The following is a 225,629-nucleotide window of genomic DNA, read 5'->3' as shown; positions in this document are numbered from 1 at the left end:
TGCCAACGCTTTACCGCGTTCATGCCAATCGGCGCGCGTTCCCCTCTCCCCCACGAGGAGACACCCGATGCACGTCCCGCACCTCCCCCGCGCCTCCTTCCGGGCGCTCGTCTCGGCCGCGTGTTGTGCGGTCCTCGGCGCCGGGCTGCTGGCCGGCGCCACGAATGCCACCGCGAAACCGGCCGCGCCCGCGACGCAGGCGGCCGCCGGGTCCAAGGTCGTCGGCTACTTCACGGAATGGGGTACCTACGACCGCAAGTACCTCGCCAAGAACGTCGAGACCTCCGGCTCGGCGGCCAAGCTCACCCACATCAACTACGCCTTCGGCAACGTCACCGGCGGCAAGTGCGCCATGGGCGACTCCTACGCGGCGACCGACCGGACCTACACCGCCGCCGAGTCGGTGGACGGCGTCGCCGACACCTGGGACCAGCCGCTGCGCGGCAACTTCAACCAGCTGCTGAAGCTGAAGAAGAAGCACCCGAACCTCAAGATCCTCTGGTCCTTCGGCGGTTGGACCTGGTCCGGCGGCTTCGGCGAGGCGGCGAAGAACCCGGCCGCGTTCGCGCAGTCCTGCTACGACCTGGTGAAGAACTCCAAGTGGGCCGGCGTCTTCGACGGCATCGACATCGACTGGGAGTACCCCAACTCCTGCGGGCTGTCCTGCGACACCAGTGGCCGGGACGCCTTCAAGAACCTGATGTCCGCGCTGCGTTCGAAGTTCGGCAGCTCCAGCCTGGTCACCGCTGCCATCACCGCCGACGCCACGGCCGACGGCAAGATCGACGCGGCCGACTACGCGGGCGCGGCGCAGTACGTCGACTGGTACAACCCGATGACGTACGACTTCTTCGGCGCCTGGGACGCGGCGGGACCGACCGCCCCGCACTCCCCGCTGAACTCCTACACGGGCATACCGAAGGCGAACTTCTACACCTCGGCGACCATCGCCAAGCTCAGGGGCCTCGGCATCCCCGCCTCGAAGCTGCTGCTCGGCATCGGCTTCTACGGCCGCGGCTGGACCGGGGTCACGCAGGCGGCGCCCGGCGGCACGGCGACCGGCCCGGCGACGGGCACCTACGAGCAGGGCATCGACGACTACAAGGTGCTCAAGACCAAGTGCCCGGCGACCGGCACGGTGGGCGGCACGGCGTACGCCAAGTGCGGGAGCGACTGGTGGAGTTACGACACCCCGGCGACCATCGGCACGAAGATGACGTACAAGAACCAGCAGGGCCTGGGCGGCACCTTCTTCTGGGAGCTGAGCGGGGACACCTCGAACGGTGAGCTGATCAAGGCCATCAACTGACCTTCATCAGAGGGTGACTTGGGGCGGTGGTCCGGCCACGGGCCGCCGCCCCTATGTCAGTTGTCGCGCCGCGCGGGTGCCGGGGCCGGGTAGGAGGGGTCCAGTTCCTCGATGGCGCGCATGGCGCCGCCGAGCGTCTTGACCAGGATCTCGCGCATGGTCTCGCGGGACAGCGAGGGGCGGTCGATCCAGTCCAGGGCGGCCCCCTCGACACCGCACACCCAGGCGAACAGGCTCATGCGGGCCAGCGGAGCGATGTCGGTGCGGCCGTACGCCCCGTCGGCGATGGTCGCGACGATCGCCTCGCGCACGCCGTCCCGGATGGCGTGCACCTCGGCGTCGAAGCCGACGCCGCCGCTGACGATGGTGCGGTAGGCGGCCTGGTTGTTCTCGGCCCAGCGCAGATAGCTGTCCATCGTGCGCTGGACCCGGTCCACCTGCGGCAGTTCGAGTCCGCTCGCGGCGAAGGTGATCAGGTCGGCGACGGAGTCGTGGATGATCGCCAGGTAGTAGCCGCGCTTGGACTGGAAGTAGTAGTAGATCAGCCCCTTGGCGACATGCGCCTGCCGGGCGATGTCGTCCATCGAGAGCGCGTCGTACGACGTGTCGGCGAACAACTTCCGCCCGATGGCGATGAGTTCGGCGCGGCGCGCCAGCGAGCGCTCCGTGCCGCGCGCCCGCGGCCGGACGGCGTCGCTCTGGTGGCTGATGTTCAAATTCGACCCTGTTTCCAAAGGGCGGCGGGACCTCCGCAGTATGGCAGGTCGTATCTGTCAGGTCACAGCAGACCGAGCTGGGCCACGAGCATCGCGACGACCACGACGAGGGTCCAGCCCATGACGTGCTCAAGGACCTTCGGGCCGTCGTCCTTGGGGCCGCCGGTACGGGCACGGGCAGCGGTGGCTGAGTGTGTCGTCATGGCTTCTCGCTGAGGTCGGATGCATCGGGTGGATTCCCCCCACCGATCCGTCCACCTTGCCACTGATCAGCCCTTTTGCGGCCGAGAGCTTGGTCACACGGGCCTTGGACACACGCCGACGGAAAGGGCCCCGGTCTCCCGGGGCCCTTGTGCCGTGCCGGTCCGGTCAGCGCACGCCGACCGCCGCGAGCGCCTTGCGCTGGCGGTGGGTGGGCGCCGTAGGGAAGTAGAGGTAACAGACCCCGCCGGTGCCGGAGGTGACCTTGCCGGAGGCGTTGTACCGCTTGGTACGCAACCAGATGTTCTCCCACTCGCGCCGCTTGTAGACGCGCCGCACCGCCGCGTCGCTGGGCGAGGCGGGGTCGTTGGCGATCACGTCGCCGTCGGCGGTGAAGCCGATCACGGTCATCAGGTGCCCGGAGGTCCCGTAACCCGCCCCCGTCAGCTCCTCCTTGAGGAAGGACTGGGACGTTATGGCCGGGATGCCGGCCGCGATCAGCGTCTCCAGGTCGGTGAGCGAACCGAGCCGGGTGACCACGCCCTGCAGATCCTTGAACGTGGCCGCGTAGGCCGCGTTGAACGGCCAGTTGCCGCAGCCCGCGTACTGGTAGTCGTACGTGTAGCGGGCCGCGTGGCACACCTGCGGGTCGGCGAACGCCGGGTCCACCCAGGCCAGTTGCTCGGGGGTGAGCCGGCCGCCCCAGTACTCGATGATCATCTGCGAGGAGGTGGGGCTGCACCAGGCCTCGCCGCCGTTGTCGTACTCGGGGTACTGGCCCGCGTGGATCTCCTGCGAGTAGCGCGGGACGATCAACTCCTGGGCGAGACCCGCGGTTGAGGCCGGGACGGTGAAGCGGTCCGGGATGTCGGAGCCCATCGCGCCGAGCCGCCACACCGTGGGCGTGAGCCGGGTGCCGGGCTTGCGGTAGAGGGTCAGGCGCAGCCGGTACGACACCAGGCGCAGGCCGGTGGTGGCGTCGTCGATCGCGAAGGTGTCGGTCCAGATGGTGCTCTTGCCGTCGGTCTGGTCGTCGACCGAGGTCCGCTTGATGTCCCCGTCACCGGCGGCCCAGCGGCCCATGACGTACCAGGGCGTGGCCGTGCCGTCGGAGTACTTCCCCGTCAGCTCGACCTGGAGCCAGGTGCCGGCCGGGGTGCGCGCGTTCCAGGAGGAGATCACCTCGGTGGCCGGGACGGCGAGCTTGTGGACGGGGGACGTCCAGGTCGCGTACTCCCAGGCGGCGGTCGTGCCGGTGTGCGGGTCGGTGTAGTCGGTGGTTCCGGCCGGGGCCGCGATCACCACGCCGGGACGGGCACCCGCGACGGCGCGGGCGCCCTTGGCGGCACCGCCGCGCCAGTCGGTGTACGTGGTCCAGGCCCGGTAGTCGACCTGGCGGCCCTGCCGGGCCGGGATGTCGGCGGCGTCCGCGGAGTCGGTCGCGTCGGCGGCCACGGCGGGTCCTGCGCTGCCCACCACGGCCGCGGCGACCGCGGCGGCCAGGACGGTTCTGCGGGACGGCTGTTCGGCTCTGCTCATGGGTGGAGAGACCCCCAGGTGTCCGAGTCGGTGCTGGTCCCATGCACGTTGCGCTGCACGGTTGTGCGCCAACTATGACCGCAGGAGGCGCCTCCTGCCAGCAATTTCGTCCATGGCACGCCCATGAATATTGGTCTCGACCACTGACGTGACCGGCTCAGGAACGCGGCAGGGAGCACCTCCAGGGTCCCGCCCCCGAGCACCCCCGTGAGACACTGCTCGCCGGTCAGCCCATATCGGCCCATTTCGCCACCGCACAGCCAAGGAACAGCCATTCACGACCTCGCCTCCCGGCTCCGCCGTCTCCCCGCCTCCTGCGGCCCGGTCCGTCTGGTCGGCGTCGACGGGCACGCCGGCTCCGGAAAGACCACGTTCGCCGGGGAGTTGGCCCGCGCCCTGGACGACGCCCCGGTGCTGCACCTCGACGACATCGCCAGCCACGACGAGCTGTTCGCGTGGACCGGGCGGCTGCTGACGCGGGTGATCGAGCCGTTCCATCGCGGCGAGAGCGCCGAGTACGCCCCCTACGACTGGCAAGCCCGCCACTTCGGACCGCCCCGCACGCTCCCGCCCGCCCCCGTCGTACTGATCGAGGGCGTCGGCGCGGGCCGCCGCGCACTGCGCCCGCATCTGGCGTGTCTGCTGTGGATGGAGTTGCCCTCCGAGGAGTCGTGGACGCGGGGACGCCAGAGGGACGGGGAGGAACAGCGGGAGTTCTGGGGCGAGTGGGTCTCGGCGGAGCGTCGGCATTTCGCCGAGGATCCTTCACGACCCTTCGCCGACGCCCTGGTACGGCAGTGCGTGAAGGGGTACGAGGTACTCCCGGGGCCCGTGAACACCGCTGGACTGGACCACGCACTCACGCTGGGTGACGGACCATCCGCAATGTGCTGAACCTGTGAAGACGCCCGTTCGGCAACTTCCCGGAGTGCCTCAACTCGGCTTGACCGCATAGCCGTACAGGACTTACGTTCTGAATGTGCGGCCATGCGAAGCCGCCCAGAAACGCGAAGCCCCCGGTTGTTCCCCCGTGATCGGGGGCTTCGTTCTGCCCTCGTCCCGCTATTCGGACGCTCTACGGCGCAATTCGCTCACGCACGGTGACCGTTCCCGATGCGCCCCATCTGCTCCCACCTCGCCAAACGGCCTGTGCGGCACCCTACGGCGGGCGACACCGGCGCAGGTACGATGCCCTCGGTGCGACCTTCGGACGGCTGCGCGCACCGCAACTCCGGTCCGCGGCACGGCGGTTCGATCAAGGAGGCCGACGGGCAACGGCCCGCCGGCCAACCGACGGGGGCACGGTTTGTGGGGGACGTGATGGACTTCGGCACGCGGGGCCCCGAGGCCCCGGCCGACCTCGCCTGGCTGCGAGGTGTGGATGCCTACACGATGGGCGCCTATCCGCAGGCGGAGGAGGAGTTCCGGGCCGCGGTGCGGATGGATCCCGGGATGGCCGACGGATGGCTCGGCCTGCACGCGCTGCGCGTCGACACGACGACCGCGCTGCTGCGGATGTTCCGGCACCGCGACCGCTTCGGCGAACAGCGCGCCCGGCACCGGCGCTCCCTCAACTCCTGGTACTGGCTGGGCTGGTGGGTGCAGCCGGTGCTGGAGAGCCCGCGCGATCTGCTGCTCGCGCACGCCTCCCACTGGCTGGACGGACGGCATGTCCCCGAGCTGGACCGGGCCCTGGCGGGTCTGCCGCCGGTGGACGCCGACCACCAGGTCCGCTTCCTGCACGCCTGCCGGGCCTACCTGGTCAAGGACTGGGAGCAACTCGTCCGGCACACCGACCCGTTGATCGACGACGCCCTGCTCGGCATCGAGGCGGGCCTGTTCGGCGGCATGGCCCGGGTCCGGCTGGAGATGTACGGACAGGCCGAGCCCCTGCTCGCGTCGGCCCTGATGCGCTGTCGCAGCGAGCAGCCGCAGCGCAAGGAGCTGCGCTACTGGCTGGCGCGGGCCCACGAGGGCACCGGCCGCTCGGCCGCCGCACTCCCCCTCTACCGGGCCGTGCACCGCGTCGACCCCGCCTTCATGGACACCTCGGCCCGGCTCGCGGCGATCTCCGAGGGCGACGGGTACGACGAGGCCACCGACCTCGCGGCGATCACCCTCTCCGGCGGCGCGGACGCGCTGGAGGGACCGGACAGCCTGGACCCGCTGTTCGGCTCCGAGGGCCGCGATCTGCGGCTGTCCGAGCCGGAGTTGCCGCCGACCGGTCCGCTGCCGTCGGTGATCGATCCGACGGTGCGGGAGAAGAACGCCACGTCGTCGGCGCTGCCCACCGGTCCGACCGACCCCGCCTTACTTGAGGAGGCGCTCGCCGAACTGGAGCGCATGGTGGGCCTGGAGCCGGTGAAGCGCCAGGTCAAGGCGTTGTCGGCACAGTTGAACATGGCCCGGCTGCGCGCCGGGCAGGGCCTGCCGGTCCAGCCGCCCAAGCGGCACTTCGTCTTCTCCGGGCCCTCCGGCACCGGCAAGACCACGGTCGCCCGCATCCTCGGTCGCGTCTTCTACGCGCTCGGGCTGCTCGGCGGCGACCATCTCGTGGAGGCCCAGCGCGCCGATCTGGTCGGCGAGTATCTCGGGCAGACCGCCGTGAAGGCCAACGAGCTGATCGACTCCGCGATCGGTGGGGTCCTCTTCGTCGACGAGGCGTATTCGCTCTCCAACTCCGGTTATGGCAAAGGGGATGCGTACGGCGACGAGGCCTTGCAGGTGCTGTTGAAGCGGGCGGAGGACAACCGGGACCACCTGGTGGTGATACTGGCCGGCTATCCCGAGGGCATGGATCGGCTGCTCGCCGCGAACCCCGGTCTGTCGTCGCGCTTCACCACCCGGGTCGACTTCCCGTCGTACCGTCCCCTCGAACTCACCTCCATCGGCGAGGTGTTGGCCGCGGAGAACGGTGACGTGTGGGACGAGGAGGCTCTTGACGAGCTGCGGTCCATCGCGGGGCATGTGGTGGATCAGGGGTGGATCGACGAGTTGGGGAACGGGCGGTTCCTGCGCACGCTTTACGAGAAGAGTTGCGCGTATCGGGATCTTCGGCTGTCCACGTATCCGGGTGTGCTGACGCGCGACGATCTGTCGACCTTGCGGCTGCCGGATCTTATGCAGGCGTACGGAGAGGTGTTGTCGGGGCGGGGGCCCCAGGATCCTGCCGGGATGTAGGCGGGTCGCGAGAGCTCGGTCGGGTTCTGTGTGATTCGCGGCTGCGGGTGCGTTGTGGCTTGTCGCGCAGTTCCCCGCGCCCCTGGGTGGGGCGGGGGGCCTGCGTCGGTAAGCACCGCTTGCTTCAGCGTGCCAGGGCCTGCTCCGGGTCGGCGGTGGTCGAAGCCTGCTCCGTGTTGTCGCTCGCTCGCGGCTCCGTCACCTTTACCTCCGGAGTCTCCCGGTGGGCCGGGTCCGTGACCTCGCCCACCAGGAGTTCCAGTACGTCCTCCAAGGCGACCAAGCCCAGTACCTTGCCGGAGGTGTCGGCGATCTGGGCCAGGTGGGTCGCCGCTCGGCGCATCACGGTCAGGGCGTCGTCCAGGGGGAGTTCGGCCTGTAGCGTCGTCATGGGCCGCCACAACTGTTGCGGCACCGCGCGGTCGGAGTCCTCCAGGTCCAGGACGTCCTTCACGTGCAGGTAGCCCATGAAGGCGCCGTTGTCGGCGGCCACCGGGAAGCGGGAGTAGCCGGTGCGGGCGGTGAGTTCGACGATCTTGCCCGGGGTGACCGACGGGCTGACCGTGATCAGTGACTCGCGCTTGAGGAGTACGTCCGTCACCGGGCGGGAGCCCAGTTCCAGCGCGTCCTCCAGGCGTTCCTGCTCCTCGGGGTCGAGGAAGCCGGCCTGACCGGAGTCCTCCACCAGGCGGTTGAGCTGCTCGCTGGTGAAGACCGCCTCGACCTCGTCCCTGGGCTCGACGTTGAAGAGCCGCAGGATGGCCCGGGCGCAGGCGCCGAGGGCGACGGTGATGGGCCGGCAGACGCGGGCGAAGGCGACCAGGCCGGGGCTGAGCCACAGCGCGACCTTCTCGGGGGCCGCCATCGCGAGGTTCTTCGGGACCATCTCGCCGATCACGAGGTGGAAGAAGACGACGGCGGCGAGCGCGATGATGTAGCCGAGCGGGTGGATCATCCCGTCGGGCAGGTGGACCCACTCGAAGACCGGCTCCAGCAGATGGGCGACCGTCGGTTCGGCGACCGCGCCCAGGGTCAACGAGCAGACGGTGATGCCGAACTGGGCCGCGGCCATCATCTGCGGCAGCCGCTCCAGGCCGTACAGCACCTGGCGGGACCGGGCCGTGCCGAGCGGTTCGATCTGGCTGCGGCGCACGGAGACGAGGGCGAACTCGGCGCCGACGAAGAAGCCGTTGGTGAGCACGAGCATTCCGGCGAACAGGAGTTGGAGCACGCTCATCGGGTGACCTCCACGACCGACCCGGTCCGCACCAGGCGGACCCGCTCGGCGCGGTAGTGGCCGACCCGGCGCACGGTGAGCCGCCAGCCCGGCAGTTCGGCCCGGTCGCCGGCGGCCGGGATCCGGCCGAGCAGGTCGGCGACCAGCCCGGCGACGGTCTCGTAGGGCCCCTCGGGTACGTCGAGGCCTATGCGTTGCAGGATGTCGACCCGGCAGCTGCCGTCGGCGTCCCACGCGAGCCTGCCGTCCTCCGGCGGGGCGGCGGCGAGTTCGGGCACGTCCTGCCCGTCGTGCTCGTCGCGGACCTCGCCGACGATCTCCTCGACGATGTCCTCCAGCGTGACCACGCCGGCCGTGCCGCCGTACTCGTCGACGACGACCGCGATGGGCTGTTCGCTGCGCAGCTGACCGAGCAGCGGCTGCACCGGCAGCGTCTCGGGGACGAGCAGCGCCGGGCGGGCGATGCGGCCCACGGGGGTGCGCAGTCGGTCGTGCGCGGGGACCGCGAGGGCGTCCTTGAGGTGGACCATGCCGACGACCTCGTCGATCTTCTCCCGGTAGACGGGGAAGCGGGACAGGCCGGTGGCGCGGGTCAGGTTGACCACGTCCTCGGCGGTCGCCGAGGACTGCAGCGCGCTCACCTTCACGCGCGGCGTCATGACGTGCTGCGCGGTCAGTTCGGCGAGCGACAGGGTCCGTACGAAGAGGTCGGCCGTGTCCTGTTCCAGGGTGCCGGCCTGGGCCGAGTGCCGGGCGAGGGAGACGAGCTCGCCCGGGGTGCGGGCGGAGGCCAGCTCCTCGGCGGGCTCGACACCCAGGGCACGCACCAGGCGGTTGGCCACGGTGTTCAGCGCGGCGATGACCGGGCGGAACAGCCGCGCGAAGGCGTGTTGCGGGCCCGCGACGAAGCGCGCGACCTGCATGGGCTTGGACACCGCCCAGTTCTTGGGCACGAGTTCGCCGATCACCATCTGCACGGCCGAGGCCAGCAGCATGCCGACGATCACCGAGACGCTCGGGACGGCCCCTTCGGGCAGGCCGATCGCGGTGAACGGGCCGTGCAGCAGCTCCGCGAGCGCCGGTTCGGCCAGCATGCCGACGACGAGGGAGGTGATGGTGATGCCGAGCTGGGTGCCGGACAGCTGGAAGGAGAGTTCCTTGAGGGACTCCGCGACTCTGCGGGCCCGGCGGTCGCCCTCGGCCGCGGCCTTCTCGGCGTCCGTCGACTCGACCGTGACGAGGCCGAACTCGGCCGCCACGAAGAAGCCGTTGGCGAGGATCAACAGGAATGCCGCTCCGAGAAGCAGCAAGGGGATGGTCATGATGCCGCCGCCTCGATATGTCGTGAGGGGGCGGCGCAGGTACTACAGGACGATCCGTCCATCGCTGGAGGGAGTCACTCCTCGGGTAGCAGGGGGCCTCTGAGGACCGGTGGGAACATCAGTGGCGGAGGCGCAACGAAAACGCCTCCGCCAACAGATTAATCAAGACATGGGTCTCTAGGGCAGATCCCTTGTCGAGCGGGCTTCGGCGAGCGCCCGCAGGGCGCGCGCGTCGGCGATGGCGTGCTGCTTGGCGATGCCCGGCTGGATGCCGAGCGCGGGCAGGCTGGTGCCGTCGCTGAGGTTGAGGAACACCCACGGGTCGCCTGGGCGCAGGTTGACCTGCAGGATCTCCGCCCAGGCCAGTCGGCGCCGGCTGGCGATGTTGACCACGGTCACACCGGACTCGTCGGCGACGACCTTCACCCGGGCGAGCAGCGCGAGCACACCGAAGAGCAGCGCCGCCGTGAAGATGAAACTCAGCCGCTCACCGGGGCCGAGCTGCTCCAGGAGCATCGCGACCGTCGTGATGACCACGAAGATCACGGCACCGGCGACGAGCAGGACGGCCCGGGTACGGCCCGGCCGGAAGGTGACGGGGAGAACAGGCAGATCAGACATGGCTCGTACGTCCCTCAGAGCCGGCAGGCGTGGATCGCCGTGGTCAGGATGGCCCGCGCGCCGATGTCGTACAGGTCGTCCATGATCCGCTGGGCCTCCTTGGCGGGGACCATGGCACGGACGGCGACCCAGCCCTCGTTGTGCAGCGGGGAGACGGTCGGCGACTCAAGACCCGGGGTCAGCGCGACGGCCTTCTCCAGCTGCTCGACGCGGCAGTCGTAGTCCATCATCACGTACGTCCGCGCCACCAGGACGCCCTGGAGGCGGCGCAGGAACTGCTGCACCTTCGGCTCGGCGGCCTCGTCGACGTCCGCGCCGGTGCGCCGGATCACGATCGCCTCGGACTTCATGATCGGTTCGCCGAAGACCTCCAGGCCCGCGTTGCGCAGGCTGGTGCCGGTCTCGACGACGTCCGCGATGACCTCGGCGACACCCAGCTCGATGGCGGTCTCGACGGCGCCGTCGAGGTGCACGACGGAGGCGTCGATGCCCTTGTCGGCGAGGTGCTTGGCGACGATGCCCTCGTAGGAGGTGGCGACCGTCTTGCCCTTGAGGTCCGCGATGGTGTTCGCGGCGCCCGGCTTGGAGGCGAAGCGGAAGGTGGAGCGGGCGAAGCCGAGCGGCAGGATCGGCTCGGCGCTCGCTCCGGAGTCGATCAGCAGGTCGCGGCCGGTGATGCCGATGTCGAGGCGGCCGGAGGAGACGTAGATCGCGATGTCACGGGGGCGGAGGTAGAAGAACTCCACCTCGTTGACCGGGTCGACGATGCGCAGTTCCTTGGACTCGCGGCGCTGCTGGTAGCCGGCCTCATGCAGCATGTCCGCCGCAGGTCCTGACAGGGAACCCTTGTTGGGGACGGCGATGCGCAGCATGAGGTCGGCTTCCTTCGCGTGATGGGTTTGTGCGGGTCTACGTGGAACCAGGGGACTTACAGGCCTGGAGACTTACAGGTGGGCGTAGACGTCGTCCAGCGAGATTCCGCGGGCGACCATCATCACCTGGACGTGGTAGAGCAGCTGCGAGATCTCCTCGGCGGCCGCTTCCTTGCCCTCGTACTCGGCGGCCATCCAGACCTCGGCGGCCTCTTCGACGACCTTCTTGCCGATGGCATGAACGCCCTTGCCGACCAGCTCTGCGGTGCGGGAAGTGGCGGGGTCGCCGGTGGCGGCCTTGTGCTGGAGCTCGGTGAAGAGCTCCTCGAACGTCTTATTGGACATGATGGTGCTAACCCTATGCGCAAGTGCGCGGCGCTCACCTCCAGGGTTCAGATACTGAGCGGAGCGTGGCCGCCGTCGCCACCGCGGCCGTCACCGCCTCGTGCCCCTTGTCCTCGTTCGAGCCCTCCAGGCCGGCCCGGTCCAGGGCCTGCTCCTCGGTGTCGCAGGTCAGCACGCCCATGCCGACGGGGACGCCGGTCTCGACGGAGACCTGGGTGAGGCCCTGGGTGACGCCCTGGCACACGTACTCGAAGTGGGGGGTGCCGCCGCGGATGACGACGCCGAGGGCGACGATCGCGTCGTAGCCCCGGCCCGCCAACACCTTTGCCACGACCGGGAGTTCCCAGCTGCCGGGGACCCTGAGCAGGGTCGGCTCGTCGATCCCCAGGTCGTGCAGGGCGCGCAGGGCGCCGTCCACCAGTCCGTCCATCACCTTCTCGTGCCACTGCGCCGCGATGACGGCGACCCGCAGGTCTCCGACGTTGCGTACGGACAGTTCCGGTGCGCCCTTGCCGCTCACGTTCGTTGTCTCCTCGGTGTGCTTACTGGTTGTTGCAGGTGGACAGGGGTGCCGCGGGGGCCGCGTCCAGCCAGGGCAGGTCGTGGCCCATCCGGTCCCGCTTGGTGCGCAGGTAGCGGAGGTTGTGCTCGCCCGCCTGTACGGGCATCGGCTCACGACCGCTGATCTTGAGGCCGTGCCGCAGCAGGGCGTCGCTCTTGTCGGGGTTGTTGGTCATCAGGCGCACGCTGCGCACCCCGAGGTCCTCCAGGATCTGCGCGCCGGCGCCGTAGTCCCGGGCGTCGGCGGGCAGGCCGAGTTCGAGGTTGGCGTCGAGGGTGTCGCGGCCGCGCTCCTGGAGTTCGTACGCCCGGAGCTTGGACAGCAGGCCGATGCCTCGGCCCTCGTGGCCGCGCAGGTAGACGACCACGCCCCGGCCCTCCTCCTGGATGCGCTGCAGTGAGGCCTCCAGCTGGGGGCCGCAGTCGCAGCGCAGGGAGTGGAAGACGTCGCCGGTCAGGCACTCGGAGTGGACGCGGACCAGGACGTCCTCGCCCTCGCCGATCTCGCCGTGGACGAGGGCGACGTGCTCGACACCGTCGACGGTGGAGCGGTAGCCGTACGCGGTGAACTCGCCGTGCTTGGTGGGCAGTCGGACCTCGGCCTCGCGGCGGACGGTGGGCTCGGCGGCCTGGCGGTAGGCGATCAGGTCCTCGATGGAGATGATCGTCAGGCCGTGCTTGCGGGCGAACGGGATCAGCTCGGGCAGCCGCAGCATGCGGCCGTCCTCGCCGGCGATCTCGACGATGGCGCCGGCCGGGCGCAGGCCCGCCAGGCGGGCGAGGTCGACGGCGGCCTCCGTGTGGCCGTTGCGGACCAGTACGCCGCCGTCCCTCGCGCGCAGCGGGAAGATGTGGCCGGGGCGGACGAGTTCGTCGGCCTGGGCCTTGCCGCTCGCGAGCAGCTGAAGCGTGGTCGCCCGGTCGGCGGCCGAGATACCGGTGGTCACACCGTGAACGGCCGAGGCGTCGACCGACACTGTGAACGCGGTTTTCATCGACTCGGTGTTGTCCTCGACCATCTGCGGCAGCTTGAGCCGGTCCAGCTCGTCGCCCTCCATGGGGGCGCAGATCAGGCCGCGGCACTCGCTCATCATGAAGGCGACGATCTCGGGCGTGACCTTCTCGGCGGCGACGACGAGGTCGCCCTCGTTCTCGCGGTCCTCGTCGTCGACGACCACGATCGGGCGGCCGGCCGCGATGTCGGCGATGGCCTGCTCGATCGGGTCGAGGGACCAGTCCTCGATGCCGTCTGTGCTGTAGAGAATCGGTGCCGCTGTCATGCCGGCGCTCCTTCCAGGACGGGCCGCGCGCCGTCGCGGGAGCGCAGCCACCAGTCGCGCATGCCCCACAGGACGAGTGCGCCGTAGATGACGTAGACGAAGCCGGAGAAGGCGTAGCCGTTGGCGAAGTTGAGGGGGACGCCGACGAGGTCGACGAGGAGCCAGGCGAACCAGAACTCGACCATGCCGCGCGCCTGGGCGTACATGGCGACGACCGTGCCGACGAAGATGTAGGCGTCCGGCCAGGGGTCCCAGGACAGGGACGGGTAGGCCTTGAAGAGCAGGGCCACCGCGACCGTGCCGACGGCCGCGGCGCCGATCATCGCGCCGCGCTCGCGCCAGGTGGCGAACCGCGGGGCGATGTGACCGTCGCCGGCCGCGCCCTTGTTGCGGTTCCACTGCCACCAGCCGTACAGCGCGACGACCATGACGACGGCCTGCTTGCCGGCGCTGCCGGTCAGATGCCCGTAGAAGGCGCCGAAGAGGATGAGGCCGGAGGCGAACTGCACCGGCCAGCTCCACAGGTTGCGCCGCCAGCCGAGGGCCAGTCCGATCAGGCCGAGGATGTTGCCGATCATGTCCGACCAGAGGATGTGCTGGCCGAACAGGACGAAGGCCTCGGAGTTGAGGGAGTTCACTTGCCCGCCCCCTGGCCGGACGCGAGCAGCCGCTCGACGTACTTGGCGACGATGTCCACCTCGAGGTTGACCGGGTCGCCGGGCTGCTTGAGGCCGAGCGTGGTCAGGGCGAGGGTGGTGGGGATCAGGCTGACGGTGAAGTAGTCGGGGCCCGCGTCGACGACGGTGAGGCTGATGCCGTCGACGGTGATGGAACCCTTCTCCACGACGTACCGGGCCAGGTCCGCGGGGAGGGAGATCTTGATGATCTCCCAGTTCTCGGACGGCCTGCGCTCCAGCACCGCGCCGGTGCCGTCCACGTGCCCCTGCACGATGTGGCCGCCCAGGCGGGCGCCCACGGCGGTGGGGCGTTCGAGGTTGACGCGGGAGCCGGCGGTGAGGGCTCCGAGGCTGGAACGGTCGAGGGTCTCCGCCATGACGTCGGCGGTGAACTCGTCGCCCTCGTGCTCGACGACGGTGAGACAGACCCCGTTCACGGCGATGGAGTCGCCGTGCTTCGCTCCGTCGGTGACGACGGGGCCGCGCAGCCTGAAGCGGGAGGCGTCGCCGAGGTTCTCGACGGCGGTGACCTCACCCAGCTCTTCGACGATTCCGGTGAACACTTCCCGGGTCCTCCTGCCACATCGGGCACGGACTCCGGGGCTGTCGATGACGACAGAATGTACGAGCGAGAACACCGGGGGCGACGCCGAAGGGACCCGCCCGGCAGGGCGAGCCCAGATACGGCGACGCGCACACGAATGATGCTCGCCCGCCGCGCACTGCCTCCCATCCGGACTTTAACCGTCGGTCCAGGAATTTCACCTGGTCAACCGGTCACTGGAAGTGACCGGGTCGCGGACTGTAACCGCCGGTTCGGACTTTCACCGACCCCGGAGTGCGCTGCTTCTGGTACACGGCCAGTGTGCCACGCCTGATCCACGTCCATACGGGCGAACGATGTGGGGTGGCTCACAGGCGACGTCGCTGGACTTCTCAACTGGGGATTCCTTGAGGAACCCTTTGGTCTAGTCCTTTACGCGGTACCCTGAACCGGTCCGGCGACGGTGACGACGGCCCTTGCCCGTCGCCGGGCCTCCCAACGCGTGCCGTTCACCGCCCCGGCGCGAACAGCTCCTCCTGCGCCCGGTCCCGCGCCGTCAGCAGCGCCCCGCGCAGCACCGCGCCGCCGCCCAGCGCACCGGCCCGCACCTCCGTCGGCAGCGGTGACATCCGGCGCAGCCGCGCCTCCACCCGACCCGCCAGCTCCGCTCCGCCGGCCTGCCCGACCTCGCCGCCGAGCACCACGCAGCCGGGGTCGAGGATCGCGACGACGGAGGCGGCGCCGACGGCGACGCGGTCCGCGAGGGCATCGAGGAAGCGGTCGGCCTCGGCGGCACCACTGGCCACGGCGGCTCGTACGAGGCCCGCGGCGACCGGCTCGTACGGGCCTGCCTCCGCCGACACGCCGTACCGCTTCGCCAGTTCGGCGATCGCCGACGAGCCCGCCAGCGTGTGGAAGCCGCCCTCGCAGTCCGTGGCCGACGGCAGTCCCGTCGTCCCCGGCACCGGCAGGAAGCCGATCTCGCCGGTGCCGCCGGAGGCGCCGCGGCGCAGGGCGCCGTCCAGGACGACCGCCGCTCCCGTCCCGTGGCCGAGCCAGAGCAGGACGAACGTGTCGCGATCCTGGGCCGCTCCGTCGCGCTGCTCGGCGAGGGCCGCGAGGTTGGTCTCGTTCTCGACGCTGACGCGGGCCTCGGGGAGCCGTTCCTGGAGGGCGGTGGCCAGGCGGCGGTGCCAGGCGGGCAGTCCCGAGGAGTCGCGGAGTTCGCCGGTGACCGGGTCGATCAGGCCGGGGGCGCCGATGCCGACGGTGTGCAGGCGGTCGGCGCCGGCCTCCTTGACCACCCGCTCAACCAGGGCGACCGCCTGCTCCACCGCGGGGCCGGTCCCGGTGTCGTCGCCGATCGGCACGGACGCCTCGGCGAGGACCTGCCCGACCAGATCGGACACGACGACCCAGACGCCCTCGGTACGGACGTCCAGGGCGGCCAGCTGGGCCCGGTCGGTCACGATCCCGTACAGCTTCGCGTTCGGTCCGCGCCGCTGCTCCCCCGCCTCGCCGACCACGGTGATCAGTCCGGACGCGGCGAGCCGCTCGACGAGGTCGGCGACCGTCGGGCGGGACAGCCCGGTCAGCTGCTTCAACTGCCCTGCCGTCAACGGGCCCTCCCGCTGGAGCAGTTGCAGGGCGACCCGGTCGTTGATGGCCCGGGCGGTGCTCGGTGATGCGGGCATGCCGAGATCCTTCCAGATCGGCGGTGCCGTACGGCAGTTGGGACGGGTTACTCGGCCCCGTGCCCGTGCGGCCATTATTCACCTATCTATCAGGCAGGGTTCCTGATAGTTTACGCGGCGCAGGTGGGGAACCGAAGAGATTCGAAGAGATCCTGGGAGGGGCCGGAGAATGAGCGACGTGGCATACGACTCGCGCGAGGTGCGGCGGGCCCGGTACGCGGTGGCCGCCGTGTTCGCCGTGCACGGCGCCGTGACCGGCTCGTTCGCGACCCGCGTGCCGTGGATCCAGGAGCACGCGCACCTCAGCGCGGGCCAGCTGGGATTCGCGCTCGCCTTCACGGCGTTCGGCGCCTCCTGCTCGATGCCGCTGGCGGGCCGCATCAGCCACCGCTTCGGCAGCCGGACGGCGCTGCGCGGCCTGCTCGCCCTGTGGACCCTGTCGCTGATCCTGCCGTCGCTCGCGCCGAACCTGTACACGCTGTGCCTGGCGATGTTCGTGTACGGCGCGAGCGCGGGCATGGCCGATGTCGCCATGAACGCGCTCGGCGTCGAGATAGAGGCGCTGCTCGGCAAGTCGATCATGTCCGGCCTGCACGGCATGTGGAGCGCCGGCGCCCTGATCGGCTCGGCGGGCGGCACCCTCGCCGCGCATCTCGGTGCGGACGCGCGCGTGCACTTCGCGCTCGCGGCGGCCACGCTCACCGCGCTCGGCGCGCTGTTCTGCCGCTGGGTGCTGGACCTGCAGCCGGACGAGGACGAGGAGCCGCCGCCGAGGTTCGCGCTGCCGCCGAAGTCGGCGCTGCTGATCGGGGCCGTCGGTTTCTGCGCGGTGTTCGCGGAGGGCGCGAGCCTGGACTGGTCGGCGGTCTATCTGCGCGACCAGCTGGACTCCTCGGCGGGCCTGGCGGCGGCGTGCACGACCGGCTTCATGCTCACCATGGCCGTGGCCCGACTGGTGGGCGACGCGGTGGTCAACCGCTTCGGCTCGGTCCGCACGGTCCGCACCGGCGGCTTCCTCGCGGCGGCCGGCGGCCTGCTCGTGGTGGTCGCGGGGCATCCGGCGGTGGCGATGGCCGGGTTCGCGCTGATGGGCCTCGGCATCGCGGTGGTCGTGCCGCTGTGCTTCGCTGCGGCCGGGCGCAGCGGCCCGAACCCGAGTCAGGCGATCGCGGGCGTCGCGACCATCACGTACACCTCGGGTCTGATCGCGCCCAGTCTGATCGGCGGGGTGGCGCAGGCGTCGAGCCTGGTGGTGTCGTTCGTGCTGGTGTCGGTGCTGGCGAGCGGGCTCGTCGTGTTCGCGGGGGTGCTGCGGGCCGGCGACCGGGACCGGCCGAAGGTCAGTCGGCCGAGCGCAGCAGTGCCCGACCCGCGGCCCTGAAGCCCTCGCTCCACGGCGCCGGACGCATGGTGGCCGGGTCCAGCCGGACCAGGACCCGGGTGCCGTGGGCGTAGGTCAGCGCGCCGTCGGCCGAGCAGAGGCGGAAGCCGTAGGTCAGGCCGGTGGTGCCGAGGCGTTCCAGCCACAGGTGGACGGCGTAGGTGCCCGGCCTGGTGACCGGTGCCTCGTAGCTGATCCGGAATTCCTTCACCGCGTTGCAGGCGTCGCCGGCCGCCACCCAGTCGCCCGCGTAGTGGAAGCCCTGCTCCTGGAGGAACTCGGACCAGGCCCGCTCGACCAGCAGCGGGTAGCGGGCGTTGTGGAGCAGGCCGAGGGCGTCCAGGTCGTCGAAGTGGACGGTGACGGGGGTGAGCCGGCCGTGCGACAGGGCGGGGGCGGTCGGGGCTTCGGCGGTCACGGCGGGGCTCCTGGGCGTCACGGATGAAGCGGTGGGGACACTCCATCCTAAGCGGACGCTCAGGAGCCCCTGTCGGGAAGGGCCAGGTCAGCCCGCGCCGGTCAGCCGGCTCCAGTCATCAGCCGGCTATCGAGTCCAGCTGCTCGGCGGCCGGACGCAACGCCCAGAGGTCGCCGCCGGGCGGTGCCTCCAGCTTCGCCACGGCCTTCTGCGCGGCCCTGTCCCCCGCGTCCGCCGCCGCGTGCACGACGTCGCTGGCCGCGTAGCGGTAGAACTCCAGCTCAGGGTGCGTCCACGGCGCGGCCCCGGTCGCGGCCGGCAGCAGATAGTCGACCGCCTTGAACAGCCTCTGCCCGTCCGGCCCTTGATGCGCCCACAGGTTCACGCCGACATGTCGGCCGATGGCGGCGAGCCGGGTGTACGCGACCAGGTCGAAGGTCGAGTAGTGCCAGCTCCGCGTCCGCGCCAGCTCCTGCGGCTGGCTGCCGTCGCCCGCGATCTGCGGGTCAAGGCGCTTGGCGGCTGCGTCGCGCACGGTCCGCCGGGCCAGGCCCGTGTCGCCGGTCGCGTAGGCGAGGGCGGCGACCTGCATGTCGTAGAAGGTGCCGTGGTTGTTGGCCGCGGCCCCCTCCTCCTTGCCGAAGCCGCTGTCGACCAGCCAGTCGAGGAAGTCCGAGTTCCAGCGGGTCATACCGGTCCGGTCGGCCTTCGTCCAGCCGGGGGCGCCGGTGGCGAGGAGCGCGAGCGCGTCGACGACGCTGGTGTACGACTGCGAGAAGTCGATGATCCCGATCGCCCGGCCGTCGTACTTGCAGGGGATGAACTGCGCGTGGTCCAGGTTGGGGTTCATCTTCGTGGCGGAGTTCAGGAACCAGGTGCGCAGGACCTGCCCGGCCTTCTCGGCGTACTTCTTCTGGCCCGTGTAGTACCAGGCGAGCGAGAGGTCGTACGTCGAGTCGAAGACCTTCTCGACGTCCTGGCGGTCGGTGCCGGTGTCGACCTCGGGGTTGCGCTGTCCGTCACGCTGGACGTACGGGCAGCCCCAGGGGTTGTCGGCGGTGGGGGTCGTCGAGGGCCACCAGTACGGGGCCTGGCTCAGATAGTCGTGAACGTCCCCGCCGGGGGCCGGCTTCGGCTTGTCCACGACCGTCCAGGGGCCCTGGTTCAGCCAGTTGTCGGCGCGGGCCGTCAAGTTCCGCACGGAGCGGCGGAGTTGGGAGTCGCCGTGGTCGATGCGGAGCTTCGTCTGCTTGAGCCGGGCGCCGTCGAGGACGGCGGTGTCCGGGGTCTTGGGGGCGGCTCGCGTGCCATGGCTGTCGTGGGTGGCTTGTGCGGAGGGGACGAGCACGGCTGCGAGAGTCACCACGGCGGCGAACACGACGGCCGCACGGGATCTTCCACTCATCTAACACTCCGATCCGGAGAGCGGTGGGCCAGAAAGGCGATCGGATCATGAACGGTCATGAATGTGAACAGAGTTCATGAGTAGGACCGTGCGAGCGTAGGACCAGCCCATACCTGTGGCAATGGTCCGGACAGCATTCATGTACGGAGATGGCGAATCCCCAGCTGAAACTCACCCGTCGAGGAGAACTCCCCTACGAAGACGCCAAGTCGTAGGCGTACGACGGGCTGAACGTCCCGGGGCTCCCCTTGCAGCCGTCCGACTCCCCCGGGAGCTTCACCCACAGGTAGCCGTCGATGCGGGCCTCGCCGGTGCCGAGCGTCGGGGTGCGGCCGATCTTGCGGCCCGCCGGGTCACACCACTCGCCGTCGTTCGGGGCGCCGTTGCCGTTGCGGCTGGTGTCGATGACGGCACCCAGGCTCGCGGGGCCGCCCAGGGCGGCGAGGACCTGTCGGTCGTAGGCGACCTCGGCCGACGTGGTGTGGAAGTTGGAGACGTTGCTGAAGACACCGTCGGAGGAGGCCGCCGAGGCGGCGCCCGCCTGGCGGAGCAGGTCGGCCTGTTTGCCGGCGGGGTTCCAGCCGGAGTGGCCGGCGTCGAAGTAGACCCGCGCCTTCGGGTCCGCCGCCTTCAGGACGCGGCCGGCGCGGGCCAACGAGGCGAAACGGTCGGCCCGTTGGCCGACGCCGAGGCAGTCGGCCTGGGCTATGGAGTCCGGCTCCAGGACGACGATGACCTCGTCGGAGCCGAGCCCCCGTGCGAAGGCGTCGATCCACGCGTCGTACGCGGCGAGGTCGGGAGCCCCGCCCTCCGAGGCGCCGCCGCAGTCGCGGTCCGGAATCGCGTACGCCACGAGGACCGGCACCCGGTCCTGCCCCGCGGCGCCCGAGGTGACCGCGCGGACCCGGGCGGCGATGGTGTCCGGCGCGTAGTCGGCGAACCACACCGCCGCCGGCCGGTCGGCGATGCGCGACTCGATGACCGACGCGCGCGGGTCCGACGGATTGGCGCGCACCCAGTCCAGGACCTGGGAGTCGGGATGACGGTAGAGGCCTTCAGCCACGGGGGTGATCGGCTGCTTCTTCGCCTTCTTCGGGGAGGGACTTGCCGACGGGCTCGCCTTCCTGGGCGAGGGGGAGGCCGAGGTGCCGGACGTCGAAGGGGACGGCACCACCGGCAGGCGCTCCAGCCTCGGCGAGCTGGTCACCCCGGGTCCGGCCTCGTTCGCGCCGCGTCCGTTGCCGAAGGCGGTCAGCATGCCGGTCGCGGTGCCGACGGCGACCACGACGGAGGCCGCCGCGACCATCGCGGAACGCCGGGTCGCGCGGCGGCGCTCAGCCCTGCGCGCGGGCAGCCGCTGGGCACGCAAGCCAGACACGGTGGTGTGCCCCCTCCCCCACAGCAGGTGCGTTCCCCCGTTCTGGGGAAGCGTCGGGCCCGCCGGCACTTCGGTCAGCGTATGACTGGGACCCTTCCCCCATGGCGCAATTGGAACAGATCACCACACCTGTGGACGCCGTCGTCTCCCGTATGCGCGCCCTGGACTCGGCTCTCCCTGACCGGGACGGGATCGCGGTCTTCAACCGCGTCTACCTCGCCGTCACGGAGGCGGTCGACCGGCGGATCGACGCCGGGGCGTTCACCGACGCGCGGGCCGCGATCACGCTGGACGTGCGGTTCGCGGAGCGGTACTTGGCGGCCGTGGAGGCGACGACGGACGAGCGGCGCCCGCCTGCCTGTTGGCGGCCGCTGTTCCAGCTCCGCCGTCATCCCGGCGTACGACCACTCCAGTTCGCCCTCGCGGGCATCAATGCGCACATCGGCCACGATCTGGCGCTCGCCGTGGTGGACACGTGTCGTAGGCTCGACTGCGAACCCGCCGAGGTGGAGGACGAGTTCGACCGCGTGGGTGATCTCCTCGTCTCGCTGGAGGAGCGCATCCGCGAAGATCTGATGCCGGGCCCCGACCTCTTCCAGATCGCCGACCCGCTCACCCATCTCCTCGGTTCGTGGAGTCTGGACCGCGCCCGGGACGCCACCTGGACGGCGGCGCGGGCCCTGTGGGCGCTGCGTGGACTGCCCGATGTGGCCGAGGAGTTCACCGAGCGGCTGGACGCGGCGGTGGGCTTCGCGGGACGCATGATGCTCACGCCGCTGCCGGACTGATCGAGTCAACTCGCGCGAGGACGTTGTACGTTCGGCGGCAGCGCCCCTCCGGCGAAGGCGAACGCGAAGGAGCACAGGGCATGGCGACCGCTCTCGGACTCGGCCTCCCGCAGATGCGCTGGTACGACATCGGAAGGGACGTACCCGACGTGGCGCGGGCCGCCGAGCGGATCGGCTTCGAGAGCCTGTGGGTGTACGAGCGCGCCCTGTTCCCCGAGCCCGCCACCCAGGGTCTGTACGGCATGGAGGGCGTGCCCTGGCCCGACAACTACCGCGGCGTGGCCGAGCCGCTGGTCACCCTCACGCTCGCCGCCGCTGCCACCGAGCGGGCCCGCCTGGGCACCAGCGTGCTGGTCGCACCCCTGCACGTGCCCTTCCAACTGGCCAAGGCGCTCGCCTCGTTGGACGCGGCGAGCGGCGGCCGGGTGGTCGCGGGCCTCGGCACGGGCTGGTCCCACGACGAGTACGCGGCCGCGTCGGTACGGCCGTTCGCGGAGCGCGGCCAGGTCCTGGACGAGCTGATCGAGGTGTGCCGGGCCGTGTGGGGCCCCGACCCGGTGTCGTACGAGGGCCGGTTGACGAAGATCGCGTCGGCGGTGGTCGGCCCCAAGCCCGCCCGGCCCATCCCGATCCTCCTGGCGGCCGGCAACGAGAAGGCCCGGCGCCGGCTGGTCGACCACGCGGACGGCTGGATGCCGGTGGGCATCGGCGCCGAGGCGGTCGCCGCGCAGTGGCGCGCGCTGCGGGAACTGGCCGCCGAGCGCGGACGCACCGAGCCGATCCGGACCGTGCTGCGCACCAACCCGCGCTACACCGCCGAGGCCCACGCCGGCGCCGACCGCCGCCCCTTCCACGGCAGCGTCGACCAGATCGTCGAGGACCTCGCCGCGCACGCCGAGATCGGCCTCGACGAGATCCTCGTGGACCTGCAGAGCGGCACCCGGGACGCCCAGGAACTCAAGGACGTCGCCTCGGAGGTGTACGAGAAGGCGCGGGCGGCCGGGGTCTGAACTCCCGTCGGCGCTACAGACGTTCGGCTCAGTCCTCCGGCAGCTCGACCGGCGCGATCTCGTCGTACACGTCGCCGGGTCCCGGGTTGGTCCCGTCGGTCTCGCCGCCGAAGTGGTGCATGACGCCCCACACCGCGTTCAGTGCGGTCTGGATCGCGCCCTCGGCCCAGCCGGCCGTCCAGGAGATGTCGTCACCTGCGAGGAAGATGCCCCGCTTGTCCTCGGGCAGCCGGTCCTGCATGAAGTGCGTGAACAGGCGCCGCTGGTAGCGGTAGTGGCCGGGCAGGTTGGCCTTGAAGGCGCCCATGAAATAGGGCTCGTTCTCCCAGGACACGGTCACCGGGTTGCCGATGACGTGCTTCCTGATGTCGACCTTCGGATAGATCTCGCCGAGCGACTTCAGCATGACCTCCATCCGCTCGTTCGCGGACAGCGGCAGCCACTTGAGGCTGTCGTCGCACCAGGTGTACGAGAGGCAGATGACGGCGGGCCTGTCCGGACCGTCGTCCAGGAGGTAAGTCCCGCGCGTCATACGGTCGGTGAGGGTCATCGACATGACGTCCCGGCCGGTCTCCTCGTCCTTGTCGAGCCAGAAGGGCCGGTCGACGGGCACGAAGAGCTTGCTCGATTCCATGTAGTGGGTGCGCTCGATCGCCGTCCAGTGGTCGATCGGGAAGAGCGAGTCGTCGCAGGCGATCTTGGAGAGCAGCATCCAGGACTGGGCGGTGAAGATCGCCGTCCGGTAGGTGCGGATGTCGCCGTTCGCGTCCGTCACCGTGATCCGGTTGCCGGCGGTGCGGTGCAGCCGGGTCACGGCGGGGCGGGGCTCGCCGCCCACGTGCAGGGACGCCAGCGAGGTGCCGTAGGGCCAGTGCACGATCTTCTGCGGCTCGCGTTCCCAGAGCCTGACCGGCAGTTGCTGGGAACCGCCCACGATGCCGCGATGGTGGTCGTCGGCCTCGGTGTAGACGACGCGCAGGATCTCCAGGATGGAGTTGGGGAAGTCGGTGTCCCAGCCGCCCGTACCGAAGCCGACCTGGCCGAAGATCTCGCGGTGCCGGAAGGACTTGAAGGCCTCGGAGTCGCAGAGGAAGCCGTAGAAGGTCTGGTTGTCGAGCCGTTCGACCAGCTTCGCCCAGATCTCGCGGATGCGCGGCACGTCCCGCTCGCGCAGGGCGCGGTTCATGTCGGAGAAGTCGGCGCCCTCTTCGAGGCACTTGTTCCAGGCCTCGGCGACATCGCGGTAGACCTGCGGCAGGTCGGCGACCGTCTCGGCGTAGTGCGACTCGCCCTTGAGATCGACGACGGTCGAAGGGGTCGCCTCCGCAAGGGGGTTGGGGAACGGCCGGGTCTCCAGTCCCACCAGGTCGATGTAGTGCTGGAGTGCGGTGGAGGAGGGCGGGAAGCGCATCGCCCCCATCTCGGCGGTCAGTTCCTCGGTGCCGGGGCCGTCGAAGCCGACGGTGCGCAGCCGGCCGCCGATCCGGTCGGCCTCGTAGACGACCGGCTTCAGGCCCATCTTCATCAGCTCGTACGCGGCCACGATGCCGGAAAGGCCGCCGCCGATGACCGCGACCTCGGTGCCGTGCTCGGTCGCCGGTATCTGGCCGAGGCCGGCCGGGTGGGCGAGGAAGTCGTCGTACGCGTAGGGGAAGTCCGGGCCGAACATGGTGATCGGCGGCTGCTGCTCGTCGGCGTGCTCGACGGCGTTGGGCACCGTGGACGTCATGGGGTAGGGACTCCTTGCGCGAAAAAACTGAAGGTGAGGAAAGGACGGGAGAGGGAGAGGGAGAGGGCCTGCGTGTCAGGCGAGGGACCCGTAGAGGCCGGGGCGGCGGTCCTTCAGATACGGGTTCGCCTCACGGTAGGCCGCGAGGAGGGCCGGGTCGACGTCGCCGAACAGGAGTTCCTCGCCGCGGCCGGCCCGCGTGCGGGCGACCCCGTCGGGCCCGGCCAGCGCGGAGAGGCCGAAGAAGTCGAACTCCCCTTCCCGGCCGATCCGGTTGATGTACGCCACGTACATCTGGTTCTCCCAGGCCCGCACCGGGACCAGGGACTCGGCGACGAACTGGAACGGGTGCATGTTCGCCGTCGGGACGAGCAGCAGGTCGGTGCCGGCGAGGGCGTGGGCGCGGACGGGCTCCGGGAACTCGACGTCGTAGCAGATCATCAGCCCGACGCTCAGACCGTCCAACTCGGCCTGCACGACCGGCTGTTCGCCAGGTGTGAAGTGGTCGCGCTCGAAGCAGCCGAAGAGGTGGGTCTTGCGGTAGTTGGCGAGACGGTCGCCGGTGGCGGAGATCAGCTGGGCGGAGTTGAAGACGCTCTCGCCGTCCCGCTCGGGGTAGCCGTAGGCGATCGCGAGGCCGTGCCGGGTGGTGATCTCGGCGATCGCGTCGGCCGAGTCCCCGTCGGCGGGCTCGGCGAGGCGGCCGACGTCGTCGCCGATCGCGTACCCGGTGAGGAACATCTCCGGCGCGGTGAGCAGCCCCGCCCCCGCGGCGGCGGCCCGGCCCGCGGCCTCGTCGAGGACCTTGAGGTTCTCGACGATCGAGCCGGGGCGGCCGGAGCTCTGGAGCAGGGCGGTGCGCATGTGGGTTCCTCGCCGGTACGAAAAGGGTGAAGCGCCACCTATGGGGGGCCAGATAGACGGTACGGGCGCGGGCGACGGCCCGACAAGGAGGAGCCGTTGCGCGCCGGTGAGCGGTTCGTTGCGTTGGCCACCCGTCCGGCGGCGATTCGTTGCGCGACCTCGGGCGTACCCCCGGTCCTCCTTGAGGCGCAGGTCACAGACGGTTCCCCGCCGGACGGCGGAGGCGGGGTGCCTCCTCGGGCGCGATGTGGCGGCGGGGCGCCGCCGACAGAGTGGTGACCGTCCGCTTCACCTGCAGAAAGGTCCGTCATGCAGCGTCGTACGAAGGTCGCCGTGCTCGGGGTCGTGCTCCTGCTCACCGTCGGTCTGACGGGTTCCGCCGTGGCGGCGGGATCCGCCGCGGCCTCGGGCGTCGAGGACAGGCCGCAGCGCGAGGCCGCCGCCCTCACCGGCACCGCGAAGCTCTACCGCTCGCTCGGCGACGACATCACCTTCTCCTTCGACGCCCACCTCGCGGCGAAGGACACCGCCGACCCGATGCAGGCCACCGGAACCTTCGAGTGGAGCCACTATCTGAACGGCGACGGCGCCTGGGCGAAGGCCAAGGTCGACTGCCTGGTCACCGGCGGCAAGGTGGCCGTCGTCTCCGGCGTCGTCACCGACACGAACCTCCCCGACGCCAAGGGCACCCGGGTCGGCGTCACGGTCCACGATCTCGGCCACCGCGACCGGCTCGGCTACAGCTGGGCCACGACCGAGGACCTGGGCCCCAAGGACCTGCCCAAGTGCGTGAGTTCGGCGCCCTTCGAGAAGGTGAAGCAGGGCACCGGCGACTTCACGGTCGTGCCCTGGCAGCCGGACTTCTAGACGCGGACCGCCGATTCCGGCCTTCCGGACCCGGCCCGCCCACTTCCTAGATCTCCCGCAACCGCTCGACGATCTCCCGCAGCAACTCGGGGTCCGTGGCCGGTACCACCGTGGACGCGGGCCGAGGAGGATCGATCCGTACGAGACCGGCCTCGGCCAGATCGCCGAGCAGGACGCGTACGACGGTGAGCGGCAGGTCGGCGTCCGCGGCGAGCTCCACGACGGGCCGCGGGCCGCGGTGGAGCAGGACCAGCAGGCACGCGCCCACGTGGTCGAGGCCGGGTGCCGTGCCGACCGGGGGCAGGCCGGTGACCTGCGACATGAGGTCGATGTGATGTCGGTCGGAGGGGCGGGTGCGGCCCCGGGTGACGGTGTAGGGGCGCACCAGCGCCCCGGTCTCGTCCTCGTACCAGTGCTCGTCTCTCACCGTCGGGTCACGGGCCGGCCGGGGCCTCGGCCGACCGTACGGCGGCGGCCAGGTGCCGGCCCACGCGACGGACCAGCAGGCCCATCTCGTGGGCGAGTTGACCGACGTCCGTCTGGGCCTCGCTCAGCACGGCCAGCCGGCTGCCGTCGCCGGCCGGGGTGATGAAGAGGTAGGCGTCGTCGAGCATCACCATGGTCTGCCGGATCTCCCCCGCCCCGAACCGCTCCCCCGCCGAACCGGCCAGTCCGTGGAAGCCGGCGCAGATCGCGGCGAGGTGTTCGATGTCCCGGCCGCGCATGCCGTCCGAGGCGCTGAGGGGCAGGCCGTCGGCGGTGAGCAGCACGGCCTGGCGGACCTGGCCGGTCCGGGCGACGAGGTCGTCGAGCAGCCAGCCGAGGCCGGTGCCCGGGGTGTCGGCGGGGGTGGCGAGGATGGAGGCGGGTTGAGGGCTCCGGTCACGGGGCATCGGCGGGGTCCTTGCCTTTCTCGTTGTCGGTTCGCCACGTGGGGTCGGAGTCCAGGGGCAAGCCTCTGCGGCCTCGGGCGAGACCCCGTTGGAAGGCCCCGAAGACGGCGCGCATCTCCTCGGGGTTCTCCTCGCGCGGGGCCGCGAGGGCCACGCGGGGAGACCGAGTCGTGCCGTCCTCGCCCTCAGCCAACACCCCTTCGGGCAACAGCACCAGCGCCGTCGTCCCGCCGTACGGCGACGGGCCGAGCGTGACGCCGATGCCGTGCCGGGCGGCGAGGCGGCCGACGACGTAGAGCCCGAGGCGGTCGTGGCGGGTGGGGTCGAACCCGTCCGGGTCGGTGAGCGTGCGGTGTGCCGCGGCGAGTTGGCCGGCGTCGAGGCCGGGGCCCCGGTCATCGATCTCCAGGACGAACCCGGCGTCGGCACGCCGGGTGCGCAGGGTGACGCGGCTGCGGGGCGGCGAGAACACGGTGGCGTTCTCGACGAGTTCGGCGAGGAGGTGGACGACATCGGCGACGGCGTCCGCGTCGACGCCGACCCGCGGCAGCGGCGGGAGCTCCACGCGCGCGTACTCCTCGATCTCACCCACCGCGGAGGCGACGACGTCGGCGAGCGGCACCGGGCGCCGCCAACGCCTGCCCGGCGCCGCGCCGGAGAGGATGATCAGACCCTCGGCGTGGCGCCGCATCCGGGTGGTGAGGTGGTCGATGCGGAAGAGCTGGTCGAGGATGGCGGGGTCGTCGGTGCGTCGCTCCAGGGTGTCGACGAGCTTCAACTGCCGGTGCACGAGCGCCTGGTTGCGCCGGGCGATGGTGACCAGCACGGCGGACAGCCCACGACGCAGGGCGGCCTGCCGGACGGCGGCCTCCACGGCCGCGAGGCGGGCCGCGTTGAAGGACCGCCCCACGTCACCGATCTCGTCGGCACCCGCCTCCCCGTCCGCGAGCGGCGGCGCCTCGGCCACCGCGTCCACGTCCTCACCGGCACTCAACCTCGCCATCACGTCCGGCAGTTGACGTGCGGTCAGCAGGTCGGCGGCGTCCCGCAGCGTCTCCAGCCGCCGCGAGATACGCCGTGCACCCCGCACCGCGAACCACAGCGACAGCGCTACGGCGGCCAGCCCCAGCACGCCCACGGCGACGGCCTTGGCCAGCTCCCGGTAGGCGAACTCCCGTGCCCGCCCAGCCGAGTTCTCGGCGGACGTCGTACACAACTGCATGTACCGCTCGACCGCGCTGTCGGTCGTCGTGCGCCAGGAGTCGGCCGCGACGGCCTCACCCGCCCCGTCGGCACCGGCCCGCAGCAGGGCGTCCTCGCTGCGCACCAACTCCCGGTGCAGCTGGCCGCGTTGGAAGCGCGTGAACAGCGCCCGCGAGTCGGCCGGCAGGTCGGGGACATACGTCCGCTCGAAGACGCGCCGGTCCTCGACGGTCGCCGTGAGCGTGTCGTACTGCCGGTCGGTGAGGCTCCCGGCGGCCCGCGCCCCGGCCACCAGCGCGTCCTCCCGCGACACGAACTCCCGTACCCGCACCAGCTCGACGACGACCTGCGCCTCCCGCGCGAGCTGCCCGGCCTGCAGTGCGGTGAGCGTCGACTGGACGTCGAAGCCCGGCTCCACGAGGGCGCTGTACCCGGTCACCGCGCGGTCCCACGAGATGTCCCGGGACAGCACCCGCTCCCGCAGCGGCTCCAGCCCGCCGACCGCCGTGACCATGGCGTCGAGCGCCTGTCGCTGCCGCGCGGAGAGCCGGTCGCGGTCACCGTCCCGTGCCGCGTCGCGCAGGGCGCTCACGGCACGGTCGGTGCGACGCTGCTGCTCCATCAGGTCGACGACAGTCGCCTCACGCCGCCGCGTGCCCAAGTACGCGGCGGCGAGGCGCCGTTCGATCTGGATCTGCCCGATCGCCGTGTCGACGGGGGTGCCGAAATCCTCGTACACCCCCTGGACCCGAACGAGCGCGCGCAGTCCTCCGGTGACCGACACCATCGCGAAGGTCCACAGCACCATCAGGGCGAGCGCGGGGGCGAGCGCGAGCGCCACGATTCGGGCGCGGACCGTCGTGGGACGGCCGGTGGGCCGGCGCATGCTCTCCCCTGGGCAGGTACTCGCTAGTGCTGTCGAGAGAGGTTACCGGCTGGTTCTACTCGCCGGTAGTGAAACGTCTCACAAGCTACGGGACCGTCCGCCGGGACCGCGCCCGTCGACCGACCGCCAGCGCCGACGCCGTCACCAGATACGGCAGCGCGAACAGTGCGAAGGCGGTTCCGTTGGAGGCGCGCGTGGCGATCGTCGCGTATCCGGCGTAGACGCCGACCGTGCCCAGTTCGGTGCCCAGACTCGCGACCGAGGTCAGCGTGGCCCGGCCGGCGTCGTCGTCGATGCGCTGCTGGAGCCGGACGTCGGCCAGCACGGTCGCCAGTTGGAAACCGACGAAGGCCAGTGCCACCAGGCCGAGGCCGACCGTCGTCCGGGTCAACGCCCCCGCGGCCAGTGCGATCCCGGCGCCCGCGAGCACCGCCGCGAAGCCCGCCGTACCCAGGCGCTCAAAGGGACCGGCGAGCAGACTCCCGGCCGTGGCCCCCGTCCAGATCACCAACAACACATATGGCACCGCCGTCTCCGCCACGCCGGTGTCGCGCACCAGCAGGGGGGTGTACTCGTCGAGCGCACCCCAGACGGCACCCACCGCGGGGATCAGCAGCAGCGCCCCGCGCAGTGACCGGTCCTTGCGGACCTCGGCGAGCCCGGAACGCAGGGTCGCTGCCCAACTCCCGCCTCCGGAGCCAGAAATGGCCCGATGCTCGGGGAACCGCGTCGCCGTCGCCGCGGTCGCGACGCAGGCCAGCACGCTCGCCGCGCCGACGGCCGGGTAGCCGCCCCACGCGAACACCGGCCCGGCGAGCCCCATCGACGCCATCACCGCGACCAGGCCCGCCGCCCGGGCCCGGCCCATGATGCGGGCGTACCGGTCGGCCGCGCCGAGCCGCTCCAGTTCCTCGTACACGAGCGCCTCCAGCGCGCCGGAACCCAGCGCTCCGCGCGCGCCCCACAGCACGAAGCCGAGGGCGAAGGCCCAGTACGAGGGGACGAGCACCCACAGCGCGAAGCCGGCCGCGGTGAGCAGCGGACCGAGCCACAGCAGCAGCTTCCGGGAGACGGCGTCGGCCCAGGCGCCCGAGGGCACCTCCAGGAACACGCCGGTGAGCGACCAGAGGGCGAAGAGGGACGAGATCTGCCAGACGGACAGTCCGGTGTCGCTGAACAGCAGCGCGTACACCGGGTAGAGCAGGACGAAGTCGTCCAGGAACGCATAGCCGTACAGCGTGGCCGTGAGCCGGCGGACGCCGCTACCGACGGACACACGCGCAGGTGAGAGTGTCATGAGGCCTTCCCGCAAGGACGGATCGGATGCCGGGGGTACGGCGTCCGAGGCGGTCCTCGGGAGGCACGGCTGGTGGATCAATGTCGCCAGGTCATGTCACCGATGGTAGACACGCCGGGCGGATCCGTCCGGGGATTACGTCGGCGGACAGGTCGGGGACTACGTCAGCAGACAGGCCTGGGACTACGTGGGCGAGCCCGACGAGAAGCGGCGCAGCAGCGGTGACAGCACCAGCACCGACTTGGTGCGCTCGACGAACGGCTCCCCGGCGATCCGTTCCAGGACCCGCTCGAAGTGCCGCATGTCGGAGGCGAAGACCTGCACGACGGCGTCCGCGTCGCCGGTGACGGTCGAGGCGGCCACGACCTCCTGGTAGCGCTCCAGGCCCCGCTGGATGGTCTCCGGCGAGGTGTTGGGCCGACAGTAGATCTCGACGAACCCCTCGGTCTCCCAGCCCAGCGCCGCCGGGTCCACCCGCACGGTGAAACCGGTGATGGCGCCGGTGGCCCGCAGCCGGTCCACGCGCCGCTTCACGGCGGGCGCCGACAGGCCGATCAGCTGCCCGATGTCCGCGTAGGAGCGACGGGCGTCCTCGGCGAGGGCGTGCACGATGCGTTCGTCGAGATCGTTCAGCACAGTGGGTTGGTCACTTCTCGGGTGGCGCGGTTCGGGAGCGGCGATGGCCGTATACGAAGTAGAACACGCCCTCGGCGGCCCTTCGAACTCCGCGGGCCACCCGGCTCAGCGCCCGTCCGGCTCCCCCGCGAGGGCCCGCGCCGCGGCCGCGTCGTCCGCGTCGAACCCCATCTGCCCGGGCCGCCCGTGCGCCGCCTCCTGCACGTCGATCCACCGCGTGTGCGCCTCCCACGCGGCCTGCTTGCTGGTGCCGAGCGCGGCCCCGATCTGCGACCAGGAGGCCCCGGCCTCCCGAGCCGCCCGAACCGTCAACTGCCGCCCGTACGCGGCCTTCTGGGCCACGACCTCGCTCAGTGCGAGCAGTTCGAGCAACTCGGCCCGTTCGAGATCCTCGGGCCCCAGGGACTCGCGGATACGCAGGTCGTCGAGGCGGGCGACGGCGGTGAGGAGCGTGTGTTGCGGCTCGATGCTCTGCGGTGTCGTCATGACCCCACGATTGCGTCAAGCAGACTTGACGTCAAGAGGGCTTGACGCGCCATCTCCGAGTCCGCGCCCCAACCCCGTCCCCGCCGTCCCCGGACACACCGATGGCCCCCGCCATTCAACGGAGGCCATCAGCAAAGGACTTGAGTCACCAGCTGGCGTGCAGCGGCTTGCCCTCCGCGTAGCCGGCCGCGCTCTGGATGCCGACGACCGCCTTCTCGGCGAACTCCTCCAGGGAGCCCGCGCCGGCGTATGTGCAGGAGGAGCGGACGCCCGCGATGATCGAGTCGATCAGGTCCTCGACGCCCGGGCGGGCCGGGTCGAGGAACATGCGGGAGGTGGAGATGCCCTCCTCGAACAGCGCCTTGCGGGCCCGGTCGTACGCCGACTCGTCCGAGGTGCGGTTGCGCACGGCGCGCGCGGACGCCATGCCGAACGACTCCTTGTAGAGCCGCCCGTTGGCGTCCTGCTGGAGATCGCCCGGCGACTCGTAGGTGCCCGCGAACCAGGAGCCGATCATCACGTTCGACGCCCCGGCGGCCAGCGCCATGGCGACGTCACGCGGGTGGCGGACACCGCCGTCGGCCCACACGTGCTTGCCGTACTTCTTCGCCTCGGCCGCGCACTCCAGCACCGCGGAGAACTGCGGCCGGCCGACGCCGGTCATCATCCGGGTGGTGCACATGGCACCCGGGCCGACCCCGACCTTGATGATGTCGGCGCCCGCCTCGATCAGATCCCGGACCCCCTCCGCGGCGACGATGTTGCCGGCCGCGATCGGGACCTGCGGGTCGAGGGCGCGTACCTGCTTGATCGCGCTGATCATCGACTCCTGGTGGCCGTGGGCCGTGTCGATGACGAGCGTGTCGACGCCCGCGTCCAGCAGCTGCTTGGCCTTCTGCACGAAGTCGCCGTTGATGCCGACGGCGGCGGCGATGCGCAGCCTGCCGTTCGCGTCGGTGGCGGGCGTGTAGAGCGTGGCGCGCAGGGCGCCCTTGCGGGTGAGGATGCCGGCGAGCCGGCCGTCCTTGTCGACCGCCGGCGCGTACCGCCTGTTCGCCGCGTCGAGCCGGCTGAAGGCCTCGCCCGGGTCGATGTCCGCGTCGAGCAGCAGCAGGTCGCGGGACATGACCACGCCGAGCTGCGTGAAGCGGTCCACACCGGTCAGGTCGGCGTCGGTCACCACACCGACCGGCCGCTGCTCCTCGTCCACGACGACACCGGCGTTGTGCGCGCGCTTGGGCAGCAGGGCCAGCGCGTCGGCGACGGTCTGGTGCGGGCTGAGGATGATCGGCGTGTCGAGGACGTGGTGCCGGCTCTTCACCCAGGAGACGACGTCGGTGACGACCTCGATCGGGATGTCCTGCGGAATGACCACGAGCCCACCCCGCCGGGCCACGGTCTCGGCCATGCGCCGGCCGGCGATCGCGGTCATGTTCGCGACGACCAGCGGGATCGTGGTGCCCGTGCCGTCCGGGGAGCTGAGGTCCACGCCCTGCCGCGAGCCGACGGCGCTGCGGCTCGGGACCATGAAGACGTCGTCGTACGTCAGGTCGTACGGGGGCTGGATGTCGTTGAGGAAACGCACGTGCTGCACATCCCAGTCGATCAGAGGTGGTCCCCGGACAGGTCAGCCAGGGGGAGGAGCACGTACTTCATTGTCCCACGGCGACCGGAATGCGCTGCCCGGGAGCATCGTCCAGGCAGGTCAGCGCCGCATTCGGAGGAACCTCCAAGCACTTTCCGACGCGCACCGGCTAGGCCCCGCCGAGGGCGAGCACCACAGAAAGCGCCGGCGTCCGGTCCACCGCCTCACCGAAGACGTCGAGCGCGGTCCGCCACTCGCCGGGCCGCGCCTCGGCATACGGTCGCCAGTTCCGTACGACGATCAGGAGCCCCTGCTCGACGGCGTCCGCGGGCCAGACGGTGTGGTCGGAGAGGCTGTCGGCGAGGGCGTCCCAGTTGCGGCCGAACCAGTCGGGCAGCTCCAGGGCGCGGGCGCACCGGTCCATCAGGCCCGCCTTGTCGGTGACCCCTTCGAGGTCGACCGTGACCGTCAGTTCCGTCATCTCAGTACCGCCCTGAACGAGTTGTGGTGATCATCGGAGTAGTTGTATCCCGGCCCGCAGCCCTGTACCCCTGCCCTCAGCTCCCAGCCCTGTATCCCGGTCGGCGAACCTGCCATGATCATCTCAACCTGGTCCATGGTGGGAGGCAAGTGATGGCGATACCGCTGCCGGACGGACTGACCACGCCGGCGCTCGTGGTCGATCCGGATGTCCTGGACAGAAACATCTCACGGATGGCCGAAGCTTCCCGGTCCCAGGGATTCACCCTGCGTCCGCACGCCAAGACCCACAAGTGCGCGCAGATCGCCGACCGCCAACTCCGGGCCGGCGCACGCGGGTTGTCGGTGGCGACGATCAGTGAGGCCGAGGCGTTCGCCCGGGCCGGCGTGGACGACCTGTTCATCGCCTACCCCGTCTGGCTCGACGCGGACAAGGCGCGACGGACCCGCCGGTTGGCGGACGAGGTCGCCTTGCGGGTCGGCGTCGAGTCGGTCGAGGGCGCGCAACGGTTGGGGGACGCCGTACGCGGCAGCGCGCGACCGGTCGAGGCACTCATCGAGGTCGACAGCGGAACCCATCGCACCGGAGTGCCGCCGCACGCCGTCGGCGGAGTGGGCAAGGCGGCAGCCGACGCGGGCCTCGACGTCGTCGGCGTGTTCACGTTCCCCGGCCACGGCTACGGTCACCACCCGCAGGCACGGGAGCGGGCCGCGCGGGACGAGGAGCGCACATTGAGCGAGGCCGCACAGGTCCTGCGGGACCTGGGACTTGATATCCGCGTGATCAGCGGCGGCTCGACCCCGACGGCGGGCCGCTGGCGGCCGGGCACGGTCGACGAACTGCGCCCCGGTGTCTACGTCTTCAACGACGCCGCCCAACTGGCCATCGGCAGCTGCACGTCGGAGGACCTCGCCCTGGTCGCCGCGGCAACGGTGATCAGCACCCCCGCCGCCGACCGCTTCGTCCTGGACGTCGGCACCAAGGTCCTCGGCGCCGACACCTCGCCCTCGGTGACGGGCTACGGCTACCTGCCCGAGTTCCCGCAGGCCACCATCACGGGGATGTGGGAGCACCACGCGGTCGTCCGCCTCCCGGAGGGCGTCCGGGGGCCAAGTCTGGGGATGTTGGTGGCAGTTGTCCCCAACCACGTCTGCACGCCGGTGAATCTCGCCGACGAGCTGCTGGTCGCTCGGAACGGCGAGGTGGTCGACCGCTGGGAGGTGACGGCTCGGGGGGCGAACACCTGAGCGCGGCCTCCGGAGGGAGCGCGGCGGCACCGCACCGGCGCGCCCCTACGCGGTGCGGTCGATGCTGTCGAGCGTCTCCTCCAGGCCGGCCAGGTCGGGATGGGATCGCAGGTCCGCGAGTTCGGACGCCCGTCTCATGTGGAGGAACTCGTGCATCTCGTCGGTGTAGGCGTCGGTCAACTCCTGTGGGGTGACGGCGAGTCCCGCCGCCATGCTCACCGTGATCGCGGCGTCCAGGCCCCCGGACAGAGCCATCGACGTGACGATCAGGAGCGTCGCACGCATGCCGGCGGCCTCGACGTCGTACCCGGCCAACCGGGCGTGGCACAGCAGCCATTGAGCGAAGCGGGTCTTCGCGGCTTCTTCCCCGTACATGGACTCTCCCTGCGTCGAGCCGGGTTGTCGCCCGGCGATTGTTCATACGTACGCGAAGCCCCAGAACGCACCTCCGGCCCCTCAGCCACCGTCACCGGCGACAACTCGAACCCCCGTGCTGGACAGAATTAGTGACCTCAGCGACGCCCCGAACGGGGTCGTGCGCAGCCTGAGTGGGCCCCCGGAAGGACGACGGACCTTGTGCGTGCCGCCTGTTCCGAGCACCCCCTGACGGACCCTCACCCGCCCGCCAACGCCCTCGCGAAAATGGCTCTGACCTGGCGTTTTCCTGGATTTCTCCTAGGGTGGGGACATCTGCCGGACGCCATGGGAGGGGTTTTCGTGAGTGGGGATGGCACGGGGTACGAGGCTGCCCGGATCGAGGTTCTGGAGGGGCTGGAGGCCGTGCGTAAGCGGCCCGGGATGTATATCGGGTCGACCGGCGAACGCGGCCCGCAGCACATGGTGTTCGAGGCCGTCGGTCAAGCGGTGAACACGGTCCTGGCCACAGGTGCCGGCAGCGTAGACGTCACGCTCACGCCCGACGGCGGTGTGCGGGTCGCCGATGACGGGCCGGGAGTTCCCTTCGAGGACGGAATCGCCGGGGACATCGATGGCCAGGGACTGGAAGCCCTGCTGACCGTCCACCCCTTCGGGCCCGAGCCCAGTGGCCGACACATCGTGTCCGTGGCCCCTGTCAGCGTAGGGCTCTTCGTCGTCAACGCCCTGTCGAGCCGGCTGACGGCCGAAGTGCGGCGCGAGGGGACCCAACGGTTCCAGGAGTACGCGCGCGGCGTCGCCCTCGCCCCGCCCACCACCGTGGGCCCGGCGACCGGAAACGGGACGATCATCGCCTTCTGGCCCGACATCGAGATCTTCGAGACGACGCGGATCTCGTTCGCCGTGCTGGCGGAGCGCCTGCGGCAGTTGGCCTTCCTCAACCGGGGCCTGGAGACCTCACTGACCGACGAACGCCCGGCGGGAGGACCACGGTCGGTGCGGTTCCAATTCCCGGAGGGCGTAAGGGACTTCGTGTCCGCTCTCGACGCGGAGACGGGCGTGGGCGTGCTCGCGGACGTCATCGGCTTCGAACGGGAGGACCCGCGGATGGCGGGGACGATGGAGGTCGCCCTCCTGTGGGGTGGCTTCCGGTGGGGCAGCTTGCGCGAGGAACGGGTGCGCGGCTTCGCCAACAGCCGGGCCACGCGCGAGGGCGGCCCGCACGTGGACGGCTTCCGCGACGGAATTGCGGCCGTGGTGACCGCTTACGCGCGGAAGCTGGGGCTGCTGATGGCGACGGACCCCGATCCCAGGGCCGACCAGATCGGCGAGGGCCTCACGGCTGTCGTCTCGGTGAAGCTCGACCAAGTCGAATTCCGCGGCGCCACACGGGAGTTGCTGGCCAACACCGAGGTGCGCGCCTGCGTCGGAGAAGCCGTCCAAGAACATCTCGGCACCTGGTTCGAGGAACACCCGGACCGGGCGGCGAGGATCATCGAAGAGCTGGTCCGGGACCGCAGCCAGGACTACCACCACGACTGCCGCCAGAACTGAACCGCGGCGGACGAGCACGCGCAGCAGCAGACAGGGGACGGGCGGGGCGGCATCTCACCGATGCCGCCCCGCCCGTCCCCGCATGACCTGTCCAGTGACCTGCGTCAGGGCCTGTCAGGGTCCATCCGGGTCCGTCCGGCTCAGCGCCGACTTCGGGGGCGGCCCCGAGGTCATCAGCACGTCCGCGGCCGAGGTGTCCGTCACCAGGCTGGTGACCAGACCGGACCGCAGCACCGCGTCGATCGCGGCCGCCTTCCGCGCCCCGCCCGCGATCGCCACGACCTCGGGGATACGCCGGAGCTGGTCCGCCTTGACCGTGATGCACCGCTCGCCGAGATCCCGTCCGACCCGGCGGCCTTGCGCGTCGAAGAGGTGCGCGGACATCTCGGCGGCGACACCGAGCGAGGCGTAGTGGCTCCGCTCCTCGTCGCTGAGCATGTCGTGCACCGTCGAGATGCCGGCCTCCCAGGAGCCGATGGAGACACAGGCGACCGTGACCTTGTCGAAGTACTCGAAGGCCCGGGCGATCCCGGTCTGGTGACGCAGCGCCTCCGCGGTGGCCGCGTCCGGCAGCAGCATCGGCGCGTAGATGGGATGGGCGTCGCCACCGGCCACCTGCGCCGCGCGACGCACCGCCTCCACCGAACCGCGCTCGGCGGTCCCGGCGTCGTACACACCCGTCAACTGCACCACCGTGCACGGCGGCAGCCGGTCCAGCGCCGCGGCCATGTGGATGGTGGAGCGGCCCCAGGCCAGGCCCAGCACATCGCCCTCGTTCAGCAGCTCGCCGAGCAGTTCGGCGGCCACCTCGCCGAGGTTCTCGGGGTCGGGCGACTCGTCGGGTTCGGCCGGGGACTCGACCACGACGGCGTGCCTGAGACCGTAGCGGGCGCGGAGCGCGTCCGAGCGCTCGGCGTCCAGTTCGGCCGGGACACGGATCTCGATGCGTACGAGATCTCGTTCGAGGGCGGTCTCCAGTACCCGGGCCACCTTGAAGCGGCTGACGCCGAACTCCTCCGCGATCTGGATCTTGGACTTGCCCTCGAGGTAGAAGCGGCGGGCCATGGCCGCCGCCTGCACCAGCTCAGCGGGTCCCATCCGCACGGCTGACCGGCCCGCCGACATACCCGACACGGCGTTCTCCTCACTGCTGTTCACACTCTGGATTCGCCGTTCATCCTTGCAGATCCGGCGCACTTGATCCGCCCTGATGGGCGCCGTTCACGTAGCTGTTCACCGTCCTTTGGCTCAGTGGTCGCATGCCCAGGACGCCTGGGCGATCGCCCCCTCGGCCTGGGTGCGCAGTGCACGTACCGCCGCGGCCGGGTCGGACGCGCCGTACACCGCCGAACCGGCGACGAAGACATCCGCGCCGGCCTCCGCGCAGCGCTCGATGGTCGCCTCGGAGACACCGCCGTCGACCTGCAGCCACAGCTCCAGACCGTGCTTGCTGATCAACTCGCGGGTTCGCCGAATCTTCGGGAGCATGATGTCGAGGAACGCCTGCCCGCCGAAGCCCGGCTCAACGGTCATGATCAGCAGCATGTCGAGCTCGGGGAGCAGGTCCTCGTACGGCTCGATGGGCGTCGCGGGCTTCAGCCCCATGGAGGCTCGGGCGCCCTTGGCCCGGATCTCCCGGGCGAGCCGCACCGGCGCGGCGGCCGCCTCGACATGGAAGGTGACGGAAGAGGCCCCCGCTTCTACGTACTGGGGCGCCCACCGATCGGGGGCCTCGATCATCAGATGGCAGTCCAGCGGAGTGTCCGTCGCACGGGCCAGCGACTCTACGACCGGCACCCCGAGCGTGAGGTTCGGGACGAAATGGTTGTCCATGACGTCGACGTGGAGCCAGTCGGCTCCCTCGACCGCCTGCGCCTCGTCCGCGAGGCGGGCGAAGTCGGCGGACAGGATGCTGGGGTTGATCTGCGCGGCCATGCCCCAAGCCTGCCATGTCCGGGCACGTTTGTTCGCGCCGGTCCAGACCTAAGACGTTCATCGGATGTCGTACCGGGACCCTGCGTGCCATGCTGGGCGGCCGATCGGCACCACGTAGGTCGACGGGGGTCACCATGACGGATGGAAAGACAGACACAGAGACAGACACGAAGACGGACGGCAAGGGCCATGGCCGCCATGTCCGCCAGGGCTTCATCGGCTTTGTGACGGGCCATCGCAGCAAGTGGGTCATCGTGGCCCTGTGGCTGGTGGTGCTGGTGGTCGCGGCGCCGCTCGCCTCGAAACTCACCGACGCCCAGGACAACGACGCGGCCTCCTGGCTGCCGGGCTCGGCGGAGTCCACGAAGGTCCTGAACACCTCGAACGGCTTCCGGCCGGAGCAGATCCCGGCCGTCGTCGTCTACGCGCGCGAGGGCGGGCTCACCGCCCAGGACAAGGACAAGATCGCGCAGGACGCGGACCAGATCAAGAAGCTGACCGCGCACGGCATCCGCGGCTCCGAGGTCCGCGGTCCCGTCTACAACAGCAAGTCGGCGCCCGAGGCCGCCCAGATCTACGTACCGATCACGATGGACGAGAAGGGCTGGGAGGAGATCTCGCCCGCGGTCGACTCCATCCGTGACCGGACGGGCAGGAGCACGGACGAACTCTCCGTCCACGTCTCCGGCCCCGGCGGCGTCTCCGCGGACTTCTCCAAGGCCTTCGAGGGCATCGACTCGACGCTGCTGTTCTCGGCGATGGGCGTCGTGATCGTGATGCTGCTGCTGACCTATCGCAGCCTGACGCTCATCTTCGTGCCGTTGATCGGCGTGGTCGTCTCCCTGTTCACCGCCCAGGCGCTGATCTACCTCCTCGCCGAGCACGCGGGCCTGACGGTCAACGGGCAGAGCGCGGGCATCCTGACGGTCCTCGTCTTCGGCGCGGGGACGGACTACGCCCTGCTCCTGGTCGCCCGCTACCGGGAGGAGCTGCGCCGCCACGAGGACCGCCACGAGGCGATGGCGCTCGCCCTGCACCGCGCGGGCCCGGCCGTCCTCGCCTCCGGGGCCACCGTCGTCGTCAGCATGCTGGTGCTGCTGGCCGCCGAGATGAACTCCACGCGCGGCCTGGGCCCGGTGGCCGCCATCGGCGTGGCCGTCGCCCTCCTCGCGATGATCACCCTGTTCCCGGCGCTCCTGCTCATCTTCGGCCGCTGGGTCTTCTGGCCGGCGATCCCGCACTTCGGCTCGGCCGACCCGACCGAGCGCGGGGTCTGGGCCCGGATGGGCCGCTCCATCGCCCGCCGCCCGCGCGCGGTCTGGGCCGCCACGGCCCTCGTCCTGGCCGCCCTCTCCCTGGGCCTGCTGCAACTGCACGCCGAGGGCATCAGCAACGCTGACGCCTTCACCGGCACCCCCGACTCCATCACCGGCCAGCGGGTCTCGGAGCGCTACTTCCCGGCGGGCAGCGGCGACCCCCTGGTGATCGTGGCCAACGACGCCCAGGCCGACCAGGTCCGCAGCGCCGTCTCCGGCACCAAGGGCGTGGTGCCCGACAGCATCGCCGTACCACCGGGGACGAAACCGTCGTACGAGGGTCAGGTGCTGTTCGAGGCGACGATGTCCGATCCGTCCGACAGCGAGGCCGCGAAACACACCGTCGACCGGGTCCGGGACGCCGTGCACGCCGTGCCGGACGCGGATGCCCGGGTGGGCGGCGGCACCGCGTCCCTGCTCGACATGGAGGCGGCGACGACGCACGACAACCTGGTCATCATCCCGGCGGTCCTGGTGGTCGTCCTGCTGATCCTGGGCCTGCTGCTGCGCGCCCTGGTGGCCCCGCTGCTGCTGATCGGCACGGTGGTGCTGTCCTTCGCGGCGGCCCTCGGCGCCAGCGCCCTGGCCTTCCGCCACATCTTCGACTACGCGGGCGAGCAGACGGACTTCCCACTGTTCGTCTTCGTCTTCCTGGTGGCCCTGGGCATCGACTACAACATCTTCCTGACGACCCGCATCCGCGAGGAGGCCGGCCACCAGGGCACCCGCACGGGCGTGGTGACGGGCCTCGCGGCCACCGGCGCGGTCATCACCTCCGCGGGCCTGGTCCTGGCCGGTACCTTCGCCGCCCTGGGCACGCTCCCGATGGTGGCCTTCGCGGAGATCGGCTTCACGGTCGCCCTCGGCGTCCTCCTGGACACCTTCATCGTCCGCTCCGTCCTGGTCACGTCCCTCTTCCTGGACGTCGGCCCGAAGATCTGGTGGCCCCACCGAATGGCCCACGACGACACCCCGGAGACGACGGAGGCGGAACCGGTCAGCCAGTCCTCCGAATGAGCGCCGGATACCTGGCGGTCAGCCGGTCCGCCGGATGAGCGCCAGGTACATGGCATCGGTCCCGTGCAGATGCGGCCACAGCTGTACGTCGGGACCGTCGCCGAGGTCCGGCACGCCGGGCAGCAGCGGGCGGGCGTCGATCAGCTCGGCGCCCGGCCACTGCTTGAGCAGGTCGTCCACGACGGCCCTGGTCTCGGCGAGGTGGGGCGAACAGGTCGCGTAGCCGACGACGCCGCCGACCCGTACGGACTCCAGGGCAGTGCGCAGCAGGGCGCGCTGGAGCGGCGCGAACCCTTCCAGATCCTCGGGACGACGCCGCCAGCGTGCCTCGGGCCGCCGCCGCAGAGCGCCGAGTCCCGTGCAGGGCACGTCCATCAGCACCCGGTCGAAGGAACCGGGCTGCCACGGCGGCCGGGTCCCGTCGGCGGCGATCACCTGATACGGCCCGGGATTCCCGGCCAGCGCCTTGGCCACAAGCCCGGCCCGGTGCGGCTGCTTCTCGGCGGCGAGCAGCATCGCCCCGCGCTCGGCGGCGAGGGCGGCCAACAAGGCGGCCTTGCCACCGGGCCCGGCACACCCGTCGAGCCACTTCTCGTCCGGCCCGTCCAGCGGAGCGGCGGCGAGCGCAAGGGCGACGAGCTGACTGCCCTCGTCCTGCACACCGGCCCGCCCGTCCCGCACGGCCTCGACGGCCCCGGGCTCACCGCCCTCGGAGAGCCGCACGGCATACGGCGACCAGCGCCCGGCCACAACGGCCTCCTCGCCGAGCAACTCCTCGACGGTGGACCGACCGGGCCGCGCGACCAGGGTCACCTCGGGCCGCTCGTTGTCGGCCGTCAGCAACTCCTCGATCCCGGCCCGCCCACCACCGAGCGAGTCCCACAGCGCGGAGACGACCCAGCGGGGATGCGAGTGCACGACGGAGAGGTGATCCTCCGGATCCTCGTCGTACGGCGGCGCGACCTTCGCGAGCCACCCGTCGAGGTCGTCCTGAGCGACCTTGCGCAGCACGGCGTTCACGAACTTCGCCCGCCCGTCCCCGAGCACGACCCGAGCGAGCTCCACGGAGGCGGACACAGCGGCATGCGTCGGAATCCGCGTCCCCAGCAGCTGATGCGTCCCGAGACTCAGCACGTCCAGCACGGGCGGATCGACCTCGCGCAAGGGCCGGTCGACACAGGCTGCGATCACCGCGTCGTACGTCCCCTGCCGGCGCAGCGTCCCGTACACCAACTCGGTCGCGAGCGCCGCGTCCCGCGCGTCGAAGTCACCCTTCTCGCGCGCCTTCCGCAACAACGGCGGCAGTACGAGATTCGCGTAGGCGTCCCGCTCGTCCACCGCCCTCAACGCCTCGAAGGCGATCATGCGGACGGGGTCCTTCTTGGGCCGCCGGTAGGGCTTGCCGGTGGTACGGGGCCGACGGGAGGTGTCGCTCACGAAAAAGGTGCTCCGGACATCAGGACGAGAGCGCGACGACAGCGCGCGGGATACGCACCAAGGGTACGTCGGCCGGACATTCTTGCCCTCCCGGCCGACGGCAATCACTTGGTGGCCGACCACCGGCCACTGACTACCGGCCGAGCCTCTCCTCATCGGTGATCCGAACGCCACGCGCCCAGTCCGCCGCCCGCATCGGCTTCTTGCCCTGGGCCTGCACCCACAACAATTCGACGGCATACGAGCCGGAACCGACATGGACGCTGTTCTTGCCGACGGCGAGCTGCCCGGGCGCGAGGTCGGTCCGCTCCGGTACGGGGGTGACCTGGATGAGCTTGAGCCGCTCGTCGCGGAAGGTGGTCCAGGCGCCGGGGGCGGGCGTGCACCCGCGCACGACCCGGTCGACCCGGAGCGCCGGCGCGGCCCAGTCGACCTCGGCGTCCTCGACGTTGATCTTCGGCGCGAGGGTGATGCCGTCCGAGGGCTGCGGTACGGCCTTCAGCGTGCCGTCCTCGATGCCGTCCATGGTCGCGGCGAGCAGCCCGGAGCCGGCGAAGGCGAGCCGGGTCAGCAGGTCACCGCTGGTGTCGGTGGGGCGGATCTCCTCGGTGACGGTGCCGTAGACGGGCCCGGAGTCGAGGCCTTCCTCGATCAGGAAGGTGGAGGCTCCGGTGATCTCGTCGCCCGCCATGATCGAGTGCTGCACGGGCGCGGCCCCGCGCCAGGCGGGCAGCAGCGAGAAGTGCAGGTTGACCCAGCCGTGGGCGGGGATGTCGAGGGCGACCCGGGGAAGCAGGGCACCGTAGGCGACGACGGGACAGCAGTCCGGTGCGATCTCCCGCAACCGCTCCAGGAACTCCGGATTCCGAGGCTTCCCCGGCTTCAGCACCTCGATCCCCGCCTCCACGGCCCGCTCCGCCACCGGCGACGCCACCAGCCTGCGCCCCCGCCCGGCCGGCGCATCGGGCCGCGTGACAACAGCGGCCACCTCATGCCGCCCGGAGGCGATGAGAGCGTCCAGAGCGGGAACGGCAACCTCGGGCGTACCGGCGAAGACAAGCTTCATGGGTGGATGGGGGCCTCTCGGACGGGGAGGGACGGGGGCGAGATCGGGAGCGGGAACCGCGGGTCAACACCCGAGTCTATGACGACGGGAACCGGTGTGAGCGGACGGCCGCCAGAGAGGACGGACGGCCGCCAACGGCGCCCCGCCCCCGCAGGCGAGCCCAGCCTCTTGCCCAACTGGAAACGAGTGGTGCGCGGGTGGGCAAAGGATCGCCCGATGGCCGAAGGCCGAGGCGCGCACCCCACCCCAGGGGCGTACGCATATGCCCACACGCCCCCTCTGCGTGACCCGCGGAGCGATCCCGCGTTGGTCAAGAAAGAGTTGACCACAACGGGCCGCATAACACGCGGCCCGATCATTTTCACGCCGGTTCGAGAGGCTTGTTCATGGCCGACCACGCAACCCACGACGCCCAGGCTCGGGCCAGCCTGCACTTGCTGGTGCGGGACATCGAGCGGGTCCGCCGGCAGGTGGACGCGTTGCGCACGCTCACCGCCCAGCTGGGCAACGTCTACCGCCCGCGCCGCTCCGGCCCCTCCACGGGCTTCGTCGTCTACGGCCGCGCCCCCGCCCCCACGGTCCGTCTCGCGCAGGAGCTGCGGGACAGCGTCGAGACCCTGGTCACGGCCGCCGTCGACTTCGACCGCTCCCTCGGCTTCTCGTGGGACGCGGTGGGTTCCGCGCTGGGCGTCACGAAGCAGGCGGTGCACCGCCGTTACGGCGCGCGCCGCGCCGCGACCCAGGCGGCCGCCGAGGCCGAGCGAACCACGGAGTCGTCGGGAACCCGCCCGGTCAGCGTCAACACCGGTCTCCCCACCGTGCCGACGGTCCCCGCGGCCCGCTCGATGCCGACCCAGCCGACGGCGGGCAGCCCGGTCCTCCGCGACCCGGTCCTGCGCGACGAGGCCAGACCCACGGCCTTCCCCGGCCCGCGCAACGGCTGACCCACCTCCATCTCCTGCCCTCCCGGAGTTCCCCGGGAGGGCAGACGCATGAAGAAACCACCCGCTGCCCGGCCACTCCCCCTCCCGGTCACCCAATATCCGGCGGATCAATCCGCACCCGCACCACGGCATCCCCGGCACCGCCCCCACCACTCCCGCTCCCACTCCCCCGAGCCATCCGCGCTGCCTGCGCGGTCTTCAACGCAGCCGCCAAAGCCGCCCCACTCCCCGGCGGCACCCTGACCAACATCCGCTCCCAGTGCTCCCCCGCAGGCGGCGCCCCCACCCGCCGCGGACGCCCGACGGCAGTGTCCGCCACCGGCACGGGCCCCAACAGCTCGGCCTCCCGCGGCAGTTCGGCCGTACGCAGAAACTCCGCGACGGCCTCCGCGCTCCCCGAGACGGCCGCCATCCGTGAAACCGGCGGAAATCCCAGCTCGGCCCGCTCGGCAAGCTCCCGCACCGCATGCCCGACGGGGTCCCACCGGACCAACGCCTGCACAGGCCGCAGGGTCGGCTCGGCGACGACGACCACGGTGCCCCCGGCACCCTTCGCGCCCCCAACCCCCTGCGGCCGTACCAGCGCCGCTGCGGCGATCCACCTCCGCAGCGCGTCCTCGCCGGCGCGCAGGTCCGGCCGCCCGAGCATGGCCCAGCCGTCCAGCAGCAGCGCCGCCGCGTATCCGCCCTCGGCGACGGGCTCGGCCCCCGGGGTGCTCACGACCAGCGCGGGCGTGCCCGGCACGGTGTCCAGCACATGCTCGCGTCCCGAGGTCCGCACCGGCACGGCGGGAAAGGCCCGCCCCAACTCCTCCGCCGTCCGCCGAGCCCCCACGACCTGGGCCCGCAACCGAAATCCACCGCACTCCGGACAGTGCCAGGCGGCCTCGTCCCGACCGCACCACCCGCACCGCAGCGCCGCCCCCGGCTCCTGCCCCTCCAGCGGCCCGGCGCAGTGCCGACAGCGCGCGGGCGCGCGGCAGTTGGCGCAGGCCATCCGGGGCACGTACCCCCGCCGGGGCACCTGGACGAGCACGGGCCCGTGCCGCAGACCCTCCCTGACGGCCTGCCAGGCGAGCGTCGGCAGCCGCGCGGCCCGGGCGGCCTCGTCCCGCGCGAGATCCCCGTCCCCGACGGTCCGCACGAGCGGCGCGGCCGCCCGCACCTGTTCCCGCCCGGCGACCACCGGCCGCGCCCACCCACTCTCGACGAGCTGGGCGGCCTCCACGGTGCAACTCCAACTGCCCAGCAGAAAGGCGCACTTGTCCTGCGCGGCCCGCAGCAACAGCACCTCACGCGCGTGCGGCTGGGGCGCGTGCAGCTCGCTGTGGCTGTCGTCCCCGTCGTCCCAGATCGCAACCAGGCCGAGATCCTGAACCGGCGCGAACATGGCGGCGCGGGTCCCGACCACGGCCCGTACGGCCCCCCGCCGCACCGCGAGCCACTCCCGGTACCGCTTCTCGGGCCCGGCGTCGGCGGTGAGCACCGCGTGCCGCCCCTCGCCCAGCAGCGCGGTCAGCGCGGCGTCGACCCGGGCGACCGCCCGCCCGTCGGGCAGCACGACGAGCGCACCGCGCCCGGACGCGAGGGTCGCCGCCACGGCCCGCGCCAGTTCGTCGCTCCACTCGGGCCCGGGCAACGCGTTCCACACGGCCCGCGGCGCACCCCCCGAGGCCAGCGCCGCCACGAACGCGGCCCCCTGCTCGTACCGCGCCCAACTCCCCGCCTCCGGCGCCGAAGGCGGCGGCAACGGCTCGGGAGACGGCCGCTGCTCGGCCCGCGCACTGCGCGGCGGCACAGCGAGCTGCAACACATCCGCAAGACTCCCCGCATACCGATCGGCAACGGCCCGCGCGAGCCCCAACAACTCCTCGCTCAGCACCCGCTCGGGCGAAACAACCTGCGCCAGCGCGGCCAGGGGCCCGGAGTAGTCGGACTCGGCAAGCCGCTCGACGAGAAACCCGTCGATCAGCCCCCCGCCCTCACGCCGCCCGTCCCGCACCCGATGCCGCCCGGCCCCGAACCGCACCCGCACCCGCACCCCGGGCTGCGCGTCGGCGTCCAGCTCCTCGGGCACCGCATAGTCGAAATACCGATCAAGATGCAGCACCCCCTTGTCGACCAGCACCCGCGCAACGGGCAGCTCCTTGGCCAACGCGGCCCCCCGCCAGGTCCGCGGCTTCGCCCGCGGCACCTCGGCCTTCCGCACACTCTCCCGAATCAACGCAAGCTGCTCAGGCGGCGCCCCCTCGGCCCCGCCGCCCCCCTGCCCGTCTTCGCTGCTCACCCTTGCATTCTTACCAAACCGCACTGACAGCCGCGCCGACCCGAGTTCCGCGCCGACGACTGCTGTGGCCGAAATCGCTTTCTCGACATGGCTCACCGGGTCGGCTTCCCTCCGGATGAGGAAACGGGAAACGCCTGTTTCGCCTTGTTCGGCCCAGCCGCCTGTCGCACGCTGAATCGCGTCACCGACCGGCTGTCGGCCGGGGAGTGACGGAGGTTGAAGTGCTGGAGAAGTCGTACGACTTCGGGTGGGAACTGCGCCGGAGGCGCATGGCCGCGCGGCTGTCCCTGCAGCAATTGGGACAGCGCGTGCACTACAGCAAGAGCCAGCTCAGCAAGGTCGAACGGGGAATCAAGCGGCCGACGCCCGAACTGGCACGTCTGTGTGATGCCGAGCTCGACGCCCGGGGCGATCTGGCCCGGCTCGTTCCCCTCCAACACTCCCAGCCGCCTCTGCCCGCCCCCTCTAGCGACGACGAGGTGTGGTTGATGCAGCTCCGCAAGGACGGTTCGAGTTCCTTCCAGCCAGTGACGCGACGCGATCTGATCGCGGTCGGCGCCGCTTCCGTCTTGACCATGGGTTCGGGGGATCCACGCTCCGTCTCTCTGGCCCCGGAGGGCGCCGAGACGCTCGTCGACGCCTCCCGCCTGCTCTTCGACCAGTTCCGGCGCCTCGGCCAGGCCTCGGGGCCAGCGAACGTGCTGCCTCCACTCATCGCCCAGACCCACAGTCTGGAGCAGCTCGCCCTGCGCAGTGGGCCGCACGCCAGGAGGGAGTTACTGCTCCTCGCCTCCCGCTATGCCGAGTACGCGGGCTGGATGGCCCAGGAGTGCGGGGACGACACGGCCGCGATCTGGTGGACCGAACGCGCGGTGCAACTGGCGGCCGCGGGCGCGGACACCGCACTCGCCGCCTACGCCCAGGTGCGCCGTTCCTTGATCAGCCTGTATCGAGGAGACGTCTCCGATGCCGTCCAACTGGCTTCCCACGCGCTGAGTGGCGACGCACCCTCCCGAATCCGCGGACTGGCCGCCCAGCACCTGGCCCAGGCGAGGGCGATGGAGGGGGACCATGACGCGTGCATGCGGAGCCTCGACCGGGCTCGGGAGCTGCTCGAACAGGACGCGGCGGACCCTGCTCAGCCCGTCCTCGGGGCTTCCCACGTGCCCGATGTGGTCTCGATGTTCACCGGCTGGTGCCTGTACGACCTGGGCCGCCCGCGACAGGCAGCCGTGCTTCTCGACGAGGAGACGGCACGCATCCCGACGCACGCCTTCCGCACCCGGGCCCGGTACGGCGTCCGGCGCGCTCTCGCCCACGCGGCTGCCGGCGACATCGACCATGCCTGCCGGATCGCGACCGAGATCCTGCCGTCCATTGGGCTCATCCACTCGTCGACGGTTCTGGCCGACCTGCGGCGGCTCGCCCACACCCTCGGCAGGCACGCCCGTCACCGCTCGGTGAGGGAGATCGTCCCCGACCTCTCTGACGTACTCGCCCGCTCGGCCACTTCGTAGAAAAGGGGTACGCCCGTGCACGAGATCTTCGTCAACTACCGGACCAAGGGCGGCAAGGAAGTCGCCTACGCCTGCGATCGGGTGCTGTCGGCAAGGTTCGGCCGCGACAGCGTCTTTCTCGCCGGGAATTCGATCGAGCCCGGCGAGACCATGGATGTCCTCCTCCGGACCGCCCGGCGCTGCCATGTTCTGCTGGTTCTCATCGACGAGGAGTGGGTCGACGCGCCCGACCGGAAACAGCCCGAGAGGCGTGCGCTCGACAACCCGAAGGACTGGGTCAGGCGCGAGATCGAGGAGGCCCTGTCCTCCGGAGTGTTGCTAGTGCCGGTCTTCATCGGCCGGCGGGTGGAACAGCTCGACCCGCGACGCCTGCCCCGCTCGATCGCCGAGCTCGCCGAATGCCAGTACACGCGCGTGGAGCTGCGCACTCTCGACGAGGACCTGGGCCACCTCTGTGACCGCCTCGTACGCCGAGTTCCGGCGCTCACCCCACTGGACGGCAGCACGCGTCCTGAGACGGGCGCACCCGCCGAACCGGAAACCACCGTCCGCAACGATCACCAGAGCGGCGGTATCGGTCAGGTCGGAGGTTCCGTGGGGACCTACGTCAACACCGCCCACGGTCCGGTGCACACGGGGGACGGCGACCAGGTCAACGGACCTCAGATCAACGGCGACGGCACGAACTACGTCGCCGGGAACAACGAGGGCGGCATACGTCAGGGATTCGGCACCCGGACACCGCGCGGAGGCAGCGAGCGATGACGGAGACGTTCGGCTCGTACTTCGGTCAGGCTCACGGGTCGGTGCACAGCGGTGACGGGAACCAGTACAACTTCTACTACGTACAGGAGGCCGCGTCCCGCCTGCGTGAACAGGCGAACAGCCGTGCCCGCACCATCGCTCAGGAGGACCGCGAGCACCTCGCGGCATGCTTCGTGCCCCCGCCGGGCATGCAGCGCGCACGCGGCCGCCTGGCCGAGAGTCACACCGTACTGATCGCAGGTCTGCCTGGCAGCGGACGCCGCGCCACGGCACTCATGCTGCTGCACGAGTTGTCCGAGGCCCGCGGCAGCCTGCACGAGCTGCCCGACACCTCCGACGACACGACGTCGAACCCGCTGGACATCCGCGACATCAACGAGGGCGACCGCCTGCTGCTGGATCTTTCGGACGTGGACGAGTCCCGGTACGTCGCCGTCCAGAACGCCCTGTCAGATTTCCACAGCGGCCTCACGGCTCATGGAGCACACCTCGCGGTCGTGCTGCCCCACAGACTCGGCTACCTGCTCAGGGACGAACTCAAGCGGCTGACCGTGGACATCGGCCGCCCTTCCGCCCGTCGGCTGCTGGCCCTTCACCTGCGATACGACGGCATCACGTTCTCGCCGGAGGAGCTCGGCGGGACCGAGCTCGGCGCCTACGTGACCCAGGCGCCCCTGCGCGACGTGGCTGGGCTGGCCGACAGGATCCGACACTGCCGGGACGCCTCGCCGGCCGACCGCGGCTTCTCCGACTGGCTTTCGGAGTCCCTGCTCGACCAGCACGACCAGACCGCCCGAGTCGCGACGGACCTGTCAGGCGAGCAGAACGGGCGGCAGAGAGCACTGCTGCTGTCCGTCGCCATGTTTCACGACACCACACCGGGGACGGTCCTTGATGCGGCGAACTCGCTGCTGGCAGTCCTCAGCCATCCACCCGACCCCACTCCCCGCCTCGACCGGATCGACCTGCGTGCGGAACTCACCGCCGTCAAAGCGGAGACGTGGACGGACGGCCGAGTGCGCTTCCGCGTTCCCGGCTACGACCAGGCAGTACGCAACCATTTCTGGACCTTCCTGCCGGACATCCGTCGTCAATTTCGCGACTGGTTCAAGGGGTGTCTGGCCGATCCCTCTCTGCCGCAGTCCGACAGGACTCGTGCCGTCGAGCGGTTCGCGTTCCAGAGCCTGCGTACCGCACGCCCCCAGGACCTCATCTGGCTGGCGGAGGAATGGACGTCGAGAAAAGCTCCGGCCCATCTCATTCCGGACGCCGCCCAGGCGCTGGCCCTCGGACTGGACGACGACCAGCACGGCCGCTTCTTCCGCCAGCAGATCTACGACTGGTCCACCTCCATGGAGACGGGCGATCGGCTCAGGCAGGTGCTGGTGGTCGTGTGTGCCGAGACCATGGCGCGCACCCACCCGGACCAGGCGCTCGTCCGCCTGCACCACCTTGCACGGCGCTCCGCCGGAGTCGTCGGAGCAGAGGTCCGCGCAGCCCTGCTGAAGCTGCTGGGCTCGGACCGGCGCCTCTATCGCAGGATGCTCGATCGGTTGAGCGCAAGCATCTCGCAAGGCAACTGGGCCAAGGATCTCGATCTCTTCCTGGAACTGGCCGATCCGGTACGGATGGTCGGCTACCGCGCTGTTCGGGAGTCCCTGGTCTCCTGTTGGGCGGGAGTACTGGCGCGGCCCGTCATGTCCTGGGCCGTGTCACTGACCCGTTGGCTCACCGCCGCCGAGGAGATCAGTCATCGCGATCTCGTCCTACGCGTGCTGTCCGAGGCTTGCGCCGCCGACATCGGCCGCTCCGGGCAGGTGTACCGCGTCGCCCTCGGCTGGTCCCGAGCAGGCGGCGGCGTCGAGCGTGCGGACACCGTCGCCCACCTGCTGCGAAGGATCGACACCGCGCAGGGCCTCGAACCCTACGACTACGCCGTCTGACACCAAACAATCATCGGGGGCTTCCATGAGTTCTGGACACCGGACGATGACGCTCTTCGTCACCGTCCTCCTGGGGATGATCCTCGTCGTCCTCGGCCTCGGTTGCGGCTGGCCGACATGGGCATGGCCCGCCATGGCGGTGCTTCTGCTGGTGGTGGGGGTGGTGACACACCGAATCCTCGCTCCCGCGCCGGAGGCGTTTCCCCGCGCGCTGCTGCCGGAACCCGATCTGCCCTTGCCGGAACCTATGCGGCAGGAGCAGCGCGTCGCCCATGTGGCGCTGCCCAGTTCCGTCACGGACTACGACTTCTCCTTCTGCGCCACGGTGCGTTGGCTTGTGCTGGACACGCCTGGGGACGCCCCGTACGTGAACCCCGCCGGCCTCGCCGTCGACGCCGTACTCCAACGGGCGCGCGTGGTGACGGCCCAACAGCCGCCTCACCGGAGCGCGTTCACGCAGCATCAGCTCGACGGCGCCCTGGCAACGATGCGCGCCGACTCCACCGGCCGGGTCATGGCGATGGCGCAGGACGTCTCGCTCAGCCTCCCGGAGCTCGACCGTGAACGGCTCGCCAAACTCTCCAACGTCCGCAAGGACGAGGACGTCTGGGAGCACGAGCGCAACTACGAACGCAGCAAGCGGGCCTACCTCGGTGAGGACGTGCTCAAAGACACCGGAAGCGCCGTCGTGTGGTGGCTGTCCCGGAACGACGAAGAGGTCGAGGGGGCGGTCGACCGGATCGGTCTGCTGGCCCGGTTGTCCGCCGCGGCCAACAACGACGAGGTCGCACCCCCGTTCGAGCACCTGATCCCGGTATCGAGCGCCTCACACCCCGATGGCCGGGCGGAAGGACATGAACGGTACGACTGGGAGCGGCCGTTCGACCCGGGGTACCCCCCGTCGCAGAATGGCACGGAGCCGAACCCGGACGTCGACTCGTTCCTCGTCTGGTTCGGTTTCTCCGCCGACGATCCGGATGTCGAAATGTTCGCGGAACGGCTCATCAACCTCGCCCGGGTGCACGGCAAGACCGCTGCCGCCGACGAGATCAAGCGCCGCTTCGTCAGGGACACCGCGGACGAGGGCGAAGACGGCGAGGGGCCGGGACCGTCCCAGCCGGACGAACCCGACCGGTGAAACGCCGAGGCCCGGCTCCCCAAAGGAAACCGGGCCTCGAAAGGTGTCGCGGGACCTACAGCCCCGCAGCCTTCCGCAGCGCGTCCACGCGGTCCGTCTTCTCCCAGGTGAACTCGGGGAGCTCGCGGCCGAAGTGGCCGTACGCCGCGGTCTGGGCGTAGATCGGGCGGAGCAGGTCGAGGTCGCGGATGATTGCGGCCGGGCGGAGGTCGAAGACCTCGTCGATGGCCTTCTCGATCTTCTCGGTGTCGACCTTGGCGGTGCCGAAGGTCTCGACGAAGAGACCGACCGGCTCGGCCTTGCCGATGGCGTAGGCGACCTGGACCTCGCAGCGGGAGGCGAGGCCCGCGGCGACGACGTTCTTCGCGACCCAGCGCATGGCGTACGCGGCGGAGCGGTCGACCTTGGACGGGTCCTTGCCGGAGAAGGCGCCGCCGCCGTGGCGGGCCATGCCGCCGTAGGTGTCGATGATGATCTTGCGGCCGGTGAGGCCGGCGTCGCCCATCGGGCCGCCGATCTCGAAGCGGCCGGTGGGGTTGACCAGGAGGCGGTAGTTCTCCGTGTCCAGCTTGATGCCCTCGTCCAGGAGCGCCTTCAGCTCCCGCTCCACGACGAACTCGCGGATGTCGGGGGCGAGCAGCGACTCGAGGTCGATGTCGGAGGCGTGCTGCGAGGACACGACCACCGTGTCGAGACGGACGGCCTTGTCGCCGTCGTACTCGATGGTGACCTGCGTCTTGCCGTCGGGGCGCAGGTAGGGGATGGTGCCGTTCTTGCGGACCTCGGAGAGGCGCTTGGCGAGGCGGTGCGCCAGGAAGATCGGGAGCGGCATCAGCGTCGGCGTCTCGTCCGTCGCATAGCCGAACATCAGGCCCTGGTCGCCCGCGCCCTGGCGGTCCAGCTCGTCCTCGTCGCCCTCGACCCGGTTCTCGTACGCCGTGTCCACGCCCTGTGCGATGTCCGGGGACTGCGCGCCGATGGACACCGACACGCCGCAGGAGGCGCCGTCGAAGCCCTTCTTCGACGAGTCGTAGCCGATCTCGAGGATCTTGCCGCGGACGAGGGTCGCGATGTCCGCGTAGGTCTTGGTGGTGACCTCGCCGGCCACGTGCACCAGGCCGGTCGTGATCAGCGTCTCGACGGCGACCCGGGAGGCCGGGTCCTCGCGCAGAAGCGCGTCGAGAATGGTGTCGCTGATCTGGTCAGCGATCTTGTCGGGGTGGCCCTCGGTGACGGACTCCGAGGTGAACAGGCGACGGGACACAACGCTCCCTGGGGTTGCAGCGGCTGCTGGCTGATCATTGGCGGACGGGCACGGAGGCTGCGCCCGGCATCGTCCGAGAACAGTTTATCGGTCGCGCTCGGCCACCGGCCCCCCGTCTCGCGCCTCGGGAGTGCTGTGACCTGCGGCACGCGCATTCTGCCCAATACCGAGCGGCCTTGGCCAGAGTCGCCACACCCCGTGGTTGAGGTTTGAGGTGACTGAGAGACGAATGAAACATTCAGCGCAGGCGCGGTGCCACCAGGTCCCAGACGATTTCGGCCAAGGCCTCCTTGGGGCCGTGCGGTACCGGAGTCTCGGTGCCGTCGGCGCCCAGCACCACGGCCTCGTTCTCCTCGGAGCCGAACGTCTTGCGCTCCCCCACCTCGTTCACCACCAGCAGGTCGCAGCCCTTGCGCGCCAGCTTGGCGCGCCCGTTGGCCAGGACGTCGTCGGTCTCGGCGGCGAAGCCGACGATCACCTGACCGGGGCGGGCGCGGTCGGCGGAGATCTCCGCGAGGATGTCCGGATTCCGCACGAGGACGATCGGCTCGGGGTCGTGATCGTCCTTCTTCTTGATCTTCCCGGTCGCGTACGTCGCCGGGCGGAAGTCGGCGACGGCCGCGGCCATGACGACGGCGTCAGCGCCCGCGGACGCCTTCAGCACCGCCTCCCGCAGCTGCACCGCTGTACCGACCGGGACGACGTCCACGCCCGCGGGGTCCGGCAGTCCGGCGTTCGCGGCCACGAGCGTGACGCGGGCGCCGCGCGCGGCGGCGGTGCGGGCGAGGGCGTAGCCCTGCTTGCCGGAGGAGCGGTTGCCGAGGAAGCGCACCGGGTCGAGGGGCTCGCGGGTGCCGCCTGCGCTGACGACGACGTGCCGGCCCGCGAGGTCCGGCTCCGTGACTCCCCGGGCCAGCACCCGGCGGCAGACCTCGAAGATCTCGGCGGGGTCGGGCAGCCGCCCCTTGCCGGTGTCGACGCCGGTGAGCCTGCCGACGGCGGGCTCGATGACGACGGCGCCGCGGCGGCGCAGCGTCGCCACGTTCTCCTGGGTGGCCGGGTGTTCCCACATCTCCGTGTGCATCGCGGGTGCGAAGACGACGGGACAGCGGGCGGTGAGGAGGGTGTTGGTCAGCAGGTCGTCGGCGAGGCCGTGGGCCGCCTTCGCGAGCATGTCCGCCGTCGCCGGAGCCACCACCACCAGGTCGGCGCTCCGTCCGATGCGCACGTGCGGGACCTCGTGGACGTCGTCCCACACCTCGGTCGAGACGGGGTGCCCGGAGAGCGCGGACCAGGTGGCGGCGCCGACGAAGTGCAGGGCGGAGGCGGTGGGGACGACGCGGACGTCGTGGCCCGACTCCGTCAGTCTGCGCAGCAGCTCACAGGCCTTGTACGCGGCGATGCCACCGCTGACCCCCAGAACGACCTTGGGCTTGTCCACCGTCTCTCCCCGAGTTCGGAAACGTGCGTGCGACTCGTGCGATCCGTACGACCCCATGACACACCACAGGCCCGGCAGTCGCGCTGCCGGGCCTGTGGATAAAGCTGTCGCGGTCTGCAGATATGACTATCCGCACACGCCGCGCATCACGGGATCGTCAGGTCGCGGGGCCCTCGACGGCCTCGGAGGTCAGCAGACCCGCGTTGATCTCGCGCAGGGAGATGGAGAGCGGCTTCTCGTGGACGTGCGTGTCGACGAGCGGACCGACGTACTCGAGGAGGCCCTCGCCGAGCTGCGAGTAGTACGCGTTGATCTGACGGGCCCGCTTGGCGGCGTAGATCACGAGGCTGTACTTCGAGTCGGTGGCCTCGAGGAGCTCGTCGATCGGAGGGTTGATGATGCCCTCGGGAGCGGTGATGGAAGAGGACACGCTCTGCCTTCCGAAAGATGGGATGAGATCGGAAAAACGATCACACAACTTCCATCAAGGCTAGCAGCTCGCGCGCTACGTCCTCGACGGAGGTGTTGACCAGGGTCACATCGAACTCCGGCTCGGCCGCCAGCTCGATCTTCGCCGCTTCGAGGCGGCGCTCGATCACCTCGGGCGGCTCGGTGCCCCGCCCGGTGAGCCTGCGGACCAGTTCCTCCCAGGAGGGCGGAGCCAGGAACACCAGCAGGGCCTCCGGCATGGACTCGCGGACCTGCCGGGCCCCCTGGAGGTCGATCTCCAGCAGGACCGGCGCGCCGGACTCCAGATGCTCCAGCACGGCAGCACGCGGTGTGCCGTAGCGGTTGCCGGCGAACTCGGCCCACTCCAGCAGCTCGCCGTTGGCGATCAGCTTGTCCATCTCCTCGTCGGTGACGAAGAAGTAGTGGACGCCGTGCTTCTCGCCGGGGCGCGGCTTTCGGGTCGTCGCCGACACCGAGAGCCAGGCCTCGTCGTGTTCCTTGCGCATATGGGCGACGACCGTGCTCTTGCCGACCCCAGAAGGGCCGGAGAGCACGGTCAGCCGCGGACGTACGTCCGGGGGCTCGGGGGTCGTCCCCCGGAATGTTGCAGCCATGCAGCGATTATTCCAGCAATCCCGGACTGCCCGGGACTCCCCTGTCCTGGTGAACCGAACTCAGGAGCCGGTGCTGCCGAACTCACGCTCCAGGGAAGCGATCTGATTGGAGCCGAGACCGCGCACTCGGCGGCTCTCGGAGATGCCGAGTCGCTCCATGATCTGCTTGGCGCGGACCTTGCCCACGCCGGGCAGCGACTCGAGCAGCGCGGAGACCTTCATCTTGCCGATGACGTCGTTCTCCTGGCCCTGCTTGATGACCTCATGCAGGGAGGCGCCGGAGTGCTTGAGTCGATTCTTGACCTCGGCCCGCTCCCGGCGAGCCGCGGCGGCCTTTTCGAGCGCGGCTGCGCGCTGTTCAGGGGTAAGGGGCGGAAGAGCCACGCCTACGTCACCTCGGATGTCGAACTGTCGGATACGGACCGGTGAGGAACCTAGTCGCCCCACACCTGGGGAGCTACGAGCAACACGCTTGCCCGTTGACTCTCGTCGGAGACTAGCGGGCAAGTACGCCAGAGTCAGCGAGAACAGCGGAAAAGTCCTGGTCAGCCTCCGCCAGGCCGGACATTTAGGACAAAACGCCCCGGATTTGAGGATGTATTCAGACTCAAGCGGTCCCGGGAGCGCCGCCGAGCCACTCATCGGAGGACTCCGACGACCAGCTCGAACGCCCGCGACGACCGTCGCGAAAGCCTCATACGGTCACGAGCCTCACTTGGTCGCGAGCGCGGCCCTGATCTCCTCGGCGAAACGATCCGCGGACGCCCGAAGCGCGCCGGCGTCGGGTCCGTGCTTCAACACGCCCCGGCTGACGTTCGGGACGACGTTGGGCAGCGCGGCCCCGAACACCTCGGGCAGGTCGGCCGGTGTGGCCCCCTGGGCGCCCACGCCCGGCGCGAGCAGCGGCCCGTTGATCTCCAGGTCGTACGACGACAGGTCGCCCAGCGTGGCGCCGACGACGGCCCCGAAGGAGCCCAGCGGCTCCTCCCCCGCGTTCTCGGCCGCCAGGTGGGCCAGCATCGTCGCTCCGACGTTCCGGCCGTCCGCACGGACCGCGTGCTGCACCTCGCCGCCCTCCGGGTTGGAGGTCAGCGCGAGCACGAACAGGCCCGCGCCGCTCTCGCGCGCCATCTCGATCGCCGGGGAGAGAGACCCGTAGCCGAGATACGGCGACACGGTCAGCGCGTCCGAGAACAGCGGGGAGTCCTTGCGCAGGAAGGCCTCGGCGTACGCGGCCATGGTCGAGCCGATGTCGCCGCGCTTGGCGTCCATGACGACCAGCGCGCCGGCCGCCCGCGCGTCCTCCACCGTCTTCTCCAGGACGGCGACGCCACGCGAGCCGAAGCGCTCGAAGAAGGCGCTCTGCGGCTTGAAGACGGCGACCCGCTCGGACAGCGCCTCGACGACCGTGCGGCTGAACCGCTCCAGGCCGGCCACGTCGTCGTTCAGGCCCCACTCCGTGAGCAGGGACGCGTGCGGATCGATGCCGACACACAGCGGGCCGCGCTCGTCCATGGAGCGGCGCAGTCGCGCGCCGAAGGGTTCGAGAGGACTCATACCGGCTTCCTTACGTCAGCGCCGACCGCGTCGGCGAGGGTGGCGTACGGGCTCGTGCGCAGGCGCGCGGCGAGGCCCTTGTGGATGGCGCGGCCCCAGAAGGGCCCTTCGTAGATGAAGGCGCTGTAGCCCTGTACGAGCGTGGCGCCGGCGAGGATGCGCTGCCAGGCGTCCTCGGCGTTCTCGACGCCGCCGACGCCCACCAGGGTGATGCGGTCGCCCACGTGCGCGTAGAGGCGGCGCAGCACCTCCAGGGAGCGTGCCTTCAAAGGCGCCCCGGACAGTCCGCCGGTCTCCTTGACGAGCGAGGGTTCGGATTTCAAACCGAGTCCCTCGCGCGCGATGGTGGTGTTCGTGGCGATGATGCCGTCCAGGCCGAGTTCGACGGCCAGGTCGGCGACGGCGTCGACGTCCTCGTCGGCGAGGTCGGGCGCGATCTTCACCAGGAGCGGGACGCGGCGAGCGGTGACCGTACGGTCGGCGGCCTCGCGCACGGCGCTCAGCAGCGGGCGCAGCGCCTCGGTGGCCTGGAGGTTGCGCAGTCCGGGCGTGTTGGGCGAGGAGACGTTCACGACCAGGTAGTCGGCGTACGGGGCGAGCCGCTCCGTCGACTTCACGTAGTCGCCGACCGCCTCCGCCTCCGGCACGACCTTCGTCTTGCCGATGTTGACGCCGACGACGGTCCTGAAGACCGGCTCACGGGCCGCCAGACGGGCCGCCACGGCCAGCGAACCCTCGTTGTTGAAGCCCATGCGGTTGATGAGCGCGCGGTCCGGTACGAGGCGGAACAGCCGCTTCTTGGGGTTGCCGGGCTGCGCCTCCCCCGTGACCGTGCCGATCTCGACGTGGTCGAAGCCGAGCATCGTCATGCCGTCGATGGCGACCGCGTTCTTGTCGAAGCCGGCGGCGAGCCCGAAGGGGCCGTGCATCCGCAGCCCGAAGGCCTCGGTGCGCAGCTCCTTGTGGCGGGGCGCGAGGGCTGCCGCGACGAACGTGCGCAGTACGGGGATGCGAACGGCGAGCCTGATCCAGCGGAAGGCGAGGTGGTGGGCCTGCTCCGGGTCCATCCGTTTGAAGACCAGCCGGAAGAAAAGCTTGTACATGTCTCAGGTGTCCTTCGAAACCTCGTGAGCCTCATGAAGAGGGGGACACCGTTTCCGGTGTCCCCCTCGGGGCTGCTAGTCGCGGGCCGCGGTCAGGTGTTCCGCGTGTTCCTGGAGCGAACGGACGCCCACGTCACCGTGGTTGAGGGCGTCGATGCCCTGGACGGCGGCGGCGAGCGCCTGGACCGTCGTCAGGCACGGGACCGACCGCGCCACGGCCGCCGTACGGATCTCGTAGCCGTCGAGGCGGCCGCCGGTGCCGTACGGGGTGTTGACGATGAGGTCGACGTCGCCGTCGTGGATGAGTTGGACGATGGTCTTCTCGCCATTGGGGCCGGTGCCCTCGGACTGCTTGCGCACGATCGTCGCGTTGATGCCGTTGCGCTTGAGGACCTCGGCCGTGCCGGAGGTGGCGAGCAACTCGAAGCCGTGCGCGACCAGTTCACGGGCCGGGAAGATCATCGAGCGCTTGTCGCGGTTGGCGACCGAGATGAAGGCTCGGCCCTTGGTCGGCAGCGGACCGTAGGCGCCCGCCTGCGACTTGGCGTACGCCGTGCCGAAGACGGAGTCGATGCCCATGACCTCACCGGTGGAGCGCATCTCCGGGCCGAGGACCGTGTCGACACCGCGTCCGTGGATGTCGCGGAAGCGCGACCACGGCATGACCGCCTCCTTGACGGAGATCGGCGCGTCGAACGGCAGCTCGCCGCCGTCACCGTGGGCCGGGAGCAGCCCCTCGGCACGCAGTTCGGCGACGGTCGCGCCCAGCGAGATGCGGGCGGCGGCCTTCGCCAGCGGCACCGCGGTCGCCTTGGAGGTGAAGGGGACCGTACGGGACGCGCGCGGGTTGGCCTCCAGGACGTAGAGGATGTCGCCCGCCATCGCGAACTGGATGTTGATCAGTCCGCGCACGCCAACGCCCTTGGCGATGGCCTCCGTCGAGGCCCGCAGGCGCTTGATGTCGAAGCCGCCCAGGGTGATCGGCGGCAGGGCGCACGCCGAGTCGCCGGAGTGGATGCCGGCCTCCTCGATGTGCTCCATGACGCCGCCGAGGTAGAGCTCCTGGCCGTCGTAGAGCGCGTCGACGTCGATCTCGATGGCGTCGTCGAGGAAGCGGTCGACCAGGACCGGCCGGGTGGGGCTGATCTCGGTCGACTCGGCGATGTACGACTCCAGCCGGGTCTCGTCGTAGACGATCTCCATGCCGCGTCCGCCGAGGACGTACGACGGGCGGACGAGGACCGGATAGCCGATCTCGTCGGCGATGGCCTTGGCACCCACGAACGTGGTGGCCGTGCCGTGCTTGGGGGCCGGCAGGCCCGCCTCGGCGAGCACGCGCCCGAAGGCGCCGCGGTCCTCGGCGGCGTGGATGGCCTCCGGCGGGGTGCCCACGATCGGCACGCCGTTGTCCTTCAGTGCCTGCGCCAGACCGAGCGGGGTCTGGCCGCCGAGCTGCACGATGACACCGGCGATCGGCCCGGCCTGCTGCTCCGCGTGGACGATCTCCAGCACGTCCTCGAGCGTCAGCGGCTCGAAGTACAGGCGGTCGGAGGTGTCGTAGTCCGTGGAGACGGTCTCGGGGTTGCAGTTGACCATCACGGTCTCGTAGCCCGCGTCGCTGAGCGCGAAGGAGGCGTGGACGCAGGAGTAGTCGAACTCGATGCCCTGGCCGATGCGGTTGGGACCGGAGCCCAGGATGATGACCGCGGGCTTCTCGCGCGGGGCGACCTCGTTCTCCTCGTCGTAGGACGAGTAGAAGTACGGCGTTTCGGCGGCGAACTCGGCGGCGCAGGTGTCGACCGTCTTGTAGATCGGGCGGATGCCCAGCGCGTGCCGAACCTCGCGTACGACGTCCTCGCGCAGGCCGCGGATCTCGCCGATCTGCTGGTCGGAGAAGCCGTGCCGCTTGGCCTCGGCCAGCAGCTCCGGGTCCAACTTGTCGGCGGCGGCCAGCTCGTCCGCGATCTCCTTGATGAGGAAGAGCTGGTCGACGAACCAGGGGTCGATCTTCGTGTAGTCGAAGATCTCCTCCTGGGTGGCGCCGGCGCGGATGGCCTGCATGACGGTGTTGATCCGGCCGTCGGTGGGCCGTACGGCCTCCTCCAGGAGCTGGACCTTGTCGCCGGGCTCGCCGACGAACGTGAACTGGCTGCCCTTCTTCTCCAGCGAGCGCAGCGCCTTCTGGAAGGCCTCGGTGAAGTTCCGGCCGATGGCCATCGCCTCGCCGACCGACTTCATGGTGGTCGTGAGGGTGGAGTCGGCGGACGGGAACTTCTCGAAGGCGAAACGGGGCGCCTTGACGACCACGTAGTCGAGGGTCGGCTCGAAGGAGGCCGGGGTCTCGCGCGTGATGTCGTTCGGGATCTCGTCGAGCGTGTAGCCGACGGCGAGCTTGGCGGCGATCTTGGCGATCGGGAAGCCGGTCGCCTTGGAGGCGAGGGCCGAGGAGCGCGACACGCGCGGGTTCATCTCGATGACGATCACCCGGCCGTCGACCGGGTCGATCGCGAACTGGATGTTGCAGCCGCCGGTGTCGACGCCGACCTCGCGGATGATCGCGATGCCGATGTCCCGCAGGTTCTGGTATTCGCGGTCGGTCAGCGTCATCGCCGGGGCGACGGTGATCGAGTCGCCGGTGTGCACGCCCATGGGGTCGAAGTTCTCGATGGAGCAGACGACCACGACGTTGTCGTTCTTGTCGCGCATCAGCTCCAGCTCGTACTCCTTCCAGCCGAGGATGGACTCCTCCAGGAGCACCTCGGTGGTCGGCGAGAGCGTGAGGCCCTGGCCGGCGATGCGGCGCAGCTCCTCCTCGTCGTGCGCGAAGCCGGAGCCGGCGCCGCCCATGGTGAAGGACGGGCGGACCACGACCGGGTAGCCGCCGAGGGTGTCGACGCCCTTGATGACGTCGTCCATGGAGTGGCAGATGACCGAGCGGGCGGACTCGCCGTGCCCGATCTTCTGGCGGACGGCCTCAACGACGCCCTTGAAGAGGTCGCGGTCCTCGCCCTTGTTGATGGCCTCGACGTTGGCGCCGATCAGCTCGACGCCGTACTTGTCGAGCGTGCCCGCCTCGTGCAGCGAGATGGCCGTGTTGAGGGCCGTCTGGCCGCCCAGGGTGGGCAGGAGCGCGTCGGGGCGCTCCTTGGCGATGATCTTCTCGACGAACTCCGGGGTGATCGGCTCGACGTAGGTGGCGTCGGCGATCTCGGGGTCGGTCATGATCGTCGCCGGGTTGGAGTTCACCAGGATGACGCGCAGTCCCTCGGCGCGCAGGACGCGGCACGCCTGCGTGCCGGAGTAGTCGAACTCGGCGGCCTGACCGATGACGATCGGGCCGGAGCCGATGACCAGGACGGACTGGATATCGGTGCGCTTAGGCACGCTGGCCCTCCATCAGGACTGTGTCCATCAAAGACGTGAAGCGGTCGAACAGGTAGGCGGCGTCGTGCGGGCCCGCTGCGGCTTCGGGGTGGTACTGGACGGAGAAGGCGGGCTGGTCGAGCAGCTGGAGCCCCTCCACGACGTTGTCGTTCAGGCAGACGTGGGAGACCTCGGCGCGGCCGAACTTCGTCTCGCTGACCTGGTCGAGCGGCGCGTCCACGGCGAACCCGTGGTTGTGCGCGGTGACCTCGACCTTGCCGGTCGTACGGTCCTGGACCGGCTGGTTGATGCCGCGGTGGCCGTACTTGAGCTTGTAGGTGCCGAAGCCGAGGGCGCGGCCGAGGATCTGGTTGCCGAAGCAGATGCCGAACAGGGGCGTCCGGCGCTCCAGGACGGCGGTCATCAGCGCGACCGGGCCGTCGGCCGCGGCCGGGTCGCCCGGGCCGTTGGAGAAGAACACGCCGTCCGGCTCGACGGCGTAGAGGTCCTCAACGCTCGCGGTGGCGGGCAGCACGTGCACCTCGATGCCGCGCTCGGCCATCCGGTGCGGGGTCATGCCCTTGATGCCGAGGTCGACGGCGGCGACGGTGTACTTCTTCTCGCCGATCGCGGGGACGACGTACGCCTCCTTGGTGGCGACCTCCTCGTACAGCGAGGCGCCCTTCATCTGCGGCTGGGCCAGCACGCGCTCGACCAGTTCGGGCTCGGTGGCGATGCCCTCGCCGGAGAAGATGCCGGCGCGCATCGAGCCGCGCTCGCGCAGATGGCGGGTCAACGCGCGCGTGTCGATGCCGGAGATGCCGACCACGCCCTGCGCGACCAGTTCGTCGTCCAGGGAGCGCTTGGCCCGCCAGTTGGACGGCACGCGCGCGGGGTCGCGTACGACGTAGCCGGAGACCCAGATGCGGCCCGACTCGTCGTCCTCGTCGTTCCAGCCGGTGTTGCCGATCTGCGGGGCGGTCGCGACGACGATCTGACGGTCGTACGACGGGTCGGTGAGGGTCTCCTGGTAGCCGGTCATCCCGGTGGAGAACACGGCCTCGCCGAAGGTCACCCCCACGGCCCCGTAGGCACGGCCGCGGAAGATCCGGCCGTCCTCCAGGACGAGTACGGCGGGAGCTGCCTTGTGCCTCTGCGAGGCCGCTCCCTGGATGGAGGTCGTCATCGTGCGCCTTCCGTCTTGTTGATCATGCTGTTCAAGGTCTCGACCCACTCGGCGTGCTCGGCCGCGTGGTCGGAGCGGAACCCGGAGTCGATCAGCCGGTCGCCGTGCGCCCACGTCACGACCAGCAGACCGCCCTCGGCGAGGACCTTCCCGGCGATGCCCTTGCCGAGCAGGGCCTCGCGCAGCGCGTCGGCCGGGATGAAGAAGTCGGTGGCCCCGGGGCGTACGACGTCCAGTCCCGCGTCCGTCAGGGTGAGCTCGACCCGGCTGCGGGTGCCGAGGCCGTGCGCCACGATGCGGTCGAGCCACTGACCGGCGGTGGTGGAGCCGTGGTAGCGGCCGCTCATGGTCAGTTTCGCCGGGCCCGGGTCGTCCGGCGCGGTGGGCAGCTCGGGCACGTCGCCCTGGAGCGTGCCGCGCCACTTCCAGCCCTCGCGCATCAGCCAGTAGACGAGCGCGACGAAGAGGCCGAGTCCGACGAGCCAGCCGATGCGGGCGGCCCAGTCGGTGACGTCGGCCGACTTCTTCTCGGCGGCGAGTGAGGCGGCGGCGAGCAGAGTTGCAGATGTCACGTGAGCTTCCCGTCGACGAGCGTGGCCTTGCCCCGGAGCCACGTGTGCGTCACACGGCCCGGCAGCTCACGCCCCTCGTACGGAGTGTTCCGGCTGCGCGAGGCGAAGCCCGCGGGGTCCACCGACCCACGGTATGCCGTGTCGACGAGCGTGAGGTTGGCGGGCTCACCAGCCGAGACGGGACGGCCGTGGCCCTTGGCCCGCCCGATCTCGGCAGGCTTGACGGACATGCGCTCGGCGACCCCGGCCCAGGTGAGGAGCCCGGTGTCCACCATGGTCTCCTGCACCACTGACAACGCGGTCTCCAGGCCCACCATCCCCATGGCGGCCGCGGCCCACTCGCAGTCCTTGTCCTCGTGCGGGTGGGGGGCGTGGTCGGTGGCGACGATGTCGATCGTGCCGTCGGCCAGCGCCTCGCGCAGGGCCAGCACGTCCCGCTCGGTACGCAGCGGCGGGTTGACCTTGTAGACCGGGTTGTAGGTGCGCACCAGCTCGTCGGTGAGCAGGAGGTGGTGCGGGGTGACCTCGGCGGTGACGTCGATGCCGCGGGACTTGGCCCAGCGGACGATCTCGACGGACCCCGCGGTCGAGAGGTGGCAGATGTGGACGCGGGAGCCGACGTGCTCGGCGAGCAGGACGTCCCGGGCGATGATCGATTCCTCGGCCACCGCCGGCCAGCCGCCCAGGCCCAGCTCGGCGGAGACGACGCCCTCGTTCATCTCGGCGCCCTCGGTCAGCCGCGGCTCCTGCGCGTGCTGGGCGACGACTCCGCCGAAGGCCTTCACGTACTCCAGCGCCCGGCGCATGATCACGGCGTCGTCGACGCACTTGCCGTCGTCGGAGAAGACGGTGACGCCGGCGGCCGACTCGTACATGGCGCCCAGTTCGGCGAGCTTGCGGCCCTCCAGGCCGACCGTGACGGCGCCGATGGGCTGCACGTCGCAGTAGCCGTGCTCCTGGCCGAGCCGGTAGACCTGCTCGACCACGCCGGCGGTGTCGGCGACCGGGAAGGTGTTGGCCATGGCGAACACGGCCGTGTAGCCGCCGGAGGCCGCCGCGCGCGTGCCGGTCAGCACGGTCTCGGAGTCCTCGCGGCCGGGCTCGCGCAGATGGGTGTGCAGGTCGACGAGGCCCGGCAGCAGCACCTTGCCCTCGGCGTCCACGACCTCGGCGCCCTCGTCCGACAGCCCCGGGCCGACGGCCTCGATGACCGAACCGTCGATCAGGACGTCCTGCGCCTCGCCGCCGAGCACCTTCGCACCACGGATCAGGATCTTGCTCATGGGTCTTACTTCTCCTCGTTGGTGCGGGCGTGGGAGACGGCGGGTTCGTTGCCGCCGAGCAGCAGGTACAGAACGGCCATCCGGATGGAGACTCCGTTTGCGACCTGCTCGATCGCGGTGCAGCGCTCGGAGTCGGCGACCTCGGCGGTGATCTCCATGCCGCGGACCATCGGCCCGGGGTGCATCACGATGGCGTGCTCGGGCATCTTGGCCATGCGGTCGCCGTCCAGTCCGTAGCGCCGCGAGTACTCGCGCTCGGTCGGGAAGAAGGCGGCGTTCATCCGCTCGCGCTGGACCCGCAGCAGCATCACCGCGTCGCTCTTGGAGAGCGTGCTGTCGAGGTCGTACGACACCTCGCAGGGCCAGGACTCGACGCCGACCGGAACCAGGGTCGGCGGGGCGACGAGGGTGACCTCGGCGCCGAGTGTGTGCAGCAGGTCGACGTTGGAGCGGGCGACGCGGCTGTGCAGGATGTCGCCGACGAGGGTGATCCGCTTGCCGTCCAGGTCCTGCCCTATCCCGGCGTCCCGGCCGATGAGCCGGCGGCGCATGGTGAAGGCGTCCAGCAGGGCCTGCGTGGGGTGCTGGTGGGTGCCGTCACCGGCGTTGATGACGGCCGCGTCGATCCAGCCGGAGTTGGCGAGACGGTAGGGGGCCCCGGAGGCGCCGTGCCGGATGACGACGGCGTCGACACCCATGGCCTCCAGGGTCTGGGCGGTGTCCTTCAGGGACTCGCCCTTGGAGACGCTCGACCCCTTGGCGGTGAAGTTGATGACGTCCGCGGAGAGGCGCTTCTCGGCGGCTTCGAAGGAGATACGCGTGCGCGTGGAGTCCTCGAAGAAGAGGTTGACGACGGTACGGCCGCGCAGGGTCGGCAGTTTCTTGATCGGCCGGTCGGCGACCCGGGCCATCTCCTCGGCGGTGTCGAGGATCAGGACGGCGTCGTCGCGGGTGAGGTCGGCGGCCGAGATGAGATGACGCTGCATCTGTCAGGCTCCGTAAGGCAATTCAGGAGTTTTCGGGCATACGGGCATGCGTGAGCACGCACTCGGGCGGAAGCCGGAGTGCTACTGCGACGCGCCCGGGGCGGCCGGCTTCGCACCGAGCAGCACGGTGTCGCGACCGTCCTCCTCGGCGAGCAGGACCTTGACCGTCTCCCGCAACGACGTGGGGAGGTTCTTGCCGACGTAGTCGGCGCGGATGGGCAGTTCGCGGTGGCCGCGGTCGACCAGGACCGCGAGCTGCACCGCGCGTGGACGCCCGATGTCGTTCAGGGCGTCGAGGGCGGCGCGGATGGTGCGACCGGAGAAGAGCACGTCGTCGACGAGGACGACCAGGCGGCCGTCGATGCCGTCACCGGGAATCTCGGTACGGGCCAGCGCACGCGGCGGATGCATGCGCAGGTCGTCGCGGTACATGGTGATGTCGAGGGAGCCGACCGGGATCTTGCGGTCGGTGATCTCCTCCAGCTTGACGCCCAGCCGTTGGGCGAGGAAGACGCCTCGGGTCGGGATGCCGAGGAGCACCACGTCGTCGGCGCCCTTGGCGCGTTCGACGATCTCGTGGGCGATGCGGGTCAACACCCGCGCGATGTCGGGCCCTTCGAGCACGGGCCGGGCATCGGAGGTGTGCGTGTCGTGCTTGTCCTGCTTGTCCATATGAAACGGACCTCCTTCTCCGCCTCACGGGACGGATGTTAAAGGACGTCGGATTTGCGCCATCCACGGTAGCAGGCCCGCACGACGTCCCTGATCACCCCCCTGGCGTAACCGGCCACCGGTTCCCCAGAAGACGCGGTGTGGACCATTCGGCTTGACGGGCGAGAGTCACGCTGCGTAACCTCACAGTGAGTTACCAGACGCGCGGCTCGGAAACACCACCGGTCGCGTCGACACAGTGTCCGGGGAGCTATATGTCCAGCGAATACGCCAAACAGCTCGGGGCCAAGCTCCGGGCCATCCGCACCCAGCAGGGCCTTTCCCTCCACGGTGTCGAGGAGAAGTCCCAGGGACGCTGGAAGGCGGTCGTGGTCGGGTCGTACGAGCGCGGTGACCGTGCCGTGACCGTGCAGCGCCTCGCCGAGCTGGCGGACTTCTACGGCGTGCCGGTGCAGGAGCTGCTGCCGGGCACGACCCCGGGCGGCGCCGCCGAGCCGCCGCCGAAGCTGGTCCTCGACCTGGAGCGGCTGGCCACGGTGCCGGCCGAGAAGGCGGGCCCGCTGCAGCGGTACGCGGCCACGATCCAGTCCCAGCGCGGCGACTACAACGGCAAGGTGCTGTCGATCCGCCAGGACGACCTGCGCACACTCGCCGTCATCTATGACCAGTCCCCCTCGGTCCTCACCGAGCAGCTGATCAGCTGGGGCGTCCTGGACGCGGACGCCCGCCGCGCGGTCGCCTCCCACGAGGAGAGCTGAGCCTTACAGCGCAAGAGCAGAAACGTGCCGCCGGGGTGGCTGGAACTTTAGGGTTCCAGGCGCCCCGGTGCTCTGTTCGCCCTTCGTGTCTCGGGATTGCCGTTGGCGTCTCGGGCGACGTGCGGGCGACGCCCAGGGGCGCGGGGAACTGCGTGACAGGCCCCAGACGGCCCGCAGCCGCCCTACGAGGACACCACCCACCCCCTTTAGGTGCACGAACGCCGGGAGCCCGCAGCAGGCACGCTGCGGGCTCCCGGCGTTCGTCGTGGGCGCTCCGCCCACAGGGCCTACGCCTCGTCCCGGCGCAGCGAGGGCTTCAGCTCCTTGAAGCGGCCCAGCAGACCGTTGACGAAGGCGGGCGACTCGTCCGTGGAGAACTCCTTCGCCAGCTGCACCATCTCGTCGAGGACGACGGCGTCCGGGGTCTCGTCGACCCAGATCAGCTCGTAGGCGCCCAGCCGCAGGATGTTGCGGTCCACGACCGGCATCCGGTCGAGCGTCCAGCCGACCGAGTACTGGGCAATGAGATCGTCGATGCGCCGCTCGTGCTCGGCGTAGCCCTCGACGAGCTGCATCGTGTACTCGCTCACCGGCGGCTGCCGGGTGTCGTCCCGGGAGAGTCGGATCCAGTCCGCGAGGACCGTCAGGACGTCGGCGCCGCGCTGGTCGCCCTCGAAGAGGATCTGGAAGGCGCGCTTGCGGGCCGTGTTGCGAGCAGCCACGGTTAGCTGTTCACCCGGCCGAGGTAGTCGCTGGAGCGGGTGTCGACCTTGATCTTCTCACCGGTGGTGATGAAGAGCGGGACCTGGATCTGGTAACCGGTCTCCAGGGTGGCGGGCTTGGTGCCACCGGTGGAACGGTCGCCCTGGACGCCGGGCTCGGTCTCCTGGATGACGAGCTCGACGGCGGCCGGCAGCTCGACGAAGAGCACCTCGCCCTCGTGCTGCGCCACCGTGGCCGTGAAGCCCTCGATCAGGAAGTTGGCGGCGTCGCCGACGGCCTTGCGGTCGACCATGAGCTGGTCGTAGGTCTGCATGTCCATGAAGACGAAGTACTCGCCGTCCATGTACGAGAACTGCATGTCGCGCTTGTCGACAGTGGCCGTCTCGACCTTGACGCCGGCGTTGAACGTCTTGTCGACGACCTTGCCGGAAAGCACGTTCTTCAGCTTGGTGCGCACGAAGGCAGGGCCCTTGCCGGGCTTGACGTGCTGGAACTCGACGACGGACCAGAGCTGGCCTCCGTCGAGCTTGAGCACCAGGCCGTTCTTGAGGTCGTTCGTGGAAGCCACGGTTGCGGAATCTCCTGGACTGACGTGGACGACCACGGGGCACGCGCGTTACAGCGCTAGGAGCTCCTTGGTCGTGATGGTGAGTAGCTCGGGTCCGCCGTCCGCCTCGGGGCGGACGACGAGCGTGTCATCGATCCGGACACCGCCCCGGCCCGGGAGGTGGACCCCCGGTTCGACGGTGACCGGCACGCAAGCGTCCAGTTTACCCATGGCCGCAGGGGCCAACTGCGGGTCCTCGTCGATTTCGAGCCCCACCCCGTGCCCCATCAGCGCCGACAACCCCTCCGCGTACCCCGCTGAGTCCAGTACCTGACGCGCCGCCCGGTCCACATCTCGGTAGGCGGCACCGGGCGCCAGCGCCTCGCGGCCGGCGCGCTGGGCGGCGAAGACGAGGTCGTAGAGCTCGATCTGCCAGTCGGCGGGCGAGGTCCCGATGACGAACGTACGGCCGATCTCGCAGCGGTAGCCGCGGTACCTCGCGCCGAGGCAGACGGAGAGGAAATCGCCCTCCTCGACGCGGCGGTCGGTGGGCAGGTGCGCGCGTCGGCCGGCGTTGGGGCCGGTCGCGACGGAGGTGGCGAAGGCGGGGCCGTCGGCGCCGTGGTCCACCAGGCGGCGCTCCAGTTCCAGGGCGAGGTGGCGTTCGGTGCGGCCTACGAGGATGGACTCCAGGAGTTCGCCCAGGGCCTGGTCGGCGATTTCCGCGCCGATGCGGAGGCAGGAGATCTCTTCCTCGTCCTTGACGACGCGGAGCTGTTCTACGGCACCGCCGAGGTCTGCGACGCGGATGCGGGGTGCGACTGAGCGGATTTCCCGGTGCCGGGCGACTGTGAGGTGGTGTTCCTCCACCGCGAGGGAGTCCGCGCCCTGGGCCATGGCCAGGCCTGCGGCCGCGACGGCCGGGTCGCCTGCGCTGCCCGGGAGGCTCTGTACGCGGATCGTCTCGTCCGGGCGGCCGTCTGAGGGTCTTTCGTCCGGGGGGCCGGTGCAGAGGAGCAGGTCCTCGGTTTTCCCCAGGAGCAGGACGGACCCCTGCGGGGACGCGCCTGCGAGGTAGCGGACGTTGGCCGGGCGGGAGACGAGCGCTGCCGCGTTGCCGGCGGCGTTGCACTGTTCCCTTAGCCGGGTTCGGCGGATTGCGTACATCTCTGACATGAGATGAGCGTAGGAGGGATGCCTGGATTGTGCTGGTTTTGAGGGTTCCGTTCGGGGGACGGGGTGCCACTCGATGTTGTGTGGCGAGTGGCGGTGCGTGGGGGCTTGTCGCGCAGATCCCCGCGCCCCTTAAAGGTGGGCATGCTCCCCGGCGTCTACCAGTTAGGGGGGCTTGCTATTGATCTTGCCAGTACGTCGTTCAGGACTGCTGCCGTTTGGGCCACGTCCATTTGGGAGTTGTCGATGATCGGGAGGCCCGAGCCGTACCAGCCCGCCATGCGGCCGTGGATGCGGGCGACCTCCTCGTCGGTGAGGCGGCGGTTGCCGGCGCGTTCGGCGTTGCGTTCCAGGACGATTTCCAGACCCGGCAGCAGGACCACCGGGAGGAGGCCGGGACCGACGTGGCGCTTCCAGCCGCCGAGGCCGACGACCGGGCGGTCGGGGAAGACGGCGTCGTCGAGGATGCAGGAGATGCCGTTGGCGAGGAAGTTGCGGGCGGCGAAGCCGCAGGTGCGGCGGGCCAGGCGGTACTGGGCCTCGGAGTGGTCGTTCCAGCCGGACTGCGGGTCGGCGAAGCCCGAGCGGACCCATTCGCGTACGTCGTCGAGGCTGATGTGGGCGGTGGGGACTCGGCGGTGGTCCGCCCAGTACTTGGCGACGCTCGTCTTGCCGGCGCCGGCGGGGCCGATCAGCAGGACGGCGAGGGTCGTGGACGCCGGGTCCGCGCCGGCCGTGGCGGTCGGCGGGACGCTGGGCATCGCGACCGGGCCGCCGGGCGGCAGCGGGACGTGGCCGGTGGTGTCCGGGACGGACGGCGGCGGGGTCGGGGCCCGCTGCGGAGTGGGTGGGGCCATGGCCGGGGGTGCTCCGGGGAAGCCCTGGGCCGGAGGCGGCGGAGGCACGGGGGCCGGGCCCTGGTGCGGGCCCGGGTGACCCGGGTGGTGCGCGGCCGGCGACCAGCCGGCGACCGGTCCGTGCCCCGGCTGATGGGGCGGCGGCAGCGGAGAACCCACTGCGTGCTGCATCCGGTGCCACTCCGTCTCGTACAGGCAATTGGCGCTGGCGACGGGGGCTGCCCCCCACTCCCTACCGAACGGTACCTTCCCCGGCCGTCGTTTGGTGAACGGCCGGGGGCGGTCCGAAGTGCCCGTGCCCACAAGGGCAGATCGGCAATTCGGACGGACGGCGCTCCAGTGGACTTACTCGCCCACCTCGCCGTACGCGGCGAGCAGTACGGCCGGGTCGGGGCCCTCCAGGACGGTCGGCTTGGCCAGGCCGTCCAGGACGATGAAGCGGAGCAGGTCGCCGCGGGACTTCTTGTCGACCCGCATGTTCTCCAGGAGCTTGGGCCACTGGTCGTAGCGGTAGTGCAGGGGCAGGCCGACCGATTCGAGGATCGTGCGGTGCCGGTCGGCCGTGGCGTCGTCCAACCGGCCTGCCAGACGGCCGAGTTCGGCGGCGAAGTGCAGACCGACCGAGACGGCCGCGCCGTGCCGCCACTTGTAGCGCTCGTTCTTCTCGATGGCGTGGCCCAGGGTGTGGCCGTAGTTGAGGATCTCGCGCAGGCCGGCTTCCTTGAGGTCCGAGGAGACCACCTCGGCCTTGACGCGGATGGAGCGCTCGATCAGCTCAGCCGTGTGCGGTCCCGCGGGGGTGCGCGCCGCCTGCGGGTCGGACTCGATGAGGTCCAGGATCAGCGGGTCGGCGATGAAGCCCGCCTTGATGATCTCGGCGAGTCCGGAGACGTAGTCGTTGACCGGCAGGGAGTCCAGCGCGGCCAGGTCGCACAGCACGCCGGCCGGCGGGTGGAAGGCGCCGACCAGGTTCTTGCCCTCGGCGGTGTTGATGCCGGTCTTGCCGCCGACGGCCGCGTCCACCATGGCCAGCACGGTGGTCGGTACGGCGATCCAGCGCACCCCGCGCAGCCAGGTCGCGGCGACGAATCCGGCCAGGTCGGTGCTCGCGCCGCCGCCCACGCCGACGATGACGTCGGAGCGGGTGAAGCCGGACTGGCCGAGCGCCTTCCAGCAGTAGGCGGCGACCTCGGCGGTCTTGGCCTCCTCCGCGTTCGGCACCTGGATGGCGACGGCCTCGAAGCCCTGCTCGGCCAGGTCGCCGCGGAGCGCCTCGCCGGTCTCGGCGAGCGCCTCGGGGTGCACGACGGCGACCCGCTTGGCCTTCTCGCCGATCAACCCGGCCAGCTCGCCCAGGAGTTGACGGCCCACCAGGACCTCGTAGGGCTCGTTGCCCGCGGTGCCGCCGACCTGGATCCGGGTCACTGCCTCGCTCATGCTTCCTTCAACTCCAGTGCGTCCAAGGCGACTTGGGTGACCTCTTCGGGTGTACGGCCGTCGGTGGCCACGACCGCGGTGGCGATCTCCTCGTACAAGTGCCGCCTGACCTCCATCAGTTCGCGCCACTGCTTGCGCGGGTTGATCATGAGGAGCGGGCGGGCGGCGTTCAGGCCGGTGCGCTTGACGGCTTCCTCGACGTCCATCGAGAGGTAGACGACCCGCTGCCCGGCCAGCAGCGCGCGGGTCTCCTCGTCGAGGACCGAGCCGCCGCCCAGGGCGAGGACACCTTCGTGCTCGGCGAGTGCCCGGCGCACCGCCTGCTTCTCGATCGCCCGGAAGGCGGGCTCGCCCCCGTCGACGAAGATCTCGGCGATGGTCCGGCCCTGCTCGGCGACGATGTCGTCGTCGGTGTCCCGGTAGCCGACGCCGAGGCGCTCGGCCAGCAGCTGTCCGACGGTCGACTTGCCGACGCCCATCGGGCCCACCAGCACGACCACGGGTGCGGGGCTCACCGGATGGCCAGGTGCTCGAGGTAGGAGCGCACATTGCGGCGAGTCTCGGGGACCGAGTCGCCGCCGAACTTCTCCGCGACCGCGTCGGCGAGGACCAGCGCGACCATCGCCTCGGCGACGATACCGGCGGCCGGCACGGCGGACACGTCGGAACGCTGGTGGTGGGCCTGCGTGGCCTCGCCGGTGGCGACGTCGACGGTCCGCAGGGCGCGCGGAACGGTGGCGATGGGCTTCATCGCGGCGCGTACGCGCAGCAGTTCGCCCGTGCTCAGGCCGCCCTCGGTGCCGCCGGAGCGGCCGGAGACCCGGCGGATGCCCTCGTCGGTCTTCACGATCTCGTCGTGCGCCTGCGAGCCGGGCACCCGCGCCAGCTCGAAGCCGTCGCCGATCTCGACGCCCTTGATGGCCTGGATGCCCATGAGCGCACCGGCCAGCCGGGCGTCCAGCTTGCGGTCCCAGTGCACGTGCGAGCCGAGGCCCACCGGCACGCCGTAGGCCAGGATCTCGACCACACCGCCGAGGGTGTCGCCGTCCTTGTGGGCCTGGTCGATCTCCGCGACCATCGCCTTCGACGCGTCCGCGTCCAGGCAGCGCACCGGGTCGGCGTCCAGCTTCTCGACGTCGGCCGGCGTGGGCAGGACTCCCTGCGGGGCCTTCGCGGCGGCCAGTTCGACCACGTGCGAGACGATCTCGATGCCGGCCGTCTCCTTGAGGTACGACCGGGCCACCGCGCCCAGCGCCACACGGGCCGCGGTCTCCCGGGCCGAAGCGCGTTCCAGGATCGGCCGGGCCTCGTCGAAGCCGTACTTCTGCATGCCCGCGAGGTCGGCGTGGCCGGGGCGCGGGCGGGTCAGCGGGGCGTTGCGGGCGAGCCCGGCGAGGATCTCCGGGTCGACCGGGTCGGCCGCCATGACCTGGTCCCACTTGGGCCACTCGGTGTTGCCCACCATGATCGCGACCGGGGAACCGAGCGTGAGGCCGTGCCGGACGCCACCGAGGAAGGTGACCTCGTCGCGCTCGAACTTCATGCGGGCACCGCGGCCGTAGCCGAGCCGACGCCGGGCCAGGTGGTCGGCGACCATGTCGGTGGTGATCGGCACGCCGGCGGGAAGGCCCTCCAGCGTCGCGACAAGTGCGGGACCGTGGGACTCTCCCGCGGTCAGCCAACGCAGCCTGCTCAACGATGCTCCTCAGTGCTCGCGCCCTGGTACTGCCTGCGTACGCGCGTCCTCGCGTACGGCGACGGCCCGACCAGGTGCGCGGCCCTGGCCCGCCATCCCCCGATCCTCCCACGTCCGGGCCCCGGGCCCGGCCGCCGGTCCAGCAGACGGACGGCGAGTGTGTCAGTTGGAGGCGTCCTGCTGACGCGGCTGCGGGGCGTAGGCGCCCAGGTGGTCGGCGCCGCTGCCCTGGCTCGGCGCCTGCTGCGGCGCGTACGCCCCCAGGTAGTCCGCGCCGCGTCCCTGTCCGTACCGCGCCGCCGCGTGCACCGGCACGCCGTTGCGCACGGCACGTCGGTACTTGATCTTCGCCACCAGCTTCAGCACCCAGGACGCGACCACGGCGAGCACGATCAGGCCGAGGACCGTGATCTGCACCCAGTCGGGCAGGAACTTCAGGACGGCCTCGAAGATCTCGCTCTTGCCGGACGCCAGCGGCACACCTGTGGCCATGACCCACTCCCCCGAATTCCGTTCCGCCCCCTGCGGAACAGGCGAATCCTAGCGGGATTCGAGTGCGTGTTCGCCCGCTTTTCGCATGGCGCCCAGGGGGGCCGGCGCGCGTCCCGTCATCTGCTCGACCTGGAGCACCGCCTGGTGCACCAGCAGGTCGAGCCCGCTGACGACAGCGCCACCGTACGCCGACCAGCGGGCCGCGAGTTCGGTCGGCCACGGGTCGTAGAGCACGTCGAAGAGGGTGGCGGGCCGCTCGGGGACGGCGCCGGAGAGGGCATCGGTGGCGCCCGCCGGGGTGGTGGCGACGACGAGCGGGGCGCGCAGGGCCTCGGCCGCGTCCGCCCAGTCCGCGATACGCACCTCGACGTCGAGCCGCTCGCCCCACTGGCGCATCTCGGCGGCGCGGGCCGCGCTGCGGACGTAGACGACGACATCGCCGGTGCAGACGCGGGCCAGTGCGGCGAGGGCGGAGGAGGCGGTGGCGCCGGCGCCCAGGATCGCCGCCGAGTCGACCTGTTCGATGCCGTGCTCGCGCAGGGCGGCGACCATGCCGGGGATGTCGGTGTTGTCGCCGAGAGCGCGACCGTCCTCGGTGAAGACGACGGTGTTGACCGCGTCGACCGAGGCGGCCGTCTCGCTGATCTCGTCGAGCAGCGGTATCACCGCGCGCTTCAGCGGCATGGTCAGCGACAGCCCGGCCCACTCCGACCCGAGTTGCCCGAAGAAACCGGGCAGTGCGGCCTCGTCGACCTCGAACCGGTCGTAGGACCAGTCCGCGAGCCCCAATTCCTGATAAGCGGCGCGGTGCAGCACCGGCGACAGGGAGTGGGCGATGGGCTTGCCTAGTACTGCCGCCCGGCGGGTGTCAGCTACCCGTGGCCTCATTGAACTTGTCCTTGAGCTTCAGGAAGTCGGCGTGCGTCTTGGCGAATTCGGTCTTTTTCACACCGTCGGTCGCGACGAAGTAGAACCAGCCGTCTTCCGTCGGATTCAGTGCCGCCTTCAGCGCGACGTCGCCCGGGTTGTCGATCGGGCCGGGCGGCAGGCCCTTCTGTGTGTACGTGTTGTACGGGTCCTGGTTCTTGTTGATCTCCGACTCGCTGATGTTGATGTTGCTCTGACCCTTCAGGTAATTGAAGGTCGAGTCGAACTGCAACAGGCCGTACGTCTCGGGGTTCGCGCGATCGAGACGGTTGTAGACCACTTCCGCCATCTTGCGGTAGTCGTCCTCGGTCTTTCCCTCGGCCTGGACGAGGCTCGCGACCGTGATGACCTGCAAGGGGCTGTCCAGCTTCAGTTCCTTGGCCTTCGCCGCGAGATCGTACTTGGCGTAGGCCTCGGCGGCGTCGCTGACCATCGACTTGAGAACCGTCTCGGGCTTCATGCCCTTTGCGGCGGGATAGGTGCCCGGGGAGAGGAAGCCCTCCAGCGGGTCCTTGATCTCCTTGTTGTCGTTCGCCCAGCTCGGCAGGCCAAGGGTCTTGTATTTCTGTTCCGCGATCTTCCTGGTGGCACCGGAGGAGAGGTCGAGTTTCGCGTCGATCGCCTTGTACACACTGACATTGCGCTGGCCCGGAGTGACCATCACGTTGTTCTGGCTCTTGGGGTCGAGCATCATCGCGACGGCGCTCTCGCCGGACATCTCCGTCTTCAGGAGATAGGCGCCCGCCTGAATTGTTTTTCCCTTGGGGTTCTGCGACTGGGCGGCGACGAACGCGTCGACGCTCTTGACGACACCGGACTCCTTCAGCCGCCGGCCGATCTCGTATCCGCCCGCGCCCTTGGGGATCTGGACGCTCACCGTCTTACTGGTGCCGTCACCCGCGTAGTCCGGTGCCGAGCCGAAACGATCTTTGTAGAACTGGTACCCGAAGTACGTGACCCCGCCGAGTCCGCCGCCGAACACCAGCAACACCACCAGGCAGGCGCAGCCGCTACGGCGTTTCTTGCCTTTGCCGTCCTTGCCCTTCCGCTCGCCCCGGCCGCGCCGACCGTTGCCCTCGTCATCGGGCTCCTCGTCGTCATCGTCACCGCCGCCGCCCGCGAAGAAGGCGTGTTCGCCTTGGTCGGGCCCGGGATCCCAGTCGGGTTTCGGCTCCGGCTCGGGCTGTCTGCGGCTGGGCGGCTCGGGCGGCGGATACGCGTCCGGCGTGCCGTAGTAGTCGGGCTGCTCGCCCCCGTATGCGGCGGCCTGTTGGCCGTACGGGTCCGAAGGGTCCGTGTACTGGACATGCGTGTGGGCGCCGGAACCCCAGGCGCCGTTGTCGTAGGGCTGCTGGGTCTGGCCGCTGTTGTCGTACGGCTGCTCGGTCTGGCCGCTGCTGTCGTAGGGCTGCTGGGTGTGACCCGCGTAGTTCTGCTGCTGCCCCTGAGTGCCGTACTGCTGTTCGTACTGCTGCTGTTCGTACTGCTGCTGGGCATACTGCTGTTGGTCGTATTGCTGCTGGTCGTACTGGGGATACTGCTGCGCCTGACCGTAGGCGTTCTGCCCGCCGTCGCTCCAGTCGCCGTACTGGGACTGCTGCGATTGCTGGGGCTGCTCCGAATAATGCTGCGGCTGGCCGCCGTAGGGAGACTGCTGACCCGCCTGGGCCTGCTGTCCCTCCCATTCACCGTCCCTGAACAACGGGTCCTCGGGATGCCACGGTTCGGAGCCATGACCCCGGCCATACTCAGTCATCGATCCCCTAGAGCCGACGGACGGCGCGGCACGCGGCTGGTGGGCCGGATTCCGTTTCGCCTCTTGCTGTGCGGTGGCTGTTCGAAAACCATCGCATCGCGCGGAACGTTACCGTATCGCGATCAGATGACCACTTCGACGCCTTCGCCGGGGGCTTTACCTGACACCCGTTCGGATTCAAGTGCCTGCTGAAGGATGATCACAGCGGCTGCCTGGTCGATGACCGAGCGGCCCTTCTTCGACTTCACCCCCGAGGCGCGCAGCCCCTGACTGGCCGTCACCGTGGTCATCCGCTCGTCGACCAGCCGGACCGGTATCGGCACGATCCCCTTGGCCAGCTCCTGGGTGAAGGCCCGAACCTTGACCGCGGCCGGTCCCTCGCCCCCTTTGAGGGAGCGGGGCAGACCGACGACGACCTCGATCGGCTCGTACTCCTCGACGAGTTCCCGCAGCCGGCCATGGGCTGCCGGGACGTCCCGTCCGGGGACCGTCTCGACCGGAGTGGCGAGGATCCCGTCGGGGTCGCACGAGGCGACCCCGATGCGGGCGTCCCCGACGTCGATCGCGAGGCGACGTCCTCTTCTCATCGTCCGGACCGCTTCTACTTGGCCGTCTCGGCGACGAGTCGCTCGACGGCGTCGACCGCGTCGCCGATCGCGGCCGGGTTCTGGCCGCCGCCCTGGGCGACGTCCGGCTTGCCGCCGCCCCCGCCGCCGAGGGTCTTGGCGGCCGCGCGGACCAGTTCGCCGGCCTTGAGACCGCGGTCACGGGCGCCGTCGTTGGTGGCGATGACCGTGAGCGGCTTGCCGTTGTTGACCGTGAAGAGCGCGACCACGGCGGCCCGGCCGCCCTGGATGCGACCGCGCACGTCGAGGACCAGCCGACGCAGGTCGTCCGGGGTCGTGCCGTCCGGGACCTGACCGGTCACGACCGCGACACCCTGCACGTCCTTGGCCGACTCGACGAGACCGGCGGCGGCCTGCAGCACCTTCTCGGCGCGGAACTTCTCGATCTCCTTCTCGGCGTCCTTCAACTTGCCGAGCATCGCGGAGACCTTCTCGGGCAACTCCTCCGGGCGGCCCTTGATGAGCTCCTGGAGCTGGGCGACGACGGTGTGCTCCCGGGCGAGGAAGTTGTAGGCGTCGACACCGACGAGCGCTTCGATACGTCGGACACCGGAGCCGATCGACGACTCGCCGAGCAGCTTCACCAGGCCCAGCTGGGCGGTGTTGTGCACGTGCGTGCCGCCGCACAGTTCCTTGGAGAAGTCGCCGATGGTCACCACGCGGACCCGCTCGCCGTACTTCTCGCCGAACTCGGCGATGGCGCCTTCCTTCTTGGCCTGGTCGATGCCCATGACCTCGGCGTGCACATCCAGGTCGCGGGCGAGCACCTCGTTGATCTTCTGCTCGACGTCGGTCATCACGGCCGCCGGAACGGCGGACGGCGAACCGAAGTCGAAGCGGAAGCGACCGGGCTGGTTCTCGGAGCCGGCCTGCGCGGCCGTCGGGCCGAGGGCGTCGCGCAGTGCCTGGTGGGTGAGGTGCGTGGCCGAGTGGGCACGGGCGATGGCCGTGCGGCGGCGGCGGTCGATCGAGGCGAGTGCCTTGGCACCGACGGTGACTTCGCCGACCTGGACGACGCCCTTGTGGACGTAGACGCCCGGGACCGGCTTCTGGGTGTCGCGGATCTCGATGACGGCACCGGTGTCGACCTTGATGCGGCCGGTGTCGCCGATCTGGCCGCCGCCCTCGGCGTAGAAGGGGGTGCGGTCGAGGACGATCTCGACCTCGTCGCCCTCGGTGGCGGCCGGCGAGGAGACGCCGTCGACGAGGATGCCGACGACGGTGGTCTCGCCCTCGGTGTCGGAGTAGCCGAAGAAGTCGGTGGCACCGGCGGCGTCCGCGATCGCGCGGTAGGCGCCGACCCCGGCGTGGCCGGTCTTCTTGGCCTGGGCGTCGGCCTTGGCGCGCTCCCGCTGCTCCTTCATCAGGCGGCGGAAGCCGTCCTCGTCCACCGAAAGGCCCTGTTCGGCGGCCATTTCGAGGGTGAGGTCGATCGGGAAGCCCCAGGTGTCGTGGAGCAGGAACGCCTTGTCGCCGGCGAGCACCGTGCCGCCGCCGGCCTTGGTGTCGCCGACGGCGGTGTCGAGAATGTTGGTGCCGGCCTTCAGCGTCTTGAGGAAGGCGTTCTCCTCGGCGACGGCGACCTTCTCGATGCGCTCGCGGTCGGTGACCAGCTCCGGGTACTGCTGGCCCATCATCCGGATCACGGTGTCGATCAGGTCGAGGACGACCGGGCCGGTGGCACCGAGGAGGCGCATGTTGCGGATGGCGCGGCGCATGATGCGGCGCAGCACATAGCCGCGGCCCTCGTTGCCGGGGGTCACGCCGTCGCCGATGAGCATCACGGACGTCCGCATGTGGTCGGTGACCACGCGCAGGGAGACGTCGGAGTCGTGCGCGGCGCCGTACTCGACGCCGGTCAGCTCGGTGGCCTTCTTGATGACCGCCATGGAGGTGTCGATCTCGTACATGTTCTGCACGCCCTGCAGAATCATGGCGAGGCGTTCCAGGCCGAGGCCCGTGTCGATGTTCTTGCTGGGGAGTTCGCCGAGGATCTCGAAGTTGTCCTTGCCGATGCCCTCGCCGCGCTCGTACTGCATGAAGACGAGGTTCCAGATCTCCACGTACCGCTCGTCGTTGACGGCGGGGCCGCCCTCGGCGCCGAACTCGGGGCCGCGGTCGTAGTTGATCTCGGAACACGGGCCGCAGGGTCCGGGGACGCCCATGGACCAGTAGTTGTCCTTCATGCCCAGGCGCTGGATGCGCTCCTTGGGCACGCCGATGACGTCGTGCCAGATGCGCTCGGCCTCGTCGTCGTCCTTGTAGACGGTGATCCAGAGCTTCTCCGGCTCCAGGCCGTAACCACCCTTGTCCTGGGGGCTGGTGAGCAGCTCCCAGGCGTACTTGATGGCGCCTTCCTTGAAGTAGTCGCCGAAGGAGAAGTTGCCGCACATCTGGAAGAAGGTGCCGTGCCGGGTGGTCTTGCCGACCTCTTCGATGTCGGGCGTGCGCACGCACTTCTGCACGCTGGTGGCGCGCGCCCACGGCGGCTTGACCTCACCGAGGAAGTACGGCTTGAAGGGGACCATGCCGGCGGGGACCAGGAGCAGAGTCGGGTCGTCCGCGATGAGCGACGCCGAAGGGACGACGGTGTGACCGCGCTCCTCGTAGAAGCTCAGCCAGCGGCGGCGGATCTCTGCCGACTCCATCAGTGGTCCTCATTCCGGTTGTACGGGTTCTTCGTCGACGGGTTGTTCGTCGGCGAGGACGTCGGGGCTTCGATGTACTTGGTGACGCTGCGGTTCTCGATGGCCGCGTAGCGCCGGGGCGCGGGGAGTTCGGGGGACGCGTTGATGCCCAGCGCCTCGCCCAGCTCTTCCTCCCGCCGGGCCATGTTGTCGCGGACGTCGAGCGCGAAGCCGACCGCCCGGTCCTTGAGCCGGTGACCCGCGTCGAGCGCCTTGTTGGCCGCCGCGGCGGCCAGGTTCTCGGGGGTCAGCTGCTTCAGCTTGCGGTTGACCTTGGTGGTGGCCCAGACACCGGCGGCGACGCCGGTCGAAAACCAGAAGGTACGGCGGAACATCGCTAGGTCTCAGTCCCTCTTTCCGCGGAGGTTTCGCTTGCCCCGCCGCGTGCCCGGGACGGTACGGCCCACGATCACGGTACGCCGGGACTCCTTGGCGGGCGCGGGCACGTCGTCCCGGCGGGCGCCGAGGGCGCGGCGGACGCCGTAGCCGAAGGCCGCGACCTTGACCAGCGGGCCGCCGAAGGTGGAGGCGACGGTGGTCGACAGCGCCGACGCGTTCGACGTGACCTCCTGGACGTCGGTGGCGATCGCGTCGACCCGGTCGATCTGGGTCTGCGCGGAGCGCACCGCCGCGGAGGCGTCGGCCAGCAGCGGGACCGCCTGATCGGTCACGTCCGCGACCAGCTTGGTCGTCGCCCTGAGCGTCTGGGCCAGCCTCACCAGTGCGACGGCGAGGAAGGAGACCAGGATCGCCCAGAAGACGGCCACCAGGATCCCGGCCACCTCTCCACCGGACACCGCGTGCACCCGCTCCCTGAAACGTGCCTGAACATCGAGAAAGTCGTGACCGAGCCTATCGCGCCGGGGATGCCGCTCTGTACCGGATTCCGGGCCGCAAGGGCAAGAGTTGCGGGAAGCGATTGTACGGAGTGAATACGGTTCAGTACGCTCCGTGTCTCATGCGAGGTTCTCCGTCAGGCGGCACCCCTGTGAACGGCAATCTGCCCCTGGAACTCGACGCCTTCGTCGGCCGCACGGCCGAACTGGCCGCACTGGCACGGGCTCTCGACGCCACGCGGCTGGTCACCGTGACCGGAGCCGGCGGGGTCGGCAAGTCGCGGCTCGCGGTGCGGGCGGCCTCGCGCCGCGCGCCACGGGACGGGGTGTGGCGGGTCGATCTGGCGCAGGTGCACGATCCGGAATTCGTCGACTACGCCCTCGTCGACGCCCTCGGTCTCACCGACCACACGACCCGGCCGCCGCGCGAGACGCTGCTCGCGCATCTCGCGGAGCGTCAACTCCTGCTGGTCCTGGACGGGTTCGAGCATCTGGTGGACGTCTGCGCCGGCCTGGTGAGCGAACTGCTGCGCGAGGTGCCCGGTCTCCGGGTGCTCGCCGTGGGACGCAGGCCCCTGGCCGTCACGGGCGAGCGGGTCTTCCCGCTGGCGCCGCTGGAGGAGCGCGAGGCGGTGGAGCTGTTCGTGCGCCGGGCGGCGCAGCAGGGCTTGGAGCAGGCGGACGGACCGGAGGTACGGGAACTGTGCCGGCGCCTGGACGGCATCCCGCTGGCGATCGAGCTGGCCGCCGGGCGACTGCGGGCGCTGCCTCCCGAGGAGTTGCTGGCGCGGCTCGACGACCGGTTCCGGCTGCTGACCGGCGGGGGCCGGGACGCGCTGCCGCGGCACCAGACGCTGCGTACGGCGATCGGCTGGAGCCATGAACTGTGCACGCCCGAGCAGCGGTTGCTGTGGGCGCGGCTCGCGGTGTTCGCGGGGCAGTTCGACCTGGAGGCCGTCGAGTACGTGTGCAGCGGGCACGGCCTGGTCGCCGACGGCGTCCTCGACGTGCTCTCGGAGCTGCTCGCGCAGTCGGTGGTGGTCCGCGAGGAGACGCCCTCGGGTCTGCGCTACCGCATGCTGGACACGGTCCGGGCCTACGGCGCGGACTGGCTGGAGGCGACAGGGGACGCGGCCCGACTGCGGCGCCGGCACCGCGACTGGTACCTGGGCCTGGCCACCTGGTGCGAGCTGGACTGGTTCTCACCGCGCCAGGCGGAGGTGGCCGTGCGCGTGGAGGCGGAGCTGCCGAATCTGCGCAGCGCCCTCGAACACTGCCTGACCGAGCCGGAGGAGGCCCATCTGGGCCAGTACCTCGCGGCCTCGCTCTGGTTCTACTGGGCCGGCTGCGGCCGCCTCTCGGAGGGCCGGCACTGGCTGGACCAGGTCGTGCGACTGGACTCCGGCCACGAGGACTCCCGGCTGAAGGCGCTGTGGGTGCTCGGCTACGTGGCCGTCCTCCAAGGCGACACGGTGCCCGCGCTGGCGGCGCTCCAGGAGTGCCGGGAGGAGGCGGAACTCTCCGCCAGTCCTACGGCGGTGGCGTACGCGGAGCACCGCACGGGCTGTCTGGCCCTGGTCACGGACGACATGCCGCGCGCGGAGACGCTGCTGCGCTCGGCGCTCGACCGCTACCAGGAGATCGGCGAGCTGAACAGCAACGTCCTGATGGGCCAGGTCGAGCTGGCGATGTCCCTGGCGTTCCAGGGCGATCTGGCGGGCGCGGTGGGCATGTGCGAGGACGTGCGCCAGGTCTGCGAGGACCACGGCGAGCGGTGGAGCCGCGCCTACGCGCTGTACGTCCTGGCGTACGCGGCCTGGGCCGACGGCGATCCGGTGCGGGCCCGCGCCCTGCTCACCGACTGCCTGGGCAGTGCCCACGCCTTCCACGATCTGCTCGGCTCGGTGCTCGCCGTGGAGCTGCTGGCCCTGGTCACCGCGGTGGAGGGCGACGCGGCCGAGGCCGCGGTACTGCAAGGAGCGGCGGGGCGGATGTGGCGCTCGGTGGGCCTGCCGCTGTTCGGCTCGGCGTACTACAACGCCCCGCACGAACTGTGCGAGGCGAAGGCCCGGGAGGGACTGGGCGACGCGCGGTACGAGGAGTGCGTACGGGAAGGGGCGCGGCTGGTGCGGGAGGCGGCGGTGTCCCGGGCGCTGGAGCGGCCGCTGGACGGGCTGCCCGCGCCACGGGGGCCGGTGCTGCGGGCCACGGCGGGGGTGCAGACGCACGAACCCGCCGCCTCCCGCGCCCACAAGGGCGGGGAAACGGCGGGCTGAGGTGGTGCTACCGCCTGCCGGTGATCAGCGGGCGTAGTACTCGACGACGAGCTGCTCGTCGCAGATCACCGGGATCTCCTTGCGGTTCGGCTCGCGGTCCAGGCGGAACGCCAGGGCGCCGAGGTTCACCTGGAGGTAGCGCGGGGTCTCGCCGTCGGGGGCGAAGCCACCGGCGCGGGAGACCTCGAACAGGGTCTTGCTGCGGCTGCGCTCGCGGACCATCACGACGTCGTCGGGACGGACACGGAACGACGGCTTGTCGACCTTCTGGCCGTTGACCTCGATGTGGCCGTGCACGACCATCTGACGGGCCTGGTAGATGGTGCGGGCGATGCCCGAACGCAGGACCAGGGCGTCGAGACGGCGCTCGAGCTCGATGATCAGCGCCTCACCGGTCTTGCCCTGCACCTTGGAGGCACGCTCGTAGGCGCGGACCAGCTGGCGCTCGGAGAGGTCGTACTGCGCGCGCAGACGCTGCTTCTCCAGCAGACGGACCTTGTAGTCCGAGTTCTGCTTGCGGCCACGGCCGTGCTCGCCCGGCGGGTAGGGGCGGGCCTCGAAGTACTTGACGGCCTTCGGGGTCAGCGCGATGCCGAGGGCACGCGACTTCTTGACCTTGGGACGGGGCTGATTCGCCACTGTCTGTCTCTTTCCGTTTCTTTCGGCTTGTCAGCGTTGGGGGAGGTCGCATCCGCAGCCGGGGAAACCCGCCTCGTCCTGACGGACTCGGTGGGCAGCCGCTCCCCTGATCTGGGCACTCTGTGCAGCACGCGAGTGGCCCACCGACCGGTCCCGTCGTACGACGAGTGGTGGTGGGCTGCCCGCGACACCGTTCAACGGTGCGCGACGCTCCTGGAGCCGATCCACGAGGGACCGGGTCTCCGGCCGGTTGTCCCGCTCTGACTGCGCGGGACTCGGCACTTCGAGGGATTCTACAGGGTACTCAGGACCGCTTTCGACCGAGGTGCTTGCGGGTCCACTCCACCGCGTCCGCGTACCGCGCCTCCGCGCCGTGCCGGGTCGGGGTGTAGTACTCGCGGTCCTTCAGCTCCTCCGGCGCATACTGCTGCTCGGCGATGCCTTCGGGCAGGTCGTGCGGGTAGACGTACCCCTGCGCGTGCCCCAGCTTGGCCGCGCCCTTGTAGTGCCCGTCCCGCAGATGCATCGGCACCGGTCCCGCATGCCCCTTGCGTACGTCCTCCAGGGCGGCGCCGATCGCCGTGGTCGCCGCGTTGGACTTGGGGGCCAGGGCGAGGGCGATGGTGGCGTGACTGAGGGTCAGCGCGGCCTCCGGGAAGCCGATCATCGCCACGGCCTGGGCGGCGGCCACCGCCGTCGGCAGGGCGTTCGCGTCGGCCAGGCCGATGTCCTCGCTCGCGGAGATCATCAGGCGGCGGGCGATGAAGCGGGGGTCCTCGCCGGCCTCGATCATGCGGGCCAGGTAGTGCAGGGCCGCGTCGACGTCCGAGCCGCGGATGGACTTGATCAGGGCGCTGGCGACGTCGTAGTGCTGGTCGCCGTCGCGGTCGTACTTCACCGCGGCCCGGTCGACGACCTCCTCCAGCGTCTGCAGGGCGACCTCCGCCTCGCCCTTGTCGAGGGCGGCCCCGGCAGCCGCCTCCAGGGCGGTCAGGGCGCGGCGCGCGTCGCCGCCGGCGATGCGCAGGAGGTGTTCCTCGGTGTCCTCGGGGAGGGTGACGGAGCTCTTGAGGCCGCGCTCGTCGGTGAGGGCGCGGCGGAGCAGGGCGCGCAGGTCGTCGTCCGTGAGGGGTTCGAGGGTCAGCAGCAGGGAGCGGGAGAGCAGGGGGGAGATGATCGAGAAGTACGGGTTCTCCGTGGTCGCCGCGATCAGGGTCACCCAGCGGTTCTCGACGGCGGGGAGCAGGGAGTCCTGCTGGGCCTTGCTGAAGCGGTGGATCTCGTCCAGGAAGAGGACGGTCTCCTTGCCGTAGCCGCCGGTGGCGCGGCGGGCGCCCTCGATGACCGCGCGGACCTCCTTGACGCCCGCGGTGATCGCCGACAGCTCGACGAAGCGCTTGTTGGTGGCCTTGGAGACGACGTACGCCAGGGTCGTCTTGCCCGTGCCCGGCGGTCCCCACAGGATCACGGACGACGGTCCGGCCGGGCCACCGGCGCCCTCGCCGACCAGTCGGCGCAGGGGCGAGCCCGGCTTCAGCAGGTGCTGCTGGCCCACCACCTCGTCGAGGGTGCGCGGGCGCATCCGGACCGCCAGGGGGCTGCCGGTCGGGTCCTTCTCCTGGCGATCTTCTGCTGCTGCGGTGAACAGGTCGGGCTCCACGCTGAAACCCTAGTTCACCGCACTGACAGTCGGGTCCCGGCCGTCAGCTGGTCCAGAAGTCCCACCAGCGGGTCAGGATCAGCATGCCGATGATGCCGATGTGCAGGACGGGCATCACCCAGGTGAACTCGCCGAAGAACGCCTTCAGCCAGCGCGGGGCGGGCAGGAAGTCCTTGCGGATGTTGAACGAGGTCACGTACCAGAACATGATGATCGTGGCGACCCAGGCCAGCGAGCACCACAGGCACAGCGCGTTGATCCGGTACAGGGACTGGAACTGCAGCCAGGTGCAGAAGCCCACGCCGAAGAGGGTGCCGAAGTTGAAGGTGAGCCAGTACCAGCGCGGGTAGCGGGCCCGGGCGAGCAGGCTCATGCCGACGCCGATGACGATGCCGTAGCAGACCAGGCCGAGCATCGGGTTCGGGAAGCCGAAGGCCTCCGCCTGCTTGCTCTCCATGACGCTGCCGCAGGAGACGACCGGGTTGAGGCTGCAGCCGGGGGTGAAGGACGTGCCCGCCACCTTGGCTTCGAGCAGCTTGAACTTGTCGATCGTGATGACCCACGCGGCGAGCAGACCGGCCGCGCCGGTGATGATCAGCAGCAGGGCGAGGGCTCGACTGCCGCCCTCCGTGCGCGACCCCGCCGAGACGCTTTCCTCGGAAGGCTCAGGCTCGGTGGAGACGTCTTTGACTGTCGTCTTGCTCATCACGCCGATTCCATCTGCTTGAGAGTTGGACCTTCTTCAGGCAGGTGCCATTGTGCCGTACCGAAGCCTCTGTCCACCGTTCGGTGGACATAAGGAGGTACGCACGGTCGTGCCTGAGCGTTCGATTCCGGACGACGCTGTACGGCATGACAGCACACGCGAACGAACTCGCCGTGGACGTTCGAGGCCTGCGCAAGCGGTACGGGGACGTGACCGCGGTGGACGGCATCGACCTGGGCATCCGGCGCGGCGAGGTGTTCGGCCTGCTGGGACCCAATGGCGCCGGCAAGAGCACCACCGTGGAGATCCTCCAGGGCAACCGCGCGCGGGACGGCGGCGAGGTGTCCGTGCTGGGCTCGGACCCGGCGCGCGGCACACGCGCGTGGCGATCTCGTGTCGGAATCGTCTGGCAGGACGACTCCGCGCCCGCCGAGTTGACGGTCCGCGAGACCGTACGGCACTTCGCCCGCTACTACCCGAGACCGCGCGACCCCGACGAGGTCATCGGACTGGTCGGTCTCGACGCCAAGGCGGACGCCCGGATCAAGGCCCTGTCCGGCGGACAGCGCCGCCGCCTCGACGTGGCCCTGGGGGTGATCGGCGATCCCGAGCTGCTGCTCCTGGACGAGCCGACCACCGGATTCGACCCGGCGGCCCGGCGTCGGTTCTGGGACCTGATCCGCAAGCTGTCCGGCGAGGGCACCACCATCCTGCTGACCACGCACTACCTGGAGGAGGCGGAGGCACTCGCCGACCGGCTCGCGGTGGTCGCCGAGGGCCGGGTCGTCGCCGAGGGCGAGCCGGCCGGCCTGCGGGAGCACTACGGCACCGGCGCCACCGTCGGCTGGACCGAACCGGACGGCACCGCGCGCAGCGAGCGCACGGACACCCCCACCAGGACGGTCGCCGCGCTCATGCACCGCTTCGACGGCGAGATCCCGGGCCTCACGGTGGGCCGCCCCACGCTGGAGGACGTCTACCTCCGGCTGACCGGACAGGAGGACGCGCGATGACGACGACCGCCGTACGGACCAAGGCCGAGGCGCCCGCCGGGCGGCTGCCCGGGACCTGGGGGCTGGGGCTGCGGCGGGGCGGGCTGGAGATCAAGCAGTTCTTCCGGCAGCGCGACCAGGTGGTGTTCACGTTCGCGTTCCCGGTGGTGTTCCTGTTCCTGTTCGCGTCGATCTTCCACGACGACGTGCGCGGATCGGGCGTCACCGCCTCGCAGTTGTACGTCCCCGCGATGATGGCCTCCGGCATCATGTCGACGAGTTTCCAGTCGCTGGGCATCTCGATCGCCGTCGAGCGGGACGAGAAGGTGCTGCGCCGGCTGCGGGGCACGCCGATGCCACCGGCCGCGTACTTCCTGGGCAAGATCTGGCTGGTTCTGTTCACGGGCGTCCTGGAGACGGCCATCCTGCTGCTCGTCGGCACCACCCTGTACGACGTCGACCTGCCGTCGGACGCGACCAGGTGGCTCGACTTCGGCTGGATCTTCGTGCTCGGGCTGACCGGGTGCGCGCTGCTGGGCATCGCGATCAGCTCGGTGCCCAAGTCGGCCAAGAGCGCCAGCTCCGTGGTCGTACTCCCCTTCCTGGTCCTGCAGTTCATCTCCGGGGTGTACATCTCCATCGACACCATCCCGGACTGGATGCTGAACATCGGCGCCCTGTTCCCGCTGAAGTGGCTGTGCCAGGGACTGCGGGGTGTCTTCCTGCCCGATTCGGCGCGGGTCCTGGAACAGGCGGGGAGCTGGGAGTTCGGACGGATCGCGCTGGTGCTTGCGGCGTGGTGCGTCGGAGGATTGGTCCTGTGTCTGCTGACCTTCCGCTGGAAGACCCGGCGCGACGGATGACCGGCCCGGGCGTGGCCCGCGACGAGCACGCCTGGGACCGGACGATCCGGCTCTGGGACGCGTACTTCGCGGTCGCCTGGGCGGCCACCCTCGCCTTCGTGCTCGCCGCGGCGCATCCGGACGTGCCCGTCCGCGCGGTCGCGGCGGCGCTGCTCGTGCCGCTGGTGCCCTGGTACGCCCTGGTGGGGCGCCGGTTGCTCCAGGAGGACCCGCCGGACCAGCGGCAGGCGCTGCGCTATCTCGCCGGGGCGATCGCGCTGTTCCTGCCGTCGGCCGTGCTGGTCGGGGAGACCCGGCTGATGGCGTTCGCGCTCGTCCCGCAGTGCTTCATGACCCTGCGGATGCGCTGGACGCTGGTGGCCGTGACGGTGATCAACCTGGCGCCGGTGGTGGGCTGGGCGCTGCTGTGGCGGCCCAGTGGCGAGGACCTGTTCGCCAACTCCCTGTTCGCCGTGGTCACCTTCGTCTTCTCGGTGGTGGTCGGCAGCTGGATCGTCCGGATCATCGAACAGAGCTGGGAGCGGGCCGAGTTGATAGCCGAGTTGGACGCGAGTCGCCACGAGGTCTCCCGTCTGTCCGCGTCACACGGCGCGCTGGCCGAGCGCGAGCGCATGGCCCGCGAGATCCACGACACGCTCGCGCAGGGCTTCACCAGCCTGCTGATGCTGATCCAGGCCGTGGAGGCGGAACTCGACCACGACCTCCCGCAGGCCCGCCGCCACCTCGCGCTGATGGACGGCACAGCCCGACAGAACCTCGCCGAGGCCCGCGCCCTGGTCACCGGCGGCGCACCGGCCGACCTCGACGGCGCCTCTCTCCCCGACGCACTGCGCCGCCTCGCCGCCCGGCACGAAGCGACCCTGGACGGGACAGGCCCTGTCCGCCCCCTGCCCGCCGCCCCCGAAGTGGTGGCCCTGCGCTCCTGCCAGGAGGCGCTGGCCAACGCCCGTAAGCACGCGGGGAGTTCGGCGGTGGTGGGGGTAGCGCTGACGTACGCCGACGATACGGTCACCGTGTGCGTCCGGGACGACGGCTGCGGCTTCGACCCGGGTATCCCGTGCCCCGGCTACGGCCTCGCCGGGCTGCGCGCCCGGGCGACCGAGGTCGGCGGGACGGCCCGGATCCGCAGTGCCCCGGGCGACGGCACGACGGTGACCGTGGTCCTGCCCGTCATCGCATCGAGGAGCGCTCCGTGATCCGGATCATCCTGGCCGACGACCACCCCGTCGTACGGGAGGGCCTGCGCGCGATGCTCAGCGCCGAGCCGGACCTCGAGGTCGTCGCCGACGCGGCGAGCGGTCTGCAGGCGGAGGCGCTGGCGGCCGAACTCCGGCCCGACATCGTGCTGATGGACCTGCGGATGCCCGGGGGCGGGGGCGTGGACTCGATCGTGCGCATGAGTGAGACGGGGTTGGCGTGCCGGGTGATCGTGCTGACGACGTACGAGACGGACCGCGACATCTTGCGGGCCGTGGAGGCCGGAGCGGCGGGCTATCTACTGAAGGACATGCCGCGGGCTCAACTGGCGGAGGCGGTTCGCGCTGCCGCGCGCGGGGAGACGGTGTTGGCGCCGTCGGTGGCCGCGCGGTTGGTGGACCGGCTGCGGGCGAAGCCGGAGCGGCCGCGGTTGTCCGAGCGGGAGACCGCGGTGCTGCGGTTGGTGGCGGAGGGGTGCACGAACGCGGAGATCGGGCGTCGGCTGTTCATCGGTGAGTCGACGGTGAAGACCCATCTGCTGCGGGTCTTCGGGAAGTTGGGGGTGGATGACCGGACGGCGGCGGTGACTTGTGCGATGCGGCACGGATTGCTGGACTGAGGTTTCTCGCCCCCGCCGCCCCTACCCGTCCCATCCTTCTGGGGCTCCGCCGCAGACCCCGCTCCTCAAACGCCGGAGGGGCTGGGTTTTCGCCGGCCAGCGCTTGATCTTTCAGCCCGTCCGGCGTTTGAGGACGAGGCCGTTCAGGCCGAAAGCGGGGGTCTGGGGGCGGCAGCCCCCAGTGATGGGACGGGTAGGGGCGGCGGGGGCGAAAAACCCGGGCCTCCGCCCCACCGCCTCAGCCCAGCCTCGACTCCAGCTCAGCCACGATCTCGTTCACGCCCACCGCCGTCTGGTCCCCGGACTCCATGTCCTTCAACTGGACCACGCCGTCGGCAAGGTCGCGTTCGCCGGCGACAACCGTGTAGCGCGCGCCACTGCGATTGGCGTTCTTCATCGCGCCCTTGAGCCCCTTGTGCCCGTAGGAGAAGTCGGCCGCGATCCCGACCTTGCGCAACTCCGTGACCTTGGCGAACAACAGCCGACGGGCCTCGTCGCCGAGCGGCACCGCGAACACACTGGTCGTGGAGGGCAGTTCGAGCTCGACACCCTCCGCCTCAAGGGCCAGCACCGTACGGTCGACACCCAACGCCCAGCCCACGGAGGGCAACGCGGGGCCGCCGATCATCTCGGACAGGCCGTCGTACCGACCGCCACCGCCCACCGCGGACTGGGAGCCCAGCCCGTCGTGGACGAACTCGAAGGTCGTACGCGTGTAGTAGTCGAGCCCGCGCACCAGCCGGGGGTCGTCCTCGAAGGCCACGCCCGCCGCAGTGATCAGCTCGCGGACCTCCTCGTGGTACGCCTTGCAGGCATCGCAGAGGTAGTCACGGAGCAGGGGCGCCTCCGTCAACTGCTTCTGGACATCCGGGCGCTTGTCGTCGAGGACCCGGAGCGGGTTGATGTCCGCGCGGCGGAGGGTCTCCTCGTCGAGGTCCAGGCCGTGCAGGAAGTCCTGGAGGGCGGCCCGGTAGACGGGACGGCACTCCTTGTCGCCCAGGCTGTTGAGCAGGATGCGGAACTCACGCAGGCCGAGCGAGCGGTACGCCTGGTCGGCCAGGATGATCAACTCGGCGTCCAGCGCCGGGTCCTCGGCACCGATCGCCTCGGCGCCGACCTGCGAGAAGTGGCGGTAACGGCCCTTCTGCGGGCGCTCGTAGCGGTAGTACGAGCCCGAGTACCAGAGCTTGACGGGGAGGTTGCCCGCCTTGTGGAGGTTGGCCTCAAGTGCCGCGCGCAGTACGGAAGCCGTGCCTTCGGGGCGCAGGGCGAGCTGGTCGCCGCCCTTGGTCTCGAAGGCGTACATCTCCTTGGTCACGATGTCGGTGGACTCGCCGACACCGCGCGCGAAGAGCTCCACGTTCTCGAAGCCGGGGGTCTCGATGTAGCCGTAGCCGGAGTTGCGCAGGGGCGCGGCGATCGCCTCACGGACGGCCAGGAACTTGGCGCTGTCCGGCGGGATCAGGTCGTACGTGCCCTTGGGGGCCTGAAAGGTGCTCACGGGAGGTCTCTCGTCACATTCCTCGTCGGGGAGCGTCCACGCTCCCGAGGCCGGCGGCCACCTGCCGCAGATACGGGTTGGTGGCGCGCTCCTGGCCGATGGTCGTCTGGGGGCCGTGACCGGACAGCACCACGGTCGAGTCCTCGAGCGGCAGGCACACGCGGGCCAGCGATTCGAGCATGTCGGCCATGTCACCGCCGGGCAGGTCGGTGCGTCCGATGGAGCCGGCGAAGAGCAGATCGCCCGAGAAGAAGACCGGCGGGATGTCCGCCGCCTCGGGCAGTCCGAAGGTCACCGACCCCTTGGTATGGCCCGGCGCGTGCGCGACGGACAGCTCCAGCCCGGCCAGCTCCAGTTTCGCGCCGTCGGTCAGCTCCTTGACGTCGTCCGGCTCCCCCACGGTCAGCTCGCCCATGAGCGGCATGCCGATGGCACGGCCGAGCGCCTTCTCGGGGTCGGCCATCATGTAGCGGTCCTCGGGGTGGATCCAGGCGGGTACGCCGTGCGCCCCGCACACCGGGACGACCGAGGCCACGTGGTCGATGTGGCCGTGGGTCAGGACGACGGCGACGGGCTTGAGCCGATGCTTCTTCAGCGCTTCCTCGACTCCGGCGGCGGCCCGGTGGCCCGGGTCGATGATCACGCACTCCTCACCGGCTGCGGGGGCGACGAGATAACAGTTCGTCTCCCAGGCACCGGCGGGGAACCCGGCAATGAGCACGATCGTCCTTCGTTGTGTCGATACGGGTGCGCTGTTGAGCGGTCGCGCCTGCGGTCAGAGCCTACCGGCGCTGCCGAATCCTCAGCGAACCCATATACGGTACGGGACACACGCAGGCGGTCGGCACCCAAGACGCACGCGTCCCAGTAAACGTACGAGACGCATGAGGAGAAAACCCCGTGGTCACCCAGGAACAGCGGAAGCGGCAGCTAGCCCGGGAGAAGTTCTTGCGGCAGCAGCAGCGGCGCACGGCCGCTCGGCGCAAGTCACGCATGCGCAACTCGGTGATCGCGTCGGTGCTCGGCGTGATCCTGATCGGCAGCGTCGCCCTTTACACGACCGGGGTGCTGAAGGACGACGACAAGTCCAACGCGAGTTCGGAGACGACTCCCAGCGCCGCGGCGTCCAGCAAGGCACCGACGGATCCGTGCGACAAGGCGGCCGCCGGCTCGGTGAAGAAGCTGAGCTGGAAGAAGGAGCCGGCGGTCTCCATCGACAAGTCGGCGAAGTACACGATGACGCTCGCGACGACGTGCGGTGACATAGGCATCGCGCTGAAGACGGCGGCGGCCCCGCACACGGTGAATTCCTTCGACTTCCTCGCGGGCAAGGGATTCTTCGACCACACCAAGTGCCACCGGCTCACCACCAACGGCATCTATGTGCTGCAGTGCGGCGACCCGGCGGGCAGCGGTAGCGGCGGTCCCGGATACACCATTCCGGACGAGAACCTGAAGGACACCTCCCTCAAGGGCGGCGTCTATCCCGCGGGCACCGTGGCGATGGCCAACACCGGGCAGAAGCACACCGGCGGCAGCCAGTTCTTCCTGGTCTACCAGGACAGTCAGCTGCCGGCGAGCTACACGCCGTTCGGCACGATTTCCGACTCCGGAATGAAGGTTCTGAAGAAAATCGCCGCCGCCGGAGAGAACACCGGAGCGGGTGACGGAGCGCCGAATGCGACCGTTGTGATCAACAAGGCGACGGTCACGAAATCCTGATCGCATCCTGTCCGCATCCCGCCCCGAGGTGCGAAACTTCGGTCGCGCGGGATGCGGACAGGCAACCCGCCGGTCGCCTATGTTGGCCGTGACGAAACTGTGGACGATGCCCGGGGGCGCTGACGCCCCACGCAGGCATCATGTGGAGGAGGCGCTGTGAGCAGCGACCCGTGGGGCCGCGTCGACGAGACGGGGACCGTGTACGTGCGTACGGCCGACGGCGAGCAGGTCGTCGGTTCCTGGCAGGCGGGCTCCCCTGAGGAGGCGCTGGCCTACTTCGAGCGCAAGTACGAGGGCTTGGTTGTCGAGATCGGCCTCCTCGAGAAGCGAGTGAAGACCACCGACCTGTCCGCCAAGGATGCTCAGGCCGCCATCGACCACATCCGGGAGCAGGTGGACGCCCACCACGCGGTGGGTGACCTGGCGGCGCTGCGGGTGCGGCTCGACAAGCTCGTGGAGACTGTCGAGTCGCGTCGTGAGGAGCGCAAGCAGCAGCGGGCCAAGCAGTCGGACGAGGCGCGCAACTCCAAGGAGGCGCTGGTCGCCGAGGCGGAGCAGCTCGCGCAGTCCGACCAGTGGCGGGCGGCCGGTGAACGGCTGCGCGCGCTGGTGGACACCTGGAAGGGGCTCCCCCGCCTCGACCGCAAGTCGGACGACGAGCTGTGGCACCGCTTCTCGCACGCGCGGTCGGCCTTCTCCAAGCGCCGCAAGGCGCACTTCGCGTCGCTCGACGCGCAGCGCGAGGAGGCCCGCAAGGCCAAGGAGCGGCTGGTCGCCGAGGCCGAGGGGCTGTCCGGTTCGACGGACTGGGGCCCCACGGCCGCGCGCTACCGCGACCTGATGGCCGAGTGGAAGGCCGCGGGCCGCGCCCAGCGCGAGCACGAGGACGACCTGTGGAACCGCTTCCGCGGTGCCCAGGACGTCTTCTTCGCCGCCCGCAGCTCGGTCTTCGCCGAGCGGGACGCCGAGCAGACGGAGAACCTGAAGCTCAAGGAGGAGCTGGCCGAGGAGGCCGAGAAGATCCTCCCGGTCACGGACCTCCGCACGGCGCGCGCCGCCTTCCGCTCGCTCAACGAGCGCTGGGAGGCCATCGGCCATGTGCCGCGCGACGCGCGGCCGAAGGTCGAGGGCCGGATGCACGCCGTCGAGCGGGCGATCCAGGAGTCCGAGGAGGCCGAGTGGCGCCGGACGAACCCGGAGGCACGCGCGCGTGCCGCGGGTCTGACCGGTCAGCTCCAGGCCGCCGTCGACAAGCTGCGCGGCCAGATCGACCAGGCACGCGCCCAGGGCAACGGCTCCAAGGCCGACAAGCTGGAGCGCGAGCTGGAGGGCCGCCAGGCCCTGCTCGACCAGGCACTCAAGGGTCTGCAGGAGTTCGGCGGCTGACGCCCTCCCGCACAACGCCTCACGCACAACGAGAAGGGCTCCCGTACGTGAGTACGGGAGCCCTTCCGCGTATCCGCCAGGACCTGCTGCGCTACGACCTGCTGCGCGCCGACGTCATCCGGTACACGTCGTAGACGCCCTCCACGCCCCGGACCGCCTTCAGGACGTGGCCCAGGTGCTTGGGGTCGCCCATCTCGAAGGTGAAGCGGGAGGTGGCCACGCGGTCGCGGGAGGTCTGGACGGCCGCGGAGAGGATGTTGACGTGCTGGTCGGACAGGACGCGGGTGACGTCCGACAGGAGCCGGGAGCGGTCCAGGGCCTCGACCTGGATGGCGACCAGGAAGACCGAGGACTGGGTGGGCGCCCACTCGACCTCGAGGATGCGCTCGGGCTCGCGGGACAGTGACTCCACGTTCACGCAGTCGCTGCGGTGAACCGATACGCCACTACCCCGGGTGACGAAACCGATGATCGGGTCGCCGGGTACCGGTGTGCAGCAGCGGGCCAGCTTGACCCACACGTCGTCGACGCCCTTGACGACGACGCCCGGGTCGGCGTTGGAGCGGCGTTTGCGGCTGCGGCTCCTGGTCGGCGGGACCGACTCGTCGATCTCCTCGGTCGCGGCCTCCTCGCCGCCGAGGGCGGAGACGAGCTTCTGCACGACGTTCTGCGCCGAGACATGGCCCTCGCCGATCGCCGCGTACAGCGCGGAGATGTCCGGGTAGCGCATCTCGTGCGCCAGCGTGACCAGGGAGTCGCCGGTCAGGATGCGCTGGATCGGCAGGTTCTGCTTGCGCATCGCGCGGACGATGGCGTCCTTGCCCTGCTCGATCGCCTCGTCGCGGCGCTCCTTGGAGAACCAGGCGCGGATCTTGTTGCGGGCCCGCGGCGACTTGACGAATCCGAGCCAGTCGCGGGACGGTCCGGCGCCGGCCGCCTTGGAGGTGAAGACCTCCACCAGGTCGCCGTTGTCCAGGGTGGATTCGAGGGGTACGAGTCTTCCGTTGACCCGTGCTCCTATCGTCCGGTGGCCGACCTCCGTGTGCACCGCGTACGAGAAGTCCACCGGGGTGGAGCCCGCCGGCAGCGCTATCACGTCGCCCTTCGGCGTGAAGACGAAGACCTCGTTGCGGGACAGGTCGAAGCGCAGGGACTCCAGGAACTCCCCGGGGTCCTCGGTCTCCTTCTGCCAGTCGAGCAACTGGCGCAGCCACGCCATGTCGTTGAGGTGGTCGTCCTTGCCGGTGGTCCTCGGCTGGTCCGAGCGCACCTTGGAGGCGCCGGCGACGGCCTCCTGCTTGTACTTCCAGTGGGCGGCGATGCCGTACTCGGCGCGGCGGTGCATGTCGAACGTACGGATCTGGAGTTCGACGGGCTTGCCGTTGGGGCCGATCACCGTCGTGTGCAGCGACTGGTACATGTTGAACTTGGGCATCGCGATGTAGTCCTTGAACCGGCCGGGGACCGGGTTCCATCGCGCGTGCACGGTGCCGAGGGCGGCGTAGCAGTCGCGGACCGTGTCGACAAGTACACGAATACCCACCAGGTCGTAGATCTCCGCGAAGTCGCGACCGCGGACGATCATCTTCTGGTAGACGCTGTAGTAGTGCTTCGGGCGGCCGGTGACGGTCGCCTTGATGCGGGCCGCGCGCAGGTCCTGCTGCACCTCGTCGGTCACTATGGCCAGGTACTCGTCACGCTTCGGCGCCCGCTCGGCCACCAGCCGGACGATCTCGTCGTACATCTTGGGGTAGAGGATCGCGAAGGCGAGGTCCTCCAGCTCCCACTTGATGGTGTTCATGCCCAGGCGATGGGCGAGCGGCGCGTAGATCTCAAGCGTCTCGCGCGCCTTCTTCTCCTGCTTCTCGCGCTTGAGATAGCGCATGGTGCGCATGTTGTGCAGGCGGTCCGCGAGCTTGATGACCAGGACGCGCGGGTCCTTGGCCATGGCCACGACCATCTTGCGTACGGTCTCGGCCTGCGCGGCCTCGCCGAACTTGACCTTGTCCAGCTTCGTGACGCCGTCCACGAGCAGGGCGACGGAGTCGCCGAAGTCGCGGCGGAGCTGATCGAGGCCGTACTCGGTGTCCTCGACGGTGTCGTGCAGCAGCCCGGCCATCAGGGTGGCCGGATCCATGCCCAGCTCGGCGAGGATCGTCGTCACGGCGAGCGGGTGCGTGATGTACGGGTCGCCGCTCTTGCGCTTCTGGCCGCGGTGCCAGCGCTCGGCGACCTGGTAGGCCTTCTCGATCTGGCGGAGCGTGGCCGTCTCGATCTTCGGGTCGTTGCTGCGCACTATCCGCAGCAGGGGTTCCAGGACCGGGTTGTACGGGTTGGAGCGCTGGACGCCGAGACGGGCGAGGCGGGCGCGGACGCGGTTGGAGGAGCCGGAGCGGGGCGGCTGGCCGGTGTTCGGGCGGACCGCGGGGGTGGCCTCGGACGACGGGGCTCCCTCGGCCTGCGCGGGCTCGGGTGCGGGGGGCGGCTTGGGGCGCGACTGCTCGGCCGACTTGTCCACGGGTCCGGACTGGGCGTGCTCGACCGTCCCGCGGGAGTCGTTCTTCGCGTGCGGCTCCGTCGGCGCGGGCTTGGCCGCGGCTGCCGAGACGGACTCGGGCTTGGCGGCGGTCAGGTGCTGGGCCTCGTCTGGCAAGAGGACTCCTCGTGCGCGATCCGGGTCCCCCGGTCAGGCTCCGGAGACCCCATGGTAGCGATCCTGCGCCCCAGGATCGCCTTCAGCCCGATGTGAGGGCCGTCTACCCGTGAAACACGAGGGGCTCCGGCCGGATTCCTGAAGGGCTGCTTCGGGGTGATCCAGCGGTGTCCTGGGGGTGGCTGCGGGTTGACGCGCGGGGCGTGGAAGGGGCGGAAGAGAGGCGGGTTGCGCGGGGCTTATGGGGGCGAGCGACCGGGCGCTTGAGGCGGCGCGCCGTCGTCTGGCGCTCGCGAGATGGGAGTGGCTGGCGTGGAGGCCGCACCTGGTGAGCGTGTGCCGCGCCTGAAGGGGCCACCGCGTCGCCGGACCGTCGGCATGCTTACGGCCGCGCCCACGGGGCGAGCGTGGCCGGGGCGGGCGCGAGTGTGCGGCACCGCCTGGTGCGTGTGGTGGGCCTTGCGCCGTGCGCCAGAGGAGTCATCGCGCCGCAAGTTCGCCGGCACCTGCCAGGTCACGCCTCTCGGCGTCCACGCGCGAACGGCCGTTCCGGAGGACCGGGACGGCCGTTCGTGGCGTTGCTGGTACTGCTTGGTGCTGCTCGGGTCAGACGACGAGGAGCGCGTCCAGTGGGGCGCCCGTGAGGGCCGGTTCCAGGCGGGATCGGCCGTTCAGGAAGCCGAGTTCCATCAGGACGGCGAGGCCCGCGATCTCGGCGCCCGCGCGGCGGATGAGCTGGATCGAGGCCTCGGCGGTGCCGCCGGTGGCGAGGACGTCGTCGACGATCAGGACGCGGTCGTCGCCGCTCAGATCCTCCGCGTGCACCTCGATCTCGGCCGAGCCGTACTCCAGCTCGTACGTCTGCGAGAGGGTCGCTCCGGGGAGCTTGCCCGCCTTGCGTACGGGGATGAAGCCGAGGCCGGCCCGGACGGCGACCGGGGCGCCGAGGATGAAGCCGCGGGCCTCCAGGCCGACGACCTTGGTCGCGCCGACGCGCTCGGCGATCTCTGCCAGCGCGTCGGTGAGCGCCGTGAACGCCGCCGGATCCGCCAGGAGCGGGGTGATGTCCTTGAACATCACGCCCGGCTCCGGGTAGTCGGCCACATCGCGGATGCGGCTGAGCAGCAGCTCCTGAATGTCGGTCATCGGCGCTTCCCGGACGGCCGGCCACGGCCGCGGTTACGGGAGGCGGGCTGGGTGCGCGGCCCGACGACCGCGTGGGCCGCGTCCTCCGGCTCGTCGTCGTACGCCGTGTCCGTGCCGTGGGACTCGGCCGGCTCCCCCTCGGCGGCGGCCTGCGCCCGCTTGGCGAGAACGCGCTTCCTGAGCGCCTTCATCTGCGGCTCGGCCTCCTTGAGGTCGGCGACGAGCGGCGTGGCGATGAAGATCGAGGAGTACGCACCGGCCGCGAGGCCGACGAACAGCGACAGCGAGATGTCGTTGAGCATGCCCGCGCCGAGGAAGCCGCCACCGATGAACAGCAGGGCCCCGACCGGCAGCAGCGCCACCACCGTGGTGTTGATGGACCGCATCAGGGTGCTGTTGATCGAGCGGTTGGCGATGTCGCTGAAGGTCCACCTGGTCTGCTTGGTGATGTCCTTCGTCTGCTCCTTGAGGCTGTCGAAGACGACGACCGTGTCGTAGAGCGAGTAACCGAGGATGGTCAGCAGACCGATCACCGTACCCGGCGTGACCTCGAAGCCGACGAGAGCGTAGATGCCGGTGGTGATGGTGATGTCGTGGATCAGGGCGACCAGCGCGGCCGCGGCCATCCGCCACTCGAAGGCGATCGCCAGATAGATCACCACCAGCACCATGAAGATCGCCAGGCCCTCCCAGGCCTTGTTGGCGACCTGGTCACCCCAGCTGGGGCCGACCAGGTCCGCGGCGATGTTCTCGGAGCTGACGTTGAGGTCCTTGGACAGCTGGCTCTTGATGCCGTCGGACTTGTCGGTGTCGATGCCGGCGATCTGGATGCGCATGCTGCCGTCGCCGAGCTTCTGCACGATCGCGTCGTGACCGGAGGCGTCCTCGGCGAACGTCTCGGCCTGGTTCACCGAGACCGTCATGTGCTTGGGCGTGGTGAAGACCGCGCCGCCCTGGAACTCGATGCCCATGTTCAGGCCGCGCACCGCCAGGCCGAGGATGGCCGTGATGGTGATCAGGATCGAGATGCCGTACCAGATCTTGCGGTTGCCGACGAAGTCGTAACCGACCTCGCCGCGGTGCAGTCGGGCGCCGAGGCTGCCGAGTTTCGACATCTCACGCCTCCTTCGGGTCGACGGGGGCGTGGGGACGGCGGGTGCGGCGCAGCGGCGCCTTGGCGCCCAGGGCCTTCGGGTCGAGACCGGACCACTTGTGACCGTTCGCGAAGAACTTCCGGCGGGCCAGGAGCGTCATGAGCGGCTTGGTGAAGAGGAAGACGACGACCACGTCGAGCACGGTGGTCAGACCGAGCGTGAACGCGAAGCCCTGGACCTTGCCGACGGTGACGATGAACAGCACCGCGGCGGCGAGGAACGACACGAAGTCGGAGACCAGGATGGTGCGCCGGGCACGCGGCCAGGCCCGCTCGACCGCGGGACGCAGCGTGCGGCCCTCGCGGATCTCGTCCCGGATGCGTTCGAAGAACACGATGAACGAGTCCGCCGTGATACCGATCGCGACGATCGCACCGCAGACGGCCGGCAGGTTCAGCGCGAAGCCGATGGCCGGGCCGAGGAGCGCCATGATCACATAGGTGAGCATCGCGGAGACCAGCAGCGACGGGATGGCGATGACCGAGAGGCCGCGGTAGAAGATCAGCAGGTAGATGACGACCAGCGCCAGGCCGATCGCGCCCGCGATCAGACCGGCGTGCAGCTGCTCACCGCCGAGGGCCGCGGTCACCGTGGTGACGCTGTCCTCCTTGAAGGTCAGCGGCAGGGCGCCGTACGACAGCATGTTGGCGAGGCTCTGGGCCTCTTCCTGGGTGAAGCTGCCGGAGATCTCCGCGCTGCCGCCCGCGATGGACGAACTGACACTCGGGGCGGAGACGACCTGGCCGTCGAGGACGATGCCGAACTGGTTCTGCGGCTGCGTGTTCTTAGCGAGCTGGCCGGTGATGTCGGCGAACTTCTTGGAGCCGCTGCCCGTGAAGTCCATCGTGACCTGCCAGCCGGCGGCCGTGGTCGTGTTGTAGATGGCCTGGGCCTTCTTGACCTCGGTGCCGTCCACGGCGGCGGGGCCGAGCAGGTACTTGAACCAGACGCCGTCGTTCTCGCCGCACGCGACGGTCGACTCGGTGGCCTTGGCGCTCTTGCCCACCGTGTTCTGGACCGACTTCTTGGAGCAGTCCAGCGCGGTGTACTGGGCCTCCAGCTTGGCGTTCGCGTCACTGGTGGCGCTGCTGCCGCTCGGCGACGGGGAGGCGCTCGACGAGGCCGAGTCGCTGGCGCTCGCGGACGGGGTGGCGTCGGCCTTCAGGGCGTCGGTGACGGCACGGCCCTGCGAGGTGGCGGTGTCCGAGGGGCTCACGGAGCTCGACGCGGACGAGGAGCCGGTGGCCTTGGGAGTGGTCGAGCTCGACGGGCTGCCGGAGGCGCTGCTGGACGCGCTGGGCGAGGTGCTCGGCGTCGCGCCGGCCGAGGCCTCGGTGGCGATCACCGGGCGGAAGTACAGCTTGGCCGTGGTGCCGACCTGCTGGCGGGCTTCCTCGGAGTTCGTGCCCTTGGGGATGTTGACGATGATGTTGCGGTCGCCCTGGGTCTGAACCTCCGCTTCCGAGACACCGAGACCATTGACACGGCGGTTCATGATGTCGACCGCGGTGTCCATGTTGGTCTTGTTGATCGCGGACTCCTGGCCCTTCTCCGGGACCGCCCGGAGAGTGATGCTCGTGCCCCCGGCCAGATCGATACCGAGGCGCGGAGTGGTGTGCCCGGAGGCGAACATCCCCCCGGTGAGCGCCACGATGGCGATCAGGATGAGGGCCAGCGAACGCCCTGGCTTGCTCTGGGCACTCGCGCTCCGGCCCTTCTTAGGTGCTGCCACCTTCTCGTACTCCCTCTCGGGCCGCCGCGCGCCGGATCTGCGGGCGGGCGGCCATGACATGGTGTCGGGATCCCGTGCGAGCTGCGCGTGCTCCAGGGCGTGCGGGAACGGTCCGCACGCCCCTTGGCGCGGCTACTTCGCCTCGGACTCGCCGTCCTTCTTCTTCGGCTCTTCGTCCGACTTCGCCTCGGCGGTCACGGTCTCGTCGGCCGGTTCCTCGGGCGCGTCCTTCTTGCCGAGGTCGACGGACTTGTCGTCGGAGGCGGCGGCAGCTTCGTCGGCGGAGTCGTCGGTCTCGGTGAGGGAGGAGGCGTCGTCCGGGACGACGTCGGAGTCGGACTTCAGGTCGTGCTCGACGCCGTGGACGATGCGGTTGTACTCGTCGTCCGACAGGACGGCGCCGATGGCGCTCTTCCCGAAGAGGAGATCGACGCCGGGGCCGGCGTCGAGGAGGACCGTCTCTTCGTTGACCTCCTTGACCGTCGCGTACATACCCCCGATCGTGCGGACGCCGGAGCCTGGCTGCATCTCGTTCCGCATGGACGCGGCCGCCTGCTGCTTGCGCTTGGCCGAGCGGGTCATCAGGAACATGGCCCCGATGAGCACGATGAACGGGAGAAGGGTCACGATATTCACGGGACGGAATTTCCTTCGCACGACCGCGACGGAGAGCGGCCTCATGGATGGGGGTATGTATACCGCCGACAAAGGCGGCATCGGCGGAGTCTAAGCGAGTCCGCGCGCATGGAACAACGCTCAGCATGGCACCTGGGTTCCTGACCGGGCCAATGCCGGGTCGTCACGATGCCGTCACGTCCCGAACAGGTCCTGTTGTCCGTTTCCCGTCTGCGCCGCCTGCGGCGGGGTGAGGCCGAGATGTGACCAGGCGGCGGGCGTGGCGACCCGACCGCGCGGCGTCCGGGCCAGAAGACCTTCGCGTACGAGAAAGGGTTCGGCGACCTCTTCCACCGTCTCGCGCTCCTCCCCCACCGCGACGGCGAGGGTGGACAGGCCCACCGGTCCGCCGCCGAACAGCTTGAGCAGGGCTTGCAGGACGGCACGGTCGAGGCGGTCGAGACCGCGTACGTCGACCTCGTACACGGCGAGGGCCGCGGCGGCGATGTCCCGCGTGATCACACCGTCGGCCTTGACCTGGGCGTAGTCGCGGACCCGGCGCAGCAAGCGGTTGGCGATACGGGGCGTGCCGCGGGAGCGGCCAGCGATCTCGGCGGCGCCCTCGGTGTCGATCTCGACGTCGAGCAGGTTGGCCGAGCGGTGGATGACGCGCTCCAGTTCGAGGGGTTCGTAGAACTCCATGTGCCCGGTGAAGCCGAAGCGGTCGCGCAGCGGGGGCGGCAGCAGTCCCGCGCGCGTGGTGGCGCCGACCAGGGTGAACGGGGGCAGCTCCAGGGGGATGGCGGTGGCGCCGGGGCCCTTGCCGACGATGACATCGACGCGGTAGTCCTCCATCGCCATGTAGAGCATCTCCTCGGCGGGCCGGGACATGCGGTGGATCTCGTCGAGGAAGAGGACCTCGCCCTCCTGGAGGGAGGACAGGATCGCCGCGAGGTCGCCGGCGTGCTGGATCGCGGGGCCGCTGGTGATCCGGATCGGGGCGTTCATCTCGGCGGCGATGATCATGGAGAGGGTGGTCTTGCCGAGGCCGGGGGCGCCGGAGAGCAGCACGTGGTCGGCGGTGGCACCCCGCGCGCGTGCGGCGCGCATGACCAGGTCCAACTGCTCGCGGACCTTCTCCTGGCCGATGAACTCGCCCAGGTCCTTGGGGCGCAGGGCTGCCTCGACGGCCTGGTCCTCACCGTCGGCGACCGAGCCCACCAGCCGCTCCGGGGCGGTCTCGTCGGTGGTGTCGTCCCAGTTCACTGACGGTCTCCTAGCGGGCGCGGTTCAGGGTCTGGAGGGCGGCCTTGAGCAACTGGCCCACCTGGGGCGCGCCCTCGGCGGCCTCGGCCTGCGGGGTCACGGCGGCGACCGCCTCGTCGGCCTCGCGCGTGGCGTAGCCGAGGCCGATCAGGGCCGCGTGCAGCTGATCGCGCCAGCCACTGGTGATCGGGGCGCCGACCACCGCGGCTCCGATCGGCTCGCCCAGCCGGTCCTTGAACTCCAGCAGGAGCTTCTGCGCGCCCTTCTTGCCGATGCCCGGGACGGCCATGAGTGCCTTCTCGTCCCCCGTGGCCACCGCCCGGCGCAGGGCGTCCGGCGTGTGCACGGCCAGCATGGCCTGGGCGAGGCGGGGGCCCACGCCGGTCGCGGTCTGCAGCAGTTCGAAGATCTGGCGTTCGTCGTCGTCCACGAAGCCGTACAGGGTCAGCGAGTCCTCGCGTACGACCAGGGAGGTGGCGAGCTTGGCCTGCTTGCCCAGGCGGAGGGTGGACAGCGTGTTCGGCGTGCACTGGACGGCCATGCCGACACCGCCGACCTCCACCACCGCGGCGTCGGGAGCGAGTGCGGCGACCGTGCCGCTGACGAAGGCGATCATGCGAGGCGGCCTTTCGGGGCGTTCGGTGCTGTCGGTGCTGTCGGTGCTTTGGCCGCGTTCGGTGCTTTGGCCGCGTGCAGGGCGACGGCCTGCTGGAGTCGGTTCTGGGCGGGGGCGCGCCAGATGTGGCAGATGGCGAGCGCGAGGGCGTCGGCGGCGTCGGCCGGCTTCGGGGGCGCGTCGAGCCGGAGCAGCCGGGTCACCATGGCGCCGACCTGGGCCTTGTCGGCGCGGCCGCTGCCGGTGACGGCGGCCTTGACCTCGCTCGGGGTGTGCAGGGCGACGGGGATGCCGCGGCGGGCGGCGCAGAGCATGGCGATGGCGCTTGCCTGGGCGGTGCCCATCACCGTGCTCACGTTGTGCTGGCTGAACACCCGCTCCACGGCGACGAATTCGGGCCGGTGTTCGTCCAGCCACGCTTCGATGCCCTGCTCGATGGCGACGAGGCGCAGCCCCAACTCGGCGTCCGAGGGCGTGCGTACGACGCCGACACCGAGCATCGTGAGCTGCCGGCCCGCGACCCCCTCGACGACACCGACACCGCACCGCGTCAGTCCGGGGTCGACCCCAAGTACCCGCACCCCGCCCCCTCTCTTCGATCGCCTGTTTGTGCAGGCTATCGGCTGTCACCGACAACGGCCGACATGGCGACGGGCCGACGGGGCGTGTCCCGTCGGCCCGTTGAGCAGCCTGGTCCGCTTCGGCTCGCGCCAGCGCTACGCGTCGACCTTCTCCATGACCTCGTCGCTGACGTCGAAGTTGGCGAACACGTTCTGCACGTCGTCGCTGTCCTCGAGGGCGTCGATCAGCTTGAAGATCTTCCGGGCGCCGTCCTCGTCGAGCTCGACCTGCATGGTCGGGACGAAGTTGGCGTCGGCGGAGTCGTAGTCGATCCCGGCGTCCTGGAGAGCGGTGCGGACCGCGACCAGGTCGGTGGCCTCGGAGAGGACCTCGAAGGACTCACCGAGGTCGTTGACCTCCTCGGCGCCCGCGTCGAGCACGGCGCCCAGGACGTCGTCCTCGCCCAACTCACCCTTGGGGACGATGACGACGCCCTTGCGGTGGAAGAGGTACGAGACGGAGCCCGGGTCGGCCATGTTGCCGCCGTTGCGGGTCATGGCGACGCGGACGTCCGAGGCGGCGCGGTTGCGGTTGTCGGTGAGGCACTCGATGAGCACCGCGACCCCGTTGGGACCGTAACCCTCGTACATGATCGTCTCGTAGTCGGCGCCACCGGCTTCGAGACCGGCGCCGCGCTTGACCGCGGAGTCGATGTTCTTGTTCGGGACCGAGCTCTTCTTGGCCTTCTGGATGGCGTCGAAGAGCGTCGGGTTACCGGCGGGGTCGGCACCGCCGGTACGGGCCGCGACCTCGATGTTCTTGATCATCTTCGCGAAGAGCTTGCCGCGCTTGGCGTCGATCACGGCCTTCTTGTGCTTCGTCGTAGCCCATTTAGAGTGGCCGGACATCTGCCTGTCTCCTTCGCGTAACCCAACTCTTTACGAACCCCAGGAATCCTACTAGGACCCCGGGGCCCGGTTCGCGCGCACCATGTCGACGAACAGGGAGTGCACGCGGTGGTCGCCGGTCAGTTCCGGATGGAACGACGTGGCGAGCGCGTTGCCCTGGCGGACCGCGACGATGTGGCCTTCGTGCTCGGCGAGCACCTCGGTCTCGGCGCCGACGGACTCGACCCAGGGGGCACGGATGAAGACGCCCTCTACAGGATCGCCCTCGACGCCCTTCACGTCGACCGTCGCTTCGAAGGACTCGTTCTGACGTCCGAAGGCGTTGCGCCGTACGATCATGTCGATGCCGCCGATCGTCTCCTGGCCCGAGCGCGGGTCGAGGATCTTGTCGGCGAGCATGATCATGCCGGCGCAGGTGCCGTAGACGGGCAGACCGGCACGCACGCGTGCGCGCAGGGGCTCCATCACGCCGAAGAGGACGGCCAGTTTGGAGATGGTGGTGGACTCGCCGCCGGGGATGATGAGGCCGTCGACCTCGGCGAGCTCTTCGGGGCGCCGCACCTGCCTGGCCACGGCGTCGGCCGCGGCCAGGGCGATCAGGTGCTCCCGTACGTCGCCCTGCAGGGCCAGGACGCCTATGACAGGGGCTGTGTCGCTCATCTACGTGACTACCAGCCGCGGTTGGCGTAGCGCTCGGCCTCGGGGAGGGTGTCGCAGTTGATGCCGACCATGGCCTCGCCGAGGTTGCGGGACGCTTCGGCGATGATCTTCGGGTCGTCGTAGAAGGTGGTCGCCTTCACGATGGCGGCGGCGCGCTTGGCCGGGTCGCCGGACTTGAAGATGCCGGAGCCGACGAAGACGCCCTCGGCGCCGAGCTGGCGCATGAGCGCGGCGTCGGCGGGGGTGGCGACACCACCGGCGGAGAACAGCACGACCGGGAGCTTGCCGAGTTCGGCGACCTCGCGGACGATCTCGTACGGGGCGCGCAGCTCCTTGGCGGCGGCGTACAGCTCGTTGTTGTCGTAGCCGCGCAGCCTGGCTATCTCGTTCTTGATCTGGCGCAGGTGGCGGACGGCCTCGACGACGTTGCCGGTGCCGGCCTCGCCCTTGGAGCGGATCATCGCGGCGCCCTCGGCGATGCGGCGCAGGGCCTCGCCCAGGTTGGTGGCACCACAGACGAAGGGGGTCGTGAAGGCCCACTTGTCGGAGTGGTTGACCTCGTCGGCCGGGGTGAGGACCTCGGACTCGTCGATGTAGTCGACGCCGAGGGACTGCAACACCTGGGCCTCGACGAAGTGGCCGATGCGGGACTTCGCCATGACCGGGATGGAGACGGCCTCGATGATGCCCTCGATCATGTCCGGGTCGGACATCCGGGCCACGCCGCCGTCCTTGCGGATGTCGGCCGGGACCCGCTCCAGGGCCATGACGGCGACGGCGCCCGCGTCCTCGGCGATCTTCGCCTGCTCCGGCGTGACGACGTCCATGATCACGCCGCCCTTGAGCTGCTCGGCCATTCCGCGCTTCACGCGCGCGGTGCCGGTCTCGGGGGTCTGGTTTTCGGAGAGCGTGCTGGACACGGGTGACCTCACTCGGTGAAAGAGGGTTTCTGCACCACCGAGGAAACGCGAGTGGACCAGTCCACTGCAAGGGCCAATGGGTAGGCGGTGGATCCTTTTCGCGTTCGAGGGAACGCCCGGTCGCCTACGCCGCCCGGTCCACGAGGGCCGCCGGCGGCTCGTCGTCCATCTCGAAGGCCATCGGGAACGGGGCGTGACCGGCCAGCCGGAACCAGCGGACCTTGCGGTGGTCGCGCAGGCGGCGGGCCGCGCCGACCGTGTCGTTGTGGAAGCGCCGGGCCATCGGCACGCGGCGTACGGCCTCGGTGAGCTCGTGGGCCGCCGAGTCTCCGCCGGGCGCCTCGCGCACCACCTCCACCTGCTGGGCCTCCGCGAAGACGGCCCGCAGCGCCTGGCTCAGGTCGCTCTCGGCGACCTCCCGCTGCTCCTCCTCGGCCTGCCGGGCCGCGTGCGCGGCCTCGTACAGGACGATCGAGGCGGCCGGGTCCAGGACGCCGGAGGTCGCCAACTCCTGGGCCACGGAGGCCCTGCGGAGCAGCTGGGCGTCAAGTGCCGCGCGGGCGGCGTCGATCCGGGCGTGCAGCCGGTCCAGGCGGCCGGCCGTCCAGCTCAGGTAGAGGCCGATCGCCACGAGGGCGACGAGGATCCAGATCAAGGTAGCGCTCACGCGCCGCACCCTACGCTCTGCGGGTTCAGCCTTGTGACGTGCGGGGTGTTGGCGTGGCCGTCGTCCTGGGGGCTGCCGCCACCAGAACCCCGCTTCGGCCTGGACGGCCTCGTCCTCAAGCGCCGGACGGGCTGAAAGACGCGGCCCCGCGTCGAGAAGAGCCTCGGCGCCAAGCCGTTGCCCAAGGCGTCAAGCCGTTCGCCTCGGCACAGAGCCGCTACCACGGCGCCGAGCCGTCGGCCTCAGTCCCGCGCCAGCCCGAACCGCGCCCGCAACCCCGGCCCCCGCCCCTCGTCGTCCGCCGCCACCGCCGCCGCGCCCGCGGTCACCGTCTCGTACACCGAGAGGATGTCCGCGCCGACCGTCGACCAGTCGAAGCGGCGTACGTGGGCGCTTCCCCGAGTCCGTAGCTCGGTCAGGCGGGCCGGGTCGCCGAGCAGGCGTACCGCCGTCTCGGCCAGGGAGTCGGGGTTCTCGTTGGTGAAGAGTTCGCCCGCGGCGCCCTGGTCGAGGACCTGGGCGAAGGCGTCCAGGTCGGAGGCTAGGACGGCGGCGCCGGCGGACATGGCCTCGACGAGGATGATGCCGAAGCTCTCGCCGCCGGTGTTGGGGGCGACGTAGAGGTCGACGCTGCGCAGCAGACTGGCCTTGTCCGTGTCGCTGATCATGCCCAGGAACTCGACGCGGGAGCGGAGTTCGGCGGGCAGCGACTCGACCGCCTCCTCCTCGTCGCCTCGGCCGGCCACCAGGAGCCTGGTCTGGGGGCGCTCGGCGAGGATCTTGGGGAGGGCGCGCATCAGGACCGGGAGGCCCTTGCGGGGCTCGTCGATGCGGCCGATGAAGCCGAGGGTGTCACCCTGCCACTCGGGCTTGGGCTCGGCGCGGGCGAAGAAGTCGACGTCGACGCCGTTCGGGATGACGACCGCGTCGCCGCCGAGGTGTTCGACCAGGGTACGGCGGGCGTACTCGCTGACCGCGATGCGCGCGCTGATCTTCTCCAGGGCCGCCTGGAGGATGGCGTACGCGGCGATCATGGCCCGCGAGCGCGGGTTGGAGGTGTGGAAGGTGGCCACGATGGGGCCCGAGGCCGCCCAGCAGGCCAGCAGGCCGAGGGACGGCGAGGTCGGCTCGTGGATGTGGATGACGTCGAACTCGCCGTCGTGCAGCCAGCGGCGCACGCGCGCGGCGCTCAGGAAGCCGAAGTTGAGGCGGGCCACCGAGCCGTTGTACGGCACCGGGACCGCGCGCCCCGCCGAGACGACGTACGGCGGCAGTGGGGTGTCGTCGTCGGCCGGGGCGAGGACGGAGACCTCGTGGCCCAGGCGGATGAAGTACGCGGCGAGGTCGCGGATGTGGAACTGGACGCCGCCGGGCACGTCCCAGGAGTAGGGGCAGACGATGCCGATCCTCACGTGGTCCCCTTCTCGGGGTCGGCGGGATTCTTCGCAGGGTCGAGATCCTTGAGCCACAAGCGCTGCAGCATGTGCCAGTCCTCCGGGTGGTCGGCGATCCCCGTGGCGAAGGCATCCGCCAGCGCCTGTGTCATGACAGACGTCTTTTCGGCCCGGGTACCTGTCTCCGGCACCGCGATCGGTGGATGGACGCGCCCCCGCATGACGGGCGAGTCGTCGTACCAGAGCGTCACCGGGAGCAGCAGCGCGCCGGTCTGCTGGGCCAGCAGGGCCGGGCCCGCGGGCATCCGGGTGGCCTCGCCGAAGAACTGGACCTCGACGCCGGAGGAGGACAGGTCGCGCTCGGCGACCAGGCAGACCAGGCCGCCGTCGCGCAGCCGTCGGGCCAGCATGCCGAAGGCGGTGCCGCCGCTGTGCGGGAGGACCTCCATGCCGAGGCCCTCGCGGTAGGCGACGAAACGGTCGTACAGGGTCTCCGGCTTGAGGCGCTCGGCGACCGTGGTGAAGGGCGTCTGAAGTTTGGTGGTGACCCACGCGCCGGCGAGATCCCAGTTGGCCATGTGCGGCAGCGCGAGGACGACGCCCTGGTCGGAGGCGATCCCGTCGGTCAGGTGGTGCGCGTCCTTGGGGTCGAAGCCGTTCCTGACCCGGTCGGCGCTCCAGGCGGGCAGCCGGAAGGACTCCATCCAGTAGCGCAGGTACGAGCGCATGCCCGCGCGCGAGAGCTCGGCAAGGCGCTCGGGGCTCGCGTCGGGCACCACGCGCGCGTAGTTGCTCTCAAGGCGCTGGACGCCCTTGCCGCGCCGCTTCCAGGCCAGGTCGGCGATGGTGCGGCCGAGCCGGACGGCGACCGGTTCCGGGAGCTTCTTGACCGTGCCCCAGCCCAGGCCGTACAGCGCGTCCGTCAGCCGGTCCCGCGCACTCACGTGGCCGCACCGCTCTCCTGCTCGGCCGCCGCGGCCTGCGCCTCCGCCTCCGCCGACTCCCGGCGGACGGTGACGACGCGCTGGATCAGCGTGACCAGGCTGCCGACGGCGACGATCCACAGGGCGACGGGCAGCAGGTACTGGATGCCCGGGACGCCGAATTTGTGCAGACCGGCGAGACCGCACGCGACCAGCGAGATCACCAGCCGCTCGGCCCGCTCGATCAGCCCGTTGACGGCGACCGGCAGGCCGATCGACTCGCCGCGCGCCTTGGTGTACGACACCACCTGGCCGCTGGCCAGACAGAAGATCGAGACGGCGCACAGGGCGATGTCGTCACCGCCGCCCGCGTACCAGAGTGCCAGGCCGCCGAAGACCGCGCTGTCGGCCACCCGGTCGAGCGTGGAGTCCAGGAAGGCGCCCCAGCGGCTGGAGCGGCCCAGCTGGCGGGCCATGTTGCCGTCGACGAGGTCGGAGAAGACGAAGAGCGTGATCACGACCGTGCCCCAGAAGAACTCGCCCATGGGGTAGAAGACCAGCGCGCCCGCGACCACTCCGGCGGTGCCCAGGAGCGTGACCGTGTCGGGGCTGACGCCCCGCCGGATCAGGAACGAGGCGAACGGCGTGAGAACACGCGTGAAGAATGCACGCGCGTACTTGTTCAGCATGGCCTTCCCGAGGGTCGGTGTGGCCGCGCGGCCCCTGCTGGCCACCGGCTGGCCCATCGTAGCCACGCGTGCGCGTGTACGACGTCCGGGCACCCGGACGCCCGGCCCGTGGATCCGGCGGACGGCCCACGACCGACGGCGTGCGGCGGGATCGCGTCCGCTGTATGGACGCACCGTGACCGGAGTGGAAAGCTCGAAGAACCGCGGGCGTCACCGGAGCCGCCACCGCACGCGGCCCCCGCATGTCCGCGCCCACAGTGACCTCACCGTGCACGGGAGGCAAGGCCATGGGCGACAAGGCGAACGCACACCCCGGAGCCGCCGGCAGGGCAACAGCGGCCGACCACCCCGCGTCCGTACGGAATGTGGTGCTGGTCGGCCACTCCGGATCGGGCAAGACCACTTTGGTGGAAGCTCTCGCGCTCACCGCGGGTGCCGTGAACCGGGCGGGCCGCGTCGAGGACGGCGGCACCGTTTCCGACTACGACGAGATAGAGCACCGACAACAGCGCTCGGTGCAGCTCTCCCTGGTGCCGGTCGAATGGGACGGCATCAAGGTCAATGTTCTCGACACCCCCGGATACGCCGACTTCGTCGGGGAGCTGAGGGCCGGTCTGCGAGCGGCGGACGCGGCCCTTTTCGTCGTCTCGGCCTCCGACGGCGTGGACGGCTCGACGCGCATGGTGTGGGAGGAGTGCGCGGCGGTCGGCATGCCGCGGGCCATCGTGGTCACGCATCTGGAGGCGGCGCGGGCGGACTTCGAGGAGATGACCCGGACCTGCGCGGAGGCCTTCGGCCGGGACGACCCCGACGCCGTGCTTCCGCTGTATCTGCCGCTGCACGGCCCGCAGGGGTCCGACGGGCACGCGCCCGTGACGGGACTGATCGGGCTGCTGTCGCAGAAGCTGTTCGACTACGCATCCGGGGAGCGCAAGGAGTCCGAGCCGGGCCCGGACCAGCTGCCCGAGATCGAGGAGGCCCGCAACCGGCTGATCGAGGGGATCATCGCGGAGAGCGAGGACGAGACCCTCATGGACCGCTATCTCGGCGGCGAGGAGATCGACTTCGGCACGCTCGTCGAGGATCTGGAACGGGCCGTCGCACGCGGCGTGTTCTTCCCGGTCCTGGCCGCCGCCCCCGCGGCCGAGGGCGCCCGCCAGGGCCTGGGCACCGTCGAGCTCCTGGAGCTGATCACCGGCGGCTTCCCGACCCCGCTGGAGCGCGCCGCGCCCGGTGTCACGACGGTCTCCGGCAAGCCGCGCGAGCTGAAACCCTGCGACCCCGACGGGCCGCTGGTCGCGGAGGTCGTGAAGACGGCGTCCGACCCGTACGTCGGCCGGGTCTCACTGGTGCGGGTCTTCTCCGGCACCCTCCGCCCCGACGACACGGTGCACGTCTCCGGGCACGGGCTCGCCGACCGCGGGCACGAGGACCACGACGTCGACGAGCGCGTCGGCGCCCTGTCCGCGCCCTTCGGCAAGCAGCAGCGCACGCTCACCCACTGCATCGCCGGCGACCTCGCGTGCGTGGCGAAGCTGAGCCGCGCGGAGACCGGCGACACCCTCTCCGCCAAGGACGACCCGCTGCTGATGGAGCCGTGGGAGATGCCCGACCCGCTGCTGCCGCTCGCCATCCAGGCGCACAGCAAGGCCGACGAGGACAAGCTCTCGCAGGGCCTGTCCCGGCTGGTCGCCGAGGACCCGACGATGCGGCTCGAACAGAACCCGGACACCCACCAGGTGGTGCTGTGGTGCCTGGGCGAGGCGCACGCGGACGTGGCACTGGAACGGCTGCGCAGCCGCTACGGCGTCCAGGTGGATGTCGTGGCGCACAAGGTCTCTCTTCGGGAGACGTTCGCCAGCCGGTCGGCGGGGCGGGGCCGGCACGTCAAACAGTCCGGTGGGCACGGGCAGTTCGCGATCTGCGAGATCGAGGTGGAGCCGCTGCCGGGCGGTTCGGGCATCGAGTTCGTGGACAAGGTGATCGGCGGGGCGGTACCACGCCAGTTCATCCCCTCGGTGGAGAAGGGGGTACGGACCCAGGCGGCCAAGGGCGTCGCGGCCGGCTATCCGCTCATCGACGTGAGGGTGACGCTGCTCGACGGCAAGGCGCACTCCGTGGACTCCTCGGACGCGGCCTTCCAGACGGCCGGCGCGCTGGCGCTGCGCGAGGCCGCGACCGACGTGGGCATCCATCTGCTGGAGCCGGTGGCCGAGGTGACGATCCTGGTCGGCGACAACTACGTGGGCGCCGTGATGAGCGACCTGTCCGGGCGGCGCGGCCGGGTGCTGGGCACGGAACAGACCAGCGGCGCCCGCACCCTCGTACGGGCCGAGGTGCCGGAGATCGAGATCGGGCGGTACGCCGTCGATCTGCGCTCCCTCTCGCACGGCACCGCGCGCTTCAACCGGGCGTACGCCCGGCACGAGCCGATGCCCCAGCAGATCGCCGAGAGGATCCGTGAACAGACCCACGACGCCTCGTAGTTGACGCCTGACGGGCCCGCTGAGCGGGCACCGGGCGCTGTTCCGGCGGCTGTTGCGGAACGTTTCCTTCCGTGTCGGCGGGCGGCTTCGGCCGTCCGCCGACGAATGTCCGTGCCTGCGGATACGCTGATGACCTGATCAACAGGTGTGCGGAGCACGGAAGTCGGGAAAGCCGCAGGAGCGACACCGCGGCGATCGGGGGCGGTTGGATGACAGTCGGGATGGGTTACGAGGACGCCTTCGGGCCACAGGTGCCCCTGTCGGGCGGCGGCAGCCAGACGGCCACGTTCGCCCTCGCGTCCGCGGCATACCGGGACAACCCGGTCGAGGAGATCAAGAAGGCCGACAACGAGTGGCACCAGACGACCATCAAGGCGGGCCAGAAATGGTCGACCGGGCTGTTCAGGCCCAACCTCGGCGAGGCGTTCTCGCGGGCCGTGATCGACCGCATGATCGGGCCCGGCCGCAAACCGCTCATCCAGTCCTTCGGCATGGAGCCCCAGGTCGTCGTCGAGCACTGTCTGGCCGCGTACCGGCTCCGCCGTGAGCGCGACAAGCGGCTCTCCACGGTCATGGTGCTGTGCGGGCTGCTGTTCCTGCCCGGGCTCCTGGTCTGGCTGCTGGTCTTCCAGATCCGCACGATGATCGACAAGAACACCAACAAGAGGGCCTCGGCCCTCGCCACGACCCTGCTCGTCGGCGTCGGCGCCCTGGCCGTCATCTTCCTGGTCAAAATGCCCTTCACGGGTTTCTGGGCCTGGTACGCGCGTGCGTGCGTGATCGTTCCCGTCCTCGGCTGGTTCTGGGCCAAGCAGATCTGCGAGAGCGCGGCGAAGGACCTGCGGGGCCGCTGGGACAGCCTGCTCGCGGGCAGCAGCATCGGCGCCCAGGTCCCCGAAGCGGTGCCGACCAGCCCCGGCGAGACCCAGGCCGAGGCGCTGCGCCAGTCGCTCGCCAGGCTCAGCGCCGAGCAGCAGTCCAACGCCGTCTTCTACGCCGGCCCCAAGGGCATCCTCGGCATGGGGACGCGCTGGGGCAGCTGGCAGCTCGCCGAGGACCTGACACCGGCCGACCCGACCCGCGAGATCCACCCGTTCCGCAGCTGGGACGTCATACGCTCCATCCACGACCAGCTGCGGATGCTGGAGCGCGGCCCGCTGAACACGGGCGGCTTCCCGCCGCCCTCGATACGGCACTGGATCGTCACGCCGATCGGCGAGGGCGCCAAGGGGGTGTCCCGGACCGAGCAGTCGGCGGACGTGGAGGCCTTCCAGCACCGGACCCACTCGATACAGGACATCTGCAACAAGCAGCAGTTCGGCAGCGGGGAGCGGCACTACCTCGGCGTCCAGTGGACGCTCTGGGACGGCCAGTTGATCATCACGATGATGATCACGGTGACGGTGCTGCACGAGACGCTGCGCATCGAGGTGACCGGGCATGCGCTGGGCCCCGTGAACCCTCTCTTCATGGACAAGCCCTCGGCCCCGACCAGGAGTGTCCAGCGGTCGGTCAGGCGGTGGGAGACCCGGACGGTGAATCTGCCCCTGGTCCCCACGAACGAGGTCGTACGGCTCGCCGTCCGCGCCCCGATCACCTGGTACCCGCCGCTGCTGAACCATCTCGGCGGCACGATGGCCCTGCCCGAGCCGTTCGGCCTGCGGCACGCCTGGGCCGACCAGCCCTGGCGCCACCGCTTCATGGCCGACGACGCGCTGCGCGCGGCCACACCGGTCCTGCGCGTCGTGCACGCGGCGGCGATCAGGGTCCTGGCGGAGAACGGCGTGGACACGGAGAAGTTCGGCGCGAGGTCGGCGTTCCTCAGCGGCGCGGTCCAGGACCCGAGCCCGCGGAAGGCCGACCTGTACGACGCGTAGAGACGATCCTGTGGAGGCCCGCGGGCGGCATCTCAGCCCGTGGGCCAGGCCTCCGCCAGCATCTTCCGCGTATCGGCCAGCAGCTGCGGCAGCACCCGCGTGTGGCCGACCACCGGCATGAAGTTCGTGTCGCCGCCCCAGCGCGGGACGATGTGCTGGTGCAGGTGCGCGGCGATCCCCGCGCCCGCGACGGAGCCCTGGTTCATGCCGATGTTGAAGCCGTGGGCGCCGGAAGCCGTGCGCAGGGCGGTCATCGCCTGCTTGGTGAGGGCGGCCAGTTCGGCCGTCTCCGGGTCGGTGAGGTCCGTGTAGTCGGCGACGTGCCGGTAGGGCACGACCATCAGGTGACCGCCGTTGTACGGGTACAGGTTGAGCACCGCGTAGACGTGCTCACCGCGCCTGACGATCAGACCGTCCTCGTCGGATTTCGCCGGGATCGAGCAGAAGGGACAGCCGTCCTCGGCGCCGGGACCGGTCGGCTTGTTCTCGCCCTGGATGTAGGCCATCCGATGCGGCGTCCACAGGCGCTGGAAGGCGTCCCGCGTCCCCACTCCCAACTGCTGCTCCGGCTCACTCGTCATGCAGTGCAGCATATTGCGTCGCCCGTTCGCGGCGTGTCGCCGGGGTTGCGGGAAAAGCCCACCGGGCCAAGCTGGGCCGATGGACGATGACAGCACCGAGGCCCGCTGGGAGCGGCGCACGGAGATCCCCCTCGCCGTGGCGTCGCTGATCTACCTCGCGTCGTACGCGATCCAGGTCCTCGCCCAGGGTCTGCCGGACGATCTGCGCGACCTCTGCGTGGCCGTACTGCTGATCGCCTGGGCCCTGTTCGCCGTCGACTACGCGGTCCGGTGGCGGCTGAGCGGACAGCGGCTGAGCTTCGTACGGAGGCACTGGCTGGACACCGTGGTGCTGATCCTGCCGTTGCTGCGCCCGCTCCGGGTCGTCAGGGTCTACGAAGCCGTGCAGCGCCGGCACGGCCGGCCCCGACTCGTGCTGCACGCGCGCGTGATCGTCTACGCCGGACTCTCCACGGTGCTGCTCGGCTTCGCCGGCGCGCTCGCCGTCTACCAGCAGGAGCGCGGGGCGCCGGACGCGACGATGCGCACCTTCGGGGACGCCGTCTGGTGGACCTGCTCGACCCTGGCCACCGTCGGCTACGGCGACATCGCCCCGGTGACCCCGCTGGGACGGCTGATCGCGATCGGCCTGATGGCCATCGGCCTGGCCCTGCTCGGCGCGGTGACCGGCACCTTCGCCTCCTGGCTGCTGCAAGTGTTCTCCCGCGAGGACGACGAGAGGCCCCCGGGGAGCTGAACTCCCCGAGGGCCTCGACGTCATGGGTCACACGGGTCTCAGACCTGCCCGCGGTCCTCGACGACCTTCTGGATCTTCGCGATGGCCTCGTCGAACGGGATGCCGTTCTCCTGCGAGCCGTCGCGGTAGCGGAAGGACACCGAGTTGTTCGACATGTCCTCGTCGCCAGCGATGACCATGAAGGGCACCTTCTGCTTCTGGGCGTTGCGGATCTTCTTCTGCATGCGGTCGGACGAGGAGTCGACCTCGACGCGCAGCCCCTTCTTCTTGGCGGCCGCGGCGAACTTCTCCAGGTACTCCACGTGCCCGTCGCCGATCGGGATGCCGACCGCCTGGACGGGGGCGAGCCAGGCCGGGAAGGCGCCCGCGTAGTGCTCCAGGAGCACCGCGAAGAAGCGCTCGATCGAGCCGAAGAGGGCGCGGTGGATCATCACCGGGCGCTGCTTGGCACCGTCGGGGCCGGTGTACTCCAGGTCGAAGCGCTCGGGCAGATTGAAGTCGAGCTGGATCGTCGACATCTGCCAGGTCCGGCCGATCGCGTCCTTGGTCTGGACGGAGATCTTCGGACCGTAGAACGCGGCGCCGCCCGGGTCCGGCACCAGCGGCAGGCCCTGCTTCTCGGCCACCTGACGGAGGGTCTCCGTGGCCTCTTCCCAGGCCTCGTCGGAGCCGACGAACTTCTCCGGGTCCTTGGTGGACAGCTCCAGGTAGAAGTCGGTCAGACCGTAGTCCCGCAGCAGGCCGAGGACGAAGGTGAGCGTCTTGTCGAGCTCCTCCGACATCTGTTCACGCGTGCAGTAGATGTGCGCGTCGTCCTGTGTGAAGCCACGCGCGCGGGTGAGGCCGTGCACGACGCCCGACTTCTCGTACCGGTACACGGTCCCGAACTCGAAGAGGCGCAGCGGCAGTTCACGGTAGGAGCGGCCGCGCGCGTCGAAAATCAGGTTGTGCATCGGGCAGTTCATGGGCTTGAGGTAGTAGTCCACGCCCTCGTCGAGTTGCATGGGCGGGTACATGCCGTCGGCGTACCAGTCCAGGTGCCCGGACGTCTCGAAGAGCTTCCCCTTCGTCGCGTGCGGGGTGTAGACGAACTCGTAGCCCTCCTCCTCGTGCCGGCGGCGCGAGTAGTCCTCCATCACGCGGCGGATGATGCCGCCCTTGGGGTGGAAGACGGCGAGGCCGGAGCCGATCTGCTCGGGGATCGAGAAGAGGTCCAGCTCCGAGCCGAGCTTGCGGTGATCGCGCTTCTCGGCCTCGGCGAGGAAGTCGAGGTGGCCCTTCAGCTCGTCCTTGGTCGGCCAGGCGGTGCCGTAGATGCGCTGGAGCATCGGGTTCTTCTCGCTGCCGCGCCAGTAGGCGGCCGCGTTGCGCATCAGCTTGAACGCCGGGATGTTCCGGGTGGAGGGCAGGTGCGGACCGCGGCAGAGGTCCTTCCAGCACAGCTCGCCGGTCTTGGCGTCCAGGTTGTCGTAGATCGTCAGTTCGCCGGCGCCGACCTCGACGTCCGCGCCGTCGTCCGAGGACGCGGAGCCCTTGAGGCCGATCAGCTCCAACTTGTAGGGCTCGTCGGCGAGTTCCTCGCGCGCGTCCTCGTCAGTGACCACGCGACGCGAGAAGCGCTGGCCGCGCTTCTGGATCTCCTGCATCTTCTTCTCGACGGCCTTGAGATCCTCGGGCGTGAACGGCTTCTCGACGTCGAAGTCGTAGTAGAAGCCGTCCTTGACCGGCGGGCCGATGCCCAGCTTGGCGTCGGGGAAGAGCTCCTGCACGGCCTGCGCCATGACGTGCGCGGTGGAGTGGCGCAGGATGTCGAGGCCGTCCTCGGAGGAGATCTCGACGCCCTCGACCTCGTCGCCGTCGGACAGTTCGTACGCGAGGTCCTTCAGCTCGCCGCCCACGCGCGCGGCGACGATGGAGCGCTCGCCCGCGAAGAGGTCGGCGGCCGTAGTGCCCGTCGTCACCACGCGTTCGTCCCGCTCGGAATCGCGTTGGATGATCACACGGACGTCTGACACCGGTCTCTCCTGACTGAAGGTGGGTGCGGCGCCATACCAGGAGCGCGCGCAATAGGGGATCGTACCGACCCCGACCCGCCCACCGCGAAACGGCCGCCCTCGCCCCGGCCGGCCGCGCTCAGTCGTCCCCGCTGCACGCCTCCTCGAAGAAGGCAGTGCTCTCCCCGTGCCCCTGGATCGACTTCATCAGCCGGTCCCGCTCCGCCTCGTCCACCTGGACCGGTACGACCCCGCCGGCGCCGCTCAGCCGCCGGAAGCCGCCCCGGCTCTCCAGCCGCCCGTGCAGCCGCACGGGCAGTCCTACGAGGTGGGCGTGCCCGGCGATGCGGTAGTCCTCCTCGTCCAGGCTGACGCGGAGGTGCGGGACCTCGGCCCCCGCGATCACGCGCAGCCGTACGTTGCCGTCGCCGCGCGGCCCCGACCTGTGCATCCGGACCACCGTGCCGGTGATGCGGACGGGCACGGACGGCTCGTCGCGCAGGAAGCGGGCGCCGGCCTCGCGCAGCACGGGCAGGTCGCCCGGCGAGAACTCGACGGGCTCGACGCCGGCCGCGCAGTCCGCGGGCACGCCGGCCGCGGGCGCCCACTCGACGGCGATCCGGGCGCCCTCGGTGCCGCGCACGAGGGCCACCAGCGCCTCGGTGAGCTCACGGCTGACGCCCGCCTCGACGGCTCCGTCGAAGGCGTCCATGCCGCCGGTGGCCCGCTGGTAGTCGATGGCCTCGCGGGCGGCGTACAGGGCCTGGTGGAGGCGTACGGCGAGCGGGCGGCCGGTACCGACGGGCACGAAGGCGGTCAGTCGGCCGCCGCCGGCCGCGGAGCCGACCAGGACACTCTCCAGGAGCACGGCGGCGGCGCGGCGATGGCGAGCGCCGTAATAACCGGCACGCGCGCGTGTGGCGAGCGCGCCGGCGAGGAGCATCTGGCGGGCGGCGGCGCGCAGTTGCTCCTCGACCGTCCACGGCGTGGAGTCGGCCGGGCCGGTCGGGACATCGCGCCACCAGCGGATCTCGTCGCTGGGCACGGCGAGTCCGACCAGCACCTCGCGCGCGGAGGGCGTGCCGCTGCGCGTCAGCGCGAGAAGCGCCTCGCCGAGCAGGTCGTCGCTGTCGGGGAAGGCGCGGCTCTCGGGCACCAGCAGGCTCGTGCCGCCGCCGCCCGGTCCTGGCGGGGTCCAGCGGCCGTAGCGTCCGGCGGCTCCGCCGCGGCGCTGCCAGCCGTGCCGGCGCAGCAGGGCGCTGAGCACGGCGGGGTCGACCTGGTCGGGCTCGGGGGGACGGTGCCAGGCCCCATCGACGGGATGCGGCCTCACCGGTCGGAGTGGCTCCTCCAGGGGGCGGTGCGTCATGGTCTGCCTCCCGTCCCGACCCGCGCCATGATCTCGCACAGCGCGCGGTCGTCGAAGATGCGTGAGGTCGGTATGCGCACGGTCGTCCGGGTCCGGCCGGTGATCGCGTGCCCGGCCAGGTTGACCCAGTAGCAGCAGTGCCTGAGGTCGAGCCGGTCGTGGCTGGCGCGCAGCCAGTCGTCCTGGGATCTCGGTACGAGCATCACGACCAGGATCTTGTGCACCGAGACCGGCGTGCGCGCGAGCTTGCGCAGGTGCTCGTTGTCCAGCGTGAAGGAGAAGAAGCGGCCTGGTGGGTTGGGCGCGATCTGGTACGTGCACTTCAGCTGCACCTTGATGGTGACCTCGTCGTCGACCGTGTGTCCGGGCGAGCCGTGACTGACGTGCCAGTCGATGCCGTTGTCCGGAAACGGCTGCGACAGTGAGCAGCCGGCCGCCGCGGCGACGGCGTGCAGATACCCCACCTGCAATGTCTCCATGCAGGCGGTGGTGGCGAGTGTGCCGCGATGGGGGCCCGTGCGCTCGGGCAGCAGCCCGCTCCGCTCGGGCTGCGCTATCGCCATGACCAACAGCCTTCCAAGCCAGGTGAATCCCCGTATTGGCCCGCTGAACAGCAAAGACCCGTACTCCTGTTGTGTCCTTGCGGCGTACCGCGCAAACAGCCCGGGTATCACCAAACTGGCAGAAGACGGGACGTCAGCTGCCGTGGGTGAACGAGGAGTTGTGTAGGCATGACGTGCTGGTACGAGGGGCCACTGGCCGCCTTTGACACGGAGACCACGGGCGTCGACGTCGAGACCGACCGGATCGTGTCGGCCGCCGTGGTCGTCCAGGACGCCCCGGGCACCCGCCCCCGGGTGTCCCGTTGGCTGATCAACCCGGGCATGCCGGTGCCGGAGGCGGCGACGGCGGTGCACGGGCTGACGGACGAGCATCTGGCGCGCAACGGCCGCTGGCCGGCGCCGGTGATGTACGAGATAGCGGAGGTGCTGGCCGAGCAGGCTTCGGCGGGCCGTCCGCTGGTGGTGATGAACGCCCCCTTCGATCTGACCCTGCTGGACCGCGAGTTGCGCCGCCATCGGGCGTCCTCGCTCGACCACTGGTTCGAGGCGACCCCGCTGCGGGTGCTCGATCCACGCGTCCTGGACAAGCATCTCGACCGCTACCGCAAGGGCCGCCGCACGCTGACGGACCTGTGCGCGCACTACGGCGTCACGCTGGAGGGCGCGCACGACGCGGGCGCGGACGCGCTGGCCTCACTGGATCTCGTACGCGCCCTCGGGCGTCGTTTCGCGGCCCGGCTGGAGCGCCTCTCCCCCGCCGAGCTGCACACCCTGCAGATGACGTGGCACGCGGCGCAGGCGCGGGGCCTGCAGGCGTGGTTCGCGCGCAGCGGCACCCCGGAGTTGGTGAACACGTCCTGGCCCCTGCGTCCGGATCTACCGGCCGCGGCCTGAGGGCGACATGAAAAAAGCCGGTCCGCACCATGCGGACCGGCCTCTCCCGGCGGTGGGCGACAAGGGGCCCAACTGGAACACGAAAGCCCGCTTGCGGGTCCTTCGTGACCTCCTTGCCGCACTTCCCGACCCTTCAGCCCCTGCGCCGAAGCGTGAACGACGACCTGCACCCGGCAAAGCCAAGCGCCTCAAGGACGCCCAGGTCAAGGAGCTAGTCGGGGCCTACCGGACGGGAGTTTCGACTTACCAGCTCGCTGAACGCTTCGGCATCAAGCGCCAGACGGTGAGCGCCATCCTCAAGCGCAACGGTGTCACGCCGCGCTGGCGACGGCTCCGCGAAGAAGACGTCGACCAGGCCGAGCGGCTCTACACCCATCAGCGTATGTCGGTAGCTCGTATCGCCGACCGCATGAAGGTCGACCCAGAAACAGTGCGGCTACGTCTTCGGAAACGTGGCGTCAAGATGCGTGACCCTCACGACCGAAGTTAGCAGCTCCGAACCTCCAGATTAGACCCACCTATGCCGCAATGGGTGGGGCTAATTGCGTCGCTTGAACCGAACATTAAGCTTCGCCCGTTATAAATGACACTTGCCAACCAGTAACCGGAAGGAGGTTTAAATGAACGAACAAGCACCAGACATACAAGGACAAGCTCCAGAACCCGAAGAAGAACGCAAGCCGGTCGTGTTCGCCGTACGAATTGACCCAGTTCTGCGCGAACAGATCGAAGGACTGCGCGGCATAACCGAGCAGAGCGTCAACGAAGTGGGCGTAGAGGCACTCGAAGGCTGGGTCGCACAGACGCTCAGCGACGAGACCATCCAGCAAAAAGCCATGTCCGAACTTGACGCTGAAGAACGCAGACTCCAGGAACGCCGCAGCGCCATCGCGGGCATCCTCGGACAGAAAGCAACGGCAGCCGAAGCCTCAAGCGAAGCTACCTCCGGACGAAGTAGCAGCCCGAGTAGCAGACGTGCGAAAGCGCGGCCTGAGTCTTAGCAACGGCTTATAACTACTGCGTCGGAGCCTGATCGTCCTCGTGACGACCAGGCTCCTTCTCTTTTCCAGAAACACCGACCATGCCCGCCAAGTATTCCATCAGGAGGTATGAGCCTGACTTGATGTCATCGTAGTCAACTTCTTGGCCATCGAACTGCGGGTCGGTATCGGCCGTGATCGAGCCCCAGAAAACGCCGAGACATCTGACAATCTCGACAGCAGCAGCGAGTAGATCTGTACGCACTTCGAAGTCAGGGTCTACAAGCAGCTTCGGCAACTCGTGCGCAACCTCATGACGATGTTTCTGAATTTCGCCCAACGTCGCTACCTGCTCGGCGGTTAGCGCTTCCACTTCAACCAACCAATCGCACGAAGCCAGATACCTATTCTTGAGGTTTCGAGTAAGAACGTTCTGGTGATACTCCGACCACACTTCGTCGTATGACTCCTCACCCTCCGCGATTCCGCACAGAAAGAAGTCGCGCACCCCGTCAATGATCTGGGGCTTTATGAGCTCGTAGGCAGACAGGAAGCAGCCAGCGCGCATCAGCGTGGCGGCCACTGACTCAGGGGCCAGCTTGGCGTTCAATCGCTGCTCCATGTCCATAGACGGCACCATGCCAGTGCCCGAGCCAGACTGTCGAGCGGTTTTCCTACCGTCGCTCATACACGGCCATGATCTTTCCGTACGCGTCGGTGAGGTTCTGAGTCGTGTATTCGTCCCACACGTCAATGCGGGCCGGAAGACGCTTCATCGGGCGATGTAGGAATTGGCCATGCCACGTCCCGTCCTGCGTCAGGACTACAGACTCATCGACATCAGGAAACTGATCCGCCGTGATGTCCAGAAGCCAACCGTCCTGCTCCAGCCAAGCGTGCGAGTGGTAGTCACCTTTGCGGCAACCCGATACGTAAACCCACTCGCCGTGTCCTTGCTCCTGGAGGAACTGCCCGAGCAGCGGTGACGCATCCCCACACGAGCCATTGGGAAAATCCCGCAGCGAAATAAGTCCGGCATCTGGACAATCGATAATCGCCTGCCGAAAGGCTGCTGCTGCCGCTCGAACATCGTTCACGGATTCAGCCTACGCTCGATCTTGTCCAGCATCCGCATAAGCAAGCTGGCGGTCATGACCGCCTCGGATGCCTCGGTGACGTCATCGAACGAGACTTCACGATGCCCTGACGGGTTGCGCAGCACAGCGTAAGTCCCTTGGAACAGCATCATGGTTCCAACTACTTCCCCAGCGGGCGCAGCAGGGTCGGCGAGCGGCCCACCCTGCCGGAAGGCCTTGGTCATGAGGTCGGTGCCGAACACGTCGTCGCCGAAACCAGCCAGCTGTCGCACGCGTACCTCGACCGCCTTCATGGAGACGAAGATAGCATTCTCGTACTCGCCGATGAGGAACTGCCGCCGGGCCTTTGCCTCGATCAGGGGGTGCAGGTTGTCTTGCAGGCGGTTAACGCTGCGAACGGTCTCAATGCCTTGTTCAACGGCTTGATGTCCGCGGCGGGTTACGAAAATAGATTGCGGATTACTGTCACCGGGCTTGCTTGCAAGCATCCCATGCGACAGCAGCCACTGCACCGCCTCGGCTACAGCCCGTGCCGGGTGAGTGCCCATCGCCCGATACTTCTCGTCCGTGGTGTAGCTCAGGCAGTAGTTGTACGAGTTCCATGCGTTGGTTCGCGCCATGTCTTCAAGGACGTGCAGAGCCAGCTCATCGACAGGGAGTTCGAGGACATCTTGAGAGCTGAGAGCGATCATGCACATACATATACGCTGCCAGGAGTCGACTGTAAAGCAGTTTTCAATCTATCGACGCTGCTGCCAGCCCATCCAGTTCAGTGATCACGTGAAGATCGGCGACGGGTAGCGTCCGCACCGCGCATTTCCTGCCCCACCGACAGCACGCTCAAGGTGCCCGTAAATATACTGATCAAACGGCACGCGCTCTTTGGGTACGCCGGCGTATCCGCCCCATGCTTGGAGCTCATCATCTGTAGCGTGATGCACGCAGTAGTTGAAGCGATCCCACAATGGCGGGTCGTTGAACAAAAACCAGAAGTACGGAAAATTCTCTGGTACACCTCTCGTTAGCACGCGCAGCTCTTCAGTCCCGGCTTGACTGATGTACTTCGAGGGTGCGCCCTCAATGAGGCCTGAAATTTCATCCAGAAGCCCCGCGACCAGATAGCACACATACAGCGAGGCCAAAAGTACGGACACCTTGGAATAAGGCTGCTCAATCCCGAGGCCGGTCCGATTACGGTGCCAGTTACTCCGATCATGCAGATCACGAGCAGCATCATGCGTCGGGTGTAGGAATTTACCAAGAAACGTGTAATGCGCTTCGATTCGCGCAATCACAGCCTCATCGATAAGTTCGTTCAGCGCAAGACACTCCAATAGTCCGTCATACGACAGATAAAACTTGTAGTTCAGAGCCGCATCATCACGATGCCCCTTGAGGATTTTCTTAGTCTCAGGTTCACGCTCATAGTACTCAAAGTAGTCCTCGTTGTTCAGACGCATCTGCTCGGGCCGGAACTCCCGGAACTGAAAGTAGTGCACAGGAACGATAAACTCGGAATCTTCCTTGCTCCTGAGTCCTTCGTAGACATGCATTAGGCGTCTACTGACACGCGGGGCACGCTTCACCTCAACGCAATGCTGCGCCTTGCCTTCATGATGTAGTTCTTCGAGTTTCTCCCGTTCCTCCTTGAGGCGAGCCTTAAACTGACCCTCAGTTAGTGCCGATAGATCTTGAACCTTGATGAGCTTTCGTCCACGACACATCAGCGTGAGCAACAGATAGTATTCCAGCAGAGAACGGCAGAGGCCAAGAGAATCACTAATCTTGCCATTCTCGATAAGCATCAAACAGCTGTCGGCTGTTTCCATGCGAAAGTTAATGAAGTCGATCATGTCGTCGTAAGAACTGTACTGAATCTCACCAACAGTAATCTTTTGATCCCATGCCACGTACTCATTAAGCATGGCGCGAGTATGCTGGTTTACACGCTCGATCTCACGGTCAAGGTGGTCGCTCATCAAAGTCCCTCCGATTTCATGTCTTACGACGCGGATTATGCACCTTGGTCGCACTTTTCGCAAGAGCCTGGGACGGCGAACAAAAAAGACACCCGCATTTAAGTGGGTGTCTTGTCAATGATCGAGGATACTCTATTGATTGTAGCTCAAAGATTTGAGAATAAGCGAGCTGGTCTTTGTATCACTAGCAGTCAACCAAGCTTGCGCATCAGCAACCGTGTTGATAGTAACCGACGGCTCTACACGAATACTTGTAGTACAGCTCGATGACTTACCGGTAAATGTTGGATTGTTGACAAAGCCAACCTTGTCTCCGACCTTTAAACCCGCAGCCGTAACGTCTGACGTGTTCGCAACTTCGATCATCGGGAGATAATTACCGGCTAAGCCAGAATTGGGCACATATCCACTGACTTCAGTAAGCTCATGTCCAGCCAGTGAGCCTAGACTGGTTAAGCTAGTCGTTGTGAACTCGACAGAGCCTTGGTCGTGTGAGTCATCGGCAATATAACTCACCTGTAAGTTATCTGCGGGATTAGACAACGAGACTTGGCTATCAGTAGTTTCCAAACTCCAGCTCGCAGGATACTTGAAGCTGAATCCGCACTGAGCATCAGCGTAAGTCTTCCACCCCGCATACGGGTCAGTGGTTGCGGCGTTGGTGCCCTTGTCTTTGTTAGATGTGCTGTTGTTTGAGCTTGCAGTCTTTTTGTTGTCATGGTTCTTGTGCCAGACAAACCAGCCGGAGAGGCCAGCGATGGCTACAACAAGAACGACTGTAAGGACGCCGAGGAGGCCAAAGCCTTTGGTGTTGAGGGGTGTTTTTTTCATGTGAGATAGACCTTTGTTTAGAGTTTACTTTAAGAATAAATGGAAATTCCTTGCTTGACAATAAGCAGGCGAGATAATGAGTGGTACATGCGGTAGCGAGTGAGGTTTCGACAGGCTGGATTGCCCGGAAACAAACTCGCTACCGCGGTCAGGAGTGGCAAAACCAAAAAGCAGCTGCCAAACCTTAGTTCTGTACCTACGATTACCGAGGTCATGTCTACTGCGACTGCATCAACCGGAGGTTGCCATACAGAATGTCGTAGTAGAACACGTTCAGGGAGCCCCCGAAGCTCGTCAGAACCGGGAACTGACCCACGTCCCACGGAACACGGCCAGCTGGCCCGCCGCCGAGTCCGTCGAGGTTCTCGAAGTGCCAACCCGAACTGTCCGTCCAGGCGTGCCGCAGGTTCGACCAGCGCTGGTCGTAGTAGACGAGCTGGATGTTGACACCATCGCCTGAGATGGCGGATGAGTAGAGCCCGACCGAGTAGTGGTTAGGGCCAATCGCGGAATCAGCACCGTCCAGAGCTTCGAAGTGCCAACCGTTGGCGTCCGTCCAGGCGTGCCGCAGACTGCCGCCAGTAGCGTCGAAGTAGAAGACCTGGAGCGACCCGTTGTAAGTCACCGAAGGATTCTGTCCGACACTGCTGTCGTAGCCCGAGATCGAACCAGCATCTCCGTCGAGGTTCTCGAAGTGCCAACCCGTCGTGGTGTCGTACCACGCGTGGCGGAGGTTGTCGCCTGCCGATTGGTAGTAGAACAGCTGGATTGTCGTGCCGTTCACTACCGTTGCGGCGAGCGAGCTACCCACAGCCTGGCCGTAGCCACCAACCTGACCAGCGATCGAACCGGAGTCTCCGTCGAGGTTCTCGAAGTGCCACCCGTTGGCGTCAGCCCACGCATGGCGGAGGTCTCCGGTATCGAGGTTCGGATAGAAGATTTGCAGCGTACTGCCGAAGGTCACAACCTTGGAAGAGCTGCCGACGTTGCCGCTGAAATGGGAGATTGCTCCCGAGTCACCGTCCAACGTTTCGAACTGCCAGCCAACGGTGGAGCTTGCCCAGGCATGGCGCAAATTCCCATTACCAGCGTCGTAGTAGTAGACCTGGATGGAGTCGCCGTAGACAGCTACTGAGGGGTTGATGCCCACGTTGCCGTCCATGCGACCGCTACCACCACCAGCCCCGTCGAGGGTCTCCGCATTCCAGCTACCGCCACTTGCTCGCCAGGCGTGCCGGAGGTTGCCACCAGTGGCATCGTAGTAAAACGCCTGTTGCGACCCATTGTAGGTCGTCACCGCAGCGCCCTTGCCGATGTCACCGTCTTGGTGGCTAACCGCACCAGAATCGCCTTCGAGCACCGTGAAGTTCCACGGAATCGTGTTGGAGACGGTCGGGCGAACTTCAGCCGGTGGTGACGACCCAGCCGTGACCCCGAAGTCTACGAACTTCGTGAACCCCAGCGCCGACGGAGTTCCCGTGCGCGTGTCGTAGGTGCCATTCGCATGGTGGTTGTATTCCGACACGGTGATCGTGGCATCTGAGGAGTTAACCGACTCCACATAAGCCACGTGACCGTATGGACTCGCCGTGGTACCCGGCTTAACCGCCGCGTCTCCAGCTTTTGGCGTCAGTGAACGCTTGGAACTGGGGGCGTTATCGTACCACTGGCCTCCATTGCCGAGCCCTCGAACGTCGCTCGCAGCAACATTCTGAGACACGAGCTTCCACGCCACATAGGACGTGCAATTGCGGAGATAATAACCATACGGGTCCGACACCCCGTAGGTCACCCCGTTGAGCCGATACGTCATGCTCTTGCAGCCGGTATCCGACTCAGGGCAGCTACTGTAACCCCAGTCGTAGTCGCTTGCGTTGAGCAATTGCGCGTCTGCCCATGGGTAGCCACCGGTGTCGGCAACGGCAGTTGTCGCCGTTCCGAGTGTTGTCACACTAACCCCGAAGAGCAGCGCGATTACAGCCAGGATTGCGACGAGGCGCGGATGTTTTCTTTGCGTTGTCCTTTTTTTCCTGGACAAGGCGGTCCCCTTTCAGGGTTTCGTAGGTACGAAGGAACTAAGTGCCTGTCCATATATCTGGACGATAGGAATACCACCCACTCTGGTATTTGCACTTCCGTTTAGATAAAAGGAAGTTGATCACAAAGTCAATATTGAAATTAAGGGCCTGCGTCGCATTGACTGCTCGAAATGAGACGCCAAGAATGCGGCAAGTGGAAAACCTTACCCCCCCCCCCCCGCTATTTTTCAGAGGTGGTCAGAAGGGTGTGACGGCCGGACCGGGGCCACGGAAGCACCAACTTTCAATGCAGCCGATGGGCAGCAGCACAGTTGTAAAAATCACAATCATTCCGCTCCGTTAATTGCGGTAAAGTCCAAAGAAATATTCACTCAGTGAAAACAGCAGTGGCCGCCCGTATGTATCTCGGGGCGGCCACTGCTGTCTTGTTGTGCTTGGGCTCTATTCAAGCGCCTCCTCGGGTGTCACCTTGAAGAAGTTGGTCACGGTGCCACGGAACTCAAGGTGATGCGTACGACCAGCGTGCATCAGGCACCACAGCTCCGGGCTCTCGGACTCCTCGTGTGGTTCCGACTTCTCTGGACACTGCGCACACTCGGCTGTATAGAGCGGCACCTTGCCTTCGTCGTCGCCAAGAGACATGTTGACGAAGCGCATACGGCTACGGGTCATGCTGGGTCCATGCTCCTCGATGAGTGTGTGGGCTCGGCGCAAACCAACAGCTCTACGGGCTTTGTGCGCCAGACCAGGAGATAGGTGCCGCTACGGGCAAGACTGTTCACCGCACGGCGTAGCTCCACCTCGTCGACAAGCCACGTGTACAGCGGCCCGTGTGCTGGCTCCTCCAACACACTGGCTACGGCGCGGACATGTCGACGCAACCAGCGCATCGCTTGTCCAGGCGTCTCGAGGTGCTCGTGCTCATCTACCACCGGAAGGCTCAAGCCCTCCGCCGGCGCCTGCTGGAATCGCACGTCAATGCCGCCTGCTGGACCACGCGGGTACAGGCCGCTCATGCTGCGCACGGTCTTAACGAGTGACACGTCCGTCTGTGTTTGGGCATGGCTGCTCACAGGGGAATTTAGGGGGAGAATTGTGCACGACCCTTAGCCCGAATCGGTCGCCATGGGCTTGATACACCGTCGCCGATTACGGCTTACGGGTTGGTGCTGAAAGTGCGAGACCGAGTTCTTTGGCCGCCTCAACGACGAGCGTCATAAGTTGCGCAGTGGTAATGAGCTCGGGGCGTTCGCCGCCAGGGCCGAAGGCCAGACGGTACAAGCCGGAGTCCACGGGGGTAAGCGGAACGCGCAAGCCCGGTGTCGTGCGCCGTGCTTCGCTCATCGGTCTCCCTGGTGGCAGTCTCGCGATTGGCAGATGCCGACTCGGGAATAGCCAGCACGAAAAACGTTGCCTTGCCACGCAGCACCGATCGGATTCCCCAGTCCTGTGCTAAAGCATCAACCAGGAACAAGCCTCGCCCGCCGGTAGCCGTGTCGGAGCTAGCGCGCATTTTCGGAATTCCTCGGCCGTAGTCGATCACGATGACCGTGACCGAATCTGCGGAAAGCTCACAGATCACCCGACATGTCGCGCTATCCTGCGCGTGCAGGATGACGTTGGTGACGAGCTCGCTGGTCAGCAGTTCGGCTGTTTCCGAAAGTTCGTCCGGGAGTCCCCAGCCACTAACGACTTTCCGCACTGCTTTTCGAGCTTCCGAGACCGATGCGTCTTCGGATGGATAACTGAACGTTTGTACGTCGTTCGGCACCACAGATCACCTCTCGGTGCGTGGCGCGGGCAGGCAGAGCTAAGCCCCACGCCACAGGCGTTATTACGCGCCGCCATTTGCCGTAGCGGCCCGTAACCGGCCAGCCTAAAGTAGCGTGCATATAACCGCTATGCAAGTACCCTGTCTGCATACTTGCAGATCGACTTGCTGGCGCTCAAGCACGACCAACGGGCAAACTGGCAGCAACCTGAATCGAGGGGTGTGATGGGGCAGACGATCAGGAGCCGCCGTCTGGGCTCCGACCTGCGGCAACTGCGCAACAAGGCACAGCTGACCGCTCTCCAGGTCGGCAACGAGCTGGGCTTCTCACAGGCCAAGGTCAGCCGCATCGAAAAAGGGGAAGTACGCGTCTCGCGCACTGACCTCAAGGCCATGCTGGCGCTGTACGGCGTCACCGATGAGGACCAGGTGACCGCCTTCATCGAGGCCGCCAAGGACGCCAAGAGCCAGGGGTGGTGGATCGCGTACGAGGATGCCCTACCCCGCGAATACCGCGACTTCATCGCCCTGGAGGGCACGGCGGCAAGCATGCGTACCTTCGAGGGCATGATCGTGCCGGGTCTCATGCAAACCCGGGACTACATGGAGAGCATCATCACCGCGGGGCCGGCCGTGCTCCCGCCCGGGCATGTGGACTCGCTCATCAAGGTGCGCCAGGAGCGCCAGACCATCCTTGAAGATGAGCATCCGCCGAAGGTCTGGGCAATCGTGGCCGAGGGTGCCATCCGGCAAGCGGTCGGCGGGTACGGCGTCATGCTCGACCAGCTGCACCACATGACCAAGCTGACGGAGCGCAGCAATATCACGCTCCAAGTCCTACCGTTCGAGGCAGGCGCGCACGCGGGCGTACAGAGTTCGTTTGTGCTCTTCGACTTCCCGACAGACCCCAGCATCGCGTGCGTTGCCAACCTGACCGGGACGCTGTTCATGGACCAACCTGGACAGCTCGAGGCGTTCTCGGACGCCTTCGACAACCTTCGCGCCAGTGCCTTGAGCCCTGCCGACTCCCTTACGCGCATCCACGAGGTCATTGACGAGATGCGCAGCAGACAAGATCCGAGGAAGCAATCATGACCACCCCCGCCATCGTTGGCCCCTTCGTCAAGTCCTCCGCCAGCGGGCAGCAAGACAACTGCGTCGAGGTTGCTCCGCTATCTGACGGTGGCCGTGCCGTCCGTGACAGCAAGGACAAACCCGGACCCATACTGATGTTCACGACTGCCGAGTGGACTGCGTTTGTGACTGGGGTTAAGGGCTCGGAATTCGACCTTTAATTACGTACGAACGTTGAAGCCCCGCCAAGCGCGGGGCTTCTTTCTTTCTCTAGCCGGCCAACCTCCAGAGGCCCGCTCAAAACCGTGACATTGACTTTTCTGCATGGTCAGTTCATAATATGCGACTGAATTATGACGCAATCGCATGAGGCAATAGAGCCGTTTGAAGCACCCGAAGCACTCCTGATTACCGGAGAAGCTTTGCGTGACATGACGCCGGAGCATCTGGATGCCCTGTCGCACATGCTCGGCGGCCTCGGATTACGCATGACTGCCATTGCCAACCCGGAAGGTCTCAGCACCCCAGAATCAAAGTCCGATCCTGATCCAGTGCTAGCCAGCAAGACCGACTTCTTGCAGTTCGCCGAAGAAACTGGCCGTACATCACGCCTTGCCACGATGGCATGGAATATGGCCGAAGCGACGGAATGGCGTGGTGATCGCTTAAGGAATGCGCACGAACCGGGTAACGAGCATCGAATCACACCCCTTATCTTCTCAAGCGATGAAGACGGTAACCGCTACGTGGACCTACACACAATAGGTCGTCGTCTATTTGACAGCGGGCGAAGTTGGGATGCGTGGTCAATGCCTGCCCAGGCAAAGATCAGCTTCCTCGATGCGATCTGTGAAGCTAAGCTTGTAAGCGACCCAGCCGCAGAAGAAGAGTAAAAGCCCTGTCCACGTGCAGGGCTTTGTCATTTTCCGCTTATGACGCAACTTCGTCATTCAGCTCTGGCAACTGCTGCTCCGGCTCCTTAGCCGCCGCACGCACGGCTTCAGATTGGCGCTTGAGTTCTGCCGCTTCCTTCCGGTCACCTATGACCGACAAGATAACGGCTACATCTTCGGCCGATCGAAACGCAGCAATCGCCGAGATGAGCGTATCCAGTCGCCAGCCTTCTTTGTAGAAGAGCTCGACGAGGTCGATCAGGCCGTATATATCCATGCTGGCAACAGCCTCACGCAGGATTGCGTCCACCTGCTCATGCAGGCTACGTCTCCGCATGATCTCAACAAGCGGTATGAGCTCATGAGACGAGTACAAGCGACCCACGAGTGCGGCAAGTTTAGCTATGTCGCTACGGTTCTCGTCTCGTACCAACGTTTCGAAGAGGCTGGTGAGGTCATTCCTCGAAAACGTCAGAGCCGCCTGACCCAACTCACCCGCTGTGTCAACACCCCGCTGGTCTCGTGCTGCTGCCTTCCGATCGATCCATCCGACCAAAAACCGCGCAAAGCTGAGAAACGCCGGATTCTGGTAGTCAGTTCGGAATTTAGTGCGCTCGACGTTCAGGCGATCACGGGCTTGCCTCAGGAGCTCACCAGGAGCTACGCGGTCACTGTCCTTGTAGAAGAACAAGCTGTATATGAGCCCTGCGTCATCCTCATACTCCGGTTCTGAGCCGAAGGCCGCCAGGACGTCTAGGAGGAGGCGTTTCACGCTACCCCTCTCGTCCCACAGCCTGTCCAACCGCTCGGCGTGCGCTTGAGCGAGCGGTATGAGCTCAGCCAGTTCGGCTGCTGCTTGGTTGTGAGTACTGATGGACAACGCACTCAAGCCCCGCTGGCGCAGTGCCGCCAACTCCCTCGCGATGCGCTGTGCCCGCTGCTCCGCTTCCCCCGGCTTCTCTGACATGTCCTGAGTGTTCCAGGGGCTAGCCAACACCAACCATCCAGGGTTCATCGAACTGTGCGCGTTTTCGCGCGCTCACGGGTCTGTCTTCGAGCTTGCCCTCTCCGAGAGTTGCCTCATCGCCGCAAGGCGTGCCTGACCAGGCGCTAGCCCGGTCTTGTCAACTCATCAGAGAGGAGGTCTCGCCGATGACAGGCGAGATCACACGGCGGAACGCGCTGCCGCCGATGTCCCGGCGCACACGGCAGAACCTCGTGGCTGCACGAGAGGCCACGCTTGCCGAGCACGCTGCCACACGAGCCATCTCGTCCGTGGCCGAGCACGGCATGAGCGAGGTGCTGTATCTCAAGCAGACGCAAGCGCAGCTTGAGCAGCAGTGCCCCGACGCTGCTGAAGCCCTGGCGATGATCGCCAACACGGCAGCATTCGCCATCGCGCACCAAGTGCGCCGCTTCAGCCAGGACATGAGCGGGTGACCGCCGCGGTCTTGGTGCTGCTCAGCATGGTGGTCGGCTTCTTCAGTCGCGAAGCCATCCGAGCAGTAGTAGCGGTCCACCGCGCACGGCAAGCCGCTGTCTTCGGCTTCCAGCGTCACCAGGTGGTCAGCGACATAGCCGCCCATCGACGCCGAGCCGAGGAACAGATGCGCCGCCTGGTGTTTCGGAGGCGTGGTTGACCGGCCTCGAAGCGATCGCCGTCGTGGCCGGCGCGTACTACAGCGGCCGAGCACGTCAATGGTGGCTCAGTCGTAGCGACCGCAAGACGGCCGGAGCCATCAACCACCTCGCAGCAAAACTCACCAAATCAACGGGAGACAAGTAGTCATGACCACCCAACAAACGGTCGTCTCAGTGCCGTTGGAACTGCTGAAGTCCAAGACCATCACGGTCCTGGTCGACTCGTTCCAAGCCGCGTTCACGGCCACATACGACGAGGAGCGCAGTCGCAAGGAGCAGGCCCGGTGCCGGCTGCTGGCCGAGCTCACGGTCTGCGACCCGTTCACCAACTCCACGGAGTACGAGGAGTATCGGCCCGGATGAACCGCGGGCCGTCATGGGAGAGACGAGCGCTGCACGCGCTCGTGCTTCTCCTCGCAATCGCCTACGGCATTCGATGGGCGTACGAACTGATTCGCCCCGTCGTGCCGTTCCTGATCGGCGGAGCTGTCGTCGTTTCGCTGGTTTCCGTCGTCCTCATGGTGCGCCAAAGGCGGCGCTGGTAGTCGCGACGGGCAGCAGTTGTGTAAATAACACAACAACTTTTTCAGTGCCCGGCTCGCGCACAAACTGGGCGTTCCAACAGCATGCGCACCTGTGTGTTCGCTTGAAGTTTCGGTCGATTCTTCAAGCGAGCGAACGATTTTCAAGCTGATTGGAATGTTCTACATGTATAAGTACTTCTGGCGAGATGCTGGAAGGCAACGAAAGGAGGGTAACAAAACACGTGATAGACGCTTCACTTACGCGGGTAGCACCCACCCGCTTCAAAACCATCCTGGCCGATCCCCCATGGGATCACCAGCAGCAAGGCGTCAAGGGTGCCGAACGGCACTACCGGCTCATGAGCCTGGAACGCATCAAGGACATGCCGGTGTCAGATCTCGCCGAAGACGACGCCCACCTCTGGCTCTGGGTGACAAACGCCAGCTTGCGCGACGGGTACGACGTCGCCGAAGCCTGGGGCTTCACCCCACGGTCGCTCCTTACCTGGGTCAAGTTCCGCCTCGGCCTGGGGGCTTATCTCCGCAACAGCACGGAACACCTGCTGTTCTGTACACGGGGCAAAGCTCCGGTGCGGTTCAAGTCGCAGCCAACGTGGATCAACGCGCCGGTACAGGAACACTCTCGCAAGCCCGATGAGCAGTACGCCATCATCGAGCGAATATCCGACGGCCCGTACCTGGAACTGTTTGCCCGCAGACGACCGCCAAGCACTCACGACTGGTTCGTGTGGGGCAACCAGACTGACGCCGATATCAGCATCCCCGGCTACTGGGTGCCCAGCGACGAGCACCACCAACGAAACAGATAAGAGAGGAGGTGGTCTATGGCTTCACGAAAAGCACGCAGCAAGCGGCCCGAACGCCGCTTCATCGTAGAGGGCGTTCGGCGAGAATCGCCGGACATCCGCAAACTCAGCAAGGCCCTGTTGGCGGTGGTGCTTGCCGAGCGGCAGCACCAGGCAGAGGACGAGGCATCCGAAGCAAGGGACAGCGTATGACCACGCCGTTGTCTCACGACTTGCAGTTCGTCCAGCTGCATCTGGTGCGCCCACTCGACGTGGATGCGGTGCTCGCCCTAGTGGGCCGGCTGGCCGCCGATCGTCAGGTTGCACGGCTGGTATGGGAAGTCCGAGCCGAGGGCGGTCATACCCGCCACCTGGTTGGAGGTCGCCCCGTCGACATAGCGCGGCTGAAGCGGTTGCTGGGACACCTCGTACCGGGTTCTCACCTGGACGGCACGCCCGAACACCAACCGGTTCGTCCGCCCGTCGCGTCAGCGGGACGCTTGCGGATACGCCCCTCGTACCTGCCGCTGAGCATGGACGCCCCCGAGAACGTAGCCCGAGCCGTGCTCTCGGCCCTGGCGGTGCCACTGGTCGAGGACGAGGCGCTCGTCGTACAACTCGTGCTCGGACCCCGCATTTTGCCGAGCGTCCTACCTACAGACCTACCCGACCCGAGCTTGCCCCTCATGCGGCAAGCCTTGATCGGCACCAGGCCAGCAAGCACAGAACTGCGGGCGCGGCTGCGGAAACGCGCCGAGCAGCCCGGCTTCATGGCCACGATCCGTGTCGGTGCAGCAGCCGGTACTGAGCAACGACGTAATGCGCTACTCATGGGCCTGCTGTCCGGCCTGACGGTGGCCCAGGGACCGGGCACACGCATTCGGCTGGTACGAGACTCGGCGGCCCGACTGAACCACGGACAGCGCCCTTGGCTATGGCTACTTCGTCTGTCAGTGCCCGAGCTGGTGGGGCTGCTTGCCTGGCCGCTCGGCGACGGCGACTTTCCTGGCTTGCCGCCGCTCCATCCGAGACCGATTCGGGCTGCCGCGCACGTCCACCAGAGCGAACGGGTCTTCGCCCACAGCGCAAGCCCCGGCGACGACCGCCAGTTGGGCATCTCGCCACAAGACCAGACGTTCCACGGTGTGGCCTATGGCCCCTCGGGGTCGGGTAAGACGAACGTCCTACTGCACCTGATCACCGCGGACGTCGTTGCTGGCCGGCCCGTGGTTGTGATCGACCCCAAACGACAGCTCATTGATGACATCTTGGCGCGCGTGCCGCCTCACCGGGTGGACGACATTGTCGAGCTGAACGCCGCCGACGAACACCCCGTCGGCTTCAACCCGCTCGACGTCGGCCGCCGTGACCCAGACGTCGTTGTCGACGGCATCCTCGCCGTCTTCGCCAGCGTGTTCGCGGACGGCTACGGCCCACGTACAGCGGACATCTTCAGCTCCGGCTTGCGCACACTGGCCCGCGGCAGTCTTCCGAACGCCCCCGCCACCTTGACGGACTTACCCCGGCTGTTCACCGACTCGGCCTTCCGCCGAGCGTACGTCGGGCGCGTGCAAGGCGACTTGGCGCTGGCACAGTTCTGGGCGGCGTGGGAGGAACAAGGGCCAGCCGCCCAAGCGGCCGTCCTGGCGGCCCCTATGAACAAACTCAGACAATTCCTACTCCGGCCGGCAGTGGTGCGGATGCTGGATCAGCGGGAGGGTCGGTTTCGGCTCCGGGACGCCTTTCGGGATAACAAGGTCGTACTCGTGCCCCTGAACGAGGGCCTGATTGGCCCCGGTGTGGCAAGTCTGCTCGGCAGTCTGGTTATTGCCGAGGTCTGGCAGGCCGTCCAGGAACGGGCAGGTGAGCCGGGCGCTCACCTGCGACCGGGGGTCGTCTATGTCGATGAAGCACCCCGGTTCGTGCATCTGCCAACCTCGCTCGCCGATGCATTGGCGATCTCGCGCAGTCTGTCGGTCGGCTGGTTCCTGGCTGCTCAGTTCCGCAGTCAGTTGCCGCCAGAGCTGCGTACAGCGGTGGACATCAACGCCAGAAGCAAAGTCGTGTTCGCGACCGAGGCGGATGACGCCCGCGAGCTGGCGTCCAAGCTGGCCCCAGAGTTGGAGCCGCAGGACTTCATGTCTCTCCCCCGGTTCCACGCCTACGCCAACCTCGTCGCGAACGGCGCACCGTCTGGCTGGGGGTTGGTGCGCACGCTGCCACCGCCTCCGGTCGTCACTGACGCCGCAGCCGTCCGCTCGGCAGCACGCGCTAATTATGCGCCCCTAAAAATTGCTCCCGTGTCCACGGCAACACATGCCAACGAACCGGCGAACACACACAACACCACGACGCAGCAATTCGGCCGCAAGCGTCGAACGCAGGGGGAGGCTCCATGAACGAGCAGTGCTTTCTTCGCCCCTCTCTTCGCTGCTCTCTCCACGACGGAGATCATCGGCACATTCGCGCAGGACAACCCCGGTCACTGTCACAGCGCGGGAGGGGACTGACCGGCATCTCGTGCCTGTCCTCGCGCTCCCGGCCGCCCCGCCGCACCGACAAGAGGAACCCCTTACGAACCCATCACCTACCGCGTAGCGAGGAAGCGGTCTGCAACGAAAGAAAGTTGCACGAAAGCAACGTAAAGAAAGGAGATATCTATGAAGTACAACGATATTGCTAGTTTGATCGAATCGCTCTCCGAGCGCGATCTATCCATTCTTGAATCACTGCGCACACACCGCGCACTGACCACCGTACTTATCCGACGGCTGCATTTCCCGATCGGCAGCGAGCCGCAAGAAGCGGGTAGCGGAAAAAGCCACGCCACAGAGATGGCCGCTGCGGTTGCCACTATCCGGGTACTGGGCCGACTGGAATCCCACCGCCTGATAACCCGACTGCATCGCAGGATCGGAGGCGTGCGGGCCGGAAGTCAAGGCATCACTTGGCAGCTCGGCGCGAGCGGCGAACGCCTACTTCGTGCTCGTCATGGCGACCCCGCCCGCCGTCGTTACAGTGAACCATCTCCGAGCTTCATCGCCCACACGCTCGCTGCCGCTGACCTGGCCATCCGCCTGTACGAGCTAGCCCGCCAAGGCGCGATCGAGTTGCTACGGCTCGAAGCCGAACCAGAGTGCTGGCGGACGTTCTTGTCGGCGCACGGCGCGCGGCAGTGGCTCAAGCCCGACCTGTTCGCGATCACGGCAGCTGGAGACTACGAGAACCACCTGTTCATCGAGGCCGACAACGCCACCGAACACACTCCGGTCATTGTGCGGAAGGCGCTCCAGTACCAGCACTACGCGAACACCGGCATCCATCAGCAGGAACACGGATTGTTCCCGGCAGTGGCCTGGGTCGTACCTGACGGCAAGCGGAAAACCGTGATCCGTGCAGCACTAGCAAAGGAACCGCGCTTGCGTGACCTCGTGAGCACTGGGCTATTTCATGTCGTGACGACCGATGAATTTCCAGCGTTCATCACTGGCGACCCGGGAAGTACGGCCCACCCTAACGGGCCACCCAGCCAAAGTAGCCCTCGGTAATTAGCTATAACGGAGTTACCATAGGACTGCTAAAACACCAATAGCGCCAGGAAGGAGAACAAATGCCATCTCAGACATTGAGCAAGCATCGCAAGGAAGGTGCTGTGAAACGAGCAGTTTTGTACTTGCGTGTTTCGTCCAAACGCCAGATGGACACGGACGCCGACTTCGACCCCGAAGGTAACTCGATCAACACGCAGCGAAAGCATGCGGAACAAAAAGCCAGAGAGTTGGGAGTTGACGTAGTCGATGAGTACGTCGAGCCCGGAAACTCCGCACAAACGATCGCCAAGCGCCCAGTATTTCGCCAGATGATTAAGCGCATCGTAGAACAGCGTGACGTAGATTGCGTCATCATCTACATGCGATCGCGCGTCTTCCGGAACTACATCGACGCCGCCATAACCAAACGACAGCTTGAGCAGTTCGGCGTCAAATTGGTGTCCACCAAAGAGAACTTCGGCGACGGAGATATGGCCGAAGCCATGGAGGCGGTCACCGACGTTTTCAACTGGCTTGCGGTCCGCCAAAGCGGCGAGGACGTCAAGACCAAGATGGCCAACAAGGCCCGCAACGGCGGCACAATCACCCGCGCCCCTGTCGGCTACCTCAACACCATCGAGTACATCGATGACCGCAAGGTTCGCACCGTCATCGTCGACCCGGTGCGTGGCCCGTTCGTCCGCCTAGCCTTCGAGCTGTATGCCACGGGTGAGTACACCGTGGACGAAGTGGCACAAGAACTGTACGACCGTGGGCTGCGTATGCCCCGTAACGCGCGGTACCCAGAGGAGCGGGGGATCTCCACCAACCGGCTGTACGTCGTCCTGCGCGACGACTACTACTGCGGCTGGATCACCCACGAGGACAAGAAGTACAAGGGTCGTCATACGCCACTGGTCACCCAAGACCTCTTCGACGAAGTCCAGATGGTCGCAGATTCCCGAAACAGCGCTCGCGAGAAGCGACGAGTCCATCACCACGAGCTGAAGGGCTCATTGTTCTGCGGCTCCTGCCGTCGTCACCGTGGTGACCGCCGTCGCATGATCATCCAGAACGCCACCAACCGGCACGGCAACGTCTATCGGTACTTCTTTTGTAACGGCCGCTTCGATCACATCTGCGAGATGCCGTACGTGCCGATCGAACAGGCCGAGGAAGCCGTCGAGGACCACTACGCCACGGTGCGCTTCACATCTAAGTTCGTCTCGACCATGCACTCAGAACTGACCACCATGGTCGATGAGCAGAAGGCAACGACCAAGCTCCTCCAAGCCCAGCTCACGAAACAGCTTCGTGCGCTCGACACCAAGGAGAGCAACCTCATCGACCTAGCTGCCGACGGCAGCCTGCCCCAGGGCAAGATCAAGGCCAAGCTGCGGGAAATCACCAAGCAGCGGGATCGCCTGACAACCCGGCTGCGAGACGTCGATGAAGACCTCAGCACAGCGGCAGAGATCATCGAGACTTGCTTGCAACTTCTGGAAGATCCACAGGCGTTGTACCAGCGCTGCAACGACCAGCAGCGCCGCCGGCTGAACCAGGCTCTCTTCGAGGCGCTGTACATCGACGAGGACTCGAACGGCAACGTCCGGGTGAGCCACAAGCTCAAGGAGCCGTTCAACACCCTGCACACAGTGCAGAGCCAGAAGGCCCCCACGGGGCCGCCAGAGGCCCCGGCCAGCCTCCGGGCCGTCCTACCGGCCCCCAAACAGCAAAGCGCCCGCCCCCAGCCGGGGACAGGCGCTGCCCTGCAACTAACAGGGGCCGCCCTGGTGGGCGGCCCCTGGAAGGTACCGGGTTCCAATGAACTTCTTATGGTGGGCGATACTGGGTTCGAACCAGTGACCTCTTCGGTGTGAACGAAGCGCTCTCCCACTGAGCTAATCGCCCGGGAACGCACTGAACAATACAGGCCTTCGCGGGTTTCCTTCAAACCGCTTCCAAGTAGGCGGCCAGGCCCCGCCGTCCGGCCCGCATCATCAGCCGGTGGTTGGCGCGGAACAGCGGTCGTCCGGGTACGGCGAGGCGCCTGAGCAGCGGCTTGTGCACGTCGACGACCTGGTCGTAGCGGGCCAGCGTGACGGCGGTGTCGGTGGAGTCGGCGCCGAGCGTCCAGCGCGCCCAGCCCTCCAGGTCCCCGGACATGGCGATCTCCAGCACCCCGGCCACCGGATCGCGCCGCGCCTCGCGTGCGGTGAAGGTCAGGTCGTACGGGAGGAGGGAGCGGATCCGGATGGTGCCGGTGGTGTCGTCGACCTTGGTCACCTCGCGCACCTGGGGCCACCAGCGCGGGTAGTCCTCGGCCTGTTCGAGAACTTCGTACACCCTGGCCGGGGGCGCGGGCAGCGGCCACAGGCTGCGAAAACGGTAGTGGGACCAGTCCATGGAGAGAGTCTGCCCGCGGGCGGGGCATTGCACGGGGATGCGGGTACGTCGGGATTGAGTACGTTCTGAGTACGCGCACTCATGCCGGGTGACGTGACGCGCACCACACTCCAAGGCATGACGCACCTTCCGCCACCGGCCGAGGAACTACGGATTCTCGACTCGGAGCTCTGGCAACTCGACGCCCGCCGGGCCCAGTTGCTCATGCGCCGGGCCTGGCTGGTCACCGCCCTCCAGCAGCCCGTACCCCGAGGGCCTCTCGCGCCGCCCCGCCCCGAGGCCTCCGCACCGCGCGTCCAGAACGTGCTGCTCGTCCTCGGTGGCGTGCTCCTCACCATCGCGGCGATCGCGTTCACGCTGGTCAGCTGGGGGCACATGGGCATCGCCGGACGGTCCCTGGTGCTCGGCGCGGTCACGCTGGCCGCACTCGGGACGCCGGTGGCGCTGCTGAAGCGGGGCTTGCGGTCGACGGCCGAGTCGGTGGCGGGGCTGGGCCTCGCGCTGACGGTGCTGGACGCGTACGCGCTGCACGAGGTGGTGTTCACCGGCACCGACGGCACGGCGTACTCGGCACTCGCGGCGACGGCACTGGCGGCGCTGTGGACGGGGTACGGGCTGTTGTCGGCCACCGCCGCACTGCGCCTGTCCGTGCCCTCCGGGCTGCTCGCGGCCCAACTCCCGCTCCTCCTCTGGGCGATCGCGGCGAACGCGGGTCCGTACGGCATCACGGCCGCACTCCTGGTGACGGCCGGTCTCGACACGATCGTGGCGCTGTGGAACACCGCCAAGTCCGTCCGTCTGATCGCCGCGATCAGCGCGTGCGCCATGGGCGGCTTCGGCGCATGGGCGGCCGGCTGGCTCTCCTGGGACGCAGCCGGCCCGAGCGCCGCCGCCCGTGCGGCGGCGCTCCTCGTCCTCGCGGCGGTGATCGCGCTCGGCGCCGCATGGCGCCTGCGGCAGCCGGTCACCGCCGCGAGCGGCGCCGTCGCGGCGGGTCTGCTGCTGGTCACCGCGGCCGGCGGCATCCTGCGCGTGTCCCTGCCGGCCGACTGGACGGTGCCGGCTCATCTCCTGTGCGGCGTCGCCCTGTTGGCGGCCTGGCGGACCCCGCTCCCCGACTCCGTACGACGCGGACTGGCCCTGGCCTCCGCCGGCGTCCAGGCCCTGTCCCTGCTCTGGGCCGCCCCGCTGGTCGCGGTCTCCCTCGTCGGCCCTGTCTCCTGGGCGGCCCGCGCCTGGGCGGGTGCCCCGTCCGACGCGCGCGCCGCGGTGACGCTCGACAACCCGTGGCCGCCGCATGCGGTGGCGGTGCCGGTGGTTCTCGCGGTCGTCGCCGTCGTACTGCTGTCGGCCGTACGCGACACGACGTGGCGCCGACGGGCCGTCATCGGCGCCCTGGCCCTGGCGTGGGCGACGGTTCTCGTACTCCCAGCGGTGCTCGAACTGCCGTATGCCGCCGGGCTGTCGGTCCTGGGCGGCACGACGGCAGGGATGCTCGCGACGGCCGTGTGGATACGCGGGTGGGCGACGGAGGACCCGCACGCGGAGCGGACTGACATCCCCTCGGCGGAGAGCACCGCGCAGGCGACCGACCTCCCGCCCGCCCGGACCACCCCCTACCCGTCCGCGCAGGCGACCGCCCTGATCCTCACCGTCCTCGCGCTCCTCACCTCCCTCACCCTCTCCTTCACCGCCCTCGCATCGCAGACGGCGACCTTGACCGTCCTGTCCGCCCTCACAGCCCTGTTCGCGGGAGCCTCCTGGCTGAAGCAACTCAGGCCCCTCACCCCGGTCATGGCACCGACCGCACTCGTCTACGCCACCGCATTGGCCGTCGCGACGGGCGCCGCCGCCGGCTGGCAGCCGCAGCACACCGCGCTGTTGGTGCTGGCGGTCCCCGTGGCCGCCGCGCTGCTCGCCGCGCGTCTGGGCAACTCGCCCACGACCGTGGCGATCGAGGTCACGGGAGCGGTGGCCGGGCTGCTCGCGGTGGGGCTCGCCGTCGTCGACCCGCCGATGCTGGCCCTGGTGCTCGGCCTGGGCGCGGTGATCACCGCGGGCGTGGCGATCCGCCCCGACCGCCGCGCCGTCGGCTACGCGTCCGTCGCCCTGTTCGTGCTGGCCGCCTGGGTGCGGCTGGCGGCCTGGCGCATCGGGGTCCCGGAGGCGTACACGCTCCCGGTCACCGTCCCGGCGCTGCTCGTCGGCCACCTGCGCCGGGGCCGCGATCCACGGATCCAGTCCTGGACGGCGTACGGCCCCGGCCTCGCCGCCACCCTCCTGCCGAGCCTGGCCGCGGCCTGGACCGACCCGGAATGGACGCGCCCCCTGCTGCTGGGCACGACGGCGCTTCTCCTCACCCTGCTGGGCGCCCGCCACCGGCTCCAAGCACCCCTGGTGCTCGGCGGCTCGGTCCTCACCCTGGTCACGCTGCACGAACTGGCCCCGTACCTGGTCCAGTTGACCGGCGCACTCCCCCGCTGGGCACCTCCCGCCCTAGCCGGACTCCTGCTGCTCGCACTCGGCGCGACATACGAGCAGCGCATCCGGAACGTCCGGCAAGTACGGGAGGTCTTGGGAAGGATGAACTAGGCCTGCTTTCCAGCGCAGTTCCCCGCACTCCGTCAGGGGTGCGGGGAACTGCGCGACCAGCCACGACGCACCCGCAGCCGATTACGACGGCATCTTGTCCCCGAGCAACGCCAAATTCTCGATCGCGGCAAGCCCGTACAGCGCGGTGTCATTCGTGGACACCCAACTCGCCTCACTACCCGCGACCAGAGCAACCGGCCCGCTCAACTCCACGGTCTTCCAAGGCGAGGACTCCATATAACCGTCGGAGCTGTAGAACTTGCTCCACGCCCGCTTGGCCAGCGCAGCGTCCCCGGTCTGGACGGCCGCGTACGCATCGAGCCGCGAATGCCCCTGGAACAGCAGCAGAGTCCCGAAGTTGGAGCCGTACCGCGCAGCTTGCTCCGTCTTGCTGGCGTTGAAGTACCGGCAGTAGTCGAAGTACGCCTCATTGAATTTCGGCATGTCCACCAGGTCGATCAGCTCGGCGCACAGCTCATTGAGACCGAAGACGGCCGAGAGGTGGGACACGGAGACGACAGGCGCGCCCGCGATCGCGAACCTGCCCGTGTCGAGGTCGTACAACCCGCTCCCCTGCACGAACCCGTTGGGCTGCGCGGCAATCGTCTCCATCGTGGACAGGACCCGCGCCTTGGCCTTCTCCCACTTGGGCCCCTTGCGCTCCCACTCGGTCAGCCACGCCGAGACAAGACCGCTCCAGTCCGTGCCGAACCCGATCGACAGAGCGTGCCGGTCGGGTGTGTACGGCTCGGTGCGGATCTTGCGGATCGGGTCGAGGACGAGGAACGTCTCGTCGGAGTCGACGTTGGCGTGCATGAGGTCGCCGACCCGCTCGTCGGCGGTGAGGAAGTAGTAGTAGCGGCGGTACGTGGTGTTGGCGATGCGTTGTTGCTTGGCGCTGTCGGCGTAGTGCTGCACACCGTGCCGGGTGCCGAGGCCCGCCCACTCCCCCAGGTGGTAGACGTCCACCTCGCCGGTGTGCCGGGTCATCGACTCCGCGAAGCGGAAGATGTCGGCGCGGCCCGAGCGGAGGTACGCGAACCAGAGCCAAAGGTCGGGCGAGAGCTCGGAGTTGTCCCAGGCGTACCCGCCGATGTCGTACCGCCACTGGTGTCTGACGGTGTCGTAGCTGTGCATGATGTCGCCGTAGTCCCAGAAGCCGTACCAACGGCGTTGCTCCACCTGGTCCTTGTAGTAGGTGAAGAGGAAGTCGAGATGGTCCTCGATCTTCGCCTTGGCGGGCGTGGAGCGGTCCGGCTCGGAGTAGAGACCGGGGCCGAAGACCTTGGCCTTGATGAGCTGCTTGGGCGGGGCGGCAAGTTGGGGCAACACCCTTACGGCCTCGACCTGTTGGGCCAGTGTCTCGGCCGAGGGGGTCGACTCGTTGGCCCAGAAGAGGAGTTCGGAGGTGCGGGCGATGCCGTACGGGGTGCCGAACTCGGGTTCGTAGTCCTCGTAGGTGATCTCCAGGCCCTGGAGCTGTTCTGCGTAGGTGTCCTGGCCCATGCCGTCGTGGTAGAAGCGCAGGTCCATGGGCTGCGCCTCGGGCGACCAGAGCCAGAGGGTGACCTCGGCCTCGTCGGTCTGGGCGTCGCGGATGTCGAGCTGGGCGGGGTGCTTCTCCCAGAAGTCCCTCAGCCCGAAGGAGAATCCGCCGCTCGCGCCACCGACGTAGCCGAACCCGGACGCCCGCCCGCCACCGCCGGCGCCGATCCAGCCGTGTCCCTTCTTGGTGCGCTTGCGCAGGGTGAAGCCGTCGGCGGAGAGCTGGGAGAGGGTGTAGTCGCCCCACTCGGGGATGTACTGGAGGCGGGTGGTGACCCGCTGGTCCCAGGTGGCCGGGTCGGGCAGCTTCTGCCCCGCGTACTGCGCCGCCTGCACGGCCGCGCCCGGGTCGCGGCGCAGTCCGGTGATCCCCTTGACCGCCTCCCGCAGCAGCCCGGTTCCTTCGCCGCCGATGCGGATGTGCCGGTCGTAGGCCTCGTCGCGCATCGGCACGCCGAAGCGGACGCCGAGCCCGCGGATGAAGTCACCGCTAGCCTTGCCCGGTTCCTGCTTCCCGTCGAACGTGATGGTGTGCACCATGCGGAAGGAGTCGGCACCGGCGTAGAAGTACAGCCGGATGGAGAACGGCAGCCAACTCCGGTCCCCCTTGCGGTGCTTGCCGTCGATGCGGACCACGGCCCGGACCGGGCCGTCCTGTTCGACGGTCACCGCGCCGATGGCGCTCTCGAAGCGCTCGTACTTGACCGTGCCCTGGTCTCCGTCCTCGATCTCGGGCTGCCGCAGCAGGACGAGCCGCCCGTTCCTGGCGATCTCCGTCGAGCCGCGCTTCACCGATTTCACCAGCGTGGAGCCGGACTTGCCGATCTTCACGTCGATGACCCCGGTGGAGACGTCGATGGTGCCGCCGCTCCGGTCGACGGTGACCTTCTTCTCGGGAGCACTCGTCGCGCCGACGGCGAGGGTGAGCTTGCCGGTGCCCGAACTCACCGCGTGGGCCGTCCACTTGAGGGAGCCGTCAGGCCAGTAGGCGATCGGCCACGACTGCACGGGCACGGCCTTGCCGTCCGCATCCGTCAGCGCGAAGGCCTGGTCGGCCGCGTACGCGCCCTTGGGCCACGGGACACCGACGGTGGAGCCGGGGGCGGCGCCGAGGCCGCCGTCCTCCAGCCAGTCCAGGGTCACCGGATCGGCATCGACCGCCTCGGCTCCGGGCGCGGCCTGCGCGTCCCTGGCGCCCAGCGCCCAGCTGAACTGCGCGGCGGCTCCGGCGACGGCGGCCGCCTTGAGGAGGGACCTGCGGGGGATGGGAGACATGAGAGTTCAGCCTTTCCTTTCCGTGCGGGATCCGTGCGGGGACGTTGCTCTGCGCATGTGGTCAGGGGCATGACAGATGGAGATGCGGCGCCCAGGAAGCCGACCCGGTAACAGGGGCACCGCCCGTCAGCGGTGCCGGTGGCGCTCCTCCACGGCGACGGCCGCCGCCACGACAGCCCCCAGGACGGGGACCGCGAGCGGCGCGACGAACAGGGCGGTCAGGGTGACGACGGCCAGCCCGCAGACGACCAGGAAGGACCCGGCGGGATCCAGCACCGTCCGCCTGCCGCCGTCCGCGAGCAGCCCTCGCCAGGCGGCACCGGGCGTCCACACGGCCGCCGCCCGCAGCAGGGCCACGACGAGTCCGATCAGCGCGAAGACACCGACGGCACCGACGAACGGCCCACCGGGAATCCCGGCCCGCGCGGCCAGCACGTCCACCCAGACCGCGCCGACCGCGACCCAGCCGGCGAGCCCGACGACCCACCCGCCGCGCACCGCCGTACGAAAATCACCGACGAACTCCCGCCAGCCGCCCACCTGGTGGGATGTACGCCGCCGAAGATGCCGTGCCCCGGCGGCGATCGCCGCCGGATAGGTGACAACTCCCAGCGAGGCCACGGCGATCCACACCCCGACGAGCAGACATTCGGCGAAGACCGCGAACCGTTCGGCGAGCACCGATTCCTTACGCGCTTTCACTCGCGCCTGGGCCATGGTGACCGCCTCAGCCCTTCAGTCCGGAGGTCGCCATGCCGTCGATGAGGTAGCGCTGGAAAGCCATGAAGAAGGCGATGACCGGCACCAGCGCCACCAGGGACATCGCGATCATGCCGCCGTAGTTGGAGACGCCCTCCTGATCGCGGAACATCATCAGGCCCAGCGAAACGGTGTATTTGGAGGGGGTGTTGAGGTAGATCAACGGCCCCATGAAGTCGTTCCACGCGTTGATGAACGTGAAGATGGCGGCGGTGATGACGGCGGGCCGGCACAGCGGCAGCACGATCGACCAGTAGGTCCGCAGATGGCCGCAGCCGTCGAGCTTGGCCGCCTCGTCCAGTTCGCGCGGCAGCCCGCGCATGAACTGCACCATCAGGAAGACGAAGAACGCCTCCGTCGCCAGGAACTTGCCCGCCACGAGCGGCACCAGCGTGTCGACGAGATCGAGCTTGCGGAACAGCACGTACTGCGGGATGAGCAGGACGTGGTACGGCAGCAGCAGGGTGCCGATCATCAGCGTGAACAGCAGGTTCCGCCCGGCGAACCGGATCTTGGCGAAGGCGTAGGCGGTCAGCGAGCTCGACACCACGACACCGACCACGGCGAGGACCGCGTACATAAGGGAGTTGACGAAGAAGCTGCTGATGGAGATGCCGGAGATACCGTCGGCGAGCCCGGAGAAGTTCGACCAGATCGGCTTGGCGGGCAGCAGGTCGAGGCCGGCGATGATGTCCTTGCTCGGCTTGAACGAAGCACCGACCACCCAGATCACGGGATACAGGACCACCCCGAGAAGGACGAGCGCGCCCACGTGCCAGACGAGCGATCCGGTACGCCGCCGCTCGCTCGCGCCGCGCGCAACAGGGCTGGTGACACTGGTCACTTGGCGGCCTCCTCGTAGTGCACCCACTTCTTCTGCGACCAGAACAGGACCGCCGTGACGAGCGCGACCGCGACCACCAGCGTCCAGGCCATCGCGGAGGCGAAGCCCATCTGGGCCTCCTTGAAGCCCTTCTGGTAGAGGTAACAGGTGTAGACGAGTGTGGCGTCGGCGGGTCCGCACCGGGTGTCGGAGACGACGTAGGCGGAGCCGAACACCTGGAACGCGTGGATGGACTCCAGCAGCACGTTGAAGAACAGCACCGGCGAGATCATCGGCAGCGTGATGTTCCAGAACCGCCGCAGCGGACCGGCCCCGTCCACCTCGGCGGCCTCGTACAGCTCCCGCGGAACTTGCTTGAGCCCGGCCAGGAAGATGACCATCGGCGCCCCGAACTGCCAGATGCTCAGCGCCACCAGGGAGTACAGGACATAGTCCGGATTGCCGATCCAGCCGCCGACGTCGACCCCGAAGATCTTCTGCGTACGGTCCACGACGGCGTCGTCGGAGAACAGCGCCCGCCAGACGAAGCCCACGGAGACGCTGGCCCCGATGAGCGAGGGCAGGTAGAACGCGGCCCGGTACAGCCCTTCGCCGCGCCGCTTCTGCGCGAGCAGCAGCGCGACCCCGAGCGCGAGCAGCAGCTTGAGCGGGGTCGCCACGACGACGTACTTCAGCGTGACCTCGACCGACTTCTGCCAGCGCGGGTCCTGGAACATCGTCGTGAAGTTGTCGAGCCCCACCCACTTGGGCGGCGTGAACAGGTTGTAGCTGGTGAACGCGTAGTACAGCGACGCGATCATCGGCCCCGCGGTGAGCAGCAGGAACCCCGCGATCCACGGCGACATGAAGAGAAAGCCGGCGAGGTTCTCGCGGCGCCGCCCGCGCCGCCCGGCGGCGGGAGGGGCGGACCGCTTCCCGGCCGGGCGCACGGGCGCTTCCTTGACGAGCGTCATGGTGGTACGTCCCCTCAGCCCGCGAACGCGGCCTTGGCCTCGCCGAACAGCGCCTTGGCGGCGTCGGCCGGCTTGGACTTGCCCTGGGCCACCTCGCCGCCGATCCGCAGGAACGCCGCCTCGATGACGTCGGCGCCGGACGGGTGCGGGGTGATCTTCCCGAGCACACCGGCGTCGGCGACGTCGGTCTCGTAGGCCGCGACGCCCTTGTTGCTGGCGTCGGTGGGCTTGAACGCCGCGTACTGCTCGGTGGTGGCGAGGATGCCGCGGTCGTAGCCCATGATCTTGCCGACCTCGGGGTCGTGGACCATGAAGTCGATGAACTGGGCCGTTTCCTTGGGGTGCTTCGTGCCCGCGAAGGCGCTGAGCATCAGCGAACCGAGGTACTGGCCGGTGTCCTTGCCGTCCGTGGTGGGGATCGGCGCGAGCCCGTAGTCCGACTCGCCCTCACCCTCGTAGCGGATGGAGAAGTTGTCCCAGGTGAACTCGGACGCGGCCAGGCCCGCCGAGAGACCCGACTTGGGCTTGACCTGCTCGATCTTCTTCGGGTCGGCGACCAGCCCGGACTTCACACGCTTGTAGCCGTCCGCCCACCACTGGGTCAGATCGTCCTCGGTGAAACCGAGGTCCGAGTCGGTGAAGAAGGCCTTGCCGTTCTGGCGCAGGTAGAGGTCGTAGAGGTACATGATGTTGAAGTAGCCGGTGTCACCTGCGATCTTCAGCTTGTCCTGGATCGTCTGGAGCGCGTCGAAGTACTCGTCCCAGGTCCAGCCGAACCTCGCCTCCACGCCCGCCCTCTTGAAGGCCTTGAGGTCGATGACGAGCGCCATGGTGTTGGCGCCGACGGGTACGCCGAGTTGTTTGCCGTCGGCTTGACCGGCCGTCAGAACTCCGTTCCGGAAGTTCTCCAGACTCAGATTCCCGGAGTCCGCCTGCGTCTTGAGGTCCATCAGAACTCCGCGCTTGTCGTACTTGCGCAGAAAGCCGATCGCATTCTGGAAAACGTCCGGCGGATTTCCACCGGAGGCCTGGGTCTGGAACTTCTCCCAGAACGCCTCGTAGTCGGTGAATTCGGGCTTGATTTTGATCTTCGGGTACTTCTTCTCGAAGAGTGCGATCGTCTTCTTGATGGCGATGGTGCGCGGTTCGCCGCCCCACCACGCATAACGGAGCGTCACATTCCCGTCTCCGGAACCGCTTTCACCACCGCAGCCCGTCGTCGCCGCCAGCCCGAGCGCGGCCGCCGAAGCTCCGGCGGCCTTGAGGATCGTACGTCTCTCGACATTCCTGCTGGTTCCCACAGTCGGGCCCCTCCCCGGCATCGTTGCCGCCTGCATGAATCGTTTCAAGTAAGCGCTTGCTGGCACAAGGTACGGAGGGCCCAGGGGTGCGTCAATGATTCGGACAGGAATTTCTCGGGGGCCGGCCGGACGGTGCCGGCGCACTCGGCGGCAGGACGGGGCGGTCGACGCGACGCCGTCGCAGGTGGGAGGCGCGCGGCCGACAGGCCGAACGGGAGACGGCCCCCGCCGCGAGAAAACGTCCGGGAGCAGCTGCTTGAGGGAGTCTCAGCGCCGCCGCCACACGCCCCCGGCCAGACGCGGCACAGCACGAACGAGCCATGCCCTCGACGCACGCACGACGGCGGCCCACCCGCTCTGAAGCAGATGGGCCGCCGTTTCCGGGTGGGCGATACTGGGTTCGAACCAGTGACCTCTTCGGTGTGAACGAAGCGCTCTCCCACTGAGCTAATCGCCCGGACGCAGGAGAAGATTACCCCATGTCAGCGGGTACCTGTGACCGTCGCCGAGCCGCGGCGGCGCCCCCGCGCGGGTCACTGGTCCTTGATGTTCCAGGGCATCTCGAGGCCGAACTTCCACAGGTAGACACCGACCAGGGTGCCGATGATCACGAGGCCGATCGAGGTCAGGATGATGTTGCGCCGCCGCACCCTGGGATCGAGGGCCTTCTGGGCCGCCTCCGTGACCTTGCGCTTGGTCCAGCGCAGCACCAGCTGGGCCCAGACGAACTCGGTCGCCCAGATCGCCATGCCGCCGAAGATCACGACCCAGCCGGGTCCCGGCAGCGGCAGCATCACGATGCCGGCGGCCACGACCGCGAGGCCGATCACGAAGATGCCGACCTGCCAGCTCAGGTGCAGGACGCGGCGTGCCTTGACGAACTCCGGCGCCCTGGAGCCGAGGCCCCGCTCACCGTCCGTGGCGTCCGCCTTCGTCCCGTCCGCGCCGTTCCCGTCCGATGCCACGGCGACCTCGCCCGGCTCGTCACTCCCCGTATTCATACGGCCAAACCCTACCGGACGGAAACCGGTCACCGGAATGGTCGTACCGTGCGAACAGGCTCTCGGCCGGAAGAGTTACGTAAAGGCACGCAAAACACTCAGAGGGGTTTACAACGGCACCGTAGGTGGCATGTCGATTTCGCCGACGTGCGAATCCCCGAGCGCACACTGAGCGAAAGGCCCTGGCGCTTATGAACACCACGGTCAGCTGCGAGCTGCACCTGCGCCTCGTTGTGTCGAGCGAGTCCTCCCTGCCTGTCCCCGCAGGCCTGCGGTACGACACGGCCGACCCCTACGCCGTGCACGCCACCTTCCACACCGGAGCCGAGGAGACCGTCGAGTGGGTGTTCGCCCGCGACCTCCTCGCGGAAGGCCTCCACCGGCCCACCGGCACCGGCGACGTCCGTGTCTGGCCGTCGCGCAGCCACGGTCAGGGCGTCGTGTGCATCGCCCTGAGCTCCCCGGAGGGCGAAGCCCTCCTGGAGGCCCCGGCGCGGGCGCTGGAGTCCTTCCTGAAGCGAACGGACGCCGCCGTGCCCCCCGGCACGGAACACCGGCACTTCGATCTCGATCAAGAGCTCTCCCACATCCTGGCGGAGAGCTAGGCCCGCGGCCGCACGAAGCCGCCCGGCGCCGTCGACTCGGGGAGACGGCTCGGGCTTCGACAACCGCATACCGTGCGCACCGGCGCCGCCACCGCGATCCTTCGCGGTGGCGGCGCCGGTGCGCGTACTGGAGGAACTCCGTCACGAAGGGTGCCGAGCCGGAACCCGTGCCACGACCGGCCGAGCCATTACCATCGGCCAGCAACGGCGGGTGTGTTCCCGACCCCCAGGCCAGGGAGCGAAACGTGCTCATCACCCACGACACCCGGTGCGCCCTCGACACTGTGGTGGACCTGGTGAACACCGCACCGGAGGACGACGCGACCCCGGACGGGCTGCCGGACACCGTGACTCTCGAGGATTTCGTACGAAACCACGAGATCAGCGACGTCGGGATCCTGTCGGAGTTCGACCTCTCCGCGGTGCGCAAGATCCGCGGGCGGTTCGCGGCGGTGTTCGCCGAGGCGGACCCCCGGGCCGCGGCCCGGCAGATCAACGAGCTGGTCGCCGCCGCCGGCACCACCCCGCGTCTGACGGACCACGACGGCTACGACTGGCATGTGCACTACTTCGCACCCGGCGCGTCCGTCGCCGATCACCTCGCCGCCGACTGCGGGATGGCGCTGGCCTTCTTCGTGGTCGCCGGTGAGCAGGAACGGCTGCGTCGCTGCGAGGCCCCGGACTGCCGACGTGCCTTCGTCGACCTCTCCCGCAACCGCTCACGCCGCTACTGCGACAGCCGCACCTGCGGAAACCGGTTGCACGTGGCCGCGTACCGGGCGCGCCGCAAGGAAGCGGCCGGCTGAACCGGCGGTCGGCACGGAGGGTGGTGTCGACGTGGTCCCCGACGGGTGGCGTCGGGGACCACGGGTACGGCTCACAGCAACAGCAGGTCGTGCAGCGCAGCCATGAGCAGCAGACACCCGATCACCGCAAGGAAGATCATCAGCGGTGGCTGGGAAAGGGCGAAGAGGCATCCACGCGGCTCGTCCTCCGGCGGCGCGGCTTCCCTCTGGGTCGTGTCCAGCATCTCGCGGCGATGATGTCCTAGACCGCACCCCCCGCGCGATCAACACGCCCGTAATGACTGGGAGTTCACAGAATTCCGTGATGTCCGTTTCGGGTCGTGATCACTTCCGGACACCGTGGTGATCCACTGTGTCGTTTCAGTCGTCATGCGCCGGTCATATGCCCTGCTGCCGCGCGGTTCATATGCCGTGCTTCTTGAGGATGGCCTCGATGTCGCTGAACTCGTCCCCCGCGCCCGCGCGGGGCGCGCTCGCCGGACGGGACGCCGATCGGGTGCTCGGGCCCAGGGAGGGCGCCGAGGCCTTCGGGGCGACCGCCGCCTCGGGCTGCTGTGCGGCCCGGGCCTCCCTGCGCTCCTTGCGGGTGCCGCCGCGACGGCGCTCCACGGCCCGCGTCCCCATGAACAGCATCCACGAGGCACCGAGCACGACGAAGCCGGCCCAGGCGCTCGGACTGAACGCCGTGTCCGCCACCCACCCCACGACACCGGTCATGACCAGGCCGACGGGCACGAGCGAGTAGGCGGCTATACGGGCGGCGGAGAGGAAGCGCTTGCGGTACGCCGTGACGACCGCGATGCCCAGGCCGGCCGCGGACACGGCGGAACAGACTGTCTCGGCAATCATCCGAACCTCCTGGCAGGCCCCGGTCGGGCAGGGTCGCTTCGTCCCTTCCATCCTGCACCGTCCGACCCCCGCGAGGCCATGCTCCGGCCGGACATCAGGGACATCTCCGGGTCGGCTCATCCGCAGGTGCCGGTCACGGACCGGTCATCCGGTGCCCCATCAGGTATTTCGTCGGCACCCGACCGACGTCCGATTGGGGTGTGCGGGCCCTGACTGGGAGACTGTGGCCATGAGTGACTCCTCCCCCGAACTGCCCGCCGCCCCCGTTCTCGAGGTCTGGTGCGAACTCCAGTGCCCCGACTGCCGTGCCGCCCTGGAGGATCTGCGCGCCCTGCGGGCCCGCTACGGCGACCGGCTTGAGCTGCGGCTGCGGCACTTCCCGCTGGAGAAGCACCAGCACGCCTTCGCCGCCGCACAGGCCGCGGAGGAGGCGCTGGAGCAGGGCCAGGGGTGGCCCTACGTCGAGGCCGTGCTGGAGCGGGTCGCGGAGCTGGACCGTAGGGGAGAACCCTTCCTGGTCGAGGTGGCCGGCGAACTCGGTCTGGACGCCGAGGAGTTCGACACCGCGCTGATCGACGGCCGGCACATCCTGATCGTCGACGCCGACCAGGCCGAGGGCAAGGCGATCGGCGTGACCGGCACACCGACGTACGTCATCGGCGGGGAGCGCCTGGACGGCAGCAAGAGCCAGGAGGGGCTGCGCGAGCGGATCGAGGCGATCGCGGACCGACTGCTGGCTGAGCAGGAGGCCTGAGCGGTTCCGGCACCAGCAGCGGCTCGTGCCTACATCAGCGGCTTGTAGAGGGCGTACCGCGTCGTCTCGTAGCCCAGTGACTCGTAGAGCCGCTCGGCCGGGGCGTTGCCGGCGAACACGTTGAGGCCGAGGGTGCTGCTGCCGGCGGCGCTCGCCTGGGTCTCCGCGAGCAGCATGAGCGTACGGCCGTGTCCGTGGCCTCGCTGCGCCGCGTCGACTTCGACGTCGTAGACGAAGGCCCCCTCGGCCGTCAGTGCCAGCCACAGGGTGCCCACCCGGGCCCCCTCGTGTTCGAGGACGCTGAACAGCATGTTCTCGGTGGCGAGTCCGTGCGGGAGCTGGGTCTCGTGGTCGCGCCGGGCCTTCGCGTACGCCTCGGCCTCGGGGACGCCGCGTTCGATCCACGTGCGCGCGTACTGCTCCGACTCGTGGGCGTACCACGCCTCGAAGTCGGCCTCGGTCATGGGGCGGCCGTTGCTGCCGGTCGGCAGGGTGGGTGGGGCGTCGGGGAGCTGCTTGTGCATGCCGCGGTTGCGCGGGACGTAGCCGACCGCCTTGACGAGCCGCAGGGCCGGTTCCGCGTCGGCGGCCACGCCGATCTCGATCTGCCGGCAGCCCCAGCCGCGCGCCACCTCCTCGGCGGCGAGCGCGGCCACCGTGCCGCGGCCCCGGCGGCGGTCCGGCTCCTCGATGCGCAGGTCGACGATGCGGGCCACCGTGTCGCCGAAGGCGGGTGAGGTGCCGAGGTGGAGCGTGCCGACGGGACGGCTGTTCACGCACACCTGGTAGTGGCGTGAACGGGTCCCGTCGGCGGCGCGCTGGAGCGGCTCGGTCGGCCGCAGAGTCGTGGTCATCAGGGGGAGTTCTACCCGCCACGGACGCCCACGTCAGCTCAATTTGCCGGGCCGCCGAACTGTCACGGATCCTGGTCGTCGCCGGACCGCTCGTCGAAGATCCGCATGGCCTTGGCGGTCACCGGGCCCGGCGCGCCCGGGAGTTCGCGGTCGTCGACGCGGTGCACGGCCTGGACGTCCCGCAGGGTGGAGGTGAGGAAGACCTCGTCGGCCCGCTCCAGGACGTCGAGCGGCAGGTCGGTCTCCTTGGCGCCGGTCCATTCGACCGCCAACGCGCGCGTGACGCCCGCGAGGCACCCTGAGGCGAGCGGCGGCGTGTGGATCTCGCCGTCCAGGACGACGAAGACGTTCGACCCGGTGCCCTCGCAGAGCTGCCCGACCGTGTTGGGGAACAGCGCCTCGGAGGCGCCGTGGCCGTGCGCGCGGGCCAGGGCCACGACGTTCTCGGCGTACGAGGTGGTCTTCAGGCCGGTGAGGGCGCCGCGTTCGTTGCGGGTCCACGGGACCGTGATCACCGCGGTGGAGTCCGCGCGGCGGGTGGTCTCGCCGAGTGCGACGACGAGGGTGGGGCCGCGGTCGCCGCGGTCCGAACCGAGCGGGCCGTGACCGCCCGTGTATGTGATCCGCAGTCGGCCGAGCGGCATCGGGTTCGCGGCCAGCACCGCGGCGCAGGCGCGGCGGACCTCGTCGTGGTCCGGGTCCGGCAGGCCGAGGCCGTGTGCGGAGCCGGTCAGCCGGTCCAGGTGCCGGGTGAGCGCGAACGGCCTGCCGTCCACCGCCTTCAGCGTCTCGAAGATGCCGTCGCCCACGGTCAGTCCGTGGTCGAAGACGGAGACGCGGGCGGACTCGATGTCCTGCAGCCCGCCGTCGAGCCAGATCTTCACGTCAGTCCCTCTCCACTCACCTCGTACGCCCCCGACGCTATCGCGAGCAGCCGGGCCGCCTTCAGCTCGGTCTCCCGCCACTCCCCCTCCGGGTCGGAGCCCCAGGTGATGCCGGCGCCGGTGCCGAAGCGGAGCTCCCCCGGCGCCCGGTCGATCCAGAACGTACGGATCCCGACGGCCAGCTCGCCCGTCCCGCGATCGGCGTCGACCCAGCCGATGCCACCGCAGTACGGGCCGCGCGGCGCCGTCTCCAGAGCGTCGATGATCCGCAGCGCGCTGGACTTGGGCGCGCCGGTGACCGAGCCGGGCGGGAAGGCGGCGGCGAGCAGTTCCGGCCAGCCGGCACCGTCCCGCAACTCGCCATGGACGGTCGACACCAGGTGCACGAGCCCCGGATGCTTCTCCACCGCGCACAGGTCGGGCACGGTCACACTGCCGGTGGCGCACACCCGCCCGAGGTCGTTGCGGACCAGGTCCACGATCATCACGTTCTCGGCGTAGTCCTTGTCCAGGAGGTCCGCCTCGGTGCGCCCGGTCCCCTTGATCGGCCCGGACTCGACGACCCGGCCTGCGCGGCGCAGGAACAGCTCGGGTGACGCGGTCGCGATCTCCACACCGTGGCCCGGCAGCCGGATCGTTCCTGCGTACGGCGCCGGGTTGCCGCGGGCCAGCAGGGCGGTCAGGGCGTCCACGTCGGCGTCGGGGGCGACGGGTGCGGCGAGCACCCGGCAGAGGTTCGCCTGGTAGACCTCACCGGCCGCGATGTGCTCCCGGATCCGGCGCACGCCCGCCGTGTACGCGGCGCGGTCGAGCGACGACGTCCAGTCACCGGCCGCCGGTCCCCGCCACCGCCCCGGCACCGGCGCGGGCACCGGCTCCTCTCGTACGTCGCCGAAGCGCGCGCAGGTCAGGCGGCCCTCGAAGTCCGCGGCGACGGCCCAGAATCCGTTGGAGTCCAGGGCCGCGGGATCGTCGGTGACGTCGAGGAGCCCGGTGGCGACGCGGTCACCGAAGCGTGCGAGGGGCGGAAGGTCGAGCACGCGGTCGAGTCTATGGCGGGTGTCCTGGAGGTGGCCCGGCCGTGTCCCCGAGGATGCCCAGGCCACGCGCGTGAGCAGGCGCAGCGCAGCACGCTGCACAAACGCGTTTTTGTGCTGGCCCCGGAATCCGCTAGAGTTCAACACGTCGCCGGGTCGCGCACGCGAACCGGAAACGACAAGCGGACGTAGCTCAGTTGGTAGAGCGCAACCTTGCCAAGGTTGAGGTCGCCAGTTCGAACCTGGTCGTCCGCTCGTAGGAAACGGGGGATCTTCCCGAACCCCCGCGCTCCTGGTGGAGTGGCCGAGAGGCGAGGCAACGGCCTGCAAAGCCGTCTACACGGGTTCAAATCCCGTCTCCACCTCCAAGGACGATTAGCTCAGCGGGAGAGCGCTTCCCTGACACGGAAGAGGTCACTGGTTCAATCCCAGTATCGTCCACTGGAGCCGTGAGGCTTCGACCCCGCGCGATTAGCTCAGCGGGAGAGCGCTTCCCTGACACGGAAGAGGTCACTGGTTCAATCCCAGTATCGCGCACGTAGTACACACGCAGTACAGGTGGTTCCCGAGGACGATTAGCTCAGCGGGAGAGCGCTTCCCTGACACGGAAGAGGTCACTGGTTCAATCCCAGTATCGTCCACACATCGAAGCCCCCAACCGTCTTGAACGGTTGGGGGCTTCTTCGTGGTTCCGGACCGTGCTGCCGGACCGTGGTTCCGGTCAGCTGGAGAACAGCATGCGGCCGAAGCTCTTTTGCCGGTGGTGACCGCCGTGTCCGCCGTAGTGGGCTCCGCCGTGACCGCCGCCGTGCGGGGCACCCCAGACGGGTGCGGCCGGGGCCGGGTAGCCCTGCGGGCCCGGGGGCGGCGGGGCGGGCTGCTGCCACTGGGACTCCACGCGGGTCAGCGCTTCGAGCTCGCCGTAGTCGAGAAAAATCCCGCGGCAGTTGCTGCACTGCTCGATCTGAACGCCGTTGCGGTTGTACGTCTGCATCGACGCATGACACTTCGGACACTGCATGGTCGGCTCAACTCCTCGCCCGTCGGACCTGTTTCGCGTTTCGCCAGGACAGACTCTGTCCGGCGGCAGTCGGTTGCACCCTACTTCGGGAAACCGGGGCTCAACTCCGCTGGGGCCGAACTCATTCGGGCACATGCGTCGATCAGGGACATCTCGATCTCGTCCAGGGCACGGCGCTCGGTGGTCGCCTTGACGATCGCGCGGGCCGCCGTCTGCACGGTGAGGGCGCGGGCCGGGACGTCCAGAGCGGGCCAGGGGTCGCCGTCGGGCGGGACGGCCGGACCGCCGGCGGTGCGGTACGCGGTGAGGAAGCGGGTCCATTCGTCGGGCGGGAGGAGGCCGCAGGCGTACCAGGCCGCCGGGCGGGCGAGGTCCCAGGTGGGGACGCCGGTGCCGAGGTCGTCGACGTCGATGAGGAGCCACGGGCCGTCGGGGGTGGGGTGACGGACGAGTTGGCCGAGGTGGAGGTCGCCGTGGCAGAGGGTGGTGCGGTCCGGCATGGGGGTCTCGGCTCGGGCCCAGGCGGGGAGGGTGGACCAGGCGTGGAGGACGGCGGGTACGGCGGGGTTCTGGGCTGCGGCGGTCGGGTCGGCCTGGAGGCGGGCGACGGCGCGGGCCGCTTTGGTGGGGCCTTGCATGGGGGGAAGGGGGGTGGCGTTGCTCGTGGGGGGTGTGGTGGGGGTGCGGTGGAGGTGGGCGAGGAGGGTTGCGGCGGCTTCCCACGGGGCCGCGTCGGGGTCTTGCGGGTCTACGGGGGTGCCGTACGGCCAGAAGGTCACCAGGCGGCCGTGCAGGTCGACGGGGGTCGGGGTGAGCGGGGGGAGGAAGATGCCGGGGAGGTGGGCGGCTGTGGTGAGGCGGGTGGTGAGGTCGGGGAGGGGGGTGGTGGGGGCGTGGGCCTTCGCGACGGTGTCTCCGTGGCGGACGACTGTGGCGTCGGGGCGGTCGGCGAGGGTTTCGGTGTGTTCCGGGGTGTCGCGGAGGCAGGGGCAGGTGGGGGTGCGTGTGTGTGCCGTGGCCCTGGCTCGGGTGGTGAGTTCGGTGAGCAGGGGGGTGGCGGTCACGGGGCTCCCTGGGGGTGGGTGGGTCTGGTGCATGAGCGTACGGTTTTCGCCCCCGCCGCCCCTACCCGTCCCATCCCCAGGGGCGCTGCCCCTTCGACCCCACCGGGGCTACGCCCCGGACCCCGACCAGCCCTGAACGGACCTTGTCCTCAAACGCCGGACGGCCTGAAAAACAAAGACCTTGCCCTCGCACGCTGGACGGGCCAGATGGTCTCGAACGCCGGCGAGGCTCAAAAGCAAAGAGGACGACCGGCGTTGAGACGTGTGTGCGGTGGTGCCGGTCCCCACCGGCACCACCGCCAAAAAAAGCAATGCCGGCGCAGCTCCCCAGCTGCGCCGGCATTTTGCCGTCCGCCGCACCCCCGTCCCCACGGGGTTTCATGGGTGGATGTCCCCGCCCGGACCGCTCTTCCGGGCCTGGGGTCGCCGCTCAGCGCCCCAGCATCACTCCCACGGACGACGCCTGTGTCGCTACCGTCTCCCAGCCGTCGAAGACGAGGAGCAGCAGCGCAGCCAGAGGGAGGGCCATGAGTGTCGCCACCAAGGGGTGGCGGCGGCCCTGACGGCGGGGGCGGAAAGCGGTGTGCGCCTTGCGCTCCTGCGTGCGGATCAGTGCCCGCGGTGCCGTGTAGGCCATGGTCCCTCTCCTGACCGAACTCAGTTGTCGTTGGCAGCGGCGGGTGTCTGACCTCGGGGGACGAGTGCTGCACCCGCCGCTTGACCTCAAATCTAGGCGTCCGGCGTCTGTCGCACGTCATGCCCTCGTACCGATTCCCGGGCCTCCCGGAGGATGAGCCATGACCTGGGAACTACTCCCCTGGGTGGAGACGAGGTCCTAGGTCTCAGGGTCTTCCCGGAGGGGCTGTCCGGTGTGCCCTGCCTTCTCCGAGCTGTCCTCCCTGGGCACCGGCTGTTCGACCAGGGCCAGTACCCGGGTCGCCATGAAACGGGCCGTGCGGACCACGGAACCGCTGCGGGTGACTTCGCTCACTTCCACGACACCTCGGCGCACCGCCGTCTCCACCCGACGGCCCGCTCTGCTCGCTACCACCTCGTACGTCCTTGTCGTGTCCCCGGCGTCCACGACTATCTCCACGCGATCACCCTTCACGCGCTCAATCCCCCTTCTGTGGCGGGTGGTTGGGATCACAGGGCGGTCGAAGTCCCGCTGTTCACGCGGTCCCTGACCACTCTTCAAGTCTCCCACCCGGCACTGACAATCCATCTGGACGAGAGGGCGCGGCCTCTGCGCGCGGGCGGCCGTAGAAACGTAAGCTGTCGCTCGTCACACGGACCGGGCAGCGGGGATGAACATGGCGATGATGCGCCTGAGGCGCGAGGACCCGCGTGTCGTCGGCTCGTTCAGGCTTCACCGACGGCTCGGCGCGGGTGGGATGGGCGTTGTCTATCTGGGCTCCGACAAGAAGGGGCAGCGGGTCGCGCTGAAGGTGATCCGTCCCGACCTGGCGGAGGATCAGGAGTTCCGGTCGCGGTTCGCCCGTGAGGTCTCGGCGGCTCGGCGGATCAGGGGTGGGTGTACGGCCCGGCTGGTCGCCGCGGATCTCGACGCGGACCGGCCGTGGTTCGCCACGCAGTACGTGCCCGGGCCCTCGCTGCACGACAAGGTCGCCGACGAAGGGTCGCTCGGTGCGGCCGAGGTGGCTGCGGTAGGGGCCGCGTTGTCGGAAGGGCTCGTCGCCGTACATGAGGCCGGGGTCGTGCACCGGGACCTCAAGCCGTCCAACATCCTGCTGTCCCCCAAGGGGCCGCGGATCATCGACTTCGGCATCGCCTGGGCGACCGGGGCCTCGACGCTCACCCACGTCGGTACGGCCGTCGGCTCGCCCGGCTTCCTCGCGCCCGAGCAGGTGCGCGGGGCCGCCGTCACGCCGGCCACCGACGTCTTCTCGCTCGGTGCGACCCTCGCGTACGCCTCGATGGGTGACTCGCCCTTCGGGCACGGCAGTTCCGAGGTGATGCTGTACCGCGTGGTGCACGAGGAGGCCCAGCTGCACGGTGTTCCGGACGCGCTGGCTCCGCTGGTGCGGGCCTGTCTGGCGAAGGACCCCGAGGAGCGGCCCAGCACCCTCCAGTTGTCGCTCCGTCTCAAGGAGATCGCCGCCCGCGAGACCCAGGGGCTCGGCGACGTACGTTCGCCCGCGCCGCGCGCCGGCGAGGCGGACCGGCCCACCGGGCGGCTCTCGGACACGTATCCGGACCAGCAGCGTGCGGTCCAACGGCGACCCCCGCAGGGGACGAAGGGGTCACAGGGGTCTCAGGGGGGACAGGGTGCACATGGAGCGCAGGGGAATCCGGCGGGTTCGCAGGGTTCGCCAGGGCCTCGGGGCAACGCTCCTTCTCGGGGCAGCAGTGCATCCCGTGGGGGCGGTCCGTCGTCATCGCGCGCGGGGGGCCGGAACACGTCCTCCGCGCGGAACACGTCGCGTTCCGGCAGCGGCAGCGGGAGTCGGCCCGCGCCGCGCAGCGGTACCGGTCGGCCTGGGCCCAGGACCACGGGGACGGGGCGGCGGCCGGCCAATCCACGGCTGTTGCGGCAGCGGCTGTTCGTGTTCGTCGTGGTGACGCTGCTCGTGGCGCTCGGTATCGCCGCCGCGCAGGGGTGTCAGGGGCCGTCGCGAGGGCTCGGCGGGGACCACCGTGATGTCGTACGGCAGGAGCAGCAGCAGGCGGGCGTGACGGCTGCCGGCCGGTCTGCGTTCCAGTAGGGCGTCAGACGTCAGAGGTTCGGCAGGATCCGTTCGAAGAACTCTCGGTCGCCCTCGAAGACCGGGGTGAGCTCCAGGTACTCCTCCGGTGTGACCCAGCGGGCCTCGGTGACCTCGTCGCCGTCGGGGACGGGGTCGCCGGTGGAGTCCTCGGTGGTCCACCAGTGGAGGCGGAAGTGGCCGTCGTCGGTGAGTGACTCCCAGACCTTGGCGCCCGGGGAGACGGTCAGGCCGATCTCCTCGTGGACCTCGCGGACCAGGGCCTGTCGCTGGGTCTCCCCCGGTTCGAGCTTGCCGCTGAGAGGTTGCCAGTAGCCGGGGCGGGCCACATCTGGCCCGCGCCGGACGACCAGGACACGGCCGTCGCGGCGCAGTACCGCGACGATCGCCTCGCGCCGGGCCACGGGCTACGACCCGGGGCGGCCGGTGGCCACCGCGTAGAAGGCGACCGCTGCCGCCGCGCCGACGTTCAGGGAGTCGACGCCGTGGGACATCGGGATGCGGACCCACTCGTCGGCGGCCACCAGGGCCTGCGTGGAGAGGCCGTCGCCCTCGGCGCCGAGCATCAGCGCGACGCGGTCCATGCGGTGCGGGGCGGCCTCGTCGAGGGATCTGGCCTTCTCGTCCGGAGTGAGGGCGAGGAGGGTGAAGCCGGCCTCGCGGACGGACTCCAGCCCCTTGGGCCAGGTGTCGAGGCGGGCGTAGGGGACGGAGAAGACCGCGCCCATGGAGACCTTGACGCTCCGGCGGTACAGCGGGTCGGCGCAGTCCGGGGACAAGAGGACCGCGTCCATGCCCAGGGCTGCGGCCGAGCGGAAGATCGCGCCGATGTTGGTGTGGTCGTTGACCGACTCCATGACCACCACGCGGCGGGTGGTCTGGAGGAGGTCGGCCGCCGTCGGCAGCGGCTTGCGCTGCATGGAGGCGAGCGCGCCGCGGTGCACGTGGTAGCCGGTGACCTGTTCGGCGAGTTCCGGGCTGACCGCGTAGACGGGGGCGGGGAGTTCGTCGATGACGTCCCGCATGACATCGACCCACTTCGCGGACAGCAGCATCGAGCGCATCTCGTAACCAGTGTCCTTGGCCCGTCTGATGACCTTCTCGCCCTCGGCGATGAACAGGCCCTCGGCCGGTTCGCGCTTGCGGCGCAGCTCTACGTCGGTCAGGCCCGTGTAATCACGCAGGCGCGGGTCGTCGGGATCCTCAACGGTGATGAGATCGGCCACAGGGTGATACTGCCTTGTCCTGGGTGTGGTGCCAACGGCTGGAACGGGGTTGGGTTACCCGTGGTTACGCGTGCCTCTTGGGGCCCACGTCCACGACCTCGCCGATGACGATGACCGACGGGGCCTTCACCTCCTGCGTACGGACGGTCTCGGCGACCGTCGCGAGGGTCGCGTCGACGCGGCGCTGACCGGCCGTGGTGCCCTCCTGGACCACGGCGACCGGGGTGTCCGGGGACTTGCCGTGCGCGATCAGCGTCTCGGCGACCTTCCCGATCGTGCCGACGCCCATGAGGATCACCAGCGTGCCGGTCAGTCGGGCGAGGGCGGGCCAGTCGACCAGGGAGCGTTCGTCGTCGGGGGCGATGTGCCCGCTGACCACCGTGAACTCGTGCGCGACGCCCCGGTGGGTGACCGGGATACCGGCCGCGCCCGGGACCGAGATCGAGCTGGAGATGCCGGGGACGACCGTGCACGGGACGCCCGCCTCTGCGAGCGCCTGGACCTCCTCCATCCCGCGGCCGTAGACGAACGGGTCACCGCCCTTGAGTCGTACGACCGATTTGCCCTGCTTGGCGTGTTCGATCAGGGCGTTGTTGATGGCCTCCTGGGCCATGAAGCGGCCGTAGGGCAGCTTCGCCGCGTCGATCACCTCGACGTTCGGGGAGAGCTCGGCGAGGAGGTCGCGGGGGCCGAGGTGGTCGGTGATGACGACGTCCGCCTCGGCGAGCAGGCGGCGGCCTCGGACGGTGATCAGGTCCGGGTCGCCGGGGCCGCCGCCGACCAGGGCGACGCCGGGGGTGCGGGTGCGGTGGTGGGGGGCGACGAGGGTGCCGTCGCGCAGGCCCGCGACAACCGCGTCCCTGATGGCGGCGGTGTGGCGGGGGTCCCGGCCGCGCGCGTCGGTGGTGAGGACGGCCACCGTCACGCCCTCGCTGTGGCCGGTGGCCGGGGTCCAGGCAGTGGCCTGGTCGGCGTCGTCCGAGCGGACGCAGAAGACTTGGTTGCGCTCGGCTTCGGTGGAGGCGGCGGTGTTGGCCTCGGGGTCACTGGTGGCGATGAGGGCGTACCAGGCGTTCGCGAGGTCGCCTTCCGCGTACGGGCGCTTCTCCCAGGTGATCTCGCCCGCGTCCGCCATTGCCTCGACCGAGGGGGTCGCCTCGGGGGAGACGAGGAGGATGTCCGCGCCTGCCGCGATCAGGGCCGGGAGGCGGCGTTGGGCTACCTGGCCTGCGCCGAGGACGACGACCCTGCGGCCGGTGAGGCGGAGGCCTACGGGGTAGGCGGGGTGTTCGGCCATGGGGGTGCGGCTCCCTGGTGTGGCGGTGGTGCGATGCCCTGACGTGCAGATTTTAGAGGGGGCGGACGTTTTGGGGCGGCTCGGGTGTCCGGTGACTGAGGTTCGTCGCCCCATCGCCGTGCGGAACGCCTGCCCACAACCGTGGCGGCGTCACAAAGGGGCCCGGGACCGCAGTCCCGGGAGTCGCCGTTCCCGAAACCCGGTCCCGGCGCTCCCCTGGCCGCTGCCTCTACTTCTCAGTTACTCCCGCCGAGTCGAACGTCGCCACCTCGTGCATCGCCCTCGCCGTGCTCTGCACCAGCGGCAGGGCGAGCAGTGCGCCCGTGCCCTCGCCCAGGCGGAGGTCGAGGTCGACCAAGGGGCGGAGGCCGAGCTTGTTCAGGGCAGCCACGTGGCCCGGTTCGGCGCTGCGGTGGCCCGCGATGCAGGCCGCGAGGACCTCGGGGGCGATCGCTCGGGCCACGAGAGCCGCGGCGCCGGCGCTGACACCGTCCAGGATCACCGGCGTACGCAAGGACGCGCCGCCGAGGAGGAGGCCGACGATGGCGGCGTGTTCGAAGCCGCCGATCGCGGCGAGTACGCCGATGGGGTCGGCCGGGTCCGGCTGGTGGAGTTCGATGGCGCGGCGGACGACCTCGGTCTTGCGGGCCAGCGTCTCGTCGTTGATGCCGGTGCCACGGCCCGTCACCTCGGCCGGGTCGGTGTCCGTGTAGACCGAGATCAGGGCCGCGGACGCGGTGGTGTTCGCGATGCCCATCTCGCCGGTGAGCAGCGCCTTGTTGCCGGCCGCGACCAGGTCGCGGGCGGTCTCGATGCCGACCTCGATGGCCTGCTTGGCCTCCTCGCGGGTCATCGCGGGGCCGGTCGTCATGTCGGACGTGCCCGCGCGGATCTTGCGGGGCAACAGGCCGGGCGTGGCCGGGAGTTCGGACGCGACTCCGACGTCCACCACGCAGACCTCGGCGCCCACCTGGGTCGCGAAGGCGTTGCAGACCGCGCCGCCGCCGAGGAAGTTGGCCACCATCTGGGCCGTCACCTCCTGCGGCCACGGGGTGACCCCTTGCGCGTGCACGCCGTGGTCGCCGGCGAAGATCGCGACGGCCGCGGGCTCCGGGATCGGCGGCGGGCACTGGCGCGACAGGCCGGACAGCTGCGCGGAGATGATCTCCAGCATGCCGAGCGAGCCCGGCGGCTTCGTCATCCGCTTCTGGCGTTCCCAGGCCTCGCCGAGCGCCTTGGCGTCCAGCGGGCGGATCTGGGAGACGGTCTCGCCGAGCAGGTCGTGCGGGTCCTCGCCGGGCAGTGCGCGACGGCCGTACGTCTCCTCGTGCACGACCCAGGACAGCGGGCGGCGCTTGGACCAGCCGGCCTGCATCAGCTCGGGCTCGTCCGGGAACTCGTCGACGTAACCGACGCAGAGGTACGCGATGACCTCCAGGTGCTCCGGCAGGCCGAGCCCGCGGACCATCTCGCGCTCGTCGAAGAAGCTGACCCAGCCGACGCCCAGGCCCTCGGCGCGGGCGGCGAGCCAGAGGTTCTCGACCGCGAGGGCGGCGGAGTACGGCGCCATCTGCGGCTGGGTGTGGCGGCCCAGGGTGTGCCGGCCGCCGCGGGTCGGGTCGGCGGTGACGACGATGTTCACCGGGGTGTCGAGGATGGCCTCGATCTTCAGTTCCTTGAACTGCTTCGCCCGGCCCTTCGGCAGCGACTTGGCGTACGCCTCGCGCTGGCGCTGGGCCAGTTCGTGCATCGCGCTGCGCGTCTCGGCGGAGCGGATGACGACGAAGTCCCAGGGCTGCGAGTGGCCGACGGACGGCGCGGTGTGGGCCGCCTCCAGGACGCGCAGCAGCACGTCGTGCGGGATGGGGTCGCTGCGGAAGCCGTTGCGGATGTCACGCCGCTCGCGCATGACCTTGAGAACGGCCTCGCGCTCGGCGTCGTCGTAGGCGGGCGCGGCCGGACCGGTGGACTGTCGTACTTCTGCCACCACGGCCGTGCTCTCTTCCTGCTCGGCGGCCCTGGTCTCCAGGTCCTCCGCGTGCTGTACGAGGTCGGGGTCGGCCTCCCGGGGTGCGGGGACCGCGGCGACCGGTTCCTCCTCAGCGGGAAGGGTCAAGGGGTGGGGTGGCGTCGGCGCGAGGTGCGGGGTGGTCGGCACGGAGCCCTCGACGGGGACGAACTGGCCGACGGGCTGCTCCGGCGCCACGTCCAGGGGGATGCCCGGCTGGACGACCGCGGGCTCGGGTGCGTTGCCGGTGACGGGGCCCTGGGGGGCGGGAGTTGGCTGGGCTTCCGGCGCCTCCGGGAGCGCGTCGGAGGGAGTGTCCGTGTCGGCCGACGTGGCCGCCGCGAGGGGCGTTACCGGGTCAGGCACGGGCGTGACGTGCGCCTCGGGGTCCGGGGCTGCGGACTGCACGGCCTCGTCCCAGGGGATGAGCTCGGGGTCCACAGGCTGGACAGGCGGCTCGTGGGATACGGCGATGTCGGCGGCCGGAGCAACGGGTTCCGCGAGCTGCGGTGCCGGCGCCGGTGCCGTGTCGTCCGGGGCCGCGGGGAACGGGAGGACCTCGACGGCTTCGACGAGATCGGGCTCGGTCGGTTCCAGAGCCGGTTCGACGGCGGGGGCGAGTGCAGTCGGCTCGACGGCGACCGCGTGGGCGGCGAAGTCGTCCTGGACGGCTTCGGGCGCGGGCGTCTCGAAAACCACGGCGGGCTCGGGGACCGCTGCCAGAAGCGGCGCGGGCTCGGCATCCGGCACCTCGAAAGCCTGCGCGGCCTCGGGCGCGACCTCGACGAACTGCCCACTGTCAGACGCCGGGACGTTCTCCGGAACCTGCGCGGAAGCGTCCGGACCGACGGGTTCGGCCTCGGCGATGAACTCGGGTTCAGGGGCTGCGTCGGGAACTACGTCGGCCACGTGCCCCGCCTCCGGGAACGTACCGCCGATCTCCCCGGCATCCACGCCGGCCCAGGCCGCATCGACCGACCCCGCGTCCGGAGCGACGGGCAACACCGGAACGTCGGCCTGCCCGTCCTGCGGCACGCTCTCGGCGGGAACGCCGTACGCGTCGTCCGCCACGGGCACGACCGGGACACCCGGAACGCCGTCCCCGGTGAAACCGGCCTCGGCACCAGGAACGCCGTCCAGGGCGATACCGGGCTCGACACCCTGGCCGCCCTGGCCGCCCTCTACGGCGAACCCGGCGTCGACGCCCTGCACACCTTCCGCGGCGAATCCGGCACCGGAACTCTGCTCACCGTCCACGCCGAACCCGCCCCCGGCACCGTGCCCGCCCTCCGCAGCGGACACGCCCACCGGAACCTGTCCGTTCCGCAGGCCGTGGTCGTACTCCACTCCCCGGGCCTCCGGGTCCGGACCGCCGTACGCGGCATCGCCGTTCGGCTCGGGGTTCGGCGCCGCCGGAGCGTCGTATGCCGGCTCCTGCTCAACGCCGGCGACAGCCACAGGCGCACCCGCCGGGACAGCCGCGGACACGTCCACCAGCTCGGGGCTCGCCTGCTCGGCCGGAACAACCGTTTCCGCAGCCTGCTCCTCGGCGGTGACCGGGGCCTGGACCGGCATCTGAACCGCCGCCTGCGACGGGGCACCCCAGGGGCTCGCGCCCTGTGGGGGCAGGTCGCTCAGCGGCTGGGAGGCGTCGAGGTATTCGGGGCCGGCGGACGTCGGCGGGCCGGACTGCCATACCGGCGCTCCCGTGGGGCCGCGGTCGGCGAGGGAGCGGACCGGGCTCGCGGAGGCGTTGGGGGTCGGCGGGCCGAGGTGCAGGGGGCGGCGCGGCGGCACCTGTGACGGGGCCTGCGCGGGTGTCGGGTCGGGGAGGCGGACGCCGTTGAGGTCGACCGAGCCGCTGTCGCGGCCCGCCGTCTCGTGCGGGCCGGGCTCGTGGACGGTCTCGACGACCGGCTCGGGTGCCGGTGGGGCGACCTCGTTGCCCCAGGGGCTCTGGGCGCCCGGGAGCAGCAGCAGGTCTTCGTCCTCGGCGGTGGTCTCGGAGAGGTAGGTGTACGCGCCGTGCGGGGGGACGCCCGGCTGCTCCACCATGCCTGCGCTCTCCGGCAGTCCCTCGCCCGGGACCTGGCCGGTGTCCGTCATGCGTACCCCTCGCCCATCGGTTAGTGCTTCTACGTCCAGCCCACCGGGGACGGCGCACCGACCGCCCCCGCAGTGAAGAACGAGCGTGCCTGTCCAGCGGCACGAACGACCCGTCCGTAAAAGGCGACAAAGCCATTCAGTGGCATTGTCGCGGCCGTTGCCCCGCCTTGGCAGCTTGATCCGCGACGGGCCGCTGTGGACTGCGCCACGTTGCGCGTCCCCCGGTTCCGCCGTACCACACCCCACCCCAAAACGGGCGCGCTTTCCGGACATTGACGAACGAAGTGCCGGGCCACCCGGTGCGGTACAACGGTCGGCCAGCCTACCGCGCGTGGTACGACTACAGGATCACCGGGACGGAATAAAACAGGATCACTTGGACGGTACGGGGCTCACGCGGTGCGCTCCGGGAGCACGCCGCTGAGCAGGAACGCGACGCTCCGCTCCTTCTCCGTCCACGCGCGCGTGTCCAGTTCGACGGACTGCAGGAGCGCGCACTCGACCTGGTACCCGTGCTCCGTCAGGTCCCGGCCGAGGAGTTCGGCCGCGTCGCGGGTGGCGGCGTGCGCGACGATGCGCTGCGGGCGGCGGTCGACGACCGCGGAGACCACGGCCGCTCCCCCGCCGCCGACGCGGACGACGTCGGGCTCGGGGAGGTTCTCCAGGACGTACGGGGCAGTGCCGTGGATGATCTGCGGCTGGACGCCGAAGCCGCGGGCGACGGCCTCGGTGCGGGCGCAGGCGGCCACGTCGCGGTCGACGGCGATGACAGCGGCACCGGCCCGCGCGGCCTCCACGGTGAAGGCACCGCTGCCGCAGCCGATGTCCCACACCAGGTCCCCGACGCGCGGTCCCAGCCGGGCGAGTTGGGCGGCGCGCAGCAGATCCGTCTCCCCCTCGCCGAGGGGACCGCCGTACGCCTCGGCGGGCATGGTCCAGCCGCGCGGGCCGGTGCCGGGGTCCCGCCCGGCCAGCCAGCCGCCGCCCTCGCCGTCGACGCCGGGTCCGGCGGAGCCGCCAATGACGATGACGACGTTCGGGTCGCGCCAGGTGTGGTCGGCGGCCTTGTCGGAGGTGACGACGGTGGCCTGCTCGCGCTCGGTGCCGAGTTCCTCGCAGATGACGAAGGTGCGGTGCACGCCCTCCAGGAGCAGGCCGAGTTCGGCGGGGCCGGCGCCCGGTGAGGTGAGGACGGCGACCTTGGCGTGGGCGCGGCACACGTTCACGGCGCGGCGCAGGGTGCGCCGGTGGGCGACGACGACCTGTGCGTCGTCCCAGGGCATGCCGGCCCGGGCGAAGGCGGCGGCGACGGAGGAGACGGCGGGGACGACCTCGACCTCCAGACCGAACTCCGGTGCGCGCAGGGTCCGTACGACTCCGAAGAACCCGGGGTCGCCGTCGGCGAGCACGACCGCGCTGCCCCGGTGGGCGGCGATGCGGCGGGCGGCGAGGGCGACACTGCCGAGGCGGATGCGTTCGGCGGTCGACGGTACCTCGGGGAGCGCGAGGTGGTGGGCGGAGCCCGCGACCAGGGTGGCGGCGCCCAGGGCGGAGCGGGCCGCGGCGGTCGGCGGCGAGCCGTCCCAGCCGATCACCGTGACGCGGTCGGCCATCGTCGTCAGTCTCCAGGAGGTTTACGCAGGTCGGGCTCCGTGAGGGTACCCGGTGTCAGGTGCCGCCGCCGGGGCGGTGCTGTTCCCTCATGCCCCCAGGGTTCAGTTCCAGTCGGTGTACGGGGTGAAACCGCTGGTGTCGGCGAGCTGCTCCCCGGCGCCGTCGAGGTCCTCGGGCAGCAGACTCCACACGATGAAGTCGGTGCGTACGTCGCTCCAAGTGCCGTCCTCGGCACGGACATGCGCTATGCACGCGCCCCGCAGGACGCCCTCGCTGATGCAGCCGATCTTCTGCGCGACCTGCTGCGAGGCGGTGTTGTCGGCCGCCGTGCGCAGCTCGATCCGCTCGAACTTCTGGTCCGTGAACAGCCATTGGGCGGTGGCGAGCGCGGCCTCCGAGGCGTAGCCCTCGCCGCGGGCCCAGGGCGCGACGATGTACGACAACTCGGTGGAGCGAACATGCCAGTTGGTCTTGGCGAGTTGGACGATGCCCACCAGGCGCTGGGTGAGGAACTCGGTGACGGCGAGGTCGAGTCCGCGGCCCGACACGCGTTCGTTCGGCGCGTACTCGGCGATCCAGGCGCGGGCGCGGTCCTCGGTGTACGGCTGTGGTACGTCGGTCCAGGCGCCGACCTGTTCGTCGTTCATCATCTCGGCCAGTGCGGGCACATCGTCCTCGTCGAGGGGACGCAGCACCAACCGCTCCGTGCTGATGGAGATGTTGGGGAAGGTGCTAGTCATGCGCCGCTCCGTAACCTTCGGAAAACATGCAGGGCCTGCTGAACTGCCCAGCATGCAGCATGCAGCCACTCAACTGCACCACCGGGTCCACGCCAAGTGAGGGAGTGGACCCGGTGCGTGGCGATACGCGACTAGAAGGACGCGATGACGGAGCCGTCGTACTTGTCCTCGATGAACTTCTTGACCTCGGGAGAGGTGAGGAGCCCCGCGAGCTTCTTCACTCGCGGGTCCTTCTCGTTGCCCTCCTTGACGGCGAGGAAGTTGCCGTAGGGGCTGTTCTTCGCGGACTCCAGGACGAGCGCGTCCTTGGCCGGCTTGATGTCCGCGGAGATCGCGTAGTTGCCGTTGATCACCGCGGCGTCCACGTCGTCCAGGGAGCGCGCGGTCTGGGCCGCCTCGACCTCCTTGAACTTGAGGTTCTTCGGGTTCTTCGCGATGTCCTGCGGGGTCGCCTCGTTGCCCGCGCCGTCCTTGAGCGTGATGAGCCCGTTCGCGGCGAGCAGCTTCAGCGAACGCGCCTCGTTCACGGCGTCGTTGGGGACGGCGACGGTCGCACCGCTCTTCAGGGCGTCGACGCTCTTGACCTTGTGGGAGTAGAGGCCGAGCGGCTCCAGGTGCACCGTGACGACGGGCACGATGTGGGTGCCGCGCTTCTTGTTGAAGTCGTCGAGGTAGGGCTGGTTCTGGAAGTAGTTGGCGTCCACCGAGCCGTCCTCGGTCGCCGTGTTCGGGACGATGTAGTCCTGGAACTCCTTGACCTCCAGGTCGAGTCCCGCCTTCTTCGCCAGGTTGTCCTTGACGTAGTTGAGGATCTCGGCGTGCGGGGTCGGGCTCGCGGCGACGACCAGCGGACCGCTGTAGTCGGACGAGGAGCCCGCGGAGTCCTTGTCCGAGCCGCACGCGGTGAGCCCGAGGGTGAGGGCTCCGGCGGCGAGGACGGCGGTGGTGATCTTTGCGGTGTTACGCACGAAAAGTGCCTTTCCTTCAGGGTGCAGCGACCCCGCGATGGGTGTGCGGGGCGTTCTGGGTGGAGTGGCTCAGACGGTCTTGCTGGTGGCGGTGGACGCCTTGAGCAGCCGGAGCCTCGGCCCGGGACCGGACTGGCCGGCCCGCCGGTGCAGCGAGCGGGCCGCGTAGTCGCCGGCGAACTGGATGAGGGAGATGACGACCGCGAGGATCGCCACGGTGATCCACATCAGCTGGGTCTCGAAGCGCTGGTAGCCGTAGCGGATGGCGATGTCGCCGAGACCGCCGGCGCCGACCGTGCCGGCCATCGCGGAGTAGCCGATGAGGGCGACGATCGTGGTGGTGGTGCTGGAGATCAGCGAGGGCAGCGACTCCGGTACGAGGACCTTGCGCACGATCGTCCAGGTGTTGCCGCCCATCGACTGCACGGCCTCCACGAGCCCGCCGTCCACTTCGCGGACAGCCGTCTCGACGAGGCGTGCGAAGAAGGGGATCGCGCCGATGGCGAGCGGCACGATGGCCGCCTCGCGGCCGATGGTCGTCCCCGTGATGGCGCGCGTGAAGGTCATCAGCGCGACCATCAGGATGATGAACGGCATCGACCGGGCGACGTTCACGACCTGCCCGACGACCTTGTTGGCGACGACGTTCTGCAGCAGGCCGCCCCGGTCGGTCAGGACCAGCAGGACGCCGAGCGGCAGGCCGCCGACCACGGCGATGAGGGTGGACCAGCCGACCATGTAGAGGGTGTCCCAACACGCCTGGGACAGCAGCGGCTGCATCTCGGACCAGGTCACTTGGCACCTTCCCTCAGCAGTACGGGCTCCTGGCCCAACACGTCGATCTGCAGGCCCTGTTCGCGCAGGAAGCCGATGGGCACGACGTTGTCCTCGTAGCGGCCGGGGAGTTCGATGCGCATCCGGCCGACCTGGAGTCCGCCGACGGTGTCGATGGCGGCGCCGAGGATCGATATGTCGATGTTGTAGGTGCGCGAGAGCTGGGAGATGACGGGCTGGGTGGCGGCCTCGCCCTGGAAGGTGACGTCGACGACGGTGCGGTCGGTGCCGGTGGCCTCGCCGTCGACCGGGAACAGGGCGGCGGCCAGCTCGGAGCCCGGGGTCGCGAGCAGTTCGCCGACCGTGCCGGACTCGACGATGCGGCCCCGCTCCATGAGCGCGGCGGAGTCGCAGATGGACTTCACGACGTTCATCTCGTGGGTGATGAGCAGGACGGTCAGGCCCAGCTGCCGGTTCAGGTCGCGCAGCAGCTGGAGGATCGAGCGGGTGGTCTCCGGGTCGAGGGCGCTGGTCGCCTCGTCGGACAGGAGCACCTTGGGGTCGCCGGCCAGGGCGCGGGCGATGCCGACGCGCTGCTTCTGGCCGCCGGAGAGCTGGGCCGGGTAGGCCTTCGCCTTGTCGGCGAGCCCGACGAGGTCGAGGAGTTCGAGCGCCTTGGCGGATCGTTCCTTCCCCGACTTGCCGAGGATTTCGAGCGGCAGCTCGACGTTGTCCTGGACCGTCCGCGAGGACAGCAGGTTGAAGTGCTGGAAGACCATGCCGATACGGCTGCGCGCCTGCCGGAGTTCCCGGCCGGCGCGGGGTCCGCGGCCGGCCAGGGCGGTCAGGTCCTGCCCGGCGACGGTCACCGTCCCGGCGGTGGGGCGCTCCAGCAGGTTGACGCAGCGGATGAGCGAGGACTTGCCGGCGCCGGACTGGCCGATGACGCCGTACACCTCGCCTTCGCGGACGTGGAGATCGACGCCGTCGAGGGCGGTGACCTCACGGCCGCGCGAGCGGTGAGCCCGATAGATCTTCGTCAGGCCTGATGTCGTGATCACTGGGGTTTCCGTCACTGTCGAGTACGCGGGCGTGGGTGTGCCCAGGTACGAGAGACAAGGGTGTGCGCGGGGCAGAGTGGTCACGTACGGCGTTCGACGACGTACGGACATGCCACAGCGGCTGGCTTCGGGGCGCGAGGCTCAGAGTTTGGTGCGGGGGCCCTCTAGAAGGCGCACATTCGACACATACAACGAGCACCGGGCGTCAGGGTCGCCTCGGTCGCAAGGATGCGGTTGCTCGTCGTGGTCATGTGATCAGTAAAGCAGACGTATGGTCCTTACCAAATGCCGTCGTCCGCATGCTGGACGGCGGCGGACACGGCTCAGCGGCGAACCGAGATCTCCACTCCCCCGTCGCCGACCAGCGCGGACAAGGCCGAGAGGTCGTTCACCACGAGGTCGGCGTCGAGCTCGTGGGCCTGGTGGGTTGTGGTCAACGCCACGGTGGTCATGTCGGCGGCGCGGCCCGCCCGGAGTCCGGCCGGGGCGTCCTCGAAGACGACGCAACGGGACGGGTCGACACCGAGTTCGCGGGCGGCGCGGAAGTAGGGCTCGGGGTCGGGCTTGCCGCGGGTGACGTCGTCGGCGGTGATCAGCGTCTTGGGCAGGATGCCGACGGCGTCGAGCCGGGCCTCGGCGAGCGGGCGGGTGGCCGAGGTCACCACGGCCCAGCGCTCGGCGGGCAGGGAGTCGAGGAACGCCTTCGTGCCGGGCAGCAGGTGGACGCCCCCGTTGGGCACGTCCTCCACCTCCAGTTGCTCGATCCGCGCGACGGCCGCCGGCACCACGTCGGCGGGCAGCAGGTCGGCGGCTATCTCCGCGGCCGTACGCCCGTGCAGTTCGACGCTCGCGAACGCCTCGGCGGTGATGCCGTACTCCCGCGCCCAACGGGTCCAGCAACGGCGTACGGATTCGAGGGAGGAGACGAGCGTGCCGTCGTTGTCGAACAGGAGGGCTTCGGCGTGGATCTTCATGCTCTCGACCCTACGTCGCACGGCGGGGGCGACGGCATCGGGCCTTTTGGCCCGTAATAGGGTCGCGGCATGCTTGATGCCCTGACGCTGGTGACCGGTGTCGCCGCGCTGCTGCTCGCCGCCTGGTGCGGGTGGGCCGCCTACCGCGATCAGCCGACGAAGGACTGGCACTTCATCGGGATGGCCGTGGTGTCGTTCCTGGCCGTGGTCCAGCTGGTGGTCGGGATCGTGCAGCTGGCGCGGGGCGAGAAGGCGGACCAGGGCACGGCGATCTTCGTCGCCTATCTGATCGGCGCGTTCGCGTGCGTCCCGGCGGCCGGGTTCATGTCCCTCGCGGAGCGCACCCGCTGGGGTTCGGTGACGGTCGCCGCCGGCGGTGTGGTGCTGGCCGTTCTCGAAGTGCGGCTCTACGACATCTGGGGAGGGTGAGTTGACCACCGTGGAAGAGAACCTGGACGGCACCGTGGCCGAGCGACCGAAGCGGCTCGTCAGCGGGCCGGGCATGCTGCTCGTCTGGTTCTACGGCGTGATGGTCGTCGGCGCGGTCTCGCGCTCCGTCTACCAGATCGCCACCGAGTTCGACCGGGCGCCGCTCGCCTACTCGCTGTCGGCACTCGCGGGTCTCGTGTACGGCTTCATCACGTACTCGCTGGTCCGCGGCGGCGAAAGGGCCCGCAAGGCGGCACAGGTGTGCTGCGCCGCCGAACTCGCGGGTGTGCTCATCGTCGGTACCTGGACGCTCGTCGAGCCCTCGGCCTTCCCGGACGCCACGGTCTGGTCGGACTACGGCATGGGGTACGTCTTCATCCCCGTACTGCTGCCGATCTCCGCGCTGTACTGGCTCCGGAGGAACCGAACCGTCACGCCGTAGTCGCGTCAGGCAGTGGTGGCGTCACGCGGTGGTGGCGTACGCCTCGGCCTTCTTCTCCAGGACGATCATCGGTACGCCGTCGGCGCCCTGGGACGTGCCCACCGTCTCGTAGCCCACCCGGCGGTACAGGCGCAGGTTGCCCTCGCTGCGGTGGCCCGTGTAGAGGCGGAACCTCGTGGCGCCGCGCTCCTCGACCAGGGCCGCCTCGGCCGCGCGCAGCAGCCGCGCGCCGATGCCGTGGCCCTGGAGGCGGGGGTGGACGCAGAGCTTGCCGATGGCGGCGGAGCCGTCCTCGGTGACCCGGCCGCGCACCGAGCCGACCACTTCCTCGCCGAGCCGTGCCACGAAGACGCAGTCCGCGGCCACCTCCTGACGGACCGAGTCCAGGGTCTGGACGAGCGGATCGATGCGGTAGTTGCCGTACAGCGCCGCCTCGCTCTGGAAGCTCAGGTACTGGAGCTTGAAGATCTGCTCTGCATCCTGCTCGGTCGCTACCGAGATGGTCACGCTCATGCCCATGTGCGCACGCCTCTCGCTCACCTGATCGCCTGTAGTTCTCACTCCTATCCCCGTGCTTCGTGTGCCGCAACCTCCGGCGTGAGCAAACGACGGAGACATCCAAGACATCTGGAGCGTTCCGGGCCGAGACTTCCCTGTGAGATACCCAACTCCCCCGCGATTTCCCGGTATGTCAGGTCTTTCGGGGAGAGCAGGGCCTCCAGCAACCGGGGGCAGCGGCCGGGCAGCCGGCGCACGGCGTCGCGCAGGGCGCGGTGGCGGGCCGAGGTGAGGGCGAGGTGCTCGGGGCCGCGGTCGGCGTCATCGGCCGGTTCGGTTTCGTATGGCCGTTCGAGGCGGTGCGTACGACGGGTGCGGCGGACCTCGGAGCGGACGGCCCGGCGCAGCCAGCCCTGCGGGTCGCGGGGCGGGCCGTCGGAGTCGAGGCGCTCCAGGAGGCGGAGCCAGACGGCCTGCTCCAGGTCGCTCGGTTCGGTTCCCGAGGCATATGCCTCGGCGGAGGCCTCGGCGGCGAGCAGTGGGCGCAGGGTGGCAAGGAGGTTGTGCGTCATATGCGGCACGACGCGGCCGCCCGGGCGATGGGTTGCCCGGGCGGCCGACTGTCACCCCAATCGGGGCCTTGCGCTCAGCTGTTGACGAACGGCTCGGCCGTCGGCTCAGCCCTTGAGGAAGTCCGCGCGGGCCAGCAGACCCGTGTCGGCGTTGTCGGTGAAGACGCCGTCGATGCCGGTGGCGAAGTACCGCTTGAAGGCGCCGAACGCGTCGCCGTAGGCGTCCGCGTCCGTGCCCTTCTGGTACTCCTTCGGCAGGAAGGGGTTCTCGTTGCGCATGGTGTAGGGGTGCAGGATCAGGCCCGCCCTGTGCGCGTCGGCGACCAGGGTGGTCTCCTTGTTCAGGCTGCCGTCGGCGTTCTTCGTGATGATCAGGTCGAGGGTCGGACCGAGGCCCTGTGCGTACGTCGCGATCTCGGCGAGGCCCTTCGGCTTGACCAGGTCGTCGACCGTGCGCGGGTCGCCCAGGTCGATGAAGTCGAAGGGGCGGGTGCCCGTGCCGGACAGCAGCACCGCCAGGTTGTTGTCGACCAGCTTGCTGATCTTCTGGATGCTGGTCGGCTCGAAGGACTGGATGAGGACCGGCGAGTTCCTGCGGTCCTTGCCGTGCTTGCGCAGGGCCTTCGAGAGCAGCTTCTCCATCTCGAATCCGCGCTTGCGGAAGTAGGTGGGGTGCTTCATCTCCGGGTAGATGAAGACCTGCTTGCCGCGCTTACGGGTCTGCTCGTCCTGCCACCTGAGCACCTCTTCGAAGGTGGGGATCTCCCAGCGGCCGTTGTAGAGCATGTTGTGCGGGCGGTTGACCGGAATACGCTCGATCGCGCGCAGGGTCTTCAGCTCGGCGAGCGTGAAGTCCTCGGTGAACCAGCCGGTGGTGGAGACACCGTCCAGCGACTTGGTGGTCTTGCGGGAGGCGAACTCCGGGTGGTCGGCGACGTCGGTGGTGCCGCCGATCTCCGGCTCGTGCCGGCAGACCAGGTGACCGTCCTTGGTGGGGACCAGGTCACCGGCCTCGACGATGTCGGCGCCCATGTCGAGGGCCAGGTCGTACGAGCCGAAGGTGTGCTCCGGGCGGTAGCCGCTGGTGCCCCGGTGACCGATGATCGTCGGCTTGGGCAGGCTGCTCAGGCCGCCACCGTGCCCGTGCCCGGCACCCGTCGCGCTCGCGGTGCCGGACAGACCGAGTACGGCCCCGCCGGCGCCGAGTACCGCCGCACCGAGGAGCGCCCGTCGCCCGGTACCGCCTGTCTGCTCGTTCTCCTGCGCTCCCATGAGCGACTCCCCTGACCTCGGCTTGATCTAGTTGTCTCAGCGCGCCGATCGTAGGGTCGTGGACATGACGCGAGGGAGACCTCGGCCGGAACACGCGGGTGACTCGGGATGTCGCATCAGGAGACCACCGGAGATACGCGGGATCGGCTGCGTAGGAATCTCCGTTCGAGGTACGCGACCTCCGTCACATCGTTCCGGCCCGGTTACCGACTGCCAACAGGGCGCCACCGCAGGTAAACGCGGGTCAACAGTGCGTAAGACCTCGGTGAACCGGCGGTCCCCGATGTGCACGACCCGTCGAACCGCGAGTATCGTCCCGACCTGCACATACTCATACCGAATCCCTTGACACCGGAGGGCCCGTTGTCCCGCTTCGCGCTCATCAAGGCACTGCTCGGACCGATCATGCGCCTGATGTTCCGCCCACAGGTGGAGGGCGTGGAGCACATCCCGGGCGACGGTCCCGTCATCCTGGCCGGAAACCATCTCACCTTCATCGACTCGATGATCCTTCCGCTGGTCTGCGACCGGCAGGTGCTCTTCATCGGCAAGGACGAGTACGTCACCGGGAAAGGCCTCAAGGGCCGCCTGATGGCCTGGTTCTTCACCGGCGTCGGCATGATCCCGGTGGACCGGGACGGCGCCAACGGTGGTGTTGCCGCGTTGATGACCGGGCGCCGGATCCTGGAGGAGGGCAAGGTCTTCGGGATCTACCCCGAGGGCACGCGGTCGCCCGACGGGCGGTTGTACCGGGGGCGTACGGGCATTGCCCGGCTCACGATGATGACCGGGGCGCCGGTCGTTCCGTTCGCGATGATCGGCACGGACAAGTTGCAGCCGGGTGGGGCGGGGTTCCCTCGTCCGGGGCGGGTGACCGTGCGGTTCGGTGAGGCGCTCGAGTTCTCTCGGTACGAGGGGATGGACCGGGATCGGTATGTGCTGCGGGCCGTGACGGACTCCGTGATGACCGAGGTCATGCGGTTGTCCGGGCAGGAGTACGTGGACATGTACGCCACGAAAGCGAAAGCCGCGTAGGGACTCGTCGTCGGCTGCAGGTGCGCGGGGGCCGGTCGCGCACTTCCCCGCGCCCCTGACGGCATCCCCTTACCCGCCGCTTTCCAGGCTCTGCCCCTTCAGCATGAACCATGCCGCCACCGCCGTTGCCAGCAGGACCGTTGCACCTACCGCCGATGCGACGCTGAGGCCGTTGACAAAGGCCTCTCTGGCCGACGTCAGCATTTCCTGCGCTGCCTGTGACGGCATTCCTCCCGCCGCCTCCACCGCGCCGCCCAGTGACTCGTGTGCCCCGCTCGGGGTGCCCGCCGGTGCTGCGAAGCCCCTGTAGACGCCCGTCACGATCGAGCCGAGTACGGCGATACCGAGGGCCGCGCCCAGTTCGTAGGCCGTCTCCGAGACCGCTGAGGCCGCGCCCGCCTGCTCCTTCGGTACGGAGGAGAGGATGACGTCGGCGGTCACCGTGAAGGAGAAGCCGGCACCGACACCCACCACCAGCAACGCGGCACCGAGGATCGGGTAGCCGGTCGACTGACCCAGCGTCGTGAGGACGGCGAGTGCCAGGCCCACCGCCGCGAGACCGCCCGCGACCACCGCGCGGACCGAGAAGCGCCGGGCCGCCCGGCCGGCGATCAGACCGGCCGCCACCGCCCCTACGGCGGCGGGGATTTCGGCGAGGCCCGCCTCGAACGGGCCTCTGCCCTGGACGAGTTGCAGGTACTGGGAGAGGAAGAAGACCAGACCGGACAGGCCGAGGATGGTCAGCAGGTCGGCCAGGACCGCCGCACTGAAGCCGCGGTTGCGGAACAGGCGCATGTCCAACAGAGGCGCGGGGAGCGTGAGTTGGCGGCGCACGAACCGGTACAGGGCCGCCGCACCCAGTGCGCCCACCGCGAGCGAGGGCAACTCGAAGCCGTGTGTCGCGGCCTCCTTGACCGCGTAGACGACTCCGATCACACCGACCAGGGACAGCACGACGCTGATCATGTCCCACGGCCCGGGGTTGGGGTTCTTCGACTCGGGGAGCGTCTTGATGCCGACCAGGACGAGGACCGCCATCACCGGCAGGTTGATGAGGAAGACCGAGCCCCACCAGAAGTGTTCGAGCAGGAAGCCGCCCGCGACGGGGCCGACCGCCGTACCGGCGGAGGCCGTTGCGCCCCAGATACCGACCGCCAGGCTGCGTTCGCGCGGGTCATGGAACAGGTTCCGGATCAGCGCGAGGGTGGCCGGCATGAGGGTCGCGCCCGCGACGCCGAGCAGGGCACGGGCGAGGATCATCAACTCCGGTGTGGAGGCATAGGCGTTGAGGATCGATATCGCGCCGAAGGCGGTGGCTCCTACGAGCAGGATCCGCTTGCGGCCTATGCGGTCGCCGAGGCTGCCCATGGAGACCAGGAGGCCGGCGATCACGAAGGAGTAGACGTCGCCGATCCACAGGAGTTGGGTGCCGGACGGCTTCAGGTCCTCGCTGATGTAAGGGGTCGCGAGACCGAGGACGGTCGCGTCGACGGCCACCAGCAGCACGGCGAGCACGAGGACGGACAGCGCGAGCCAGCGGCCCGGGCGCTTCACCGCCTCGGTCGTGGACGCCGGCTGCAGGGTGCTGGTCATGATTCCTCTCTCCGTAGTGCGCCGCCGAGCAGCAGCTCGGCGATCATGCGCGTGAAGTCCTTGGGGGCGCCCTTGCCGCTCTGCACCATCCAGGCACCGGAGGCCAGCAGGCCGAACAGCGCCTCGGTGAGCCAGGCGGGCGTCAGGTCGATGCGGAACTCGCCGTTCTGCTGGCCGCGCCGGAACAGAGCGGTGATGCGGTCGTCGATCCGGGCCCAGCCCGCGTGCTGCTCCTCGCCCTCGAACAGCTGGTTCTCGGTGTAGAGGAAGGCGAGCAGGCCGGCGGCCGGTTCGACCTCGCGGACGAGCCGCCGTACGGCGCCCTCGGCGGGGTCCTCGTCCAGCCGCGCCGCCGCCAGCGCGGTCTCGCACTCCGCGATGCCGAGCGCCTCCAGCGCCCGTACGAGCGCGTCGCGGCCCGCGAACTGGCGGTGCAGCGTGGCCCGGCTGATCCCGGCGGCCTTGGCGACCTCGTCCATGGTCGCGGTGGACTTGCGGGTCAGCAGGGCCGCGGCAGCGCGGAGTACGTGGTCGCGATCGAGAGCCATGAGACAACCATAACCCACATGAGACACTGACGTCTCATCGCAGGCATGGCCGTCTCATGGGTGGCGGGTCACCAGGGACCTCTCAGTGCCAGGGCAGCTGCCCGCGCTGCTCCCAGTACGTCCGCGGCTCCTCGACGAGCGTCGCGAGGCGGGACAGCCGGCCCTCGTCCAGGTCTACGACCGCCGCGTGCAGGTTGGAGGCGAGCTGGCCCGCGGTCGCGGCGCCGGAGAGGACGACACCGGCCCAGGGTTCACGGAGGACCAACGCGAGGGCGACCGCGTCGCAGCCCAGGTTCACTTCCTCGGCCACGGCTTTGACGGCTTCGGGCGCGTACGGGTCCGCGAGTCGGCCGTTCGCCATGCCCTCCTTGACGATCACCGTGAGACCGGCGTCGTGCGCCTCCGCGAGGGCGGGGCCGGCCGAGGTCTCCAGGGCGTTGTACGTCGACTGGACGGTACGGAAGAGGGGCTCGCCGTCTACCGTCACGGCGAGGGCGGCTCGGATGGCGTCGGCCTGGGCGGGGCCGCTGGTGGAGAAGCCGATGGTGATGCCGTGGCCCGCCGCCTCCGCCAGCTTGGCCTGGAGTTCCTTGTCCGTGAGGGCCGGGCTGTCCGGGGTCACGGAGTGGATCTGGTAGAGGTCGAGACGGTCGCCCAGCAGCTCGGCGGTTTCGCGGCGCTGGCGTTCGTAGGTCTGGACGGTGTGGTCCTTGACCTCGTGCTGCTCAGCGTCCGTGGTCCAGCCGGCGGTATAGGTGTAGCCCCACTTGCTGCCGATGACTACGTCGTTTTTGCCGGGGTTGGCGTTCAGCCAGTCGGCGAGGAATTCCTCTGAGCGGCCGTAGGAGCGGGCTGCGTCGAAGTAGCGGACGCCCTGCGCGTACGCGGCGTCCAGGAGGTCGTGGGTGCGGCGGCGCATCTCGTCGACGCCACGGTTCTCTCCGAGGTCGGTTTCTCGGCCGAGGTTGATGTAGCCGGGGCGGCCTACTGCGGCGAGACCGAGTCCGATGTGGCAGGTGGGGGTTGTCGCTGTGGCCAGTCGGGCGAAGGGCATCGCGGGCTCCGTATGGGTCGGCTCCGGTACGGCTTCCGACCAACGTAACCCGCGATGACCTTCGCTTCAGAGCTCGGGTGGTTGTGGTGCTTTGGCGGGTGCGGACGCGTTGTGGTTGCTCGCGCAGTTCCCCGCGCCCCTAAAAGCCCTTACCGCTTCGCTGTTGACCAAGCGTGCTGTGCCTCCACATCAGCCTTCACCTCTGTCAGCTGGATCGCCACCGCGCTCGGGGCGGTCCCTCCCCTGCCGTCTCGCGAAGCCAAGGCACCGGGGACGTTGAGGACCGTCCGTACCTCCGGGGTCAGGTGGGCGGAGATCTTCGCGAACTGTTGGTCGGTCAGGCCATCCAGTTCGATGCCCTCGGCCTCCGCCACCTTCACGCACTCCCCCGCGACCTCGTGCGCCACCCTGAACGGGACGTTCTGCTTGACCAGCCACTCGGCGATGTCGGTGGCCAGGGAGAAGCCGGCCGGGGCCAGCTCTTCCATGCGGTCGCGGTGGACGGTGAGGGTGGCCATCATGCCGGTGAACGCCGGGAGGAGGACCTCGAGTTGGTCGATGGAGTCGAAGACCGGCTCCTTGTCCTCCTGGAGGTCGCGGTTGTACGCCAGCGGGAGGGCCTTGAGCGTGGCCATCAGGCCCGTCAGGTTGCCGATCAGGCGGCCCGACTTGCCTCGCGCCAGCTCCGCGATGTCCGGGTTCTTCTTCTGCGGCATGATCGACGAGCCCGTGGAGAAGGCGTCGTGCAGGGTGACGAAGGAGAACTCCTTCGTGTTCCAGATGATGACCTCCTCGGCGATCCGGGAGAGGTTCACGCCGATCATCGCGGTGATGAAGGCGAACTCGGCGACGAAGTCGCGGGAGGCCGTGCCGTCGATCGAGTTGGCGACCGAGCCGTGCTCGAAGCCGAGGTCCTTGGCCACCGACTCCGGGTCCAGGCCGAGGGACGAACCCGCCAGCGCGCCCGAGCCGTACGGGGAGACGGCCGTCCGCTCGTCCCACTGGCGCAGGCGTTCCGCGTCCCGGGACAGAGGCTGTACGTGGGCCAGGACGTGGTGGGCGAACAGGACCGGCTGGGCGTGCTGGAGGTGGGTGCGGCCGGGCATCGCCACGTCCGGGTGGGCCTCCGCGAGGCCGATCAGCGCGTCCTGGAGGTCGGCGATCAGGCCGCCGACGGTACGGGCGTGGTCGCGCAGGTACATGCGGAACAGCGTCGCGACCTGGTCGTTGCGGGAGCGGCCCGCGCGCAGCTTGCCGCCGAGGTCGGGGCCGAGGATCTCCAACAGGCCGCGTTCCAGGGCCGTATGGACGTCCTCGTCGGCGATCGTGCCGACGAGGGAGCCGTCGGCGACGTTCGCTTCGAGCTGGTCGAGGCCCGCGAGCATGCGGGTCAGCTCGTCGTCCGTGAGGAGGTGCGCCTTGTGCAGCACGCGCGCGTGGGCACGCGAGCCGGCGATGTCGTAGGGCGCGAGCCGCCAGTCGAAGTGGACGGACGCGGACAGCTTCGCCAGGGCCTCGGCGGGACCGTCGGCGAAACGGCCGCCCCAGAGCCGTACGTCACCGCTGTTGCTGCTCACTTGCTCGTACTCCTCGGAAGGGGGTCGGAACGGGGGTGGATGTGCCACCGCCTCCCCACCTTTCCAGGTGAGGAGGCGGCTGTCAGATCAGCGTGCGTGAGGCACCTGCGGATTACGCCAGGTCGCGCTTGGCGGCGATCTTCGACGAGAGGCTGTAGATGTCGATGAAGCCCTTGGCCGCGGCCTGGTCGAAGGTGTCGCCGGTGTCGTAGGTGGCGAGGTTGAAGTCGTACAGGGACGACTCGGAGCGCCGGCCGGTGACGACCGCGCGGCCGCCGTGCAGGGTGAGGCGGACATCGCCGTTGACGTGCTGGCTGGCCTCGTCGATGAAGCCGTCCAGGGCGCGCTTGAGCGGGGAGAACCACTGGCCGTCGTAGACCAGTTCGCCCCAGCGCTGCTCGACCTGCCGCTTGTAGCGGGCCAGTTCGCGCTCGACGGTGACGTTCTCCAGCTCCTGGTGGGCCGTGATCAGGGCGATCGCGCCCGGAGCCTCGTACACCTCACGGGACTTGATGCCGACCAGCCGGTCCTCGACCATGTCGATCCGGCCGATGCCCTGGGCGCCGGCGCGCTCGTTGAGCTGCTGGATGGCCTGCAGGACGGTGACGGGCTTGCCGTCGAGGGCGACCGGGACGCCCGCCTTGAAGGTGATGACCACCTCGTCGGCGTCACGCTGGACGGCCGGGTTCTGGGTGTACTCGTAGATGTCCTCGATCGGGGCGTTCCAGATGTCCTCCAGGAAGCCCGTCTCGACGGCGCGTCCGAAGACGTTCTGGTCGATGGAGTACGGGGACTTCTTGGTGGTCGCGATCGGGAGGTTCTTGTCCTCGCAGAACGCGATCGCCTTGTCACGGGTCATCGCGTAGTCGCGGACCGGGGCGATGCACTTGAGGTCGGGGGCGAGGGCGACGATGCCGGCCTCGAAGCGGACCTGGTCGTTGCCCTTGCCGGTGCAGCCGTGGGCGACCGTGGTGGCGCCGTGCTTGTGGGCGGCGGCGACCAGGTGCTTGACGATCGTCGGCCGGGAGAGCGCGGAGACCAGCGGGTAGCGGTCCATGTAGAGGGCGTTGGCCTTGATCGCCGGGAGGCAGTACTCCTCGGCGAACTCGTCCTTGGCGTCGGCCACTTCGGCCTCGACCGCACCGCACGCGAGGGCGCGCTTGCGGATGACGTCCAGGTCCTCGCCACCCTGGCCGACGTCGACCGCAACGGCGATGACCTCGGCGCCCGTCTCCTCGGCGATCCAGCCGATGGCGACGGAGGTGTCCAATCCGCCTGAGTAGGCGAGTACGACGCGCTCGGTCACGGGTTTCTCCTCACAGTGCATTCGCTGACATGCATGAGTATGCAGCACTCTGCATGATTCGTCAATCCGGGGTCGGGTGGATGTCCGGCGAGGCCCGGGGACGGCATGCGGGCGGGGCGCGGGCGCCGAGAATTTTGCGTCGCCTTTGAACGGCAGAAACCGCTTGCCCGTACCTCTCGCCGAACGCAGGCGCCGCGTTTGTACACACCGACCACCCCCGACCGAGTGAGGCATCCGCATGTCCAGGGCTCTTCCGAAGTACAACAAGCGCCGTGTCGCGTTCATCGGCGGTGCTGCCGCGCTGGTGCTGTCCGGCGCGGTGATCGCCGGTTCCGCGCTGGCCGGGGAGACATCCAAGAGCAACGGGAACACGGCCCGGACGCTGGCCGACCCGGGCACGATCACCTGCCCGGACGTCGCCTCGCAGCTGCCGGACGTCCCGGCCTCCGCGCAGGCCGAGGTCGACCGCAACATCGCCCTCCTCCAGACCCAGATCGACGAGGCCGACAAGCGCCTCGTCGACACCGTCGGCCAGGGCGGAGCCAACTTCGTCCAGAACGCCATCCTCGGCCCGCTGGAGGACAAGCGGATCGCCACCGTCAACCGCATCGCCACCGCCATCGGCCGCACCGCCGAGAAGCCGACCGGCCTGGACGCGCTGGCGCCCTGCACCCTGAACGCCGGGGGCGTCGACGACACCGGTGACGACACGGGCACGGGTGACGACACAGGCGCCGGTGACGAGGTCTCCGCCGCGCCCAGCGAGACGGCCTCCCCGGCGGAGGGCGCCGAGGGCGCGGGCGACGTGACCGGCGGTTCCGAGGACACCGGCGTCGGCACGATCAGCTGCCCCGACGTCGCCTCGCAGCTGCCGGACGTCCCGGCCTCCGCGCAGGCCGAGGTCGACCGCAACATCGCCCTCCTCCAGACCCAGATCGACGAGGCCGACAAGCGCCTGGTCGACACCGTCGGCCAGGGCGGAGCCAACTTCGTCCAGAACGCCATCCTCGGCCCGTTGGCGGACAAGCGGACGTCGACCATCGACCGCATCGCCATCTCCATCGGCCGCACGGCCGAGAAGCCGGCCGGACTGGACTCCCTGGCCGCCTGCACGCTCACCCAGTGACGTGACAGGCGCTGTGGCCGCCCCGAGTGAGCGCCGGCCGGGGTGGCCACGGCGGGGTCCGTGCGCGTCGAAACGGACCCGGCAATTCCTTAGACAGGCGAAGGACATGCGGCCATACTCGGCTGACGTGGGAAAGACATACGAACGCATAGACGGCAGGCTGCGCACGTTCATCGAGGCGCAGCCCCTTTCTTCACCGCGACCGCTCCCCTGTCCGGCGACGGGACGGTCAACCTCTCCCCCAAAGGCCTCAAGGGTTCCTTCGTGGTGCTCGACGAGCACACGGTGGCCTATCTGGACTTCGCCGGGTCCAACGCGGAGACGATCGCGCACCTGCGCGAGAACGGTCGGATCACGCTGATGTGGTGTGCCTTCCAGGGCCCGCCGAACATCGTGCGGGTGCACGGCCGCGGCGAACCGGTCTTCCGGGACGACCCCCGCTTCAAGGAACTCCTCACCCACTTCCCGGACATCGACCCGACCCGGCACGGACTGCGCGCGGTCATCGTCGTGAGCGCCGAACTCGTCCGGGACAGCTGCGGATACGCGGTGCCCCACATGTCGTACGACGAGGACCGCGACCTGCATCGCAAGCGGTTCGCGCGCGAGGACGACGACTCGCTGAGCGCGTACTTCACCAAGAAGGACCACATCGCCACGAGCCTGGATGGCCTACCCGGGCTGCCGTTGCCGCTGCCGCCCTCTACGGTCTGAGCCATGCGCTCAGCTCTCGCCGCCGGTTCCCTGGTCTCCGCCTCCCTCCTCGTGCTCGGCGCCGCCGCGCCCGACGCCACCGCTCCGCTGCCCGCCCGGATGGCGGACACCGGGGGCGGCAGCCAGCTGATCACCGCCGTGGCCTCCTCGACCGGGTCCACCACCGGGACGGTGACGTGGTGGGACCTGCGCAACGGGCAGTGGGTGAAGGCCGGTTCGGCCGCGGCCCGGTTCGGGGCGAAGGGGCTCGTCGAGGGCGCCTCCCGCAAGCAGAGCACCAACACCACACCCACCGGGCTGTACGACCTCCCCTTCGCCTTCGGCATCAAGGCCGCGCCGAGCGGGACGGCCTACAAGTACCGCCCGGTGCACGCGAGTTCCTGGTGGTGTGAGGACAACGCGTCGAGTTCCTACAACCGCTGGACCGAGCCACGCCCGAAGGACTGCCGTGCCACGGAGTCCGAGCAACTCGCCTCCTACACCACGCAGTACGCGTACGCGCTCGTCGTCGGCTTCAACTACCACCAGCGGGTGCGGGGTCGCGGCGCCGGGATCTTCCTCCACGTCAACGGGCGTGGGGCGACGGCCGGTTGTGTCTCCGTGCCCGTCGACGCGATGCGCAGGATCCTCACCTGGGTGCGGCCATGGAGCGAGCCGCACATCGCGATCGGCACGACGGGCGGGAGTACGGTGATCACGCGCTACTGAGTCGTAGGAGACTCCGGTTACGGCTGAACACACGAGCGTCACGGCACGTATCTCAGGGCCAAGGGACCACGCCTACCCCCTTGCCCCCGTTCCCGGAGGAAACGTGACCACCACGCTCGCAGGCGGCCGTGCCGCCCGCCGCCAGACGATGCGCCGCATCCGTCCGCGCCGCTCCCCGGCGACCGTCCTGCTGCTCGCGGTGTTCGCGGGCGCGGTCGGCGTGCTGTGGCTGTGGTGGCACAACACACCGTCGATCGCCGACAACAACAGCAAGATCCTCAACGCGGGCCGGATCACCGGCCTGCTGGCCGGCTACCTGATGGCGCTCGTCGTCCTGCAGATGGCCCGGGTGCCCGCCCTGGAACGCCGGGTGGGCTCGGACCGGGTGGCCCGCTGGCACGCGATGTCCGGCCGCTACACGGTCTGCCTGGTGCTCGCGCACGTGTTCCTCACGATGTGGGGCTACGCGCTGCAGGCCGGCAGGTCGCTCGGCGACATCGTCCAGCAGACCATCGACTCCGTGAACCAGCTGCCGGACATGGGCAAGGCCGCCATCGGCACCGGCCTGCTGTTCTTCATCGGGCTGATCTCGGTCGGCGGGATCCGCAAGCTGATCCCGTACGACACCTGGTACCACGTCCACCTGCTGACGTACGCGGCGGTCTTCCTGACCTTCTGGCACCAGATCTCCACCGGCAACGACTTCGCCGTCGAGCCGACCGCCAAGACCTTCTGGTACGTGCTGTACGGGGCGGTCACCGCGCTGGTCCTCTGGTACCGCATCCTCTCCCCGATCCGGCTCAACTTCCGCCATCGCATGCGCGTCGAGGCGGTCATCGAGGAGACGCCGGGCATCGTGTCGGTGCTCATCAGCGGGCGCAAACTGCACCGGATGGGCGCGCAGGCGGGGCAGTTCTTCCGCTGGCGGTTCCTGGCGCCGGGCATGCGGTTCTCCTCCCACCCGTACTCGCTGTCGGCGGCGCCCCGCCCCGACATGCTGCGGATCACGGTGAAGGCGATCGGCGACCACAGCACGCGGCTGCGCGAACTGACGCCCGGCACCAAGGTGTGGGCCGAGGGTCCCTACGGCGCGCTGACCGCCCAGCGCCGCAGCCGCGGCAAGGTGCTGCTGGTCGCGGGCGGGGTCGGCATCACGCCGATGCGGGCGCTGTTCGAGACGCTGCCCGGCGCGTCCGGCGACATCACGCTCCTGTACCGGGCCAACACCACCCAGGACCTGGCCCTGTGGGACGAGCTCGCCGCCATCGCCAACGACCGCGGCGCCCGCCTGATGTACGCGGTCAACAGCCCGGACGGCGAACGCCCCGACATCTCGGCGGAGCGGCTGCGGCAGAAGCTGCCGGACATCGACGACCACGACGTGTTCATGTGCGGCCCGCCCGGGTTCGCGCAGTCCGTGTACGAAGCCTTGCGCGGCGCGGGAGTGCCCGCCCGCCGCATCCATCACGAGTCGTTCGAGATGTGAGCGACGGGACTTCAGGAGCTCAGAAACCGATGAGGAAGAGTCATCCCATCCGGCGTGTCGTGCTGGCCACCGCCGCCACCGTCTCGGGCGTGGTGCTGCTGCTGTCGCTGAAGCCGGCGTCCGACCCGGGCGCCGCGGCGGCCGGCGTCGTCCCGCAGCAGACGGTGGGGGCCCAGGAGTCGCCCCAGGGCGGCGCCGCGGCCACCGGCACGGGCACCGTCGACGGGAACCCGGCCCAGACCGAGTACGGCATCGTCCAGGTACGGCTCACCGTCAGCAACGGCAAGATCACCAAGGCCGAGGCGATCCAGGCCCCCAAGGGCGGCACCAGCGACCAGAAGACCGCCCTGGCCGTCCCGAAGCTCAACCAGGAGGCCGTCGCCGCACAGAGCGCGGACATCGACTCGGTGTCGAGCGCCACGTACACGAGCGGCGGCTACAAGCAGTCCCTCCAGTCGGCCATCGACAAGATGAAGGCGGCCGGCAAGGCGCAGGGCGGCGGTACGGGGTCCTCCTCCGGCACCGGCTCCGGCTCCACGCAGGCGAAGACGGTGACGGGCGCCGTCGCGCAGACGATGTACGGCCCCGTCCAGGTCCGCATCACCGTCAGCAACGGCAAGATCACCAAGGCCGAGGCGGTGCAGGCGCCCAAGGGCGGCACCAGCGACCAGAAGACGGCGCTTGCCATCCCGAAGCTCAACCAGGAGGCCGTGGCCAAGGGCACCGCGGACATCGACTCGGTGTCGGGTGCCTCGTACACGAGCGGCGGCTACAAGCAGTCCCTGCAGTCGGCGCTGGACCAGGCCGGTGGCTGAGGCGGTGGCCGAGTCGGCAGAGGCTCCCGCCGTGGTACGTCATGCGGAGGAGGTCATGGGGACCGTCTTCTCCTTCGACGTCCGCGGTGGGGAGCCCGGTGCGGTGCGCGTGGCGCTGGAGGAGGCCGTCGCCGGACTGCACCGGGTGGACGAGGTGTTCAGCACCTACCGCGACGGCAGCCAGCTCTCCCGGCTGGCCCGCGGCGAGCTGGCACTTGAGGAGTGCGACCCCGAGGTCGCCGAGGTCCTCGAACTGGGCGCCCAGGCCGAGCGGTTGAGCGACGGCTGGTTCAGCACGAGGTATCAGGGCCAGCTCGACCCCACCGGCATCGTCAAGGGCTGGTCCGCCGAACGCGCGGCCCGCCTGCTACGAGCGGCCGGCGCGACGGGCGTAAGCGTCAACGGCGGCGGCGACGTCCAACTCCTGGGCGTCCCCGGCCCCCAACGCCCTTGGCGCGTAGGCGTGTCGGACCCGATCCGCCCGGGCGGCCTGGCAGCGGTCATCTCAGCCGCCGGCAAGGACGAACTGGCCGTGGCGACCTCCGGCACATCAGAACGCGGCACCCACATCGTGGACCCCAGCACGGGCCGCTCGGCCATCACCGACCTGGTGGCCGTAACGGTGGTGGCCCCCCAACTGACCTGGGCGGACTGCTGGGCAACAGCAGCTTTCGCAATGGGCTCAAGACAGGGCTTGCGTTGGCTGGAGTCATTGCCGGACGTAGAGGCCCTGCTCATAACGGCAGGCGACGAGGTCAGATGCACAGGCGGCCTGGCGTCCCGACTGGGGTAACCCCTCAGTGGCCGTTCTGAGCCAACCTCAGCAAATGCTCCGCGAGCGCCTGACCCCCCGTGGCCTCCCGGCTGATCAACAGCAGCGTGTCATCGCCGGCGATAGTCCCGAGAATGTCATGCAGCTCGGCTTGATCAATCGCCGAGGCCAAGAACTGCGCAGCACCAGGCGGCGTCCGCAGAACCACAAGATTCGCCGAAGCCTCCGCGGAGATCAGCAGCTCGGAAGAGAGCCGCCGCATCCGCTCTTCCTTGGCCGACTCCCCCAACGGCGCCCGAGGAGTCCGAAAACCCCCCTCACTGGGCACCGCGTAGATGAGATCCCCCTCGGCATTACGGATCTTCACCGCGTTCAACTCGTCGAGGTCCCGGGACAACGTCGCCTGAGTAACCGTCAGCCCGTCGTCCGCCAGCAACTTGGCCAGCTGACTCTGCGACCGCACCGCCTGCCGATTGAGGATGTCCACGATCCGCCGATGCCGCGCGGTCCGCGTCTGCGGCACGGCGGGCCCGGCATGCTGTACGTCGTCGTCCTGCGCCTGGCTCATCGTCGTCGTCTCATTCCCGGATCATCCATCCCCGTATGCCTCGTCAAGGACGCCGGGCAGCGCAGCGATCAACGCGTCCACCTCGTCGTCGCGAAGATTCAGCGGTGGCATCAGCCGTACGACGTCGGGGGCGGGCGCGTTCACCAGGAAACCGGCCTCCTGAGCCGCCTGCTGCACCTTGGGCGCGAGCGGCTCGGTGAGCACGATACCCAGGAGGAGGCCCGCGCCCCGGACATGGTCGATCACGGGGTGGCCGAGTGACTCGATTCCGTCCCGCAACTTCTCGCTCTGCCGCTTGACGTTCTCCAGCAACCCCTCGTTCTCGATGGTGTCGAGGACGGCGAGTCCGGCGGCGCAGGCGACGGGGTTGCCGCCGAAGGTCGTGCCGTGGTGGCCCGGCTGGAGCAACTCCGCGGCGCGTCCGAAGGCGACGGTGGCGCCGAGCGGCAGCCCGCCGCCGAGCCCCTTGGCAAGAGTCACGATGTCGGGCAGCACGCCGTCGTGGGCCTGGTACTCGAACCAGTGACCGGTACGCCCGACGCCGGTCTGCACCTCGTCGAGGACCAGCAGCGAGCCGGTGGCCGCGGTGATCGCCCGCGCCGCCTTGAGATAGCCGGCCGGCGGCACCACCGCGCCGTTCTCGCCCTGGACCGGCTCGATGACCACGAGCGCGGTCTCCTCGGTCACCGCGGCGGCCAGCGCCTGCGCGTCGCCGTAGGGAACATGGGTGACATCGCCGGGCAGCGGCAGGAAGGGCTCCCGCTTGCCGGGCTGGCCGGTGAGCGCGAGGGCGCCCATGGTGCGGCCGTGGAAGCCGCCCTCGGTGGCGACCATGTGCGGCCGGCCGGTCAGCCGGCCGATCTTGAAGGCGCCCTCGTTGGCCTCGGCGCCCGAGTTGCAGAAGTAGACCTTGCCGTCCCGGCCGAACAGCTGGAGGAGCCGTTCGGCGAGGACGACGGGCGGTTCGGCGATGAAGAGGTTGGAGACATGGCCCAGCGAGGCGATCTGCTTGCTGACGGCCTCGACGATCGCCGGGTGGGCGTGGCCGAGCGCGTTGACCGCGATGCCGCCGACGAAGTCGACGTACTCCTTGCCGTCGGCGTCCCACAGCTTGGCGCCCGCGCCGCGCACGAGGGGCAGCCGCGGGGTGCCGTAGTTGTTCATGAGCGAGCCCTGCCACCGCTCGGTCAACTCATCGTTGGCGGTCATTCGGCGTCCCCCTCCTGCTCATCGGCCACGACCATCGTGCCGATGCCCTCGTCGGTGAAGATCTCCAGCAGGATCGAGTGCTGGACCCGGCCGTCGATGACGCGGGCGGTGGTGACTCCGCCGCGCACGGCGTGCAGACAGCCCTCCATCTTCGGCACCATGCCGGAGCTCAAATCCGGCAGCAGCTTCTCCAGTTGGGAAGCGGTGAGGCGGCTGATCACCTCGTCGGAGTGCGGCCAGTCCTCGTAGAGGCCCTCGACGTCGGTGAGGACCATGAGGGTTTCGGCGCCCAGTGCCGCAGCGAGTGCCGCAGCCGCCGTATCAGCATTGACGTTGTAGACATGTCCGTCGTCCTGGCTACGGGCGATCGACGAGACGACCGGGATACGGCCGTCGGCGAGCAGTGCCTCGATCGCGCCCGTGTCGATCGCGGTGATCTCGCCCACCCGCCCGATGTCGACCAACTCGCCGTCGATCTCGGGCCGGTGCTTGGTGGCGGTGATGGTGTGCGCGTCCTCGCCGGTCAACCCCACGGCCAGCGGCCCGTGTTGGTTGAGCAGCCCGACCAGTTCGCGCTGGACCTGGCCGGCGAGCACCATCCGTACGACGTCCATGGCGTCCTCGGTGGTGACGCGCAGGCCGGCCTTGAACTCGCTGACGATGCCGTGCTTGTCGAGGGCGGCGCTGATCTGCGGGCCGCCGCCGTGCACGACGACCGGCTTGAGGCCGGCGTGATGCAGGAACACGACGTCCTGGGCGAACGCGGCCTTCAGGTCCTCGTCGATCATGGCGTTGCCGCCGAACTTGATGACGACCGTCTTGCCGTTGTGCCGGACCAGCCAGGGCAGCGCCTCGATGAGGATCTGGGCCTTGGGGAGGGCGGTGTGCTTACGCGTAGTGCTCATGAGGAGTAGGCGCTGTTCTCGTGGACGTAGTCGGCGGTGAGGTCGTTGGTCCAGATGGTGGCCGTCTCGGAGCCGGCGGCGAGGTCGGCGACGATGTGCACCTCGCGGTAGCGCATGTCGACCTTCTCGCGGTCCTCGCCGACACCGCCGTTCTTGCAGACCCAGACGCCGTTGATCGCGACGTTGAGCCGGTCGGGCTCGAAGGCGGCCCGCGTCGTGCCGATCGCGGACAACACCCGCCCCCAGTTGGGGTCTTCGCCGTGGATCGCGCACTTGAGGAGGTTGTTGCGGGCGATGGAGCGGCCCACCTCGACGGCGTCGTCCTCGCTCGCCGCGTTGACCACCTCGACCTTGATGTCCTTGCTGGCGCCCTCGGCGTCGCGGATGAGCTGCTGGCCGAGGTCGTCACAGACGGCACGGACGGCTTCCGCGAACTCGGCGTGTTCCGGGGTGACTTGGGAGGCGCCGGAGGCGAGCAGCAGCACGGTGTCGTTGGTGGACATGCAGCCGTCGGAGTCGACCCGGTCGAAGGTGGTGCGCGTGGCGGCCCGAAGTGCCTTGTCCAGTACGTCACTTTCGACGTCGGCGTCGGTGGTGAGGACGACGAGCATGGTGGCGAGGCCGGGGGCGAGCATGCCGGCGCCCTTGGCCATGCCGCCGACGGTCCAGCCGCCCTTGCCGTCCTCGCCGCCCTTCGTCACGACGGCCGTCTTGTGGACGGAGTCGGTGGTCTTGATGGCGATGGCGGCCTTCTCGCCCCCGTGCGGGGAGAGTTGACCGGCGGCGGTCCCGACTCCCGGAAGCAGCTTGTCCATCGGGAGCAGCAGCCCGATGAGTCCGGTGGAGGCGACGGCGACCTCGGCGGCGTTGAGTCCGAGCGTGTCCGCGACCCTCTCGGCGGTGGCGTGCGTGTCCTGGAAGCCCTTCGGCCCCGTACAGGCGTTGGCGCCACCGGAGTTGAGGACGACGGCGGAGACCTTGCCGCCCTTGAGGACCTGCTCGGACCAGAGCACCGGCGCGGCTTTGACGCGGTTGGAGGTGAAGACGCCCGCGGCGGCGAGCCGGGGCCCGTTGTTGACCACGAGGGCCAGGTCGGGGTTGCCGTTCTCCTTGATCCCGGCGGCGATGCCCGCGGCCGTGAATCCCTGTGCTGCCGTCACACTCACGGCGCGACTCCGATCGTGGTCAGCCCGGTGGACTCGTCGAGCCCGAGGGCGAGGTTCATGCTCTGCAGGGCACCTCCCGCGGTGCCCTTGGTCAGGTTGTCGATGGCGCTGATCGCGATGATCCGTCCCACGGCCTCGTCGTACGCGACCTGCACCTGAACGGCGTTGGAACCGTAGACGGACGCCGTGGCGGGCCACTGCCCCTCGGGGAGCAGATGGACGAAGGGCTCGTCGGCGAAGGCCTTCTCGTAGGCGGCGCGGACGGCCTCGGCGGTGACGCCGGGCCTCGCCTTCGCGGTGCAGGTGGCGAGGATGCCGCGGGGCATCGGCGCGAGGGTCGGCGTGAAGGAGACGGCGACCGGCTCGCCCGCCACCGCGCCGAGGTTCTGGATGATCTCGGGGGTGTGCCGGTGTCCGCCCCCGACGCCGTACGGCGACATGGACCCCATGACCTCGCTGCCCAGCAGATGCGGCTTGGCCGCCTTGCCGGCGCCGGACGTGCCGGAGGCGGCGACGATCACGGCCTCGTTCTCGGCGAGCCCCGCGGCGTAGGCCGGGAAGAGGGCGAGGGAGGCGGCGGTCGGATAGCAACCGGGCACCGCGATGCGCTTGGACCCCTCCAACGCGGCGCGTGCGCCCGGCAGTTCGGGCAGGCCGTACGGCCAGGTGCCGGCGTGCGCGGAGCCGTAGAACTTCTCCCAGTCGGCCGTGTCCTTCAGCCGGAAGTCGGCGCCCATGTCGACCACGAGCACGTCGGGGCCGAGCTGTTCGGCGACGGCGGCGGACTGGCCGTGGGGCAGGGCGAGGAAGACGACGTCGTGGCCGGCGAGGACTTCGGGGGTGGTCTCCTGGAGCACCCGGTCGGCCAGCGGCAGCAGATGCGGTTGGAGCGCGCCGAGTCTCTGTCCGGCGTTGGAGTTGCCGGTCAGGGCGCCGATCTCGACCTCGGGGTGCGCGAGGAGCAGTCGCAGGAGCTCGCCGCCCGCGTATCCGCTCGCCCCGGCCACCGCCGCACGTACCGCCATGTCATCCTCCTCCTGGATGGCATGACTATACGTTTCTATGCACGTTTATGCAATCCCGTCGGTCTCCGCCTTCGGCAGCATGATCCGCCGCGAGACCACGAACGTCACCGGGATCGCCGCCAGCGAGGCGAGCAGCGGGGCGTAGCGGCTGTCGAGGTGCAGCAGGTCGACCAGCACGTAGACGCCCGCCGTCGTGACCACGAAATTGGCCGCGTTGGTGAGCGGGAAGAGCAGGAATTTCCGCCAGGTCGGACGGGTCCGATATGTGAAGTGCGCGTTCAGGAAAAAGGATCCGGTCATGCTGATGGCCGTCGCGAGAATATGGGCCACCAGATAGGGGAAACGGGTGAGGAACACCAGGTACGGGCCGTAGTAGGTGCCCGTGTTCACCACCCCGATCACGGCGAAGACGATCATCTGCCGCGACAGCAGACCTCGCGGTCCAGGAGAACTCGACGGCGAGGGACTCGGCTTCAGGGAGCTCTCCATCAGGGAATGAGGTCCTTCGTCCTGCCGTCCGTGGGGCAGTCCGCTTTCCGCTCCACGTTGCTCGCCTTCACCAGGAAGTGCGGGCGCCCCTTCACCTCGTAGTAGATCCGGCCGGTGTACTCGCCTATCACGCCCAGCATGATCATCTGGACCCCCGCGACGCCGGTGACGGCGGTGATGATCGTGACATAGCCGGGGGTCTGGACGCCATGGACGAGCGCGGCGATCACGATCCACCCGGTGTAGAGGCCGGCGCAGAGCAGCAGGCCCATGCCGAGGTAGAGGGCGGCGCGCAGCGGGCGGTTGTTGAAGGAGAGGAGCCCGTCGAGGCCGTAGTTGAGCAGGCCCTTGAAGGACCAGGAGGTGCGGCCGGCCTCGCGGGCCGCGTTCTCGTACTCGAAGGTCGTGGCGGGGAAGCCGACCCAGGCGAACAGGCCCTTGGAGAAGCGGTTGTACTCGGTGAGGTCCAGGACCGCGTCCACCACCCGGCGCGACATCAGCCGGAAGTCGCCGACGCCGTCGACGAGTTCCACGTCCATGAGCCGGTTGACGAACCGGTAGTAGAGGCGCGCGGTGAGGGTGCGGACCATGCCGTCGCCGGTCCGGGTGCGGCGGGCGATGACCTGGTCGTAGCCCTCGGCGCGCAGCTCCACCATGCGCTTGATCAGCTCCGGCGGGTGCTGGAGGTCCGCGTCCATGACGACGACACAGTCGCCGGAGGCGTTGCGCAGACCGGCCAACAGCGCCGCCTCCTTGCCGAAGTTGCGGCTGAAGGAGACGTACCGCACGCGCTTGTCGAGCCCGGCGAGCCGCTCCAGGACCATGAGCGTGCGGTCGCGGCTGCCGTCGTCTATGTACACGAACTCCATGTCGTGGCCGAGCGGAAGGAGCTCCTCCGCGACCTTCTGGATCTGGTCGTGGAAGCGCTCTATGACGTCTTCCTCGTCGTAACACGGTGCGACGATCGAGATCAGCATGGACTTTCCCCCCTGGGAAACGGTCGCCGAGCGCGGGTCACGCGCTCGCCCGGTCGAGGTGTCTGGTGGTCGTGGGCGACGGGGCCGGCGGCCGGGCGGCCCGTCGGCGGCGGACGGCGCCGAGGACGCCGAGCAGGATCAGGGTGAGCAGCGAAGCGCCTGCGACCGCGGTGCCAAGACGCAGCCCCGGCGGGTGGAAGGTGCAGGTCAGAGAAGTCGAGGAACCGTCGAGGGGTACGGCGATCAGACCGTGGTACGCCTTGGCCGGTACGGCGGAGTCGTCGCCGGCCGCGCACCGCCAGCCCGCGATGCGGGGAGCCGCCACGACGGCGGTTCCGGTGCTGCCCGCCGGGAGTTGGGCCTTGATCGTGCCGTCGTCGACGCTCACCTCGGTGGCGCCGGTGGCCTTGAGGTGCTCGACCGAGGTGTGCAGCCGGGCGGTGTCCAGACAGCCGACCGCGCCCTCGGGGACGCGGCTCGCCCGGCTGGGGGTGAGGTCGATCCGCAGGCGCCCGGAAGCCGGGGCCGTGCCGAGCGGCTCCATCGCGGCGATCTTGGTGCCGAGCGCGTCCGACCGGAACCGCCCGGTCGGCCCGTCGCCCAGCTGCGCGGTGCCCGCGTAGTGCGGCGCCCACAGATAGACCTGGCTGCCGGCCGGGCAACTGGCCGTGATCGTCGGGGTGTTGGTGCTGCCCTTGGCGGGCACGTCGACAAGCAGCCCGGGATGCGCGGCGTCGCCGGCGCGCGGGGGCTTGCCGCTGCTCGTGCGGACCGTGACCTCGGGGACTGTGTAGACGCGGGCGCCGAGCACGAGTTCCTGGTTGCGGTACGGGGACGCGCCGAAGCCCGCCCGCGAGGACGCGTCGGACGGTCGTACCGTGACCAGCGGCGGTACGTCCTCGCGGGTCATGCTGGGCCCGGAGCCGTCCTGCGGGAACCAGTTCTGGTGCGGGTCGGGCGGGGAGTGCACCCGGGCGCCGACGGAGAAGATCGCGTCGGTGACGGCGTTGTCCAGGCTCTGCAGGCTGCGGCCCCGGGAGGTCCAGCCGTCGCCGAACGCGGTGAGGGTGCGGCTGAGGACGTCGGCGGTGAGGCTGCTGTAGTACTGGGCGCCCTGGCCGCCGACCATGAGCGCGTCGTTACCGACGGTCTGCTCCCGGCCCGGGTCGGTGCGGTATTCGGGCCAGCCGTCCGCCCGCGCGATCAGCGAGGCCTGCTCCTCCTGACGGTCCCCCCAGGGCGCGTAGTCGTCCATGTTCCCGAGCCGCAGCCTGCTCGCCACGGCGGAGGTGGCCGCGGCCTCGCCGAACTGGCCGCCGAAGAGCAGGACGAGGGCGAGCGCGGCGAGCAGGGAGCGACTGCGGGCGGAGAGCGGGGTATGGCGCCGGGCGGCGAGCGGGTTCCGGCGCTGGGCCGCGGCACGGATCCGGTCGGCCGCCGACGGCTCCCGGTCGCCCCCGGGTGCGGTGTCGTCGATACGAGGTGAGGTGTCCGCCGGGTGCCGGTCGCCGATACCCGCCGAGCCGTCCGCGAGGCCCCGGCCCTCGGCACCGGCCGGGTCGTCCGCCGGACCCCGACTCCCAGCGGGAGCCAGTTCCTCCACCACACCCCGGCTCTCGGCTCGGATCCTGCCGTCCAGACGCCCCAACAGCGCGAGTCCGCCCACCGCTCCCACGACCGCGGGCCCCAGCACCAGCCACGTCACCGGGCGGACGAAGTCGCTGCGGCTCGCGATCGCGGTGATCAGGGTCAACAGTCCGACCGCGACAGCGAGCGCACGCCGGTCCGGTGGGCCGTAGGAGAGCGCGTGCCAGGCGGCGATCACCATCAGCGCGCAGAGCACGAAGGCCTGGCGATAGGCGCTGCCCTGCGGGGTGGCGAAGGCGTGCCAGACCAGGTGGGTCGGCTCCCACTGGAGCGACAACGCAACGGCGGCGACCAGCACCGTCCAGCCGCCGCGCACCCGGCGCGGGACCTTGCGGTGGAAGGGCAGGGCGAGGACGAGCAGCAGCGCGGTGACGCCGACGTAGAGCGCGGGGGTGCCGAAGCTGTACGTCGTCGGCAGCAGGCGGGCCAGCATGTCCTTCGTGGCCACCGGCGTGAAGTGCACGACCCGGCCCGGGTAGGCGTGCTTGGTACCGAAGTACACGACCGTCACCAGCGGGGCGGCGAGGCCGACGCCGAGGGCGACGGTCGCGGCGGCGCGCCCTGCCGTGGCGAGCTTCTGGCGCACCGGCAGTCCGGAGAGCCAGAGTTGGAGCAGCAGCACGAGGCCGGCGCCGATGGTGGCCATGTACGCGGTGTAGAAATTGGCGATCCAGCCCAGGGCCACGATCAGCACACCGAGCAGCGGGCGCCTTCGGTGCAGCGTCCACTCGCCGACCAGACAGAACAGCGGCAGGGCGACCAGTCCGTCGAGCCACATGGGGTTGTACGAGGCGACGGCCACGCTCCAGCCGCACAGGGCGTACGAGGCACCCAGCAGCGCCGCCGCCCACCAACGGCCGGGGCGCAGGGTGAGCAGCAGCCAGGCCATGACCGCGCCCGCGGCGGCCGTTTTCGACACCGTGACGACGTACACCGCGAGGTCGATCCGGTCGCGCGGGAACACCGCGACGAGCAGGGCGAACGGGCTGCTGAGGTAGGTGCCGAGGTCGGGCAGGAAGCTGGCGCCGTAGCCGGACTGCCAGTTGATGAGCAGGCCGCCGTCGGCGCGGCCGTGCAGCAGGTCCCAGAGGTGGGCGTGGAAAGGGACGTACTGGTTGCCCAGGTCGTTGACGCTGCGCGTGTTCGAGCCGAAGGGGAAGCTGCGGGCGACGGCGTCCGCGGCGCAGAACACGGCGACCGTGAGCAGCGCGGCGAGCAGGGCCGCGCGCTGCCTGGGCCGGGCCGGAAAGATGGTCCGTTTCACACTCTGTTCCTGTCCGGACGTGGCCGTGCGTTCCTGTGCGGAGTGGCACAGAAAAAGGCTGTAGACAGGGTTGAGCGATCCATCTGCGTTGCCCCCGCACGTCATTGATTCGCCGACTTAGACGGTCGGAGTTTCCGTTCGGTTGTTCCACCGGTGAAAAGTGGTGGAGTGAATTCTGGGAGCTGTCACGGTCTTACCGAAGAGGAAGTGAACATTCGGCAAATAAAAAACTGCCTCTGCATTATTCGGTGATGAACCCGCCGCTCTGCCTCTTACCGTCGAGGGCATGACGACCGACGCAGAGCAGAACAGCACGCGTGACGAACGCTTCGCCCACGGCCTGGAGATCCTCCGGACGATCGACGGGGAGGCGGGGCAGCGGGTCATCGACTCGCTGCAGGACATCAGCCCCGAGATGGCCCATCAGATCGTCGCCTGGGGCTTCGGGGAGATCTACTCCCGGCCCGGACTCCCCCCGCGCGACCGCCAGTTGGTGACCCTGGGCATGCTCACCGCGCTGGGCGGCTGCGAGCCCCAGCTGGAGGTGCACGTCAACGCGGCCCTCAACGTGGGCCTGACACCCGAGGAGATCGTCGAGGCGCTGCTGCACTCGGCCGGCTACTGCGGCTTCCCCAAGGCCCTGAACGCGACCTTCGTGGCGAAGAAGGTCTTCACCGAACGCGGGCTGCTGCCACTCGGCAAGCAGCCCACGGACGGTGAGAGCGCTACTTCTGCCTGATCCGCAGGAAGGTGACGGAGTTCGCCGGGAACGTATACGAGAAGTTCTCGGCGACTCCGCTGAAGGTGGACGTCACCGGGGCGACCGGAGTGGCCGTCTCGGTGTTCACCGCGTCCGGCGCGGCGGCGAGGGTGGTCACCCGGGCCTTGGAGGCGACCTTCGCCCCGCCCAGGTCGATCGCCGTACGGGCCGCCGACGCCTGGGCGTTGACCACCTTGACGATGAGATCACCGGTCCTGTGGTCCTTCGTGACGACCTGGCGGAAGGGCTCGGCTGGCTTGTCGTCGGTGAAGCCGCCCCACTCCTGGCCGTCGAGGTAGAGGGTGACCTGACGGCCCCGCACCTTGACGTCGATGTCGTAGGCGCGGCCGGTCTCGATGCTGCCCGCCTTGGAGATCAGCGTCGACTTGCCGCCGTCCACGGCCTGTTCGACCGCGCTCTGGGTGTTGTTCCAGCCGCCCAGGTTCCACCAGTAGTAATTGCCGGTGTCCTTGACGCCGAAGGCGACGAGGAAGCCCTCCCTGCCGGACTTCTTGGTGGCCTTCACCCGCAGGTCGTAGTCGTGCCAGTTCGGGTCACCGGCCGACACCATGGTGTTCTCGGCCGCCTCGGCGGTCTGCACGTACTGCCCGTCCTGCACCGCCCAACTCCCGGTGCCCGTATGGGTCCACTGGCCGGCGTCACCGGAGAAGTCGTCGCTCAGCAGCGTGTTGCCGTCGGCGTCGGTGACCTTCACATCGTCGTACGCGGCGGTCGTGTTCCACGTCGACAGGCCGACGGCGCCGCTGATCGGGCCGGTGAGCGAGGGGGTGCCGGTGGCCGTCGAGGGGACGACCCGGTCACCGACGTTGGTCATGAACAGCTTCTGGACCTCGTAGTCGGCCGAGCTCCAGGAGGCGTGGTTGTTGAACCAGACCATGTCAGGGCGCCACTGGACGTAGTCCTCGTTGGCGAACAGCGGTGCGTAGGAGGCGAGTTTGACCACGTCGGCGTTGCGCTCCAGCCCGGTCATGTAGGCCGCTTCGGCGAGGCCGTTCTTGAAGGCGTTGCCTCCTGAGGCGTACTCGCCGAGGAAGACCTCGGGGCCGCTGCGGCTGTAGGTGTCGTAGCGGTCGTTGTTCTGCAGGAACCACTGCGGGCTGTTGTAGTAGTGCTCGTCGACCATGTCGACGTCCGCGTCCCGGTTGAGCCGCCAGGCGGTGTCGAAGGTCGAACCGGCGTCGTCCGGGCCGGAGTTGGAGATCACCGTCATGTACGGGTACTTGGCGTCGATCGCGGTCCGGAACTGCTGGAAGCGGGCGAAGAACTCGACGGGCAGGTTCTCCTCGTTGCCGACCTCGATGTGGGTGAGGTGGAAGGGCTTGGGGTGCCCCATCCGGGCGCGCAGCTTGCCCCAGGTCGACGTCACCGGGCCGTTGGCGAACTCGATGAGGTCGAGGGTGTCCTGGATGTGCCGCTTGAGCAACGCGTCGTCGTCGACGGCCCTGTTCTGGCCGCAGCCGGTCACCAGGGCCGGCACGACGGGCAGCGGCATGGCGCCGATGTCCTCGGCGAGACGGAAGTACTCGTAGTAGCCGAGGCCGTAACTCTGGTTGTAGCCCCAGACGTTGGAGTTGGTGGCGCGCGTCTCGACCGGGCCGACGGTGTCCTTCCACTGGTACGAGCGCTTGCGCTGGTAGCCGGAGGCCTCGCTGTAGTCCTGCATGGAACCGGTGTTGACCAGGCAGCCGCCGGGGAAGCGCACGAAGCCCGGGTGCAGGGCGGCGACCTTCTCGGCGAGGTCCGTGCGCAGGCCGTTGGGCTCGTGCTTGTAGGTGTCGCGCGGGAAGAGGGACACCATGTCGAGGGCCGCCGCGTCGGAGGCGGCGACCGTGAGACGGCCGGTGGAGCTGGTGCGGGTGGCGGTGAAGGTCGCCTTGTACTGGGCCCAGCCGCCCTTCACGGCCGCCTGGCGCGCGGCGGCCAGCGAGCCGTCCGTATCGGTGAGAGCGACGCTCAGTGCGGTGCCTGCCTCGGCCCGCGCCCACACCGAGAAGTCGTACTTCTTGCCCGCCTCGACGTGGACGCCTGTGTTGTAACCGGCGTTCGTGACCGCCGAACCGGCGCTCAGGGAAAGATAGTTGCGGTTGCGGGCGTTGAGCCGCCCGTCGTCGTTCACCACCTGCGCCGCACCGGCGACCGTCCAGGAGGTCAGCGGGGTGTACGCCGTGTTGTCGTCGGTGGAGTACTCGAAGGACCGGTTCTGCACGAGCTCGGCGTACAGCCCGCCGTCGGCGGCGCGGTTGATGTCCTCGAAGAAGACGCCGTACATCGTGTCGTCGATCTTCGCGCCCTTGTCAGCGGGGTCGACGGTGATCGCGTAGTCGGTGACGTCGTCGGCGTGGGCGGGCGTGGGGGCGGCCGGAACCAACCCCACGGCCAGCAGGAAGGCGCTTGCACACAGGCCGAGCCTCAGACGAGTGCGGGCGGTGCGTGACATGGATACTCCGCGGCTCTTGAAGGTGTTCGATTCGTTCGATATCTCGGACGTTGGTCAACACTTCGAACGGGAAGATAGGGAAGGGGCATGAGCGCGTCAATGGGAACGGTTGTCGAGAACTTTCGGGGCCGGAAGATCGACTGCCTCGGGGACGTAGGGTCGACGGCATGCATGCGCTGTGGCCCTACCTGATCGCCGTCGGCTGCCTGGCCCTGGTTCTCGGGTTCCTCACCTGGGCGGCCCGGTGGATCCGGCGGCGCGGATCCGGCGGCGGAGGTGTCGGCGCGGCGCTGGCCGCGTACGAGGAGGCCTTCCGGGCGACGAGTCACGCGGCGTACCAGGAGATCCGTGCGGAGGCCGGGCGCAAGGACCCGCTGGAGTCCCCGGATTGGCTGCGCCGACTGCGGAAGAGGGGCCGGTGATGGGCGAGTTCTGGCCCGTGCCGGACGTGTTGGCGCATCTGGCCGGGCGTTGGCGCGTGGAGCGGTCGGTGCGGGATCTCGTGAGCGGGGACGAGGGGCGCTTCGAAGGGGCCACCGTTTTCGGGGCACTGCCGGAGGGGGGTCTGCTGCACGAGGAGGCCGGCACGTTCACGTGGCAGGGCGTCGCGCGGCCCGCCGAGCGGACGCTGAGGTTCCTGCCGGGTGCGGCGCCGGGGACGGCGGATGTGCGCTTCGCCGACGGGCGGCCCTTTCACCAACTGGACCTGAGAGGCGGACAGTACATCGCCGACCATCCCTGCGCGGCCGACCTCTACCGGGGCGAGTTCACCGTCCGGGACGCGGACCACTGGCGGACGGTGTGGCGGGTGGGCGGTCCGGCCAAGGACCTGGTGCTGATCACCGACTACGCGCGGGAAGGCTGAACGCCGGTCACACCCGTGAGGACTGAGCGCCAGGGCTGCGTCCGGGACGGCTGCGCGTCGGCTACGTCTGTGAGAGCTGCGTCGGCGGCCCCTCGAAGCGGAGGTTCCAGCGGCCGGCGTGGCCCGTGACCGTGATCGTCGACAGGGGGCGTACGTCGATGTTCCAGTACGTCGCCGGGGGCGCCTTCAGGGCGTACACCAACGCGGCGCGGATCACGGACGGTTCGGCGACGGCGACGATGCGATCGCCGTCCTCGATGGGCCGGGTGTCGAGCCAGTTGCCGACGCGGGAGATGAAGTCCAGCAGCGACTCGCCGCCGTGCGGTGTGGACCGCGGGTCGGCGAGCCAGGCGTCCACCGCCGCGGGCTCCCGGGCCATCGCCTCGCCGAGGGTCAGCCCGCGCCAGCGGCCCATGTCGCAGTCCCGCAGGGCGAGTTGGACGAGCGGGGAGTAGCCGAGGCCCTCGCCGGTGGAGCGGCTGCGCGGGGTGGGCGAGCAGTAGCGCAGTTCGGCGACCGAGAGCGGTACCAGGTCGTGGGCGGCGCGCTGTACCTCTACCCATCCGGCCTGGTCCAGCGGTCGGTCGTCCTCGAAGCGTTCGGCGAGCAACGGGGAGCTGCGCGCGGCGGCGACGAACGTGACCCGAAGTAACATGCCGAGATCGTCAGTCTGGAAAGTACGCAGGTCAAGGGGTGTCGGCCGGGAGTTACCCAGGGTGCGCGAGGCCTCACTTCACGGTGTGGACCTGGCGGACAATCGCCTCAAACCTCCGGCTGGAGCAGCAGCGCCATCCACCGCTCGGGGTGGGGCAGGGCCTGGAATCCGACCTTCTCGTACACCCCGTGGGCATCCGCCGTGGCGAGCAGGATACGGCGCAGGCCGTACGGCCGCAGGTGGTCGCGCACGGCCGTGACCAGCGCCGTGCCGATGCTCTTGCCGCGTACCGACGGGTCGACATACACATCGCACAGCCAGGCGAAGGTCGCACGGTCGGTGAGCACCCGGGCATACGCCACCTGCTCCCCCGAAGCCACCTCGTACACACCGAAGTTCAGCGACCCCTCGATCGCCCGGTCCTGCTTCTCGCGCGGTCGCCCGAGGGCCCAGTACGCGTCGGTGGACAGCCAGCGGTGCACTCGGTCGACGTCGAGACGCTCGCGGTCGGTGAAGATCTCGTAGCCGTCGGGGAGGCCAGGGGTGTCGTTCATGGCGGGAGATTCACAGGTCGGGGGCGGGTTGTCGAGCGGGTTTCGGTTGGCGGACGGGCGTTGTCAGTGGCGGCTGGCACTCTTCAGGCATGACGGGGAGGACACCGCACGCGAGGGACTACGCCTGGTTGCGCGAGCGCCACGCGGGGCTGCGGGACGCGTACTGCATCACGCTGGCCGGCGCCATCGGGCCGCAGGAACTGCTGGCGGCGGTGGGCGCCGGGCCCGGGACTCGGATCACGGGCGTGGCGGGCCTGTTCGAGCCGTCCTTCGACTGCTGGGAACGGGCCGCGGGCGCCGAGCTGTTCGTCGGCGTCGCCGCCCTCGGCGACTGGGCGGTGATGGTCGAGGTGAACGGCTATCTGGGAGTGTCCTCGCCCGCGATACGCACGGTGTCGGCGGGGCGGACCGTGGTCTCCCACTACTACGCCGATGCGATGGACCGCTTCCTCTGGCTGGCGGACGGCGAACTGCTGCTGCGCTTCGAGCCCCTGCACCCCTCCCGCAGGGAGGGCAGCGGCGCGGACCGGTTCCTGGTGGAGATGCGGGAGTCCGGCTTCCGACTGGACCCCGACCAGGAGTTGGACCTTCAGGGCGCCGAGGCCGCGTTCGCTCTCGCCGAGCGCATCACCGGGGTACGGCTGACGGCCGAGTTGCTCGACTCCCTGGAGTTCGTCGGCGCGGTGGCACCCGTGCCCTAGGAGGCGGCACCCGCCCCCTAGAGCACCTCCCGGCACGCCGTCCGCAACCTCCGTACCCCCTCCACGATCTCCCCCACCCCGGCCACCGCCGCGAAGCTCAACCGGACGTGCGCCGCCGGCGGCTCCGCGCTGAAGTACGGGCGGCCGGGGGTGATGGCCACGCCCGCGCGCAGGGCCGCCGAAGTGAAGGCCAGCTCGTCCAGGCCGTCGGGAAGGCGGAGCCACAGGTGGTAGCCGCCGGACGGGATGTGCGGGAGGGCCAGTTCGGGGAGGTCGAGGCGGAGGGCCGCGGTCATGGTGTCCCGGCGGGTCTTCAACTCCGCCGAGATCGCCCGCAGATGGCGTGGCCAGGCGGGCGAGCCGACGAGTTCGAGGGCCGCTTCCTGGAGCGGGCGGGGGACGAAGAAGGTGTCGACGACCTGGATGGCGCGCAGCCGTTCCAGGACCGGGCCCCGGGCGGCCAGCGCACTGACCCGGAAGCTCGGCGAGGTCGCCTTGGTCAGGGAGCCGACGTGGACGACGACGCCGTCGGGGTCGGCGGCGGCGAGCGGACTCGGCAGCGGGCCTGCGTCCTCGTGGACCAGTCGTCGTACGAAGTCGTCCTCGACGACGAACGCGCCCGACTCCCGGGCGATACGCAGCACTTCGGGCCGGCGTTCGGGGGCGAGGACGGCGCCCGTCGGGTTCTGGAACAGCGGCTGGCAGACGAAGACACGGGCGCCGGTGGCCCGGAAGGCGTCGGCGAGCAGCTCCGGGCGGACGCCGTCCGCGTCGACCGGGACGGGGACGGGGCGCAGGCCCGCCGCCCGGGCGATCGCCAACATGCCCGGGTAGGTGGGTGATTCGACGAGGACGGGGGCGCCCGGTGGGGCTAGTGCGCGCAGGGCGGTGGTCAGCGCGGACTGGCCGCCGGACGTGACGAGCACCTCGGCCGCGGTGACCGCGCCGCCGATGCCGCGCGCGAACCACTCCCGCAGCTCCGGCAGCCCCTCCGTCGGCGGCCGCCCCCAGGCGCCGGGGCGGCGGCCCGCCCGGGACAGTGCCGCGGCCATCGCCCGCTCGGGCTGGAGGGAGGGGTGCAGATAGCCGCCGTTGAACTCGACGACCCCGGGCGGCGGCACGGCGAGCGTGGCCAGCACCGCGGACGCGTCCACCGTGCGCGGTACGAGGTCGGCCGCGCCGTCCGCGCTCAGCACCACCTCCTGCCAGGAGGTGTCCCCGGCGGGAGCGGTCGCGGCCCGCGCCCGGGCCCGGAAGGCACCGGCTCCGGGCCGGGTCACCACCAGTCCCTCGGCGGCCAGCTGGGCCAGCGCCCGCGAGACCGTCACCGGGCTGACCCGGAACCGCTCGACAAGACTGCGGCTCGACGGGAGCTTTCCACCAGGTGAGTAGCGGTCGAGCTCCTGCCGCAGCTGATTCGCCAGTTCACCGACACTGCTACGCTCTTGCATGAGAGCACAGAGTAGCGCTACCGCGCCGAATCCGATAACGGTCAGCACCCCGGCCGCCGAGGCGCCCGCCGCCGGCACGCTCCTGGCCGCCCTCGGCGTCGTCGTCTTCTCCCTGACCTTCCCCGCCACCGCCTGGGGCCTGGAGAGTTTCGGCCCCTGGGCGCTGGTCGGCGTGCGCAGTGCGCTCGCGGCGGTCATCGCAGGCTCCTGTCTGTCGGTGCTGCGCGTGCGGGTGCCGGAGCGCCGGCACTGGGCGGGGCTGGCCGTGGTCGCCGCCGGTGTCGTCATCGGCTTCCCGCTGCTGACCACGCTCGCCCTGCAGACCTCGACCACCGCGCACGCGGCCGTCGTCGTCGGTCTGCTCCCGCTCACCACCGCGCTGTTCTCCACCCTGCGCATGGGCACCCGCCCCTCCCGCACCTTCTGGACGGGGGCCCTCGCGGGCGCCGCCGCGGTGGTCGCCTTCACGGTGCAGCAGAGCGGCGGCGCGCTGACCACCGCCGACCTGTACCTCTTCGGCGCGCTCCTGGTGTGCGCGGCCGGCTACACCGAGGGCGGCCGGCTGGCCCGGGTCATGCCCGGCTGGCAGGTCATCGCCTGGGCGCTGGTTCTGTGTCTGCCGCTCACCGTGCCCGGCGCCGCCGTCGCGCTGTCGCAGGAGCCGGTGCACCTGAGTGCGCACGGCGTGGCCGGACTGCTGTGGGTGGCTGCGGGCTCGCAGTTCCTCGGGCTGGTCGTCTGGTACCGGGGCATGGCCGCGATCGGCATCCCCAAGGCCAGCCAACTGCAGTTGGCCCAGCCGCTGTTGACGCTGGTGTGGTCGGTGTTGCTGTTGGGCGAGCACCTGCCGGTGGCCGCCCCCGTGACGGCCGCCGCGGTACTCGTCTGCATCGCCGTCACCCAGCGGTCCCGGGGCTGAGGGGCCCGTACGCGCAGGTCTCAACGGGGGCCCGGCGCGTAGACTCAAGGCCCGGACCGCTGCTCCCGCACACGGTGAGGAGACCCGAGAGATGCGTGCAACAGTCGGCGACCGGCTTGTCCAGCACGGCAGGGTGGTCGGCCAACACGACAGGATCGGCGAGATCGTCGAAGTGCTGGGCCGGGAGGGCAACCCGCCCTACCGCGTCCGCTTCGAGGACGGCCACGAGGGCGTGTGCTCGCCCGGCCCCGACACCGAGATCCGGCACAAGGAGATGCTGCAGTAGCTCGGCGCCGGCCGTTCGCCCGCTGCGCCCGAGCTCAGCGCGGGACCCTCGCCCGCTGCTGGTAGTGGTCGGCGACCACGCGCGCCATCGCCCCGATCCGGTCCGCCGCCACGTCCTTGGCGGCGAAGTACACGTGCCCGTCCACCTCTTCGCGGCGGTCGGCCAGGCTGAGGTGCCGGGACAGTTCGGCGGGGTCCTGCCAGGCCGCGGGCTGCGCGGGGTCGCCGGCCTTGTACAGCGCCTCACCGAGGTAGAGCCGTGTCCCGCTGTCCTTCGCCACCTCCGCCCACCAGGGCACGAGCTTGGCGTAGTCGGCGGCGGCGAAGCCGATGTTCCAGTACAGCTGCGGGACGATGTAGTCGATCCAGTTCTTCCGCACCCACTTGCGGGTGTCCGCGTGGAGATCGTCGTACGTCTGCACCCCGGCCCGGGTGTCCGAGCCGAGCGGGTCGGTCGCGACGTTGCGCCACACGCCGAACGGGCTGATCCCGAACGCGGTCCCCGGCCGGGTCCTCTTGATCCAGGCCGCCGTCTCGCGCACCAGCTTGTCGATGTTGTCGCGCCGCCAGGCGGCCCGGTTGGGGAAGCCGGAGCCGTAGCGGTCGTAGGCCGCGTCGTCGTCGAAGGTCTGGCCGGCCACCGGGTACGGGTAGAAGTAGTCGTCGAAGTGCACCGCGTCCACCGGGTACTTGGCGACCGCGTCGAGCATCGCGTCCTGCACGAAGGCGCGGACCTGCGGCAGCCCCGGGTTGTAGTAAAGCTTGCCGCCGTACACGACCACCCAGTCCGGGTGCTTGCGCGCGGGGTGGGAGGCGACCAGCTTGGTGGGGTCGGTGTGGTTGGCGATGCGGTACGGGTTGAACCAGGCGTGCAGTTCCAGGCCGCGGGCGTGGGCCTCCTCGACCGCCGTCTTCAGCGGGTCCCAGCCGGGGTTCCTGCCCTGGGTCCCGGTGAGGTACTGCGACCAGGGCTCGTACGGCGAGGGCCACATCGCGTCGGCGGTCGGACGTACCTGGAAGATCACGGTGTTGAGGCGGTCGCGCACCGCGAGGTCGAGCTGGGCGATCAGTTCCGTGCGCTGCTCGGCCGCGGTCATGCCGGGGCGCGAGGGCCAGTCCCGGTTGGCCACGGTCGCCACCCACACGCCCCGCATCTCGGTGACCGCGCGCCGGCGGACGACGGGTACGGCGCTCGCGTCCGGCGCCCCCGCCAGGGTCGCCAGCGCGGCCAGTGCGAACGTCCGGCGAGACAGTCGTCCCATCTTCACAACACCCCCATACCCAGCGGATCCGCGCGGTCACGGATCGTCTCCGCCGCCCAGGATGCACGTCCCCGCGCGATCGATCATCGATACTTACGGGTAACGTGCACGATCGGAGCAGGCACCGAACCAAAGGCGTCCTGCCGCACGCGTAGATCAGCGAAGGGGACGATGTGACGGACATCCCGGCGGGAGACATTGCGCGCGTCGGAGTCGTGGGCTGCGGTCAGATGGGCGCGGGCATCGCCGAGGTGTGTGCCCGGGCCGGACTCGATGTGAAGGTCGCCGAGACCACCGGCGAGGCCCTGGAGATCGGCCGGACCCGGCTGTTCAACTCCCTGACCAAGGCGGCCGGACGCGGCAAGATCAGCGCGGACGAGCTGGCGGACACGCAGGCGCGGCTGAGCTTCACCACCGACCTCGGCGAGTTCGCCGACCGCGATCTGGTGATCGAGGCCGTCGTCGAGAGCGAGCAGGTGAAGACGGAGATCTTCCAGGTGCTCGACCAGGTGGTGACCCGCCCGGACGCGGTCCTGGCCTCCAACACCTCCTCGATCCCGCTGGTCAAGCTCGCGGTCGCCACCTCGCGCCCGGACCAGGTCATCGGCATCCACTTCTTCAACCCGGCCCCGGTGCAGCAGCTCGTCGAGCTGATCCCGGCGCTCACCACCTCCGAGGGCACGCTCGCCCGCGCCCAGGCCTTCGCCGAGAAGGTGCTCGGCAAGCACGCGATCCGCGCCCAGGACCGCTCCGGCTTCGTCGTCAACGCGCTGCTGATCCCCTATCTCCTGTCCGCGATCCGGATGTTCGAGTCGGGTATCGCCAGCCGCGAGGACATCGACAACGGCATGGAGCTCGGCTGCGCCCACCCGATGGGCCCGCTGAAGCTGTCCGACCTGATCGGCCTGGACACCGTCGCCTCGGTCGCGTCGAGCATGTACGAGGAGTACAAGGAGCCGCTGTACGCCGCTCCCCCGCTGCTCCAGCGCATGGTGGACGCGGGCCGGCTGGGCCGGAAGTCCGGCTCGGGGTTCTACGCCTACGCCTGACCACGAAGAGCGATCGACTACGAAGAGCGATTTCCATGGGCCCGGCACCGAGATGGCGCCGGGCCCACGTCATTCACACACCGTGTGCGCGCCGGGCCCGCATATGCCGCGCGCACACGCTCCCCACGCGCCCACCAGGCGAGTTGACTCTTCATGCGCATGCAAGGGATGTGCCGACTACGGAAAGGAGCGGACTCGTGACCGCCGACCCCGAGCATCCCGTGGTCCATGGAGAACTCGCAGAGTTACGCCGCCGCCTCGACGTCGCCTACGCGCGCGTCGAGGGCGGGTTGGCGCTGCTCACTCACCGTACGGAGGAGACCGACAAGGAAATCGACGGCCTGAGCGCGCGGATCATCGCCCTCGAACACTCCCGCTGGCCGTTGCCCGCTGTCGCGGCGCTGACGGCGGTGGGCGCGCTCGTCGTGACGATCTGGCAGGCCCTGGGACATTGAACGGCCAGGACCGGGTGGGGGGGTTCAGGGCAAGGTGTCCTGGCCGAGCCTGAGATGGTGCAGCAGCAGTAACGCGGCCGCCATGTTGGCGGCCGGGACCTCCCCACGGGCGACCATGTCGGGGACCAGCTTGAGCGGGACCCACTCCCGACGGTCGGACTCGAAGTCGTCCACGGGGTGTCCGATGTACTCGCCCTCGTCCGACCAGTAGATGTGGTGCCGGGCGTCGGTGAGCCCGTTGGAGGGCTCCACGCTCAGGAGGTGGTGCAGGGGTCCCGGTCGCCAGCCGGTCTCCTCCTCCAGTTCCCTGGCGGCCGCGAACGCGAGGTCCTCGCCGTCCTCGACGACGCCCGCCGCGAGTTCCCACCCCCAGCTGTCGGTGATGAAGCGGTGCCGCCAGAGCAGGAGGACCTCGTTGGCCTCGTTGACGACCGTGGCCACGGCGACCGGCCGCAGCTTGATCAGGAAGTGGTCGAGATGCCGGCCGTCCGGCAACTCGACATCTGCGAGGTTGACGCTGAACCAGCGATTTGAGTACACAGTTTGTTCGTTCTGTTTCGTCCACTGCACGGTTCTGCCACCTTCCGTCGAGTAAGTGGCAATATCGCAGCAGGAACGAAGACGTGTCGGTGATCATGGGCCGGGTCTACAGCGGTACGCGCAGCGCCCCGTCGATGAGTTCGGCGGCCTCGGCGGTGCCCGAACCGCCGCTGCGCACCAGGTGTTCGCGCACCGCGCGGAGTCTGTCGCGCAGCCGCTGGGACTCCATTCCACGGGCCTGTTCGGCCATCTGCACGGCCGCGGCCACGGCCTTCTCGGCGTTTCCCTGACGCAGTTCGATCGTGCTCAGCATGGCGAGCCGGTGCACCCGGCCGCGGTCGTGCGCCGGCTCACCGACGGCGGCCACCGCGTGCTCGCCCGCGGCCACCAGCTCGCCGAGGCTGAGCAACGCCTCCGCCACCTGGACGTTGACCAACCCCGGTTGGACATAGCCCGTCTCGTCGGGTTCGTATCCGCGCCGGATGCGTTCGGCGGCCTTCTCCGCACGCCGGATGCAGGACAGGGCGCTCGTGCCGTCGCCCAGGTGCGCGTACGCCTTGGCCTGCATCGCGTACAGGTCGGAGGCGAGCGCCGGGGTGATGTGCTTGCCGGCGGCGCGCAGCGCGGCCTCGGCGAAGGCGACGGCCTGGCGGTACTCCCGCATGAACAGCGCCTGGTTGACCAGCAGCGCGATCACGTAGGCGCCGAGTCCCTGATCTCCACTGGCCTTCGCGAGCCGCAGCGCCTGGTGGAAGTAGCGCTGGGCCAGGCCGTGCGCGTCGGAGTCGTACGCGCAGATGCCGGCGATCGCCACCAACCCGCCCGTGGCGCGGTGCAGTTGGCGGCCCATGGCGTCGGTGTAGCTGCCGCGCAGCAGCGGGGCGGCCTCGGCGTTGAGGAAGCCGACGATCCGGGTGCGGGTCGCTATGCCGCCGGCCTTGCGGTACATCTGCTCGTAGTGGGTGCGGGCGGCGCGCAGCATGTCGAGGTCGCCCGCGGTGACCCGGTGCCGGCCGCCGCGGGAGACGTCCGTGTCCTCGGGCGGGTTCTCCCACTCCCACACGGGCATCACGGCGGGCGTGCCGGTGACGGCGGGGGCGCCCAGTATGTGCGGGCGCTGCTGCTCGTCGGAGCGCCACAGCGCGGTGGCCCGCTCGACGAAGCCGGAGAGCGAGGTGCCGTGCGGGGTCGACGGTTCGCCGGGCACGCCGAGGCCGATGTCGTCGAGGGTCACCGGCCGGTGCAGGCGCTGCGCGAGCACTTCGCAGATCAGGTCGGGGACCTGGCCGCGTGGGCGCTGTCCCTTCAACCACCGTGCCACGGCGGTGTGTTCGTACCGCAACGCCAGTCCTCGGGCGCGTCCCGCCTGGTTCACATGTGCGGCGAGACCGGCGTGCGAGATGCCCGCCTCGTCCAGGATCGCGTCGAGCAGAGTGTTGGGCTGCATGGATGCCCCCCGGGTGCCTCGGTGCGGACAGAGTAGTGCGGGGCCGTTCACACGGGGTGTGAACGGAGTGCTCGAATCCGCAGCGTGTGCGCACTGTTGCGGAGAGTTCCGGGTCGGTTGACTGAACTGCCTCGCCAGAGGCCTGCGGGGCCGCCGGCTCCCCCTCACATAGTGCGGCGGCCCTGCCGGGGCTTGGCGGGTCGACCAGGCGCCGTTCGGTCAGAGGTGCGTTGTCGGCTGTGGGCTGGAGGTGGCTGGTCGCGCAGCTCCCCGCGCCCCTGAGGTCAGTTGGCGTTGGCGGTTGTTCTGTAGTGCCAGTAAGGCCACGTCATCCGTGGGGGCGCCTGCGGTGTGGCGGAGTAGGGCTGTGAAGGCTGCTCCCAGGAGTAACTGGGGGGCCGCCAAGGGGGTTTCACGCAGGGTCGCGGTCAGTACCCCCTGCAAGGGAAAGAAACGGCCCCGGGCGTTTCTCGCGTCCTCGGCTCCGTCTGTGTGGAGGAACAGGGTTTCGCCGGAGAGTAGGTGGCCGCAGTGGTGGACCGGGAGGTCTGGTGGGAGGGCGAAGGGGCCGAGGGGTGGGAGGGGGTCCACACAGGTCAGGGGTTCGACTCGGGGACCGCTGAGGAGGTACGGCCAGGGGTGGCCGCAGTTGAGGGCGCGGATCTCGCCGTCGGGGCGGATCTCCAGGAGGAGGACGGTGACGAACTCCTCGGCGACCGGGCTGTCCGGTTCGGGGCCGACGGAGGGGTGTTCGGCGCGGGCGCGTTCGCGCAGGTGGCGGGCGAGGGCGCGGTCCAACTTCCGCAGGACACCGCCGAGTTCGGGCTCGTCGTGCACGACCTCGCGGAACGAGCCGAGGACGGCGGCGACCGTGCCGATGGCACCGATCCCGTGGCCTCGCACATCGCCCATGACCACGCGTACGCCGTGCTCGGTGGCGATGACCTCGTACAGGTCGCCGCCGACGACCGCGCCGCGGTCCGTGGAGAGTTGGGCGGCGGCGACGTTCAGGCCGTCGATGCGCGGGGGCAGCGGTCGCAGCAGGACGCTCTGGGCGGCGCCGGCGACCCGGCGGACCGCTCTGAGCTCACGCATCAACGCCTGCCGGACATGGACTATCAGCCCGGTGCCGACGGCGAAGAAGACGGCGCTGGTGACGATCCGCGCCCCGATCCCGTTCTGCTGGGCGAGCGGACAGGCCAGTTTGTACGTGATCGCCATGGCACCCCAGACCGTCGGCAGCCCCAGCGCGAGAACCCGGCGCAACGGCCTCGGCTCCTCCTCGCGGACGGCCCGGCGGGACACCCCAGCCTTGATGCGGATCATGCCGATGGCCCCCCATTTAGGCCCTGACAGCGCAGACGGACCGGCCCCGAAAGGCCGGTCCGATTCTGTCGACCGCATGGCCCGGGAGGACCAGATCGCCCAGGATTGTCACCCATATGAGTGACGTGACCGAGGGTGGCCGGTCAGGCCATGGCCATGGTCCGACCAGCCACCGTCACGGTCGTCAGGCGCGCAGTACCGCTCCCGCCCGCTCGCCCGCGAGGGCGACCGCCGCGTCCCGGGCCGCCGAGGCCTCGTCCACGGTGAGGGTCCGGTCGGCCGCGCGGAACCGCAGGGCGTAGGCCAGCGACTTGTTGCCCGCGCCGAGCTGCTCGTCGTTCTCGTAGACGTCGAACAGCCGGATGGACTCCAGGAGTTCGCCGGCGCCCTCGCGCAGCGCGGCCTCGACCTGTGCCGTCGGCACCTCGCGGGCGACGACGAGCGCGACGTCCTGCGTGGCGACCGGGAAGGAGGAGATCCGGGGCGCCTGCGGGGTGTCGTCGCCGACCGCCGTGAGCGCGTCCAGGTTCAGCTCCATGGCGCTGGTGCGGGCGGGCAGGCTCAGCGCCTTGGCCACGCGCGGGTGCAACTCGCCCGCGTGGCCGACGACTTGCTCGTCCCCGTCGGTCACGATCACGAGCTCGGCGGTGCGCCCGGGGTGCCACGGACCGTACTGGCCCTGGCGGACGACGAGTTCGGCGCCGGCCTCGCGTGCGACCGCGCGGGCCGCCTCGACCGCGTCGGCCCAGTCGGCCGGCCGGCCCTTGCCCCACCAGCCGGCCTGCTCGCGGGCGCCCGCGAGGACGACGGCGACATGGCGTGGCTGCACGGGCAGCGTGGCGTTCAGCTCGGCGATCTCCTCGTCGGTGGGACGCCGGTCGACGGGCAGGGACACGGCGGTGTGCTGCTCGGCGGCCGGGTGGAAGACCAGCCCGGTCTCGAACAGCGCCAGGTCGTGCGCGCCCCGGCCGTCGTTGCGCCGCAGCGCGCCGAGCAGGCCCGGCAGCAGCGACGTACGCAGCGCGGGCTCCTCGTCGTTGAGCGGGTTGACGAGCTTCACGACGCGGCGGGCCGGGTCGTCCGCCGCCAGCAGGAGCTGGTCGAAGACCTGCTCGCCGACGAACGGGTAGTTCGGCGCCTCGACGTATCCGGCACCGGCGAGCACCCGGCCGACGCGGCGGTGCAGCCGCTGCCGGCGGGTCAGACCGCGACCGGCCGGGGGGCGGGGCAGCGTGGAGGGCAGGTTCTCGTAGCCCTCCAGGCGGATGACCTCTTCGGCCAGGTCGTTGATCGCGGCCAGGTCGGGCCGCCAGGACGGCACGGTGACGATCAGCTCGTCCTGCCCGTACACGTCGCAGCCGATCTCCTGGAGCCGGCGTACGACGGTCTCGCGGCCGTAGTCGACGCCCGCGACCTTGTCCGGGTGGTCGGCCGGGACGGCGATGGTGTGCGGCGCGGACGGCGCGCTGATCTCGGTGACGCCGGCCTCGGCGGTGCCGCCGGCCAGCAGCACGAGCAGGTCGACGGTGCGCTGCGCGGCGGCCGCCGCGGCCTGCGGGTCGACACCGCGCTCGAAGCGCCGGGACGCCTCGGAGGACAGCTTGTGGCGGCGGGCGGTGCGGGCGATCGACACCGCGTTGAAGTGCGCGGCCTCGATCACGACGTCGCTCGTCGCGTTCTCGGTGTCCTCGTGGTCGGCGATCTCGGTGTTGGCGCCGCCCATGACGCCTGCCAGCCCGATGGGACCGCGGTCGTCGGTGATGACCAGGTCCTCGGCGTGCAGGGTGCGCGTGACGCCGTCGAGGGTGACGAGCTTCTCGCCCTGCTCCGCGCGGCGCACCCCGATGGTGCCGTGGACCAGGCCGCGGTCGTAGGCGTGCAGCGGCTGGCCGAGCTCCATCATCACGTAGTTGGTGACGTCGACGGCGAGCGAGATCGGACGCATGCCGACCTTCTGCACCCGGCGCTGGAGCCAGATCGGCGAGCGGGCCTCGAGGCTCAGACCGGTGACCGTGCGGGCGGTGAAGCGGTCGCAGCCGACCGGGTCGGAGACCTTCACCGGGTAGCCGAAGGCGTTCGGTCCGGGCACGTCGAGGAGTGCCGGGTCGCGCAGCGGCAGGCCGTAGGCGATGGCGGTCTCGCGGGCCACGCCGCGGATGGAGAGGCAGTCGCCGCGGTTGGCGGTGACGGCGATGTCCAGGACCTCGTCGACCAGTTCGAGCAGCTCGACGGCGTCCTTGCCGATCTCGGTCTCCGGCGGCAGCACGATGATGCCGTGGGTGCCGTCGTCGCCCATGCCCAGCTCGTCGCTGGAGCAGATCATGCCGTGGGACGTCCTGCCGTAGGTCTTGCGGGCGGCGATCGCGAAGCCGCCGGGCAGCACGGCGCCCGGCAGGACCACGACGACCTTGTCGCCGACGGCGAAGTTCCGGGCACCGCAGACGATCTCCTGCGGCTCACCGGTGCCGTTGGCGGTGCCGACGTCGACGGTGCAGAACCGGATCGGCTTCTTGAAGCCCTCCAGCTCCTCGATCGTCAGCACCCGGCCGACGACGAGGGGGCCCTTGAGGTCGGCGCCGAGGTGCTCGACGGTCTCGACCTCCAGGCCCGCCGAGATGAGCTTGGCCTGGACGTCACGGCCGGTTTCGGTCGCCGGCAGGTCGACGTACTCCCGCAGCCAGGAAAGCGGGACCCGCATCAGATCTCCATCCCGAACGGCCGGGTGAACCGGACGTCACCCTCGACCATGTCTCGCATGTCTTCGACGTTGTGGCGGAACATCAGCATCCGCTCGATGCCGAACCCGAAGGCGAATCCGCTGTACTTCTCGGGGTCCACACCGCAGGCGGCCAGCACCTTGGGGTTGACCATGCCGCAGCCGCCCAGCTCGATCCAGCCCTCGGAGGAGCAGGTGCGGCAGGGGCGGTCGGGGTTGCCGACGGACTCGCCCTTGCAGACGTAGCAGAGCATGTCCATCTCGGCGGACGGCTCGGTGAACGGGAAGAAGTTCGGCCGCAGCCGGGTCTTCATGCCCGCGCCGAACAGGGACTGGACCATGTGATCCAGGGTGCCCTTGAGGTCGGCCATGGTGAGGCCCTCGTCGACCGCGAGCAGCTCGACCTGGTGGAAGACCGGGGTGTGGGTGGCGTCCAGCTCGTCGGTGCGGTACACGCGGCCGGGGCAGATCACGTAGACCGGCAGCTCGCGCTCCAGCAGGGAGCGGATCTGCACGGGCGAGGTGTGGGTGCGCAGCACGACGCCGGACTCGGTGCCGCTGCCGCCCGAGCCGCTGTCGGATGCCGTCCGCACGAAGAAGGTGTCGGCCTCGCCGCGGGCCGGGTGGTCCGGGCCGATGTTGAGGGCGTCGAAGTTGAACCACTCGGCCTCGACCTCGGGGCCCTCGGCGACCTCGTAGCCCATGGCCACGAAGACGTCCTCGATGCGCTCCGAGAGGGTGGTCAGCGGGTGGCGGGCGCCGGCCGGCACGCGGTCGTAGGGCAGCGTGACGTCCACCGCCTCCTCGACCAGCACGCGCGCGTCGCGCTCGGCCTCCAGCTCGGCCTGGCGGCCGGCGAGCGCCTTGTTCACCGCGCCCCGGGCCTGGCCGACCAGCTTGCCGGCGGCGGCCTTGGCGTGCGGGGGCAGCGCGCCGATCTCGCGGTTGGCGAGGGCGAGGGGGGAGGTGCCGCCGGTGTGGGCGACCTTGGCCTCCTGGAGTGCGTCGAGGTCACCGGCGGCGGCGAAGGCGGCGAGCGCCTCGTCCCGCATGCGCTCGATCTCTTCCGGTTTCAAGGCCTCGACCTCTACAGGGTCGTACGACTTATTCGGTGCCGACATCTCTTCCCGTGCTTCCGGTTGGCTGGCGGATGGTCCCCGTCCCGACTCGGGGGGACGCGTCGTCCCTGAAACCTGAAACGGGGACGCAAAGGTGCCAAAGGCCGAGTCTAACGGGGGTGAGACAGGTGACCGCGCCCGTGGGGCCTCGTCGGCGGCTACTGGAGATACGCCGGGGTGCCCACGGGCAACGTAAATCGGAACTCGGCGCCGCCGCCGGGGGCGCGGCCGACCGTGATGGCACCGCCGTGGGCCTCGACGATGCCCTTGACGATGTAGAGCCCGAGGCCCGTGCCGCCGCGCTTGCTGCCCCGCCAGAAGCGGGTGAAGACGCGGTTCATGGACTCCTCCGGGATGCCGGGCCCCTCGTCGCCCACGGTGACCGACGTGCCGGCGGCGTCCTCCCGCTCGCGCGGGGACGCCGAGGGCGTGACGTCAATCGTGACGGTTCCCTCGCCGTGGCGCACGGCATTTTCCAGCAGGTTGCTGAGCACCTGGTCGACCTTGTCCGGGTCGGCCCACAGGGCGGGCAGCGGCTGCTCGATGCGCAGCAGGAACTTGTCGGCGGGCTGGCCCGCGGCGACGTAGGCCTGGATGTGCCGGCCGACGGCGGCGCCCATGTCGACGGGCTGGCGGCGCAGCTCCAGGCGGCCGCTGTCGATCCGGGAGATGTCGAGCAGTTCGGCGATGAGCCGGGTGACGCGGTCGGCGTCGGCGTCGACGGTCTCCAGCATCAGCCGCTTCTGGTCGTCGGTGAACCTCTCCCACTTGGCCAGCAGGGTGGCGGTGAAGCCCTTGACGGAGGTGAGCGGCGAGCGCAGTTCGTGGGCGACGGTGGCGATCAGCTCGGCGTGGCTGCGCTCGGTGCGGCGGCGGGCCTCGGTGTCCCGCAGGGAGACGACGAAGCGCTGGACGGGTCCGGTGGGTTCGTCGCGCACGTACCGCGCGGAGACCAGGACCTCTCGTCCGCCGGGCAGCAGGAGGTTGCGCTCGGGCTGGCGGACCCGGGTGGCGAGGCCGCCGTAGGGGTCGGTCAGCTGCCACCAGCGACGCCCCTCCAGGTCCTCTAACGGCAGGGCCTTTTCCAGCCGTCGGCCAAGGGCGTCCTCGGCGCGGACGGCGGTGATGCGTTCGGCCGCCGCGTTGAAGCAGATCACCTGGCCGTGCTCGTCGGCGACGACGAGTCCGTCGGGCAGGTCGTCGGGGTCGATGCCGAGCCCTGCGGGGCCGTCGTGCGGGGGCACGGGTCCGGGCCGCACGTCACGTGCTCCCCGCGCCCTGCTCGTGCCGACGCTCATATCCCCGTATCCCGCCTTTCAACCGGCGCAGGTGGCTCCCGAGCTGGTCACCCTACTAGCTCTCGGTGACGGAGCGGCACCCTCCGGAGGCGCGCTGTGCACGGGCCGACGCATAGAGACATACGGCGGCGGCGGTGGCGAGGTTCAGGCTCTCGGCCTTCCCGTGGATCGGAACCCGCACCACGGCGTCCGCGAGCACCCGGGTCTCCTCCGGCAGCCCCCACGCCTCGTTCCCGAACACCCAGGCGGTCGGCCCGCCCATGGTCCCCTGGTCCAGCTCGTCGTCGAGGTCATCGGTCCCGGCCCCGTCGGCGGCGAGAATCCGCACCCCGATCCCCTTGAGCCCGGCCACGGCCTCCTCGACGGGCACCCCGACAGCGACGGGCAGATGAAAGAGAGAACCGACGGAGGCCCGTACGGCCTTCGGGTTGTAGAGATCCACAGAAGCATCGGTCAGTACGACGGCCTCGGCGCCGGCAGCATCGGCGCACCGCAGCACGGTCCCCGCATTACCGGGGTCCCGCACGTTCGCAAGGACGGCGACAAGCCTGGGCCGAGCGGCGAGGATCTCGGCGAAGGGCGTGTCGAGAAACCGGCAGATCCCGACAAGTCCCTGCGGGGTGACGGTAGTCGAGATGTCGGCGATGACCTGCTCGTCGGCAAGATGCACCCGAGCGCCAACATCCCGCGCCTCACCGACGATGTCGGCGTACCGCTCCGCGGCCTCGACGGTGGCGAACAGCTCGACGAGCGTGTCCCCGAACCCGGCAGCCTCCCGCACGGCCTGCGGCCCCTCGGCCAGAAACAGCCGCTCCTTCCCCCGAAAGTTCCGCTTGGCGAGCCGCCGGGCGGCGGAGACGCGGGGGGAACGGGGGGAGATCAACTCAGGGCTGACGGGGGACATCCAACTCACTTTCCGTACCACTTCTCCGCCGCGACGGCGATCAACCACGACGGCGGGCAACGGCGGTGCCGAGCCGTCCCGCACCACTCAACGCAATGGACCCGCAGGCAGAAACCCACGGGTCCACACAGTGACGCCGGCCGGAGCCAGCGCAGCGATCACGCAGCCTTGGGCGCGTTGACGTCGCTCGGCAGAGCCTTCTGCGCGACCTCGACGAGCGCGGCGAACGCACCGGCGTCGTTGACGGCCAGCTCCGCGAGGATCTTGCGGTCGACCTCGATGTTGGCCGCGTTCAGACCCTGGATGAAGCGGTTGTACGTGATGCCGTTGGCGCGGGCAGCGGCGTTGATGCGCTGGATCCACAGCCGACGGAAGTCGCCCTTGCGCTTCTTGCGGTCGTTGTAGTTGTAGACCAGCGAGTGGGTGACCTGCTCCTTGGCCTTGCGGTACAGGCGCGAACGCTGACCGCGGTAGCCGGAGGCGGCTTCGAGAATCGCCCGGCGCTTCTTGTGGGCGTTGACTGCCCGCTTGACGCGTGCCACTTGTTAACTCCTTGTAGCGGGGCCGTGGTTGGACTCACACGGCCCGGAATCGATGGGGTCCCGGTCCAGACGTACGGCGCTCAACCGGAGCGCCGCGTACGTCACTTGCCGAGAAGCTTCTTGATCTTCTTGGCGTCGCCCGGGGCCATCTCTGCGTTGCCGGTGAGGCGACGCGTCACACGGGACGACTTGTGCTCGAGCAGGTGGCGCTTGCCGGCACGCTCGCGGAGCACCTTGCCGGAGCCGGTGATCTTGAAGCGCTTGCTGGCACCGCTGTGCGACTTGTTCTTCGGCATAGCGCCGTATCTCCTCGTCGGTGGCGCTCCGGTGCCCGGTTGTGAAAACCGGGCACGGTGGAGCGTCGCTTGTATCGGTTATGTCCTGGGGACTCGCGTCCCCCTGGATCACGCCTCGGCAGTCGCCTCGGCCGGAGCCTCGACGGATTCCTCGGCGAGGTCGTCGTCGGCGAGGTCGCTCTCCGCGGCGTTCTGCGACTTGCCGGGGTTGGCCTTCGCTTCTGCCTTGCGGGCTTCCTGCGCCTGGCGGGCCTCGGCCATCGCCTCGGTCTTCTTCTTGTGCGGACCGAGAACCATGATCATGTTTCGGCCGTCCTGCTTCGGGTTCGACTCGATGAACCCGAGGTCCTGAACGTCCTCCGCGAGACGCTGCAGCAGTCGGTAGCCCAACTCGGGCCGGGACTGCTCGCGACCACGGAACATGATCGTGATCTTGACCTTGTCGCCCTGCTTGAGGAACCGGACGACGTGACCCTTCTTGGTGTCATAGTCGTGCGGGTCGATCTTCGGCCGGAGCTTCATCTCCTTGATGACCGTGTGCGCCTGGTTCTTGCGCGCCTCACGGGCCTTCATGGCCGACTCGTACTTGAACTTCCCGTAGTCCATGAGCTTGCAGACCGGCGGACGTGCACTCGCCGCAACCTCGACCAGGTCCAGGTCGTACTCCTGGGCAAGCTCAAGGGCCTTGGCAAGCGGAACAATCCCGACCTGCTCGCCGCTCGGACCGACAAGTCGCACTTCGGGAACGCGAATCCGGTCGTTGATACGGGGCTCGGTGCTGATGGATCCTCCTCGGTTAGCACCACACGGCGGTCTGGCGGACAGCCGCGTTTGTCTTTTGACAGACCTAACCGCACCGAAGCACAAAAAATGCCCCGGACGATCACAAGGCGGGGCTCCAAGCACTACCGGAGCACCGCCGCGAGGGATCGCGGGGCGCACTTTCGGGCGACTCCATCGTCCGTACGGAACGATGGCGGCCGCCTGACCGGGGTGACCCGCCGTCCCGAAGGACAGCTGGGTGGGAGATCGGAGCCTCCACTTGAGGGCCGGGCACATAAGCGTCCGGCCGGTCGTCACACAAGGTTAGCAGCTACCAGGGGGTGGTGCGAATCGGCGTGCGCCGCGCTCTAGGGTGAGGCCTATGAGTGACACGCCTGCCGACTTCCCCGCCGACTCCGCCGAGGTCCCGCAGTCCCCCGGTTTCGACGAGATGACCCGTGACATCGCCGAGGTCCCCGCCGTCGAGGTGATCGTGACGGTCGCCGTCAACCTGATGAGCGCCGCCGCGGTGAAGCTCGGTCTCACCGAGGAGGGCGACAAGTACAAGGACCTGGACGAGGCCCGCAAGCTGGTGCACGCGCTGGCCGGTCTGCTGGACGCGAGCGCGACCGAGATCAGCTCCTTCCACGCCGCTCCCCTGCGGGACGGCCTGAAGTCGCTGCAGCTGGCCTTCCGTGAGGCGTCGATCGTCAAGGACGAGCCGGGCCAGGGTCCGGGGGAGAAGTACACGGGCCCGATCTACGGCTAGCCCGTCCTCCTCCTCTCACACGCCTTCACCCTCGTACGTACAAGGGCTCGCCCGGTGGCGTCGCCCCGGCCGGCAGCAGTGCCAGGTCGAGGCCGCGGACCAGGCGGGCCCTGAGTGTTTCCGAGGCGGCGAGCCGCTCGGCGACCGCTCGGGCGGCCTCGGCCGGGGCGGCGGATGGGTCGAGTACGAGGGCCAGGGTGCCGTCGGCCTGTCCGGGCCCGAGGTGGGCGCGGAGCACGGCGGACTCGGCGGCGACCGCGGTGCGCACCGCGTCCCGTACGGCGGGGTCGGCGAGCGGGTCGGCCGTCGTACGCCCCTCGGCGAGCGCGCGCAGCGCCGGCCCCGTCAGCTCGTACGGCACCGGACCGGCCAGGTCCAGCACCACCGTGTCCGCCTTCTCGTGCGCGGCGGCCTGCAGCGCCTGGTGCAGGGGTACGGCGACGGGGCGGGCTGTCGGGTCCCAGCGGGCCAGCGACTCGGTGGAGGTGAAGGCGGGCAGGGCGGTGCGGGCGCCGGCCTTCAGGGTTGGCACGGCCATGTCGCTGGTCTTCTCGCGGCGCAGCCCGTTCTCGTCCTCCTCGACCTCGCCGAGCACGGCGACGACGGGAACCAGCAGCCGGGCGCCCTTCAGCGCCGCCAGGACGGGTCCCACGGCGCTGCGGTCCTCGGCCCAGGCCGCGAGCGCCGCGCTCAGCCGGGGGTCGGCGGAGCCGTCGTCGTCGGAGAAGCCGGGGTCGGGAATGTTCTTGTTCGCCACGGTCATCGACCCTATAGGGGGGATGCTGCTGGGCTTGTGCGGGGCCGGAAACCTGGCGGTCACCAACTTCACGGGTTTCTCAGATTTCCCTGACACACATCTAACCTGCGTCTAACGGCCCGCACAGCCACCGCGCCGAGCATCGCGAACATGGAGTCCTCCAGAGTCCGCGGCCGACGTGCCCGCCCGTCCCGGACGCGCCCCCTCCTGTACACCGCCCTCGCCGCCGTCACCATCGTCGGCGGTACGGCGGCGGGGACCGTCTACGTGAAGGCTCAGGCGCACACCGGTACGAGCCCCGTATCGTCGACGGTGCAGCCGTCGGCCCCGTCCTCGGCCTCGGCGGACGGGGAGGAATCGGTGGAGCCGGTCGCGGAGCCGACGGTCGACAACGACGCCCTGCTGGCGAAGGCCATGAAGTCCGTGGCCGTCACGGGCGACGCGAAGGTGTCGGTGGCGGTGCTGGACCTGGACTCCGGCGACAGCGCCGCGTACGGGGACGGCTCCTTCGACACGGCGAGCATCGTCAAGGTCGACATCCTGGCGACGCTGCTGCTCCAGCACCAGGAGGCGGGTACGCGGCTGTCCGCGCAGGAGAAGGCGTACGCCACCACGATGATCGAGAACAGCGACAACGCCTCCGCGTCCGCGCTGTGGGACATCATCGGCAAGGCCGGCGGCCTGGACGCGGCGAACAAGAAGCTCGGGCTCACCGACACCGAGGGCGGCGACGGGGCGCTGTGGGGACTGACCCAGACCACCACCGCCGACCAACTCGCCCTGTTGCGGCAGGTGTTCGGGGACGACTCGCAACTGAGCGAGACCTCACGGACGTATGTGCAGGGCCTGATGGGTGAGATAGCCGCCGATCAGCACTGGGGAGTGTCGGCCGCGGCCGATGGTTCCGCGTGGGCGCTGAAGAACGGCTGGCTGGCCCGGAGCACCACCGGCCTGTGGGACATCAACAGCATCGGGCGCGTGACCGCGACGGACGGCCATGCCTACCTGGTGGCCGTGCTGTCGAAGGGCAACTCGACGCAGGCGAAGGGGATTTCGCTGGTCGAGGCGACGGCGAAGGCGGCGGTGTCGGTGTTCACAGGGGACGACGTCTAGAAGCTCTCCCCGGAATCCAGAGGTCCTCTCCGGAATCCAGAAGTCCTCTCCGGCGTCTAGAAGTCCTCTTGGTGGGTGCGGGGTCGGCGCCCGCGCCACACGACGACCGCCGCGACGAGCAAGAGACCGCCGGCACCCCCGGCCAGCGGGGCCGCCCAACTGCTCGTGTCGTCATCGGACTTGGGGGCGTCCGGACCCTGGCCGAAGTACTTCTCGCCGTAGGAGGCGGCCGTCAGCCCCTCCGGCTTGAGTCCACCCGCCGCCTTGATGGCCGCGGCCGGGTCGATCATGCCGAAGCCGCGGGAGTCGTCTCGGCCGCCGGTCGGGGCGTCCCGGGCGGTGTCCTCCAGGAGGTCCTTGACCTGGGCCGGGGTCAGTCCCGGGTGGGAGGCCTTGATGAGGGCGACGGCTCCGGAGACGAAGGCGGAGGCGGCGCTGGTCCCCCAGCCCTCGTAGTACTTGTGGTCGGGGTCGGCGATGACGATGTTGACGCCCGGGGCGCTGACCGTGGCGTACCAGCGGCGGGTGGAGAAGGCGGCGCGGGTGCCGTAGCGGTCGACGGCGGTCGCGGCGATGACGCCCGGGTAGGCGGCCGGGTAGGAGACGTGGTCGCCCTTCTCGCCGCCGTTTCCGGCGGAGGCGACGACGGTCACGCCCTTCTTGAGCGCGTACTGGACGGCTTCGTCCTCGGTGGGTTCGGGGTGTGCGGAGGCGGAGTCGTCGCCGAGGGAGAGGTTGATGACGTCGGCGCCGTGGTCGGCGGCCCAGCGGATGCCTTCGGCGAGGGCGTTGCCGCGGGTGCTGCGGGCCTTGGCGCGGGCGGAGTCGCCGTCCTCCAGGATCACGCGGACGGGGAGGATCTTCGCCTCGGGGGCGATGCCCATGACTCCGTCGGCGTTGCCGGGGCCGTGTCCGTGGCCGGCGATGATGCCGGCCATGGCGGTGCCGTGCCGGGCCCAGGCGCGGTCCCCCTCCTTGGCGCCGAAGCCGATCATGTCCTGGGTGGGCAGGACGTTGCCGGCGAGGTCGGGGTGGTCGGTCTCGACGCCGGTGTCGAGGACGGCGACGGTGATGCCCTCGCCCTTGGTGGTCTGCCAGGCCTCCTGGGTGTGCAGGGCGTCGAGGGCCCACTGCTGGGCGCGGATGCCGTCGGCGTGGGCGACGGTGGAGGGGACGAGGGCAAGGGAGGCGGCGAGCAGCACGCTCACCACTCCGGCCCTCCTGCGGCGGCGCGTCATGAGGGTTGCTCCGAGGCGGGGCTGCTCACGTCCCTGCGCAGAGCACGTTCGACGCGGTCGGCGAGG

213 protein-coding genes, 7 tRNA genes, 3 pseudogenes and 1 riboswitch (1 of these 224 running past the window's edge) are annotated in these 225,629 nt (G+C 69.5%); of the genes and pseudogenes, 68 read left to right on the top strand and 155 right to left on the bottom strand.

Going from position 1 to position 225,629, the window contains the following annotated elements; translation table 11 throughout:
* Positions 1-67 precede the first annotated feature (67 nt).
* A complete protein-coding gene (locus M2283_RS22545) occupies positions 68-1,309 on the top strand; it encodes a glycoside hydrolase family 18 protein (protein WP_280878126.1) in 1,242 nt (413 codons plus the stop codon).
* Positions 1,310-1,365: 56 nt separating this feature from the next.
* On the opposite strand, the gene M2283_RS22540 is transcribed toward M2283_RS22545, so the two are convergent.
* From M2283_RS22540 to M2283_RS22530, 3 genes are all read right to left on the bottom strand, one after another.
* Positions 1,366-2,025 (bottom strand): TetR/AcrR family transcriptional regulator, encoded by a 660-nt coding sequence (locus M2283_RS22540; protein WP_280878125.1) that lies wholly within the window; start codon positions 2,023-2,025, stop codon positions 1,366-1,368.
* A 62-nt stretch (positions 2,026-2,087) separates the two neighbouring features.
* Positions 2,088-2,228, bottom strand: coding sequence for an SCO1431 family membrane protein (locus M2283_RS22535; protein WP_124002909.1), 141 nt, complete (start codon positions 2,226-2,228; stop codon positions 2,088-2,090).
* 166 nt (positions 2,229-2,394) lie between these two features.
* The gene (locus M2283_RS22530; protein ID WP_280878124.1) at positions 2,395-3,765 is read right to left on the bottom strand and encodes a peptidase C39 family protein; all 1,371 of its coding nucleotides are present in this window, start codon (positions 3,763-3,765) and stop codon (positions 2,395-2,397) included.
* A gap of 243 nt (positions 3,766-4,008) precedes the next feature.
* Here M2283_RS22530 and M2283_RS22525 point away from each other — a divergent pair, with 243 nt between their 5' ends.
* Both M2283_RS22525 and M2283_RS22520 read left to right on the top strand, forming a co-directional pair.
* On the top strand, positions 4,009-4,659 hold the full coding sequence (locus M2283_RS22525) for a uridine kinase family protein (protein ID WP_280878209.1): 651 nt from the start codon (positions 4,009-4,011) through the stop codon (positions 4,657-4,659).
* A 426-nt stretch (positions 4,660-5,085) separates the two neighbouring features.
* Positions 5,086-6,945: an AAA family ATPase gene (locus tag M2283_RS22520; protein WP_280878208.1), complete on the top strand. Its 1,860-nt coding sequence runs from the start codon at positions 5,086-5,088 to the stop codon at positions 6,943-6,945.
* Between the two features lie 124 nt (positions 6,946-7,069).
* Here the strand turns inward: M2283_RS22520 and M2283_RS22515 are convergent, their stop codons facing one another.
* The 10 genes from M2283_RS22515 to M2283_RS22470 form a co-directional block, all read right to left on the bottom strand.
* Positions 7,070-8,182: a hemolysin family protein gene (locus M2283_RS22515; protein ID WP_280878123.1), complete on the bottom strand. Its 1,113-nt coding sequence runs from the start codon at positions 8,180-8,182 to the stop codon at positions 7,070-7,072.
* On the bottom strand, positions 8,179-9,504 hold the full coding sequence (locus M2283_RS22510) for a hemolysin family protein (RefSeq protein WP_280878122.1): 1,326 nt from the start codon (positions 9,502-9,504) through the stop codon (positions 8,179-8,181). The genes M2283_RS22515 and M2283_RS22510 overlap by 4 nt, the downstream gene beginning before the upstream one ends.
* A gap of 177 nt (positions 9,505-9,681) precedes the next feature.
* The gene (locus M2283_RS22505; RefSeq protein ID WP_280878121.1) at positions 9,682-10,125 is read right to left on the bottom strand and encodes a PH domain-containing protein; all 444 of its coding nucleotides are present in this window, start codon (positions 10,123-10,125) and stop codon (positions 9,682-9,684) included.
* Between the two features lie 14 nt (positions 10,126-10,139).
* Complete coding sequence (gene hisG / locus M2283_RS22500) at positions 10,140-10,997, bottom strand: ATP phosphoribosyltransferase (protein WP_280878120.1); 858 nt, start codon at positions 10,995-10,997, stop codon at positions 10,140-10,142.
* Between the two features lie 72 nt (positions 10,998-11,069).
* Entirely contained in the window at positions 11,070-11,342 is a 273-nt protein-coding gene (locus tag M2283_RS22495; RefSeq protein WP_006378313.1) for a phosphoribosyl-ATP diphosphatase, read from the bottom strand.
* A gap of 34 nt (positions 11,343-11,376) precedes the next feature.
* The gene (ribH, locus tag M2283_RS22490; protein ID WP_020128903.1) at positions 11,377-11,862 is read right to left on the bottom strand and encodes a 6,7-dimethyl-8-ribityllumazine synthase; all 486 of its coding nucleotides are present in this window, start codon (positions 11,860-11,862) and stop codon (positions 11,377-11,379) included.
* A gap of 22 nt (positions 11,863-11,884) precedes the next feature.
* The gene (locus tag M2283_RS22485) at positions 11,885-13,183 is read right to left on the bottom strand and encodes a bifunctional 3,4-dihydroxy-2-butanone-4-phosphate synthase/GTP cyclohydrolase II (RefSeq protein WP_280878119.1); all 1,299 of its coding nucleotides are present in this window, start codon (positions 13,181-13,183) and stop codon (positions 11,885-11,887) included.
* Complete coding sequence (locus tag M2283_RS22480) at positions 13,180-13,821, bottom strand: nicotinamide mononucleotide transporter family protein (protein ID WP_280878118.1); 642 nt, start codon at positions 13,819-13,821, stop codon at positions 13,180-13,182. The genes M2283_RS22485 and M2283_RS22480 overlap by 4 nt, the downstream gene beginning before the upstream one ends.
* Positions 13,818-14,423 (bottom strand): riboflavin synthase, encoded by a 606-nt coding sequence (locus M2283_RS22475; protein ID WP_280878117.1) that lies wholly within the window; start codon positions 14,421-14,423, stop codon positions 13,818-13,820. Before M2283_RS22475 ends, M2283_RS22480 begins: the two co-directional genes overlap by 4 nt.
* A 152-nt stretch (positions 14,424-14,575) precedes the next feature.
* Positions 14,576-14,706: riboswitch (FMN riboswitch) on the bottom strand.
* A 207-nt stretch (positions 14,707-14,913) separates the two neighbouring features.
* Entirely contained in the window at positions 14,914-16,098 is a 1,185-nt protein-coding gene (locus M2283_RS22470) for an ROK family transcriptional regulator (protein ID WP_280878116.1), read from the bottom strand.
* A gap of 169 nt (positions 16,099-16,267) precedes the next feature.
* Here M2283_RS22470 and M2283_RS22465 point away from each other — a divergent pair, with 169 nt between their 5' ends.
* Positions 16,268-17,479, top strand: a complete 1,212-nt coding sequence (locus tag M2283_RS22465; protein ID WP_280878115.1) for an MFS transporter — start codon at positions 16,268-16,270, stop codon at positions 17,477-17,479.
* Here the strand turns inward: M2283_RS22465 and M2283_RS22460 are convergent.
* The 3 genes from M2283_RS22460 to M2283_RS22450 all read right to left on the bottom strand — a co-directional run bounded on the left by M2283_RS22460 (position 17,439) and on the right by M2283_RS22450 (position 20,608).
* Complete coding sequence (locus M2283_RS22460) at positions 17,439-17,897, bottom strand: acyl-CoA thioesterase (protein ID WP_280878114.1); 459 nt, start codon at positions 17,895-17,897, stop codon at positions 17,439-17,441. The genes M2283_RS22465 and M2283_RS22460 overlap by 41 nt on opposite strands.
* 118 nt (positions 17,898-18,015) lie before the next feature.
* Entirely contained in the window at positions 18,016-19,302 is a 1,287-nt protein-coding gene (locus M2283_RS22455; protein ID WP_280878113.1) for an alginate lyase family protein, read from the bottom strand.
* A 193-nt stretch (positions 19,303-19,495) separates the two neighbouring features.
* Positions 19,496-20,608, bottom strand: coding sequence for a glycoside hydrolase family 6 protein (locus M2283_RS22450; protein WP_280878207.1), 1,113 nt, complete (start codon positions 20,606-20,608; stop codon positions 19,496-19,498).
* A 173-nt stretch (positions 20,609-20,781) separates the two neighbouring features.
* Between M2283_RS22450 and M2283_RS22445 the strand changes: the two genes are divergently transcribed.
* Positions 20,782-21,468, top strand: a complete 687-nt coding sequence (locus tag M2283_RS22445) for a DUF5995 family protein (protein ID WP_280878112.1) — start codon at positions 20,782-20,784, stop codon at positions 21,466-21,468.
* Between the two features lie 80 nt (positions 21,469-21,548).
* Positions 21,549-22,478, top strand: a complete 930-nt coding sequence (locus M2283_RS22440; protein ID WP_280878111.1) for an LLM class F420-dependent oxidoreductase — start codon at positions 21,549-21,551, stop codon at positions 22,476-22,478.
* A 28-nt stretch (positions 22,479-22,506) separates the two neighbouring features.
* On the opposite strand, the gene M2283_RS22435 is transcribed toward M2283_RS22440, so the two are convergent.
* Together M2283_RS22435 and M2283_RS22430 are read right to left on the bottom strand one after the other, a co-directional pair.
* Positions 22,507-24,207, bottom strand: a complete 1,701-nt coding sequence (locus tag M2283_RS22435) for a flavin monoamine oxidase family protein (protein ID WP_280878110.1) — start codon at positions 24,205-24,207, stop codon at positions 22,507-22,509.
* Positions 24,208-24,282: 75 nt separating this feature from the next.
* Positions 24,283-25,071, bottom strand: coding sequence for a carbon-nitrogen hydrolase family protein (locus tag M2283_RS22430; RefSeq protein WP_280878109.1), 789 nt, complete (start codon positions 25,069-25,071; stop codon positions 24,283-24,285).
* Between the two features lie 309 nt (positions 25,072-25,380).
* On the opposite strand from M2283_RS22430, the gene M2283_RS22425 reads away from it, so the two are divergent.
* A complete protein-coding gene (locus M2283_RS22425) occupies positions 25,381-25,938 on the top strand; it encodes a Repetin (protein ID WP_280878108.1) in 558 nt (185 codons plus the stop codon).
* 46 nt (positions 25,939-25,984) lie between these two features.
* Here the strand turns inward: M2283_RS22425 and M2283_RS22420 are convergent, their stop codons facing one another.
* From M2283_RS22420 to M2283_RS22385, 8 genes are all read right to left on the bottom strand, one after another.
* Entirely contained in the window at positions 25,985-26,365 is a 381-nt protein-coding gene (locus tag M2283_RS22420; RefSeq protein ID WP_280878107.1) for a DUF742 domain-containing protein, read from the bottom strand.
* A gap of 7 nt (positions 26,366-26,372) precedes the next feature.
* A complete protein-coding gene (locus tag M2283_RS22415; RefSeq protein WP_280878106.1) occupies positions 26,373-26,831 on the bottom strand; it encodes a roadblock/LC7 domain-containing protein in 459 nt (152 codons plus the stop codon).
* Entirely contained in the window at positions 26,821-28,920 is a 2,100-nt protein-coding gene (locus M2283_RS22410) for a sensor histidine kinase (protein ID WP_280878105.1), read from the bottom strand. The genes M2283_RS22415 and M2283_RS22410 overlap by 11 nt, the downstream gene beginning before the upstream one ends.
* Before the next feature lie 85 nt (positions 28,921-29,005).
* The gene (locus M2283_RS22405; RefSeq protein ID WP_280878104.1) at positions 29,006-30,217 is read right to left on the bottom strand and encodes an MFS transporter; all 1,212 of its coding nucleotides are present in this window, start codon (positions 30,215-30,217) and stop codon (positions 29,006-29,008) included.
* 183 nt (positions 30,218-30,400) lie between these two features.
* Entirely contained in the window at positions 30,401-30,853 is a 453-nt protein-coding gene (locus tag M2283_RS22400) for an Lrp/AsnC family transcriptional regulator (protein WP_280878103.1), read from the bottom strand.
* A 105-nt stretch (positions 30,854-30,958) separates the two neighbouring features.
* Positions 30,959-31,339 (bottom strand): hypothetical protein, encoded by a 381-nt coding sequence (locus tag M2283_RS22395; RefSeq protein ID WP_280878102.1) that lies wholly within the window; start codon positions 31,337-31,339, stop codon positions 30,959-30,961.
* Positions 31,340-31,484: 145 nt separating this feature from the next.
* A complete protein-coding gene (locus tag M2283_RS22390; RefSeq protein ID WP_280878206.1) occupies positions 31,485-32,924 on the bottom strand; it encodes a GuaB1 family IMP dehydrogenase-related protein in 1,440 nt (479 codons plus the stop codon).
* 169 nt (positions 32,925-33,093) lie between these two features.
* Entirely contained in the window at positions 33,094-33,405 is a 312-nt protein-coding gene (locus M2283_RS22385) for a barstar family protein (protein WP_280878101.1), read from the bottom strand.
* 152 nt (positions 33,406-33,557) lie between these two features.
* Here M2283_RS22385 and M2283_RS22380 point away from each other — a divergent pair, with 152 nt between their 5' ends.
* Positions 33,558-34,652, top strand: a complete 1,095-nt coding sequence (locus M2283_RS22380; RefSeq protein ID WP_280878100.1) for an alanine racemase — start codon at positions 33,558-33,560, stop codon at positions 34,650-34,652.
* A gap of 45 nt (positions 34,653-34,697) precedes the next feature.
* Here M2283_RS22380 and M2283_RS22375 read toward each other — a convergent pair whose 3' ends face one another.
* Positions 34,698-35,027, bottom strand: a complete 330-nt coding sequence (locus M2283_RS22375; RefSeq protein WP_280878099.1) for a hypothetical protein — start codon at positions 35,025-35,027, stop codon at positions 34,698-34,700.
* A 342-nt stretch (positions 35,028-35,369) separates the two neighbouring features.
* Here M2283_RS22375 and M2283_RS22370 point away from each other — a divergent pair, with 342 nt between their 5' ends.
* Positions 35,370-36,581, top strand: a complete 1,212-nt coding sequence (locus tag M2283_RS22370) for an ATP-binding protein (RefSeq protein ID WP_280878098.1) — start codon at positions 35,370-35,372, stop codon at positions 36,579-36,581.
* 114 nt (positions 36,582-36,695) lie between these two features.
* On the opposite strand, the gene M2283_RS22365 is transcribed toward M2283_RS22370, so the two are convergent.
* Together M2283_RS22365 and rpe are read right to left on the bottom strand one after the other, a co-directional pair.
* The gene (locus tag M2283_RS22365; protein WP_280878097.1) at positions 36,696-37,739 is read right to left on the bottom strand and encodes a sugar-binding transcriptional regulator; all 1,044 of its coding nucleotides are present in this window, start codon (positions 37,737-37,739) and stop codon (positions 36,696-36,698) included.
* A gap of 90 nt (positions 37,740-37,829) precedes the next feature.
* Positions 37,830-38,516 (bottom strand): ribulose-phosphate 3-epimerase, encoded by a 687-nt coding sequence (gene rpe, locus M2283_RS22360; protein WP_280878096.1) that lies wholly within the window; start codon positions 38,514-38,516, stop codon positions 37,830-37,832.
* A 134-nt stretch (positions 38,517-38,650) separates the two neighbouring features.
* Here rpe and M2283_RS22355 point away from each other — a divergent pair, with 134 nt between their 5' ends.
* The gene (locus M2283_RS22355) at positions 38,651-40,849 is read left to right on the top strand and encodes an MMPL family transporter (RefSeq protein WP_280878095.1); all 2,199 of its coding nucleotides are present in this window, start codon (positions 38,651-38,653) and stop codon (positions 40,847-40,849) included.
* An 18-nt stretch (positions 40,850-40,867) separates the two neighbouring features.
* Here the strand turns inward: M2283_RS22355 and M2283_RS22350 are convergent, their stop codons facing one another.
* Both M2283_RS22350 and fmt read right to left on the bottom strand, forming a co-directional pair.
* A complete protein-coding gene (locus tag M2283_RS22350) occupies positions 40,868-42,286 on the bottom strand; it encodes an RsmB/NOP family class I SAM-dependent RNA methyltransferase (protein WP_280878094.1) in 1,419 nt (472 codons plus the stop codon).
* 133 nt (positions 42,287-42,419) lie between these two features.
* On the bottom strand, positions 42,420-43,352 hold the full coding sequence (fmt, locus tag M2283_RS22345; protein ID WP_280878093.1) for a methionyl-tRNA formyltransferase: 933 nt from the start codon (positions 43,350-43,352) through the stop codon (positions 42,420-42,422).
* A 386-nt stretch (positions 43,353-43,738) separates the two neighbouring features.
* Here fmt and M2283_RS22340 point away from each other — a divergent pair, with 386 nt between their 5' ends.
* Positions 43,739-44,296, top strand: a complete 558-nt coding sequence (locus M2283_RS22340; protein WP_280878092.1) for a hypothetical protein — start codon at positions 43,739-43,741, stop codon at positions 44,294-44,296.
* Positions 44,297-44,384: 88 nt separating this feature from the next.
* On the opposite strand, the gene M2283_RS22335 is transcribed toward M2283_RS22340, so the two are convergent.
* Positions 44,385-46,583 carry a primosomal protein N' gene (locus tag M2283_RS22335; protein WP_280878091.1) on the bottom strand — a complete coding sequence of 733 codons (2,199 nt, stop codon included), beginning with the start codon at positions 46,581-46,583 and terminating at the stop codon, positions 44,385-44,387.
* 221 nt (positions 46,584-46,804) lie between these two features.
* On the opposite strand from M2283_RS22335, the gene M2283_RS22330 reads away from it, so the two are divergent.
* Genes M2283_RS22330 through M2283_RS22315 form a run of 4 tightly spaced genes read left to right on the top strand, consistent with a single transcriptional unit; the run spans position 46,805 to position 51,946 of the window.
* Positions 46,805-48,100: a helix-turn-helix transcriptional regulator gene (locus M2283_RS22330; protein ID WP_280878090.1), complete on the top strand. Its 1,296-nt coding sequence runs from the start codon at positions 46,805-46,807 to the stop codon at positions 48,098-48,100.
* Between the two features lie 15 nt (positions 48,101-48,115).
* Positions 48,116-48,865, top strand: a complete 750-nt coding sequence (locus M2283_RS22325; protein WP_280878089.1) for a TIR domain-containing protein — start codon at positions 48,116-48,118, stop codon at positions 48,863-48,865.
* A complete protein-coding gene (locus tag M2283_RS22320; RefSeq protein ID WP_280878088.1) occupies positions 48,862-50,808 on the top strand; it encodes an ABC transporter substrate-binding protein in 1,947 nt (648 codons plus the stop codon). Before M2283_RS22325 ends, M2283_RS22320 begins: the two co-directional genes overlap by 4 nt.
* Before the next feature lie 25 nt (positions 50,809-50,833).
* Positions 50,834-51,946: a hypothetical protein gene (locus M2283_RS22315; RefSeq protein ID WP_280878087.1), complete on the top strand. Its 1,113-nt coding sequence runs from the start codon at positions 50,834-50,836 to the stop codon at positions 51,944-51,946.
* A 55-nt stretch (positions 51,947-52,001) separates the two neighbouring features.
* Here the strand turns inward: M2283_RS22315 and metK are convergent, their stop codons facing one another.
* From metK to pyrR, 13 genes are all read right to left on the bottom strand, one after another.
* Positions 52,002-53,210, bottom strand: a complete 1,209-nt coding sequence (gene metK / locus M2283_RS22310) for a methionine adenosyltransferase (protein ID WP_280878086.1) — start codon at positions 53,208-53,210, stop codon at positions 52,002-52,004.
* A gap of 238 nt (positions 53,211-53,448) precedes the next feature.
* Positions 53,449-54,651, bottom strand: coding sequence for a bifunctional phosphopantothenoylcysteine decarboxylase/phosphopantothenate--cysteine ligase CoaBC (coaBC, locus tag M2283_RS22305; protein WP_280878084.1), 1,203 nt, complete (start codon positions 54,649-54,651; stop codon positions 53,449-53,451).
* A 157-nt stretch (positions 54,652-54,808) separates the two neighbouring features.
* Positions 54,809-55,081, bottom strand: a complete 273-nt coding sequence (gene rpoZ, locus M2283_RS22300; RefSeq protein ID WP_280878082.1) for a DNA-directed RNA polymerase subunit omega — start codon at positions 55,079-55,081, stop codon at positions 54,809-54,811.
* Positions 55,082-55,121: 40 nt separating this feature from the next.
* Positions 55,122-55,715 carry a guanylate kinase gene (gene gmk, locus M2283_RS22295; protein WP_280878081.1) on the bottom strand — a complete coding sequence of 198 codons (594 nt, stop codon included), beginning with the start codon at positions 55,713-55,715 and terminating at the stop codon, positions 55,122-55,124.
* A 60-nt stretch (positions 55,716-55,775) separates the two neighbouring features.
* A complete protein-coding gene (locus M2283_RS22290) occupies positions 55,776-56,099 on the bottom strand; it encodes an integration host factor (protein ID WP_003977346.1) in 324 nt (107 codons plus the stop codon).
* A 327-nt stretch (positions 56,100-56,426) separates the two neighbouring features.
* Positions 56,427-57,272 carry an orotidine-5'-phosphate decarboxylase gene (gene pyrF / locus M2283_RS22285; protein WP_280878080.1) on the bottom strand — a complete coding sequence of 282 codons (846 nt, stop codon included), beginning with the start codon at positions 57,270-57,272 and terminating at the stop codon, positions 56,427-56,429.
* Positions 57,269-58,375: a quinone-dependent dihydroorotate dehydrogenase gene (locus tag M2283_RS22280; RefSeq protein WP_280878079.1), complete on the bottom strand. Its 1,107-nt coding sequence runs from the start codon at positions 58,373-58,375 to the stop codon at positions 57,269-57,271. The genes pyrF and M2283_RS22280 overlap by 4 nt, the downstream gene beginning before the upstream one ends.
* A gap of 75 nt (positions 58,376-58,450) precedes the next feature.
* Positions 58,451-61,759: a carbamoyl-phosphate synthase large subunit gene (gene carB, locus M2283_RS22275; protein WP_280878078.1), complete on the bottom strand. Its 3,309-nt coding sequence runs from the start codon at positions 61,757-61,759 to the stop codon at positions 58,451-58,453.
* A complete protein-coding gene (carA, locus tag M2283_RS22270) occupies positions 61,752-62,924 on the bottom strand; it encodes a glutamine-hydrolyzing carbamoyl-phosphate synthase small subunit (RefSeq protein ID WP_280878077.1) in 1,173 nt (390 codons plus the stop codon). The genes carB and carA overlap by 8 nt, the downstream gene beginning before the upstream one ends.
* Positions 62,921-63,496, bottom strand: coding sequence for a hypothetical protein (locus tag M2283_RS22265; protein WP_280878076.1), 576 nt, complete (start codon positions 63,494-63,496; stop codon positions 62,921-62,923). Before M2283_RS22265 ends, carA begins: the two co-directional genes overlap by 4 nt.
* The gene (locus tag M2283_RS22260; protein ID WP_280878075.1) at positions 63,493-64,779 is read right to left on the bottom strand and encodes a dihydroorotase; all 1,287 of its coding nucleotides are present in this window, start codon (positions 64,777-64,779) and stop codon (positions 63,493-63,495) included. The genes M2283_RS22265 and M2283_RS22260 overlap by 4 nt, the downstream gene beginning before the upstream one ends.
* Positions 64,780-64,784: 5 nt before the next feature.
* Positions 64,785-65,765 carry an aspartate carbamoyltransferase catalytic subunit gene (locus M2283_RS22255; protein ID WP_280878074.1) on the bottom strand — a complete coding sequence of 327 codons (981 nt, stop codon included), beginning with the start codon at positions 65,763-65,765 and terminating at the stop codon, positions 64,785-64,787.
* Positions 65,766-65,846: 81 nt separating this feature from the next.
* Complete coding sequence (pyrR, locus tag M2283_RS22250) at positions 65,847-66,437, bottom strand: bifunctional pyr operon transcriptional regulator/uracil phosphoribosyltransferase PyrR (RefSeq protein WP_280878073.1); 591 nt, start codon at positions 66,435-66,437, stop codon at positions 65,847-65,849.
* Positions 66,438-66,691: 254 nt separating this feature from the next.
* Between pyrR and bldD the strand changes: the two genes are divergently transcribed.
* Positions 66,692-67,195, top strand: a complete 504-nt coding sequence (bldD, locus tag M2283_RS22245) for a transcriptional regulator BldD (protein WP_004990661.1) — start codon at positions 66,692-66,694, stop codon at positions 67,193-67,195.
* A 287-nt stretch (positions 67,196-67,482) separates the two neighbouring features.
* Here bldD and nusB read toward each other — a convergent pair whose 3' ends face one another.
* The 14 genes from nusB to M2283_RS22175 form a co-directional block, all read right to left on the bottom strand.
* Positions 67,483-67,917, bottom strand: a complete 435-nt coding sequence (gene nusB, locus M2283_RS22240; protein WP_280878072.1) for a transcription antitermination factor NusB — start codon at positions 67,915-67,917, stop codon at positions 67,483-67,485.
* Between the two features lie 2 nt (positions 67,918-67,919).
* Entirely contained in the window at positions 67,920-68,486 is a 567-nt protein-coding gene (gene efp, locus M2283_RS22235; protein WP_280878071.1) for an elongation factor P, read from the bottom strand.
* Between the two features lie 48 nt (positions 68,487-68,534).
* Positions 68,535-69,641 (bottom strand): aminopeptidase P family protein, encoded by a 1,107-nt coding sequence (locus M2283_RS22230; RefSeq protein ID WP_280878070.1) that lies wholly within the window; start codon positions 69,639-69,641, stop codon positions 68,535-68,537.
* A gap of 155 nt (positions 69,642-69,796) precedes the next feature.
* Positions 69,797-70,666, bottom strand: a complete 870-nt coding sequence (locus M2283_RS22225; protein WP_280878069.1) for a Pro-rich N-terminal domain-containing protein — start codon at positions 70,664-70,666, stop codon at positions 69,797-69,799.
* Between the two features lie 174 nt (positions 70,667-70,840).
* A complete protein-coding gene (gene aroB, locus M2283_RS22220; RefSeq protein ID WP_280878068.1) occupies positions 70,841-71,932 on the bottom strand; it encodes a 3-dehydroquinate synthase in 1,092 nt (363 codons plus the stop codon).
* On the bottom strand, positions 71,929-72,411 hold the full coding sequence (locus M2283_RS22215) for a shikimate kinase (RefSeq protein ID WP_280878205.1): 483 nt from the start codon (positions 72,409-72,411) through the stop codon (positions 71,929-71,931). The genes aroB and M2283_RS22215 overlap by 4 nt, the downstream gene beginning before the upstream one ends.
* 32 nt (positions 72,412-72,443) lie before the next feature.
* Complete coding sequence (gene aroC, locus M2283_RS22210) at positions 72,444-73,628, bottom strand: chorismate synthase (RefSeq protein WP_280878067.1); 1,185 nt, start codon at positions 73,626-73,628, stop codon at positions 72,444-72,446.
* A 162-nt stretch (positions 73,629-73,790) separates the two neighbouring features.
* Entirely contained in the window at positions 73,791-74,120 is a 330-nt protein-coding gene (locus M2283_RS22205) for a hypothetical protein (protein WP_280878066.1), read from the bottom strand.
* A gap of 48 nt (positions 74,121-74,168) precedes the next feature.
* Positions 74,169-75,008, bottom strand: coding sequence for a shikimate dehydrogenase (locus tag M2283_RS22200; protein WP_280878065.1), 840 nt, complete (start codon positions 75,006-75,008; stop codon positions 74,169-74,171).
* Positions 74,989-76,803 carry an endolytic transglycosylase MltG gene (mltG, locus tag M2283_RS22195; RefSeq protein WP_280878064.1) on the bottom strand — a complete coding sequence of 605 codons (1,815 nt, stop codon included), beginning with the start codon at positions 76,801-76,803 and terminating at the stop codon, positions 74,989-74,991. The genes M2283_RS22200 and mltG overlap by 20 nt, the downstream gene beginning before the upstream one ends.
* A 122-nt stretch (positions 76,804-76,925) precedes the next feature.
* Positions 76,926-77,390: a Holliday junction resolvase RuvX gene (gene ruvX / locus M2283_RS22190; RefSeq protein WP_280878063.1), complete on the bottom strand. Its 465-nt coding sequence runs from the start codon at positions 77,388-77,390 to the stop codon at positions 76,926-76,928.
* A gap of 14 nt (positions 77,391-77,404) precedes the next feature.
* Positions 77,405-80,077 (bottom strand): alanine--tRNA ligase, encoded by a 2,673-nt coding sequence (alaS, locus tag M2283_RS22185; protein ID WP_280878062.1) that lies wholly within the window; start codon positions 80,075-80,077, stop codon positions 77,405-77,407.
* A complete protein-coding gene (locus M2283_RS22180) occupies positions 80,077-80,451 on the bottom strand; it encodes a hypothetical protein (RefSeq protein ID WP_280878061.1) in 375 nt (124 codons plus the stop codon). Before M2283_RS22180 ends, alaS begins: the two co-directional genes overlap by 1 nt.
* A 9-nt stretch (positions 80,452-80,460) precedes the next feature.
* On the bottom strand, positions 80,461-80,922 hold the full coding sequence (locus tag M2283_RS22175; RefSeq protein WP_280878060.1) for a DUF948 domain-containing protein: 462 nt from the start codon (positions 80,920-80,922) through the stop codon (positions 80,461-80,463).
* A gap of 152 nt (positions 80,923-81,074) precedes the next feature.
* On the opposite strand from M2283_RS22175, the gene M2283_RS22170 reads away from it, so the two are divergent.
* On the top strand, positions 81,075-83,228 hold the full coding sequence (locus M2283_RS22170) for an ATP-binding protein (protein ID WP_280878059.1): 2,154 nt from the start codon (positions 81,075-81,077) through the stop codon (positions 83,226-83,228).
* Positions 83,229-83,252: 24 nt separating this feature from the next.
* On the opposite strand, the gene rpsD is transcribed toward M2283_RS22170, so the two are convergent.
* From rpsD to M2283_RS22155, 3 genes are all read right to left on the bottom strand, one after another.
* On the bottom strand, positions 83,253-83,867 hold the full coding sequence (gene rpsD, locus M2283_RS22165) for a 30S ribosomal protein S4 (protein WP_280878058.1): 615 nt from the start codon (positions 83,865-83,867) through the stop codon (positions 83,253-83,255).
* Between the two features lie 304 nt (positions 83,868-84,171).
* Complete coding sequence (locus tag M2283_RS22160) at positions 84,172-85,527, bottom strand: replication-associated recombination protein A (protein ID WP_280878057.1); 1,356 nt, start codon at positions 85,525-85,527, stop codon at positions 84,172-84,174.
* 43 nt (positions 85,528-85,570) lie between these two features.
* The gene (locus tag M2283_RS22155; protein WP_280878056.1) at positions 85,571-86,233 is read right to left on the bottom strand and encodes a vitamin K epoxide reductase family protein; all 663 of its coding nucleotides are present in this window, start codon (positions 86,231-86,233) and stop codon (positions 85,571-85,573) included.
* A 146-nt stretch (positions 86,234-86,379) separates the two neighbouring features.
* Here M2283_RS22155 and M2283_RS22150 point away from each other — a divergent pair, with 146 nt between their 5' ends.
* From M2283_RS22150 to M2283_RS22135, 4 genes are read left to right on the top strand one after another with little or no spacing between them, the layout of a single operon-like run.
* Positions 86,380-87,246: an ABC transporter ATP-binding protein gene (locus M2283_RS22150; protein ID WP_280878055.1), complete on the top strand. Its 867-nt coding sequence runs from the start codon at positions 86,380-86,382 to the stop codon at positions 87,244-87,246.
* On the top strand, positions 87,243-88,088 hold the full coding sequence (locus M2283_RS22145; protein WP_280878054.1) for an ABC transporter permease: 846 nt from the start codon (positions 87,243-87,245) through the stop codon (positions 88,086-88,088). The genes M2283_RS22150 and M2283_RS22145 overlap by 4 nt, the downstream gene beginning before the upstream one ends.
* Positions 88,085-89,284 carry a sensor histidine kinase gene (locus M2283_RS22140; RefSeq protein WP_280878204.1) on the top strand — a complete coding sequence of 400 codons (1,200 nt, stop codon included), beginning with the start codon at positions 88,085-88,087 and terminating at the stop codon, positions 89,282-89,284. The genes M2283_RS22145 and M2283_RS22140 overlap by 4 nt, the downstream gene beginning before the upstream one ends.
* Positions 89,281-89,904: a response regulator transcription factor gene (locus M2283_RS22135; RefSeq protein WP_280878053.1), complete on the top strand. Its 624-nt coding sequence runs from the start codon at positions 89,281-89,283 to the stop codon at positions 89,902-89,904. The genes M2283_RS22140 and M2283_RS22135 overlap by 4 nt, the downstream gene beginning before the upstream one ends.
* A gap of 238 nt (positions 89,905-90,142) precedes the next feature.
* Here the strand turns inward: M2283_RS22135 and hisS are convergent, their stop codons facing one another.
* Positions 90,143-91,405, bottom strand: coding sequence for a histidine--tRNA ligase (hisS, locus tag M2283_RS22130; protein WP_280878052.1), 1,263 nt, complete (start codon positions 91,403-91,405; stop codon positions 90,143-90,145).
* A gap of 13 nt (positions 91,406-91,418) precedes the next feature.
* Entirely contained in the window at positions 91,419-92,126 is a 708-nt protein-coding gene (locus M2283_RS22125) for an MBL fold metallo-hydrolase (RefSeq protein ID WP_280878051.1), read from the bottom strand.
* A gap of 179 nt (positions 92,127-92,305) precedes the next feature.
* Between M2283_RS22125 and M2283_RS22120 the strand changes: the two genes are divergently transcribed.
* Positions 92,306-93,127: a peptidylprolyl isomerase gene (locus M2283_RS22120; protein ID WP_280878050.1), complete on the top strand. Its 822-nt coding sequence runs from the start codon at positions 92,306-92,308 to the stop codon at positions 93,125-93,127.
* Positions 93,128-93,283: 156 nt separating this feature from the next.
* On the top strand, positions 93,284-94,513 hold the full coding sequence (locus M2283_RS22115; protein WP_280878049.1) for a DUF349 domain-containing protein: 1,230 nt from the start codon (positions 93,284-93,286) through the stop codon (positions 94,511-94,513).
* 91 nt (positions 94,514-94,604) lie between these two features.
* Here the strand turns inward: M2283_RS22115 and M2283_RS22110 are convergent, their stop codons facing one another.
* From M2283_RS22110 to pgsA, 15 genes are all read right to left on the bottom strand, one after another.
* The gene (locus tag M2283_RS22110; protein WP_280878048.1) at positions 94,605-97,166 is read right to left on the bottom strand and encodes a RelA/SpoT family protein; all 2,562 of its coding nucleotides are present in this window, start codon (positions 97,164-97,166) and stop codon (positions 94,605-94,607) included.
* A 606-nt stretch (positions 97,167-97,772) separates the two neighbouring features.
* The gene (locus M2283_RS22105; protein ID WP_280878047.1) at positions 97,773-98,312 is read right to left on the bottom strand and encodes an adenine phosphoribosyltransferase; all 540 of its coding nucleotides are present in this window, start codon (positions 98,310-98,312) and stop codon (positions 97,773-97,775) included.
* Complete coding sequence (gene secF, locus M2283_RS22100; RefSeq protein WP_280878046.1) at positions 98,309-99,427, bottom strand: protein translocase subunit SecF; 1,119 nt, start codon at positions 99,425-99,427, stop codon at positions 98,309-98,311. The genes M2283_RS22105 and secF overlap by 4 nt, the downstream gene beginning before the upstream one ends.
* Before the next feature lies 1 nt (position 99,428).
* On the bottom strand, positions 99,429-101,198 hold the full coding sequence (secD, locus tag M2283_RS22095; RefSeq protein WP_280878045.1) for a protein translocase subunit SecD: 1,770 nt from the start codon (positions 101,196-101,198) through the stop codon (positions 99,429-99,431).
* A 132-nt stretch (positions 101,199-101,330) separates the two neighbouring features.
* The gene (yajC, locus tag M2283_RS22090) at positions 101,331-101,834 is read right to left on the bottom strand and encodes a preprotein translocase subunit YajC (protein WP_280878044.1); all 504 of its coding nucleotides are present in this window, start codon (positions 101,832-101,834) and stop codon (positions 101,331-101,333) included.
* 174 nt (positions 101,835-102,008) lie between these two features.
* Entirely contained in the window at positions 102,009-103,079 is a 1,071-nt protein-coding gene (gene ruvB / locus M2283_RS22085) for a Holliday junction branch migration DNA helicase RuvB (protein ID WP_280878043.1), read from the bottom strand.
* A gap of 10 nt (positions 103,080-103,089) precedes the next feature.
* Positions 103,090-103,695: a Holliday junction branch migration protein RuvA gene (ruvA, locus tag M2283_RS22080; protein WP_280878042.1), complete on the bottom strand. Its 606-nt coding sequence runs from the start codon at positions 103,693-103,695 to the stop codon at positions 103,090-103,092.
* The gene (gene ruvC, locus M2283_RS22075; RefSeq protein ID WP_280878041.1) at positions 103,692-104,276 is read right to left on the bottom strand and encodes a crossover junction endodeoxyribonuclease RuvC; all 585 of its coding nucleotides are present in this window, start codon (positions 104,274-104,276) and stop codon (positions 103,692-103,694) included. The genes ruvA and ruvC overlap by 4 nt, the downstream gene beginning before the upstream one ends.
* Positions 104,277-104,411: 135 nt before the next feature.
* Positions 104,412-105,164: a YebC/PmpR family DNA-binding transcriptional regulator gene (locus M2283_RS22070; RefSeq protein WP_280878040.1), complete on the bottom strand. Its 753-nt coding sequence runs from the start codon at positions 105,162-105,164 to the stop codon at positions 104,412-104,414.
* A gap of 51 nt (positions 105,165-105,215) precedes the next feature.
* Positions 105,216-105,824 carry a pyridoxal 5'-phosphate synthase glutaminase subunit PdxT gene (pdxT, locus tag M2283_RS22065; RefSeq protein WP_280878039.1) on the bottom strand — a complete coding sequence of 203 codons (609 nt, stop codon included), beginning with the start codon at positions 105,822-105,824 and terminating at the stop codon, positions 105,216-105,218.
* Between the two features lie 8 nt (positions 105,825-105,832).
* A complete protein-coding gene (pdxS, locus tag M2283_RS22060; protein ID WP_280878038.1) occupies positions 105,833-106,744 on the bottom strand; it encodes a pyridoxal 5'-phosphate synthase lyase subunit PdxS in 912 nt (303 codons plus the stop codon).
* Between the two features lie 124 nt (positions 106,745-106,868).
* Complete coding sequence (locus tag M2283_RS22055; RefSeq protein ID WP_280878037.1) at positions 106,869-107,411, bottom strand: hypothetical protein; 543 nt, start codon at positions 107,409-107,411, stop codon at positions 106,869-106,871.
* A 242-nt stretch (positions 107,412-107,653) separates the two neighbouring features.
* The gene (locus tag M2283_RS22050; protein ID WP_280878036.1) at positions 107,654-108,823 is read right to left on the bottom strand and encodes a glycosyltransferase family 4 protein; all 1,170 of its coding nucleotides are present in this window, start codon (positions 108,821-108,823) and stop codon (positions 107,654-107,656) included.
* Complete coding sequence (locus M2283_RS22045) at positions 108,820-109,749, bottom strand: phosphatidylinositol mannoside acyltransferase (RefSeq protein ID WP_280878035.1); 930 nt, start codon at positions 109,747-109,749, stop codon at positions 108,820-108,822. Before M2283_RS22045 ends, M2283_RS22050 begins: the two co-directional genes overlap by 4 nt.
* Positions 109,746-110,474 carry a phosphatidylinositol phosphate synthase gene (gene pgsA, locus M2283_RS22040; RefSeq protein WP_280878203.1) on the bottom strand — a complete coding sequence of 243 codons (729 nt, stop codon included), beginning with the start codon at positions 110,472-110,474 and terminating at the stop codon, positions 109,746-109,748. The genes M2283_RS22045 and pgsA overlap by 4 nt, the downstream gene beginning before the upstream one ends.
* A gap of 230 nt (positions 110,475-110,704) precedes the next feature.
* Here pgsA and M2283_RS22035 point away from each other — a divergent pair, with 230 nt between their 5' ends.
* Together M2283_RS22035 and M2283_RS22030 are read left to right on the top strand one after the other, a co-directional pair.
* Positions 110,705-112,903 carry an elongation factor G-like protein EF-G2 gene (locus M2283_RS22035; protein ID WP_280878034.1) on the top strand — a complete coding sequence of 733 codons (2,199 nt, stop codon included), beginning with the start codon at positions 110,705-110,707 and terminating at the stop codon, positions 112,901-112,903.
* A 209-nt stretch (positions 112,904-113,112) separates the two neighbouring features.
* The gene (locus M2283_RS22030; RefSeq protein ID WP_280878033.1) at positions 113,113-114,780 is read left to right on the top strand and encodes a hypothetical protein; all 1,668 of its coding nucleotides are present in this window, start codon (positions 113,113-113,115) and stop codon (positions 114,778-114,780) included.
* A 32-nt stretch (positions 114,781-114,812) separates the two neighbouring features.
* Here M2283_RS22030 and M2283_RS22025 read toward each other — a convergent pair whose 3' ends face one another.
* A complete protein-coding gene (locus tag M2283_RS22025) occupies positions 114,813-115,373 on the bottom strand; it encodes an HIT family protein (RefSeq protein ID WP_280878032.1) in 561 nt (186 codons plus the stop codon).
* Positions 115,374-115,440: 67 nt separating this feature from the next.
* Between M2283_RS22025 and M2283_RS22020 the strand changes: the two genes are divergently transcribed.
* On the top strand, positions 115,441-116,097 hold the full coding sequence (locus tag M2283_RS22020; protein WP_280878031.1) for a potassium channel family protein: 657 nt from the start codon (positions 115,441-115,443) through the stop codon (positions 116,095-116,097).
* 38 nt (positions 116,098-116,135) lie between these two features.
* Here the strand turns inward: M2283_RS22020 and thrS are convergent, their stop codons facing one another.
* The 3 genes from thrS to M2283_RS22005 form a co-directional block, all read right to left on the bottom strand.
* Positions 116,136-118,112: a threonine--tRNA ligase gene (gene thrS / locus M2283_RS22015; RefSeq protein ID WP_280878030.1), complete on the bottom strand. Its 1,977-nt coding sequence runs from the start codon at positions 118,110-118,112 to the stop codon at positions 116,136-116,138.
* 118 nt (positions 118,113-118,230) lie between these two features.
* Positions 118,231-119,460, bottom strand: a complete 1,230-nt coding sequence (locus M2283_RS22010; RefSeq protein ID WP_280878029.1) for a hypothetical protein — start codon at positions 119,458-119,460, stop codon at positions 118,231-118,233.
* Positions 119,457-120,023 carry a DUF4365 domain-containing protein gene (locus M2283_RS22005; protein ID WP_280878028.1) on the bottom strand — a complete coding sequence of 189 codons (567 nt, stop codon included), beginning with the start codon at positions 120,021-120,023 and terminating at the stop codon, positions 119,457-119,459. The genes M2283_RS22010 and M2283_RS22005 overlap by 4 nt, the downstream gene beginning before the upstream one ends.
* Before the next feature lie 168 nt (positions 120,024-120,191).
* Here M2283_RS22005 and M2283_RS22000 point away from each other — a divergent pair, with 168 nt between their 5' ends.
* The 3 genes from M2283_RS22000 to M2283_RS21990 all read left to right on the top strand — a co-directional run bounded on the left by M2283_RS22000 (position 120,192) and on the right by M2283_RS21990 (position 121,918).
* Positions 120,192-120,917 carry a 3'-5' exonuclease gene (locus M2283_RS22000; protein ID WP_280878027.1) on the top strand — a complete coding sequence of 242 codons (726 nt, stop codon included), beginning with the start codon at positions 120,192-120,194 and terminating at the stop codon, positions 120,915-120,917.
* Positions 120,918-120,924: 7 nt separating this feature from the next.
* On the top strand, positions 120,925-121,407 hold the full coding sequence (locus M2283_RS21995; protein WP_280878026.1) for a hypothetical protein: 483 nt from the start codon (positions 120,925-120,927) through the stop codon (positions 121,405-121,407).
* Positions 121,408-121,537: 130 nt separating this feature from the next.
* A complete protein-coding gene (locus tag M2283_RS21990; protein WP_280878025.1) occupies positions 121,538-121,918 on the top strand; it encodes a hypothetical protein in 381 nt (126 codons plus the stop codon).
* Between the two features lie 13 nt (positions 121,919-121,931).
* Here M2283_RS21990 and M2283_RS21985 read toward each other — a convergent pair whose 3' ends face one another.
* From M2283_RS21985 to M2283_RS21950, 8 genes are all read right to left on the bottom strand, one after another.
* Positions 121,932-122,525 (bottom strand): hypothetical protein, encoded by a 594-nt coding sequence (locus M2283_RS21985; RefSeq protein ID WP_280878024.1) that lies wholly within the window; start codon positions 122,523-122,525, stop codon positions 121,932-121,934.
* 46 nt (positions 122,526-122,571) lie between these two features.
* Positions 122,572-122,994 carry a hypothetical protein gene (locus M2283_RS21980; RefSeq protein ID WP_280878023.1) on the bottom strand — a complete coding sequence of 141 codons (423 nt, stop codon included), beginning with the start codon at positions 122,992-122,994 and terminating at the stop codon, positions 122,572-122,574.
* On the bottom strand, positions 122,991-123,686 hold the full coding sequence (locus M2283_RS21975) for a TIGR02391 family protein (protein ID WP_280878022.1): 696 nt from the start codon (positions 123,684-123,686) through the stop codon (positions 122,991-122,993). Before M2283_RS21975 ends, M2283_RS21980 begins: the two co-directional genes overlap by 4 nt.
* 84 nt (positions 123,687-123,770) lie before the next feature.
* Positions 123,771-124,973 (bottom strand): hypothetical protein, encoded by a 1,203-nt coding sequence (locus tag M2283_RS21970; RefSeq protein ID WP_280878021.1) that lies wholly within the window; start codon positions 124,971-124,973, stop codon positions 123,771-123,773.
* Between the two features lie 132 nt (positions 124,974-125,105).
* Entirely contained in the window at positions 125,106-125,804 is a 699-nt protein-coding gene (locus tag M2283_RS21965; RefSeq protein WP_280878020.1) for a hypothetical protein, read from the bottom strand.
* A gap of 217 nt (positions 125,805-126,021) precedes the next feature.
* Complete coding sequence (locus M2283_RS21960) at positions 126,022-127,842, bottom strand: CHAP domain-containing protein (protein WP_280878019.1); 1,821 nt, start codon at positions 127,840-127,842, stop codon at positions 126,022-126,024.
* A gap of 442 nt (positions 127,843-128,284) precedes the next feature.
* Positions 128,285-128,515: a hypothetical protein gene (locus M2283_RS21955; protein WP_280878018.1), complete on the bottom strand. Its 231-nt coding sequence runs from the start codon at positions 128,513-128,515 to the stop codon at positions 128,285-128,287.
* Between the two features lie 529 nt (positions 128,516-129,044).
* Positions 129,045-129,614 carry an ATP-binding protein gene (locus tag M2283_RS21950; protein ID WP_280878017.1) on the bottom strand — a complete coding sequence of 190 codons (570 nt, stop codon included), beginning with the start codon at positions 129,612-129,614 and terminating at the stop codon, positions 129,045-129,047.
* A gap of 153 nt (positions 129,615-129,767) precedes the next feature.
* On the opposite strand from M2283_RS21950, the gene M2283_RS21945 reads away from it, so the two are divergent.
* The 3 genes from M2283_RS21945 to M2283_RS21935 all read left to right on the top strand — a co-directional run bounded on the left by M2283_RS21945 (position 129,768) and on the right by M2283_RS21935 (position 131,581).
* Positions 129,768-130,709, top strand: coding sequence for a helix-turn-helix domain-containing protein (locus M2283_RS21945; protein ID WP_280878016.1), 942 nt, complete (start codon positions 129,768-129,770; stop codon positions 130,707-130,709).
* Positions 130,706-130,909 (top strand): DUF397 domain-containing protein, encoded by a 204-nt coding sequence (locus M2283_RS21940; protein ID WP_280878015.1) that lies wholly within the window; start codon positions 130,706-130,708, stop codon positions 130,907-130,909. Before M2283_RS21945 ends, M2283_RS21940 begins: the two co-directional genes overlap by 4 nt.
* A 132-nt stretch (positions 130,910-131,041) precedes the next feature.
* The gene (locus M2283_RS21935) at positions 131,042-131,581 is read left to right on the top strand and encodes a hypothetical protein (RefSeq protein WP_280878014.1); all 540 of its coding nucleotides are present in this window, start codon (positions 131,042-131,044) and stop codon (positions 131,579-131,581) included.
* Between the two features lie 37 nt (positions 131,582-131,618).
* Here the strand turns inward: M2283_RS21935 and M2283_RS21930 are convergent, their stop codons facing one another.
* Positions 131,619-132,548 carry a hypothetical protein gene (locus M2283_RS21930; protein ID WP_280878013.1) on the bottom strand — a complete coding sequence of 310 codons (930 nt, stop codon included), beginning with the start codon at positions 132,546-132,548 and terminating at the stop codon, positions 131,619-131,621.
* A 185-nt stretch (positions 132,549-132,733) separates the two neighbouring features.
* On the opposite strand from M2283_RS21930, the gene M2283_RS21925 reads away from it, so the two are divergent.
* The 7 genes and pseudogenes from M2283_RS21925 to M2283_RS51965 all read left to right on the top strand — a co-directional run.
* Positions 132,734-133,021, top strand: a complete 288-nt coding sequence (locus tag M2283_RS21925) for a hypothetical protein (RefSeq protein WP_280878012.1) — start codon at positions 132,734-132,736, stop codon at positions 133,019-133,021.
* Between the two features lie 348 nt (positions 133,022-133,369).
* Positions 133,370-133,585, top strand: a complete 216-nt coding sequence (locus M2283_RS21920) for a hypothetical protein (protein ID WP_280878011.1) — start codon at positions 133,370-133,372, stop codon at positions 133,583-133,585.
* 367 nt (positions 133,586-133,952) lie between these two features.
* Positions 133,953-134,576 (top strand): MT-A70 family methyltransferase, encoded by a 624-nt coding sequence (locus M2283_RS21915; RefSeq protein ID WP_280878010.1) that lies wholly within the window; start codon positions 133,953-133,955, stop codon positions 134,574-134,576.
* Between the two features lie 15 nt (positions 134,577-134,591).
* Positions 134,592-134,765: a hypothetical protein gene (locus tag M2283_RS21910; RefSeq protein ID WP_280878009.1), complete on the top strand. Its 174-nt coding sequence runs from the start codon at positions 134,592-134,594 to the stop codon at positions 134,763-134,765.
* Entirely contained in the window at positions 134,762-136,951 is a 2,190-nt protein-coding gene (locus M2283_RS21905; RefSeq protein WP_280878008.1) for a type IV secretory system conjugative DNA transfer family protein, read from the top strand. Before M2283_RS21910 ends, M2283_RS21905 begins: the two co-directional genes overlap by 4 nt.
* A 261-nt stretch (positions 136,952-137,212) precedes the next feature.
* Positions 137,213-138,100 (top strand): replication-relaxation family protein, encoded by an 888-nt coding sequence (locus M2283_RS21900; protein WP_280878007.1) that lies wholly within the window; start codon positions 137,213-137,215, stop codon positions 138,098-138,100.
* Positions 138,101-138,162: 62 nt separating this feature from the next.
* Positions 138,163-139,218: pseudogene (locus M2283_RS51965) on the top strand (recombinase family protein); the annotation flags it as partial.
* Between the two features lie 213 nt (positions 139,219-139,431).
* On the opposite strand, the gene M2283_RS21885 reads toward M2283_RS51965, so the two are convergent.
* The 3 genes from M2283_RS21885 to M2283_RS21875 all read right to left on the bottom strand — a co-directional run bounded on the left by M2283_RS21885 (position 139,432) and on the right by M2283_RS21875 (position 140,488).
* Positions 139,432-139,734: a hypothetical protein gene (locus M2283_RS21885; RefSeq protein ID WP_280878004.1), complete on the bottom strand. Its 303-nt coding sequence runs from the start codon at positions 139,732-139,734 to the stop codon at positions 139,432-139,434.
* 184 nt (positions 139,735-139,918) lie between these two features.
* Positions 139,919-139,993: transfer RNA gene (locus tag M2283_RS21880), tRNA-Val, on the bottom strand.
* A 39-nt stretch (positions 139,994-140,032) separates the two neighbouring features.
* Entirely contained in the window at positions 140,033-140,488 is a 456-nt protein-coding gene (locus M2283_RS21875; RefSeq protein WP_280878003.1) for an SRPBCC family protein, read from the bottom strand.
* 117 nt (positions 140,489-140,605) lie between these two features.
* Between M2283_RS21875 and M2283_RS21870 the strand changes: the two genes are divergently transcribed.
* A complete protein-coding gene (locus M2283_RS21870; protein ID WP_280878002.1) occupies positions 140,606-143,080 on the top strand; it encodes an SCO7613 C-terminal domain-containing membrane protein in 2,475 nt (824 codons plus the stop codon).
* Between the two features lie 81 nt (positions 143,081-143,161).
* On the opposite strand, the gene M2283_RS21865 is transcribed toward M2283_RS21870, so the two are convergent.
* From M2283_RS21865 to M2283_RS21835, 7 genes are all read right to left on the bottom strand, one after another.
* On the bottom strand, positions 143,162-145,900 hold the full coding sequence (locus tag M2283_RS21865) for a Tat pathway signal sequence domain protein (protein WP_280878001.1): 2,739 nt from the start codon (positions 145,898-145,900) through the stop codon (positions 143,162-143,164).
* Between the two features lie 126 nt (positions 145,901-146,026).
* Positions 146,027-146,617, bottom strand: a complete 591-nt coding sequence (locus M2283_RS21860; RefSeq protein ID WP_280878000.1) for a hypothetical protein — start codon at positions 146,615-146,617, stop codon at positions 146,027-146,029.
* A gap of 10 nt (positions 146,618-146,627) precedes the next feature.
* A complete protein-coding gene (locus M2283_RS21855; protein WP_280877999.1) occupies positions 146,628-147,503 on the bottom strand; it encodes a carbohydrate ABC transporter permease in 876 nt (291 codons plus the stop codon).
* Entirely contained in the window at positions 147,500-148,456 is a 957-nt protein-coding gene (locus M2283_RS21850; protein ID WP_280877998.1) for a carbohydrate ABC transporter permease, read from the bottom strand. The genes M2283_RS21855 and M2283_RS21850 overlap by 4 nt, the downstream gene beginning before the upstream one ends.
* 14 nt (positions 148,457-148,470) lie before the next feature.
* Positions 148,471-149,757, bottom strand: coding sequence for an ABC transporter substrate-binding protein (locus M2283_RS21845; protein ID WP_280877997.1), 1,287 nt, complete (start codon positions 149,755-149,757; stop codon positions 148,471-148,473).
* 385 nt (positions 149,758-150,142) lie between these two features.
* Positions 150,143-150,214, bottom strand: a tRNA-Val gene (locus tag M2283_RS21840).
* A gap of 76 nt (positions 150,215-150,290) precedes the next feature.
* On the bottom strand, positions 150,291-150,758 hold the full coding sequence (locus tag M2283_RS21835; protein ID WP_280877996.1) for a TIGR02611 family protein: 468 nt from the start codon (positions 150,756-150,758) through the stop codon (positions 150,291-150,293).
* A gap of 191 nt (positions 150,759-150,949) precedes the next feature.
* On the opposite strand from M2283_RS21835, the gene M2283_RS21830 reads away from it, so the two are divergent.
* Positions 150,950-151,363 carry an SsgA family sporulation/cell division regulator gene (locus M2283_RS21830; protein ID WP_004002642.1) on the top strand — a complete coding sequence of 138 codons (414 nt, stop codon included), beginning with the start codon at positions 150,950-150,952 and terminating at the stop codon, positions 151,361-151,363.
* Between the two features lie 245 nt (positions 151,364-151,608).
* Positions 151,609-152,169, top strand: coding sequence for a CGNR zinc finger domain-containing protein (locus M2283_RS21825; RefSeq protein WP_280877995.1), 561 nt, complete (start codon positions 151,609-151,611; stop codon positions 152,167-152,169).
* A 71-nt stretch (positions 152,170-152,240) separates the two neighbouring features.
* Here the strand turns inward: M2283_RS21825 and M2283_RS21820 are convergent, their stop codons facing one another.
* A complete protein-coding gene (locus tag M2283_RS21820; RefSeq protein ID WP_280877994.1) occupies positions 152,241-152,393 on the bottom strand; it encodes a hypothetical protein in 153 nt (50 codons plus the stop codon).
* Positions 152,394-152,571: 178 nt separating this feature from the next.
* Positions 152,572-153,018: a hypothetical protein gene (locus M2283_RS21815; protein WP_280877993.1), complete on the bottom strand. Its 447-nt coding sequence runs from the start codon at positions 153,016-153,018 to the stop codon at positions 152,572-152,574.
* A gap of 229 nt (positions 153,019-153,247) precedes the next feature.
* Here M2283_RS21815 and M2283_RS21810 point away from each other — a divergent pair, with 229 nt between their 5' ends.
* Positions 153,248-153,772 carry a DsbA family protein gene (locus tag M2283_RS21810; protein ID WP_280877992.1) on the top strand — a complete coding sequence of 175 codons (525 nt, stop codon included), beginning with the start codon at positions 153,248-153,250 and terminating at the stop codon, positions 153,770-153,772.
* Between the two features lie 29 nt (positions 153,773-153,801).
* On the opposite strand, the gene M2283_RS21805 is transcribed toward M2283_RS21810, so the two are convergent.
* From M2283_RS21805 to M2283_RS21795, 3 genes are all read right to left on the bottom strand, one after another.
* Positions 153,802-154,626, bottom strand: coding sequence for a GNAT family N-acetyltransferase (locus M2283_RS21805; RefSeq protein ID WP_280877991.1), 825 nt, complete (start codon positions 154,624-154,626; stop codon positions 153,802-153,804).
* 62 nt (positions 154,627-154,688) lie between these two features.
* Positions 154,689-155,510, bottom strand: a complete 822-nt coding sequence (locus M2283_RS21800; protein WP_280877990.1) for an aminotransferase class IV — start codon at positions 155,508-155,510, stop codon at positions 154,689-154,691.
* Positions 155,507-156,550, bottom strand: coding sequence for a chorismate-binding protein (locus M2283_RS21795; RefSeq protein WP_280877989.1), 1,044 nt, complete (start codon positions 156,548-156,550; stop codon positions 155,507-155,509). The genes M2283_RS21800 and M2283_RS21795 overlap by 4 nt, the downstream gene beginning before the upstream one ends.
* Before the next feature lie 179 nt (positions 156,551-156,729).
* Between M2283_RS21795 and M2283_RS21790 the strand changes: the two genes are divergently transcribed.
* The 5 genes from M2283_RS21790 to M2283_RS21770 all read left to right on the top strand — a co-directional run bounded on the left by M2283_RS21790 (position 156,730) and on the right by M2283_RS21770 (position 157,188).
* Positions 156,730-156,802, top strand: a tRNA-Gly gene (locus M2283_RS21790).
* A 39-nt stretch (positions 156,803-156,841) separates the two neighbouring features.
* Positions 156,842-156,915 (top strand) — tRNA-Cys (locus M2283_RS21785).
* Between the two features lies 1 nt (position 156,916).
* Positions 156,917-156,988: transfer RNA gene (locus M2283_RS21780), tRNA-Val, on the top strand.
* 24 nt (positions 156,989-157,012) lie between these two features.
* Positions 157,013-157,084: transfer RNA gene (locus tag M2283_RS21775), tRNA-Val, on the top strand.
* 32 nt (positions 157,085-157,116) lie between these two features.
* Positions 157,117-157,188: transfer RNA gene (locus tag M2283_RS21770), tRNA-Val, on the top strand.
* An 80-nt stretch (positions 157,189-157,268) separates the two neighbouring features.
* Here M2283_RS21770 and M2283_RS21765 read toward each other — a convergent pair.
* The 4 genes from M2283_RS21765 to M2283_RS21750 form a co-directional block, all read right to left on the bottom strand.
* Entirely contained in the window at positions 157,269-157,568 is a 300-nt protein-coding gene (locus M2283_RS21765; RefSeq protein WP_280877988.1) for a zf-TFIIB domain-containing protein, read from the bottom strand.
* Between the two features lie 80 nt (positions 157,569-157,648).
* On the bottom strand, positions 157,649-158,632 hold the full coding sequence (locus M2283_RS21760) for a phosphotransferase family protein (protein WP_280877987.1): 984 nt from the start codon (positions 158,630-158,632) through the stop codon (positions 157,649-157,651).
* A 430-nt stretch (positions 158,633-159,062) separates the two neighbouring features.
* Complete coding sequence (locus M2283_RS21755) at positions 159,063-159,269, bottom strand: hypothetical protein (RefSeq protein ID WP_280877986.1); 207 nt, start codon at positions 159,267-159,269, stop codon at positions 159,063-159,065.
* Positions 159,270-159,467: 198 nt separating this feature from the next.
* Positions 159,468-159,743, bottom strand: a complete 276-nt coding sequence (locus tag M2283_RS21750) for a hypothetical protein (RefSeq protein WP_124002793.1) — start codon at positions 159,741-159,743, stop codon at positions 159,468-159,470.
* 196 nt (positions 159,744-159,939) lie between these two features.
* Between M2283_RS21750 and M2283_RS21745 the strand changes: the two genes are divergently transcribed.
* Entirely contained in the window at positions 159,940-161,358 is a 1,419-nt protein-coding gene (locus M2283_RS21745) for a serine/threonine-protein kinase (RefSeq protein WP_280877985.1), read from the top strand.
* Between the two features lie 11 nt (positions 161,359-161,369).
* Here M2283_RS21745 and M2283_RS21740 read toward each other — a convergent pair whose 3' ends face one another.
* The 10 genes from M2283_RS21740 to M2283_RS21695 form a co-directional block, all read right to left on the bottom strand.
* Positions 161,370-161,762, bottom strand: a complete 393-nt coding sequence (locus tag M2283_RS21740) for an NUDIX domain-containing protein (protein ID WP_280877984.1) — start codon at positions 161,760-161,762, stop codon at positions 161,370-161,372.
* Between the two features lie 3 nt (positions 161,763-161,765).
* Entirely contained in the window at positions 161,766-162,584 is an 819-nt protein-coding gene (locus M2283_RS21735; protein WP_280877983.1) for a TrmH family RNA methyltransferase, read from the bottom strand.
* Between the two features lie 64 nt (positions 162,585-162,648).
* Positions 162,649-163,881: a uroporphyrinogen-III C-methyltransferase gene (gene cobA, locus M2283_RS21730; RefSeq protein ID WP_280877982.1), complete on the bottom strand. Its 1,233-nt coding sequence runs from the start codon at positions 163,879-163,881 to the stop codon at positions 162,649-162,651.
* 229 nt (positions 163,882-164,110) lie between these two features.
* Entirely contained in the window at positions 164,111-167,995 is a 3,885-nt protein-coding gene (gene cobT / locus M2283_RS21725) for a nicotinate-nucleotide--dimethylbenzimidazole phosphoribosyltransferase (protein ID WP_280877981.1), read from the bottom strand.
* 392 nt (positions 167,996-168,387) lie between these two features.
* On the bottom strand, positions 168,388-169,608 hold the full coding sequence (cbiE, locus tag M2283_RS21720; protein ID WP_280877980.1) for a precorrin-6y C5,15-methyltransferase (decarboxylating) subunit CbiE: 1,221 nt from the start codon (positions 169,606-169,608) through the stop codon (positions 168,388-168,390).
* Positions 169,609-169,710: 102 nt separating this feature from the next.
* On the bottom strand, positions 169,711-170,349 hold the full coding sequence (locus M2283_RS21715; protein ID WP_280877979.1) for a GNAT family N-acetyltransferase: 639 nt from the start codon (positions 170,347-170,349) through the stop codon (positions 169,711-169,713).
* Between the two features lie 131 nt (positions 170,350-170,480).
* Positions 170,481-171,317: a MetQ/NlpA family ABC transporter substrate-binding protein gene (locus M2283_RS21710; protein WP_280877978.1), complete on the bottom strand. Its 837-nt coding sequence runs from the start codon at positions 171,315-171,317 to the stop codon at positions 170,481-170,483.
* 69 nt (positions 171,318-171,386) lie between these two features.
* A complete protein-coding gene (locus M2283_RS21705) occupies positions 171,387-172,112 on the bottom strand; it encodes a methionine ABC transporter permease (protein WP_280877977.1) in 726 nt (241 codons plus the stop codon).
* Entirely contained in the window at positions 172,109-173,152 is a 1,044-nt protein-coding gene (locus M2283_RS21700; RefSeq protein ID WP_280877976.1) for a methionine ABC transporter ATP-binding protein, read from the bottom strand. The genes M2283_RS21705 and M2283_RS21700 overlap by 4 nt, the downstream gene beginning before the upstream one ends.
* Before the next feature lie 323 nt (positions 173,153-173,475).
* Positions 173,476-174,126, bottom strand: coding sequence for an HAD family hydrolase (locus tag M2283_RS21695; RefSeq protein ID WP_280877975.1), 651 nt, complete (start codon positions 174,124-174,126; stop codon positions 173,476-173,478).
* 69 nt (positions 174,127-174,195) lie between these two features.
* Here M2283_RS21695 and M2283_RS21690 point away from each other — a divergent pair, with 69 nt between their 5' ends.
* A complete protein-coding gene (locus M2283_RS21690) occupies positions 174,196-174,555 on the top strand; it encodes a hypothetical protein (RefSeq protein WP_280877974.1) in 360 nt (119 codons plus the stop codon).
* Positions 174,556-174,628: 73 nt separating this feature from the next.
* Complete coding sequence (locus M2283_RS21685) at positions 174,629-174,997, top strand: hypothetical protein (protein WP_280878202.1); 369 nt, start codon at positions 174,629-174,631, stop codon at positions 174,995-174,997.
* Positions 174,998-175,018: 21 nt separating this feature from the next.
* Here M2283_RS21685 and M2283_RS21680 read toward each other — a convergent pair whose 3' ends face one another.
* The 3 genes from M2283_RS21680 to M2283_RS21670 all read right to left on the bottom strand — a co-directional run bounded on the left by M2283_RS21680 (position 175,019) and on the right by M2283_RS21670 (position 177,339).
* Entirely contained in the window at positions 175,019-175,516 is a 498-nt protein-coding gene (locus tag M2283_RS21680; protein WP_280878201.1) for a GNAT family N-acetyltransferase, read from the bottom strand.
* A 44-nt stretch (positions 175,517-175,560) separates the two neighbouring features.
* Positions 175,561-176,067, bottom strand: coding sequence for an RNA polymerase sigma factor (locus M2283_RS21675; protein ID WP_280877973.1), 507 nt, complete (start codon positions 176,065-176,067; stop codon positions 175,561-175,563).
* A 105-nt stretch (positions 176,068-176,172) separates the two neighbouring features.
* On the bottom strand, positions 176,173-177,339 hold the full coding sequence (locus M2283_RS21670; protein WP_280877972.1) for a glycerophosphodiester phosphodiesterase: 1,167 nt from the start codon (positions 177,337-177,339) through the stop codon (positions 176,173-176,175).
* 363 nt (positions 177,340-177,702) lie between these two features.
* Here M2283_RS21670 and M2283_RS21665 point away from each other — a divergent pair, with 363 nt between their 5' ends.
* A complete protein-coding gene (locus M2283_RS21665) occupies positions 177,703-178,374 on the top strand; it encodes a lysophospholipid acyltransferase family protein (protein ID WP_280878200.1) in 672 nt (223 codons plus the stop codon).
* 69 nt (positions 178,375-178,443) lie between these two features.
* Here M2283_RS21665 and M2283_RS21660 read toward each other — a convergent pair whose 3' ends face one another.
* The 5 genes from M2283_RS21660 to M2283_RS21640 all read right to left on the bottom strand — a co-directional run bounded on the left by M2283_RS21660 (position 178,444) and on the right by M2283_RS21640 (position 184,452).
* Positions 178,444-179,967, bottom strand: a complete 1,524-nt coding sequence (locus tag M2283_RS21660) for an MFS transporter (RefSeq protein WP_280877971.1) — start codon at positions 179,965-179,967, stop codon at positions 178,444-178,446.
* Positions 179,964-180,515 (bottom strand): TetR/AcrR family transcriptional regulator, encoded by a 552-nt coding sequence (locus M2283_RS21655; RefSeq protein WP_280877970.1) that lies wholly within the window; start codon positions 180,513-180,515, stop codon positions 179,964-179,966. The genes M2283_RS21660 and M2283_RS21655 overlap by 4 nt, the downstream gene beginning before the upstream one ends.
* Before the next feature lie 82 nt (positions 180,516-180,597).
* Positions 180,598-181,569 (bottom strand): aldo/keto reductase, encoded by a 972-nt coding sequence (locus tag M2283_RS21650; RefSeq protein ID WP_280877969.1) that lies wholly within the window; start codon positions 181,567-181,569, stop codon positions 180,598-180,600.
* Positions 181,570-181,718: 149 nt separating this feature from the next.
* Positions 181,719-183,146 (bottom strand): argininosuccinate lyase, encoded by a 1,428-nt coding sequence (argH, locus tag M2283_RS21645; RefSeq protein ID WP_280877968.1) that lies wholly within the window; start codon positions 183,144-183,146, stop codon positions 181,719-181,721.
* A gap of 112 nt (positions 183,147-183,258) precedes the next feature.
* Positions 183,259-184,452 carry an argininosuccinate synthase gene (locus tag M2283_RS21640; RefSeq protein ID WP_280877967.1) on the bottom strand — a complete coding sequence of 398 codons (1,194 nt, stop codon included), beginning with the start codon at positions 184,450-184,452 and terminating at the stop codon, positions 183,259-183,261.
* Between the two features lie 238 nt (positions 184,453-184,690).
* Here M2283_RS21640 and M2283_RS21635 point away from each other — a divergent pair, with 238 nt between their 5' ends.
* From M2283_RS21635 to M2283_RS21610, 6 genes and pseudogenes are all read left to right on the top strand, one after another.
* Positions 184,691-185,578: a hypothetical protein gene (locus M2283_RS21635; RefSeq protein ID WP_280877966.1), complete on the top strand. Its 888-nt coding sequence runs from the start codon at positions 184,691-184,693 to the stop codon at positions 185,576-185,578.
* Between the two features lie 127 nt (positions 185,579-185,705).
* A pseudogene (locus tag M2283_RS21630) lies at positions 185,706-186,292 on the top strand (pyridoxamine 5'-phosphate oxidase family protein).
* 3 nt (positions 186,293-186,295) lie between these two features.
* On the top strand, positions 186,296-187,000 hold the full coding sequence (locus tag M2283_RS21625; RefSeq protein ID WP_280877965.1) for a L,D-transpeptidase family protein: 705 nt from the start codon (positions 186,296-186,298) through the stop codon (positions 186,998-187,000).
* Positions 187,001-187,103: 103 nt separating this feature from the next.
* Positions 187,104-188,486, top strand: a complete 1,383-nt coding sequence (locus M2283_RS21620; RefSeq protein ID WP_280877964.1) for a ferredoxin reductase family protein — start codon at positions 187,104-187,106, stop codon at positions 188,484-188,486.
* A 29-nt stretch (positions 188,487-188,515) separates the two neighbouring features.
* Positions 188,516-189,301: an FMN-binding protein gene (locus M2283_RS21615; protein WP_280877963.1), complete on the top strand. Its 786-nt coding sequence runs from the start codon at positions 188,516-188,518 to the stop codon at positions 189,299-189,301.
* A 55-nt stretch (positions 189,302-189,356) separates the two neighbouring features.
* A complete protein-coding gene (locus M2283_RS21610; RefSeq protein ID WP_432423109.1) occupies positions 189,357-190,094 on the top strand; it encodes an FAD:protein FMN transferase in 738 nt (245 codons plus the stop codon).
* Between the two features lie 4 nt (positions 190,095-190,098).
* On the opposite strand, the gene M2283_RS21605 is transcribed toward M2283_RS21610, so the two are convergent.
* From M2283_RS21605 to M2283_RS21570, 8 genes are all read right to left on the bottom strand, one after another.
* Positions 190,099-190,641, bottom strand: coding sequence for an arginine repressor (locus M2283_RS21605; RefSeq protein WP_280877961.1), 543 nt, complete (start codon positions 190,639-190,641; stop codon positions 190,099-190,101).
* A 21-nt stretch (positions 190,642-190,662) separates the two neighbouring features.
* The gene (locus tag M2283_RS21600; RefSeq protein WP_280877960.1) at positions 190,663-191,850 is read right to left on the bottom strand and encodes an acetylornithine transaminase; all 1,188 of its coding nucleotides are present in this window, start codon (positions 191,848-191,850) and stop codon (positions 190,663-190,665) included.
* Positions 191,847-192,755, bottom strand: a complete 909-nt coding sequence (argB, locus tag M2283_RS21595) for an acetylglutamate kinase (RefSeq protein WP_280877959.1) — start codon at positions 192,753-192,755, stop codon at positions 191,847-191,849. Before argB ends, M2283_RS21600 begins: the two co-directional genes overlap by 4 nt.
* Positions 192,752-193,921, bottom strand: coding sequence for a bifunctional glutamate N-acetyltransferase/amino-acid acetyltransferase ArgJ (gene argJ, locus M2283_RS21590; RefSeq protein WP_280877958.1), 1,170 nt, complete (start codon positions 193,919-193,921; stop codon positions 192,752-192,754). Before argJ ends, argB begins: the two co-directional genes overlap by 4 nt.
* Positions 193,918-194,946, bottom strand: a complete 1,029-nt coding sequence (gene argC, locus M2283_RS21585) for an N-acetyl-gamma-glutamyl-phosphate reductase (protein WP_280877957.1) — start codon at positions 194,944-194,946, stop codon at positions 193,918-193,920. Before argC ends, argJ begins: the two co-directional genes overlap by 4 nt.
* 45 nt (positions 194,947-194,991) lie before the next feature.
* Positions 194,992-195,363 carry a GtrA family protein gene (locus M2283_RS21580; RefSeq protein WP_280877956.1) on the bottom strand — a complete coding sequence of 124 codons (372 nt, stop codon included), beginning with the start codon at positions 195,361-195,363 and terminating at the stop codon, positions 194,992-194,994.
* Positions 195,364-195,434: 71 nt separating this feature from the next.
* Positions 195,435-196,412 carry a glycosyltransferase family 2 protein gene (locus M2283_RS21575; protein WP_280877955.1) on the bottom strand — a complete coding sequence of 326 codons (978 nt, stop codon included), beginning with the start codon at positions 196,410-196,412 and terminating at the stop codon, positions 195,435-195,437.
* A gap of 37 nt (positions 196,413-196,449) precedes the next feature.
* A complete protein-coding gene (locus M2283_RS21570; protein WP_280877954.1) occupies positions 196,450-199,323 on the bottom strand; it encodes a YfhO family protein in 2,874 nt (957 codons plus the stop codon).
* Between the two features lie 286 nt (positions 199,324-199,609).
* On the opposite strand from M2283_RS21570, the gene M2283_RS21565 reads away from it, so the two are divergent.
* A complete protein-coding gene (locus tag M2283_RS21565) occupies positions 199,610-200,062 on the top strand; it encodes a carboxymuconolactone decarboxylase family protein (RefSeq protein ID WP_280877953.1) in 453 nt (150 codons plus the stop codon).
* Here M2283_RS21565 and M2283_RS21560 read toward each other — a convergent pair.
* Complete coding sequence (locus M2283_RS21560; RefSeq protein WP_280877952.1) at positions 200,049-202,541, bottom strand: alpha-L-arabinofuranosidase C-terminal domain-containing protein; 2,493 nt, start codon at positions 202,539-202,541, stop codon at positions 200,049-200,051. The two genes, M2283_RS21565 and M2283_RS21560, sit on opposite strands and share 14 nt — an antisense overlap.
* Before the next feature lie 167 nt (positions 202,542-202,708).
* Between M2283_RS21560 and M2283_RS21555 the strand changes: the two genes are divergently transcribed.
* The gene (locus tag M2283_RS21555; protein ID WP_280877951.1) at positions 202,709-202,963 is read left to right on the top strand and encodes a hypothetical protein; all 255 of its coding nucleotides are present in this window, start codon (positions 202,709-202,711) and stop codon (positions 202,961-202,963) included.
* Positions 202,963-203,406 carry a DUF6314 family protein gene (locus M2283_RS21550; protein WP_280877950.1) on the top strand — a complete coding sequence of 148 codons (444 nt, stop codon included), beginning with the start codon at positions 202,963-202,965 and terminating at the stop codon, positions 203,404-203,406. The genes M2283_RS21555 and M2283_RS21550 overlap by 1 nt, the downstream gene beginning before the upstream one ends.
* 61 nt (positions 203,407-203,467) lie before the next feature.
* On the opposite strand, the gene M2283_RS21545 is transcribed toward M2283_RS21550, so the two are convergent.
* Both M2283_RS21545 and M2283_RS21540 read right to left on the bottom strand, forming a co-directional pair.
* Positions 203,468-204,061 (bottom strand): histidine phosphatase family protein, encoded by a 594-nt coding sequence (locus M2283_RS21545; RefSeq protein ID WP_280877949.1) that lies wholly within the window; start codon positions 204,059-204,061, stop codon positions 203,468-203,470.
* A gap of 107 nt (positions 204,062-204,168) precedes the next feature.
* Complete coding sequence (locus tag M2283_RS21540) at positions 204,169-204,615, bottom strand: GNAT family N-acetyltransferase (protein WP_280877948.1); 447 nt, start codon at positions 204,613-204,615, stop codon at positions 204,169-204,171.
* A gap of 89 nt (positions 204,616-204,704) precedes the next feature.
* Here M2283_RS21540 and M2283_RS21535 point away from each other — a divergent pair, with 89 nt between their 5' ends.
* On the top strand, positions 204,705-205,316 hold the full coding sequence (locus M2283_RS21535; protein WP_280877947.1) for a DUF6461 domain-containing protein: 612 nt from the start codon (positions 204,705-204,707) through the stop codon (positions 205,314-205,316).
* A gap of 17 nt (positions 205,317-205,333) precedes the next feature.
* On the opposite strand, the gene M2283_RS21530 is transcribed toward M2283_RS21535, so the two are convergent.
* Complete coding sequence (locus M2283_RS21530) at positions 205,334-206,767, bottom strand: PLP-dependent aminotransferase family protein (RefSeq protein ID WP_280877946.1); 1,434 nt, start codon at positions 206,765-206,767, stop codon at positions 205,334-205,336.
* On the opposite strand from M2283_RS21530, the gene M2283_RS21525 reads away from it, so the two are divergent.
* Together M2283_RS21525 and M2283_RS21520 are read left to right on the top strand one after the other, a co-directional pair.
* Positions 206,766-207,686 (top strand): DMT family transporter, encoded by a 921-nt coding sequence (locus M2283_RS21525; RefSeq protein ID WP_280877945.1) that lies wholly within the window; start codon positions 206,766-206,768, stop codon positions 207,684-207,686. The genes M2283_RS21530 and M2283_RS21525 overlap by 2 nt on opposite strands.
* A 91-nt stretch (positions 207,687-207,777) precedes the next feature.
* Positions 207,778-207,972, top strand: a complete 195-nt coding sequence (locus tag M2283_RS21520) for a DUF1918 domain-containing protein (RefSeq protein ID WP_280877944.1) — start codon at positions 207,778-207,780, stop codon at positions 207,970-207,972.
* Positions 207,973-208,006: 34 nt separating this feature from the next.
* On the opposite strand, the gene M2283_RS21515 is transcribed toward M2283_RS21520, so the two are convergent.
* Positions 208,007-209,233, bottom strand: a complete 1,227-nt coding sequence (locus M2283_RS21515) for a glycoside hydrolase family 10 protein (RefSeq protein ID WP_280877943.1) — start codon at positions 209,231-209,233, stop codon at positions 208,007-208,009.
* A gap of 173 nt (positions 209,234-209,406) precedes the next feature.
* On the opposite strand from M2283_RS21515, the gene M2283_RS21510 reads away from it, so the two are divergent.
* Together M2283_RS21510 and M2283_RS21505 are read left to right on the top strand one after the other, a co-directional pair.
* On the top strand, positions 209,407-210,282 hold the full coding sequence (locus M2283_RS21510; RefSeq protein WP_280877942.1) for a 3-hydroxybutyryl-CoA dehydrogenase: 876 nt from the start codon (positions 209,407-209,409) through the stop codon (positions 210,280-210,282).
* A gap of 197 nt (positions 210,283-210,479) precedes the next feature.
* Positions 210,480-210,737, top strand: a complete 258-nt coding sequence (locus M2283_RS21505) for a hypothetical protein (RefSeq protein WP_280877941.1) — start codon at positions 210,480-210,482, stop codon at positions 210,735-210,737.
* A gap of 24 nt (positions 210,738-210,761) precedes the next feature.
* Here the strand turns inward: M2283_RS21505 and M2283_RS21500 are convergent, their stop codons facing one another.
* The 10 genes and pseudogenes from M2283_RS21500 to infC form a co-directional block, all read right to left on the bottom strand.
* Positions 210,762-211,307 (bottom strand): NUDIX hydrolase, encoded by a 546-nt coding sequence (locus tag M2283_RS21500; RefSeq protein WP_280877940.1) that lies wholly within the window; start codon positions 211,305-211,307, stop codon positions 210,762-210,764.
* Between the two features lie 76 nt (positions 211,308-211,383).
* Positions 211,384-212,724, bottom strand: a complete 1,341-nt coding sequence (locus M2283_RS21495; RefSeq protein WP_280877939.1) for a transcriptional regulator — start codon at positions 212,722-212,724, stop codon at positions 211,384-211,386.
* Between the two features lie 219 nt (positions 212,725-212,943).
* Positions 212,944-214,050 carry a PP2C family protein-serine/threonine phosphatase gene (locus tag M2283_RS21490; RefSeq protein WP_280877938.1) on the bottom strand — a complete coding sequence of 369 codons (1,107 nt, stop codon included), beginning with the start codon at positions 214,048-214,050 and terminating at the stop codon, positions 212,944-212,946.
* A 184-nt stretch (positions 214,051-214,234) separates the two neighbouring features.
* Positions 214,235-216,748, bottom strand: a complete 2,514-nt coding sequence (gene pheT, locus M2283_RS21485) for a phenylalanine--tRNA ligase subunit beta (RefSeq protein WP_280877937.1) — start codon at positions 216,746-216,748, stop codon at positions 214,235-214,237.
* Entirely contained in the window at positions 216,748-217,887 is a 1,140-nt protein-coding gene (pheS, locus tag M2283_RS21480; RefSeq protein ID WP_280877936.1) for a phenylalanine--tRNA ligase subunit alpha, read from the bottom strand. The genes pheT and pheS overlap by 1 nt, the downstream gene beginning before the upstream one ends.
* A 155-nt stretch (positions 217,888-218,042) precedes the next feature.
* Positions 218,043-219,182, bottom strand: coding sequence for a sensor histidine kinase (locus M2283_RS21475; RefSeq protein WP_280877935.1), 1,140 nt, complete (start codon positions 219,180-219,182; stop codon positions 218,043-218,045).
* Between the two features lie 55 nt (positions 219,183-219,237).
* Positions 219,238-220,086, bottom strand: a complete 849-nt coding sequence (locus tag M2283_RS21470; RefSeq protein ID WP_280877934.1) for a TrmH family RNA methyltransferase — start codon at positions 220,084-220,086, stop codon at positions 219,238-219,240.
* A 158-nt stretch (positions 220,087-220,244) separates the two neighbouring features.
* Positions 220,245-220,628, bottom strand: a complete 384-nt coding sequence (gene rplT / locus M2283_RS21465) for a 50S ribosomal protein L20 (protein ID WP_019066261.1) — start codon at positions 220,626-220,628, stop codon at positions 220,245-220,247.
* 101 nt (positions 220,629-220,729) lie between these two features.
* Complete coding sequence (gene rpmI, locus M2283_RS21460; RefSeq protein WP_019065473.1) at positions 220,730-220,924, bottom strand: 50S ribosomal protein L35; 195 nt, start codon at positions 220,922-220,924, stop codon at positions 220,730-220,732.
* Between the two features lie 108 nt (positions 220,925-221,032).
* Positions 221,033-221,732, bottom strand: a pseudogene (gene infC, locus M2283_RS21455) (translation initiation factor IF-3).
* A gap of 336 nt (positions 221,733-222,068) precedes the next feature.
* Here infC and M2283_RS21450 point away from each other — a divergent pair.
* Positions 222,069-222,455, top strand: a complete 387-nt coding sequence (locus M2283_RS21450; protein WP_280877933.1) for a DUF1844 domain-containing protein — start codon at positions 222,069-222,071, stop codon at positions 222,453-222,455.
* A 25-nt stretch (positions 222,456-222,480) separates the two neighbouring features.
* Here the strand turns inward: M2283_RS21450 and M2283_RS21445 are convergent, their stop codons facing one another.
* On the bottom strand, positions 222,481-223,212 hold the full coding sequence (locus M2283_RS21445; protein WP_280877932.1) for an SseB family protein: 732 nt from the start codon (positions 223,210-223,212) through the stop codon (positions 222,481-222,483).
* Positions 223,213-223,362: 150 nt separating this feature from the next.
* Between M2283_RS21445 and M2283_RS21440 the strand changes: the two genes are divergently transcribed.
* Positions 223,363-224,325, top strand: a complete 963-nt coding sequence (locus M2283_RS21440) for a serine hydrolase (RefSeq protein WP_280877931.1) — start codon at positions 223,363-223,365, stop codon at positions 224,323-224,325.
* 56 nt (positions 224,326-224,381) lie between these two features.
* Here the strand turns inward: M2283_RS21440 and mycP are convergent, their stop codons facing one another.
* Entirely contained in the window at positions 224,382-225,563 is a 1,182-nt protein-coding gene (gene mycP, locus M2283_RS21435; protein ID WP_280877930.1) for a type VII secretion-associated serine protease mycosin, read from the bottom strand.
* Positions 225,560-225,629: the end of a hypothetical protein gene (locus M2283_RS21430; protein WP_280877929.1), read on the bottom strand. It continues 647 nt past the right edge of the window; only the last 70 of its 717 coding nucleotides appear in the window; its start codon lies beyond the right edge, outside the window; its stop codon occupies positions 225,560-225,562. Before M2283_RS21430 ends, mycP begins: the two co-directional genes overlap by 4 nt.

This window comes from Streptomyces pseudovenezuelae, from assembly GCF_029892565.1.
In the GTDB taxonomy this organism is placed as follows: Bacteria; Actinomycetota; Actinomycetes; order Streptomycetales; family Streptomycetaceae; genus Streptomyces; species Streptomyces pseudovenezuelae_A.
This window is presented reverse-complemented; position numbering and strand designations above follow the sequence as displayed.

Excerpts from the sequence above, each read along its gene's own strand:
- M2283_RS22545 (WP_280878126.1), top strand. The coding sequence starts at position 68 with ATGCACGTCCCGCACCTCCCCCGCGCCTCCTTCCGGGCGCTCGTCTCG.
- M2283_RS22535 (WP_124002909.1), bottom strand. The coding sequence starts at position 2,228 with ATGACGACACACTCAGCCACCGCTGCCCGTGCCCGTACCGGCGGCCCC.
- M2283_RS22530 (WP_280878124.1), bottom strand. The coding sequence starts at position 3,765 with ATGAGCAGAGCCGAACAGCCGTCCCGCAGAACCGTCCTGGCCGCCGCG.
- M2283_RS22520 (WP_280878208.1), top strand. The coding sequence starts at position 5,086 with ATGGACTTCGGCACGCGGGGCCCCGAGGCCCCGGCCGACCTCGCCTGG.
- M2283_RS22515 (WP_280878123.1), bottom strand. The coding sequence starts at position 8,182 with ATGAGCGTGCTCCAACTCCTGTTCGCCGGAATGCTCGTGCTCACCAAC.
- M2283_RS22510 (WP_280878122.1), bottom strand. The coding sequence starts at position 9,504 with ATGACCATCCCCTTGCTGCTTCTCGGAGCGGCATTCCTGTTGATCCTC.
- M2283_RS22505 (WP_280878121.1), bottom strand. The coding sequence starts at position 10,125 with ATGTCTGATCTGCCTGTTCTCCCCGTCACCTTCCGGCCGGGCCGTACC.
- hisG (WP_280878120.1), bottom strand. The coding sequence starts at position 10,997 with ATGCTGCGCATCGCCGTCCCCAACAAGGGTTCCCTGTCAGGACCTGCG.
- M2283_RS22495 (WP_006378313.1), bottom strand. The coding sequence starts at position 11,342 with ATGTCCAATAAGACGTTCGAGGAGCTCTTCACCGAGCTCCAGCACAAG.
- M2283_RS22485 (WP_280878119.1), bottom strand. The coding sequence starts at position 13,183 with ATGACAGCGGCACCGATTCTCTACAGCACAGACGGCATCGAGGACTGG.
- M2283_RS22470 (WP_280878116.1), bottom strand. The coding sequence starts at position 16,098 with ATGCCCGCATCACCGAGCACCGCCCGGGCCATCAACGACCGGGTCGCC.
- M2283_RS22465 (WP_280878115.1), top strand. The coding sequence starts at position 16,268 with ATGAGCGACGTGGCATACGACTCGCGCGAGGTGCGGCGGGCCCGGTAC.
- M2283_RS22455 (WP_280878113.1), bottom strand. The coding sequence starts at position 19,302 with ATGAGTGGAAGATCCCGTGCGGCCGTCGTGTTCGCCGCCGTGGTGACT.
- M2283_RS22450 (WP_280878207.1), bottom strand. The coding sequence starts at position 20,608 with ATGGTCGCGGCGGCCTCCGTCGTGGTCGCCGTCGGCACCGCGACCGGC.
- M2283_RS22445 (WP_280878112.1), top strand. The coding sequence starts at position 20,782 with ATGGCGCAATTGGAACAGATCACCACACCTGTGGACGCCGTCGTCTCC.
- M2283_RS22440 (WP_280878111.1), top strand. The coding sequence starts at position 21,549 with ATGGCGACCGCTCTCGGACTCGGCCTCCCGCAGATGCGCTGGTACGAC.
- M2283_RS22435 (WP_280878110.1), bottom strand. The coding sequence starts at position 24,207 with ATGACGTCCACGGTGCCCAACGCCGTCGAGCACGCCGACGAGCAGCAG.
- M2283_RS22430 (WP_280878109.1), bottom strand. The coding sequence starts at position 25,071 with ATGCGCACCGCCCTGCTCCAGAGCTCCGGCCGCCCCGGCTCGATCGTC.
- M2283_RS22425 (WP_280878108.1), top strand. The coding sequence starts at position 25,381 with ATGCAGCGTCGTACGAAGGTCGCCGTGCTCGGGGTCGTGCTCCTGCTC.
- M2283_RS22415 (WP_280878106.1), bottom strand. The coding sequence starts at position 26,831 with ATGCCCCGTGACCGGAGCCCTCAACCCGCCTCCATCCTCGCCACCCCC.
- M2283_RS22410 (WP_280878105.1), bottom strand. The coding sequence starts at position 28,920 with ATGCGCCGGCCCACCGGCCGTCCCACGACGGTCCGCGCCCGAATCGTG.
- M2283_RS22405 (WP_280878104.1), bottom strand. The coding sequence starts at position 30,217 with ATGACACTCTCACCTGCGCGTGTGTCCGTCGGTAGCGGCGTCCGCCGG.
- M2283_RS22395 (WP_280878102.1), bottom strand. The coding sequence starts at position 31,339 with ATGACGACACCGCAGAGCATCGAGCCGCAACACACGCTCCTCACCGCC.
- M2283_RS22385 (WP_280878101.1), bottom strand. The coding sequence starts at position 33,405 with ATGACGGAACTGACGGTCACGGTCGACCTCGAAGGGGTCACCGACAAG.
- M2283_RS22380 (WP_280878100.1), top strand. The coding sequence starts at position 33,558 with ATGGCGATACCGCTGCCGGACGGACTGACCACGCCGGCGCTCGTGGTC.
- M2283_RS22375 (WP_280878099.1), bottom strand. The coding sequence starts at position 35,027 with ATGTACGGGGAAGAAGCCGCGAAGACCCGCTTCGCTCAATGGCTGCTG.
- rpe (WP_280878096.1), bottom strand. The coding sequence starts at position 38,516 with ATGGCCGCGCAGATCAACCCCAGCATCCTGTCCGCCGACTTCGCCCGC.
- M2283_RS22355 (WP_280878095.1), top strand. The coding sequence starts at position 38,651 with ATGACGGATGGAAAGACAGACACAGAGACAGACACGAAGACGGACGGC.
- fmt (WP_280878093.1), bottom strand. The coding sequence starts at position 43,352 with ATGAAGCTTGTCTTCGCCGGTACGCCCGAGGTTGCCGTTCCCGCTCTG.
- M2283_RS22340 (WP_280878092.1), top strand. The coding sequence starts at position 43,739 with ATGGCCGACCACGCAACCCACGACGCCCAGGCTCGGGCCAGCCTGCAC.
- M2283_RS22320 (WP_280878088.1), top strand. The coding sequence starts at position 48,862 with ATGACGGAGACGTTCGGCTCGTACTTCGGTCAGGCTCACGGGTCGGTG.
- M2283_RS22315 (WP_280878087.1), top strand. The coding sequence starts at position 50,834 with ATGAGTTCTGGACACCGGACGATGACGCTCTTCGTCACCGTCCTCCTG.
- gmk (WP_280878081.1), bottom strand. The coding sequence starts at position 55,715 with ATGGCTGCAACATTCCGGGGGACGACCCCCGAGCCCCCGGACGTACGT.
- pyrF (WP_280878080.1), bottom strand. The coding sequence starts at position 57,272 with ATGAGTCCTCTCGAACCCTTCGGCGCGCGACTGCGCCGCTCCATGGAC.
- M2283_RS22280 (WP_280878079.1), bottom strand. The coding sequence starts at position 58,375 with ATGTACAAGCTTTTCTTCCGGCTGGTCTTCAAACGGATGGACCCGGAG.
- carA (WP_280878077.1), bottom strand. The coding sequence starts at position 62,924 with ATGACGACCTCCATCCAGGGAGCGGCCTCGCAGAGGCACAAGGCAGCT.
- M2283_RS22260 (WP_280878075.1), bottom strand. The coding sequence starts at position 64,779 with ATGAGCAAGATCCTGATCCGTGGTGCGAAGGTGCTCGGCGGCGAGGCG.
- M2283_RS22255 (WP_280878074.1), bottom strand. The coding sequence starts at position 65,765 with ATGCAGCGTCATCTCATCTCGGCCGCCGACCTCACCCGCGACGACGCC.
- pyrR (WP_280878073.1), bottom strand. The coding sequence starts at position 66,437 with ATGGACAAGCAGGACAAGCACGACACGCACACCTCCGATGCCCGGCCC.
- bldD (WP_004990661.1), top strand. The coding sequence starts at position 66,692 with ATGTCCAGCGAATACGCCAAACAGCTCGGGGCCAAGCTCCGGGCCATC.
- M2283_RS22230 (WP_280878070.1), bottom strand. The coding sequence starts at position 69,641 with ATGTCAGAGATGTACGCAATCCGCCGAACCCGGCTAAGGGAACAGTGC.
- M2283_RS22225 (WP_280878069.1), bottom strand. The coding sequence starts at position 70,666 with ATGCAGCACGCAGTGGGTTCTCCGCTGCCGCCGCCCCATCAGCCGGGG.
- aroB (WP_280878068.1), bottom strand. The coding sequence starts at position 71,932 with ATGAGCGAGGCAGTGACCCGGATCCAGGTCGGCGGCACCGCGGGCAAC.
- M2283_RS22215 (WP_280878205.1), bottom strand. The coding sequence starts at position 72,411 with ATGGGCGTCGGCAAGTCGACCGTCGGACAGCTGCTGGCCGAGCGCCTC.
- M2283_RS22205 (WP_280878066.1), bottom strand. The coding sequence starts at position 74,120 with ATGGCCACAGGTGTGCCGCTGGCGTCCGGCAAGAGCGAGATCTTCGAG.
- M2283_RS22200 (WP_280878065.1), bottom strand. The coding sequence starts at position 75,008 with ATGAGGCCACGGGTAGCTGACACCCGCCGGGCGGCAGTACTAGGCAAG.
- mltG (WP_280878064.1), bottom strand. The coding sequence starts at position 76,803 with ATGACTGAGTATGGCCGGGGTCATGGCTCCGAACCGTGGCATCCCGAG.
- ruvX (WP_280878063.1), bottom strand. The coding sequence starts at position 77,390 with ATGAGAAGAGGACGTCGCCTCGCGATCGACGTCGGGGACGCCCGCATC.
- alaS (WP_280878062.1), bottom strand. The coding sequence starts at position 80,077 with ATGGAGTCGGCAGAGATCCGCCGCCGCTGGCTGAGCTTCTACGAGGAG.
- M2283_RS22180 (WP_280878061.1), bottom strand. The coding sequence starts at position 80,451 with ATGTTCCGCCGTACCTTCTGGTTTTCGACCGGCGTCGCCGCCGGTGTC.
- M2283_RS22170 (WP_280878059.1), top strand. The coding sequence starts at position 81,075 with ATGCGAGGTTCTCCGTCAGGCGGCACCCCTGTGAACGGCAATCTGCCC.
- M2283_RS22155 (WP_280878056.1), bottom strand. The coding sequence starts at position 86,233 with ATGAGCAAGACGACAGTCAAAGACGTCTCCACCGAGCCTGAGCCTTCC.
- M2283_RS22150 (WP_280878055.1), top strand. The coding sequence starts at position 86,380 with ATGACAGCACACGCGAACGAACTCGCCGTGGACGTTCGAGGCCTGCGC.
- M2283_RS22145 (WP_280878054.1), top strand. The coding sequence starts at position 87,243 with ATGACGACGACCGCCGTACGGACCAAGGCCGAGGCGCCCGCCGGGCGG.
- M2283_RS22140 (WP_280878204.1), top strand. The coding sequence starts at position 88,085 with ATGACCGGCCCGGGCGTGGCCCGCGACGAGCACGCCTGGGACCGGACG.
- M2283_RS22105 (WP_280878047.1), bottom strand. The coding sequence starts at position 98,312 with ATGACCGACATTCAGGAGCTGCTGCTCAGCCGCATCCGCGATGTGGCC.
- secF (WP_280878046.1), bottom strand. The coding sequence starts at position 99,427 with ATGTCGAAACTCGGCAGCCTCGGCGCCCGACTGCACCGCGGCGAGGTC.
- ruvA (WP_280878042.1), bottom strand. The coding sequence starts at position 103,695 with ATGATCGCCTTCGTCAGCGGCACGGTCGCCGCACTCGCTCCCGACGCC.
- M2283_RS22070 (WP_280878040.1), bottom strand. The coding sequence starts at position 105,164 with ATGTCCGGCCACTCTAAATGGGCTACGACGAAGCACAAGAAGGCCGTG.
- pdxT (WP_280878039.1), bottom strand. The coding sequence starts at position 105,824 with ATGAGCGACACAGCCCCTGTCATAGGCGTCCTGGCCCTGCAGGGCGAC.
- pgsA (WP_280878203.1), bottom strand. The coding sequence starts at position 110,474 with ATGGGCCAGCCGGTGGCCAGCAGGGGCCGCGCGGCCACACCGACCCTC.
- M2283_RS22035 (WP_280878034.1), top strand. The coding sequence starts at position 110,705 with ATGGGCGACAAGGCGAACGCACACCCCGGAGCCGCCGGCAGGGCAACA.
- M2283_RS22030 (WP_280878033.1), top strand. The coding sequence starts at position 113,113 with ATGACAGTCGGGATGGGTTACGAGGACGCCTTCGGGCCACAGGTGCCC.
- M2283_RS22025 (WP_280878032.1), bottom strand. The coding sequence starts at position 115,373 with ATGCTGCACTGCATGACGAGTGAGCCGGAGCAGCAGTTGGGAGTGGGG.
- M2283_RS22020 (WP_280878031.1), top strand. The coding sequence starts at position 115,441 with ATGGACGATGACAGCACCGAGGCCCGCTGGGAGCGGCGCACGGAGATC.
- M2283_RS22010 (WP_280878029.1), bottom strand. The coding sequence starts at position 119,460 with ATGACGCACCGCCCCCTGGAGGAGCCACTCCGACCGGTGAGGCCGCAT.
- M2283_RS22005 (WP_280878028.1), bottom strand. The coding sequence starts at position 120,023 with ATGGCGATAGCGCAGCCCGAGCGGAGCGGGCTGCTGCCCGAGCGCACG.
- M2283_RS22000 (WP_280878027.1), top strand. The coding sequence starts at position 120,192 with ATGACGTGCTGGTACGAGGGGCCACTGGCCGCCTTTGACACGGAGACC.
- M2283_RS21995 (WP_280878026.1), top strand. The coding sequence starts at position 120,925 with ATGAAAAAAGCCGGTCCGCACCATGCGGACCGGCCTCTCCCGGCGGTG.
- M2283_RS21990 (WP_280878025.1), top strand. The coding sequence starts at position 121,538 with ATGAACGAACAAGCACCAGACATACAAGGACAAGCTCCAGAACCCGAA.
- M2283_RS21985 (WP_280878024.1), bottom strand. The coding sequence starts at position 122,525 with ATGGACATGGAGCAGCGATTGAACGCCAAGCTGGCCCCTGAGTCAGTG.
- M2283_RS21975 (WP_280878022.1), bottom strand. The coding sequence starts at position 123,686 with ATGATCGCTCTCAGCTCTCAAGATGTCCTCGAACTCCCTGTCGATGAG.
- M2283_RS21970 (WP_280878021.1), bottom strand. The coding sequence starts at position 124,973 with ATGAGCGACCACCTTGACCGTGAGATCGAGCGTGTAAACCAGCATACT.
- M2283_RS21965 (WP_280878020.1), bottom strand. The coding sequence starts at position 125,804 with ATGAAAAAAACACCCCTCAACACCAAAGGCTTTGGCCTCCTCGGCGTC.
- M2283_RS21955 (WP_280878018.1), bottom strand. The coding sequence starts at position 128,515 with ATGACCCGTAGCCGTATGCGCTTCGTCAACATGTCTCTTGGCGACGAC.
- M2283_RS21940 (WP_280878015.1), top strand. The coding sequence starts at position 130,706 with ATGACCACCCCCGCCATCGTTGGCCCCTTCGTCAAGTCCTCCGCCAGC.
- M2283_RS21935 (WP_280878014.1), top strand. The coding sequence starts at position 131,042 with ATGACGCAATCGCATGAGGCAATAGAGCCGTTTGAAGCACCCGAAGCA.
- M2283_RS21930 (WP_280878013.1), bottom strand. The coding sequence starts at position 132,548 with ATGTCAGAGAAGCCGGGGGAAGCGGAGCAGCGGGCACAGCGCATCGCG.
- M2283_RS21925 (WP_280878012.1), top strand. The coding sequence starts at position 132,734 with ATGACAGGCGAGATCACACGGCGGAACGCGCTGCCGCCGATGTCCCGG.
- M2283_RS21920 (WP_280878011.1), top strand. The coding sequence starts at position 133,370 with ATGACCACCCAACAAACGGTCGTCTCAGTGCCGTTGGAACTGCTGAAG.
- M2283_RS21915 (WP_280878010.1), top strand. The coding sequence starts at position 133,953 with ATGCTGGAAGGCAACGAAAGGAGGGTAACAAAACACGTGATAGACGCT.
- M2283_RS21910 (WP_280878009.1), top strand. The coding sequence starts at position 134,592 with ATGGCTTCACGAAAAGCACGCAGCAAGCGGCCCGAACGCCGCTTCATC.
- M2283_RS21905 (WP_280878008.1), top strand. The coding sequence starts at position 134,762 with ATGACCACGCCGTTGTCTCACGACTTGCAGTTCGTCCAGCTGCATCTG.
- M2283_RS21900 (WP_280878007.1), top strand. The coding sequence starts at position 137,213 with ATGAAGTACAACGATATTGCTAGTTTGATCGAATCGCTCTCCGAGCGC.
- M2283_RS21875 (WP_280878003.1), bottom strand. The coding sequence starts at position 140,488 with ATGGACTGGTCCCACTACCGTTTTCGCAGCCTGTGGCCGCTGCCCGCG.
- M2283_RS21870 (WP_280878002.1), top strand. The coding sequence starts at position 140,606 with ATGACGCACCTTCCGCCACCGGCCGAGGAACTACGGATTCTCGACTCG.
- M2283_RS21865 (WP_280878001.1), bottom strand. The coding sequence starts at position 145,900 with ATGTCTCCCATCCCCCGCAGGTCCCTCCTCAAGGCGGCCGCCGTCGCC.
- M2283_RS21860 (WP_280878000.1), bottom strand. The coding sequence starts at position 146,617 with ATGGCCCAGGCGCGAGTGAAAGCGCGTAAGGAATCGGTGCTCGCCGAA.
- M2283_RS21850 (WP_280877998.1), bottom strand. The coding sequence starts at position 148,456 with ATGACGCTCGTCAAGGAAGCGCCCGTGCGCCCGGCCGGGAAGCGGTCC.
- M2283_RS21835 (WP_280877996.1), bottom strand. The coding sequence starts at position 150,758 with ATGAATACGGGGAGTGACGAGCCGGGCGAGGTCGCCGTGGCATCGGAC.
- M2283_RS21830 (WP_004002642.1), top strand. The coding sequence starts at position 150,950 with ATGAACACCACGGTCAGCTGCGAGCTGCACCTGCGCCTCGTTGTGTCG.
- M2283_RS21820 (WP_280877994.1), bottom strand. The coding sequence starts at position 152,393 with ATGCTGGACACGACCCAGAGGGAAGCCGCGCCGCCGGAGGACGAGCCG.
- M2283_RS21815 (WP_280877993.1), bottom strand. The coding sequence starts at position 153,018 with ATGATTGCCGAGACAGTCTGTTCCGCCGTGTCCGCGGCCGGCCTGGGC.
- M2283_RS21810 (WP_280877992.1), top strand. The coding sequence starts at position 153,248 with ATGAGTGACTCCTCCCCCGAACTGCCCGCCGCCCCCGTTCTCGAGGTC.
- M2283_RS21805 (WP_280877991.1), bottom strand. The coding sequence starts at position 154,626 with ATGACCACGACTCTGCGGCCGACCGAGCCGCTCCAGCGCGCCGCCGAC.
- M2283_RS21765 (WP_280877988.1), bottom strand. The coding sequence starts at position 157,568 with ATGCAGTGTCCGAAGTGTCATGCGTCGATGCAGACGTACAACCGCAAC.
- M2283_RS21755 (WP_280877986.1), bottom strand. The coding sequence starts at position 159,269 with ATGGCCTACACGGCACCGCGGGCACTGATCCGCACGCAGGAGCGCAAG.
- M2283_RS21745 (WP_280877985.1), top strand. The coding sequence starts at position 159,940 with ATGAACATGGCGATGATGCGCCTGAGGCGCGAGGACCCGCGTGTCGTC.
- cobA (WP_280877982.1), bottom strand. The coding sequence starts at position 163,881 with ATGGCCGAACACCCCGCCTACCCCGTAGGCCTCCGCCTCACCGGCCGC.
- cobT (WP_280877981.1), bottom strand. The coding sequence starts at position 167,995 with ATGACGGACACCGGCCAGGTCCCGGGCGAGGGACTGCCGGAGAGCGCA.
- cbiE (WP_280877980.1), bottom strand. The coding sequence starts at position 169,608 with ATGGCCGACCGCGTCACGGTGATCGGCTGGGACGGCTCGCCGCCGACC.
- M2283_RS21715 (WP_280877979.1), bottom strand. The coding sequence starts at position 170,349 with ATGACTAGCACCTTCCCCAACATCTCCATCAGCACGGAGCGGTTGGTG.
- M2283_RS21695 (WP_280877975.1), bottom strand. The coding sequence starts at position 174,126 with ATGAAGATCCACGCCGAAGCCCTCCTGTTCGACAACGACGGCACGCTC.
- M2283_RS21690 (WP_280877974.1), top strand. The coding sequence starts at position 174,196 with ATGCTTGATGCCCTGACGCTGGTGACCGGTGTCGCCGCGCTGCTGCTC.
- M2283_RS21685 (WP_280878202.1), top strand. The coding sequence starts at position 174,629 with ATGCTGCTCGTCTGGTTCTACGGCGTGATGGTCGTCGGCGCGGTCTCG.
- M2283_RS21680 (WP_280878201.1), bottom strand. The coding sequence starts at position 175,516 with ATGGGCATGAGCGTGACCATCTCGGTAGCGACCGAGCAGGATGCAGAG.
- M2283_RS21675 (WP_280877973.1), bottom strand. The coding sequence starts at position 176,067 with ATGACGCACAACCTCCTTGCCACCCTGCGCCCACTGCTCGCCGCCGAG.
- M2283_RS21670 (WP_280877972.1), bottom strand. The coding sequence starts at position 177,339 with ATGGGAGCGCAGGAGAACGAGCAGACAGGCGGTACCGGGCGACGGGCG.
- M2283_RS21660 (WP_280877971.1), bottom strand. The coding sequence starts at position 179,967 with ATGACCAGCACCCTGCAGCCGGCGTCCACGACCGAGGCGGTGAAGCGC.
- M2283_RS21655 (WP_280877970.1), bottom strand. The coding sequence starts at position 180,515 with ATGGCTCTCGATCGCGACCACGTACTCCGCGCTGCCGCGGCCCTGCTG.
- M2283_RS21650 (WP_280877969.1), bottom strand. The coding sequence starts at position 181,569 with ATGCCCTTCGCCCGACTGGCCACAGCGACAACCCCCACCTGCCACATC.
- M2283_RS21635 (WP_280877966.1), top strand. The coding sequence starts at position 184,691 with ATGTCCAGGGCTCTTCCGAAGTACAACAAGCGCCGTGTCGCGTTCATC.
- M2283_RS21625 (WP_280877965.1), top strand. The coding sequence starts at position 186,296 with ATGCGCTCAGCTCTCGCCGCCGGTTCCCTGGTCTCCGCCTCCCTCCTC.
- M2283_RS21615 (WP_280877963.1), top strand. The coding sequence starts at position 188,516 with ATGAGGAAGAGTCATCCCATCCGGCGTGTCGTGCTGGCCACCGCCGCC.
- M2283_RS21610 (WP_432423109.1), top strand. The coding sequence starts at position 189,357 with ATGGGGACCGTCTTCTCCTTCGACGTCCGCGGTGGGGAGCCCGGTGCG.
- M2283_RS21605 (WP_280877961.1), bottom strand. The coding sequence starts at position 190,641 with ATGAGCCAGGCGCAGGACGACGACGTACAGCATGCCGGGCCCGCCGTG.
- M2283_RS21600 (WP_280877960.1), bottom strand. The coding sequence starts at position 191,850 with ATGACCGCCAACGATGAGTTGACCGAGCGGTGGCAGGGCTCGCTCATG.
- argB (WP_280877959.1), bottom strand. The coding sequence starts at position 192,755 with ATGAGCACTACGCGTAAGCACACCGCCCTCCCCAAGGCCCAGATCCTC.
- argC (WP_280877957.1), bottom strand. The coding sequence starts at position 194,946 with ATGGCGGTACGTGCGGCGGTGGCCGGGGCGAGCGGATACGCGGGCGGC.
- M2283_RS21580 (WP_280877956.1), bottom strand. The coding sequence starts at position 195,363 with ATGATCGTCTTCGCCGTGATCGGGGTGGTGAACACGGGCACCTACTAC.
- M2283_RS21575 (WP_280877955.1), bottom strand. The coding sequence starts at position 196,412 with ATGCTGATCTCGATCGTCGCACCGTGTTACGACGAGGAAGACGTCATA.
- M2283_RS21565 (WP_280877953.1), top strand. The coding sequence starts at position 199,610 with ATGACGACCGACGCAGAGCAGAACAGCACGCGTGACGAACGCTTCGCC.
- M2283_RS21560 (WP_280877952.1), bottom strand. The coding sequence starts at position 202,541 with ATGTCACGCACCGCCCGCACTCGTCTGAGGCTCGGCCTGTGTGCAAGC.
- M2283_RS21555 (WP_280877951.1), top strand. The coding sequence starts at position 202,709 with ATGCATGCGCTGTGGCCCTACCTGATCGCCGTCGGCTGCCTGGCCCTG.
- M2283_RS21550 (WP_280877950.1), top strand. The coding sequence starts at position 202,963 with ATGGGCGAGTTCTGGCCCGTGCCGGACGTGTTGGCGCATCTGGCCGGG.
- M2283_RS21545 (WP_280877949.1), bottom strand. The coding sequence starts at position 204,061 with ATGTTACTTCGGGTCACGTTCGTCGCCGCCGCGCGCAGCTCCCCGTTG.
- M2283_RS21540 (WP_280877948.1), bottom strand. The coding sequence starts at position 204,615 with ATGAACGACACCCCTGGCCTCCCCGACGGCTACGAGATCTTCACCGAC.
- M2283_RS21535 (WP_280877947.1), top strand. The coding sequence starts at position 204,705 with ATGACGGGGAGGACACCGCACGCGAGGGACTACGCCTGGTTGCGCGAG.
- M2283_RS21525 (WP_280877945.1), top strand. The coding sequence starts at position 206,766 with ATGAGAGCACAGAGTAGCGCTACCGCGCCGAATCCGATAACGGTCAGC.
- M2283_RS21530 (WP_280877946.1), bottom strand. The coding sequence starts at position 206,767 with ATGCAAGAGCGTAGCAGTGTCGGTGAACTGGCGAATCAGCTGCGGCAG.
- M2283_RS21520 (WP_280877944.1), top strand. The coding sequence starts at position 207,778 with ATGCGTGCAACAGTCGGCGACCGGCTTGTCCAGCACGGCAGGGTGGTC.
- M2283_RS21515 (WP_280877943.1), bottom strand. The coding sequence starts at position 209,233 with ATGGGACGACTGTCTCGCCGGACGTTCGCACTGGCCGCGCTGGCGACC.
- M2283_RS21495 (WP_280877939.1), bottom strand. The coding sequence starts at position 212,724 with ATGCAGCCCAACACTCTGCTCGACGCGATCCTGGACGAGGCGGGCATC.
- M2283_RS21490 (WP_280877938.1), bottom strand. The coding sequence starts at position 214,050 with ATGATCCGCATCAAGGCTGGGGTGTCCCGCCGGGCCGTCCGCGAGGAG.
- pheT (WP_280877937.1), bottom strand. The coding sequence starts at position 216,748 with ATGCGGGTCCCGCTTTCCTGGCTGCGGGAGTACGTCGACCTGCCGGCG.
- pheS (WP_280877936.1), bottom strand. The coding sequence starts at position 217,887 with ATGTCGGCACCGAATAAGTCGTACGACCCTGTAGAGGTCGAGGCCTTG.
- M2283_RS21475 (WP_280877935.1), bottom strand. The coding sequence starts at position 219,182 with ATGAGCGTCGGCACGAGCAGGGCGCGGGGAGCACGTGACGTGCGGCCC.
- M2283_RS21470 (WP_280877934.1), bottom strand. The coding sequence starts at position 220,086 with ATGTCCCCCGTCAGCCCTGAGTTGATCTCCCCCCGTTCCCCCCGCGTC.
- rpmI (WP_019065473.1), bottom strand. The coding sequence starts at position 220,924 with ATGCCGAAGAACAAGTCGCACAGCGGTGCCAGCAAGCGCTTCAAGATC.
- M2283_RS21450 (WP_280877933.1), top strand. The coding sequence starts at position 222,069 with ATGAGTGACACGCCTGCCGACTTCCCCGCCGACTCCGCCGAGGTCCCG.
- M2283_RS21440 (WP_280877931.1), top strand. The coding sequence starts at position 223,363 with ATGGAGTCCTCCAGAGTCCGCGGCCGACGTGCCCGCCCGTCCCGGACG.
- mycP (WP_280877930.1), bottom strand. The coding sequence starts at position 225,563 with ATGACGCGCCGCCGCAGGAGGGCCGGAGTGGTGAGCGTGCTGCTCGCC.